This window comes from Nocardioides daedukensis (assembly GCF_013408415.1).
Taxonomy (GTDB): domain Bacteria; phylum Actinomycetota; class Actinomycetes; order Propionibacteriales; family Nocardioidaceae; genus Nocardioides; species Nocardioides daedukensis.
Genome location: NZ_JACCAA010000001.1, coordinates 785,724 through 1,016,409 on the forward strand (window position 1 = coordinate 785,724; position 230,686 = coordinate 1,016,409).

General features: G+C 67.9%; 208 protein-coding genes, 1 tRNA gene, 2 pseudogenes and 1 riboswitch (2 of these 212 only partly in view). Of the genes and pseudogenes, 82 read left to right on the top strand and 129 right to left on the bottom strand.

Translation table 11 applies throughout. From position 1 onward, the window contains the following. Together BJ980_RS03930 and BJ980_RS03935 are read right to left on the bottom strand one after the other, a co-directional pair. Nucleotides 1-130: the 5' end (the start) of an inositol monophosphatase family protein gene (locus BJ980_RS03930; protein ID WP_179501084.1), read on the bottom strand. 671 nt of this gene lie to the left of the window's left edge; the window shows 130 of its 801 coding nt (coding positions 1-130); it begins with the start codon at nt 128-130; its stop codon lies off the left edge, out of view. Beyond that, nucleotides 130-1,215 (bottom strand): ferrochelatase, encoded by a 1,086-nt coding sequence (locus BJ980_RS03935; protein ID WP_179501085.1) that lies wholly within the window; start codon nt 1,213-1,215, stop codon nt 130-132. The genes BJ980_RS03930 and BJ980_RS03935 overlap by 1 nt, the downstream gene beginning before the upstream one ends. Nucleotides 1,216-1,272: 57 nt before the next feature. Between BJ980_RS03935 and BJ980_RS03940 the strand changes: the two genes are divergently transcribed. Further along, nucleotides 1,273-2,475, top strand: a complete 1,203-nt coding sequence (locus tag BJ980_RS03940) for an MFS transporter (RefSeq protein WP_179501086.1) — start codon at nt 1,273-1,275, stop codon at nt 2,473-2,475. Nucleotides 2,476-2,485: 10 nt separating this feature from the next. Next, the gene (locus BJ980_RS03945) at nt 2,486-3,790 is read left to right on the top strand and encodes a D-arabinono-1,4-lactone oxidase (RefSeq protein ID WP_179501087.1); all 1,305 of its coding nucleotides are present in this window, start codon (nt 2,486-2,488) and stop codon (nt 3,788-3,790) included. Between the two features lie 109 nt (nt 3,791-3,899). Here BJ980_RS03945 and BJ980_RS03950 read toward each other — a convergent pair whose 3' ends face one another. Beyond that, nucleotides 3,900-4,523, bottom strand: a complete 624-nt coding sequence (locus BJ980_RS03950) for a trimeric intracellular cation channel family protein (protein ID WP_179501088.1) — start codon at nt 4,521-4,523, stop codon at nt 3,900-3,902. 121 nt (nt 4,524-4,644) lie between these two features. Here BJ980_RS03950 and sepH point away from each other — a divergent pair, with 121 nt between their 5' ends. Continuing rightward, entirely contained in the window at nt 4,645-5,664 is a 1,020-nt protein-coding gene (gene sepH, locus BJ980_RS03955) for a septation protein SepH (protein WP_179501089.1), read from the top strand. 52 nt (nt 5,665-5,716) lie between these two features. Next, a complete protein-coding gene (locus tag BJ980_RS03960; protein WP_179501090.1) occupies nt 5,717-7,714 on the top strand; it encodes an SDR family oxidoreductase in 1,998 nt (665 codons plus the stop codon). Nucleotides 7,715-7,727: 13 nt separating this feature from the next. Here BJ980_RS03960 and BJ980_RS03965 read toward each other — a convergent pair whose 3' ends face one another. After that, on the bottom strand, nt 7,728-8,531 hold the full coding sequence (locus BJ980_RS03965) for a sulfurtransferase (RefSeq protein WP_179501091.1): 804 nt from the start codon (nt 8,529-8,531) through the stop codon (nt 7,728-7,730). Nucleotides 8,532-8,586: 55 nt separating this feature from the next. Here BJ980_RS03965 and BJ980_RS03970 point away from each other — a divergent pair, with 55 nt between their 5' ends. Then, nucleotides 8,587-9,249 (top strand): thymidine kinase, encoded by a 663-nt coding sequence (locus BJ980_RS03970; RefSeq protein WP_179501092.1) that lies wholly within the window; start codon nt 8,587-8,589, stop codon nt 9,247-9,249. A 60-nt stretch (nt 9,250-9,309) separates the two neighbouring features. On the opposite strand, the gene BJ980_RS03975 is transcribed toward BJ980_RS03970, so the two are convergent. The 3 genes from BJ980_RS03975 to BJ980_RS03985 all read right to left on the bottom strand — a co-directional run bounded on the left by BJ980_RS03975 (nt 9,310) and on the right by BJ980_RS03985 (nt 13,849). Next, nucleotides 9,310-10,434 (bottom strand): alkaline phosphatase family protein, encoded by a 1,125-nt coding sequence (locus BJ980_RS03975; RefSeq protein ID WP_343047678.1) that lies wholly within the window; start codon nt 10,432-10,434, stop codon nt 9,310-9,312. A gap of 11 nt (nt 10,435-10,445) precedes the next feature. Then, entirely contained in the window at nt 10,446-11,045 is a 600-nt protein-coding gene (locus BJ980_RS03980; RefSeq protein ID WP_179501094.1) for a DUF5998 family protein, read from the bottom strand. Between the two features lie 71 nt (nt 11,046-11,116). Continuing rightward, the gene (locus BJ980_RS03985; protein WP_179501095.1) at nt 11,117-13,849 is read right to left on the bottom strand and encodes a bifunctional acetate--CoA ligase family protein/GNAT family N-acetyltransferase; all 2,733 of its coding nucleotides are present in this window, start codon (nt 13,847-13,849) and stop codon (nt 11,117-11,119) included. 65 nt (nt 13,850-13,914) lie between these two features. On the opposite strand from BJ980_RS03985, the gene BJ980_RS03990 reads away from it, so the two are divergent. The 5 genes from BJ980_RS03990 (at nt 13,915) to BJ980_RS04010 (ending at nt 21,171) form a co-directional block, all read left to right on the top strand. Continuing rightward, nucleotides 13,915-16,392: a DNA gyrase/topoisomerase IV subunit A gene (locus tag BJ980_RS03990; RefSeq protein ID WP_179501096.1), complete on the top strand. Its 2,478-nt coding sequence runs from the start codon at nt 13,915-13,917 to the stop codon at nt 16,390-16,392. Between the two features lie 5 nt (nt 16,393-16,397). Continuing rightward, nucleotides 16,398-17,111 (top strand): LppX_LprAFG lipoprotein, encoded by a 714-nt coding sequence (locus BJ980_RS03995; protein ID WP_179501097.1) that lies wholly within the window; start codon nt 16,398-16,400, stop codon nt 17,109-17,111. Next, entirely contained in the window at nt 17,108-18,859 is a 1,752-nt protein-coding gene (locus BJ980_RS04000) for an MFS transporter (protein WP_179501098.1), read from the top strand. The genes BJ980_RS03995 and BJ980_RS04000 overlap by 4 nt, the downstream gene beginning before the upstream one ends. A gap of 60 nt (nt 18,860-18,919) precedes the next feature. Continuing rightward, nucleotides 18,920-19,414, top strand: coding sequence for a carbonic anhydrase (locus BJ980_RS04005; protein ID WP_179501099.1), 495 nt, complete (start codon nt 18,920-18,922; stop codon nt 19,412-19,414). A gap of 98 nt (nt 19,415-19,512) precedes the next feature. Continuing rightward, nucleotides 19,513-21,171 carry a GMC oxidoreductase gene (locus BJ980_RS04010; RefSeq protein ID WP_179501100.1) on the top strand — a complete coding sequence of 553 codons (1,659 nt, stop codon included), beginning with the start codon at nt 19,513-19,515 and terminating at the stop codon, nt 21,169-21,171. Nucleotides 21,172-21,240: 69 nt separating this feature from the next. Here BJ980_RS04010 and BJ980_RS04015 read toward each other — a convergent pair whose 3' ends face one another. Then, nucleotides 21,241-23,340, bottom strand: coding sequence for a DNA gyrase/topoisomerase IV subunit B (locus BJ980_RS04015; protein WP_179503749.1), 2,100 nt, complete (start codon nt 23,338-23,340; stop codon nt 21,241-21,243). An 85-nt stretch (nt 23,341-23,425) separates the two neighbouring features. Further along, nucleotides 23,426-24,517, bottom strand: a complete 1,092-nt coding sequence (gene wecB, locus BJ980_RS04020) for a non-hydrolyzing UDP-N-acetylglucosamine 2-epimerase (RefSeq protein ID WP_179501101.1) — start codon at nt 24,515-24,517, stop codon at nt 23,426-23,428. Nucleotides 24,518-24,908: 391 nt separating this feature from the next. On the opposite strand from wecB, the gene BJ980_RS04025 reads away from it, so the two are divergent. Together BJ980_RS04025 and BJ980_RS04030 are read left to right on the top strand one after the other, a co-directional pair. Beyond that, on the top strand, nt 24,909-25,133 hold the full coding sequence (locus BJ980_RS04025; protein ID WP_179503750.1) for a DUF7455 domain-containing protein: 225 nt from the start codon (nt 24,909-24,911) through the stop codon (nt 25,131-25,133). Between the two features lie 89 nt (nt 25,134-25,222). After that, a complete protein-coding gene (locus BJ980_RS04030) occupies nt 25,223-25,699 on the top strand; it encodes a DUF456 domain-containing protein (protein WP_343047679.1) in 477 nt (158 codons plus the stop codon). A 40-nt stretch (nt 25,700-25,739) separates the two neighbouring features. Here the strand turns inward: BJ980_RS04030 and BJ980_RS04035 are convergent, their stop codons facing one another. From BJ980_RS04035 to BJ980_RS04045, 3 genes are all read right to left on the bottom strand, one after another. Further along, nucleotides 25,740-26,291 carry a hypothetical protein gene (locus BJ980_RS04035; protein ID WP_179501103.1) on the bottom strand — a complete coding sequence of 184 codons (552 nt, stop codon included), beginning with the start codon at nt 26,289-26,291 and terminating at the stop codon, nt 25,740-25,742. 132 nt (nt 26,292-26,423) lie between these two features. Then, nucleotides 26,424-27,929 carry an RNA polymerase sigma factor gene (locus BJ980_RS04040; RefSeq protein ID WP_343047680.1) on the bottom strand — a complete coding sequence of 502 codons (1,506 nt, stop codon included), beginning with the start codon at nt 27,927-27,929 and terminating at the stop codon, nt 26,424-26,426. 120 nt (nt 27,930-28,049) lie between these two features. After that, the gene (locus BJ980_RS04045; protein WP_179501104.1) at nt 28,050-28,637 is read right to left on the bottom strand and encodes an HhH-GPD-type base excision DNA repair protein; all 588 of its coding nucleotides are present in this window, start codon (nt 28,635-28,637) and stop codon (nt 28,050-28,052) included. Between the two features lie 23 nt (nt 28,638-28,660). On the opposite strand from BJ980_RS04045, the gene BJ980_RS04050 reads away from it, so the two are divergent. After that, the gene (locus BJ980_RS04050; protein ID WP_179501105.1) at nt 28,661-29,134 is read left to right on the top strand and encodes a hypothetical protein; all 474 of its coding nucleotides are present in this window, start codon (nt 28,661-28,663) and stop codon (nt 29,132-29,134) included. Between the two features lie 26 nt (nt 29,135-29,160). On the opposite strand, the gene BJ980_RS04055 is transcribed toward BJ980_RS04050, so the two are convergent. Both BJ980_RS04055 and BJ980_RS04060 read right to left on the bottom strand, forming a co-directional pair. After that, nucleotides 29,161-30,630 (bottom strand): glutamate-cysteine ligase family protein, encoded by a 1,470-nt coding sequence (locus tag BJ980_RS04055; protein WP_179501106.1) that lies wholly within the window; start codon nt 30,628-30,630, stop codon nt 29,161-29,163. A gap of 46 nt (nt 30,631-30,676) precedes the next feature. Next, complete coding sequence (locus tag BJ980_RS04060; RefSeq protein WP_179501107.1) at nt 30,677-31,642, bottom strand: DUF4192 domain-containing protein; 966 nt, start codon at nt 31,640-31,642, stop codon at nt 30,677-30,679. Nucleotides 31,643-31,762: 120 nt separating this feature from the next. Here BJ980_RS04060 and BJ980_RS04065 point away from each other — a divergent pair, with 120 nt between their 5' ends. After that, nucleotides 31,763-33,073 (top strand): DNA polymerase IV, encoded by a 1,311-nt coding sequence (locus BJ980_RS04065; protein WP_179501108.1) that lies wholly within the window; start codon nt 31,763-31,765, stop codon nt 33,071-33,073. On the opposite strand, the gene BJ980_RS04070 is transcribed toward BJ980_RS04065, so the two are convergent. The 3 genes from BJ980_RS04070 to BJ980_RS04080 are packed head-to-tail and all read right to left on the bottom strand — an operon-like array spanning nt 33,051 to nt 35,198. Beyond that, a complete protein-coding gene (locus BJ980_RS04070; protein ID WP_218855403.1) occupies nt 33,051-33,902 on the bottom strand; it encodes a 5-oxoprolinase subunit C family protein in 852 nt (283 codons plus the stop codon). The two genes, BJ980_RS04065 and BJ980_RS04070, sit on opposite strands and share 23 nt — an antisense overlap. Further along, entirely contained in the window at nt 33,899-34,489 is a 591-nt protein-coding gene (locus tag BJ980_RS04075; protein ID WP_179501110.1) for a carboxyltransferase domain-containing protein, read from the bottom strand. Before BJ980_RS04075 ends, BJ980_RS04070 begins: the two co-directional genes overlap by 4 nt. A 10-nt stretch (nt 34,490-34,499) precedes the next feature. Then, nucleotides 34,500-35,198, bottom strand: coding sequence for a LamB/YcsF family protein (locus BJ980_RS04080; RefSeq protein WP_179501111.1), 699 nt, complete (start codon nt 35,196-35,198; stop codon nt 34,500-34,502). A 71-nt stretch (nt 35,199-35,269) separates the two neighbouring features. Here BJ980_RS04080 and BJ980_RS04085 point away from each other — a divergent pair, with 71 nt between their 5' ends. Both BJ980_RS04085 and BJ980_RS04090 read left to right on the top strand, forming a co-directional pair. After that, nucleotides 35,270-37,423 (top strand): S9 family peptidase, encoded by a 2,154-nt coding sequence (locus tag BJ980_RS04085; RefSeq protein ID WP_179501112.1) that lies wholly within the window; start codon nt 35,270-35,272, stop codon nt 37,421-37,423. Nucleotides 37,424-37,638: 215 nt separating this feature from the next. Beyond that, nucleotides 37,639-38,586 (top strand): sigma-70 family RNA polymerase sigma factor, encoded by a 948-nt coding sequence (locus BJ980_RS04090; RefSeq protein ID WP_179501113.1) that lies wholly within the window; start codon nt 37,639-37,641, stop codon nt 38,584-38,586. Here BJ980_RS04090 and coaE read toward each other — a convergent pair. Together coaE and BJ980_RS04100 are read right to left on the bottom strand one after the other, a co-directional pair. Next, a complete protein-coding gene (gene coaE / locus BJ980_RS04095; RefSeq protein ID WP_179501114.1) occupies nt 38,583-39,170 on the bottom strand; it encodes a dephospho-CoA kinase in 588 nt (195 codons plus the stop codon). The genes BJ980_RS04090 and coaE overlap by 4 nt on opposite strands. 87 nt (nt 39,171-39,257) lie before the next feature. Next, nucleotides 39,258-41,207 carry a cation:proton antiporter domain-containing protein gene (locus BJ980_RS04100; RefSeq protein ID WP_218855404.1) on the bottom strand — a complete coding sequence of 650 codons (1,950 nt, stop codon included), beginning with the start codon at nt 41,205-41,207 and terminating at the stop codon, nt 39,258-39,260. A 73-nt stretch (nt 41,208-41,280) separates the two neighbouring features. Here BJ980_RS04100 and BJ980_RS04105 point away from each other — a divergent pair, with 73 nt between their 5' ends. Beyond that, entirely contained in the window at nt 41,281-42,576 is a 1,296-nt protein-coding gene (locus BJ980_RS04105) for a class I adenylate-forming enzyme family protein (protein WP_179501115.1), read from the top strand. A 38-nt stretch (nt 42,577-42,614) separates the two neighbouring features. On the opposite strand, the gene BJ980_RS04110 is transcribed toward BJ980_RS04105, so the two are convergent. Continuing rightward, nucleotides 42,615-43,574 carry a GlxA family transcriptional regulator gene (locus BJ980_RS04110; protein WP_179501116.1) on the bottom strand — a complete coding sequence of 320 codons (960 nt, stop codon included), beginning with the start codon at nt 43,572-43,574 and terminating at the stop codon, nt 42,615-42,617. 93 nt (nt 43,575-43,667) lie between these two features. Here BJ980_RS04110 and BJ980_RS04115 point away from each other — a divergent pair, with 93 nt between their 5' ends. Continuing rightward, nucleotides 43,668-43,820, top strand: a complete 153-nt coding sequence (locus BJ980_RS04115; RefSeq protein WP_179501117.1) for a hypothetical protein — start codon at nt 43,668-43,670, stop codon at nt 43,818-43,820. Nucleotides 43,821-43,928: 108 nt separating this feature from the next. Here the strand turns inward: BJ980_RS04115 and rpsA are convergent, their stop codons facing one another. Beyond that, a complete protein-coding gene (gene rpsA, locus BJ980_RS04120; RefSeq protein WP_179501118.1) occupies nt 43,929-45,419 on the bottom strand; it encodes a 30S ribosomal protein S1 in 1,491 nt (496 codons plus the stop codon). A 401-nt stretch (nt 45,420-45,820) separates the two neighbouring features. On the opposite strand from rpsA, the gene BJ980_RS04125 reads away from it, so the two are divergent. The 5 genes and pseudogenes from BJ980_RS04125 to BJ980_RS04145 form a co-directional block, all read left to right on the top strand. Beyond that, nucleotides 45,821-50,248: an Ig-like domain-containing protein gene (locus BJ980_RS04125; protein WP_179501119.1), complete on the top strand. Its 4,428-nt coding sequence runs from the start codon at nt 45,821-45,823 to the stop codon at nt 50,246-50,248. An 80-nt stretch (nt 50,249-50,328) separates the two neighbouring features. Continuing rightward, entirely contained in the window at nt 50,329-51,129 is an 801-nt protein-coding gene (locus BJ980_RS04130) for a class I SAM-dependent methyltransferase (RefSeq protein WP_343047681.1), read from the top strand. A gap of 49 nt (nt 51,130-51,178) precedes the next feature. After that, complete coding sequence (locus BJ980_RS04135; RefSeq protein ID WP_179501120.1) at nt 51,179-51,889, top strand: class I SAM-dependent methyltransferase; 711 nt, start codon at nt 51,179-51,181, stop codon at nt 51,887-51,889. Between the two features lie 126 nt (nt 51,890-52,015). Beyond that, a pseudogene (locus tag BJ980_RS04140) lies at nt 52,016-52,249 on the top strand (ISL3 family transposase); the annotation flags it as partial. Between the two features lie 255 nt (nt 52,250-52,504). After that, nucleotides 52,505-53,626 (top strand): annotated as a pseudogene (locus tag BJ980_RS04145) (ISL3 family transposase); the annotation flags it as partial. A 164-nt stretch (nt 53,627-53,790) separates the two neighbouring features. Here BJ980_RS04145 and pgfA read toward each other — a convergent pair. The 4 genes from pgfA to BJ980_RS04165 form a co-directional block, all read right to left on the bottom strand. Further along, the gene (gene pgfA, locus BJ980_RS04150; protein WP_179501121.1) at nt 53,791-54,693 is read right to left on the bottom strand and encodes a cell envelope lipid trafficking protein PgfA; all 903 of its coding nucleotides are present in this window, start codon (nt 54,691-54,693) and stop codon (nt 53,791-53,793) included. 152 nt (nt 54,694-54,845) lie between these two features. After that, the gene (locus BJ980_RS04155; RefSeq protein ID WP_179501122.1) at nt 54,846-55,883 is read right to left on the bottom strand and encodes an NAD-dependent epimerase/dehydratase family protein; all 1,038 of its coding nucleotides are present in this window, start codon (nt 55,881-55,883) and stop codon (nt 54,846-54,848) included. Continuing rightward, nucleotides 55,880-56,680 (bottom strand): glycosyltransferase family 2 protein, encoded by an 801-nt coding sequence (locus BJ980_RS04160; RefSeq protein WP_179501123.1) that lies wholly within the window; start codon nt 56,678-56,680, stop codon nt 55,880-55,882. Before BJ980_RS04160 ends, BJ980_RS04155 begins: the two co-directional genes overlap by 4 nt. After that, nucleotides 56,677-57,873 (bottom strand): nucleotide sugar dehydrogenase, encoded by a 1,197-nt coding sequence (locus BJ980_RS04165; protein WP_179501124.1) that lies wholly within the window; start codon nt 57,871-57,873, stop codon nt 56,677-56,679. The genes BJ980_RS04160 and BJ980_RS04165 overlap by 4 nt, the downstream gene beginning before the upstream one ends. Nucleotides 57,874-57,946: 73 nt before the next feature. On the opposite strand from BJ980_RS04165, the gene BJ980_RS04170 reads away from it, so the two are divergent. Together BJ980_RS04170 and BJ980_RS04175 are read left to right on the top strand one after the other, a co-directional pair. Beyond that, nucleotides 57,947-59,788: a hypothetical protein gene (locus tag BJ980_RS04170; protein ID WP_179501125.1), complete on the top strand. Its 1,842-nt coding sequence runs from the start codon at nt 57,947-57,949 to the stop codon at nt 59,786-59,788. Further along, the gene (locus BJ980_RS04175) at nt 59,785-61,008 is read left to right on the top strand and encodes an acyltransferase family protein (protein ID WP_281363714.1); all 1,224 of its coding nucleotides are present in this window, start codon (nt 59,785-59,787) and stop codon (nt 61,006-61,008) included. The genes BJ980_RS04170 and BJ980_RS04175 overlap by 4 nt, the downstream gene beginning before the upstream one ends. Here BJ980_RS04175 and BJ980_RS04180 read toward each other — a convergent pair. Then, the gene (locus tag BJ980_RS04180; protein WP_179501127.1) at nt 60,900-65,030 is read right to left on the bottom strand and encodes a DUF3367 domain-containing protein; all 4,131 of its coding nucleotides are present in this window, start codon (nt 65,028-65,030) and stop codon (nt 60,900-60,902) included. The two genes, BJ980_RS04175 and BJ980_RS04180, sit on opposite strands and share 109 nt — an antisense overlap. Beyond that, nucleotides 64,997-65,761, bottom strand: a complete 765-nt coding sequence (locus tag BJ980_RS04185; RefSeq protein WP_343047682.1) for a class I SAM-dependent methyltransferase — start codon at nt 65,759-65,761, stop codon at nt 64,997-64,999. Before BJ980_RS04185 ends, BJ980_RS04180 begins: the two co-directional genes overlap by 34 nt. 33 nt (nt 65,762-65,794) lie before the next feature. Between BJ980_RS04185 and BJ980_RS04190 the strand changes: the two genes are divergently transcribed. After that, nucleotides 65,795-66,964, top strand: coding sequence for a glycosyltransferase (locus tag BJ980_RS04190; RefSeq protein WP_179501128.1), 1,170 nt, complete (start codon nt 65,795-65,797; stop codon nt 66,962-66,964). Nucleotides 66,965-67,008: 44 nt separating this feature from the next. Here the strand turns inward: BJ980_RS04190 and BJ980_RS04195 are convergent, their stop codons facing one another. Both BJ980_RS04195 and BJ980_RS04200 read right to left on the bottom strand, forming a co-directional pair. Continuing rightward, nucleotides 67,009-67,164 carry a hypothetical protein gene (locus BJ980_RS04195; RefSeq protein ID WP_179501129.1) on the bottom strand — a complete coding sequence of 52 codons (156 nt, stop codon included), beginning with the start codon at nt 67,162-67,164 and terminating at the stop codon, nt 67,009-67,011. 77 nt (nt 67,165-67,241) lie between these two features. Next, entirely contained in the window at nt 67,242-68,927 is a 1,686-nt protein-coding gene (locus BJ980_RS04200; protein ID WP_179501130.1) for an MmpA family trehalose lipid delivery protein, read from the bottom strand. A 69-nt stretch (nt 68,928-68,996) separates the two neighbouring features. On the opposite strand from BJ980_RS04200, the gene BJ980_RS04205 reads away from it, so the two are divergent. Next, nucleotides 68,997-70,259, top strand: a complete 1,263-nt coding sequence (locus tag BJ980_RS04205) for a polysaccharide biosynthesis protein (protein WP_343047683.1) — start codon at nt 68,997-68,999, stop codon at nt 70,257-70,259. Here BJ980_RS04205 and polA read toward each other — a convergent pair. Further along, nucleotides 70,253-72,970, bottom strand: a complete 2,718-nt coding sequence (gene polA / locus BJ980_RS04210) for a DNA polymerase I (protein ID WP_179501132.1) — start codon at nt 72,968-72,970, stop codon at nt 70,253-70,255. The genes BJ980_RS04205 and polA overlap by 7 nt on opposite strands. 70 nt (nt 72,971-73,040) lie before the next feature. Here polA and BJ980_RS04215 point away from each other — a divergent pair, with 70 nt between their 5' ends. After that, nucleotides 73,041-73,472 carry a hotdog fold thioesterase gene (locus tag BJ980_RS04215; RefSeq protein WP_179501133.1) on the top strand — a complete coding sequence of 144 codons (432 nt, stop codon included), beginning with the start codon at nt 73,041-73,043 and terminating at the stop codon, nt 73,470-73,472. A 56-nt stretch (nt 73,473-73,528) separates the two neighbouring features. Here BJ980_RS04215 and BJ980_RS04220 read toward each other — a convergent pair whose 3' ends face one another. Then, nucleotides 73,529-74,095 (bottom strand): GNAT family N-acetyltransferase, encoded by a 567-nt coding sequence (locus BJ980_RS04220; RefSeq protein WP_179501134.1) that lies wholly within the window; start codon nt 74,093-74,095, stop codon nt 73,529-73,531. A 77-nt stretch (nt 74,096-74,172) separates the two neighbouring features. On the opposite strand from BJ980_RS04220, the gene BJ980_RS04225 reads away from it, so the two are divergent. From BJ980_RS04225 to BJ980_RS04245, 5 genes are all read left to right on the top strand, one after another. Continuing rightward, nucleotides 74,173-74,916, top strand: coding sequence for a DUF554 domain-containing protein (locus BJ980_RS04225; protein ID WP_246279921.1), 744 nt, complete (start codon nt 74,173-74,175; stop codon nt 74,914-74,916). A 138-nt stretch (nt 74,917-75,054) separates the two neighbouring features. After that, nucleotides 75,055-76,608: an ABC transporter permease subunit gene (locus BJ980_RS04230; RefSeq protein WP_179501136.1), complete on the top strand. Its 1,554-nt coding sequence runs from the start codon at nt 75,055-75,057 to the stop codon at nt 76,606-76,608. Nucleotides 76,609-76,618: 10 nt separating this feature from the next. Further along, on the top strand, nt 76,619-77,617 hold the full coding sequence (locus BJ980_RS04235; RefSeq protein ID WP_179501137.1) for a branched-chain amino acid ABC transporter permease: 999 nt from the start codon (nt 76,619-76,621) through the stop codon (nt 77,615-77,617). Beyond that, on the top strand, nt 77,607-78,596 hold the full coding sequence (locus tag BJ980_RS04240) for an ABC transporter ATP-binding protein (protein WP_179501138.1): 990 nt from the start codon (nt 77,607-77,609) through the stop codon (nt 78,594-78,596). The genes BJ980_RS04235 and BJ980_RS04240 overlap by 11 nt, the downstream gene beginning before the upstream one ends. Continuing rightward, complete coding sequence (locus BJ980_RS04245; RefSeq protein WP_179501139.1) at nt 78,593-79,402, top strand: ABC transporter ATP-binding protein; 810 nt, start codon at nt 78,593-78,595, stop codon at nt 79,400-79,402. Before BJ980_RS04240 ends, BJ980_RS04245 begins: the two co-directional genes overlap by 4 nt. A 198-nt stretch (nt 79,403-79,600) precedes the next feature. Here the strand turns inward: BJ980_RS04245 and BJ980_RS04250 are convergent, their stop codons facing one another. Beyond that, a complete protein-coding gene (locus tag BJ980_RS04250) occupies nt 79,601-80,938 on the bottom strand; it encodes an ABC transporter substrate-binding protein (protein ID WP_179501140.1) in 1,338 nt (445 codons plus the stop codon). 130 nt (nt 80,939-81,068) lie between these two features. Then, on the bottom strand, nt 81,069-81,638 hold the full coding sequence (locus BJ980_RS04255) for an ANTAR domain-containing response regulator (RefSeq protein ID WP_179503755.1): 570 nt from the start codon (nt 81,636-81,638) through the stop codon (nt 81,069-81,071). A gap of 163 nt (nt 81,639-81,801) precedes the next feature. Here BJ980_RS04255 and BJ980_RS04260 point away from each other — a divergent pair. Continuing rightward, nucleotides 81,802-81,874: transfer RNA gene (locus tag BJ980_RS04260), tRNA-Leu, on the top strand. 18 nt (nt 81,875-81,892) lie between these two features. Here the strand turns inward: BJ980_RS04260 and pyk are convergent. From pyk to BJ980_RS04340, 16 genes are all read right to left on the bottom strand, one after another. Continuing rightward, nucleotides 81,893-83,359, bottom strand: a complete 1,467-nt coding sequence (gene pyk, locus BJ980_RS04265; protein ID WP_179501141.1) for a pyruvate kinase — start codon at nt 83,357-83,359, stop codon at nt 81,893-81,895. 156 nt (nt 83,360-83,515) lie between these two features. Then, entirely contained in the window at nt 83,516-84,994 is a 1,479-nt protein-coding gene (locus BJ980_RS04270) for a glutamate synthase subunit beta (protein ID WP_179501142.1), read from the bottom strand. Beyond that, nucleotides 84,987-89,519: a glutamate synthase large subunit gene (gene gltB, locus BJ980_RS04275; protein ID WP_179501143.1), complete on the bottom strand. Its 4,533-nt coding sequence runs from the start codon at nt 89,517-89,519 to the stop codon at nt 84,987-84,989. Before gltB ends, BJ980_RS04270 begins: the two co-directional genes overlap by 8 nt. A 225-nt stretch (nt 89,520-89,744) precedes the next feature. Beyond that, on the bottom strand, nt 89,745-90,467 hold the full coding sequence (locus BJ980_RS04280; protein WP_179501144.1) for a VIT1/CCC1 transporter family protein: 723 nt from the start codon (nt 90,465-90,467) through the stop codon (nt 89,745-89,747). Between the two features lie 48 nt (nt 90,468-90,515). Next, nucleotides 90,516-91,463, bottom strand: coding sequence for a prolipoprotein diacylglyceryl transferase (gene lgt / locus BJ980_RS04285; RefSeq protein ID WP_179501145.1), 948 nt, complete (start codon nt 91,461-91,463; stop codon nt 90,516-90,518). After that, on the bottom strand, nt 91,460-92,080 hold the full coding sequence (locus BJ980_RS04290) for an SCO family protein (protein ID WP_179501146.1): 621 nt from the start codon (nt 92,078-92,080) through the stop codon (nt 91,460-91,462). Before BJ980_RS04290 ends, lgt begins: the two co-directional genes overlap by 4 nt. Continuing rightward, the gene (trpA, locus tag BJ980_RS04295) at nt 92,073-92,909 is read right to left on the bottom strand and encodes a tryptophan synthase subunit alpha (RefSeq protein WP_218855405.1); all 837 of its coding nucleotides are present in this window, start codon (nt 92,907-92,909) and stop codon (nt 92,073-92,075) included. Before trpA ends, BJ980_RS04290 begins: the two co-directional genes overlap by 8 nt. Next, nucleotides 92,867-94,090: a tryptophan synthase subunit beta gene (trpB, locus tag BJ980_RS04300; protein ID WP_179501148.1), complete on the bottom strand. Its 1,224-nt coding sequence runs from the start codon at nt 94,088-94,090 to the stop codon at nt 92,867-92,869. Before trpB ends, trpA begins: the two co-directional genes overlap by 43 nt. Next, nucleotides 94,090-94,920, bottom strand: coding sequence for an indole-3-glycerol phosphate synthase TrpC (gene trpC, locus BJ980_RS04305; protein ID WP_179501149.1), 831 nt, complete (start codon nt 94,918-94,920; stop codon nt 94,090-94,092). Before trpC ends, trpB begins: the two co-directional genes overlap by 1 nt. A 75-nt stretch (nt 94,921-94,995) precedes the next feature. Continuing rightward, nucleotides 94,996-95,430: a DUF2752 domain-containing protein gene (locus tag BJ980_RS04310; protein ID WP_179501150.1), complete on the bottom strand. Its 435-nt coding sequence runs from the start codon at nt 95,428-95,430 to the stop codon at nt 94,996-94,998. Then, nucleotides 95,414-95,611, bottom strand: coding sequence for an HGxxPAAW family protein (locus BJ980_RS04315; protein WP_179501151.1), 198 nt, complete (start codon nt 95,609-95,611; stop codon nt 95,414-95,416). The genes BJ980_RS04310 and BJ980_RS04315 overlap by 17 nt, the downstream gene beginning before the upstream one ends. Before the next feature lie 64 nt (nt 95,612-95,675). Then, nucleotides 95,676-96,260 (bottom strand): Trp biosynthesis-associated membrane protein, encoded by a 585-nt coding sequence (locus BJ980_RS04320; protein ID WP_179501152.1) that lies wholly within the window; start codon nt 96,258-96,260, stop codon nt 95,676-95,678. Next, the gene (gene hisI / locus BJ980_RS04325) at nt 96,253-96,630 is read right to left on the bottom strand and encodes a phosphoribosyl-AMP cyclohydrolase (protein WP_179501153.1); all 378 of its coding nucleotides are present in this window, start codon (nt 96,628-96,630) and stop codon (nt 96,253-96,255) included. The genes BJ980_RS04320 and hisI overlap by 8 nt, the downstream gene beginning before the upstream one ends. 11 nt (nt 96,631-96,641) lie before the next feature. After that, entirely contained in the window at nt 96,642-98,420 is a 1,779-nt protein-coding gene (locus BJ980_RS04330) for an ABC transporter ATP-binding protein (RefSeq protein WP_179501154.1), read from the bottom strand. Further along, nucleotides 98,417-100,216: an ABC transporter ATP-binding protein gene (locus tag BJ980_RS04335; protein ID WP_343047684.1), complete on the bottom strand. Its 1,800-nt coding sequence runs from the start codon at nt 100,214-100,216 to the stop codon at nt 98,417-98,419. The genes BJ980_RS04330 and BJ980_RS04335 overlap by 4 nt, the downstream gene beginning before the upstream one ends. Before the next feature lie 92 nt (nt 100,217-100,308). Next, complete coding sequence (locus BJ980_RS04340; protein ID WP_179501156.1) at nt 100,309-101,946, bottom strand: hypothetical protein; 1,638 nt, start codon at nt 101,944-101,946, stop codon at nt 100,309-100,311. 201 nt (nt 101,947-102,147) lie between these two features. On the opposite strand from BJ980_RS04340, the gene BJ980_RS04345 reads away from it, so the two are divergent. Beyond that, complete coding sequence (locus BJ980_RS04345) at nt 102,148-102,570, top strand: hypothetical protein (RefSeq protein WP_179501157.1); 423 nt, start codon at nt 102,148-102,150, stop codon at nt 102,568-102,570. A gap of 29 nt (nt 102,571-102,599) precedes the next feature. On the opposite strand, the gene hisF is transcribed toward BJ980_RS04345, so the two are convergent. From hisF to BJ980_RS04380, 7 genes are all read right to left on the bottom strand, one after another. Continuing rightward, nucleotides 102,600-103,361, bottom strand: coding sequence for an imidazole glycerol phosphate synthase subunit HisF (hisF, locus tag BJ980_RS04350; RefSeq protein ID WP_179501158.1), 762 nt, complete (start codon nt 103,359-103,361; stop codon nt 102,600-102,602). Between the two features lie 5 nt (nt 103,362-103,366). After that, a complete protein-coding gene (gene priA / locus BJ980_RS04355; RefSeq protein ID WP_179501159.1) occupies nt 103,367-104,104 on the bottom strand; it encodes a bifunctional 1-(5-phosphoribosyl)-5-((5-phosphoribosylamino)methylideneamino)imidazole-4-carboxamide isomerase/phosphoribosylanthranilate isomerase PriA in 738 nt (245 codons plus the stop codon). A 92-nt stretch (nt 104,105-104,196) separates the two neighbouring features. Next, the gene (gene hisH / locus BJ980_RS04360; protein WP_179501160.1) at nt 104,197-104,832 is read right to left on the bottom strand and encodes an imidazole glycerol phosphate synthase subunit HisH; all 636 of its coding nucleotides are present in this window, start codon (nt 104,830-104,832) and stop codon (nt 104,197-104,199) included. Beyond that, nucleotides 104,829-105,440 (bottom strand): imidazoleglycerol-phosphate dehydratase HisB, encoded by a 612-nt coding sequence (hisB, locus tag BJ980_RS04365; protein ID WP_179501161.1) that lies wholly within the window; start codon nt 105,438-105,440, stop codon nt 104,829-104,831. The genes hisH and hisB overlap by 4 nt, the downstream gene beginning before the upstream one ends. Continuing rightward, complete coding sequence (locus BJ980_RS04370) at nt 105,437-106,537, bottom strand: histidinol-phosphate transaminase (protein WP_179501162.1); 1,101 nt, start codon at nt 106,535-106,537, stop codon at nt 105,437-105,439. The genes hisB and BJ980_RS04370 overlap by 4 nt, the downstream gene beginning before the upstream one ends. A 5-nt stretch (nt 106,538-106,542) precedes the next feature. Beyond that, nucleotides 106,543-107,850 (bottom strand): histidinol dehydrogenase, encoded by a 1,308-nt coding sequence (hisD, locus tag BJ980_RS04375; protein ID WP_179501163.1) that lies wholly within the window; start codon nt 107,848-107,850, stop codon nt 106,543-106,545. Nucleotides 107,851-107,933: 83 nt separating this feature from the next. Then, on the bottom strand, nt 107,934-109,805 hold the full coding sequence (locus BJ980_RS04380) for an endonuclease/exonuclease/phosphatase family protein (RefSeq protein ID WP_179501164.1): 1,872 nt from the start codon (nt 109,803-109,805) through the stop codon (nt 107,934-107,936). 73 nt (nt 109,806-109,878) lie between these two features. On the opposite strand from BJ980_RS04380, the gene BJ980_RS04385 reads away from it, so the two are divergent. Together BJ980_RS04385 and ybaK are read left to right on the top strand one after the other, a co-directional pair. Then, on the top strand, nt 109,879-110,547 hold the full coding sequence (locus BJ980_RS04385; RefSeq protein ID WP_179501165.1) for an LON peptidase substrate-binding domain-containing protein: 669 nt from the start codon (nt 109,879-109,881) through the stop codon (nt 110,545-110,547). Continuing rightward, the gene (gene ybaK / locus BJ980_RS04390) at nt 110,547-111,047 is read left to right on the top strand and encodes a Cys-tRNA(Pro) deacylase (RefSeq protein ID WP_179501166.1); all 501 of its coding nucleotides are present in this window, start codon (nt 110,547-110,549) and stop codon (nt 111,045-111,047) included. The genes BJ980_RS04385 and ybaK overlap by 1 nt, the downstream gene beginning before the upstream one ends. Here the strand turns inward: ybaK and BJ980_RS04395 are convergent. The 25 genes from BJ980_RS04395 to mraZ all read right to left on the bottom strand — a co-directional run bounded on the left by BJ980_RS04395 (nt 111,025) and on the right by mraZ (nt 137,765). Next, the gene (locus tag BJ980_RS04395) at nt 111,025-111,567 is read right to left on the bottom strand and encodes a hypothetical protein (RefSeq protein ID WP_179501167.1); all 543 of its coding nucleotides are present in this window, start codon (nt 111,565-111,567) and stop codon (nt 111,025-111,027) included. The two genes, ybaK and BJ980_RS04395, sit on opposite strands and share 23 nt — an antisense overlap. A 4-nt stretch (nt 111,568-111,571) precedes the next feature. Beyond that, nucleotides 111,572-115,144: a DNA polymerase III subunit alpha gene (gene dnaE / locus BJ980_RS04400; RefSeq protein ID WP_179501168.1), complete on the bottom strand. Its 3,573-nt coding sequence runs from the start codon at nt 115,142-115,144 to the stop codon at nt 111,572-111,574. A gap of 59 nt (nt 115,145-115,203) precedes the next feature. After that, nucleotides 115,204-115,965, bottom strand: coding sequence for a GNAT family N-acetyltransferase (locus tag BJ980_RS04405; RefSeq protein ID WP_179501169.1), 762 nt, complete (start codon nt 115,963-115,965; stop codon nt 115,204-115,206). Nucleotides 115,966-116,049: 84 nt separating this feature from the next. After that, on the bottom strand, nt 116,050-116,979 hold the full coding sequence (locus BJ980_RS04410) for an RluA family pseudouridine synthase (protein WP_179501170.1): 930 nt from the start codon (nt 116,977-116,979) through the stop codon (nt 116,050-116,052). Then, nucleotides 116,972-117,628 (bottom strand): signal peptidase II, encoded by a 657-nt coding sequence (lspA, locus tag BJ980_RS04415; RefSeq protein WP_179501171.1) that lies wholly within the window; start codon nt 117,626-117,628, stop codon nt 116,972-116,974. The genes BJ980_RS04410 and lspA overlap by 8 nt, the downstream gene beginning before the upstream one ends. A gap of 101 nt (nt 117,629-117,729) precedes the next feature. After that, nucleotides 117,730-118,629: a TraR/DksA family transcriptional regulator gene (locus BJ980_RS18835; protein ID WP_179501172.1), complete on the bottom strand. Its 900-nt coding sequence runs from the start codon at nt 118,627-118,629 to the stop codon at nt 117,730-117,732. Between the two features lie 162 nt (nt 118,630-118,791). Next, entirely contained in the window at nt 118,792-119,547 is a 756-nt protein-coding gene (locus BJ980_RS04425; RefSeq protein WP_179501173.1) for a DivIVA domain-containing protein, read from the bottom strand. A gap of 112 nt (nt 119,548-119,659) precedes the next feature. Beyond that, nucleotides 119,660-119,956, bottom strand: a complete 297-nt coding sequence (locus tag BJ980_RS04430; protein WP_179501174.1) for a YggT family protein — start codon at nt 119,954-119,956, stop codon at nt 119,660-119,662. Nucleotides 119,957-119,966: 10 nt separating this feature from the next. Continuing rightward, entirely contained in the window at nt 119,967-120,452 is a 486-nt protein-coding gene (locus tag BJ980_RS04435) for a cell division protein SepF (RefSeq protein ID WP_179501175.1), read from the bottom strand. 57 nt (nt 120,453-120,509) lie between these two features. Continuing rightward, nucleotides 120,510-121,223: a YggS family pyridoxal phosphate-dependent enzyme gene (locus BJ980_RS04440; RefSeq protein WP_179501176.1), complete on the bottom strand. Its 714-nt coding sequence runs from the start codon at nt 121,221-121,223 to the stop codon at nt 120,510-120,512. Continuing rightward, a complete protein-coding gene (pgeF, locus tag BJ980_RS04445; RefSeq protein ID WP_179501177.1) occupies nt 121,220-121,915 on the bottom strand; it encodes a peptidoglycan editing factor PgeF in 696 nt (231 codons plus the stop codon). Before pgeF ends, BJ980_RS04440 begins: the two co-directional genes overlap by 4 nt. Before the next feature lie 21 nt (nt 121,916-121,936). Then, on the bottom strand, nt 121,937-123,241 hold the full coding sequence (gene ftsZ, locus BJ980_RS04450) for a cell division protein FtsZ (protein WP_179501178.1): 1,305 nt from the start codon (nt 123,239-123,241) through the stop codon (nt 121,937-121,939). 342 nt (nt 123,242-123,583) lie between these two features. Then, entirely contained in the window at nt 123,584-124,330 is a 747-nt protein-coding gene (locus BJ980_RS04455) for a cell division protein FtsQ/DivIB (RefSeq protein ID WP_179501179.1), read from the bottom strand. Next, nucleotides 124,323-125,741, bottom strand: coding sequence for a UDP-N-acetylmuramate--L-alanine ligase (gene murC, locus BJ980_RS04460; RefSeq protein WP_179501180.1), 1,419 nt, complete (start codon nt 125,739-125,741; stop codon nt 124,323-124,325). The genes BJ980_RS04455 and murC overlap by 8 nt, the downstream gene beginning before the upstream one ends. Continuing rightward, nucleotides 125,738-126,808 (bottom strand): undecaprenyldiphospho-muramoylpentapeptide beta-N-acetylglucosaminyltransferase, encoded by a 1,071-nt coding sequence (gene murG / locus BJ980_RS04465; RefSeq protein WP_179501181.1) that lies wholly within the window; start codon nt 126,806-126,808, stop codon nt 125,738-125,740. The genes murC and murG overlap by 4 nt, the downstream gene beginning before the upstream one ends. Further along, nucleotides 126,808-128,058: a putative lipid II flippase FtsW gene (gene ftsW, locus BJ980_RS04470; protein ID WP_343047685.1), complete on the bottom strand. Its 1,251-nt coding sequence runs from the start codon at nt 128,056-128,058 to the stop codon at nt 126,808-126,810. The genes murG and ftsW overlap by 1 nt, the downstream gene beginning before the upstream one ends. A 33-nt stretch (nt 128,059-128,091) precedes the next feature. Beyond that, entirely contained in the window at nt 128,092-129,558 is a 1,467-nt protein-coding gene (gene murD, locus BJ980_RS04475) for a UDP-N-acetylmuramoyl-L-alanine--D-glutamate ligase (RefSeq protein WP_179501182.1), read from the bottom strand. After that, nucleotides 129,558-130,631 carry a phospho-N-acetylmuramoyl-pentapeptide-transferase gene (mraY, locus tag BJ980_RS04480; protein ID WP_179501183.1) on the bottom strand — a complete coding sequence of 358 codons (1,074 nt, stop codon included), beginning with the start codon at nt 130,629-130,631 and terminating at the stop codon, nt 129,558-129,560. Before mraY ends, murD begins: the two co-directional genes overlap by 1 nt. Continuing rightward, the gene (locus tag BJ980_RS04485) at nt 130,628-132,061 is read right to left on the bottom strand and encodes a UDP-N-acetylmuramoyl-tripeptide--D-alanyl-D-alanine ligase (RefSeq protein ID WP_179501184.1); all 1,434 of its coding nucleotides are present in this window, start codon (nt 132,059-132,061) and stop codon (nt 130,628-130,630) included. Before BJ980_RS04485 ends, mraY begins: the two co-directional genes overlap by 4 nt. After that, nucleotides 132,058-133,572, bottom strand: a complete 1,515-nt coding sequence (locus tag BJ980_RS04490) for a UDP-N-acetylmuramoyl-L-alanyl-D-glutamate--2,6-diaminopimelate ligase (protein WP_179501185.1) — start codon at nt 133,570-133,572, stop codon at nt 132,058-132,060. Before BJ980_RS04490 ends, BJ980_RS04485 begins: the two co-directional genes overlap by 4 nt. A 40-nt stretch (nt 133,573-133,612) precedes the next feature. Beyond that, a complete protein-coding gene (locus BJ980_RS04495; protein ID WP_246279922.1) occupies nt 133,613-135,400 on the bottom strand; it encodes a peptidoglycan D,D-transpeptidase FtsI family protein in 1,788 nt (595 codons plus the stop codon). Beyond that, nucleotides 135,397-135,984, bottom strand: a complete 588-nt coding sequence (gene ftsL / locus BJ980_RS04500; RefSeq protein ID WP_179501186.1) for a cell division protein FtsL — start codon at nt 135,982-135,984, stop codon at nt 135,397-135,399. The genes BJ980_RS04495 and ftsL overlap by 4 nt, the downstream gene beginning before the upstream one ends. Beyond that, on the bottom strand, nt 135,981-136,943 hold the full coding sequence (gene rsmH, locus BJ980_RS04505; protein WP_179501187.1) for a 16S rRNA (cytosine(1402)-N(4))-methyltransferase RsmH: 963 nt from the start codon (nt 136,941-136,943) through the stop codon (nt 135,981-135,983). Before rsmH ends, ftsL begins: the two co-directional genes overlap by 4 nt. A gap of 4 nt (nt 136,944-136,947) precedes the next feature. Next, on the bottom strand, nt 136,948-137,100 hold the full coding sequence (locus tag BJ980_RS04510; RefSeq protein WP_179501188.1) for a hypothetical protein: 153 nt from the start codon (nt 137,098-137,100) through the stop codon (nt 136,948-136,950). A gap of 236 nt (nt 137,101-137,336) precedes the next feature. Further along, on the bottom strand, nt 137,337-137,765 hold the full coding sequence (gene mraZ, locus BJ980_RS04515; RefSeq protein ID WP_179501189.1) for a division/cell wall cluster transcriptional repressor MraZ: 429 nt from the start codon (nt 137,763-137,765) through the stop codon (nt 137,337-137,339). A gap of 376 nt (nt 137,766-138,141) precedes the next feature. Between mraZ and BJ980_RS04520 the strand changes: the two genes are divergently transcribed. From BJ980_RS04520 to BJ980_RS04530, 3 genes are read left to right on the top strand one after another with little or no spacing between them, the layout of a single operon-like run. Continuing rightward, entirely contained in the window at nt 138,142-139,101 is a 960-nt protein-coding gene (locus BJ980_RS04520; RefSeq protein ID WP_179501190.1) for an AAA family ATPase, read from the top strand. Between the two features lie 14 nt (nt 139,102-139,115). Next, nucleotides 139,116-140,375 carry a DUF58 domain-containing protein gene (locus BJ980_RS04525; protein ID WP_179501191.1) on the top strand — a complete coding sequence of 420 codons (1,260 nt, stop codon included), beginning with the start codon at nt 139,116-139,118 and terminating at the stop codon, nt 140,373-140,375. Then, nucleotides 140,372-142,726, top strand: coding sequence for a transglutaminase TgpA family protein (locus tag BJ980_RS04530; protein WP_179501192.1), 2,355 nt, complete (start codon nt 140,372-140,374; stop codon nt 142,724-142,726). The genes BJ980_RS04525 and BJ980_RS04530 overlap by 4 nt, the downstream gene beginning before the upstream one ends. 36 nt (nt 142,727-142,762) lie before the next feature. Here the strand turns inward: BJ980_RS04530 and BJ980_RS04535 are convergent, their stop codons facing one another. The 6 genes from BJ980_RS04535 to BJ980_RS04560 all read right to left on the bottom strand — a co-directional run bounded on the left by BJ980_RS04535 (nt 142,763) and on the right by BJ980_RS04560 (nt 150,049). Continuing rightward, nucleotides 142,763-143,191, bottom strand: a complete 429-nt coding sequence (locus tag BJ980_RS04535; RefSeq protein WP_179501193.1) for a DUF3040 domain-containing protein — start codon at nt 143,189-143,191, stop codon at nt 142,763-142,765. Nucleotides 143,192-143,303: 112 nt separating this feature from the next. Then, nucleotides 143,304-144,488: a DNA polymerase IV gene (dinB, locus tag BJ980_RS04540; protein WP_179501194.1), complete on the bottom strand. Its 1,185-nt coding sequence runs from the start codon at nt 144,486-144,488 to the stop codon at nt 143,304-143,306. Between the two features lie 18 nt (nt 144,489-144,506). Next, on the bottom strand, nt 144,507-145,217 hold the full coding sequence (locus tag BJ980_RS04545) for a methyltransferase (RefSeq protein ID WP_179501195.1): 711 nt from the start codon (nt 145,215-145,217) through the stop codon (nt 144,507-144,509). A 43-nt stretch (nt 145,218-145,260) separates the two neighbouring features. Next, nucleotides 145,261-149,208: a DNA polymerase III subunit alpha gene (locus BJ980_RS04550; RefSeq protein ID WP_179501196.1), complete on the bottom strand. Its 3,948-nt coding sequence runs from the start codon at nt 149,206-149,208 to the stop codon at nt 145,261-145,263. After that, nucleotides 149,201-149,668, bottom strand: a complete 468-nt coding sequence (locus tag BJ980_RS04555; RefSeq protein ID WP_179501197.1) for an SAV_6107 family HEPN domain-containing protein — start codon at nt 149,666-149,668, stop codon at nt 149,201-149,203. Before BJ980_RS04555 ends, BJ980_RS04550 begins: the two co-directional genes overlap by 8 nt. A gap of 15 nt (nt 149,669-149,683) precedes the next feature. Continuing rightward, the gene (locus BJ980_RS04560; RefSeq protein WP_179501198.1) at nt 149,684-150,049 is read right to left on the bottom strand and encodes a DUF6504 family protein; all 366 of its coding nucleotides are present in this window, start codon (nt 150,047-150,049) and stop codon (nt 149,684-149,686) included. A 225-nt stretch (nt 150,050-150,274) separates the two neighbouring features. Here BJ980_RS04560 and BJ980_RS04565 point away from each other — a divergent pair, with 225 nt between their 5' ends. The 4 genes from BJ980_RS04565 to BJ980_RS04580 are packed head-to-tail and all read left to right on the top strand — an operon-like array spanning nt 150,275 to nt 153,061. Further along, the gene (locus BJ980_RS04565) at nt 150,275-150,739 is read left to right on the top strand and encodes a YbaK/EbsC family protein (RefSeq protein WP_179501199.1); all 465 of its coding nucleotides are present in this window, start codon (nt 150,275-150,277) and stop codon (nt 150,737-150,739) included. Nucleotides 150,740-150,744: 5 nt separating this feature from the next. Continuing rightward, complete coding sequence (locus BJ980_RS04570; RefSeq protein ID WP_179501200.1) at nt 150,745-151,107, top strand: ArsC/Spx/MgsR family protein; 363 nt, start codon at nt 150,745-150,747, stop codon at nt 151,105-151,107. Next, nucleotides 151,107-151,700, top strand: coding sequence for a DUF4126 domain-containing protein (locus BJ980_RS04575; RefSeq protein WP_179501201.1), 594 nt, complete (start codon nt 151,107-151,109; stop codon nt 151,698-151,700). The genes BJ980_RS04570 and BJ980_RS04575 overlap by 1 nt, the downstream gene beginning before the upstream one ends. A gap of 47 nt (nt 151,701-151,747) precedes the next feature. Further along, the gene (locus tag BJ980_RS04580; RefSeq protein ID WP_179501202.1) at nt 151,748-153,061 is read left to right on the top strand and encodes a phytoene desaturase family protein; all 1,314 of its coding nucleotides are present in this window, start codon (nt 151,748-151,750) and stop codon (nt 153,059-153,061) included. 7 nt (nt 153,062-153,068) lie between these two features. Here the strand turns inward: BJ980_RS04580 and metF are convergent, their stop codons facing one another. Then, entirely contained in the window at nt 153,069-153,959 is an 891-nt protein-coding gene (gene metF / locus BJ980_RS04585; protein ID WP_179501203.1) for a methylenetetrahydrofolate reductase [NAD(P)H], read from the bottom strand. A 77-nt stretch (nt 153,960-154,036) separates the two neighbouring features. Between metF and BJ980_RS04590 the strand changes: the two genes are divergently transcribed. Next, nucleotides 154,037-155,098 (top strand): polyprenyl synthetase family protein, encoded by a 1,062-nt coding sequence (locus tag BJ980_RS04590; protein ID WP_343047686.1) that lies wholly within the window; start codon nt 154,037-154,039, stop codon nt 155,096-155,098. A gap of 22 nt (nt 155,099-155,120) precedes the next feature. Here BJ980_RS04590 and BJ980_RS04595 read toward each other — a convergent pair whose 3' ends face one another. The 4 genes from BJ980_RS04595 to BJ980_RS04610 are packed head-to-tail and all read right to left on the bottom strand — an operon-like array spanning nt 155,121 to nt 157,159. Beyond that, nucleotides 155,121-155,897, bottom strand: a complete 777-nt coding sequence (locus tag BJ980_RS04595; protein ID WP_179501205.1) for an acyl-CoA thioesterase domain-containing protein — start codon at nt 155,895-155,897, stop codon at nt 155,121-155,123. Nucleotides 155,898-155,922: 25 nt separating this feature from the next. Beyond that, a complete protein-coding gene (locus BJ980_RS04600) occupies nt 155,923-156,345 on the bottom strand; it encodes a barstar family protein (protein WP_179501206.1) in 423 nt (140 codons plus the stop codon). Beyond that, entirely contained in the window at nt 156,342-156,719 is a 378-nt protein-coding gene (locus BJ980_RS04605) for a guanyl-specific ribonuclease (protein ID WP_425490353.1), read from the bottom strand. Before BJ980_RS04605 ends, BJ980_RS04600 begins: the two co-directional genes overlap by 4 nt. Before the next feature lie 53 nt (nt 156,720-156,772). Continuing rightward, a complete protein-coding gene (locus BJ980_RS04610) occupies nt 156,773-157,159 on the bottom strand; it encodes an Rv2175c family DNA-binding protein (RefSeq protein ID WP_179501208.1) in 387 nt (128 codons plus the stop codon). A gap of 168 nt (nt 157,160-157,327) precedes the next feature. On the opposite strand from BJ980_RS04610, the gene BJ980_RS04615 reads away from it, so the two are divergent. The 6 genes from BJ980_RS04615 (at nt 157,328) to BJ980_RS04640 (ending at nt 164,627) form a co-directional block, all read left to right on the top strand. Continuing rightward, nucleotides 157,328-158,164, top strand: a complete 837-nt coding sequence (locus BJ980_RS04615) for a transglycosylase SLT domain-containing protein (RefSeq protein WP_179501209.1) — start codon at nt 157,328-157,330, stop codon at nt 158,162-158,164. 156 nt (nt 158,165-158,320) lie between these two features. After that, nucleotides 158,321-160,363 carry a Stk1 family PASTA domain-containing Ser/Thr kinase gene (gene pknB, locus BJ980_RS04620; protein WP_343047687.1) on the top strand — a complete coding sequence of 681 codons (2,043 nt, stop codon included), beginning with the start codon at nt 158,321-158,323 and terminating at the stop codon, nt 160,361-160,363. 17 nt (nt 160,364-160,380) lie between these two features. Then, complete coding sequence (locus BJ980_RS04625) at nt 160,381-161,274, top strand: deoxyribonuclease IV (RefSeq protein WP_179501210.1); 894 nt, start codon at nt 160,381-160,383, stop codon at nt 161,272-161,274. Beyond that, nucleotides 161,264-162,211 carry a DMT family transporter gene (locus tag BJ980_RS04630; RefSeq protein WP_343047688.1) on the top strand — a complete coding sequence of 316 codons (948 nt, stop codon included), beginning with the start codon at nt 161,264-161,266 and terminating at the stop codon, nt 162,209-162,211. Before BJ980_RS04625 ends, BJ980_RS04630 begins: the two co-directional genes overlap by 11 nt. A gap of 82 nt (nt 162,212-162,293) precedes the next feature. Next, the gene (gene aroF, locus BJ980_RS04635) at nt 162,294-163,343 is read left to right on the top strand and encodes a 3-deoxy-7-phosphoheptulonate synthase (RefSeq protein ID WP_179501211.1); all 1,050 of its coding nucleotides are present in this window, start codon (nt 162,294-162,296) and stop codon (nt 163,341-163,343) included. A 69-nt stretch (nt 163,344-163,412) separates the two neighbouring features. Next, nucleotides 163,413-164,627: an NADase-type glycan-binding domain-containing protein gene (locus tag BJ980_RS04640; protein WP_179501212.1), complete on the top strand. Its 1,215-nt coding sequence runs from the start codon at nt 163,413-163,415 to the stop codon at nt 164,625-164,627. A 256-nt stretch (nt 164,628-164,883) separates the two neighbouring features. On the opposite strand, the gene BJ980_RS18680 is transcribed toward BJ980_RS04640, so the two are convergent. Beyond that, entirely contained in the window at nt 164,884-165,270 is a 387-nt protein-coding gene (locus tag BJ980_RS18680) for a hypothetical protein (RefSeq protein WP_218855408.1), read from the bottom strand. Between the two features lie 57 nt (nt 165,271-165,327). On the opposite strand from BJ980_RS18680, the gene BJ980_RS04645 reads away from it, so the two are divergent. Then, nucleotides 165,328-166,860: a hypothetical protein gene (locus tag BJ980_RS04645; RefSeq protein WP_218855409.1), complete on the top strand. Its 1,533-nt coding sequence runs from the start codon at nt 165,328-165,330 to the stop codon at nt 166,858-166,860. A gap of 66 nt (nt 166,861-166,926) precedes the next feature. On the opposite strand, the gene BJ980_RS04650 is transcribed toward BJ980_RS04645, so the two are convergent. The 3 genes from BJ980_RS04650 to BJ980_RS04660 all read right to left on the bottom strand — a co-directional run bounded on the left by BJ980_RS04650 (nt 166,927) and on the right by BJ980_RS04660 (nt 170,893). After that, nucleotides 166,927-167,925: a threonine aldolase family protein gene (locus BJ980_RS04650; RefSeq protein ID WP_343047689.1), complete on the bottom strand. Its 999-nt coding sequence runs from the start codon at nt 167,923-167,925 to the stop codon at nt 166,927-166,929. An 89-nt stretch (nt 167,926-168,014) separates the two neighbouring features. Continuing rightward, nucleotides 168,015-169,346, bottom strand: a complete 1,332-nt coding sequence (locus tag BJ980_RS04655; protein WP_179501214.1) for a class II 3-deoxy-7-phosphoheptulonate synthase — start codon at nt 169,344-169,346, stop codon at nt 168,015-168,017. Nucleotides 169,347-169,411: 65 nt separating this feature from the next. Continuing rightward, the gene (locus tag BJ980_RS04660) at nt 169,412-170,893 is read right to left on the bottom strand and encodes an amino acid permease (protein WP_179501215.1); all 1,482 of its coding nucleotides are present in this window, start codon (nt 170,891-170,893) and stop codon (nt 169,412-169,414) included. A 198-nt stretch (nt 170,894-171,091) separates the two neighbouring features. Between BJ980_RS04660 and BJ980_RS04665 the strand changes: the two genes are divergently transcribed. Continuing rightward, nucleotides 171,092-171,922: a DUF1028 domain-containing protein gene (locus tag BJ980_RS04665; protein WP_179501216.1), complete on the top strand. Its 831-nt coding sequence runs from the start codon at nt 171,092-171,094 to the stop codon at nt 171,920-171,922. Continuing rightward, complete coding sequence (gene glpK / locus BJ980_RS04670; protein ID WP_179501217.1) at nt 171,919-173,382, top strand: glycerol kinase GlpK; 1,464 nt, start codon at nt 171,919-171,921, stop codon at nt 173,380-173,382. The genes BJ980_RS04665 and glpK overlap by 4 nt, the downstream gene beginning before the upstream one ends. Before the next feature lie 6 nt (nt 173,383-173,388). Here glpK and BJ980_RS04675 read toward each other — a convergent pair whose 3' ends face one another. From BJ980_RS04675 to BJ980_RS04695, 5 genes are all read right to left on the bottom strand, one after another. After that, complete coding sequence (locus BJ980_RS04675; RefSeq protein ID WP_179501218.1) at nt 173,389-174,282, bottom strand: hypothetical protein; 894 nt, start codon at nt 174,280-174,282, stop codon at nt 173,389-173,391. 66 nt (nt 174,283-174,348) lie between these two features. Next, nucleotides 174,349-174,999 (bottom strand): response regulator, encoded by a 651-nt coding sequence (locus tag BJ980_RS04680; RefSeq protein ID WP_179501219.1) that lies wholly within the window; start codon nt 174,997-174,999, stop codon nt 174,349-174,351. 29 nt (nt 175,000-175,028) lie between these two features. Then, the gene (locus BJ980_RS04685; protein WP_179501220.1) at nt 175,029-175,553 is read right to left on the bottom strand and encodes a flavin reductase; all 525 of its coding nucleotides are present in this window, start codon (nt 175,551-175,553) and stop codon (nt 175,029-175,031) included. Nucleotides 175,554-175,562: 9 nt separating this feature from the next. Further along, nucleotides 175,563-176,681, bottom strand: a complete 1,119-nt coding sequence (gene macS, locus BJ980_RS04690) for a MacS family sensor histidine kinase (protein WP_343047690.1) — start codon at nt 176,679-176,681, stop codon at nt 175,563-175,565. A gap of 17 nt (nt 176,682-176,698) precedes the next feature. Then, the gene (locus BJ980_RS04695; RefSeq protein ID WP_179501221.1) at nt 176,699-177,427 is read right to left on the bottom strand and encodes a 1-acyl-sn-glycerol-3-phosphate acyltransferase; all 729 of its coding nucleotides are present in this window, start codon (nt 177,425-177,427) and stop codon (nt 176,699-176,701) included. 128 nt (nt 177,428-177,555) lie between these two features. On the opposite strand from BJ980_RS04695, the gene BJ980_RS04700 reads away from it, so the two are divergent. Both BJ980_RS04700 and BJ980_RS04705 read left to right on the top strand, forming a co-directional pair. Further along, nucleotides 177,556-178,350: an alpha/beta fold hydrolase gene (locus BJ980_RS04700; protein ID WP_179501222.1), complete on the top strand. Its 795-nt coding sequence runs from the start codon at nt 177,556-177,558 to the stop codon at nt 178,348-178,350. 44 nt (nt 178,351-178,394) lie between these two features. Continuing rightward, nucleotides 178,395-178,838, top strand: coding sequence for a hypothetical protein (locus BJ980_RS04705; protein ID WP_179501223.1), 444 nt, complete (start codon nt 178,395-178,397; stop codon nt 178,836-178,838). Between the two features lie 12 nt (nt 178,839-178,850). Here the strand turns inward: BJ980_RS04705 and BJ980_RS04710 are convergent, their stop codons facing one another. From BJ980_RS04710 to BJ980_RS04730, 5 genes are read right to left on the bottom strand one after another with little or no spacing between them, the layout of a single operon-like run. Then, nucleotides 178,851-179,816 (bottom strand): ROK family protein, encoded by a 966-nt coding sequence (locus BJ980_RS04710; RefSeq protein ID WP_179501224.1) that lies wholly within the window; start codon nt 179,814-179,816, stop codon nt 178,851-178,853. A 35-nt stretch (nt 179,817-179,851) separates the two neighbouring features. Continuing rightward, a complete protein-coding gene (locus tag BJ980_RS04715) occupies nt 179,852-180,793 on the bottom strand; it encodes an ROK family glucokinase (RefSeq protein WP_179501225.1) in 942 nt (313 codons plus the stop codon). A gap of 2 nt (nt 180,794-180,795) precedes the next feature. Then, nucleotides 180,796-181,233: a hypothetical protein gene (locus tag BJ980_RS19405; RefSeq protein ID WP_179501226.1), complete on the bottom strand. Its 438-nt coding sequence runs from the start codon at nt 181,231-181,233 to the stop codon at nt 180,796-180,798. Next, nucleotides 181,230-182,399 carry a TRC40/GET3/ArsA family transport-energizing ATPase gene (locus BJ980_RS04725; protein WP_179501227.1) on the bottom strand — a complete coding sequence of 390 codons (1,170 nt, stop codon included), beginning with the start codon at nt 182,397-182,399 and terminating at the stop codon, nt 181,230-181,232. Before BJ980_RS04725 ends, BJ980_RS19405 begins: the two co-directional genes overlap by 4 nt. 13 nt (nt 182,400-182,412) lie before the next feature. Further along, nucleotides 182,413-182,850 (bottom strand): SRPBCC family protein, encoded by a 438-nt coding sequence (locus tag BJ980_RS04730; RefSeq protein ID WP_179501228.1) that lies wholly within the window; start codon nt 182,848-182,850, stop codon nt 182,413-182,415. A 190-nt stretch (nt 182,851-183,040) separates the two neighbouring features. Here BJ980_RS04730 and BJ980_RS04735 point away from each other — a divergent pair, with 190 nt between their 5' ends. From BJ980_RS04735 to BJ980_RS04780, 10 genes are all read left to right on the top strand, one after another. After that, complete coding sequence (locus tag BJ980_RS04735; protein WP_179501229.1) at nt 183,041-184,828, top strand: AMP-dependent synthetase/ligase; 1,788 nt, start codon at nt 183,041-183,043, stop codon at nt 184,826-184,828. A 304-nt stretch (nt 184,829-185,132) separates the two neighbouring features. Continuing rightward, nucleotides 185,133-185,864 carry a Flp pilus assembly protein CpaB gene (cpaB, locus tag BJ980_RS04740; RefSeq protein ID WP_179501230.1) on the top strand — a complete coding sequence of 244 codons (732 nt, stop codon included), beginning with the start codon at nt 185,133-185,135 and terminating at the stop codon, nt 185,862-185,864. Nucleotides 185,865-185,871: 7 nt separating this feature from the next. Then, nucleotides 185,872-187,089, top strand: a complete 1,218-nt coding sequence (locus tag BJ980_RS04745; protein ID WP_179501231.1) for a CpaE/TadZ family protein — start codon at nt 185,872-185,874, stop codon at nt 187,087-187,089. 4 nt (nt 187,090-187,093) lie between these two features. Beyond that, complete coding sequence (locus tag BJ980_RS04750) at nt 187,094-188,632, top strand: TadA family conjugal transfer-associated ATPase (protein ID WP_179501232.1); 1,539 nt, start codon at nt 187,094-187,096, stop codon at nt 188,630-188,632. Next, nucleotides 188,632-190,554: a type II secretion system F family protein gene (locus BJ980_RS04755; RefSeq protein ID WP_179501233.1), complete on the top strand. Its 1,923-nt coding sequence runs from the start codon at nt 188,632-188,634 to the stop codon at nt 190,552-190,554. Before BJ980_RS04750 ends, BJ980_RS04755 begins: the two co-directional genes overlap by 1 nt. Before the next feature lies 1 nt (nt 190,555). Continuing rightward, on the top strand, nt 190,556-191,482 hold the full coding sequence (locus BJ980_RS04760) for a type II secretion system F family protein (protein ID WP_179501234.1): 927 nt from the start codon (nt 190,556-190,558) through the stop codon (nt 191,480-191,482). Next, nucleotides 191,479-193,065 carry a sensor histidine kinase gene (locus BJ980_RS04765; protein ID WP_179501235.1) on the top strand — a complete coding sequence of 529 codons (1,587 nt, stop codon included), beginning with the start codon at nt 191,479-191,481 and terminating at the stop codon, nt 193,063-193,065. The genes BJ980_RS04760 and BJ980_RS04765 overlap by 4 nt, the downstream gene beginning before the upstream one ends. A 4-nt stretch (nt 193,066-193,069) precedes the next feature. Further along, nucleotides 193,070-193,726, top strand: coding sequence for a response regulator transcription factor (locus BJ980_RS04770; RefSeq protein WP_179501236.1), 657 nt, complete (start codon nt 193,070-193,072; stop codon nt 193,724-193,726). A gap of 158 nt (nt 193,727-193,884) precedes the next feature. Beyond that, nucleotides 193,885-194,094, top strand: coding sequence for a Flp family type IVb pilin (locus BJ980_RS04775; RefSeq protein ID WP_218855412.1), 210 nt, complete (start codon nt 193,885-193,887; stop codon nt 194,092-194,094). A gap of 27 nt (nt 194,095-194,121) precedes the next feature. Beyond that, entirely contained in the window at nt 194,122-194,304 is a 183-nt protein-coding gene (locus BJ980_RS04780; protein ID WP_179501237.1) for a Flp family type IVb pilin, read from the top strand. 2 nt (nt 194,305-194,306) lie between these two features. Here the strand turns inward: BJ980_RS04780 and BJ980_RS04785 are convergent, their stop codons facing one another. The 6 genes from BJ980_RS04785 to BJ980_RS04810 form a co-directional block, all read right to left on the bottom strand. After that, nucleotides 194,307-195,233 (bottom strand): M48 family metallopeptidase, encoded by a 927-nt coding sequence (locus BJ980_RS04785; RefSeq protein WP_343047691.1) that lies wholly within the window; start codon nt 195,231-195,233, stop codon nt 194,307-194,309. 294 nt (nt 195,234-195,527) lie between these two features. Beyond that, nucleotides 195,528-196,688, bottom strand: a complete 1,161-nt coding sequence (locus BJ980_RS04790) for a hypothetical protein (RefSeq protein ID WP_179501238.1) — start codon at nt 196,686-196,688, stop codon at nt 195,528-195,530. A 74-nt stretch (nt 196,689-196,762) separates the two neighbouring features. After that, a complete protein-coding gene (locus BJ980_RS04795; RefSeq protein ID WP_179501239.1) occupies nt 196,763-197,785 on the bottom strand; it encodes a C40 family peptidase in 1,023 nt (340 codons plus the stop codon). A gap of 13 nt (nt 197,786-197,798) precedes the next feature. Then, nucleotides 197,799-197,964: riboswitch (cyclic di-AMP (ydaO/yuaA leader) on the bottom strand. 137 nt (nt 197,965-198,101) lie between these two features. Next, on the bottom strand, nt 198,102-198,308 hold the full coding sequence (locus BJ980_RS04800) for a hypothetical protein (protein ID WP_179501240.1): 207 nt from the start codon (nt 198,306-198,308) through the stop codon (nt 198,102-198,104). Between the two features lie 40 nt (nt 198,309-198,348). Continuing rightward, complete coding sequence (locus BJ980_RS04805) at nt 198,349-199,647, bottom strand: NYN domain-containing protein (protein WP_179501241.1); 1,299 nt, start codon at nt 199,645-199,647, stop codon at nt 198,349-198,351. A gap of 5 nt (nt 199,648-199,652) precedes the next feature. After that, entirely contained in the window at nt 199,653-199,913 is a 261-nt protein-coding gene (locus BJ980_RS04810; RefSeq protein ID WP_179501242.1) for a hypothetical protein, read from the bottom strand. A 92-nt stretch (nt 199,914-200,005) separates the two neighbouring features. Between BJ980_RS04810 and BJ980_RS04815 the strand changes: the two genes are divergently transcribed. From BJ980_RS04815 to BJ980_RS04825, 3 genes are all read left to right on the top strand, one after another. Beyond that, nucleotides 200,006-201,802, top strand: a complete 1,797-nt coding sequence (locus BJ980_RS04815; RefSeq protein WP_179501243.1) for a DEDD exonuclease domain-containing protein — start codon at nt 200,006-200,008, stop codon at nt 201,800-201,802. A gap of 30 nt (nt 201,803-201,832) precedes the next feature. Beyond that, complete coding sequence (locus BJ980_RS04820; protein ID WP_179501244.1) at nt 201,833-202,111, top strand: Lrp/AsnC ligand binding domain-containing protein; 279 nt, start codon at nt 201,833-201,835, stop codon at nt 202,109-202,111. Between the two features lie 142 nt (nt 202,112-202,253). Further along, nucleotides 202,254-203,630 carry a hypothetical protein gene (locus BJ980_RS04825; RefSeq protein WP_179501245.1) on the top strand — a complete coding sequence of 459 codons (1,377 nt, stop codon included), beginning with the start codon at nt 202,254-202,256 and terminating at the stop codon, nt 203,628-203,630. Between the two features lie 2 nt (nt 203,631-203,632). Here the strand turns inward: BJ980_RS04825 and trpD are convergent, their stop codons facing one another. From trpD to BJ980_RS04840, 3 genes are read right to left on the bottom strand one after another with little or no spacing between them, the layout of a single operon-like run. Next, nucleotides 203,633-204,667 carry an anthranilate phosphoribosyltransferase gene (trpD, locus tag BJ980_RS04830; RefSeq protein WP_179501246.1) on the bottom strand — a complete coding sequence of 345 codons (1,035 nt, stop codon included), beginning with the start codon at nt 204,665-204,667 and terminating at the stop codon, nt 203,633-203,635. Then, a complete protein-coding gene (locus tag BJ980_RS04835; RefSeq protein ID WP_179501247.1) occupies nt 204,664-205,068 on the bottom strand; it encodes an Rv3143 family two-component system response regulator in 405 nt (134 codons plus the stop codon). Before BJ980_RS04835 ends, trpD begins: the two co-directional genes overlap by 4 nt. 10 nt (nt 205,069-205,078) lie before the next feature. Next, on the bottom strand, nt 205,079-206,005 hold the full coding sequence (locus BJ980_RS04840; RefSeq protein WP_343047692.1) for a cytochrome c oxidase assembly protein: 927 nt from the start codon (nt 206,003-206,005) through the stop codon (nt 205,079-205,081). Between the two features lie 95 nt (nt 206,006-206,100). Here BJ980_RS04840 and ctaE point away from each other — a divergent pair, with 95 nt between their 5' ends. From ctaE to BJ980_RS04865, 5 genes are all read left to right on the top strand, one after another. After that, complete coding sequence (gene ctaE / locus BJ980_RS04845) at nt 206,101-206,748, top strand: aa3-type cytochrome oxidase subunit III (protein ID WP_179501249.1); 648 nt, start codon at nt 206,101-206,103, stop codon at nt 206,746-206,748. Nucleotides 206,749-206,773: 25 nt separating this feature from the next. Next, the gene (gene qcrC / locus BJ980_RS04850; protein ID WP_343047693.1) at nt 206,774-207,640 is read left to right on the top strand and encodes a cytochrome bc1 complex diheme cytochrome c subunit; all 867 of its coding nucleotides are present in this window, start codon (nt 206,774-206,776) and stop codon (nt 207,638-207,640) included. Further along, on the top strand, nt 207,637-208,719 hold the full coding sequence (qcrA, locus tag BJ980_RS04855; RefSeq protein WP_179501250.1) for a cytochrome bc1 complex Rieske iron-sulfur subunit: 1,083 nt from the start codon (nt 207,637-207,639) through the stop codon (nt 208,717-208,719). Before qcrC ends, qcrA begins: the two co-directional genes overlap by 4 nt. Next, nucleotides 208,716-210,464 (top strand): cytochrome bc1 complex cytochrome b subunit, encoded by a 1,749-nt coding sequence (qcrB, locus tag BJ980_RS04860; protein ID WP_179501251.1) that lies wholly within the window; start codon nt 208,716-208,718, stop codon nt 210,462-210,464. The genes qcrA and qcrB overlap by 4 nt, the downstream gene beginning before the upstream one ends. Nucleotides 210,465-210,592: 128 nt before the next feature. After that, a complete protein-coding gene (locus tag BJ980_RS04865) occupies nt 210,593-211,630 on the top strand; it encodes an LLM class flavin-dependent oxidoreductase (RefSeq protein ID WP_179501252.1) in 1,038 nt (345 codons plus the stop codon). A 106-nt stretch (nt 211,631-211,736) separates the two neighbouring features. Here BJ980_RS04865 and BJ980_RS04870 read toward each other — a convergent pair whose 3' ends face one another. The 5 genes from BJ980_RS04870 to ctaC form a co-directional block, all read right to left on the bottom strand. Beyond that, nucleotides 211,737-212,684 (bottom strand): type IV toxin-antitoxin system AbiEi family antitoxin domain-containing protein, encoded by a 948-nt coding sequence (locus BJ980_RS04870; RefSeq protein WP_343047694.1) that lies wholly within the window; start codon nt 212,682-212,684, stop codon nt 211,737-211,739. 173 nt (nt 212,685-212,857) lie between these two features. Then, entirely contained in the window at nt 212,858-214,069 is a 1,212-nt protein-coding gene (locus BJ980_RS04875) for a L,D-transpeptidase (protein ID WP_246279924.1), read from the bottom strand. 120 nt (nt 214,070-214,189) lie between these two features. Next, a complete protein-coding gene (locus tag BJ980_RS04880) occupies nt 214,190-214,609 on the bottom strand; it encodes a cytochrome c oxidase subunit 4 (RefSeq protein ID WP_179501254.1) in 420 nt (139 codons plus the stop codon). Then, nucleotides 214,609-216,363: an aa3-type cytochrome oxidase subunit I gene (gene ctaD, locus BJ980_RS04885; RefSeq protein WP_425490285.1), complete on the bottom strand. Its 1,755-nt coding sequence runs from the start codon at nt 216,361-216,363 to the stop codon at nt 214,609-214,611. Before ctaD ends, BJ980_RS04880 begins: the two co-directional genes overlap by 1 nt. Further along, complete coding sequence (ctaC, locus tag BJ980_RS04890) at nt 216,360-217,244, bottom strand: aa3-type cytochrome oxidase subunit II (RefSeq protein ID WP_179501255.1); 885 nt, start codon at nt 217,242-217,244, stop codon at nt 216,360-216,362. The genes ctaD and ctaC overlap by 4 nt, the downstream gene beginning before the upstream one ends. A 133-nt stretch (nt 217,245-217,377) precedes the next feature. Between ctaC and BJ980_RS04895 the strand changes: the two genes are divergently transcribed. Together BJ980_RS04895 and BJ980_RS04900 are read left to right on the top strand one after the other, a co-directional pair. Next, nucleotides 217,378-218,490 carry a cysteine desulfurase family protein gene (locus BJ980_RS04895; protein WP_343047695.1) on the top strand — a complete coding sequence of 371 codons (1,113 nt, stop codon included), beginning with the start codon at nt 217,378-217,380 and terminating at the stop codon, nt 218,488-218,490. Then, entirely contained in the window at nt 218,487-218,729 is a 243-nt protein-coding gene (locus BJ980_RS04900; RefSeq protein ID WP_343047696.1) for a sulfurtransferase TusA family protein, read from the top strand. The genes BJ980_RS04895 and BJ980_RS04900 overlap by 4 nt, the downstream gene beginning before the upstream one ends. 166 nt (nt 218,730-218,895) lie before the next feature. On the opposite strand, the gene BJ980_RS04905 is transcribed toward BJ980_RS04900, so the two are convergent. Continuing rightward, on the bottom strand, nt 218,896-219,882 hold the full coding sequence (locus BJ980_RS04905) for a carbohydrate kinase family protein (RefSeq protein WP_179501257.1): 987 nt from the start codon (nt 219,880-219,882) through the stop codon (nt 218,896-218,898). 64 nt (nt 219,883-219,946) lie between these two features. On the opposite strand from BJ980_RS04905, the gene BJ980_RS04910 reads away from it, so the two are divergent. Then, nucleotides 219,947-220,162, top strand: coding sequence for a hypothetical protein (locus BJ980_RS04910; protein WP_179501258.1), 216 nt, complete (start codon nt 219,947-219,949; stop codon nt 220,160-220,162). A 190-nt stretch (nt 220,163-220,352) separates the two neighbouring features. Here BJ980_RS04910 and erpA read toward each other — a convergent pair whose 3' ends face one another. Beyond that, a complete protein-coding gene (gene erpA, locus BJ980_RS04915; protein WP_179501259.1) occupies nt 220,353-220,715 on the bottom strand; it encodes an iron-sulfur cluster insertion protein ErpA in 363 nt (120 codons plus the stop codon). A 111-nt stretch (nt 220,716-220,826) separates the two neighbouring features. Next, on the bottom strand, nt 220,827-221,912 hold the full coding sequence (locus tag BJ980_RS04920) for a glycerate kinase family protein (RefSeq protein WP_179501260.1): 1,086 nt from the start codon (nt 221,910-221,912) through the stop codon (nt 220,827-220,829). A gap of 53 nt (nt 221,913-221,965) precedes the next feature. Here BJ980_RS04920 and BJ980_RS04925 point away from each other — a divergent pair, with 53 nt between their 5' ends. From BJ980_RS04925 to BJ980_RS04935, 3 genes are read left to right on the top strand one after another with little or no spacing between them, the layout of a single operon-like run. Further along, the gene (locus tag BJ980_RS04925; protein WP_179501261.1) at nt 221,966-222,853 is read left to right on the top strand and encodes a GNAT family N-acetyltransferase; all 888 of its coding nucleotides are present in this window, start codon (nt 221,966-221,968) and stop codon (nt 222,851-222,853) included. A 29-nt stretch (nt 222,854-222,882) separates the two neighbouring features. Next, nucleotides 222,883-224,067, top strand: a complete 1,185-nt coding sequence (nadA, locus tag BJ980_RS04930) for a quinolinate synthase NadA (RefSeq protein ID WP_179501262.1) — start codon at nt 222,883-222,885, stop codon at nt 224,065-224,067. Further along, nucleotides 224,060-224,422 (top strand): zinc ribbon domain-containing protein YjdM, encoded by a 363-nt coding sequence (locus BJ980_RS04935; RefSeq protein WP_343047697.1) that lies wholly within the window; start codon nt 224,060-224,062, stop codon nt 224,420-224,422. Before nadA ends, BJ980_RS04935 begins: the two co-directional genes overlap by 8 nt. An 85-nt stretch (nt 224,423-224,507) precedes the next feature. Here the strand turns inward: BJ980_RS04935 and BJ980_RS04940 are convergent, their stop codons facing one another. From BJ980_RS04940 to BJ980_RS04965, 6 genes are read right to left on the bottom strand one after another with little or no spacing between them, the layout of a single operon-like run. After that, a complete protein-coding gene (locus BJ980_RS04940; protein WP_179501263.1) occupies nt 224,508-226,064 on the bottom strand; it encodes a flotillin family protein in 1,557 nt (518 codons plus the stop codon). 37 nt (nt 226,065-226,101) lie between these two features. Further along, nucleotides 226,102-226,590: a hypothetical protein gene (locus BJ980_RS04945; protein ID WP_179501264.1), complete on the bottom strand. Its 489-nt coding sequence runs from the start codon at nt 226,588-226,590 to the stop codon at nt 226,102-226,104. Between the two features lie 52 nt (nt 226,591-226,642). Beyond that, nucleotides 226,643-227,227 (bottom strand): PspA-associated protein PspAB, encoded by a 585-nt coding sequence (gene pspAB, locus BJ980_RS04950; protein WP_179501265.1) that lies wholly within the window; start codon nt 227,225-227,227, stop codon nt 226,643-226,645. Then, nucleotides 227,224-228,165, bottom strand: coding sequence for a zinc metalloprotease HtpX (gene htpX, locus BJ980_RS04955; protein WP_179501266.1), 942 nt, complete (start codon nt 228,163-228,165; stop codon nt 227,224-227,226). The genes pspAB and htpX overlap by 4 nt, the downstream gene beginning before the upstream one ends. Before the next feature lie 23 nt (nt 228,166-228,188). Beyond that, a complete protein-coding gene (gene pspAA, locus BJ980_RS04960) occupies nt 228,189-228,467 on the bottom strand; it encodes a PspA-associated protein PspAA (RefSeq protein ID WP_179501267.1) in 279 nt (92 codons plus the stop codon). Next, entirely contained in the window at nt 228,464-229,255 is a 792-nt protein-coding gene (locus BJ980_RS04965; RefSeq protein ID WP_179501268.1) for a PspA/IM30 family protein, read from the bottom strand. Before BJ980_RS04965 ends, pspAA begins: the two co-directional genes overlap by 4 nt. Nucleotides 229,256-229,415: 160 nt before the next feature. Between BJ980_RS04965 and BJ980_RS04970 the strand changes: the two genes are divergently transcribed. Next, the gene (locus tag BJ980_RS04970; protein ID WP_179501269.1) at nt 229,416-230,009 is read left to right on the top strand and encodes a DUF3043 domain-containing protein; all 594 of its coding nucleotides are present in this window, start codon (nt 229,416-229,418) and stop codon (nt 230,007-230,009) included. 1 nt (nt 230,010) lies between these two features. After that, nucleotides 230,011-230,686: the 5' portion of a hypothetical protein gene (locus BJ980_RS04975; RefSeq protein ID WP_179501270.1), read on the top strand. 158 nt of this gene lie beyond the right edge of the window; the window shows 676 of its 834 coding nt (coding positions 1-676); its start codon is at nt 230,011-230,013; the stop codon falls past the right edge of the window.

Here is a 230,686-nt window from a genome sequence, read left to right on the forward strand (position 1 = left end):
GATCGACCTCGGTGACCACGTCGACCGGGCTGGTCTTCGTCGCTGCCACGTCGACGCCCTGGCTGTTGGCGGCCACGAAGTCCGCGGCCTCGCTTGCCACCCGGCGTGCCAGGTCGAGCAGCGCGCTCATCAGTCGCGTCCGCCCAGGGCGGGCATGGGGCCCTTCGCGTTGGCGCAGCACCCGGCAGCGCAGACGTCCCAGCAGGCGGGCAGGTTCCCCACGGCCGCACGGGAGACCTCTTCGCCGCGCTCGACGGCGGCCCGCTCGACGAGCAGGTCCCGGACCATCGCGACGAAGCGCGGGTCGATGCCCGCAGTGGCCGCGCGCGCGAAGGTGAGCCCGAGCCTCTCGGCGGTCGCTGCGGCCTCGGTGTCCAGGTCGTAGACGACCTCCATGTGGTCGGAGATGAAGCCGATCGGGACGAGCACCACAGCCGGTCGTGCGCCGGCGGCGAGCTCCTCGAGGTGGTCGTTGACGTCCGGCTCGAGCCACGGCGTGCGGGGTGAACCGGACCGCGAGCAGTAGACGAGGTCGTGACGGTGCCGGTGACCGGTCTCGAGCCGGACCCGCTCGACGACCTCCTCCGCGACGCTGCGGTGCTGGTCGACGTAGGCCGAGCCCTCCGGACCGCTCGCCTCGTTCATCGCGGTCGGGATGGAGTGGGTGACGAAGATCAGGTGCGCGTCGTCGCGAGCCTCGTGGGGCAGCTCGGCGATCGCGGACAGCGACGCGTCGACCATCGCGGTGATGAACCCGGGGTGGTTGAAGTAGTGGCGCAGTCGGTCCAGGACCGGCGCACCCTCGACCGCTGCGCTCGCCTCGGCAAGGTTCTCGCGATATTGCCGGCAGCCCGAGTAGGACGAGTAGGCCGAGGTCACGAAGCAGGCGGCCCGCTTGATGCCGTCACGCTTCATCTCGGCCAGGGTGTCGGCCAGGTAGGGGTCCCAGTTCCGGTTGCCCCAATAGACGGGCAGGTCGATGCCATTGCTGGAGAAGTCCTCACGGATCGCCGCGAGCAGGGCGCGGTTCTGGTCGTTGATCGGCGACTTCCCGCCGAAGCCGAAGTAGTGCTCCCCCACCTCGACCAGTCGCTCGCGCGGGATGCCGCGGCCACGTGTGACGTTCTCCAGGAACGGCACCACGTCCTCGGGCTTCTCGGGTCCCCCGAAGGAGACCAGGAGCAGGGCGTCGTACGGCGTCACGTCGGGCTGCATGGGTCCATCCTAGGAACCCCGTTGGCACCGGCACGGGCGGCCCGGCAGACTCTCTGCGTGCTGACTCCCTATCGTCGCGTGCTCGCCACTCCCGGCGCTGTTCGCTTCAGCCTCAGCGCGTTCGTGGGGCGGCTGCCGATCTCGATGATCAGCCTTGGGATCGTGTTGCTGGTCGAGGGCGCCACCGGCTCGTACGCGACGGCGGGGACGGTCGCGTCGGCCTACCTGTTGGCCAACGCGTTCTTCGCCATCGTGCACGGCCGGTTGGTCGACCGGTTCGGGCAGGCAACCGTGCTGCCGCTGGCCCAGGGCCTCTTCACCGGGGCGCTGGCCCTGATGGCCTGGGCCGCCCAGGACGACTGGGGCAGCCTTGCCGTGCACGGCTTCGCGGCACTGGCCGGAGCGACGCTGCCCCAGCTGGGCGCCTGCGTGCGTGCCCGCTGGTCCTGGGTGCTCGAGGAGCCTCGGCAGGTGCAGACCGCCTATGCCTTCGAGTCGGTGGTCGATGAGGTCGTCTTCGTCACCGGTCCGACCCTGGTCACCTTCCTGGCCACCGCGTGGCACCCGGTCGCCGGGCTGGCCGTCGCGGGCGCCACCGGTCTCGTCGGCGCGATCACGCTCGCCGCGCAGCGCGGCACGCAGCCACCGGCACGCTGGGACGGGTCCCGCACCGACGTCGGCGAACGCCCCCCGATGCCCTGGCTGGTGGTGGTCCCGCTGGCCGTCGTCTGTGTCGCCCTCGGCGCGGTGTTCGGCTCCGTGGAGGTGATCACCGTGGCGTTCTCCGAGGAACAGGGCGCCAAGGCCTGGGCCGGGCCGCTGCTGGCGCTGTGGGCGATCGGGAGCCTGTCCGCCGGGGTCGTCTCGGGCGCGATCAACTGGCGGACACCACCCGAGAGTCGCGTCGGCTGGGGCGTGCTCGCCCTGGGTCTCGCCACCGCTCCGCTGCTGCTGGTCGACTCGATGTGGCTGATGGGTGTGCTGCTGCTGCTCGGCGGGATGGCCATCGCACCCACCCTGATCGCGACGATGTCGGTGGTGGAGCGCGAGGTGCCCACCGGGCGCCTGACCGAGGGGATGGCGATCGTGCACACGGGGCTCGGCATCGGCATCGCTCCCGGGGCTGCCCTGGCCGGGATGCTGATCGACGAGCACGGCGCCAATCCGGCGTACGTCGTGCCCCTGGCAGCCGGTGTGCTGGGTTTCGCGGCGGCCTGGTGCGGGCGCCGAATCGTCACGGGAAGCCGTGCGATGCCCTAATCTCGGCGCCATGCACACCTGGCAGAACTGGTCCGGGCTGGAGACCGCCCACCCCACCGAGGTCATCACTCCCGCCACCCCCGACGAGGTCGCCGTGGCCGTACGTCGAGCGGCCGCTGCCGGGGACAGGGTCAAGATGGTCGGCACCGGTCACAGCTTCACCTCCATCTCCGCGCCCGAGTCCGTGATGCTGCGTCCGGACGGGCTGAGCGGGATCACCGCGGTCGATCGTGCGGCGATGACCGTGACTGCGCTGGCCGGGACTCCCCTGTACGTGCTCAACTCGGAGCTGGCCCGGATGGGCCTCTCGCTGCACAACATGGGTGACATCGCCGAGCAGACCCTGGCCGGCGCCACCAGCACGGGCACGCACGGGACCGGGGGCGTGAAGGCCTCACTCTCCGCGCAGCTGGCGGGCCTGCGCCTGGTCACCGGGGATGGCAGCACGGTGGTGGCCTCGCGCGACGAGAACCCCGACGTCTTCGCCGCGGCACGGATCGGGCTCGGTGCCCTGGGTGTGATCACCCACGTCACCTTCGAGGTAGAGCCACTGGGTGTGCTGGAGGCGCACGAGCAGCCGATGGGCTGGGACGAGGCGCTGGCACGCTATGACGAGTTCGTCTCGCAGAACCACCACTGCGACATGTACTGGTTCCCGCACACCGACCGGATGCAGGTCAAGACCAACAACCGACTCGACGTACCCATCGACGAGATCGATCCGGTCGGCCGGTTCCGCGGCTGGCTCGACGACGACTTCCTGTCCAACTCGGTCTTCGGCCTGGTCAATCGCCTCGGCAACCGGGCCCCCGGCCTGATCCCGCGGATCAACGACCTGTCGGGTCGCCTGCTGTCGGAGCGTCGCTACAGCGACATCCCGCACCGGGTCTTCACGTCCCCGCGCCGCGTCGTCTTCAAGGAGATGGAGTACGCCGTGGCGCGCGAGGTGGGCCTCGACGTGCTGCGCGAGGCGCGCCAGCTGATCGAGCGCAAGGGCTGGCGGATCGGCTTCCCGGTCGAGATCCGGATGACGCCCGCCGACGACATCACGCTGGGCACCTCCACCGGCCGCGACTCGATCTACCTGGCCTTCCACGTGCACGAGCATGCCGAGCACCTCGACTACTTCGGCGGGGTCGAGGAGATTCTGAAGGCTGCCGGCGGTCGCCCCCACTGGGGCAAGGTGCACACCCGCCAGGCTGCCGACCTGGCCGAGGTCTACCCACGGTTCGAGGAGTTCCTGGCGTTGCGCGACCGCCTCGACCCCGGCCGGGTCTTCGCCAACGACTACCTGCGCCGCGTCCTCGGCGACTGACTCCCCCTCCCCTCGCCGACCCGGCAGTTGTTGACACCCCACCTCGCCGAGTCGGCAGTTGTTGACGCCTCCCCTGCGTCAACAACTGCCGGGTCGACGCTAAGAACGGTCAGACGCTGGACTGGCCACCGGGCTTGGGCGCCTGCCAGTTGCGGCGGAGTGCGACGAGGCGCCAGACCAGGCAGAGCAGTCCACCGATCGCGGCCAGGTAGAGGGGCTGCCCGAACTCGTGGAGCACGGCCACGACAGCGGCTCCGGCGAGAGCAGGGGTGGCATAGAGCTCACCGCGGAAGACCACCGGGACCCGCCCGGCCAGGACGTCGCGGATCATGCCGCCGCCGATCCCGGTGACCATCCCCATCAACGCCGCCGGAACCGGCCCGAGGCCATACTCCATCGCCTTGATCGCACCGGTGACACAGAACAGCGAGAGCCCGAAGGCGTCCAGGACGTTGATGTGTCGCTCGATCCGCGCCAACGCCGGATGGGCGAAGAAACAGAGCAGTCCAGCCGTGACCGGGACCAGGAGATAGCGCCAGTCGGCGAGCGCCGCAGGTGGCGTGGCATCGATCAGGACGTCCCGGATGAACCCGCCGCCCAGGCCGGTCGCCCCGGCCAGGACCAGCACTCCGAACAGGTCGAGATCCTTGCGGATGGCGACCAGCGCACCGGACATCGCGAACACGAAGATGCCGAGGAGGTCGAGGCTGACCAGGATCGACATCGGGCTCATGGAGCTGAGGCTATCGTCGCCGACGGTGGCGCGCCGCCCTCGCTCCCCCGACGCCGAGCGTGGCTGGCGTAGGCTCATCGCACACCGGAGAAGGATCCACACGACAAGGACGAGAGAGACGATGCTGCACCTCACGCTCGCAGGGCTGAGTGAGGACAAGAAGCGTCTACTCCTCGTCAGTGACAAGGGCGAGGAGTTCAGCCTCACCGTGGACGACAAGCTCCGGGCCGCCCTGCGCGGCGAGCACGCCCGCCTCGGCCAGTTGGAGATTCAGATGGAAAGCACGCTCCGTCCCCGTGACATCCAGGCCCGCATCCGCGCTGGTGAGTCACCCGAGTCAGTCGCCCAGGCGGCACACACGACGGTCGACAAGATCCTGCCGTTCGCGAACCCCGTCCTCGCCGAGCGCGAGCACATTGCCCAGCGCGCCCAGAGATCTTCGGTACGCCGTCGCAGCGGCGACTCCGGTGCCCGCACGCTGGGCGAGGCCGTCTCCGCCCAGTACAGCCAGCTGAACCTGCACAGCAACACCGTGCAGTGGGACGCCTGGCGTCGCGAGGACGGCCGGTGGACCCTCACCGCCGCCTATGTCGCGGGCAAGAAGAAGGGCACCGCGCGGTTCACCTTCGACCCTCCCGGCAACTACGTGACGATGGAGAATGACGAGGCTCGCTGGCTGGTGGGTGAGGCACCCACGAGCACCCCGGCCGCCCCGGATCGCGACGACCTCCAGAAGGCCCGGCAACGCCGCCTCAGCGCCATCCCCGAGGACGAGCTGCCCTTGGGCGACGACGCCATCTCGCTGGTCACCGATGCGCCGGCCCCCACCCCGGAGGAAGACCCCGACGAGTCGACGGTGGACCTGACCGAGGCCGCCCGCGCGGTGCGTGAGGTCGAGCAGGCCCCGGAGACAACCCCCGAGACTGCGCCGGACCCCGCCTTCGAGGCGACGCCCGAGCCGTTGTCGGAGGTGCCCCGCGCACCCGCCGAGGAGCGAGCAGACAGCGCCGAGACGGGCCGTGACTCGGATCCTGAGCCTGAGCCCGAACGGCAGCCGACCCGCAAGCCGGCCCGCAAGAAGGGTCGCGCCTCGGTGCCGAGCTGGGACGAGATCATGTTCGGCGGCGGCAAGCAGGACTGATTTCTTTGCGTCGGGGCCCTCACGGGCGGGAGTTCTCCCCTAGGCTCCTGACATGTCCTACTTTGTGACCGGCGCCACAGGATTCATCGGGCGATTCCTCGTGCCCGAGCTCCTGGGCAATCGCCAGGGCGAGATCTTCGTCCTGTGCCGTGAGTCCTCACTGCCCAGGATGCAGCAGCTGATCAGTCGCTGGGGCTCCGAGCGGGTGGTGCCGGTGATCGGCGACCTCGGTGCACCCGACCTCGGTGTCGATCCCGAATGGATCGCGGAGCATGGCGGGGAAGTCGAGCACTTCTTCCACCTCGCCGCGATCTATGACATGACAGCGGACGACGCCACCAACGACGCGATGAACGTCGAGGGCACCCACAACGCGCTCTCGTTGGCCCGCTCGCTGGAGGTCTCCGCCTTCCACCAGGTCTCCTCGGTGGCGGCCGCCGGGACCCATCACGGCGTGTTCGACGAGACCATGTTCGACGAGGGTCAGCACCTGCCCTCGCCGTATCACCGCACCAAGTTCGAGTCCGAGAAGATCGTCCGCGAGTCCGGGCTGCCGTGGCGGGTCTATCGTCCGGCGATCGTGGTGGGTCACTCCGAGACCGGAGAGATGGACAAGGTCGATGGGCCCTACTACTTCTTCCCCGTGCTGAAGCGCCTGCGGGACTCGCTGCCGGCCTGGCTGCCCCTGCTCGGCCTGGACCTGGGCAACACCAATGTGGTCCCGGTCGACTACGTGGCCAGGGCGATGGACCACCTGGCTCACCTGCCCGGTCACGACGGCAAGGCGTTCCACCTGGTCAACCCCGATCCCCAGCCGGTCGTCGACATGATCAACGCGTTCTGCGGTGCCGCCGGGGCGCCCCGGTTCGCCACTCCCCTGCGTCGCGTGCCCACCGAGTCCGCGCTCGGCGCGTTGCCGAAGAGGCTGCGTCCGCTCAACGTGATCAACTCCGCGCTGCGCAGCGCCCCGGCCCAGGCGATGCTCGGCCAGACCGCCGGTCGTGCCGGCATCCCGCCCGAGATCCTGTCCCACTCCAGCTTCGAGTCGACCTTCGACTCACGCCGTACCCAGCAGGCGCTGGCCGGGTCAGGAATCGACGTGCCCGACCTGGAGAGCTATGCCGGCGTGCTGTGGTCCTTCTGGGAGGAGAACCTCGACCAGACGACCGCCCGGGATCAAGATGTACGTCGTGCCCTCGAGGGTCGCCACGTGGTGATCACCGGCGCCTCGTCCGGCATCGGCCAGGTCACCGCGCTGAAGGTGGCCCAGGCCGGCGGCATCCCTGTCCTGGTCGCCCGTGGCCGCGAGAAGCTCGGGGACCTCAAGGCCACCATCGAGATGCGCGGCGGGCAGGCCCATGTCTTCCCCTGCGACCTCTCCGACCTCGAGGCGATCGACACGTTGTGCGAGCGCCTGTCGAACGAGCTCCCGTCGGTGGACTACCTGGTCAACAACGCCGGCCGCTCGATCCGGCGTTCGATCAGGTTGAGCCACGACCGGTTCCACGACTTCGAGCGCACCATGCAGCTGAACTACTTCGGAGCGATTCGGCTGATCATGGGGCTCTTCCCCGTGATGCGCGAGCAGAAGCGCAGCCACATCGTGAACATCTCCTCGATCGGGGTGCAGACCAACCCACCACGCTTCGCGGCGTACGTCGCCTCCAAGGCCGCGCTCGACTCCTGGAGCAACGTGGTGGCGTCCGAGGTGGTCGGCGACGGGATCACCTTCACCAACGTGCACATGCCGCTGGTGAAGACGCCGATGATCGCGCCCACGAAGATCTATGACAAGTTCCCCACCATCTCCCCGGCGCAGGCGGCCGACGTAGTGATCAAGGCACTGGTGGAGAAGCCGCACGAGCTGAACACCGTGCTGGGCAACGCCGGCGCGGTCGCGCACACGGTCGCCCCGAAGGCCGCCTTCCGGGTGCTGAACATGGCCTATCACGTGTTCCCGGACTCCGCGGCCGCTCGCGGCTCCGACGACGCGAAGCGAGAGAGCGAGCAGGTCATGCTCGCCCGCCTCTTCAAGGGCATCCACTGGTGATGCCCGGCGCGGGCTACTCCACCGGTCGGTCGGGGTCGGTGATCCAGTCGCTCCACGAGCCCGGATAGAGCGCTGCGCTGACGCCGACGAGCTCGAGAGCGAGTACGTCGTGAGCAGCCGTCACGCCCGACCCGCAGTAGACCGCCACCTCGGTGTCCGGCACGGCGCCGACACCGGCATAGGTCTGCGCCAGCTCGTGACCGCTGCGGAAGTGGCCCGTGTCGTCGACGTTGGCCGACGTGGGCACGTTGACGGCACCCGGGATGTGCCCGGCGACCGGGTCGACCGGCTCGACCTCGCCGCGGTAGCGCTCCGGGGCACGGGCATCGATGAGCACCGGGACCTCGGGGACACCGGACGCCTCGACCACCGGCATCCCTCCCGGTTCGCCGTCGAAGTCACCCGGCTCGATCGGCCCAGCGCCGGTCTCGATCTCCCCACCCTCGGCCTGCCACGCCGCCCAGGCACCGTCGAGCACCCGGACGTCCTGGTGGCCGTAGTGGCGCAACAGCCACCAGCAGCGTGCGGCCGCATGCCCGAGCCAGTCGTCGTACACCACCACCGGGCGGTCGTTGCTGACACCGCAACGACGCATCGCCTCCACGAAGGTCTGCGGGTCCGGCAACGGGTGCCGACCGCCTTCGCCCGGGGGCGCGGCGAGGTCGTGGTCGAGATCGACGTACGCCGCTCCCGGCACGTGGCCGCTCTCGAACTCCTCAAGGCCCGCGGGCCCGCCCATCCGGTAGCGCACGTCGAGGATGGTCGCGCCGGAGCGCTGGTGGCGCAGTTCTGCTGCCGAGATCAGTGGACTGGTCATGGACCCAGTCTGCCCGCCCGTTGGTGCCCGCGGGCGCGTGGCATCATTGCGCCCCGTGGCTGAACTTCACTTCTTCACCGGCACGATGGACTCCGGCAAGAGCACGCTCGCGCTGCAGACCAACCACAACCACGCCGCGCGAGGACGGATCGGCCGCATCTTCACCACCCACGACCGGGCCGGCGAGGCAACGCTCTCCTCACGCCTGGGGCTGACCCACGCGGCGCTCGAGGTGTCCACCGACTTCGACTTCTGGCGCTATGTGGTCGACACGCTGACCCAGGGTGGACGCATCGACTACCTGATCTGCGACGAGGGACAGTTCTACACCTCCGAGCAGGTCGACCAGCTCGCCAAGATCGTCGACGAGCTCCAGATCGACGTCTTCGCCTTCGGCATCCTGACCGACTTCCGCTCCCAGCTCTTCCCGGGCAGCGCGCGCTTCGTCGAGCTGGCGGACCGGATGAACGTGCTCCAGGTCGAGGCCCTGTGCTGGTGCGGCAAGCGAGCCACGCACAATGCCCGCACCGAGAACGGCGCCATGGTCACCGAGGGTGACCAGGTCGTGGTCGGCGACGTCGAGGACCGTGAGTCGGACCCGGCGGACCCCGCTGACATCGCCTACGAGGTGCTCTGCCGCCAGCACCACCGGCGCAAGCTCACGGCTGCGCGCGCGAAGGCCGTGTCGCTGGCGCCCGATCCGTTGCCGTTCGGCTGATCCGTCCCGCGACCGGGTCCTGCCTCGGTCATCAGCGCGGCCACAAAAAGCCCGCGAGGATCAGTCGATGATGATCGGGATCATCATCTCGTCGGCCGTCAACGAGCCGTGCATGCCGACCAGCGTGTTCTCATAGCCGAAGTCGCGCGTCGAGACGATCGCGTTGTCCCCGCGGCAGGCGATCATCACGTCGCCCAGGCGGGAGCGGACGGGATGTGCCACCGGACCGAACCATCCCTTGCCGATCACCTCGTCCCGGGTCAACACCTCGGCGCGGTCGCCCAGCTCGGAGCGCCAGGTGGCCACGACGTCCTCGACCGCACCGGGACGGCAGTAGAGGTGCCGGAACCGGGCCTCTCCCCCCATCAGCGCGACGCCGTCGCGCAGGTGCGTCTGCTCGTCGACGTCGACGCGGGACGTCATCGGCACGTCGACCATCCCGTGGTCGGCGACGACCACCAGCCGCACGCTCGAGGGCAACGACTCACGCAGCTGCTCCGCCTCGGCGTCGATCATCGCGAGCTGCTGCAGCCACGCGGTCGAGGCCACCCCGAACTTGTGGCCGGTCCAGTCCAGGTCACTGTCATAGAGATAGGTCAGCGAGGGCCCACGCCCGGCGGCAGCGATCGCGCCGGCCAGCCGTTCCCCGATCTTGTCGGCGCCGACATAGTCCGCGCCACGGTGCGCCGCCCGGGTCAGACCGGAGTCCTCAAAGGCACGCTTGTTCACCGAGGTCACCTGCACCCCGGCCCGCTGGAGCTGGGCGAAGGCGGTGTCGTTCGGCTGCCACTCGACCGGGTCGACGCTCCTGTCCCAGTCGAGGTGGTTGAGCAGCCTGTCGGTGCCCGGGATCCGGGCGGTGAAGCCGACCAGTCCGTGCTGGCCGGGCGCCAGACCGGTGCCGAGCGAGGTGAGGGAGGTGGCCGTCGTCGACGGGACCCCGGCAGTCCCGGGACGCGAGGTCAGCTCCGAGAGGTAGGGCGCGGCGTGCGCATAACGCTGCAACAGCTGCTGGCCCAGCCCGTCGATCAGGAACACCACGTAGCCCTCGGCCGACGGAAGCTCCAGGTCGCTGGGCACGCTGCCCAGCGGTGAGCCGAGCGCGGACGCGACGGCAGGGACGACATCGGCCAGCGAGCGCACGGAGTACGCCGGCTCGACGAGCGCGGCGCCATTCTCGTGCACGGGAGCCGCCATCAGTGCTGGGCGTTGCCGTGCGTGGCAGCCGAGAGCGAGCCGGCGAAGGCCAGCAGTGAGTTCACCGCGTCGTGGCCCTCTGCTGCGGCCGAGACGCGCAGGGAGAAGTCATCGGCGGCCAGCACCCCGGTGTAACCGTGGTCTGCCTCGCACTGCGGGTCGGCGCACGCGGCCGGTTCCAGGTCGATGCGTCCCACGCCGCCCCAGCCGACGGTGAGCACTGCCTCGGCAGCGGGCTGCGGTCCGGACGTCGGGTTCGCCACCATCCGGGTGACCACCACGGACCGGACCGAGGAGAGTGCGATCGCCTCGGTCGACGTCGAGGTGTAGGGCTGCGGCAGCAGGTCGTCGCCGGCGTGCTCGTCGGTGTGCGCCAGGATCAGCCGCGTCGGGGTGAGCACGACGACGGTGATGTGACGACGTACCTCGTCACGCTCGATGGTGGGCTCGTGGTGGACGTAGTAGGAGACGACTTCCTCCCCCGCCACGGCACCCCCGACACCGTCGGCGACGACCTCGGGGTAGTAGCCGGTCCGGTCGATGGCGGCCCTCAACGCCGCAGGAGTGCCAGAGGAGTCGCTCAGTCCACGGTTGCGCATGTGTCCGAGTCTGTCACGCGGGGCGCACGGCCGGAAAAGCGCAGCCTTCCCGGCCCTCGCCCCCGATCCCCTCAGCCCGGGATGGTGTCGCCTGGGTCAGCGTTGAGGCGACGGACGAACCAGTCGGAGCGCAGGTCCGCCACCGGTTCGACACGACCCTCGGCAGTGAGCACGGTGGCGGCATCCTTGCCGGCCAGGACCAGCGAGAGCACGATCGAGCGCAGTGCCGGGAAGTCGTTCTTCAACCGTGCCAGCAGCATGATCAGGGTCTCGATCCGGTCGACGTCGACCACCTCGCTGCCGCGATAGCCGAAGAGCATCGGCGAGCTCTTGATCTCCCGGGTCATCGCCCGAGCCTCGTGCTGGTTCAACGGCGGGATCCGGTAGGCCCTGTCGCCGAGCAGCTCGGTCAGCGGCCCCGAGATCCCGAAGGACACCACCGGCCCGAACAGCGGGTCCTCCACTGCGCCGATGCCGACCGGGACTCCCGGCGGGGCGCTCTTCTGTACGACGAACCCTGCCGAGGCCGGATCGGTGATCACCTCGAGCAGTGACTCGAAGCCGTCGCGCATCTCGTCCTCGTCGTCGATCGCGCGCCAGACGTGGGCCAGGTCGGGACGATTGCGCAGGTGCTCGGCAGTTGCCTTGAGGATCACGTTCCAGCCGAGCTTGTGCCCCGCCTCGATCGCCTCCTCGAGCGTGGTCACCGGGATCGGTTCCCACAGCTCGACGTTGTAGGCGGCCAGCAGGTCGCGCAGCTCGTGGAACTCGAGGTCGCGCCCCTCCGGGGTGTTCATCAGGATCGTGTTGATCAGCAGCTTCGCCGCCTGGGTGTCGACCGTCTCGACCTCGACAGGCTCGCCCTCCTCGGGGGTGCGCAACCAGACGGCGTACTCCACGACGTGGGCCAGCGCCCGCACCGCTGCTTCGACCGCGGGATAGGAGGGAACCGAGCCGCGACCTGCCGTCGACCCCGCCACGTCCGGGACCCGGAGCAGCTCGGGGACACCCTCGGCGCCGAGGAAGGTGGAGACCAGCGGCTTGTCCGACTGCTCCCCCACGGCGGCCAGGACGTTGGCGACCTCCTCGCCGGTGACGTTGAGCGGCGGGATGTAGACCGCGACCACGGCGTCCACGTCGGGATCGTCGATGGCCGCGTCCAGTGCGTCCTCGAAGTCCTCGGCCGTGGCATCCGCACCCAGGGCCACCGACTTGCTGACCACCAGACCGACGGATGCGGCGGCGTCGTTGGCCAGCAGCCCGAGGGCGTCGGAGTTGCCGACCACGGCGACCCGTCGTCCCGTCGGCAGCGGCTGGTGGGCCAGCAGCTGGGCGACGTCGAACATCTCCTCCAGCGTGTCGACCTGGATGATCCCGGCCTGTCGGAACATCGCATCGACTGCTTGCTGGGGCGCGGCGATGGTGCGCACGGCGTGCCCCATCGGCACACCCTGCGTGGTGCGCCCCGAGCGGACCGCCACCACCGGCTTGCGGCGCGAGACCCGGCGAGCGATCCGGGAGAACTTCCGCGGGTTACCGATCGACTCCAGGTAGAGCAGCACGACCTCGGTTGTGTCGTCCTCCTCCCAGTACTGGAGAAGATCGTTGCCCGAGACGTCGGCACGGTTGCCGGCGCTGACGAACGTGGACAGGCCGAGGCCCCGGTTGTAGACCTTCTCCAGGATCGCCGAGCCCAGGGCACCGGACTGGCAGAAGAAGCCGGCACGGCCCCGCGGTGGCATCAGCCCGGACAGGGAGGCGTTCAGCGAGCGCTCGGGATCGGTGTTGATGATGCCCAGGCAGTTCGGGCCGATCAGTCGCAAGCCGTACGAGCGAGCGAGCCCGACCAGGCGACGCTGCCTGCGGCGCCCCTCGTCACCGGTCTCGGCGAACCCCGACGAGATGACGATCAGCCCGTGCACGCCCTTGGCTGCACAGTCCAGGACGACGTCCTGCACGGCAGAGGCGGGGACGGCGACGATCGCGAGGTCGACCTCACCGGGGATCTCGGTGACCGAGGAATAGGCGGGCAGGCCGGAGACCGCGTCGGCGGAGGGGTTGACCGCATAGACGACGCCGGTGAAGTCAGCGGTGATCAGGTTGCGCACCAGTGCCTGGCCGATCGTGTCCTGGCGGCGGCTGGCGCCGACGACCGCGACCGAGCGGGCATTGAAGAAGCGTGAGATCGAGGCCGACTCCGCCCGGTGCTCACGGTTCTCCATCACCCCGATCGCGGTCGTGGTCGGATCGATGTCGAACTGGAGACTCATCACGCCGTCCTCGAAGCCACCGGCGACGTGGTAGCCGGCGTCCTTGAACGTGGTGATCATCCGGCGGTTGTCGGGCAGCACCTCGGCGGTGAACTTCTCGACGCCGAGCTCGCGGCCGGCCTGGGCGAGGTTCTCGAGCAGGATCTGGGCCAGCCCGCGTCCGTGGTGCTGGTCCTCGACGAGGAAGGCAACCTCGGCCTCACCGGGCTTGATCACGTCATAGCGACCGACCGCGATCATCCGGTCGGCCAGGATCACCACGAAGGCGACCCGGTCGTGGTGATCGACATTGGTGAACCGCTTCACGTCACGCTCGGAGAGCGTCGGCATCGGCGAGAAGAAGCGGTAGTACTTCGATTCCTCCGAGACGCGCGAATAGAAGTCGACGAGCAGCTGGTCGTCCTCCGGACGGATCGGGCGCACGTGCGCGGTGCTGCCATCGAGGAGGAGGACATCGGCAGACCAGTGTCGCGGTGGCGTCGGAGTGCTGCTCTCGGTCGAGATCACATCACGAAATCTAGCGGGTGCGGCCATGCTGGTGCGCCTTGGGCGGCGTGCCCACCGCGATTCCCCGGACCGCAGAGGGGAGAATGCGCCACATGGCTCGCCGTACGACGAAGAATCCCCCGCCCGAAGACTTCGAGGAGCACATCCTCGACATCGATGTCGGGGACGAGATGCGCTCGTCGTTCCTCGAGTACGCCTACTCGGTGATCTACTCCCGCGCCCTGCCCGACGCGCGTGACGGCCTCAAGCCGGTGCAGCGACGGATCCTCTACACGATGAACGACATGGGCCTGCGTCCCGACCGCGGACACGTCAAGAGCGCCCGCGTCGTCGGCGAGGTGATGGGCCGGTTGCACCCGCACGGCGACTCGGCGATCTATGACGCCCTGGTCCGGATGGCCCAGCCCTGGTCGATGCGGGTGCCGTTCATCGACGGACACGGAAACTTCGGCTCGCCCGACGACTCCCCCGCCGCGATGCGATACACCGAGTGCCGGATGGCGCCGGCCGCAGTCGCGATGACCACCTCGATCGACGAGGACACCGTCGACTTCAAGCCCAACTACGACTCGCGCGAGCTGGAGCCCTCGGTGCTCCCGGCCGCGATCCCGAACCTGATCGTCAACGGCACCACGGGCATCGCGGTGGGCATGGCGACCAACATCGCGCCGCACAACCTGGTCGAGGTGGTGCAGGCACTGCGCCACCTGATCACGCACCCGAAGGCCAACCTCGACGACCTGATGCGCTTCATCCCGGGCCCGGACCTGCCGACCGGCGGCAAGATCGTCGGCCTGGACGGCATCCGCGACGCCTACGAGTCGGGTCGAGGGACGTTCAAGATGCGCGCCACCGTCCGCATCGAGAACATCACGCCCCGCAAGAAGGGGATCATCGTCACCGAGCTCCCCTACGGCGTGGGCACCGAGAAGATCATCGAGCGGATCAAGACCCTGGTCCAGACCAAGAAGCTCCAGGGCATCTCCGACATCAAGGACCTCACCGACCGGGAGAAGGGTCTGCACCTGGTCATCGAGGTCAAGAACGGGATCAACCCCGACGCACTGCTCTCCCAGCTCTATCGGCAGACGCCGATGGAGGACTCGTTCGGGATCAACACCGTCGCGTTGGTCGAGGGCCAGCCCCGCACCCTCGGCCTCAAGGAGCTGCTCGAGGTCTTCCTGGGGCACCGCTTCGACGTGGTCCGCCGTCGCACCGTCTTCCGGCGTGGCAAGGCCGCCGACAGGCTCCACCTCGTCGACGGCCTGCTGATCGCGATCCTGGACATCGACGAGGTGATCCAGGTGATCCGGTCCTCCGACAACGCCGCGGCCGCCAAGGAACGCCTGATCGACATCTTCGACCTCTCGGAGATCCAGGCCGACTACATCCTCGACATGCCGCTGCGCCGGCTGACCAAGTTCAGCAAGATCGAGCTGGAGAAGGAGGCCGAGGAGCTGCGTCGCACCATCGAGGAGCTCGACGCGATCCTCGCGGACGAGAAGGTGCTCCGCAAGGTCGTCTCCGACGAGCTCGCCGAGGTCGCCAAGACCTACGGCACCCCGCGGCGTACGGTCCTGCTCGAGGCTTCCGGTGTCGCCACCAAGATTGCCGACGTACCCCTCGAGGTGGCCGACGACCCGTGCCGCGTCTTCCTCTCCTCGACCGGGCTGCTGGCCCGCACCAGCGGTGACGACGAGCCAGGCGACGGTGGCGGACGCGCGAAACACGACGTGATCGTGTCCAGCATCCGCAGTACGGCGCGCGGCGAGATCGGCGTGCTGACCAACCGCGGCCGGGTGATCCGCGTCGGTGTCGTGGACCTGCCGACGTTGCCGCCGACCGCGAACCACCCGCACCTCAGCGGCGGGTTGCCGCTCAGCGAGTTCGTCTCGCTGGGAACCGGCGAGCGCGTCCTGACGCTCACCTCCCTGCCCACCGAGGGTCCGGGCCTGGCCCTGGGCACCCGCGACGGAGTCGTGAAGCGGGTCAACCCCGAGATCCTGGGTCGCGACGAGTGGGACGTGATCGGGCTCAAGGACGACGACGAGGTCGTCGGCGCCGTGGAGCTCAGCACGGGCGAGGAGGAGCTCTGCTTCATCACCAGTGACGGCCAGCTCCTGCACTTCGGCGCGGGGCAGGTCCGTCCCCAGGGCCGCACCGGCGGCGGAGTCGCCGGGATGCGGCTCACGCCGGGCCACCGGGTGGTGTCCTTCGGCGCCTTCGATCCCCGCGACGCCGTGGTCGTCACCGCGTCCGGGTCCTCCACCGCGCTGCCGGGCACGGAGGCCGGATCGGTCAAGGTGACCCCGTTCGACGAATATCCGACCAAGGGTCGCGCCACCGGCGGCGTGCGGTGTCACCGATTCCTCAAGGGCGAGGACGCCCTGGTCTTCGCCTGGGCCGGGCCCGGTCCCGCCCGTGCCGCCGCCGCCAGTGGTGCGCCGATCGACCTGCCCGCCGCGGACGGGCGTCGTGACGGTTCCGGGGTTCCGGCGGCACAGCCGATCGCGGCCTGTGCCTCACCTGTCGGATCCCCCGCCACCCCAGACACCGGTGTGGAAGGCTAGGCGCCATGTTCAAGACTCGATCCCTCTTCCTGCTCGTCGGGATGGTCCTTGCCCTCTTCCTCACCGCCTGCACCAGCGAGGGCGGTGGTGAGCCGATCAGCAAGGACAACACGCCTGAGGAAGCGATCCAGAAGGCCAAGCAGAAGCTCGACGAGACGTCCGGCCTCTCGGTCCGCCTGGAGTCCTCGGGCCTGCCCAGCGGGACGATGGGTGTGAACAGCGCCGACGGCATCGGGGTCCACCCGGCCGCCTTCAAGGGCACCGTCAACGCCGCCATCTCCGGCTTCACTGCCGATGTCGGCGTGATCGCCGTGGACGACAAGGTCTACCTGGCGATCGGCGGGTCCGACTACAGCGAAGAGGACCCCTCGCGCTACAACGCTCCGGATCCGGCCGTCCTGATGGCCACCGAGGGCGGCGCCTCCGACCTGCTGACCGAGGCCGAGGACCTCAAGGCCGGCAAGGAGGTCCGCGGCGGCGACAACAACGATGAGGTGCTGACCGAGTACACCGGCACCCTGCCCGGCTCCTCGGTCAAGCGGATCATCCCGACGGCCAGCGGCGACACCTTCAAGGTCACCTACCTGATCACCAGTGATGCCGAGCTGCGCGAGGTGAAGATGGTCGGTCAGTTCTACCCGGACACCGAGGACATCACCTACACGATCACCTTCAAGGACTACGGCAAGTACACCGAGAAGGACGTCACCGCTCCATGACGCCGGGCCCGGGGACGGGTCGCAGCGCGACGCTGCTGCTGGTCTTCGCCTCGATCGCGGTGGCCTTCGCGGCCGCTGACACCTATGTCGTGGTGCTCGCCCTGCCGGACATGATGGCGACCTCGAAGATCCCGATCAACGAGCTCCAACGCGCTGCCCCGATCATCTCCGGCTTCCTGCTCGGCTATGTGGCGATGCTGCCGTTGATGGGACGGATCGCCGACCTGCGCGGCCGCGTCCCGGTGCTGGTGATGGCGCTGGTGGTCTTCTCGATCGGCTCGTTGGTCACTGCGGTCGCCTATGACCTGCCCAGCATGGTCACCGGCCGGTTCCTGCAGGGTGTGGGCGGCGGTGGCTTGGTTCCGGCGACCTTGGCCCTGGTCGCCGACATCTATCCCGCCCAGAGGCGGGGCATCCCGCTGGGCATCGTCTCCGGCGTCCAGGAGCTCGGCAGCGTCCTGGGCCCGCTCTTCGGCGCGGTCGTCCTGGCCTTCGCCACCTGGCAGTTCATCTTCGTGATCAACCTGGTCGTGGGTCTGCTGCTCGCCCTGGCAATTCGCGCTGCCGCGGGCCGCGGCGCCATGGACTCACCCGAGGGGCCGGTCGCGCGGGGCTTTCCCGATCTTCTCGGCATCCTCGCCCTCCTGGTGGCACTCACCGCGGCGGCACTCGTGGTGGTCCGACCGGGTGCGCTGCTGCGCGACGTCACCTGGGGTCGGCTCTTCATCCCCTACCTGGGTGATGGCCGCTGGCTGACCCCGATCGGTGTGATCGCAATCGGGGCTGCCCTGGTGCTCCTTGCGCGCTGCCTGTTCGCGCGTAGGCCCCTGGTCGACCTGCGTGCCTGGTTCGGCCACCTGCGTGAGGCAGACCTGGTCGGCGCGGTCCTGTTGGCGATCGTGCTGGGCGGCATCATCCTGGCCTTTGCCACAGCAGACCCGGAGGTCCAGGTCTTCTCCGAGCAGGGCCCCTGGTTCCTGCTCGGCTCCGCCGTGGCCGCCGCCGCGTTCGTCGTCCACGTACGCCGTGCCGCGCACCCGCTGATCCCTCGCGGTGCCCTCACCCAGGTCCCTGCCTGGGGGTCGATGGTGGTCAGCTTCTTCATCGGCGCCGCCCTGATCGCTGCCCTGATCGACATCCCGATCTTTGCCCGCACCACGATCTACCGCGACTCCCAGCTGGCCGCCGCGCTGGTGCTCGTCCGGTTCCTGATCGCGCTTCCGGTCGGCGCCGTACTGGGTGGCTACCTGATCCGGCGCTTCTCGGCCGGGGTGGTCACCGCAGTCGGCATGTTCGCGGCCGCCGGCGGGTTCGTGCTGATGGCGCAGTGGGACGAGGACACCCTGCGGCACTGGCCGGTGAACCTGACCCTGCTGCTCACCGGGTTCGGATTCGGCCTGGCCCTGGCGCCGGTCAACGCCGCGTTGCTGGCGAGCACCGAGGACTCCGTGCACGGCGTCGCCTCCGCCCTGGTCGTCGTGGCCCGGATGGTCGGCATGCTCGTGGGCATCTCCGCGCTGACCACGATCGGGCTGCGCCGGTTCTTCGACGCCAACGTCACCTGCCTCGAGGACCACACGAACCGCTACGGCTACTGCGGAACCCAGGCTGCGTTGGCCCAGGAGCATACCGTCTTCCTCGGTGCCGCCGTGTGTGCGGTGATGGCCGCGCTGCTCGCGTTGCTGCTCTTCCGTGGTGCGCGGACCAAGGGGATCCCGGCCGGCGAGCTGCTCCGCTCCGGAGGCTGAGCGGCGTCTCACTTCGTGGCCGGTGTGCTCGGGTCTCCCGGCATCCGCTATTTTCGCAATGTGGGTGAATTCGACGATCTGATCTCTGCCAACAAGACGTTTGCCGATGACTTCGGCCTGGGTGGATTCGATGGTGTCGCGCATGCCGGCGTAGCCATCGTCACCTGCATGGACTCGCGGATCGATCCGCTGAGCATGCTCGGGCTCAAGGCTGGCGACGCCAAGATCTTCCGCAACCCCGGTGGTCGCATCACCAATGCGGCCCTCGAGGCACTGGTGCTGGGCGTGCACCTGCTCAACGTGAACAGGATCCTGGTGATCCCGCACACGAGGTGCGCGATGGCCTCCAGCAGCCAGAGCGAGCTGCGCGAGAAGGTCGGCGCCTCGGCCGGCCAGGATGCCTCCTGGCAGCACTTCCACGTGGTCTCCGACCAGGTGGCGGCGCTCGCCGAGGACATCCGCGCCGTGACGTCCCACCCGTTGATCCCCGACAGCGTCAAGGTCGGCGGATTCATCTATGACGTCGACACCGGGCTCCTGGACCAGAAGTTCTGACCAGTCGGCAGATGCGCCGACAACGTTGACAGCAACGCTGTTACATTCCTCCTGACACAATCGCTGGACCGCAGTAGCGGCGACCACAGGAGGACCCCATGTCCGGCCACGACTACGACGTACTCGTCATCGGATCTGGATTCGGCGGCAGTGCCAGCGCCTTGCGCCTGAGCGAGAAGGGCTACAAGGTCGGCGTTCTCGAGGCCGGCCGACGGTGGACCGACAAGGAGTTCGCAGGCTCCAACTGGAACCTGCGCAACTCGATCTGGGCCCCGGCCTTCGGACTCACCGGCACGCAGCGGATCAACGTGATCGGCAAGGTCACCGTCTTCAGTGCGGCCGGCGTGGGTGGCGGCTCGCTGATCTACGGCAACACGCTCTATGAGCCGCTGCCGGAGTTCTACGAGGACCCGGCCTGGGCACACATCACCGACTGGCGCTCCGAGCTGGCCCCGTTCTACGACCAGGCCAAGCGCATGCTCGGCGTGAACCAGAACCCGCGCCTGGGTCGCGCCGACGACGTACTCCGCGAGGTGGCCGTGGACCTCGGCGTTCCGGAGACCTACCACCCGACCGACGTCGGTGTCTTCTTCAACGAGGGCCACGAGGGTCACGAGGTGGCCGATCCCTACTTCGGTGGTGCCGGCCCCGCCCGAGCGGGTTGCCAGCACTGCGCCCGGTGCATGACCGGGTGCCCGTTCAACGCCAAGAACACGACCGTGAAGAACTACCTGCACCTGGCCGAGGGCCTGGGCGCCAAGGTGCACGCGATGACCACGGTCACCGCCGTGCGGCCCGTCGCGGACGGGTACGCCGTCGACACGGTGCGCTCGGGCGCAGTCGTGCGCAAGCGCGAGCGGACCTTCACCGCCAAGCAGGTCGTCTTCGCGGCGGCTGCCCGTGGCACCCAGGACCTGCTGCACAAGATGAAGGACGAGGGCGTCCTGACCGAGCTCTCGCCCCGCCTGGGCGAGCTGACCCGCTCCAACTCGGAAGCGATCCTGACCGTCTCGAGCCGCGAGCACACCGACATGGCACAGGGCGTCGCGATCAGCTCCTCGATCCACCCCGAGCCGACCACGCACGTCGAAGTGGTGAAGTACGGCTCCGGCCAGGATGCCCTCTTCCCGCTCTCCGTCCCGATGATCGACGGTGGACCGCTACGGGCGCTCCGCTTCCTGCTCACCGTGCTGCGCCACCCGGTGGCGTTCCTGCGTTCGATGTGGCCCGTCGGAGGCGCCGACCGGAGCGTGATCCTGCTGGTGATGCAGTCCCTGGACAACTCGCTGACCTCCTTCCGCAAGGGCGGTCGGTTGACCACGAAGCAGGGCACCGGTGAGCCGAACCCGACCTGGATCCCGATCGGGCACAAGGTGGCCCGCCTCTACGCCAGCAAGGTCAAGGGCGACGCCGGCGCCGTGGGGACCGACGTACTGAACATCCCGTCGACCGCTCACTACATCGGCGGCGCAGTGATCGGGGACTCCCCCGCCACCGGCGTCATCGACCCGTGGCAGCGGGTCTACGGTCACGACGGACTGCACGTGATCGACGGCTCGGCGGTGACCGCCAACCTCGGCGTGAACCCGTCGCTGACCATCACCGCTCAGGCTGAGCGAGCCCTGGCCTTCTGGCCGAACAAGGGCGAGCAGGACCCGCGCCCGCCGCTCGGCTCGACGTACGCCCGGGTCTCCCCCGTGGCGCCGCACAAGCCGGCCGTGCCGGCGACCGCTTCGGGAGCCCTGCGCGTCAGCTGATGGACGCGTCCGCGCCGCCACACACCTGCGATCCGCGGTGTGTGGCGGCGGCAGACCCAGCGCGCCGGTTCAGGCGTCGAGCGCCTCGACATCAACGTCGTAGGCACCCTGAACGATGAACTCCTTGCGGGGTGCGACCTCTGAGCCCATCAGCAGCTCGAAGACCTTCACCGCCTCGTCGGCGTCGTCCACGGTGATCCGGCGCAGGGTGCGGTGCCGGGGGTCCATGGTGGTCTCGGCCAGCTGGTCCGCGTCCATCTCGCCCAGACCCTTGTAGCGCTGGACCGGGTCCTTCCAGGACACGTTCTTGCGCTTGAGCTCGGCCAGCTTCCGCTGCAGCTCGGCGTCGGAGTAGGTGTAGACGTATTTGTCCATGCCCTTCTTCGGCCGGGTCAGCTCGATGCGGTGCAACGGCGGCACTGCCGAATAGACGCGACCCTCCTTGATCAGGTCAGGCATGTACTTGAAGAAGAGCGTGGCCAGCAGGCAACGGATGTGCGCCCCGTCGGAGTCGGCGTCGGCCATGAAGATGATCCGGCCGTAGCGCGCCGCCTCGAGGTCGAACGTGCGTCCGGACCCGGCCCCGACCACCTGGATGATCGAGGCGCACTCGGTGTTCTTCAGCATGTCGGCCACGGAGGCCTTCTGCACGTTGAGGATCTTGCCCCGGATCGGCAGTAGGGCCTGGAACTCCGAGTCACGGGCCAGCTTGGCCGTGCCGAGCGCCGAGTCACCCTCGACGATGAACAGCTCGGTGCGCTCGTTGTCCGCGGAGCGGCAGTCGGCGAGCTTGGCCGGCAGCGCGGAGGACTCCAGTGCGTTCTTGCGACGCTGGGTCTCCTTGAGCTGGCGGGCCGAGATCCGGGTCTTGGCCGCCCCGGCGACCTTCTCCATGACCAGCTTGGCCTGCGCCTTCTCGACCCGCTTGGTGGAGGCGAGGAAGTTCTTCAGCTCACTCGCCACGACCTTGCGTACGACGGTGCGGGCGGCCGAGGTGCCGAGGATCTCCTTGGTCTGGCCCTCGAACTGGGGCTCGGCCAGGCGGACGGTGACCACGGCGGTCATGCCCTCGAGCACGTCGTCCTTGATCACGTCGGTGTCGTTGACCTTGAGCACCTTCGACGAACGCATCACGTCGTTGAACGTCTTGGTTATCGCCGCTTCGAAACCACTCACGTGGGTGCCGCCCTTGGGCGTGGCGATCACGTTCACATAGGAGCGCAGGACGGTGTCATAGCTGTTGCTCCACCGCAGGGCGACGTCGACAGCGAGCTCGCGCTCGACCTCCTGCGGCGTCATGTGCCCCTTGGCGTCCAGCATCGGCACGGTCTCGGTGAACGTGTCCTTGCCCTGGAGGCGCAACACGTCGGTGACCGGGTCACCCTCGGAGAGGAACTCGGCATATTCGGCGATGCCGCCGTCGTGGCGGAACTTCTCCTCGACCGGCTCGGGCCCCCGCTGGTCACGGATGACGAGCTCGAGACCCGGAACGATGAAGGACGTCTGGCGAGCGCGGGTGATCAGGTCGTCATAGACGTACGCCGCGTCGCGGGTGAAGATCTGCCGGTCCGGCCAGAACCGGATGCGCGTCCCCGACTTGCCCTTGGCGACCCGCTTGCCCTTGCGGGTCAGCCCCGACTGCGGGGTGAAGGAGGCGTCCGGCTCGTCGCCGTCGAAGACACCGGGGATGCCACGCTGGAAGGACAGGCCCTGGGCGGAGGGGGAACGATCGACGTCGATGTCCATCCGCGAGGAGAGCGCGTTGACCACGGACAGGCCGACGCCGTGCAGTCCGCCGGTGGCGACGTAGGAGCCGCCTCCGAACTTTCCACCGGCGTGCAGCTTCGTGGCCACCACCTCGACACCGGGGAGACCGGTCTTGGGCTCCTTGTCGGTGGGGATGCCCCGACCGTCATCGTGGACCTCCACAGAGCCGTCGGGGTGCAGCGTCACCTCGATGCGCTGTGCCACCCCGGCCAGGGCCTCGTCCACGCCGTTGTCGATGATCTCCCAGACACAGTGCATCAGCCCACGCGTGTCGGTGGAGCCGATGTACATGCCGGGACGCTTGCGCACTGCCTCCAGGCCCTCGAGGACCAGGAGGTGGGCTGCGTTGTACGTGTTGTCGATGGGTCTGTCCTTGCTCGTGGTGCGACCATGCGAATCTATCTCGCGACGCCGCGAAATCAGCGCTGCCACGCCTGCCCGGGCGTTCCCGGGCAGGCGTGGCAGCGTCGAGTCGGAGGCCGGAGCCTCAGCCCTGGGCGGCCAGGAAGTTGTCGATGACCTCCGCGATCCGCGGGCCGGCCTGGCCGTCCCACAGCGGGGGCACCTTCCACGTCGTGGGACGCCCTGCGGCGAGGGTCTCCTTGACGATCCCGGCCAGCGCCGGAGCGGTGACCAGCTGGTTCGTGCCGTGGGTGATGGTGACCGGCCGCTCGGTGTTCGGGCGGAGCGTGAGGCACGGGACGCCCAGCACGGTGGTCTCCTCCTGGATACCGCCGGAGTCGGTGACGACCAGTGCGCTGCGCCGGACCAGGCCGAGGAACTCCAGGTAGCCCAGCGGCTCCACTGCGTGCATGTTGTCGTGGTCGAAGAGCCCGATCTCGGTCATCCGGGCCTTGCCGCGGGGGTGCACGGGCATGACGACCGGGAGCTGGTCGGCGGTGGCGTGCAGGGCGTCCTTGAGCACGTTGAGGTCGCCCGGGTCGTCGACGTTGGCCGGACGGTGCAGGGTTGCCACCGCGAACGGGCCGTCCGGGATCTCGAAGCCCTCCACGTGCGGCGCCTCTCCCGAGTCCTTCACGAAGGACAGCAGGGTGTCGATCATCGGGTTGCCGACCAGGTGGATGCGATCGGCCGCGACGCCCTCGTGGGCGAGGTGCGCGATCGCGTCCGGGCTGGTGGCCAGCAGCAGGTTGGAGAGCCGGTCGGTGACGATCCGGTTGACCTCCTCGGGCATGGTCATGTCGAAGCTGCGCAGGCCGGCCTCCACGTGGGCCACCGGGATGTGCAGCTTGGAGGCGACCAGTGCGGCGGCGACGGTGGAGTTCACGTCGCCGTAGACGACGACCAGCTTCGGCTGTTCCTTGAGGAAGAGCTCCTCGAGGCCGGTCATGATGGTCGCGGTCTGCTGCGCGTGCGACCCGGAGCCGACACCCAGGTTGATGTCGGGGCGGGGCAGCTTCAGCTGCTCGAAGAAGACCGTGGACATGTTGTCGTCATAGTGCTGTCCGGTGTGGACCAGACCCTGCGAGATTCCGCGCTCGTTGAGCGCGGCCACCACGGGGGCGGCCTTGGGGAAATTGGGGCGGGCACCGGTCACGTGCCAGACGGCGTTGCTCAACTCTTCGCTCCTTCATTGCGCGCGCGATGCGGCGGTCGTTGGCGTCCAAGTTATCCGCAACCGGTCACGAACGCCGACACGCCCCACCGCCAAGGCCCCCTCCTGCCCCTGAAAGCTGGCGACTCGTCCTATGTTGAGTCCGTGGGCAGGGTCACGAAGAGGACACGATCTCGGGTCAGGTGTGCCAATTCGGCAACCGATCTCACCACCACCACGTCACACTTGCAGGACTTGTTCGTTTCACAGGTGACACGACGTCCAAGGTGTGGGAACTCCCCTGCGGGGGAAGGCTCACGTCGTGATTGGATGAATGTGTCAGGTGCCACGAATTGCCGGGAATCAAAATGGCTCCCGGCTCGTTGAACCCGACAACGAGGAAAGAGAGGCCGAAGTGACTACTGCTGTTGCCCCCAGTTCCGCCGCCCTGACTGCGGTGGACCGTTGCGACCGTTGCGGCGCCCAGGCCTACCTTCGCGTGGAGTTGGCCTCCGGGCTCGAACTCCTGTTCTGCGCTCACCACGCTCGCGAGCACGGTGAGAAGCTGCGCGAAGTGGCCGTCACCGTCACCGACGAAACGCACAAGCTTGCCGGGACCCCGGCCAGCGAGAGCGACTGAACCGCAACTGACTTCGCAACGACCCCGACCGGTCCTCCGGTCGGGGTCGTTGCCATCTTCCGGCGCCTCGGATGTGCGAGGCTGACGCCGTGACTACTGTCGACGTGATCGTCGCCCTCGCCATTGCTGTCGGCCTGGTCGGAATCGTGCTCCCGATGCTTCCCGGAAGCCTGCTCATCCTTGCTGCAGTGCTGGGCTGGGCCCTCCACCTGGGCGAGACCACGGGATGGGTGGTCTTCGCGGTCGCAACCACGTTCCTGGCCGTGGGCACGCTGGTGAAGTATCTCGTCCCCGGCCGCTCGATGAAGAAGAGCGGCGTGCCCAACCGGACGTTGCTGGCCGGTGGGGTGCTCGGCATCGTCGGGTTCTTCGTGATCCCGGTCGTCGGGGTGGTCGTCGGGTTCGTGCTCGGCGTCTATCTCGCCGAGCTGCAACGAGTCGGCCAGGCCCAGGCACGGCGTACGACGCGGGCAGCGCTGACAGCCGTCGGGGTCTCGATCCTGATCGAGTTCGCGTTCGCGCTGCTGGCAACGCTCACCTGGATCATCGGCGTCGTCCTGGTCTGAGCGGCGCGTCGGCACCGCGGATCAGCAGCCGCGGGCCCGATCAGTTGCTGACGACCCAGCTGGTGTAGCGCTTCCAGCCGATCAGCCAGTCGCTGACCGGGTGCGAGCCGTCGTGGTTGTCCGCCATCCGTACGCCGACCCGCACGTGGGCCGGTGAGCCGAAGCAGGAGCGGGCCGCACTCACCCGGAGACGCTCGTCGTCGAAATTGAGGCTGACCTGGTGGCTGCAGGTCTTCGGGTCGCCATACATCTTCCAGTCGCGGACTCGGACCAGGTAGTAGTCGGTGCCGGGGCCCAGGCCCGTCGTCAGGGCATATTCCGGGCCGCTACGGGACGCCTTGACGTCGAAGTAGATCGTGGCACCGGCGTTGACGCGGTTGGAGTCCTTCAGATCGGCGAACCGGACGTTCACGCCGACGCTGGTCCTGCCGTGGGCCAGGGACACCTGTCTGATGTCGTAGTTCGAGCCGGAAGCATCTGCGGCGTCCCAGGCCATGGTCGTCTGTGCCTGCGCCGGCGACGCCAGCATGACTGCGCCCAACGCCGCGCCTGTGGCAGCCGTGGCGATCCGTGTGAGGACCCGTGTGCTCATCGGTTGCTCCCATCGCACTGTGCGCCCCTGCGAGTCGGGGGCTGCACAGTGAAGACGCAGAGGGAACGCGAAAGGTTGCCTCACCCGCGGAACGGATGAGACAACCTTTTGGCGATGCTCTTGGGCGAACCCTCAGTCGAGGTAGTCGCGCAGGACCTGCGAGCGGCTCGGGTGGCGCAACTTGCTCATCGTCTTCGACTCGATCTGACGGATCCGCTCGCGGGTCACGCCATAGACCTTGCCGATCTCGTCGAGGGTCTTGGGCTGGCCGTCGGTGAGGCCGAAGCGCATCGAGACCACGCCCGCCTCACGCTCGGAGAGGGTGTCGAGGACCGCGTGGAGCTGCTCCTGGAGCAGCGTGAAGCTGACCGCGTCGGCCGGCACGATGGCTTCGGAGTCCTCGATGAGGTCACCGAACTCGGAGTCGCCGTCCTCACCCAGGGGGGTGTGCAACGAGATCGGCTCGCGGCCATACTTCTGGACCTCGATGACCTTCTCCGGGGTCATGTCGAGTTCCTTGGCCAGCTCCTCCGGGGTGGGCTCGCGGCCCAGGTCCTGGAGCATCTGGCGCTGGACGCGTGCCAGCTTGTTGATGACCTCGACCATGTGCACCGGGATGCGGATGGTGCGCGCCTGGTCGGCCATGGCGCGGGTGATGGCCTGTCGGATCCACCAGGTCGCGTAGGTCGAGAACTTGTAGCCCTTGGTGTAGTCGAACTTCTCGACTGCACGGATCAGACCGAGGTTTCCTTCCTGGATCAGGTCCAGGAAGAGCATGCCGCGGCCGGTGTAGCGCTTGGCGAGCGAGACGACCAGACGAAGGTTAGCCTCGAGCAGGTGGTTCTTGGCGCGACGTCCGTCCTCGGAGATCCACTCGAGCTCCTCGAGGAGCTTGGGGGTGATCCGGCCACCGCCGCTCATCTTCTCCTCCGAGAAGAGACCAGCCTCGATCCGCTTGGCGAGCTCGACCTCCATCTCGGCGTTGAGCAGCGGCACCTTCCCGATCTGCTTCAGGTAGTCCTTGACCGGGTCGGCAGTCGCGCCGGCGACCATGACCTGCTGCTCGGGCTCGTCGGTGTCGTCGGCCGCGGAGACGGTGAAGGCCTGCTTCTCGTCTTCCTTGATGGTCGGGTCGGCCTTGACGTCCTTCTCGAACTCCTCATCGGGGATGTCCGGCAGGACCTTCTTGCCGTCGGGACCGACGACCAGGGGAGCCTCGGCGGGAGCGGCGGCCTTCTTGGCGGCAGTCTTCCGCGCGGTCTTCTTCGCGGGTGCGGCCTTGGCAGCGGGCTCGTCAGTGTCCTGGGCGGGCTCGGCTGCGGGCGCCTTCTTGGCGGCGGCCTTCTTGGCCGGTGCCTTCTTCGCGGCGGCGGTCGCGGTGCTCTTGCGTGCAGCCGGAGCGGCCACGGCGCGGGCGTGGGCGTCGCTGTCGAGGACGACGGTGATGCCCTTCTCGCCGAGGTGGACCATCAGCGCGCGCAGGTGGCGCGGCTCGATGGCAGCGGCCTCACTGGCACGGCGTACGGCCTCAGGGGTGACTGTCCCGGTGGGCTCCGCCTGCGCGATCAGCCCGACGATGTCGGGGTGGGTCAGCACGTCAGCGGGGAGCAACTTGCGCGAGCTCGAAGACACGAACACCTCTCGGAAAAGCAATTGGGGCGCGGCAAAGCCCGGTTACGTCAAGAGCCGCTGACACATTCTGCCACGGCCACGGACGGATCCAAGTTTCGGCCCTCCTGCGAGTCTGACTCTGCCTCGTCACGAGGCGGGACCGGCCGCCTTGGCTGCTGCCTTGGCGGAGGCCTTCATCTGCTTCTTGTGGTCACGAACCTCTTGGAGCGAGACCCCGTCGACGACGTCGGCCACCGAACGACGTCCGGGCAGGGCATAGTCACCGGCAGCCGTCTCCCAGCCCTCGGGACGTACGTCGAGCTGCTTGGCGAGCAGCGCCACGAAGATCTGGGCCTTCTGCTTCCCGAAGCCCGGGCACTCCTGGACGCGCTTGAGGAGCTCCTTGCCGGTGCTGGCCTCGTTCCACAGCCGCGCGGTGTCGCCGTCGTACTTCTCGGCGATCAACGCAGCCAACGCCTGCAGTCGGGTGGCCATCGACCCGGGGAACCGGTGCACGGCCGGGGTGGTCGCGCACATCTCGGCGAACGCCTCCGGATCCGCCCCGGCGATCTTCGCCGGGTCGAGGGAGCCGAACCTGTCGAGCACCTTGGCCGGCCCACGGAACGCGTGCTCCATCGGGTATTGCTGGTCGAGCAGCATCCCGGCCAGCAGCGCGAAGGCGTCGTCGGTGAGGACCTTGTCTGCGGCAGGGTCGCCGGTGATGTGGATCGCCATGGCTCCATCCTGCCACCGGCCCTGTGGATGGCACACCACGACGTACGCCGTCCTGGGGCAGGGTGGAGGCCATGCTCGCCGCCGACGTCCGCACCGACCTGCGTCTGGCCGTGCATGCATTCCGCACCAGTGAGCCGCGGCGCGTGCACGGCCCGGTGCTGCGGGTCGGCGACCTGGTCGGCGCTCAGCTCGACTGGGAGATCGACGAGGAGACCAACGCGCGCGATCACGGGATGCGTACCGAGATCGCCGTGGCCCTGATCCACCGCTCCCTCACCGTGACCGACCGTCCGGCGGCCTGGCTGACCCGTGCCGGGTTCCCCCAGCCGCACGACCTCGACATGGCCTGGATCCCGGTCCTGCATCGGGCCTTCGGGATGCTCGAGATCGTTCCTCGTGCCGTGGCCGTGGTCACCAAGACCGGTTGGTACGACCTGCTCAACGAGGACGCTGCCACCTGGCAGCGACTGCGGGTGCGCCGCAAGCGGCCGGTCTGATCGGCCACACACCACGGGCCCAGTGCTCAGGGCTCCCAGGTGTGCACCGGCTCGTTGGTGTGCATCAGGTCGCGGTAGGCGACCAGGGTCCGGCGCAGCGCCTCGTCCCGCTCCAGGGATCCCTCGTGCGAGTGATAGCGCTTGACGAACCACTCCGCGCCGTTGGTGCCCCTCATGCACCGCTGTTCGATGATGCCGAGCAACCGCTCCGCCTCTGCGGTCTCGACGCCCCACTCCGCCAGCCCTTGGTGGGCCAACGGCAGGAGTCGACGCAGCACGAGTTCGGAGGCGGCGACCTGACCAACCGACGGCCAATAGACCTGGGCCTCGATCCCGTGCCTCGCGGCGACGTGGAAGTTCTCCTCGGCGGCGCTGAACGACATCTGCGACCACAGAGGACGCTCCGCGTGGGCCAGTGCCCGGACCAGGCCGAAGTAGAACGCGGCGTTGGCCATCGTGTCGACGACCGTCGGTCCTGCCGCGAGGACCCGGTTCTCCACCCGCAGGTGCGGAACCCCGTCCGCGATGTCATAGACCGGCCGGTTCCAGCGATAGACGGTGCCGTTGTGCAGGCGCAGCTCCGAGAGCTGCGGGACGCCTCCCGCCTCGAGCACCTCCAGGGGCTCCTCCTCGTCGGTGACCGGCAGCAGTGCCGGGAAGTAGCGGACGTTCTCCTCGAACAGGTCGAAGACCGAGGTGATCCAGCGTTCCCCGAACCAGACCCGCGGGCGGACGCCCTGGGCCTTCAGCTCTTCGCTGCGGGTGTCGGTCGCCTGCTCGAAGAGCGGGATGCGGGTCTCGCGCCACAGCTCACGGCCCAGCAAGAACGGCGAGTTCGCGCCGACGGCCAGCTGCATCGCGGCGATCGCCTGCGAGGCGTTCCAGTAGTTGGCGAACTCCTCGGGTGAGGTCTGCACGTGCAGCTGCGTGCTCGTGCATGCTGCCTCGGGAACGATCGAGTCGGACGTCGTCTCCAGCCGTTCGACACCCTGGATGTCGATCACGATGTCCTCACCCCTGGCGGCGAGGATCTGGTCGCTGAGCAGCTGGTAGCGCGGATTGCCGCTCAACGATGCCGGGCTCATGTGGCCCTCGGCCAGGGTGGGAAGGATCCCGATCATCACCATGTGCGCGCCGACCTCGGCCGACCTGGACTCGGCGTCGTTGAGGCTGCGACGAAGGTTCTCCTCATACGCGCCCAACCCGCCGTCGCGCAGGTGTCGTGGCGGCACGTTGATCTCGACGTTGAACTGGCCGAGCTCGGTCTGGAAGTCCTCGTCGGCGATCAGGGAGAGCGCCTCGGCGTTCTTCAGTGCCGGGTCCCCCACCTCGTCGACGAGATTGAGCTCGATCTCCAGCCCCGTCATCGGGTCGTCGGTGTCGAAGGCGGCCTCGCGCAGCATCCGAGCAAAGACGTCGAGGCAGCGACGTACCTTCTCGCGGTGCCTGGTCCGGTCTGCCCGGGAGAACTCCTGCTCGGTGACTTCCTCGCCCATTTCGCCAGCCTAGAGGGCCGAGTGCAAGCCGGACAGAGCCGAAGACTCAGGAGCTGGCCAGCAGGTCGAGGCCCGGGGGCGGGGTCCAGGTGTCCGGGCGCACCGCCTGCAGCAGCGCTTCACCCACCAGGCCAGCCAGGGAGTAGTCCGGCTCGCAGAGGATGGCGCGATCCACCGCGCACCAGGCCAGGGCACCCTGCCCGTTGAGCCATGCGCTGAAGGCCAACAGGCTGGCTGCAGGCGCGATGAACCCGGCGGGCGTGCGCCGGACCACCTCGCTCCAGAACTCCACGTGCTCGGTCGCGGTGGCCCGGGTCATCTGTGCCCACGCCACGTCACGCAGGCAGATCTCCTGGATCGCGATGAGCAGCCGGCCCAGCTCCTGCACCGACGGCACCGTGTGGGCACTGGCATGGGCCACGACCAGGTCACGCACCCAGCGCGCCTCGGCCGCCAGCTGGACACCGCCCCAGCTGGCGGCAGCGTCGAAGGCTGCGGCCTCGACCAGCTCCGTGGTCTGGGCGTCAGTGCCGACCAGCGAGTCGGCGAGGGCTTCGCGACTCGCATGGGTGACCCGACCCTCGAAGACCGACTCGGCGATGAACTCATGGTCGTCGAGATCGAACGCGATGCCCTCGGGTGCCAGCTCGGCGAGCTCGGGACGACCCCAGAACCAGCGCCCGTCGTGGACCCGAAGAACTTCCACGACCCGGACACCGGCCGCCTCCAGCTCCTGGGTCAAAGCGACCAGGGTCTCGGTGACCAGCTCGGTGTCCGGGGCATATCCGACGAGGACGGCGGTGCGGACACCGTGGTGCTCGGCCGGCTCGACGAGGCAGTCGATCACGTCGTCGATCTCGTCGGTGCACTCGGGCAGGTCGATGCGGGCCTGGAAGGTGGAGGATGCATCGCCGAAGGTCAGCATCACGATGGACTGCTCGGGATGGAAGCCGAGCACGCAGGGCACCATCGCGAGGAGGTCCTCGGGGGTGCGGGCAGTGAGTGTCTTCATGCGGAAAGGCTCGCCGGATTCGCGACCCCGCACAGGACCCCTCGCGCCACCTGTGGAGAACCCGATCGCGGGCTCAGGCTGTGCGCGAATTCTGGCCCAGTGGCGGTAGGTTCTCGGTCCATGAGGACGGAGGCATCGGTGCTGCACATCGACCTCGATGCCTTCTTCGCCGCGGTGGAGCAACGCGACAAGCCCTCGCTGCGCGGGAAGCCGGTCATCATCGGCGGAGTCGGCGGGCGCGGGGTCGTCGCCACCGCGTCCTATGAGGCCAGGGCATTCGGCGTCCGCTCGGCCATGTCGACCAGGGAGGCCCGGTCCCGGTGCCCCAACGCGGCCTTCCTGAACGGCCGTTTCCATGCCTATCGCGAGGCCAGCTCCCGGGTGATGGCCGTCCTGCGCGAGGCCTCTCCCCTGGTCGAGCCACTCTCGATCGACGAGGCATTCGTCGACCTGCGCGCGAGCGACCTCGAGACGTACGACGTCGCCACGGTGACCGCGTTCGGCGAACAGCTCCGCGCCGCTGTGCGCGAGGCCAGTGGTGGACTGACCGCGAGCGTCGGTATCGGGTCCTCCAAGTTCATCGCCAAGGTGGCCAGCGACCTCGACAAGCCGGACGGCCTGGTGGTCGTGCCCCCGGGCACCGAACAGCAGCTGCTGCGGCCGATGGCCGTCACCGTGATCCCCGGCGTGGGTCCGGCCACCGCCGAGCGCCTGCGCCGCGCCGGCATCCACACCGTCGCCGACCTCGAAGCCGTCAGCGAGGACGAGCTGGTCCGTCTGGTCGGCAAGGCGCACGGCCACAACCTCTTCCACCTGGCGCGGGCCCAGGACGACCGCACCGTGGAGTCAGCGCGCGAGGCGAAGTCGGTCAGCGTGGAGGGCACCTACGAGACGGACCTGGCCGATCGCAAGGTGATGGAGCACCTGCTCACCAGGCAGGCCGGACAGGTGGGAGAGCGTCTTCGCAAGCACGGCCTGTCAGGTCGCACCGTGAGTATCAAGGTCCGTCTCCACGACTTCACCACGATGAGCCGCTCCAGCACGCTGGCCTCCCCCACCGACAACGACGCGGTGATCGCGCGCCAGGCCCGGGCGCTGCTCGGCGCGCTCGACGTGAGTGGCGGCGTACGCCTCCTGGGAGTCGGCGTCTCCGGCCTCGCCGACTGGGTGCAGGACGACCTGTTCGGGTCGAGCTCCGAGGTCGAGGAGGAGCTCGAGGAGCTGCCCGAGGTGCCCACCGCGCGCACCCTCACCTGGGCGCCCGGCATGGACGTGGAGCACAGCCAGATGGGCCGCGGCTGGGTGTGGGGGTCGGGCAAGGGAGTCGTCACCGTGCGCTTCGAGACCGCACTTACCCCTCCCGGGCCCGTGCGCAGCTATCGGATGGACGACCCGGAGCTGCAGCCGTTCATGCCTCCCGAGCCGGACTGAACCGGACCTGCTCCCCGGGCCGGACCTGCGCACACCGGTGCAGGTCGCGCGGATCGAGGACGGCCAGCACCGGATAGCCGCCGGTCGCCGGATGGTCGGCCAGGAACACGACCAGCTCCCCCGACGGAGGCACCTGTACGGCGCCAGCCACCATCCCTTCGCTGGCCAGCTCGCCGGTCACGGTGCGCACCGGTGCTGGCCCGGAGAGCCGCAGGCCGATCCGGTTCGAGTCCGCGCCGACCACCCACTCCGCCGCGCACAATTCCTCGAAGGCACCGGTCGCGAACCAGTCGGCGCGCGGGCCGGGCCAGAGCCGGAGCGGACCGGACGGGGAGGGCAACGGGGTCTCGACTCCCCGCGGCGCACCGGAGGGCGTGCCGCAGGGCACCTCGTCGCCGGCGCTCAGCCGGGGTGGGCCAGTCCAGGAGAGGGTGTCGGTGGAGCGTGAGCCGAGCACCGGCTCCACGTCGAACCCGCCGGCCACTGCAAGGCAGGACCGGACGCCCTCAAGCGCCCTGCCCATCACGACCTGTGCGCCCGCCCCCGCGAAGAACGGCTCTCCGTGGGCCTCGCGACGTCCGTCCACGATCACCTCGCAACGCGCGCCGGTCACGGCGAACCAGTGCGGCGTCAGGCTCGTGAACCGCATCCCGACCATCGTCGTCTCGATGACCGCGGCAGTGGGGGGGTTGCCCACGATCCGGTTGGCCAGTGCCGCCGCCGGTGCGTCCAGCGCCCCAGCCCGCGGCACGCCCAGGTGCGCCAGGCCGGGTCTGCCCAGGTCCTGCACGGTGGTCAGGCCGTCTGCTTCGGTGAGGAGGATGCTCATGCGCGGGTGAACCTCACTCGGGTGCCGGGCGGGAGCAGCGCCGGTTGCCGCGCGGCCGGGTCGAAGAGCCGCACCGTGGTCCGGCCGATCAGCTGCCAACCGCCTGGTGAGGCCGTGGGATAGATCCCGGTCCACTCCCCTGCCAACCCCACCGAACCCGGCTCCACTCGGGCGCGAGGCGAGGACCGGCGCGGCACCGGCGGGAGCCCGAGCGTGTTGGTCAGGTAAGGGAAGCCGGGAGAGAAACCACAGAACGCCACGACGTGCTCGGTGGAGCTGTGGCGTTCGACGAGGTCGTCCACCTCGATCCCCCAGGTTCGAGCCACGTCGGCCAGATCGGGTCCGTCATAGGTGGTCGGCACCTCCACCAGGTCGCCCTCGACATCGCTCCCACCCGGTCGCCACTCCTCCAACGTCGCCAGCACTGCGTCGATGTCGGCCACGCCGTCGAAGAGCACGGTGCCGGCTGCGGGGACGATGTCGAGCGCCGTGATCCGCTCACGCGACCAGAGCGCGATGTCGAGTGCGGTGGCCGTGTCGGCGACCTCGACCAGAACGGCGTCGGGACCGAAGCGAAGTGCCCTCACAGTGCAGCTCTCATCCGGGGACCACGAACGGACGCAGCTGCCAACCGGCAGCCTCCAGGGCACGGCGTACCTCTCCCGCGTGCTGCACCGCTCCGGGCGAGTCCCCGTGCAGGCACAGCGAGTCGACACCCGGGGCCAGGCTCAGTGCCTGCTCCACGACGTGATCGCCGGCCAGCAGCGCACCCGGCTGGTCGCGGGGCACCAGCCGGCCGTCGGTGGTGTAGCCACGGTCCGGGAACCCCTCACGCCACGCCGCACGCCCGGCCTGCTCGGCCAGGGCGAGGAAGACGCCGCCGGGCAGACCGAGGACGGGCAGGTCTCCGGTGCCGGCCAGGACCGCGGCGGCCTGCTCGGCATCGTCGACGATCCGGTTGTAGAGCGCCCCGTGCGGCTTCACGTAGGAGACCACCGTGCCCTCGGCGCGCGCGATGGACGAGAGCAGCTCGCACTGCCCGGCGACCTGCTCGCGCAACAGTGAGGGCTCGATCTCGAGCGGTCGTCGACCGAAGTTCGCTCGGTCCACATAGCTGACCTGGGCGCCGATCGCGACGCCCCGCTCGGCCGCCCCGGCACAGACGGCGCGCATGATCTCGGGCGTGCCGGCATGGCCCCCGCAGGCCACGTTCGCACTGGTGACCACCTCGAGCAGGGCCTCGTCGTCGGTGACCTCCTCGCCCAGGTCCGCATTCAGGTCCAAGGTCGGCTTCATGGGTCCATCCTCCCCAGGTCGAGGGCCCCAGTCATAGGCCCTGTGATGGCTCGCGTCATAGGCTCCCCACCATGCACCCTCCAGTTGCCGCACGCATCCCCACCGAGAAGACCGTCCACGGGCACACCCTCGTCGACGACTACGAGTGGCTGCGTGACAAGGAGGATCCACGGGTGATCGCCCACCTCGAGGCCGAGAACGCCTGGACCGAGGAACGCACCGCGCACCTGGCCGACCTGCGGCAGTCGATCTTCGACGAGATCAAGGCCCGCACCCTGGAGACCGATCTCTCCGTGCCGTCGCGGATGCGTGGCCACTGGTACTACTCCCGGTCCTTCGAGGGCAAGGAGTACGGCGCCTCCTGCCGCGTCCCGGTCACCGACCCGGACGACTGGACTCCCCCGGTGCCCGACGAGGAGGCCGCAGCCGACCAGCCGGCGCTGCCCGGCGAGCAGGTCCTGCTCGACCTGAACCAGCTCGCCGAGGGCCACGAGTTCTTCTCGCTCGGTGGCTCCACGGTCACCCCCGACGAGAACCTGATCGCCTTCTCCGTCGACACCGTGGGTGACGAGCGGTTCACGATCAAGGTCCTCGACCTCACCACCGGCAACCTGCTCGAGGACGAGATCACCGGCGTGCTCGGCGGAGCGACCTGGCACCCGGACGGTGGGTCCTTCTTCTACACCACCGTCGACGACTCCTGGCGTCCCGACAAGGTCTGGAGGCACACGCTCGGCAACAAGCAGGTCGACGACGAGCTCGTCTTCCACGAAGAGGACCCCGCCTTCTGGGTCGGCATCGGGCGCAGCCGCTCGGACCGGTTCCTGATGATCATGTCCGGGGCGAAGACGACCAGTGAGTTCCGCATCCTCGACACCGAGGCCGACGGCGCCGAGTTCGAGATCTACACCCAGCGTGAGACCGGCGTGGAATATGGCCTCGAGCACGCGGTGATCGCCGGCGAGGACTGCTTCCTGGTCCTGCAGAACGCCAGCGGCCCCAACTTCGCGATCTCCCGGGCGCCGCTGGCGCCGACTCCGCGCTCGCAGTGGGAGACCTTCATCGCCCACGACGACGCGGTCCGTCTCGACGACGTCGATGGCTTCGCCGGGCACCTCGTCATCCACCAGCGCAGCGAGGGGCTCACCCAGCTCCGCATCCTCGAGCTCGGCCCCGATGGTGTGGGCGAGGACTACCAGGTCCGCTTCGACGACGAGGTCTACACGATCGGCTCCGGCGGGAACCCCGAGTTCGACCAGCCGGTCGTACGCCTGGGCTACACCACCCTGGCCACTCCGGGCTCGGTGCACAGCTATGACGTGCGGACCCGCGAGTTGACCCTGCTCAAGCGGACCCCCGTGCTGGGTGGCCACGACCCGGCGGACTATGCGGAGCACCGGGTCTGGGCGACCGCGCCCGACGGTGTCCGGATCCCGATCTCACTGGTGCTTCCGGCTGACGCCCCGCGCGACGGATCGGTGCCGGTCCTGCTCTACGGCTACGGCTCCTACGAGGCGTCGATGGATCCCTACTTCTCCATCGCGCGGCTCTCGATGCTCGACCGCGGCGCCGGCTTCGCGATCGCGCACGTGCGCGGTGGCGGTGAGATGGGCCGGCACTGGTATGACGACGGCAAGCTCGAGCACAAGCAGAACACCTTCACCGACTTCATCGCCTGCGCACGCCACCTCATCGACGAGAAGTGGACCTCCGCAGACCGCTTGGTGGCCGAGGGCGGTAGCGCCGGTGGCCTGCTGATCGGCGCGGTGGCCAACCAGGCTCCCGAGCTCTTCGCCGGGTTCGTCGCCCAGGTCCCGTTCGTCGACGTACTCACCACGATGCTCGACGCGAGCCTGCCGCTGACGGTGATGGAATACGAGGAGTGGGGCAACCCCGAGGGCGACCCGAAGGCCTTCGACCGGATCCGCGCCTACGCGCCCTACGAGAACGTGGCCGCGCTCGACTATCCCCCGATCCTCGCCGAGACCTCTCTCAACGACACCCGGGTCCTCTACGTCGAGGCCGCCAAGTGGGTGGCGAAGCTGCGAGCCACTGCCACGGGCCCGGCGGCCGAGCAGGGTGACTTCCTGCTGCGCACCGAGATGTCCGCCGGGCACGGGGGCGTCTCGGGCCGCTACAAGGCCTGGACCGACCGCGCTTTCTCCCTGGCCTGGATCCTCGAACGCATGGGCCTGGCCGACGTCCGGATCCCCGCCCGTTCCTGAGGACGGCGCGGGAGTTTCCGAACGTCGGCTGAGAACTCCCTGAGAAGTGCGTTGCCCGGCAACTATCGGGTACTGCCAAGCGTCTACTCCAATACAGGCACCTGTCGTCCGACCGAACTCCCACGGACGGGAATCTCCCCGGCAGGCGATGTGTTGGAACAGATGTGTGACGGCCCTCCACCCCCGGGCCGGAACCGACCAAGGAGGGCGTTGGCATGGCAGTTCGGACAGCAACCCGCGAGATCGAAGGACGCGACAGCGTCGGGCTCTACCTCGACGAGATCGCTCGCAACCCCCTGCTCGACGCGGCCACCGAGGTCGAGCTCTCCAAGACGATCGAGGCCGGCCTGATGGCCGAGCACCTGCTCGCCGAGGGCCGCATCGGGCGCCGCAAGGGCGGTGCGCCCAAGAGTGCGAACCAGGAAGAGCTCGAGTGGCTGGCCGAAGAGGGCCGCAAGGCCGTGCAGACCTTCATCAACGCCAACCTGCGGCTGGTCGTCTCGATCGCCCGCAAGTATGGCCGGGCCCAGATGCCCATGCTCGACCTGATCCAGGAGGGCAACACCGGCCTGATCCGCGCGGTCGAGAAGTTCGACTACGCCAAGGGCTACAAGTTCTCCACCTATGCCACCTGGTGGGTGCGCCAGGCGATCACCCGCGGGATCGCACAGCAGGCGCGAGTGGTTCGACTCCCCGTCCACGTCGTCGAGGAGCTCAACCAGGTGAGCAGTGCTCGTCGGACGCTCGAGCGCCAGCTCGGCCGCGACCCTGAGCCCGAGGAGATCGCCCTCGAGCTCGGCATGGAGTTCGAGCGGGTCCTCGACCTGATTCGCTGGGGCCGCGACCACGTCAGCCTGGACACCCCGGTCGACGAGGACGGCGACACGTCCCTGGGTGACCTGATGGCCCAGGAGACGACGCCCAGCCCCGATCTCGAGGTGCTCGACACCGAGAGCCGCGACCGGCTCAACGCCTTGGTCTCCCAGCTCGATGAGCGTGCCGCGGACATCATCCGGTCGCGCTACGGGCTCACCGACGGACGCCAGCACAAGCTGGCCGACATCGGCGCCAAGCACGGCATCTCCGCCGAGCGGGTGCGCCAGCTCGAACGCGAGGCACTCCAGAAGCTCCGGACCTTCGCCGACCCGGACCTGGCTGCCTAGCGCCCCGTCAGCTCCGCGAGGACCTCTGCCACTCGATGGCGGAGGTCCTCGTGCGTTCCGGTGTTGTCGATCAGGTGGGTCGCGGCGGCACGGCGCTGCTCGCGGGTGGCCTGCGCCGCGATCCGGGCAAGAGCGTCCGCCTCGGCCATCTGGCGGTTGGTGATCATCCGCTCGACCTGGACCTCCTCCGGCACGTCGACCACGATGACCGCGTCGAAGTTCGCCTCCTGGCCGGTCTCGACCAGGAGCGGGATGTCGTGGACCACGACATCGTCAGCACCTGCTGCCGCGGCGATCTCCAGCGCCCGAGCACCGACTCGCGGGTGGATCACCGCTTCGAGCTGACGGCGCTTGGCCTCGTCCGCGAAGACGATCGCTCCCATGGCCGGCCGGTCGAGCGCACCGTCGTCACCGAGCACACCGCGGCCGAAGATCTCCACGATCTCCGCGAGCCCCTCGGAGCCGGGCGCGACGACCTCGCGTGCCAGCAGGTCCGAGTCGATGACGATGGCCCCGAGCTCGGCCAGGATCGCAGACACGGTGCTCTTGCCCGAGGCGACGCCTCCGGTGAGGCCGACATGCATGAGGGCTCCTCTCGTACGAACGTTGTGGTGACGGCATCGTCTCGCACCCACGAGCACTGCGCCCAGCGGGGTTGCGCTGGGCCTCGATCAGGTCTGGGGTGCTCCCTGCGCGTCCCCGGACCGTTCGGTGCCTTGGACGTCCCGGATCAGGGCAACGACGCTGACCCCGCTCTGCGGCGGCCTGGTGTCGTCGTGCATGACCTCCACCTGCCCGTCCTTGAGCGAGAACAGCAGCACGGTCTCCTCGCCATATCGATCGAGGAAGTCGTCGAGGGTGAACTCCTTGGTCAGCCGGGTCCGCTTGACCGTCATCCCGGACGCCACCATCCGGTCGAGCTCCTCGTGCGACGGGGTCGGGCTGAAGGCAGTGCGGGCATTGAGGTGCGAGGCGGCCCGGCGGCGCTTGTCCTTCGTCGCGTCCTCGGTCTCCTCGCGCCGCAGCTGGTAGACGTTGGCCCGGCCCAAGACATGCGCGAACTCGCGCGCGGCGGTCGCATTGACCTCGTCGGAGTCCGTGCAGGCGATCAGGCTTCCGATGCCGGCCAGGTCCATGTCCTTGACGGCATAGTCGCTGAGGATGTTCGCGGTCTCCGTGGTGAGCCCGGCCATCCTGGCCCGGGAGAGCTTGGCATAGTCACGCGCCACGACCAGTGTGGTGATCCCCGACTCGTCGAGGATCTTGGCTGCGTCGACGATCCACTGCTGTCCGCCGACGAACAGCACGCCCTGGGGAGACGTGCTGGCCAGGCCGAGCCGTTCCGCGAGCCGGCCGACGCCCAAGCCATAGATGGCCACCGTGCAGACGATGACGATGAAGACCAGCGGCACCATCTGGCTGGCCTGGTCGGCCAGGTGGGCCAGGTCCTGCGAACGGGCGAGCAGTTGCTGGGCCTCGGTCCCCGAGGCCTTCTCCGCCTGTTCTGCGGCCTCGTCGGCGGAGTGCGCGAACTCCAGCGCGAAGATGCTGGTCACCGCGGCCGCCACGATGCCCCGCGGGGCCATGAAGGACAGCAGCCGCTTCTCGTCCCGGGTCACCTTGGTGCCCAGCAGACCGAGCGCGATGCTGGCCGGACGTACGACGATCACCAGCAGGAGCAGGAAGACCAGTGCTTGAGGCGCGACGTCTGCGATCTGTTGCGGGCTGACCCGACCGGCCAGCACGATGAACAGGCCGCCCACGAAGAGCACCTGCAGGTGCTCCTTGAACTCGGCGACGTGCTCGAGGTGCAGGCCCTTGCGGTTGCCGAGGAAGACGCCGAGCACCGTCACGGTGAGCAGGCCACTCTCGGCCTGCAGGGCGTTGGAGCCCACCATCGCGCCGACGGCAGCCGCGAGGAAGGTGACGCCGTGCAGGAAGTCGGGGATGGCGTGTCGGCGCATCAGCTGCTCCAGCGCCCAGCCCAACGGCAGCGCGATCCCGAAGGCCACCACCAGGGTCTTGAGCAGGACCAGTACCAGGGCTGGCACTGCCTCACCTCCGCCCCCGGCCAGGACACCCTGGAAGACCAGGACTGCCAGCACCGCGCCGATCGGGTCGACGACGATGCCCTCCCAGCGCAGCAACGAGGAGACCCGCCGGGTCGGTCGCAGCTGGCGCAGGATCGGCGCGATCACGGTCGGGCCGGTCACCACCAGGATGGCGCCGACGAGTAGGGCAACCTCGGGCTCGAAGCCGACCAGCGCCGCGGACGCGGAGATCAGCCCCCACGCGATCATCACCACCACCGAGCAGAGCCGCCACACCGGCTTGCCGAGGTCTCGCACCTGTCGCCACTTCAGGGACAGCGCACCCTCGAACAGGATCACGCCGACCGCGATGTTGACCCCGCCGAAGAGCACCGCGCGCCCCAGGACCTCTTCCGGGCTCACCAGCTGTCCCAGGCCGAACCCGATCACGAGCAGCAACAGGATCGAGGGCAGCTTGATCCGCCACGCCACGATCTGCGCCACCACGCCCAGCACGACGACCAGCGCGAGATAGGACGCCGGAGTCATGCCTGCCATGGCGCCTGCAATCCAGTCCCATGTCTCAGCCACGGCGCCACCGTTCCCTATCGGGACCATGTCGGGCAAGACGACCACGCCGGGTGGGCAGTGAGAAGATGCGCACATGCGCCCCCACGTTCCTGCCGAGGGCGAGCGGGTCGTCCTCCTGCTCCCCGGTTCGGCCGACTACGTCGACCTGGTGATGGCGTTGCTGGCCAGGGGCGTCTTCCCGGTCCCCCTCGATCCGCGGCTCACGACGCACGAGCGCACCCGCGTGCTGGACGGCGTACGTCCGGACCTGGTCATCGACTCCCCGGACGCGGCCGCCGACCTGCTCGCCGCACTGGACCCGTCCCCGGGCCCGACAGCGCATCGCAGCCTCCCCCGGGCCCGTCCGATGCATGTCACCAGCGGCACCACGGGCACGCCCAAGGGTGTGTACAGCGGCCTGCTCGACGACGACGCGGCAGCGGCTCTGGTCGCCGAGGAGCGTGACCTGTGGGACTTCTCGGCCGATGACGTCAACCTCGTGCTCAGTCCGCTGCACCACTCGGCGCCGTTGAGGTTCGCGATGGGCACCCTGCTCGCCGGTGGCCGGATCGTGGTTCCCGGTCCGTTCGACCCGGCCGTGATCACCGCAGCGATCGAACGGGAGCGCCCGACGACGATGTTCTGCGTCCCCGCGCACCTCCAGCGCCTGTTCGCCCACTGGGAGCAGGTGGGCGTCCCGGACCTGTCGTCCTTCCGCCTGGTCGCCCATGCCGGCGCGGCCTGTCCCCCAGCGGTCAAGCACCGCCTTCTCGAGCTCTTCCCGTCCGGCTCCACGTGGGAGTTCTATGGATCGACCGAGGGTCAGTTCACCGCGTGCCGTGGCGAGGAGTGGCTGGATCGTCCCGGCAGCGTGGGGCGTGCCCGCCCCGGTCGGCGCCTGAGCATCGACGATGACGGCACCATCTGGTGCACCGTGCCCGACTACGCCCGGTTCACCTACTTCGGCGACCCGGAGAAGACCGCCGCGGCGTGGCGGGAGACCCCGGACGGTCCGGCGTTCAGCGTCGGCGACCTGGGGCGGCTCGACGACGAGGGCTACCTGCACCTCGACGGCCGGCGCGTCGACCTGATCATCACCGGCGGCGTCAACGTCTATCCGGTGGAGGTGGAGAACGTGCTGGGCGAGGCGCCGGGGGTCACCGACGTGGCCGTGTACGGCGTACCCGACGCGCACTGGGGACAGCGTGTGGTCGCCACGGTCGTGGGCACGGCCACCCCCGAGGAGCTCGATGCGTGGGCGCGCGAGAGGCTGTCGCCGGCCAAGCGACCCAAGGAGTACCGCACGATCGAGGTGCTGCCGCGCACGCTGACCGGGAAGGTGCTGCGGCGCGAGCTCCAGGACCAGCACGTGTCCCCCGCCCCTCGCTGAAGATCCTGCGACAGCCTCGGCGCTGGGCCGGTGACGGCTCAGGCAGTCGCCTCGCCGGAGTTGAAGATCCGTCGGTAGCGCTGTGGGCTGACCCCGCGCGAGCGGGCGAAGTGGTGGCGCAGCATGCCGGCGTTGCCGAAACCGACCTCGCTGGCGATCCACTCCACCGGGTGGTCGGTCTGCTCGAGCAGCTCCTCGGCCGCCATCACGCGTTGCGCGGTGACCCAGGCGTGCGGGGTGGTGCCGGTCTCGTCGCGGAACCTGCGTGCGAACGTGCGTGCTGACATGTGACTGCGGCGGGCCAACGAGTCGACGTCGAGGTCCTCGGACAGGTTGTCCAGGATCCAGGTCAGCAGCGGGCCAAGGGTCTCGGCGGTGCAGTCCGGGACCGCACGCACGATGAACTGCGCCTGACCGCCGTCGCGGTGCGGCGGCACCACCATCCGGCGGGCGGTGCTGGCCGCCACCCGGGCACCGAACTGCTGGCGCATCAGGTGCAGGGCGGCATCGAGACCCGCAGCGCTGCCGGCACCGGTGACGATGTTGCCCTCCTGGACGTAGAGCACGTCCGCGTCGACGTGCGCCTGCGGATATGCCTCGATCAGGTCGGGCACGTGGCGCCAGTGGGTGGTGCAGTGACGCCCGTCCAGGAGCCCTGCCTCGCCGAGCAGGAAGGCGGCTGTGCAGTGGGCGAAGATGTGCGCGCCGCGGGCGTCGGCGCGTTGCAGCAGGGCAACCACCTCCGGGGACGGCTCCCGGAAGTCCCGCTTGGGAGAGATGCAGACAAGGTCGGCATCCTCGGCGACCTCGAGGCCTTCCTCGACGAAGAGGTCGAAGCCCGAGGGCCCGCGCACCCGACCCGGGCGCGGCGCGACGATGTGGAAGTCGAAGACCGGGTTGTCGTCCTCCGCGTGGTAGGGCTCTGCCCACACCTCGCACATCGCACCGAGCCCGAACGGCTCCACCCCGTCCTGTACGACGACCGCCACCTTGCGCATGTCACCAGCATGCACCCGAGATGGCAGTAAATCAATGAGCAATGTCATTCCTGCCACTCGTGGCAGAATCTCCAATGACGAAGAATTACTGCCATGACAACCGTATGGATCATCACCCTCCTCGCCCTGGCCGGCACCGCATTGGTGCTCGGCCTGATCGCCCACCACGACCGCGGCTGGCACGGTCCGCCGCGGTCCCACCCCCGTGACCCCGACCTGCGCCCTCCGATGGCCCGCATCGGGTGAATCCCGGCCCACTCGCCTCGACCACATCCGAAATGAAGGAACCCGGCCCACCACGAAGGTGGGCCGGGTTCTTTCGGTGATCGGTGTCAGAACACCGGATCAGTCAGTTCACTGACCGCCGGTGAGCTTCTCGCGGAGCGCCTGCAGGGCCTCGTCGGAAGCCAGCGAACCGCCGGTCTCCGCAGGAGCCTCGGAGGAGGTGTCCGTGCTGCTGGTGCCACCCGAGGAGTACGAGGTGGCCTCGCCGGCCTCTGCCTCGGCAACCTTGGCCTCGGCCTGCTGCTTGACGTGTGCCTCCCAGCGGGCGTGCGCCTTGGCGTACTGCTCTTCCCACGTGGCGCGCTGCTCGTCGTAACCCTCGAGCCACTCGCCGGTCTCCGGGTCGAAGCCCTCGGGGTAGATGTAGTTGCCCTGCTCGTCGTACGACGCGGTCATGCCGTAGAGGGTCGGGTCGAACTCCTCGGCGTCCGCAGCGGTGGCCGTCTCGTTGGCCTGCTTGAGGGACAGCGAGATCCGGCGACGCTCGAGGTCGATGTCGATGATCTTGACCATGACGTCGTCGTTGACCTGGACAACCTGCTCGGGGATCTCCACGTGGCGCTCGGCCAGCTCGGAGATGTGCACCAGGCCCTCGATGCCTTCCTCGACACGGACGAAGGAACCGAACGGAACCAGCTTGGTGACCTTGCCGGGCACGATCTGGCCGATCTGGTGGGTCCGGGCGAAGTGCTGCCACGGGTCTTCCTGGGTCGCCTTGAGCGACAGCGAGACGCGCTCGCGGTCCATGTCGACGTCGAGCACCTCGACGGTGACCTCGTCGCCCACGGTGACGACCTCGGACGGGTGGTCGATGTGCTTCCAGGAGAGCTCGGAGACGTGGACGAGACCGTCGACACCGCCGAGGTCCACGAACGCACCGAAGTTGACGATCGAGGAGACGACACCCTTGCGGATCTGACCCTTCTGGAGCTGGGTCAGGAAGCCCTGGCGAACCTCGGACTGGGTCTGCTCGAGCCACGCACGACGCGACAGGACCACGTTGTTGCGGTTCTTGTCGAGCTCGATGATCTTGGCCTCGAGGACCTGGCCCACGTAGGGCTGCAGGTCGCGGACACGACGCATCTCGACGAGCGATGCGGGCAGGAAGCCGCGCAGGCCGATGTCGATGATGAGTCCACCCTTGACGACCTCGATGACGGCACCCTCGACGACGCCGTCCTCTTCCTTGACCTTCTCGATCGTTCCCCAGGCGCGCTCGTACTGTGCGCGCTTCTTGGAGAGGATCAGGCGGCCTTCCTTGTCCTCCTTCTGGAGGACGAGGGCCTCGACCTTGTCACCGACGTTGACGACCTCGGACGGGTCGACATCGTGCTTGATGGAGAGTTCGCGGGAGGGGATCACACCCTCGGTCTTGTAGCCGATGTCGAGAAGAACTTCGTCGCGGTCGACCTTGACGATCGTTCCTTCGACGATGTCGCCATCGTTGAAGTACTTGATGGTGGCGTCGATGGCGGCAAGGAAGTCCTCTTCCGAGCCGATGTCGTTGATCGCAACCTGGGGCGCGTCATAGTCAGGAAGAGTGGAGATGGTGCTCGTCATAAGGGAAGTGATTCCTTGGATGGATGATGGTCGTGCGGGCACGCGGCAAGCCTGTTTCACTGTCATGGAGCACGAACGCGGGTCGCATGGAGCGACCGCGTGGGTGACAGCGAGCGAGGGTCCACTCCGTCCGGGACGCAGGCAGACCTGAAGCGCAACCTAAAGATTACGCGCGTGGGGGCCAACACGTCCAACCGGGGCCTCGGGAGCGGCCCGAGCCGGACCGGCACCCGCGCGCAGAACGCGGCAATTGGACCAATTCCGGCATTTGGCAGACGCCGGTCGTCCGCGCTCCTAGGATCAGCGCAGGGATCGATGTGCACGGACGGGTCCGGGCGAATCGATCGGGTGAGGGGCTTCAACAAACATCCGGTTTTGCTCGGTAACCAGGAGACAAATTCATGCGCATCCGCAAGGCTTTCGCGGTCGGCCTATCGGTCACGACTGCTGCTCTCTACTCGGTGGCGGTGCTGCAACCAGCCGCCCATGCAGACCCACTTCCGGCCGACTACACCGCAGCCGCGGACGGCCAGATCGTCAACGTCGAGGCCACGCTGGCGGGCGCGGGGATTCTCGGCGCAGAGGTCGGCGCCTCCGAGGCGCAGGTCAACAGCGCAGCCCCGGCCGACAACTCCACCGCCGCCAGCCGAAACATCGGCCTGGCCGTGCTCGGGGTTCCGATCCCCGTGGGCGAGGCGGTGGCCACCGCTCCCCCGACCTCCCCGGACAAGACCTTCACCACGGTTCCGGTGCCACTCGCGCCCCTGTTGAACCTCGACGTGATCAACGGCACCGCCGGGGCAACCTATGAGTCGGCAACGTCGTGCATCCCGGCCGTCGGGGGCGAGCGCGTGCTCTCCTCGGCCACCACCAACCTTGCCGGCGCCCAACTGGTCCAGCTCGCGCCCACTCTCTACCTGGCTGACGTCAGCGCATCGAGCACCACCTCGACCACGAAGCTCGTCGACACCCCCAGCGGCGGCTCCAACGTCGTCGCCGAGACGACCACCGAGGTCGGCGACATCAGCCTGCTCGGTGGCCAGGTGACGATCCAGGTGACCGACGACGTCACGCTGACCGCAACCTCTGACGGCACCACCGGCACCACTGCCTACAACAACCCGACCGTGATGGTGAAGGTCGGCGGCGCTCCCGCCGTTGACCTGAGCACGGTCGAGGGCGGCACGATCGAGACCGGCGTGTTGAACGTGCTCGGCCTGGTCCAGGCCAAGCTCACGATCAGCCTGCTCGACTTCGTGGAGGACACCGACGGTGACGCCGTCGCCACCGCCTCCCTCGACGCGTTGCTGTCCATCACGGCCGACGTGGACGCCTTGGGCGGTCTGGTGCCGGTTGCCGACGCCGTCATCGAGGTCGCCCCGATGCAGGCCGAGGCCACGGCACCCAACGGCGGAGTCGAGTGCGACGCCATCGATGCCCCGGCGATCACCGCCCCGGCCGACGGCTCCACCGTCACCAACGGCACGCCGACCATCACCGGCACCGGCCTTGCCGGCGCCACCGTCACCGTCACCGAGGGCAGCACCGTTCTCGGCACGGCCACCGTTGCGCCAGACGGCACCTGGTCACTGACACCGGCCACCCCGCTGGTCGAGGGCTCGCACACGATCACCGCGAGCCAGGAGCTCGACGGTACGACGTCCGGCGCCTCCGACCCGGTCACGTTCATCGTTCCCGACACCACGGCACCCGACGCGCCGACCATCACCACTCCGGCCGACGGCTCGACGATCAACGACTCGACCCCGACCGTCTCGGGAACGGGCGAGCCCGGCGCGACCGTCGCGGTCAGCATCGACGGCACGCCGATCGGCACCACGGTCGTCAGCGGTGGTGGCCTCTGGACCATGGAGGCGCCCACCGCACTGACCGACGGCACCCACACGGCCAGCGCGACCCAGACCGATGCGGGCAACAACGAGTCCGACCCGGTCTCGAGCACGTTCACCCTGGACGCCACCGCCCCCGGCGGCTTGGCCATCACCGCTCCACTGCCCGGCTCCTCGACCAGTGACACGACACCGACCGTGACCGGCACCGGTGAGGCCGGCGCCACCGTCACCGTCGAGGTCGACGGCACTGAGATCGGCGACGTCGTGGTTGCCCCGGACGGCACCTGGGAGCTGCCGATCACGACCCCGTTGGCCGATGGCGAGCACACGGTGACCGCCACCCAGGCCGACGAGTCGGGCAATGTCTCGGCACCCGTCTCGGTCGACTTCGAGGTGGACACCGCTGCTCCGGACGCACCGGCGATCACCCGCCCGGTCGACGGCTCCTCCACGAACGACAACACGCCGCTGGTCACCGGCACCGGCGAGGCCGGCGCCGAGGTCGAGGTCTCGATCGACGGGGCCGTGGTGGGCACTGCAACGGTGGCCACCGACGGCACCTGGGAGCTCCAGCTGGCCGACGCGTTGGCTGACGGCGACCACACGGTGACCGCGGTCCAGACCGACGCCGCCGGCAACGAGTCCCAGCCGGCACAGTCCGACTTCCAGGTGGACACCGCCGCGCCTGCTGCCCCGGCCATCACGGCTCCGGCAGACGGCTCGTCGATCTCCGACCCGACTCCGGTCATCACCGGCACCGGTGAACCCGGTGCCGACGTCGAGGTCACCCTCGACGGATCGGTCCTGGGCACCGTCCAGGTCGGCCCCGACGGATCATGGTCGATCCCGGTCGGCACCGCGCTGACCGAGGGCGCACACACGGTGATCGCGGTCCAGACCGACGAGGCCGGCAACGAGTCCGCACCCGCGGAAGCCGACTTCACCCTCGACACCACCGCGCCTGCGGCTCCGGTCATCACGGCTCCGGCCGACGGATCGGTGATCAGCGACACGACTCCGACCGTGACCGGCACCGGCGAGCCCGGTGCCGAGGTGGAGGTCAAGGTGGACGGCATCTCTGTCGGCACCGCTCCTGTCGGTGTGGACGGCTCCTGGTCGCTGCCACTCACCGAGCCGCTCAGCGACGGTTCGCACAACATCACCGCTGAGCAGACCGACGAGGCCGGGAACACCTCGGACCCGGCAATGGTGACGGTCACCGTGGACGCGACAGCTCCCGCGGCACCCGTGATCGTGGCTCCTGCCGAGGGTTCGGTCACCAACGACTCGACCCCGACCGTCTCGGGCACCGGTGAGGCCGGTGCCGAGGTGGAGGTGTCGATCGACGGCACCGTGGTGGGCACCGTCACGGTGACCCCCGGGGGCACTTGGTCCCTCGACCTCACGGCGCCGTTGACGCACGGCGACCACGTCGCCTCGGCAACTCAGGCGGACGACCAGGGCAACACCTCCGAGGCCGACGAGAAATCGTTCCGGGTCGACCTGCAGGCGCCTGATGCTCCTGCGATCACGGCCCCGGCCGAAGGTTCCACCATCGGCGACCCCACCCCTGTGGTGACGGGAACCGGCGAGGTGGGCGCCATCGTCGAGGTCTCGATCGACGGCACCGTGGTCGGCGAGGCAACGGTCGTGGCGAACGGCACCTGGGCCCTCCAGCTCACGACGCCGCTCGCCGAGGGGCCGCACATGGCGTCCGCCACGCAGGAGGACGAGGCCGGCAACGTGTCACCCGCCGACGACGTCAACTTCACCGTGGACACCAACCTCGACTCCGACGGGGACGGTCTCCCCGACGGTGCCGAGGACAGCGGCTCGGAGAACGACGACTACGACAACGAGCCGACTGACCCGTTCGACCCCGACTCCGACGACGACGGTGTCGACGACGGTGACGAGGTCCTCGAGGACGGCACCGACCCGAACTCGGACGACACCGACGGTGACGGCCTCAAGGACGGCGACGAGAAGACCCACGGAACCGACCCGCTCGACCCCGACACCGATGACGACGGCCTGTCGGACGGCGAAGAGGTCACCGGGTCCGAGAACGACGGCTACGACAACGAGACGACCGACCCGCTCGACCCCGACTCCGACGACGACGGGCTCACCGACGGCGACGAGATCGAGGCCGGCACGGACCCCAACCTCGGCGACACCGACGGTGACGGTCTCAGCGACGGCGACGAGGTCAACACCCACGGCACCGACCCGCTCAACCCCGACAGCGACACCGACACCCTCACCGATGGTGCCGAGGTCACGGGAACGAGCAACGAGTACGACGGTGTCCCCACCAACCCGTTGAACAACGACACGGACGGTGACGGCCTGGACGACAACGTCGAGAACACCCACTCGACCGATCCGAACGACACCGACACCGACAACGACCGGCTCACCGACGGCGCAGAGGTCCTGAAGCACAAGACCGACCCGCTCGCCAAGGACACCGACCGTGACCGGCTCTCCGACGGTGGCGAGGTGCTCACCTGGAAGACCAACCCGTTGTCCAAGGACACGGACCGCGACCGGATGAGCGACGGCGCGGAGGTGCTGGGCTTCACCATCAAGAAGAAGGTCCAGACCAGTCGGAACGTCTCCTCGACCATCGGCAAGGTCCGCACCAGCCCGGTGCGCAAGGACACCGATGGGGACGGCATCAGTGACGGTGCGGAATACCACGGCTACAAGATCGACCAGTTCGTGATCACCAGCGTGCGGGGCCCGAAGACCGGCTACACCATCAACATGATGAAGTCGAACCCCCGGATGAAGGACACCGACAGGGACGGCCTGACTGACAACCAGGAGCGGACCGGCTCGAAGAACACCAAGTTCTGGAAGCGGAAGTCCGACCCGACCCACTGGGACACCGACCGCGGTGGTGTGGCGGACGGCACCGAGATCCGCAGGGGCGGCGACCCGAGCAACATCAGGTCAGCTGGTCGCTGAGAGCGGGACAACTGGGTTGAGAACTACAGAGTGAAGGGGCGTCGGTGACCACCGGCGCCCCTTCGCCATAGAATCGTGCCGTGAACAGCCTGCGCGTCCTGCGTGTGCCCGTCGACGAGAACGAGTCACGTCGGGCCAACCGACGGGACTGGGACCGCTACGCGGACGAATACCAGTCAACCCACGGCGAGTTCCTCGGTGACGTCGGTTTCGTCTGGGGGCCAGAGGGCCTGACCGAAGAGTCCACCCGAGTCCTCGGCGACGTCCGGGACAGGGACGTCCTGGAAGTGGGCTCCGGGGCCGGCCAGTGCTCGAGGTGGGTGGTTGCCCAGGGTGGTCGAGGTGTCGGTCTCGACGTCTCCGAACGACAACTGCAGCACGCCCGAAGGATCGATGCCGAATCCGGCATCCCGGTCCCCTCGGTGTGCGCGACCGCGACCGCGCTCCCCTTCCCCGACGCTTCGTTCGACGTCGTCTTCTCGTCCTTCGGTGCGCTGCAGTTCGTGGCCGACGGCCGCACAGCGGTCTCCGAAGTGGCACGAGTTCTACGCCCCGGTGGCCGCTTCGCTTTCTCGGTCACCCATCCGACCCGTTGGGTCTTCCCCGACGATCCGGGCGAGGACGGCCTGGTCGCCTCACAGCCCTACTGGGACCGGACGCCGTACGTCGAGGTCAACGACGACACCGACGAGGTTGCCTACGTCGAACACCACCGCACGATCGGCGACTGGGTCGAACTCCTCAGCGCTGCTGGCATGGCCCTGATCCGGTTCGACGAGCCGGAGTGGCCCGCAGATCATGACCGGGTCTGGGGCGGGTGGTCACGCACTCGCGGGTTGATCACCCCGGGTACGGCGATCTTCGTCGCTGTCCTGAGGTAGTCACCTGGCGCGATACCGGTTCGAGGGGCTGCCACCGTAGTCTTCCGGTATGACAGGTCAGGAAGCGCCAGACAACGACGATGTCGAGGCCATCTATCGCAACCGGTTCAGTGAGCGTGATCTCGCCAACAAACGCATCTTGTGGGCTGAGTTGGTCGCCGGCTTCTTCCAGCGTTTCATTCCGCTCGATGCAACGGTCGTCGATCTCGGGGCTGGCAACTGTGAATTCATAAACTCGGTGAGCGCCAAGCGACGGCTTGCCGTCGACTTGAATCCGGACTGCACGAAGCACGCTGACTCAGGTGTTGAAGTCCTGACCACGCGTTCAGACAAGATGACAGAACTCGCGGACGGCAGCGTCGACACCATTTTCACGTCAAACTTCTTCGAGCATCTCCAAACCAAGGGGGATCTCATGTCAACACTGCACGAATGTAGGCGCGTAACCTCGCCCGGCGGTCTCATCATTGTCATGATGCCCAACATTCGATGGCTCCCGGGCCGTTACTGGGATTACCTTGATCACCACCTGCCCCTCACAGATGTGAGCATGGCTGAGGCCCTTGAACTCTCGGGTTACGAGGTTGTTGAGCAGATCGGGCGCTTCCTGCCGTACACCGTCAAGGACGCGAGATTTGAAGTACGCCCGTTCATGATTCGCGCTTACCTCTCCGTACCCTTCGTCTGGCGGTTCCTCGGCAAACAAATGTTGGTGGTCGGACGAAGACGCCAATCGGATTCCACCGCCATGGGTGTGTGAAGCCATCAGGATTAGCGGCTCTTCGCAGATGACGGTGTAGCGGCCGGTTCGGGGCCGGTGGCTGGGTAGACGTCGAGGTCTCCCGAAAATGGCGGTTCCTACGCCAGCCACTCGGAAGACCTCGACATGCCTGACGCTACCTTCGCGTGCCCTGACCTGACCAAGTTCTGCCGCCTCGACGAGCTCGGCCTCGTGGTCACCGGGCAGCGCCTCGAGCCTGACCGTGCCGTGCTGGCATGCCGGGTGGTCGAACCTGACCAGTGGTGCCGACGCTGCGACTGCGAAGGCAGCCCACGCGACACCGTCACCCGGACCCTTGCCCACGAACCACTCGGCTGGCGACCGACCACCTTGGTCGTAAGTGAATATTCGCCTCACTGGAGTCCACCGTCGGTGTGTTCGGGGGGCCGGTGAGTTGATCGTTCGGTAGCGGGCTTGGGGGCCGGTGGTGGCGTGGTTGCGGGCCACCGTTCCTAGGCTCCTTCCGCACAACGCCATCTGGGTCGACACCGGCCCACAACATGCGCGAACACGCCTCAATGAACCACTGAGAACAGCCGTTGGGGGCAAGTGGGCCCCACGCCGGCGGCCGCTGGCCCCCAACGGCAATATCGCTGGCTCCCAACCACACGATCAGGTGGCCCCTACGCCTTCAACTATTCAGTCCGTCGCTACCGGTGCGCCGACTGCGGCCACGTGTGGCGCCAAGACAGCACCCGGGCCGCCGAACCGCGAGCGAAGCTCTCGCGCCGCGGGCTCCGATGGGCACTCGAGGCGATCGTGGTGCAGCACCTGAGCGTGGCCCGCGTCGCCGAAGGGCTCGGGGTCGCCTGGCACACCGCCAACGACGCCGTCCTGGCCGAAGGCAGACGGGTCCTGATCGACGACGAATACCGCTTCGACGGCGTCCGTGTCCTCGGCGTCGACGAGCACGTGTGGCGCCACACCAGACACGGCGACAAATACGTTACCGTGATCATCGACCTCACCCCGGTCCGCGGGACCGGCGCCGCTCGGCTGCTCGACATGGTCGAGGGCCGCTCGAAGCAGGCGTTCAAGGCCTGGCTCGCCGCCCGCCCCCAGGCCTGGCGCGATGGTGTGGAGGTGGTCGCGATGGACGGGTTCACCGGTTTCAAGACCGCCACCACCGAGGAACTGCCCGACGCGGTGACGGTGATGGATCCCTTCCACGTCGTCCGCCTGGCCGGTGACGCCCTGGACCGCTGCCGGCGCCGGGTCCAACAGCACCTCCACGGACACCGCGGCCGCAAGAACGACCCGCTGTACAAGTCACGCCGCACCCTGCACACCGGCACCGCCCTGCTGACCGACAAGCAGCGCCACCGGTTGAGCGACCTGTTCGCCGCCGACAAGCACGTCGAGGTCGAGGCGACCTGGGGCATCTACCAGCGCATGATCGGCGCGTACCGCGAGCCCGACCGAGCCCTGGGGCGCGTGCTGATGGAGAAACTGATCGCCTCGCTCAGCACCGGTGTCCCGAAGACGCTCGTCGAGGTCACCACCCTGGGCAAGACGTTGGCCAAGCGGGCCCTCGACGTGCTGGCCTACTTCGACCGACCCGGCACCAGCAACGGGCCGACGGAGGCGATCAACGGACGGCTCGAACACCTCCGCGGATCAGCCCTCGGGTTCCGCAACCTCACCAACTACATCGCCAGATCGCTACTTGAGACCGGAGGCTTCAGACCCCAACTCCAACACCCTCAGATGCGATGAGCCGGATTAGCTCCTTGGGCTTCGTCGCACGAACAGCACGATCTGTCGGTGTCATGATCATTGATGGACGATTGGAGCAACCGTTCGCCTTCGGGTCGCTCTCGCCATACGGCAACGGCACCCCGCCCGAGGGAGGAATGCCGTTGTCGTGTGATGATTTTCGATCACCCCGCAGAGCGACGCCCGGTACCTCGACTGAGGAGGAGAAGCGCACCGCCCATGAGAAGCAGGATCGGACCCAGGATGAAACCGATCAGCGGAACGGTGCCCGTGATCAGGTTCAGACTCGAGACGTTGTCCTTCGCGTCCGAAGCATTGCTCTTCACCTGGGCATCGGTGAACGCGAGGTTCATGTCCAGCAGGGGGTCGCCGTTCGCGAACGTGCGCACCTCGTGCTGCTCCTGCTTGATGATGGCCCCCGTCTTCGGCTCGATCCACATGGTCTTGTCCATGCTGTATTTGCCATCGATGCCGGACACGACTTCCGCATCCATGTCGGACAGGGTGTAGTTGAACTTGTAGGTCTCGAGCCCATGGATCTTTTCAGTGCCTTCGTACTTTGCCGGGACAGTGCGGCCGATCATGCCGTCCCAGTACTTGTAGTCCTTCTTCTCGGTGTCGAAGGGGAACTTGTTGACCAAGCCCTCCTTCTGCTCAGCATCCGAGGGAACGAACTTGCCGTTCTTGACCGCCTTGCCGTCGTAGCGGTCGGTGGCAAAGACATCCGGCTCAGGGATGTTCACCAGGTTGGGGTCGTCCTTGTCCTCGACGCAGTCGTCCACGCCCGGTGCATCGACCATGAGGCAGGTGACGTTGGTGAAGACCACGACGTCATCCGTGGACGCGTTCGAGTCCGTCTTCGTGAAGCTGGTCGCCTTGACCTTCAGGTCCTCGACCTCGCCGGTGCCGGGGTTCAGCTTTGCCGCCGTACCCGACAGATGCGTTGTGCTGTTGGTGTCTGTGGGGGTCTTCTTGACTGCCCCAGATGCCCACGTTGACGCGAGGATCGCCGCGACAAGCAAGAATGCTCCCAGTCCGATGAGGACCCAGTTGATGTATTTCCGCACGTTATTTCCCTCCCAGGAACCTCAACGATTCGGTGAAGAGTAGCAGTCAGTCCGGTCACGTGCTGCGCCTTGCGACGATCGTGACCCTGCGTTCTGGCGACCGAGTCATGCACTTGCGCGCGACCAGCCTCGAGGGGTGCACTCATGTACGTTCAGATGACGCCATCAGCAAGGGCTTGGCGCACCCACGGGATCACGACGTCGAGCATCTGATCAAGAGTGGTTTTTGCTTCAAAGCCCAGGACATCACGGGCTTTTGAAACGTCGGGAACGCGACGCTCAACGTCATGAAGGAAGGGTGGGTCACTGACAACGGAGAACGGGCGAACCGGCCCGTTAATCTTGCGCCAAATGGTCTCGGCCAGTTCAAGCACCGTGGTTGACGCTGCCGTCGACAAATTGAAATCATCACCGATGGCAGCGTCGGACTCCATTGCGCCCACTATTCCACGAGCCAGATCACTTCCGTAGGTGTAGTGGCGGACCTGTTGGCCGTCACCCAATACATGGAGCGGATCCTGTCCCATCAGAACCTTCTGAATGAGGTCAGGAACGACGTGACTCATGGCCAACTTCACATTCCCGCTCGTGATCTTAACGTCCCCAACCGCGCGCCCTTCCCCCACGCCTACGCAGTTAAAGGGCCGAACAATTGTAAAGGGTAAACCATATTGGTCGTACGCTGCCCGGGCAAAATATTCGACGGCGAGCTTCTGGAATCCATACGACGACATGGGCGGTGGAACGCGTAGCTCGTCACCCTCGACTGACGGCCACCTACGTGTCGACTCGAACACCATCGAAGAACTCAAATACGTGACCTTCTTGAGCTTGCCCCCACTCATGGAACGAATGGCCGCATCACATGTGGCCGCGATAATGCGTTCATTTGTCGCGAGGAGGTCGTATGCGTATGTATGAAAATATGAGATCCCACCAATCAATGCAGCCCCGGCGATGAGATGATCACAATCCTTGAGCAGGCCCACAAGTAACTCGACATCGCGCACATCTCCTTCCACAAAGCGATAGGCAGGATGGTAGTCATACGACTTCGTGACGGGCCCGTATTTGGAGTAGTTGTCTATTCCCGTGACGGCGTAGCCCCGCGACAGCAACTCCTCCACCACATAGCCGCCAATGAATCCAGCTGACCCTGTGACCAGGACCCGCTGCGCGCGCTCACTCACTTCTCACTCCTGTGGTCTTCTCCCGATTCGGACTGAACTCGGCCACTATTCACGCTCGCGATGTGGGCGCCTCTTCGTCGGACTTGATCTATGGACAGCTCCGGCCCGAAGGCGAAACGATACCAACGCAGGTACTTAGGCAACCACGCCCGCACGTCGAAATTGGACTCACCCAGCGTCCGATCCAACCAGATAGTTGGAAGCTCGGCCACGGGCCGGCGGAGACGACGGGCCTTGGCAGTCAGCTCGAGACCGATCTCGAAACCAGAGCGACTATCGATACCAACCTGACGAACGAAATCTGTGTCAAACGCCTTGAAACTGTTGGTCGCATCGTGGGTGCCAACCCTAGCGAATACACCTAGTGAACGTCCTGCCACACGGGACATGACCCCCTTTAGCAGCGGGCCGCCAACCTGTTGACCACCGCGTGAATATCGGGATGCAGCCGCGACCACGACCCCACGCTCAACCAGCCGAGACAGCGGATCAATGAGTCTCGGATCGTCACTACCGTCCGCCATGGTCACAACTACAACTGGATACTTGGCGCGCTCGATGCCGTAGCGAATGGCATTCGCTGGACCGCGCCCATAAGTTTGGACAACTGTTTTGATGCGAGGGTCATCACCCCACTCGTGGGTGACCGATCGCGCTGTAGAGTCCTCCAAAAAGTCGACGACCACCAAGACCTCGAACTGAAGGCTGATCCCGTCGACGAGTCGCCGTAGAACAGGCAGGATCGAATCACCCTCTTCAAAGGCTGGTATCACGACCGTCACCGAGAGCTGATTCATATGAGTGTTCCACCCCCGCGAAGGTCCCAGATATCCACAATAGGGCAGTCGACCTGGACAGCGCGATACATGTTATGTGGGGCACCAATAACAACGATGTCTGACTGTTCCAGCACCATTTCCAACGACACAAGATCAGGATCATCATTGACATAAGGATCAGTTGCAATAACCCGACCAGCTCGAAAACCAAGAACGCGTTTGAGGCGATAAGAGAGGCTGGAACGACGGTCGTCGCTTTCCGCCTTAAAAGCCATCCCGAGAATTCCCACAGTCATATTATTCAAGTCATATGTCGATTCCATACGTCTTACGATATAGTCCGGAAGACCCTCGTTCACCAGCATGGCCGAATGACCCAGCGCAAAAGTCCCACCAGTGACAGACGCGAGCTGCATGGTGTCTTTAAACAGACAGGGCCCGGCTGCGAATCCCGCCGCAGGAAAGTCAGCAGCACGCGGATAGTCGAGCATCATGGCGTCACGAATGCGCGTGAAATCAACACCTAAGTCATTTGCGGTCATGAAGAATTGGTTGGCAGCAGCGAACTTGATGTAACGCCACGAGTTGGTGAAGAGCTTTGCGAGCTCAGCTTCTTCTGGCTCCAACTCGATAATGATCGGGGCGAGTTCTGAGAATAGTCTACTTGCCCGCTCTCGCGCTCTCTCCGACCGTGACGCCACGAGTTGGGGCAGCGTGAACAGCTCCGTCATGGCGTGTCCCTCAGCAATTCGTTCCGGACAGAACGCCAAGTCCACCCCAACGCTGGGGTCCAACAATCGTTCCACGCGCCGAGTGACTCCTGGGAAGACAGTAGAACGAAGAATAAGCAATTGTCCCGGGCGCAAATGACCGAGCATGGACCCCACCGCTCGCGGTACCGCCTCCGGATCTGGACTCATGTACTGGTCAACCGGAGTCCCCACCACGACTATTACATTCTCGGAATTGCCGATCACTTCTGGGTCCACGTGCGTCGTCAGAACACCCACTGCCAGAGCATCTCGGAGCGGCCCTTCGACTCCTGGCTCCAAAAACGGTGCACGACCACTACTGATCCTCTCGATGGCAGCACCGTCGATGTCGTAGATCGCCACCTTAAGGCCGCGCGAGGCCAACGCGACAGCGAGAGGAAAGCCCACGTGCCCGGCTCCGCCCACCACGCACACGTTGTACTCGAACTTCTCAGCCATCCCCAAGACCACCTTCTCTTTTCCCTCGTCTCAACCTACCTCAGCCGGCGCCCACCTGTGGCATAGTGCCGCCGTGGGGATGAGACTGCCAGCGGCTATAGCAGACGCGCGCGAGCCAATGCTTGCCCTGGCTGCTGAGCGCCGCACACAGATCGGTTCAGCAGTCGCGATGGTGATTGGCTTCATCGGATACCGCGCATGGGCATTGTCGTCCTCATGGTTCTACCTGGACGACTACAAGCTCCTCTACGACGCGTCAGCGAGTGACTTCGGTCTCAGGTATGTACTGTCCCCGCACAACAGCAACCTCATGCCCGGGGGCCGCGTTTTAGCCTGGATCGTCGTTCAGTCCGGTACTCTCAACTGGACGGTTGCGGCCTTGCTCATTTTGGCTCTGCAGTTGCTCGCTGCCACGGCAGCCGCATGGGCTTGCTTCACACTGTTCGGGGTGCGATGGGCCGCCTTGCTTCCACTTGCGCTGTACCTGACCAGTGCGATGACAGTACCTGTGATGATGTGGTGGACGGCCGGGGTTAACCAGGTGCCACTACAGGCCGCGTTCTTTCTTTCGATCGGCGCCTGGACAAGATACCTGCGTAGCCGTAGCACTCGATGGCTACTCATGACAATGTGCGTCATGGCGTTCGGACTCTTCTTCTACGTGAAGGCCCTTCTGCTACTTCCCGTCTTGCTGTTCCTTTTAGTCGGGTACTTCGTGAGCGGCACCGTGAAGTCTCGGATACGTCAGCTTGTCCCCTTCTGGCCCGGGATTGTCGGCTGCACGATCATGCCATCCATCTACACCGTCTACTACCTATCGCATGTATCAAGTCCCTTCGTTTCTACGTCTCCAGGGCTCGTTCTACGTATCGCTGAGACCATGATCGGAACGGCCTTCACCACCGCGCTGGTCGGAGGCCCATGGCGTTGGGCCCCACTGGCCCCACCAAACGCATTCGCGAGCCCCCCCGAGGTAACTGTTCACTTAGCTTGGGTGCTAGTCGCACTCGTTGTGCTATACGGGTTCGCAACACGCCGACGTACGGTGCGAGCCTGGGTGTTGCTGGTCGGTTACCTATTCGCCTGTTTAGCACTTCTCGTCAACAGTCGCGGTCCTGCCTACGGCGAGATCATTGGGCTCGAGTACCGGTACCTGACGGATGCGGCGTGCGTAGCGGCCATTTGCGTGGGATTGGTTTTCATTGACATTCACGGCGCACGTGATTCGTCCTGCGCTCGCACACCTTCGATGCTCCGGGCGCGGATCCCGTCCGTCATCGGTCTCGTTGTGATCGGCGCAATCGCGATCGGCGGTGTGCTGAGTACGGCAAGCTATGTCAGGATCTGGCACGAGCAGAATTACAGTGATGCATATGTCCACACCCTGCAAGATGAGCTGACTCGCTTGGGGAGCGTTGACCTAGACGACGGCGTTGTCCCAGATGCTGTCATTCCGGGAATCTTCGCGCCAGATAATCGAGTGCACAAGATCACGGAGTTGATCGGAGACCAAGCCCAGTATCCTCGATGGAGTCCCCGATTGGGCGTCGTGGCGGAAGACGGGAGCATCCGGGCCGCCCTTATCGGACCCGGTGTCGTTTCAAAGAAGGGTCCGCGTGAGGGGTGTGGTTGGTTGATAAAGGACCGAAGAGTCTCCATACCATTAACAGCCAGAGCATTCAACTGGTCGTGGTGGATCCGTATCGGGTACCTCTACTCAGATGAATCAACGGTCACCGTCTCTGCCGACGGGAAGCAGGTGGAGGCAGAACTTCAACCCGGAGTGAACAGCTTGTACGTCCAGTTCGAAGGTTCGTTCGACCATGTAAGCATCGACGGACTCCGCCCAGGCACGACGCTATGCGTCGAATCGATTGAAGTCGGCCCATTGGTTCCTGGGGGGCCATTGGAATGAGTGACCGAAACCACGTCCATCACGAACGGGTCGCCGTGCACCTCAGGCTGCCGGTCTTAGACAGTCTGCGCGCCGTGGGCGCCCTGATGGTCTTGACGACCCACACAGCGTTCCAGGCAGGGGATTACCTACGCCACGGCTACCTTGGAACTCTCTTGGCCCGCCTCGATGTCGGCGTCGCCATATTCTTTGTCCTCTCGGGCTTCCTGCTCTCTCGACCGTGGATTGCACGTGCAGCGATTGGCGCTCCGAGGCCGCAGGCTTCGCGCTACTACGAAAGACGTCTCCTTCGCATATACCCCGTGTACATGATGAGCGTCGCCGCCGCTCTACTTCTGATCCCCGGGAACGATCATTCAGGGTTTCGCCAGTGGCTGAGCTCCATGTTTATGGCTGACTCCTACCTCAACAATCACCTACCGCACGGCTTGACCCAGATGTGGAGTCTCGCTGTTGAACTCGCCTTCTATTTGATTTTGCCAATCATCATGCGACTAGTAGTGAAGAACGACTGGCTGAAGCCCCGCCGGTTGGCGGCTCTCCTAGTTGCCATGTCCCTCATCAGCGTCGCCTGGCATCTCAAACTTTCTGACTTGATCGCCCCGCATACCGCGGGTCTCACGGGGATCTGGTTTCCTGCCTATCTCACATGGTTCGCCGTGGGTATCTCGTTGGCGTGGGCACATGTCCATCTGCAACAAGGCAGCCCCCGACGTGGGACCGAACTTCTTCGCCAGATTGGCCAACTGCCCGGAGTGTGTTTGTCGACGGCCCTTGGACTTATGTTGATCGTCTCCACCCCGATTGGTGGCCCGGCACTCTTCCAAGTGGGCACAGCCGGAGAGTCACTTTCCAAGCATTTGCTTTATGCTTTGGTTGGCGCCTTAGTCGTCATTACCGGCGTCTGGGCCGACCCACAGAGCCGCTACGCCCGCATCATGTCTTCGCGGCCCGCCCGCCATCTCGGTCACATATCCTATAGTCTCTTCTGTATCCACGTCGGCGTAATAACTTTCGTCATGTGGATCACGGGTTACGGACTCTTTGAAGGGCGCGGCCTGCAGATCTGGGGACTAACGCTCCTGATTTCCTTGATCCTCGCTGAAATCTCCTACCGATGCGTCGAATTGCCGTTCCTGCGTCTGAAGACGCGCGTATCCTCAACCCCCGTGAACGCCAACGCCGCCACCACGACGATCACCGCTGACAAGGCTAATTGACCAACCCAGGTTGAACTACCGGCCCATCCACCTTCGCTGCCCCACGGGCTGAGCGTGTACGCGAGTCCACTGGGTACAACCACCCCCGGCAACAGCCAAATGTATTCAGGCTTCTTACTCGCAATGTAGGCAACAACCCCAACCGTGACTAGCCCGACACACGAGCCTGCCCACCCGCCAAGGAGACCACCGACGAGTATTGCTGAAACGAGTACGACCCGCCCAGTGAGATGTGCGGTCCCCACGGCCGGAAGACCGGAGTCGGTGCGCCTGCGCCGCATCGCGTACAGCGCTCCACAGAGGACTACCAAACCTAAGAACCCGCCGAAGATGCCCCACCGGTAGAGTTTGTCAGGCGTGAATTCAGCTGTCGCCGCACCGTCCTTCGCCCCGGTCCAGCCCTGGCGCCACCCGTCGTACGAACGTGGCGAGAGCACGGTCCCGTCCTGGGTTGCTTTCCATCCCGGGTTGACATTCTCTCGGGTGGCGAACTGACCGACGCCTCTGAGGGCAAAGTTGCGACGATCGGGACTTGAGGCCTCTGATGAAATTGGATGCTCAGTCGCGCCGAAAACCGGCGCCCGCTGGAGAGTCAGGCTGGCAGCCGAGAATGCCTCGGCCCCACTGACAGACACCGAGTTCTCGCCTGCGCCGAGTACTACCCGTCCATGCGGGACGCCACAGAGAACGGCGGTGACCTCTCGTCCTTTATATAGTTCCGACGGCGTCATACGCACGCGGGTTCGTTGTTCCACCCCGTTGATTGTCAGCGTCGGGCCTGTTCCGCAGCTGGTGACGACTGGCAATGTAGAGAGCTGAAGGGGGAGAGCCTCCACGCCATCGACTTCTACCTCTGAAACGCCGATCGGCACCGGTGCAATCGTGTTGTCGAAACGGAGATCTGTGACTGCGTTCGCCTCGAGCACCGTTACGTCCAGGAACGACGTGCGGATGCCGTCAATCGAAGCTTGGCCATGGTTATCGAGGTCAACGACGCGCTCGCCTCCAGGCCAGGTCACACGGATTCGGCTCGGCGCCCTCGCAGCAGCCCCTTTGGCAACCTTGAAAGAGAGCCCGGTCACGTCCCGCTTCCCTAACCAACGCAGTCGCAGCTCGGGCTCCTTGTCGCTCAGTGCCGCTGTCCAGGTTGTGCCTGTGTCACCGTCAATTGCGGCGAGCGCTGAGGACCGAACGTCGGGATTGCCGTCGGAGGATGACTCAGCCCCCGCAGGCAGGTCCTGAGTTAGGAGATCTACCAATGGCTTGCCCGGACGTGGACGAACAAGCAACGATCCTTGATAGTCGGCCCCCTCGGGCAAGGTGAATCGTCGGTGAAATCCGTCGGGTTCCTCTGAAGCAATTTCCCTGCCCTGTACGCAGCGCACTGCGTCGTCCAATTCTGCACATCCCGTTCGTTGGTCCGCAACCGCACGCAGCACGACGGCGGCGGGCGCATTCCATGCCGACGGTATCCTGGGCAATTGGAGGAACCGTTCGGCTTTTAATCCTTCCACCTCGACTTCGGCCAGCCACATTCTTCCAAAGCCCCGGTCAGACACATCTTCAATGCGCATCGAGTCCGAGGGTTTCTCGAGCAGCACAGTCCTGGCTATGCCCGGCGTCAGCGTCACTTCGCGACTAGTTTCCGCATCAGTGCGGACGCGGACACGCTGCCGTTCGGCCCCGCCTCCAGTTAGACGGACTTGCCCCGGAGCTCTAGAGGCCGGAAACTGCACCTCAACCCAATGGCCGTCGACTCCCGGATAGGGCCCCGAGACCCACTCGGAATCATAATTTTTATCGAAAGCCGCCCATGGAAGTTCACCAGGCGCAACAGGCCCATAGGCCGTGGCGTCTGCTTGTGAACTCGAAGCGGTGATCTTCTCGATTCCCTCGTAGCCCGCCCAAGTCGCCCACCGCTGATGATCAGGGAGTTCGTAGTCAGCAACCCTGCCAGGAAGACGAAGCTCTTGGCCCCGCGCTCTCGTTGCCGAGCGTCCATCATGCACGCGTCCAAAATTGCGTTCTGTAGCACGAAGACCGTCCGTGAGGATCCACGAGGACGGCAATGGCTCACTTTCGTCTTTGTCGGCGGCCAACACCGTCGGTTCCTGCCTAAGCAAGCCCAAGTCAGTGAGATCTAGGAGGTCTTCGGGTCCGCCCACAACCACCGGCGGCGAATCCGCGGCGATGGCAAACGATGGACTTCCCACCTGGTAGATCTCGATCGCCGGCCAGGTGTCTTGCCAGCCTCCGTTGACGATGACTCGACGTCCTGCATTATCCCGGAGCTCCGAGCCGCCACCTACGTCTGGACCGAATGATGCGACGCGAATAAAGCCCGGCGATGCCAGAGCGAGATGCACCAGGACTGGATCGGGGATGTCGGGTTCCCGAGCCAAGTCATTACGTACAACCACATGGCTCACTCCTGCCCGTTCGAGAAAGGCGGCCAACCCGGCGCTCGGTTTTCCCTGGCTCAAGCGGTCCTCGATCGCGTCAAGCATTCGGATGTTTGGGGCTGGGGCAAGTGGGACAGCGTTGCGAACTGCCCATGGTTTACCGGCGAGGGCTTGCATCGGTTCATCCTCGGGGGTTCCCCAGGCGTAGGTGGCAAAGGAGGATCCTGGTACAAGGAGAGCGACGCCTTGCCCTTGATGGTTCGTTAACCACGAAGACGCTTGGTACCAGTAATCTGGCACTGATTCGAAACCACCCTCTGGGGTGATCCGGCCGGTCAACGCCGGAACTGTTGTCGCGATCACCGCGAACGTTACGGCTGCGGTGAAAACCCGGTTGGTGAAACGATCCGCATGCAGACCGGGCGCGACGGCGGCGTGTCGCTCGCGCGTCAGTGCCTCAAGAGTCCAGGCCAGGCCAATGACCAAAGGCAGTCGAATTACAGGGTCGAACTTATGCACATTTCGCAGCGGAGCAAGGGGCCCGTCCAGCATCGTCTGCAGGTCCGGAGCGAACCATCCCTGCACGGCACCTAAATGCCCCATCGTCACCAAGAAAAGACCGCCAACGAGGCCACACGTGAGGAATAGCCGATGCGGATTGGAGCGCAGCACTAGACCGATCAGGCCAGCAACGATCAAGACTGTACTGTTGAGTGGTAGATAGAAGTTTTCGATAAGGTCATTTCCCGCGCGAAGGTTCGAGTCGACGTACGGGACCCAGTTCGAGGTGCCGCGAAGCGCATCGAACATGGTAGTCGAGAATGTGGTGTTACCCGACGACTCAATGTAGTCGAGAAACGGGGGGCTATAGGCGCCCATGACTAACAACGGCACGATCCACCAAAGTGTGCCGAGTAAAGTGAAGAATGGCCACCAAACCATCAACGATCGCCGTCGCGGCCCAGTCGCCCTGGTGAGCAGCCAGATAGCGCCCAGAGGAAGTACAGCAGCAGTAGCCGCCGCATTGACCCCCCCAACCATGGCGACAGCGAACCCGGCGAGAGCAGCCGCTCGCCTCGGAGAACCGGACGTGCTCCCGATAACCAGAGGAAGCAAGACCCACGGCGCAAGGGCGCTGGGCCAAGCCTCGATAGAGATGGGGCCCAAAGTCGTTAGCATTCGCGGCGACAGCGCGTAGGAAAACGCCGCTAGGATGCATGCCAAGTCGGAGCGGACGCCCATTGCTCGTGTCAGTTTGGCGACGCCCACGAACGCAACGCACATAATCAGGGCGACCCACAGCCTCTGCACGACCCAGGGATCTATATCCATCAGGGATCCCAAGGCGAATATTGGGCCCATCGGCCAGAGATAACCGTAGGCCTGATTTTGCAATTGTCCGAAGGCCGCCTGCGAATCCCACAGGTGCGCCGCCCGACCGAGGAATTCAGCAGGCGCGATGGCCAGGTCGAGTTTGGTGTCCGGAACAATAAGTCCCGGCGACTGTACGAGTGCCAGCCCAACCAGAACAGCGCATCCGGCAACCAGACGCAAGGTGAATCGGAGAACTACACTCGCGTCGGCGCTCACTTCTTGCGCAGCACGATCATGAGATTCCATGTCGCCACCTCTCGCACGCCCGGCACCTTCAACATCCAGTGGCTCCACGCTGGGTTGTAGCGGGGAATCAAGTCGAGGACCTGTCCCGCGGTCTGTCGCTCGGCCCACTCGAGACCGGCCTTCACCGTCACGGCGTACATCGATGTGCCGAACACATTCTTCGGTGACTTGCCGTGTTTGCGGCAGTAGCGTCGCGCAGCACGTGCACCCCCGAGGTAGTGCCACGGCGAGGTCTCGTGTCCCCCCCAGGGTCCGTACCAGACCGTGTAGCTGATGAAGACGAGTCCGCCGGGCTTCGTGACCCGAACCATCTCGTCGGCCATCGTCCACGGCTCGGGGACGTGCTCGAGCACGTTGGAGGAATAGGTGATGTCCAGGGAGCTGTCCCGGAAGGGCAACTCCATGCCACTGCCGAGGACAGTGCGCTCGGGGATGTCGCCGCCCATGCCGGCCAGTTCGCCGGCGTCTGCGTCCAGGGAGAAGTACGTTGCCCCGGCTTCTTCGAACGCGTCGCGGAAATATCCCGGCCCGCCACCGACGTCGAGCAGCATCGAGCCGGCCAGAGGGGTGTACGACGAGAGTTGCCCGACAGAGTCGTGCGCGATGGCGGAGTAGAAGCGCGCCGGGTCCGGCTGTTCGTAGCGGAACTCGTTGACCAGCCGCAGGGAGCGCCTCAATGTCGCTCGCCATGGTCGGCCGGCAACCGTCGAGGACTCGTCATTCAGTGGCACGCGCAGACCTTACCCGAGGGTAAGGTTGATTCGGTGGCCAACTCTTCATCCGCTCATCGACTCGACGGGCAGCACGTCGTATTCTTCAGCTGGCGCGACACCACCAACCCTGAGGGTGGCGGCGCCGAGTTGTATCTCGACCAGATCGCCCATGGCCTCGTCGAGCGTGGAGCGCGCGTTACGATCTTCAGTGCTGAGCACGATGCGGCACCGCGCGACGAGGTGCGCGACAACATCCGTTATGTCCGCCGAGGATCCAAGCTCAGCGTCTACCTGCGCGGCATGCTCAGTCTGGCAACCCGCCGTTTCGGCCACGTCGACGTCGTGGTCGACGTACAGAACGGCCTTCCGTTCCTGACCCGGTTGTTCACCCGTCGGACGGTGGTCGTCCTGGTCCATCACGTCCACCGCGAGCAGTGGCCGGTGGTCTTCCCCGGCAGGGCGGGCAAGGTCGGCTGGTGGATCGAGAAGACCCTGGCGCCCAGGGTCTATCGCAATTGCCAGTACGTCGCCGTCTCGCAGGCCACCCGCGAGGAGCTGATCGAGCTGGGCGTGGATGCCGAGCGCATCGCGGTCGTCCACAACGGCACCACTCCGCCACCACCGGTCGCGGTGGAACGCGCTGCTGTCCCGACGATCTGCTCGGTCGGGCGGCTGGTCCCGCACAAGCAGGTCGAGCACGCCATCGACGCCTGGGCGCACCTACGCACCGAGCTGCCCGGACTGCGCCTGGTGATCGTCGGAGACGGCTGGTGGAGCGAGGAGCTGCAGGAGTACGCCGCACAGTTCGACCGTGTCGGTGGGATCACGTTCAAGGGCCACGTGAGCGAGACCCGCAAGCAGGAGATCTATGCGAGCTCCTGGGTGCTTGCCCTCCCCTCGCTCAAGGAGGGGTGGGGCCTGGTGATCGGGGAGGCTGGCAACCACCGGACCCCGTGCGTCGCCTACTCCTCGGCGGGCGGCACGCGCGAGTCCATCGCGGACGGTGTGTCCGGGGTGTTGGTCGAGAACAAGGCCGAGTTCGTCGAGGCGCTACGCCGCCTGCTCATCGACCGTGCAGAACTCGAGCGCCTGGCTGACGGAGCGCTCGAGATGAGCCGTCGCTTCACCTGGGACCATGCCCACGGATCGTTCGCCCAGGTCCTCACTCGCGCCATGGCCGGCGAGCGTCTGGACAAGCAAGACCCCGACGAGGTCAGGTGACCAGGTCGGGGTCTTGACTGTTCGTGCGGTTGCGAAGGTCTGCGTCAGTTGTTCGCGCCGTAGGGGATCACCGGCTGGTTGACGTTCGCCGGGGACTCACCGCTGGTGCCGGTCTGCGAGGAGACCACTCCGAAAACCGTCGCAGAAGCGAGGCCGCCTCCCACGATCAAAGCGGCGATGCCGCCGATGATGCTGTTCATTATGTAACCCTCCCTAGGCTATCGACGAGAACGATAGCAGTGGGACTGGCAACGGACACATCGAATCGCGATGCAGGTCACACGTGTCGTGCACGACGAGTGCGCAGGGCACCCACGAGCCCGGCTGCCAGTGGCGTCAGGAACGCGGCCCAGGCCAGGCCCATCCACCACGGCCACGACCCGGGCGTGGCCCGCTCAGCCACCTCGTCGAGCACGATGACGGTGACCGGATCACTCGCGCTCAGCACCGTCCCGGAGACCTCCGGCGGTGCTTCGGGTCCGGACGCGTCACTGACCACATATCTGATCCCCAGGGCAGCAAGGGCGCGCGCACGCGCGGAAGGGCTCGGCTCGTCCAGTGCGTCCAACACCTTCGGGACCCGGGGGTCCTCGCCGGCGATCATCCGGTCCTCGACAAGCAGCTGATCGTTGACCACGTAGTTGCGGGGCAGGTGGCGCGGCAGTGGGTCGAGGACCTTGTGACGCTGGTTCCAGGACGGGGCCCGGTAGGCCGAGAACGGCAGGACCACGACGTCCCCATCGCGTGTGTCGTCGGCGATCGCGGCGGCGGCGTCGGCATAGCCGCGTGGGTATTCAGTCGCATGCAGGCTTCCCGAGACCCCCCAGGCCGCATCCGGCATCAGCGCGATCGGCGTCAGCACCAGTCCGACCACGGCGACCGTCCGGACGCCATGGTCACGGATCCGGGCACCCAGGGACGTCACCCCGTGCGCGAGGAGGATGACGAGCAACGGCACGCACAGGGCGAGGAACCGCGAGCCATCGCGCAGAAGTCCCCCACCGGGCACGTGCCCCGCCAACCAGCCGATGACCCCGGGCGCTGCCCAGGTCAGGACGGCCAGGCCCCAGCCGATCGTCCACAACACCAGCAGGGCCACGCGGTCGCGTGAGGTCTCGGCACGCCACCAGCGTCGGGCGCCGAGGGCGCACAGTGCCACCAGCACCAGCGTCGACACCAACCCGAGGACACCTTCCCGGGAGGTCGGGACGACCTCGGCATTCCAGACGCCGCCGAGTCCCAGCGCAGTCACCACTGCCGGCAGGTGGCCCTCTCCCCGCAGGGCGAAGAGTGCAGCGGCCCCCGGGTCCGACGTCGCGTCGCTCGAGTGGATCAGGCCGGAGACCAGCCAGGGCGCGTTCGCAGCAAGCACCAGTGCGAGCAGCAGCAGGTTGTCGCGGGCGCGAGCGCTCCAGCCGATCACGAGAACCACGAGGGATGTCACCAGCCCGGCCCCCGCGCTGAGGCAACCCAACGGGACCAGGAGCAGCAGGGCAGGCCCCGGGCCAGTCGACCTGGCCCGACGAGCTGCGATCACCAGCCAGGGCAGGACTGCATAACCGACCAGCACCGGCCAGTGGCCCAGGACCAGCCGCTCCACCACGAAGGGGTTCCAGACCATCACGCTCACGGCCACGAGCCGTACGCCGATCGCACCACCCACGAGTCGCGCGGCACCCGCGCCGGCAGCCACCAGGCCCATGAGCAGGACCAGCTTCTGGAGCAGCATGCCCGGCACCAGCTCGTCCAGGACCGAGACGACCGCATCGGAGGGCACTGCCCGCGGTAGCGCACTGTCGACTCCGAGGAAGTCGGTGCGCAGTGCGAGGTCCGGCACCCAGACCATGTCATAGCTGAGGACGTAGCCGCGGCCGAGCGCCGGCCCGAGAAGCAGCGACCCGAGGACCAGTGCCCAGATCCACGGCAACGCCCGGTCCACGCGCATCTTGGTGGAGTCGGTCATCGGCACCCGGCAAACATAGGCGATCCACGACCGACCTGCTTCGCCCCGTGTGACAGACTCCGTCGAGTGGTGACGACGAAGCCCAGCCGACTCCCGAAATGGCTGCTCGGTGGCGGATCGATAGCAGTCGCCATGGGCATCATGAACGTCGGAACCTATGGCTTCACGATGCTGGCAGCACGCTTGCTCGGCCCCCAGCCCTACGGCGCCCTGGCCAGCCTGATGGCCACCCTGCTGGTGATCAGCGTTCTCCAGCTGGGCCTGCAGGCAACCGCCGCGCGCCGGATCTCGGCCGATCCCGGGCACGTCGGCCAGATCGAGGACACCACGATGAGGGTGACCCATCGCGCCGCCCTCGTCGTCGGCGTGCTCCTCCTGGTCCTCGCTCCGGTGATCAACCACGTGCTGCGTCTGGATAACCTCCTCGTCGCCGCACTGATCGCCGTGGCTGCCGTGCCGATGACAGTCATGGGCGGGCAGATCGGCGTACTCCAGGGTGAGCGCCGTTGGCTCACGCTGTCGCTGGTCTACATCGCCAACGGAGTGCCGCGCCTGGTCATCGGTGTGGCGCTCCTCGCCTGGCAGCCGACCGAGCTCAACGCGATGATCGCCGTCGTGATCGGCCAGTTCGTGCCGGTCGTCGTCGGGTGGCTCGCCCTGCGCCACGCACGTACCCCGGGTGAGCACAGCGATCGGCACTCGATCCGGCCGATGATTCGCGAGACGGTCCTGAACTCCCAGGCGCTGCTCGCCTTCTTCGCGCTCTCCAACGCTGATGTGATCGTGGCTCGCAACGTCCTCGACGAGCACGACGCCGGCCTCTATGCCGGCGGCCTGATCCTCACCAAGGCGGTGCTCTTCCTCCCCCAGTTCATCGTGGTGCTGGCCTTCCCGGCGATGGCCTCGGCCGGCGAGCGACGCCGGGCGCTGACCCGGTCCCTGTCCCTGGTCGGGCTGCTCGGCCTGGTCGCGGTCGTCGGCTCGGTCCTGCTCTCGGAAGTGGCGATGGTCTTCGTGGGCGGCAAGGACTACTCCGAGATCGAGTCGCGGCTCTGGCTCTTCGCGATCCTGGGCACCGCGCTGTCCATGCTCCAGCTGCTCGTCTACTCGGTGCTCGCACGACAGGGCCAGCGCTCGATCTATCTCGTCTGGGCAGCGCTGGTCGCACTCGTGGCCGGCGGGATGACGATCGTCAGCACGCTCGGCGAGCTGCTCCTGCTCGTGGTGGCCGTCGACGGCGGCCTGCTCGCGGTGCTGTTCGTGCTGAGCCTGGTGATCATCCGCCGACCCGTCCCGCAGCCCGACGCACTGGCAGGCATCGCCCCTCAGTGAGCGGCTTCGTGCCAGCTCTGTCCGGTGCCCACCGAGACATCGAGTGGCACGGTCAGGCTCGCGGCCCCACCCATCTCACGACGGACCAGCTCCTCGAGCTGCTCCCGCTCCCCCGCTGCCACCTCGAGCACGAGCTCGTCGTGCACCTGCAGAAGCATTCGTGAGCTCAGTTGGGCCTCGGTGATCGCCTTGTCCACGTTGAGCATGGCCACCTTGATGATGTCGGCGGCCGATCCCTGGATCGGCGCATTGAGGGCCATCCGCTCGGCCATCTCGCGACGCTGCCGGTTGTCACTGGTCAGGTCGGGAAGATAACGCCGACGACCCATGATCGTCTCGGTGAAGCCGCTGCGCCGGGCCTCGGCGACGACCCCGTTGAGGTAGTCGCGGATGCCACCGAAGGTCTCGAAGTAGTCATCCATCAGCACCCGGGCCTCGGAGGCTTCGATGCGCAGCTGCTGGGACAGGCCGAAGGCCGACAGCCCATAGGCCAGGCCGTAGTTCATCGCCTTGATCTTCGCGCGCTGCTCCACGCCGACCTCGTCGGCGGGCATGTCGAACACCTTGGCCGCCGTGATCGAGTGGAAGTCGCTCCCGGATCGGAACGCCTCGATGAGCTGCTCGTCCTCGGACAGGTGCGCCATGATCCGCATCTCGATCTGGCTGTAGTCGGCGGTCAGCAGGCACTCGAACTGCGCGCCCTGGCCGCTGCCGACGACGAATGCCTCCCGGATCCGCCTGCCTGCCTCGGTGCGGATCGGGATGTTCTGCAGGTTCGGGTCGGTGCTCGAGAGACGCCCGGTCGCCGCGATGATCTGGTTGTACGTCGTGTGGATGCGGCCGTCGCCGGCAACTGTCTTGAGCAGGCCCTCCACGGTCTGGCGCAGGCGGATCACGTCACGGTGGCGCAGCAGGTGCTGCAGGAAGGGATGCTCGGTCTTCTCGTAGAGCGACTGCAGCGCATCGGCATCGGTCGTGTAGCCGGTCTTGGTGCGCTTGGTCTTCGGCATGTTGAGCTCGTCGAAGAGAACCACCTGCAGCTGCTTGGGCGAGCCGAGGTTGATCTCCTTGCCGATCACGTCATAGGCGTCCTGGGCCGCGGCCCGGACCTGTTCACCGAACTCGGACTCGAGACCCTCGAGATAGTCGGTGTCCACGGCGATGCCGGTCTGCTCCATCCGGGCCAACGTGTCGACCAGGGGCAGCTCGACGTCCGCGAGCAGCGCAGTCCCGCCGTGTTCCTCCACCGCCTCGTCCAGGGCGTCGGCGAGATCGAGCACGGCGCGAGCGGTCAGCATCGAGACGTCGCTGGCGCCTCCGTCCTCGATGGTGTCGAAGCTCAGCTGGTCGGCGTCGCCGGTGTCCTGCCTCAGCTCCCGCTTGAGGTAGCGCAGGGTCAGGTCTGCCAAGTCGTAGGAACGCTGGTCGGGCTGGACCAGATAGGCAGCCAGGGCGGTGTCCACTGCGAGGCCACGCAGCTCCCAGCCACGTGCCGCGAGGGCCAGGGCCGGTCCCTTCGAGTCGTGCAGGACCTTGGCTCGCGACGGGTCGGCGAGCCACGCGGCGATCGCGGCGTCGTCCTGCGGGGTGAGCTCGGTGACGTCGATCCAGGCAGCCGTTCCACGGGTGGTGGCCAACGCGATCGACAGCACGTCCCCGGTGCCACTGCGCCAGGCCCCCTGCACGGCGACGCCGACGCGGTCCTCGCCCGAGGCGTGCTCCTCGAGCCATGCCGCGACCGAGCCGGACGCAAGTCGCGTGCCGTCGAGCTCGAATCCGCTCTCGGCCGTGGTCTCGGGCTCGGAGTCGGGGTCGATGGTGTCGAGCAGCCGGGTCCGCAGCTCGCCCCTGAACTCGAGCTCGTCGAGCAGCTCGAGCCCGCTGGTCCGGTCCCACTCGCGCCGGGACAGCTCACCGGGACGCAGCGGAAGCGCCAGGTCGCGGACCAGGGCGTTGAGGTGACGGTTGCGGATCACGTCGCTGAGGTGGGCCCGTAGTGCCTCACCCTTCTTGCCGGTGATCTCGTCGGCACGGGCGATCACGTTGTCGAGGCCGTCGTACTGGTTGATCCAGCGGGCGGCGAAACCCGGTCCCACGCCCGGCACGCCGGGCAGGTTGTCGGAGGTCTCCCCCACGATGGCCGCGAGCTCGGGATAGCGGTGCGGTGGGACGCCGTACTTCTCCTCGACGGCGGCGGGGGTGAGGCGGGCCAGGTCGCTGACGCCGCGCATCGGGTAGAGGACGGTGGAGTTCTCGGTGACCAGCTGGATCGAGTCGCGGTCGCCGGTGAGGATCAACACCTCCATCCCGTCGGCGAGTGCCTCGGTGGTGAGCGTGGCGATGATGTCGTCGGCCTCGTAGCCGTCGAGCTCCATGTGCATGATCCGCATGTGGTCGAGCATCTGCTGGATCAGCGGCAGCTGGCTGCGGAACTCGTCGGGCGTCTTGTTGCGCTTGGCCTTGTACTCGCTGTATTCGGCCAACCGGAACGTCTGCCGGGACTTGTCGAACGCGACTGCGACGTGCGTCGGGCGCTCGTCTCGCAGCACGTTGACCAGCATCGAGGTGAACCCGTAGACCGCGTTGGTGTGCTGCCCGGTGGCCGTGGAGAAGTTCTCCACCGGCAGCGCGAAGAAGGCGCGGTAGGCGAGCGAGTGCCCGTCGAGCAGCAACAGGCGAGGACGGGCCGGGGCGACAGGGTTCTCAGGCACGTTGCGACTCTAGCGACCGACAGGGACATCCGCCGACCCCGGCACCGGCGGCATTGGGCACAATGCGCACATGAGCAGACCATCCATGGATCCAGCACAGATCGACGAGCTCTTGGCCTCGATGCCCGAGGGTCAGGGGGCGCTCAACGAGAAGATGGGCGTCGAGGTCATCGAGGTCACCCCGGAGCGCATCATGGCGACCATGCCGGTCGCCGGCAACACGCAGCCCTACGGCCTCCTCCACGGGGGCGCTTCGGTGGTGCTCGCCGAGACGCTGGGATCGATCGGGTCCGCGATCCACGCTTGGCCGGACAAGATCGCAGTGGGCGTTGACATCAACGCCACCCACCACCGCTCGGCCACCGGCGGCGTGGTCACCGGGGTGGCGACACCCGCGCACCTGGGCCGCAGCAGCTGCACCTGGGAGATCGTGATCACCAACGAGGAGGGCAAGCGCCTGTGCACCTCACGGATCACCTGCGCCCTCATCGCTGCGCCCTGAGGGGTCCCGCGCGTTCCTGAGAGGCACCAGAGCCACCCGGGCCCCCGCACCGAGGGTCAGGCGCTGTCGCGCTGACGGCGCAGGGAGCGACGTTGGGCCAGGACCTGCCCCAACGGCTGGCGGTGCGGCGCTGAGGTCGGGCGCCGCCCGCTGAGCTTCATCCGTACGACGTGGGTCGGCGCGATCCGCAGGACGGCCTGGGGCGCGAGCGCCATCCGGGCCAGGAACCGGTGCGCGTCACGCGAGTTGCTCAGCGAGGCTGCCGCGACGTGTCCCACGCCCTGCTCCTCGGCGTGCTGGACCGCGGCCTCCATCAGCTGGTGACCGATCCCTCGGCGCCGGAACGCCGGCGCGACGTGGGGAGAGATCGCCTGCACCGCGACCTCGGAGTTGAACGGGGTGAGCGGGCTCGTGCGCAGGATCACGGCACCGGCAACGGCGCCGTCACAGTCAGCGATGACGATCTGTTCTGCCGGGTTCTCTGCGATCCTGCCGATCACCTCCTTCATCTCCTCGAGGAGGTCCGAAGGGGTACCCCGTCGCAACAGGTCGCTCCACAGTCCCACCAACGCTGCGGCATCGTCGGTGGTGGCTCCGCGCAGCGTCGCTGCTGTCCTGCTCATGAATCAGCCCTTCCCGGCTTGGTGCTCCGGGACGGAGACTACGCTCGGCCCCGCCCGCCATGCCAGAGGAGTCCCCCTTGCCCGGAATCGGCACCCTCGTCAACGTCGCCACCGTCCTGCTCGGTGCGCTGCTCGGACTTCTCCTGGGCAACCGACTTCCCCAGCGCACCCGGGAGCTGGTCACCGACGCGCTCGGCCTGGTCACCCTGCTCATCGCAGCCGTCAGCGCCTTCGAGGTGCTCAGCCCGGCACTGTCCGCGGCGGTGGGTGACAGTGCGCCGATGCTGATCCTCCTGGCGTCCATGCTGATCGGCGGGATCGTCGGGTCACTGCTCCGACTCGAATCACGGGTCGCGAGCCTGGGCGGATGGCTCCAGTCCCGGCTCCAGGGCGGCGCCGAGTCGGCCGAGCGGCACCGGTTCATCGAGGGCTTCGTCACCGCCTCCCTGGTCTTCTGCACCGGCCCACTCACCATCCTGGGTTCCCTCAACGACGGACTGGGCAACGGCGCCGACCAGCTCTACCTGAAGTCCGCCCTCGACGGCTTCGCGGCCATCGCGTTCGCTGCGGCATTCGGGTGGGGCGTCGCAGCCAGCATCCTGACCGTAATCACGGTGCAGGGCGCCCTCACCCTGGTCGGCGTGGCACTGGGCGACGTACTGCCCGAAGCGCACCTTGCTGCGATCACGGCCGTGGGTGGCCTGATCCTGGTCGGCGTCGCTCTGCGCCTGCTGCGGATCCGCGAGCTCGCCGTCGCAGACCTGCTGCCGGCGCTCCTCGTCGCCCCGGTCGCGGTGGAAGTCGTCGTCCTCCTGCGCTGAACACAGTTTGGACACAGGACGGTGACAAAGCCGCCATTCGTCTATGACCTGGGTCACCCTGTGGATATAGTCCCGCTCAGTCCGAAGCCGGGATGGCGGCTGGACGTGTCCGGAATCCGTATGCGACAGGAGCCCTTCGTGCAACGGCGACTCACCCGATTCCTGAGCCTGGTGCTGGGGGTGTTCGCGCTCGCACTCATCGCCGGCGCCGCACCTTCCGCCGTGGCCGCCGGGAACACCCTGACCGGAACCGTGATCGACATCAACGGAGCTGCGGTGCCTGAGGTGACCGTCACGGTGGCCTCGGCCGATGGCAAGTTCACCGAGGACGTCGTCTCGGACGCCCAGGGTGGCTTCACCGTCGAGACCCCCGGCCCCGGTGACTATGTCGTCAAGGTCGACCCCGAGAAGGTCCCGCCCGGCGTGCGCGTCCCGGAGAAGGCCGAGGAGGGAGTCTCCATCACCCTCCCCTCGGACAAGATCGTCGAGCTCAAGCTCCGGCTGACCGAATCGGTCCACGGCACGATCCTCAACCAGGACGGTGACGCCAAGACCCCCGTCGAAGGGGTCCAGATCGTCGTCGAGTCCTCGGACGGTGAGTTCACCGAGACCGCCACCTCGGACGCCGAGGGCAAGTGGAGCGTGTTCCTCCCCGAGCCCGGGACCTACAAGGTCTTCGTCGACAAGGACGAGCTCCCCGACGGCGTCTCGGTCCGCGACGGCTACAAGTCAGAGGTCACGGCCAACGTCGGCGCGGGGATCCAGCGCACACTGATCTTCCCGATGGGCAAGGACAACCGCCAGGTGCTGAGCACCTCCGACAAGGCCCTCCAGCTGGTCGTCGAGGGTGTCCGCTTCGGTCTGCTGCTCGCGCTGGCTGCGCTGGGGCTCTCCCTCATCTTCGGGACCACCGGCCTGGTGAACTTCGCCCACGGCGAGATGATCGCGCTCGGCGCGATCATCGCCTGGGCGATGAACACGAACGGCGTCCCCTTCTTCGTGGCTGCCCTGCTGGCGGTGCTGATCTGCACCTTGGCCGGTGGCGCCCAAGAAGTCGGCCTGTGGAGACCCTTGCGGAAACGGAAGACGGGTCTGATCGCGATGATGATCGTGACCATCGGTCTCTCGATCTTCGCCCGCTTCGTCTTCCAGTACTTCATGGGTGGCGACAACAAGTCGTACGCCGACTACGTGATCCAGGACGGCATCAACTTCGGCCCGATCTCGCTCGCACCGCGTGACCTCTGGAGCATGGCGATCGCCCTGGTGATCCTGGTTCTGGTCGGTCTCTTCGTGATCCACAGCCGGACCGGCAAGGCAATGCGGGCAGTCTCGGACAACCCGGCCCTCGCCGCAGCCTCCGGAATCGACGTGAACCGGGTGATCCTGTTCGTGTGGGTGATGGGCGGTGGACTCGCGGCCCTGTCGGGGATCCTGCTCGGCCTCTCCCAGCAGGTGAAGTTCGACATGGGCTTCGACCTGCTGCTGCTGGTCTTCGCCGGCGTCACCCTGGGCGGCCTCGGAACCGCCTTCGGCGCCCTGGCGGGCAGCCTGGTCGTGGGCATGTTCGTCACGGTCTCAACCCTTTGGATCCCGCCGGAGCTGAAGAACATCCCAGCGTTCGCCGTGCTGATCCTGATCCTGCTGTTGCGGCCCCAGGGCATCCTGGGCCGATCCGAACGAGTCGGTTGAGGAGACTGTCATGGAATGGGGATCAATCTTCTCTCAAACGGCCTCGGCCCTGATCGGTTGGGAAGTCGTCGCCTACTGCCTCGCGGCAATGGGACTGAACATCCACTTCGGCTACACCGGCCTGCTCAACTTCGGCCAGGCCGGCTTCATGGCCATGGGCGCCTACGGCGTGGCCATGGGCATCTCGACGTTCGGCATGAGTCTTCCTGTCGCGCTGCTGTTCGCCATCGCCTGGACCGTCGTCCTGGCAATGCTGCTCGGCATCCCGACCCTGAGGTTGCGAGCCGACTACCTGGCCATCGTCACCATCGCCGCCGGTGAGATCATCCGGCTCTTCTTCCGCTCGGCCACCCTGAGCGAGTGGACCGGTGGCTCCGACGGTCTCCAGGGCTCCCCGGTGTTCAGCACGGAGTTCCGGAACCTGAACATCTACAGCGGCGGACTCGACATCGGACCGCTCAACCTCTCGCAGTACACCCTGTGGGTGGTCACGGTCGGATGGGTGCTGGTCATCCTCGGGATCCTGATCACCTGGCTCCTGATGAGCAGCCCGTGGGGCCGCGTCATCAAGGGCATCCGTGAGGACGAGGACGCGGTACGCAGCCTCGGCAAGAACGTGTTCGCCTACAAGATGCAGAGCCTGATCATCGGTGGTCTGTTCGGAGCCGCCGCGGGCATGGTGATCGCCCTGGCGAACTCGTCGGCCAACCCGGACAACTTCGCGCCGCAGTACACCTTCTTCGCCTATACCGTGCTGCTGCTCGGTGGCGCCGCACGAGTGTTCGGCCCGGTCGTCGGTGCCGTGATCTTCTGGGGTTCGCTGGTCTTCCTCGACGCGTTCCTCAAGGCGGCCAAGGGTGCCGGCTACATCTCGGACTCGATCATGACCTACACCCAGATCGGACAGGTCCGCTTCATCCTGGTCGGACTGGTGCTGATGCTGCTGATGATCTACCGCCCCCAGGGAATCTTCGGCGACAAGAAGGAGCTGCAGCTCGATGCCCGCTGACAACGAACCATCCACCGCCGACACCAGCGAAGCCGGAACCGTCGAGACCAGGCGTGAGCCCGGCGAGCGTGCCAAGGCGGCCGTCGCCGCCCTGCGCACCGCGGAACAGCGCCCGGGCGGGTCGAAGCCGGACCCGATCCTGGTCGCCGACAACGTGGTCCGCACCTTCGGTGGCCTGACCGCCGTCGACGTCGAGCACGTCGAGATCCAGCGTGGTGCGATCACGGCCCTCATCGGTCCGAACGGGGCTGGCAAGACGACGTTCTTCAACCTTCTGACCGGCTTCGACAAGCCGGACAGCGGCCTGTGGAAGTTCAACGGCGACGACATCTCCAAGCTGGCGCCGCACAAGGTCGCCCGCAAGGGCATGGTGCGCACCTTCCAGCTGACCAAGTCGCTGGCCCGGATGACGGTCCTGGAGAACCTCCGCCTCGGCGCGAGCGACCAGAAGGGCGAGAGGCTGTGGGCCTCGATCCTGCCCTTCCTCTGGATGGAACAGGAGGCGAAGGTCACCGAACGGGCCGACGAGCTCCTGGAGCTCTTCAACCTCGTCCGTGTGCGCAACGACTATGCCGGCAGCCTGTCCGGCGGGCAGCGCAAGCTCCTCGAGATGGCGCGTGCACTGATGGTCGGTCCGGACATGGTCATGCTCGACGAACCGATGGCAGGCGTGAACCCTCGACTGCGCCAAAGCCTCAACGAGCACATCAGAGGCCTGCGCGAGCAGGGCATGACGGTCGTCTTCGTCGAGCACGACATGGACGTCGTACGCGACGTGTCCGACTGGGTCATCGTGATGGCCCAGGGACAGGTGGTCGCCGAGGGCCCACCCGACGAGGTGATGGCGCAGCAGGCCGTGATCGACGCCTATCTCGGCGCCCACCACGACGCGCCGCTCACCCTCGAGGAGGAGGAGCAGCAGATGCAGGAGGCTGCGGACGTGATCGCGAAGGAAGAAGAGGAAGAGGGCACCGCATGAGCAAGAAGTCCGGGGCCAACGCCTACGAGAACGCAAGTGGTGAGTCTGCCGCGATCGACCGCGCGGAGCACCTCGCGGCCGCCGAGGGCGCACTCCTGCGCGCCGATGACCTGACCGCGGGCTACATCCCCGAGGTCAACATCCTCAACCACTGCGACTTCCACGTGAACGAGGGTGAGCTGGTCGGCATCATCGGTCCGAACGGGGCCGGCAAGTCGACCCTGCTGAAGGCGATCTTCGGGCTGGTCACGGTTCGCGAGGGAGACATCACCCTCCGGGGCCAGTCCCTGCGTGGCAAGAAGGCCAACCAGCTGGTCGACATGGGTGTCGGGTTCGTGCCCCAGACGGAGAACGTCTTCCCGACACTCACCGTCGAGGAGAACATGCAGATGGGCCTCTTCCTGCGGCCCAAGAAGTTCTCCGAGCGCTGGGACTACGTCGTCGACCTGTTCCCGCGCCTGTCCGACCGACGCAAGCAGCGAGCCGGGTCCCTCTCCGGCGGTGAGCGGCAGATGGTCGCCATGGCCCGGGCCCTGATGATGGAGCCCTCCGTGCTGCTCCTCGACGAGCCGTCCGCGGGTCTCTCCCCCGTCCTGCAGGACGAGGTCTTCATCTTGACCAAGCGGATCAACCGCACCGGCGTCAGCGTGATCATGGTCGAGCAGAACGCCCGCCGCTGCCTGCAGATCTGCGACCGCGGCTACGTGCTGGACCAGGGCCGCAACGCCTATACCGGTGCTGGTTCGGACCTGATGAACGATCCGCACGTCATCTCGCTCTACCTGGGGACCCTGGCCAAGGCCTGACTCCTCGCCCGAGCCGTCGTACGTCGTCACTCACCGAGTGGCGACCTGCGGCGGCTCGGTCTCATTTCGGCGTAGGAGCCCGGGGCCGAGGGGCAGCCCTTCCGCGTTCCAGTGCCACGTCCGAGAACGCCGAACGGGGCCGGCACGGTTTCCCGTGCCGGCCCCGCCGGTCTTGCCTGTGCTCGTCAGGAGCGGTGATCAGCCGATGTCGTCAGCCGAGATCTCGCCCTGGCTGGCCTTGACGAACTCGTAGGTGCCGTCGGCCTTGTACTGGTAGATGCCGATGAACGCGGTGCCCGGGTCACCGTTGTCCAGGAAGTCGATCGGACCGCTGTAGCCGTCGTAGTCGATGTCCTCTCCGGCCTCGAGCAGGTCCTTGCACTCCTTGAAGGTCTTGCACTTGGTGCCCTCGCGGGAGACGCCCGGAAGCTCCTTGGCGATGGCCGGACCTGCGTCCGACTTGGCGGCAATGGCAGCCAGGCCCATCAGCACCGTGCCGTCGTAGGACTCAGCGGCATAGCTCCAGTCCTGCAGCTTCGGGTCGACCGTCGCAAGACGCTTCTTCAGGTCGTCCGTGGCGGCAACGCCCGGGAGCGAGCCCTTGACGTTCGGACCCATCGTGCCGGGGTCGAAGTCCTTGGAGAAGTCGCTCAGGTTGCCGTCGACCAGGTAGATCTTCTTGGTCGCCGGTCCCACGCCCTGCTTGACGAGCTCAGGAATGATCTTCTTGGTCTCGTCGAAGCCGATCAGGACGATCGCCTCGGGGTCAGCAGCCTTGATCGAGGAGACCTCGGTCGAGTAGTTCGCTGCCTTGGGGTCATAGATGATCTTCTCCACGACCTCGGCGTTGGCCGCCTTCACGTTCTTCTCGACGTGCCCGGCGAGCCCGGTGCCGTAGGCGTCCTGGAGGGCCAGGATGCCGACGGTCGCGTTGCCGTCCTCGATGATCGTGTCAGCCAGCACCCGACCCTGCAGGGTGTCCGGCGGAGCGGTGCGGAAGTAGAGCCCGTTGTCGCAGTAGGTGCTGAACTGGTCCGAGGTGTTGGCCGGGGACATCTCGACCATGCCCTGGCTGGTGATCTTCTCGATCACCAGCAGCGACACGCTCGAGGACGCTGCGCCCACGACGACGTCGGCCTTCTTGGCGATGAGGCTGTCCACCGACTGCGAGGCGATCGGGTTCTGGGCATCACCGGAGTCGGAGTGCACCACCTTCACGTCCTTGCCGAGCACACCTCCGGCCTCGTTCATGTCCTTGACGGCCAGGTCGACGGCCGCGAACTCCGGCGGGCCGAGGAATGCCAGCGAACCGGTCTGCGGAAGCAGCGTGCCAACCGTGAAGGTCCCGTCGCCCTTGACGTTCGGGAACTCCTTGACCTTGCAGTCATCGGAACTCTTCGACGACTTCTCGCTCGCGTTGTCGGACGCGTTGTTGTCGGAATCGTCCTTGTCCGTTCCACACGAGGCGCCAAGCGCCAGAACGGCTCCGATTGCAATTGCCGTCCCGAGACGCAATTTCTTGGTGGGGCGAATCATTGACCCTCCGGTTCTCCACTGGCTCAGCCGTGATGTGACACACGACACTTGTGGGAGAAACCTAGTACCAACCGCGCGCGCTGAGCGGGAGACGAAGGGGCCGTTGCCAATTCGTGACCTTACGTATACCTCAGCCCTCGTGGCCGGTCACGGTGCTCTCTGGCGCTGACGGACCGTGGACGCCGTGCTCGACCACCCCGTCGGCCACCTGGCGCATCGACAGACGGAGGTCCATCGCGGTCTTCTGGATCCAACGGAAGGCGTCCGGCTCGGAGATGTCGAGGTCGCGCTGAAGGATGCTCTTCGCGCGCTCGACCGCCTTACGCGCCTCGAGGCGCTCGGTCAGGTCGGCGATCTCGTCCTCGAGGCTGGTCAGCTCCGCGAAGCGGCTGACCGCCATCTCGATCGCGGGCACCAGGTCGTTGCGCGAGAACGGCTTGACCAGGTAGGCCATCGCGCCGGCATCGCGTGCTCGCTCGACCAGGTCACGCTGCGAGAAGGCAGTGAGGATGACGACCGGCGCGATCCGCTGGTGCGCGATCCGCTCGGCGGCGGAGATCCCGTCCAGGCGCGGCATCTTCACGTCGAGGATGACCAGGTCTGGCCGGAGCTCTTCGACGAGTGCTATCGCCTGCTCGCCGTCACCTGCCTGGCCCACGACGTCGTACCCCTCCTCGCCGAGCATCTCGGCGAGGTCCATCCGGATCAACGCCTCGTCCTCTGCAATGACGACACGACGGGAGGCGCTGGCGGGGTCGGGTGCCTGGTTCACTCCCCCAGACTATGACCGAGCGGGGTACGCCGTCGATTTCCACGGGCTGCGTGCCCCCGGCGCCACGCGGTCAGGTAGCCTTTCCCGGCCAGCCCCGGTAGTCCAACGGCAGAGACGATGCACTCAAACTGCATACAGTGTGGGTTCGAATCCCACCCGGGGTACTCGCTCGATCCGGAGCCTCATCGACCAGCTGGTCGAATGCCCTCGCGTCGATAGGCAGGCGCGATCTCGTTGATGGCGTCGCCCATCCGGTGGATCCGGAGTGCGTTCGTCGAGCCCGGGATCCCCGGGGGCGCACCCGCGATGATCACCACGTAGTCGCCCTCCTTGACCCGTCCCGACTTCAGCAGTGCCTCGTCGACCTGACGCACCATCTCGTCGGTGTGCTCGACCGGGGCGGTCTTGAAGGTCTCCACGCCCCACGACATCGACAGCTGCGAACGGGTGGAGGCGAGCGGGGTGAAGGCCAGCACCGGGATCGAGCTGCGGTAGCGCGAGAGCCGACGAGCCGAGTCGCCGCTCTGGGTGAAGGCGACGAGGAACTTCGCATTGACCCGGTGGCCGACCTCGGCAGCGGCCTTGGCGATGACTCCCCCACGCGTGCGCGGGTTCCAGGTGATCGCCGCCATGTTGTCCAGCTCGTGCGCCTCCGTGGAGGCGACGATGCGGGCCATCGTCTCCACGGTGATGATCGGATAGGCACCGATGCCCGTCTCCCCCGACAGCATCACCGCATCGGCGCCGTCGAGCACCGCGTTGGCCACGTCGGAGGCCTCGGCACGCGTCGGCGCCGGCGCGGAGATCATCGACTCCAGCATCTGTGTCGCCACGATCACCGGCTTCGCGTTGCGGCGGGCCTTCTCGATCAGGCGCTTCTGCAGGAACGGCACGTCCTCGAGCGGGCACTCGACGCCGAGGTCACCCCTCGCGACCATCAGCCCGTCGAATGCCTTCACGATGCCGTCGATGTTCTCGATCGCCTGCGGCTTCTCGATCTTCGCGATCACGGGGACGTGCACGCCCTCCTCGTCCATGATCCGGCGTACGTCGTCAGCGTCGGCCGCACTGCGCACGAAGCTGAGGGCGATGAAGTCCACCGAGAGGCCGAGCGCGAACCGCAGGTCGGCGATGTCCTTCTCCGAGAGCGCGGGGACGTTCACCGCGACGCCGGGAAGGTTGATGCCCTTGTGGTTGCTGACCCGGCCACCGACGACGACCTCGGTGACGACATCGGTCCCCTCGACGGCGACCACCTTCAGTCGCACTTTGCCGTCGTCGATCAAGATCGGATCGCCGGGCCCGACGTCTCCCGGCAGGCCGGCGTACGTCGTGGAGCCGATGCGGGCGTTGCCGGGGACGTCGCGGGTGGTGATGGTCCACTGCTCCCCCGCCATCAACAGCGCAGGACCGTCGGGGAAGAGCCCCAGGCGGATCTTGGGGCCTTGCAGGTCGGCGAAGATGCCCACACCCCGGCCGGTGTCGTCCGAGGCCTTGCGCACCCGGTGGTAGACCTCGCGGTGGTCCTCGTGCGTGCCGTGGCTCATGTTCAGACGAGCGACGTTCATCCCGGCGTCGACCAGGTTCCGGATCGCTTCGGGTGTCGAGGTTGCTGGGCCCAGGGTGCAGACGATCTTTGCTCTACGCACACCTTGACCCTATCGCTCGTGTGGGCCGAGGCCCTGTTGCCCGCCCAGATGACACCGGACCGCCATGTGCTAGCCACTTTCGCTTCGAGCACATGACGGTCCGGTGATGACCCAATGAGAAGGCCCAGTGAGACGGCCCAGTGAGACGGCTGCGGCTCAGACCACCAGCGGCCGAGCCGTGGGCGGGATCGGCGCCGGCAGGTTGGTCGAACCGTTGAGGAACTCGTCCACCGCAGCCGCGGCGGAGCGTCCCTCGGCGATCGCCCACACGATGAGCGACTGGCCGCGACCGACATCGCCGGCCACGAACACTCCCTCGACCGATGATGAGTAGGAGTTGTCGCGTGCGACGTTCTTCCGCTCGTCCAGCTCCACTCCGAGCTGGTCAATCAGCCCGTCGGTCTCGGGGCCGGTGAAGCCCATCGCGAACAGCACGAGCTCGGCCGGGATCTCCCGCTCGGTGCCCTCGACCTCGCTCAGCCTGCCGTCCTGCATGACCACGTCGACCAGGAGCAGCGCCCGGACGTTGCCGTCCTCGTCACCGATGAACTTCTTGGTGGACACGGCATAGACCCGTTCGCCACCCTCCTCGTGGGCCGAGGAGACCTTGAAGGTCATCGGATAGGTCGGCCACGGCTGGTTCGACGGACGCTCCGCGGGCGGCTGCGGCATGATCTCGAGCTGGGTGATCGATGCTGCACCGTGACGGATCGAGGTCCCGAGGCAGTCCGCTCCGGTGTCACCGCCACCGATGATCACGACGTTCTTGCCGTCGGCCCGGATCTGCTCCGAGCCGTCGGAGGTCGCCGGCTCGCCGAGCGAGGCCCGGTTCGACTGCGGCAGGAACTCCATGGCCTGGTGGATGCCGGCGAGCTCCCTGCCCTCGATCGGCAGGTCGCGCGGCGTGGTCGAGCCCATGGCGAGCACGACCGCGTCATAGCGGTCACGCAGCTCGTTGCCGGTGATCTCCTCGCCGACGTTCACGCCCGCCCGGAAGACGGTTCCCTCGCGGCGCATCTGGTCGAGGCGACGGTCCAGGTGCTGCTTCTCCATCTTGAACTCGGGGATGCCGTAGCGCAGCAGGCCACCGATCTTGTCGGCGCGCTCGTAGACCGCGACGGTGTGACCCGCGCGGGTGAGCTGCTGTGCGGCAGCCAGGCCCGCGGGACCGGAGCCGATCACGGCGACGGTCTTCCCGGTCAGCCACTCCGGCGGCTGGGGCCGGACGAAGCCCGACTCCCATGCCTTGTCGATGATCGAGACCTCGACGTTCTTGATGGTCACCGGGTCCTGGTTGATGCCCAGGACACAGGCCGTCTCGCACGGTGCCGGGCAGAGCCGACCGGTGAACTCCGGGAAGTTGTTCGTCGCGTGAAGTCGGTCGATCGCGCCTTCCCAGTCGTCGCGCCAGACCAGGTCGTTCCACTCGGGAATGATGTTCCCGAGCGGGCAGCCCTGGTGGCAGAACGGGATCCCGCAGTCCATGCAGCGACCGGCCTGCTTGGTGATGATCGGCAGCAGGGCCCGCCCGGCTCCACCGGGGTAGACCTCGTTCCAGTCCTTGACCCGCTCGTCGACGGGACGGCGGTTTGCAACCTCGCGGCCTTCCTTCAGAAAGCCCTTGGGGTCAGCCATGAAGCACCTCCATGATCCGGGCCGCTGCCTGCTCCTCGTCGAGGCCCTCGGCGAGCGCTTCCGCACGCGTCTCGAGGACTCTCTTGAAGTCGCTGGGCATGACCTCGGTGAAACGGGCAACGTTCGTGGCCCAGTCGGTCAGCAGCTCCTCGGCGACCGTGGATCCGGTCTCCTCGAAGTGCTTGGTGACAAGCGTGTGCAGCTCCTCGGCGGCCTCGCCCCCGACCGGCCCGAGCTCGACGAGCTCCGGGTTGACCCGGCCCTCGTCGATGTCGAGCACGAAGGCGTAGCCACCCGACATACCGGCCGCGAAGTTGCGTCCGGTCGGGCCGAGGATCACCACACGACCACCGGTCATGTATTCACAGCCATGGTCGCCCACGCCTTCGACCACCAGGGAGGCACCCGAGTTGCGCACCGCGAAGCGTTCGCCGGCCTGTCCCCGCAGGAACACCTCGCCCGACGTGGCTCCGTAGCCGATCGTGTTCCCGGCGATCACCTGCTGCGAGGCATCGAACGTCGCGGCACGATCGGGGCGTACGACGACCCGTCCGCCCGAGAGTCCCTTGCCGACGTAGTCGTTGGCGTCGCCCTCGAGGCGCAGCGTGACGCCCTTCGGCACGAAGGCACCGAAGGACTGCCCGGCAGAGCCCGTGAACGTGATGTCGATGGTGTTCTCGGGCAGGCCCTCACCGCGATACTTCTTGGTGACCTCGTGGCCGAGCATCGTGCCGACGGTCCGGTTCACGTTGCGGACCTCGACCTGGGCACGGACCGGCTCACCGTTCTCCAGCGCGGGAGCGGCTATCCGGATCAGCTCGTTGTCGAGCGCCTTGTCCAGACCGTGGTCCTGGCCGGTGGTATTGCGACGAGCGGCGCCCTCGGGAAGTGCCGGGACGTGCAGGATCGGCGTCAGGTCGAGACCCGAGGCCTTCCAGTGACCGACAGCCTTCTCCACGTCGAGCGACTCGACCTGGCCCACGGCCTCGTCGATGGAGCGGAAGCCGAGCTCGGCCAGCAGCTCGCGCACCTCTTCAGCGATGTAGGTGAAGAAGTTGACGACGTACTCCGCCTTGCCGCTGTAGCGCTCACGCAGGACGGGGTTCTGCGTCGCGACGCCCACCGGGCAGGTGTCGAGGTGGCACACCCGCATCATGATGCAGCCGGAGACCACCAGTGGCGCGGTGGCGAAGCCGAACTCCTCGGCCCCCAGCAACGCAGCGATGACCACGTCGCGCCCGGTCTTCAGCTGGCCGTCGGTCTGTACGACGATGCGGTCGCGCAGGTTGTTCAGCAACAGCGTCTGCTGGGTCTCGGCCAGGCCGAGCTCCCAGGGACCACCGGCGTGCTTGAGCGACGTGAGCGGCGATGCGCCGGTCCCGCCGTCGTGGCCGGAGACGAGCACCACGTCCGCGTGCGCCTTCGAGACGCCTGCCGCGACGGTGCCCACGCCGACCTCTGCCACCAGCTTCACGTGGACCCGAGCCACCGGATTGGCGTTCTTCAGGTCGTGGATCAGCTGTGCGAGGTCCTCGATGGAGTAGATGTCGTGGTGCGGCGGCGGCGAGATCAGGCCCACGCCGGGCGTGCTGTGCCGGGTCTTGGCCACCCACGGGTAGACCTTGTGACCGGGCAGCTGACCACCCTCGCCGGGCTTGGCACCCTGCGCCATCTTGATCTGGATGTCGTCGGAGTTGGTCAGGTATTCCGAGGTGACCCCGAATCGACCGGACGCGACCTGCTTGATCGACGAGCGACGGGTCGGGTCATAGAGGCGCTCGGGGTCCTCACCACCCTCGCCGGTGTTCGACTTGCCGCCGAGCTGGTTCATCGCGATCGCCAGCGTCTCGTGCGCCTCCATGCTGATCGAGCCATAGGACATGGCACCGGTGGAGAAGCGCTTGACGATCTCGGAGACCGGCTCGACCTCGTCGATCGGGATCGGCTGGCGGCCTGCCGACTCCGCGTCCTTGAACTTGAAGAGCCCGCGCAGGGTCATCAGCCGTTCGGACTGCTCGTTGACGCGAGCGGTGTACTCCTTGAACACGTCGTAGCGGCCGGCACGCGTCGAGTGCTGGAGCCTGAAGACAGTCTCCGGGTCGAACAGGTGCGGCTCGCCGTCACGACGCCACTGGTACTCGCCGCCGATCTTCAGCTCGCGCTGCGCGGCCTGGATGCCGCTGACCGGGTAGGCGATGTCGTGACGCATCTTGACCTCGCGGGCGATCTCCTCGATGCCGATGCCGCCCAGCTTCGAGGTGGTGCCGGTGAAGTACTTGTCGATGACCTCTTGGGAGAGGCCGACCGCCTCGAAGATCTGGGCACCGGTGTAGGAGGCCACCGTGGAGACGCCCATCTTGGACATCACCTTGAGCACGCCCTTGCCCAGTGACTTCACCAGGTTGCGGACCGCCTGCTCGGGCTCGGCCTTGACGTAGTAACCCTCGCGGGCGAGGTCCTCGACGGACTCCATCGCCAGGTAGGGGTTGACGGCCGCGGCGCCGAAGCCGACCAGCAGGGCCACGTGGTGGACCTCGCGGACGTCACCGGCCTCGACGATCAGGCCGACCTGGGTGCGGGTCTTCTCGCGGACCAGGTGGTGGTGCACGGCAGCGGTCAGCAGCAGCGACGGGATCGGTGCCTTGAACTGGTCCGCGTGCCGGTCCGAGAGGACGATGATGCGGGCCCCGTCGGCGATCGCGTCGGAGACCTCCTGGCAGATCTCGTCGATCCGCGCCGCCATCGCCGGTGCACCCTCCTCGACCTCGTAGAGGCCGCGCGAGACGTGGGTGATGAACCCGGGCATGTCACCGTCACGGTTGATGTGACGGATCTTGGCGAGGTCGTCGTTGTCGATCACCGGGAACGGGAGCACGACCTGGCGGCACGAGGCCGGGGTCGGCTCGAGCAGGTTGGACTCCGGCCCGATGGTGCCGTTGAGCGAGGTGACCAGCTCTTCGCGGATCGCATCGAGCGGTGGGTTGGTGACCTGCGCGAAGAGCTGCGCGAAGTAGTCGAAGAGCAACCGGGGCTTCTCCGACAGCGCAGCGATCGGCGAGTCCGTCCCCATCGAGCCAATCGGCTCGGCGGCGGTGTTCGCCATCGGGGTCAGCAGGACCCGCAGCTCCTCCTCGGTGTAGCCGAAGATCTGCTGGCGCCGGGTGACCGAGGCGTGCGTGTGCACGATGTGCTCGCGGTTCGGCACGTCGTTGAGGTGGATCAGGCCGGCGTGCAGCCACTCCTCGTAGGGGTTCTCGGTGGCGAGGGAGGTCTTGATCTCCTCGTCCTCGATGATCCGGTGCTCGTCGGTGTCGACCAGGAACATCTTGCCGGGCTGCAGGCGACCCTTGCGGACCACGGTGGCCGGGTCGATGTCGAGCACCCCGACCTCGGAGGCCAGCACGACGAGACCGTCGTCGGTGACCCAGTAGCGGGAGGGTCGCAGGCCGTTGCGGTCCAGCACGGCGCCGACCTGGGCACCGTCGGTGAAGACGACACAAGCCGGTCCGTCCCAGGGCTCCATCATCGCGGAGTGGAACTCGTAGAAGGCGCGACGCTTCGCGTCCATCTCGGTGTGGTTCTCCCACGCCTCGGGGATCATCATCAGCACCGAGTGCGGCAGCGAGCGGCCACCCATGTGCAGGAGCTCGAGCACCTCGTCGAAGGATGCGGAGTCGGATGCACCCGGGGTGCAGATCGGGTACAGGCGCTCGAGGTCGCCGGGGATCAGGTCCGAGGACAGCAGCGCCTCGCGGGCCCGCATCCAGTTCCGGTTGCCCATCACGGTGTTGATCTCACCGTTGTGGGCGATGAAGCGGAACGGGTGCGACAGCGGCCAGCTCGGGAAGGTGTTGGTCGAGAACCGCGAGTGGACCACGGCCACGGCCGAGGCGACCCGCTCGTCGACGAGGTCGGGGAAGACCTGGTCGAGCTGCTCGGTGGTGAGCATGCCCTTGTAGGCGATGGTGCGCGAGGAGAGCGAGGGGAAGTAGACATCCGTCTCGCGCTCGGAGCGCTTGCGCAGCACGAAGGCCAGGCGCTCCAGCGCCATCCCGGTGACCCGCTGCCCGTCACCTGCGACGAAGATCTGCTGGAAGGCAGGCATGCAGTCCAGTGCGGTCTGCCCGAGGGGCTCGGAGTTGGTGGGCACCTCGCGCCATCCGAGCAGCTTCAGGCCCTCCTCGGCGGCGATCTGGCTGATCTGCTCGCGGGTCTTGGCGACCTGCTCGGCGTCACCGGGCAGGAAGGCCGTGCCGACGGCGTACGAGCCGGCCACGGGTAGTTCGAAGTCCACGACGTCACGGAAGAACGCGTCGGGCACCTGCATCAGGATGCCTGCGCCGTCACCCGAGTTGGGTTCGGCACCTGCGGCACCACGGTGCTCGAGGTTGCGAAGTGCGGTCAGCGCCTTCGACACGATGTCATGGCTGGCCACGCCGGTCAGGGTGGCTACGAAGGCAACGCCGCACGCATCGTGCTCGTTGGTTCCGTCGTAGAGACCCTGAGGCGGAGGGAATGCATGCATGGCATTCTCCCGTCGTCATCTGCGCCGGTCCGGTGTGCGGATCCGGCGAACTGGCAGTGAAAGAGGTGAATCTTTGCTGCAGGGGACGACACTGGCCCTCGCGGAGGGAAACAATAACACCCCGATGGGGTCCGAAAACACGCTCGCGCTCGCCCCGAGGGGGCGAGTGACCCTCATCTCACGCGTGGCGGCGGGTCAGGCGGATCCATCCGGAACCCGCCTGGATCACCCGACTGCTCCGCCGACTCCCATGCCCACCAGATAGGTCACCGCGAAGGCGACGCCGCCCAGCGCGACCTGTCGTCCGCCGCCGAACCACCACTGGCGACTGGTCACCCGGGTCACCACCGCGCCGCAGATGAACAGGGCCACGAGTGTGGCGACCATCGCCGGCCAGAGGCTGGTGACGCCGAACAGGAACGGCAGGACCGGGACCAGCGCTCCGACCGCGAAGGCGACGAAGGACGATCCGGCCGCGACGTACGGCGAGGAGAGCTCGCTCGGGTTGATCCCGAACTCCTCCATCGAGTGCACGGCGACCGCCGTGTCGACGTCGCGATGGACCTGGGCCGCGACCTCCTTGGCCAACGACTCCTCCAGCCCCCTGTCGGCCAGCATCGCGGCGAGCTCGGCCTGCTCGGCGCCCGGGTTCTCGATGATCTCCCGGCGCTCCTTGGCCACCTCGAACTCGGCCGCCTCCGCCTGGCTGGCCACCGAGGCGTATTCGCCGGCCGCCATCGAGAACGCCCCGGCGGCGAGCCCGGCCAGGCCCGCGAGCACGACGGCGGAGGCGCCGTCGGCGCTGCGGGTCCCGCCCGCGACCCCGGCGATCAACGCCGCGTTGGAGACCAGTCCGTCCATCGCGCCGAAGACAGCCGGCCGGAGCCAGCCCCCGGTGACGTCGGCGTGCTCATGCCCGACCACGTGTGCTGCTGGAAGATCGCCCATGGTGGTGAAACTAGCCCGCGACGGCGATCTCGTCACCGAAGGCGAGGCTCACCTGTCGGACTGCTCAGGGTCAACTCCACCGTCGGCGCCCCGGTCCGCGTCACGCGTTGGAGCAGGGGCTGCGTCCGCTGACTCGCCAGCAGCGTCATCCACGGACTCGGCGGCCGGGTCGAGGAAGACGCTCTCCTCGCGTCCCGGGCGGCGCTTCGTGGACCAGATGAAGTAGGCGACCGAGAGGACGAACAGGATGATCGAGGTCCACACGTTGAGTCGCAGGCCGAAGACGTCGTCCATCTGTACGTCGTCGATGCGGATGTACTCGATCCAGCCACGCCCCAGCGTATAGCCGGCGACGTAGAGCGCCATCACCCGGCCGAAGCCGAGCTTGAACTTGGCGTCGGCCCAGATCAGGATCCCGAAGATACCGAGGTTCCACACGCACTCATAGAGGAACGTGGGGTGGAAGGTGTCGTGGTCGAGATAACCCGTCGGCCGGTTGGCGACGTCGATCTCGAGGCCCCAGGGCTTGTCGGTCGGCTTGCCGAAGAGCTCCTGGTTGAAGTAGTTCCCCCAGCGGCCGAATGCCTGGGCAAGCAGCACGCCCGGGGCCAGCGAGTCGAGGATCGGGGTGAACCTCAGGCCCATCGTGCGGGCACCGATGAAGGCACCGAGCGCGCCGAGCGCGATCGCGCCCCAGATGCTCAGGCCACCGCGCCACACGTACAGCGCGGTGATCGGGTCCTTCCCCTCACCGAAGTAGAGGTGGTAGTCCGAGATCACGTGGTAGAGCCGGGCGCCGACCAGTCCGAAGGGAATCGCCCAGATCGCGATGTCCTGGATCTGCCCCGGCTTGCCGCCGCGGGCGACCCAGCGCTTCTCGCCGACCCAGATCGCGGCGACCACGCCGAGGATGATGCACAGGGCGTAGGCCCGGATCGGGAGGGGCCCGAGCTCCCAGACCGAGTCGGAGGGGCTCGGGATGGACTGCAGGATCATGAATCCGCCTTCAGCAGGGTGGAGATGTCACGCGCGAAGACCGCGGACGAGGTGTCCTGGCCCCAGAACATCGGGATCTCGTCGTTCTCGTCCACCAGGAAGACCTGGGTGCCGTGGGTGACGTCGTACCCACCGCTGGGCAGCTTCTCGCCCTTCTCGATGGCCACCTTGAACGCCTTGCCCAGCTCGAGGATCCGGTCCATCTTCGCCGTCGCACCGATGAACGTCGGGTCGAAGCGCTCGAGGTAGTCCCCCAGCACCTTCTCGGTGTCGCGGGCAGGGTCCGTGGTCACGAAGACGACCTCGACCTGCTTGCGCTCATCGTCATCGAGACGGGTCATCGCCGAGGCGATGTTGGCCATCACCATCTGGCAGATGTCCGGGCAGTTCGTGTAGCCGAAGAAGACCAGGGTGACCGGCTTGGTGGTGCCGTCCGTCAACCGGTAGTCGGCACCGGAGGTGTCCTTCAGGTCAGTGTCCGGAACCACCCAGGGAGTGCCCACGTCGCTGGACGACAGCGGCTTGCTGCCCTCGTCGCCGCCCGAGCAGCCGGTCAGCAGGAGCGCCAGGGCCATCCCCGAGGCAGCGAGGATGCCGGTGCTGTTGCGATCAGCCACGGCGTACGCCCCCGGCGAGGTCCTCGGTGAGCGCGCCCAGCGCGGCGAGACCCGCCGCACGGTCCGTACCGGCGTCGAGGAGGGTGCGCACGAACGCCGACCCGACGATCACGCCGTCGGCGAAGGCTGCGATCTCGGCGGCCTGGTCCCCGTTGGAGACACCCAGCCCCACGCCCACCGGCAGGTCGGAGGTGGCCTTGGTCCGCGCCACCAGGGGGCCGGCCAGGTCGCTGGTGCTGGTGCGCGCGCCGGTCACCCCCATCACTGCGGTGGCATAGACGAAGCCACGGCTCGCGGCGGTGGTCATCGCGATCCGCTCGTCGGTCGACGACGGCGAGACCAGGAACACCTTGTCGAGGTCGTGGGCGTCGGCCGCGGCGATCCAGTCCTGGCCGTAGTCGGGAGTGATGTCGGGGGTGATCAGTCCGGCACCACCCGCGGAGGCGAGGTCGGCTGCGAATCGGTCCACGCCATAGCGCTCGACCGGGTTCCAGTAGGTCATCACCAGGGTCGGCACACCCGCGGCGGCGACGGCCTCGACCGTGCGCAGGACGTCAGTGATCCGGATGCCACCCTCGAGCGCCTGCTGGGCGGCGGCCTGGATGGTCGGGCCGTCCATCACCGGATCGCTGTAGGGCAGGCCGATCTCGATCACGTCGCATCCGGCCGCGACCATCGTCCTCATCGCCTCGATGGATCCGTCGATGTCGGGGAACCCGGCGGGCAGGTAGCCGACCAGGGCGCTGCGGTTCTCCGTGCGGGCCTTCTCGAAGGCGATCGCGGCGCTCACTTGTCCGTCCCCTCGTCCTCGGCACCGAGGCCGAACCATTCGACTGCGGTCTCCATGTCCTTGTCGCCGCGGCCGGAGAGGTTGACCAGGATGGTCGCGTCCGGCCCCTTCTCGGCCTTGAGCTCCTCGGCCACCCGGAGCGCACCCGCCAGGGCGTGCGCGGACTCGACGGCCGGGATGATCCCCTCGGTGCGGGCGAGCAGCGCCAGTGCGTCCATCGCCTCCGCGTCGGTGACCGAGAGGTAGGCCGCGCGGCCGACCTGGCTGAGGTGCGAGTGCTGCGGACCGACGCCCGGGTAGTCCAGGCCGGCCGAGATCGAGTGCGACTCGATGGTCTGGCCGTCCTCGTCCTGGAGCACGTAGGTGCGGGCACCGTGCAGCACGCCGCTCTCCCCCGCGCCGATGGTCGCGGCGTGGCGTCCGGTCTCCACGCCGTCGCCGCCGGCCTCGAAGCCATAGATCTTGACGTCCTCGTCGTCGAGGAAGGCGGTGAACAGGCCGATCGCGTTCGAGCCGCCACCGACGCAGGCGGCGATGGCGTCGGGCAGTACGCCGTACTGGTCGAGGCTCTGCTGGCGGGCCTCGTCACCGATGCCGCGGCAGAAGTCACGGACCATGCTGGGGAACGGGTGCGGGCCCGCGGCGGTGCCGAAGAGGTACGCCGTGTGGTCGACGCTGGCCACCCAGTCACGCAGGGCCTCGTTGATGGCGTCCTTGAGCGTGGCCGACCCGGACTCCACCGGGATCACCTTGGCGCCGAGGAGCTGCATCCGGGCCACGTTGAGTGCCTGGCGCCGGGTGTCGACCGCGCCCATGTAGACGGTGCAGTCGAGACCGAAGTAGGCGGCGGCGGTCGCGCTGGCGACACCGTGCTGACCGGCACCGGTCTCGGCGATGACCCGGGTCTTGCCCATCCGCTTGGTCAGCATCGCCTGGCCGAGCACGTTGCGGATCTTGTGCGCACCCGTGTGGTTGAGGTCCTCGCGCTTGAGCAGGATCCTCACGCCGACCTTCTCCGAGAGCCGCTCGGCGTGGTAGAGCGGGCTCGGGGTGTTCGCGTAGTCGCGCAGGATCGCCTCGAAGGCGCCGGTGAACTCGGGGTCCGCCATCGCCTCCTCCCAGGCGACGGTGAGCTCATCGAGGGCGGCCACGAGGGCTTCCGGCATGAACCGGCCCCCGAAGTTCCCGAAGAATCCGCGGTCGTCGGCCTCGTATGACATCAGGCTCCTGCTTCCGGTTCGTTGCTGCTCGAGTGCGTGCGCGCGCTGGGCGTGGCCACGGCGCTCATCGCGCGCACGGTGGCCTCGGGGTCGCCGTCCTTGACCAGGGCCTCCCCGACGAGGACCACGCGGGCTCCCTCGGCGGCGAAGCGCTCGACGTCACCAAGGCCGCTGATCCCGGACTCGGCGACCCGGATCCGGTCGTCGGGGATGATCGGCGCAAGGCGAGAGAAGGTGTCGTTGTCGACGGCCAGGGTCTTGAGGTTGCGGGCGTTGACCCCGATCAGCTCGGCACCGAGGTCGACCGCCCGTCGGGTCTCCTCCTCGTCGTGGACCTCGACCAGGACCGTCAGGCCGAGACCCCGGGCCTCGGCGTGCAGCCTCTCGAGCTCGAACTGGGTCAGTGCCGCGACGATCAGCAGCGCCAGGTCCGCCCCGGCCGCGCGGGCCTCGTGCAGCTGATAGCTGGTCACGATGAAGTCCTTGCGCAGGATCGGGGTGTCGACGGCGGCGCGGACCGCGCGCAGGTCGTCGAGGCTTCCGTTGAACCGACGCTTCTCGGTGAGGACGCTGATCGCAGCGGCTCCGCCACGCTCGTATGCGCCGGCAAGGACTGCCGGGTCGGAGATGTCGGCGAGCTCGCCCTTGCTGGGGCTCTTCCGCTTGACCTCGGAGATCACGCTGATCCCGGGCGCGCGGAAGTGCGCCATCGGGTCACGGACGGGCGGGGCCTGCTCGGCCAGGGACCTGATCTGGGAGAACGGAATGCGTTCCTCGCGCTCGGCAAGATCGATCCGGACACCCGCGACGATGTCGTCGAGCACGGACATGCACAACCTCCAGGATCAGGGACGGGCCAAGTTTGTCACCTCGACGGTGACGGTCACACAGTGGCCGAGGGCCGGTCAGGCAGCGAGCCAGGCACCCCACGGTGTGTTGCGCGCGACGGCGAACACTGCGAACACGATCAGCACCACGGCCGTGGCCGGGGTGGAGAACTGCATCGGCGCGGTGTCCGCGCGCCAGGCCCGGCGGGTCCAGACGAACCACAGGGCGACCAGCACCGGGATGGAGACCACGAACAGCAGGTTGCTCGACGCGGCTCCGGCCAGGTCCAGGTTGGTCAGGTGGTTGACCGCACGCAGGCCGCCACAGCCGGGGCAGTCCCAACCCGTGACGTAGTTGAGCGGGCACTGGCCCCAGGAGCCCTCGACGTGCGGATCCCGCAGGTGCAGGGCGACGGTGGCCAACCCGGCCGCTGCTGCGAGTCCGAGTGGCGCGACCAGCCTCGCCCGGCGGCTTCGCTGGGCGATGTGGGTGACCTCAGCGCTGTTCGCCAAGGCCCATCTTCGTCATGATCACGAACACGATCAGCGCCACGGGCAGCAGGACCATGCCGACCCAGAAGATCGTGAGGTTGATCGGGCTCAGCATCAGGCCGACACCAGCGACCACGAACGCGACCAGGCCGATGACGACAGCGGTCCAGGCTGCGGGGGTGTTGCCGTGGTTGTCGGACATGCGTGAACTCCTCTTGCGCGGGGTCTGTCGCAGGACAGTCTAGAGACATGCCCTGGGCACCTGCTCAGGCGGTCGGGTCGTGGCCCTCGTCGATGGCCTTCCACAGCTCCGTGGTGTTCGCCTCGTCGACCCGGACCGGCCCTGCCGCAGCGGCTCCGGGGGCGTCGTAGCGGCTGCCCATTGCCGGCCAGTGCGGGGCGTGGCGGGCGGCGAGGATGCCGGCCAGCACGGCCAGGACGGCCCCGACCAACGCGGCCCACCACCAGCCGGTGATGTGGACGGTGGTCTCCACGCCGATGTCGGCGAATGCCTGCTCGACCCCGTTGCGGGTCGAGGAGTGGCCCGCCACCACAGTGGCCAGCAGGCCCAGTGAGGCGAGCGTCGCCAGGACGGCGACCACGCGGCGTACGACACCGCGGGTGACCAGCAGGACTCCCCACAACGCCAGTACGACGAGGCTGAGCGCCGCAGCCAGCGGCATCTCCGCGGCGGTGCCGGTCTCCAGCAGCTGGGAGGCGGCTGGGTTCTGGGCGAGCTCCTCGGTGTCGTCGAGCGCGGCCCAGTCCTTGCTGCCCGCGACGGCACAGAGCGTGCCCGCCGAGAGACCGAGCAGGACGATCGGTCCGAAGGTCTTGCGCGGCTCAGGCATCGGAGCCCAACCGGTCGGCATCGAAGCAGGTCCGATCGCCCGTGTGGCAGGCGGCGCCTTCCTGGTCGACCTTGACCAGGAGGGTGTCTCCGTCGCAGTCCAGGCGAACGTCCTTGACCCACTGCCGGTGTCCGGAGGTCTCGCCCTTGATCCAGTACTCGTTGCGCGAGCGGGACCAGTAGGTCGCCCGCCCGGTGTCGAGGGTCAGCGCGAGGGCCTTGTCGTCCATCCAGCCGAGCATCAGCACCTCGCCCGTGTCGTGCTGCTGCACGATCGCGGGCACCAGGCCGTCGGCGGTGCGCTTCAGGCGGGCCGCGATGGCTGGGTCGAGGGCAGGTACTTCGACAGGTGCTTCGGCGGGGTCGGTCACAGTCGTCAAGCCTATCGGCCCTGCTGCGCGACCCAAGAGTCGTGCAGGCCGCGGTAGATGCCGCCCTCTGCCAGGAGTGCGGTGTGGTGGCCGCGCTGGACGATGCGGCCACGGTCGACGACGACCACCTCGTCGGCGTTCTCGGCGGTGCTCATCCGGTGCGCGATCGTGACCGACGTACGTCCCGACATCAGTCGCTCCAGGGCACGCCCGATCCGCATCTCCAGCTGGGGGTCGACGGCGCTGGTCGCCTCGTCGAGGACCAGCAGGTCCGGATCGGCGAGGTGGGCGCGGAGCAACGCGACCAGCTGCCGCTCGCCTGCCGAGAGTGACTCGCCCCGCTGCCCGACCCGGGTGTCGAGGCCCTGGGGCAGCCCGTCGAGCCAGTCCCCCAGCCCCAGCTCGTCGGCGGATGCCCGGATCTCCTGGTCGGTGGCGTCCAGCTTGCCGTAGCGCGCGTTCGCCCGAAGGGTGTCGTCGAAGAGGAAGCCCTCCTGCGGGACGAGCACCACCGAGCTGCGCAGTGAGGCCTGACGGATCTGGCGCAGGTCGATCCCGTCGAGGAGCACCTCGCCCCGGCTGGGGTCCATCAGCCGGGTCAGCAGCTTGGCGAAGGTGGACTTGCCGGACCCGGTCTCGCCGACGATGGCGATCCGGGTGCCGGCCTCGATGTGCATGTCCACCGAGTGCAGGACGTCGGGTCCACCGGGATAGGCGAAGGTGACGCCGCGGAGCTCGGCATCGATGGGTCCACGCGGGAGGACCTCACCGCTCTCCCCCGGGTCGACCAGGTCGGCGGGCGTATCCAGGATGCCGATCACGCGGCGCCAGCCGGCGATCGCGTTCTGGGCGTCGGTGAGGATCTGGGTGCCCATCTGGATCGGTGAGACGAACAAGGTGACCAGGAAGGCGAAGGCGACCACCTCTCCTGCGGTGATGTCACCGGCGAAGCCGAGCCAGATGCCGACGATGATCACGCCGGCGTTGGCCAGGCCGCCGGAGAGGCCACCGAGGGAGAAGGAGAACGCCGTGAAGCCCTGTGCCTTGGTCGCCGCGTCCTGGTTGGCCTTGATCGCGATGTCGATGCGCTCCTGGGTGCGGGCCTCGATCGCATACGACTTCACCACCGCTGCGCCGACCACGGGCTCGCTGACGGCCGAGAGCATCGCGCCGACCTGGCGGCGTACGACGCCATAGGCGTCCGAGAGCCGCTGCTGGAAGAAGCGTAGGGAGAGCAGCAGCGGAGCGAAGCAGACCCACACCACGATCGTCAGCTGCCACGAGTAGTACGCCATCAACGCGGTGGCCACGAAGATCTGGCCGATCGACACGATCATCATCACCCCGCCGAAGACCAGGAACTGGCTGACGGTGTCGACGTCGCCGGTGACCCGCGAGACCAGGGAGCCGCGACGCTCGGTGTTCTGGGTCAGCAGCGGCAGGTCGTGCACGTGCCGGAAGGCCTTGGTGCGCAGCGTGGCCAGGCCGCTCTCCGCGGAGCGGAAGAGCCTGGTGGTCATCAGGTACGACGCGCCGCTGGTGAGCACGATCGCGCATCCGGCGAGCAGGCCCATCCACAGCATGAACCCGGTGTCCGGTCCTTGCGGCCCGTCGAGTCCCCGGTCCAGGGTCTGTTGCACGACGATCGGGACCACGAGCTGCCCGACGGTGGAGAGGACCGCCAGGAACAGGGTCAGCCCCAGTCCCTGCCGGAGCTCCGGGGAGATCTCCATGCCGCGCCGGATGGTGGCCATCGCCTTGATGGACTCACCGGAATCGACGGTGCTCATCGCTCACCCCCGACGGTCTCGGTCTCGTTCTCGTTCTCGTAGGCGTTCACCAGCCGGGCATAGGCGGGGCTGCGCTCGAGCAGCTCGGCGTGCGTGCCCCGGTCCACGACGCGTCCACCGTCGAGGTGGATCACCTCGTCGGCCAGGCCGATGGTGGCCTTGCGATAGGCGACCACCACCAGCGTCGTGTCCTGGTCCCCGTCCCGCAGGCCGGCAAGGATCCGCGCCTCGACCTCGGGGTCGACCGCCGAGGTGGCGTCGTCGAGGATCATCAGGCGCGGCCTGCGAACAAGCGCTCGGGCCAGGGAGAGACGCTGTCGCTGCCCGCCCGACAGGGAGGTGCCGCGCTCCCCCAGCTTCGTGTCCAGGCCGTCGGCGAGGGCGGAGACGAAGCCGTCGGCCTGTGCCGTGCGCAGGGCGGCCCAGACCTCGGCATCGGTGGCGTCGGCGCCCAGGGTCACGTTGCCGCGGACGGTGTCGTCGAAGAGGAACGCGGTCTGGGGTACGACGGACACGGTGCCGGCCAGCTCGCCGGAGGCCAGCTCGCGCAGGTCGACGCCGTCGATCCTGACCGACCCTTCCTGGGGGTCCACGAGGCGGGTGAGGATGTTGGTCAGCGTGCTCTTGCCGGATGCGGTCGGGCCGACCAGGGCCACGGTGCGACCGGGAGCCACGTCGAAGGTGACGTCGTCGAGCAGGTCCTGATTGGGTTCGTGGGCGTAGGCCACCTTGTCCACGGCGAGCGCGGCGCCGGCGCTGCTGCGCGGGATCCTCGTGTCGCCGTACTCCATCTCCCCGGTGGCCTCGAGCACCGAGGTGACCCGGGCATGGCCGACCACGCTGCGCGGGAACTCGCCCAGCAGCCAGCCGATCGAGCGGATCGGGAAGGAGACGATGGTGAGCAGGTAGGCCACGGTGACCACGGACCCGGCGTCGGTGGCGCCACTGACCACGCGCGAGACACCCACGCCCAGCACCACCAGCACCCCGATGTTCGGGAGGGCCTGGAGCGCCGGGTCGAACATGGCGCGGATCCGACCGGCCCGGATCAGCACTTCGCGCAGCTCGGCGACTCGGGCAGCGAACCGCTGGGTCTCCTCGCCCTCGCGACCGAGGGTCTTGACCACCATCGCGCCGTCGAAGGACTCGTGGGCGATCTCGCTGACCTCGGCGCGCAACTGCTGGGCACGCGTCATCAGTGGCGAGGAGGCCCGCTGGTAGGCGACATTGGCGACGATCACGACCGGGAAGACCAGCAGACCGACCAGGGCGAGGACCAAGTCGGCGAGGAGCATCTGCACGATCGCGATCACCATCATCGCGACCGTGCCGACTGCCATCGGAAGCGGCGCGATCGGGAACCAGGCGGCCTCGACGTCGGAGTTGGCGTTGGAGAGCAACTGGCCGGTCGGGTGGCGCTGGTGCCACTCCATCGGGAGCTTGAGGTATTGCCGGGTCACGGCTCGACGCGAGTGTGCCTGCATCCGGTATTGCATGATCCCCGCACCGAGCCGGCGCGCGACGATCCCGACTGCACGCAGGATGGCGACCCCGACGAAGAGGCCCAGCACGGCCCACAGGATCGAGGAGTCGATCTCACCGGTCTCGAAGGCGGGGATGATCGCGTGCTCGGTCGACCACCCGAGCACCCAGGCGTCGGCCACGGTGAGTGCGCCGAAGAGGATGCTGCCGAGGGTGGAGACGGTGAACACCCACGGTTCCTTGCGGATCGCGATCCCGAGGACCCGGAAACCGTCCCGCATCGTCGACGCGCGCGCCGTGCTCGATGAACTCACCGATTTCCCTTCGCTCGCGACCCGATCGACCAGCATGCCAACGTTGCGGGTGACTGAACAATTCCTGTGGTACTTCGTCGATGTGGATCTCCTCAGGCCGCGACTCGGTGGTCGAACAGCACGAGGGCCAGACGCTGCTCCAGCAACGATGGACGGCTGAGGTCGCGCGCGCACTGCTCGTCGATGGCGTGAGTGCCGTTGTGGTCGACGAGGAAGTGCTTGCCGTTCGGGGTACGCCAGAGATAGGTCCCTGGCCTGGGCTGTCGCACGGTGTATTGGGCGTGCGTCTTCACCCGGTGCGCATAGCGCCCCAGCGGGCCCGCGTTGTGCTCCCCCGTCTGCCCAGACGGAGGGGGCTGTCCGTCACGTCCGAATGTGTAGGGCGTGCAATGGTCGATGTCGCCCATGCGGCTGACCCGAGTCGAGAACGGGAACGGCTCTGCCGGCGCGATCAGGTGGATGCGTTCACGAAGCCACTCTGGATGCTCGTAGGCGTTGATGCTGACCCGGTCGTTGAGGTCGATGACCGGCTTGAGGGTGATGTCGGCGGTGCCCAGGAGTCCGGCGAGTTGCTGGACGAGCCGCGGGCCGCCACCGTCCTCGACGCGAGCGACACCGGTGCCCGTGTCGAGCGCCGCTTGGTGCAGGTGGACGTAGACCACCGCGCGCGGGCGGAGCTTGGTGGGATTGATCTGCTTCAAGGTGTCCAGGAGTCGTTGTGGGAACCCGCGGACCCATTCGGAGCCCGGCTCGGCATCTGTTTCATCCGGCTCAGCGTCATCCACCGTTGGGACGGCTTGGTGCCCGGCCCACTTATCGTCCGCGGTGCTCGCGCTCGTGTCGCCCGTGTCGTCAGGACCCTCGGGGGCGCAGTTCTCACCCTCGGGATCAGCGTGGAGGTCGTCAGGTTGAAGGTCGTCGGGGTGAGGCGCGGGCGGGGTGTCGTCCTGCTCCGCGTGCTCAAGGAGGAGCGCGAGGAGCTCAGCTGGGCGGGCGAGCCAGCCGAAGGCCAGCGAGCGCAGCATGTCGCGACCCCTGGCTTCGACACCAGCGTCGATGTCGCGGGCCGCCAGAATGTCGGCGATGCGGTTGATCAGCGCGTCCACCCAGACGGCATCGCCGTGTTCGACGCGGGCGATGACATGACGCAGGCCGGTCTCGTCGACCCGACCCAGTGACACGTAGCGGCGGGCCTGCTCGGCCTCGATCCGCGCGGCCCAGGCTTCCGGATTGGCCTCGATGATCTTCGCTTCGAGGATTGTGAAGAACCGGCCGGGCTGTTCACCGGCCAAGGCAGGGGCCACCGCGACGTCAACCTTGGCGGCCTCCGTCACGCTCAGGTGGCGGGTGGTCCTGGCGAGCTTGCGAGCAACCCAGACTTCACACTGCCACGCCGTGACCACGGCCCAGCACCGTGGCAGTCGGTGGATCAGGTCAAGCGCATCGGCCACCAGCCACCTGGTGGCAAGTGCGTGGGTCTGGCGGGAGATGGCGAGCTCGGCCAGGCACAGGTCCTGGACCCTCGGGGTGCCTTCGCCACCGATCTGCACGAGTTTCGGTCCACCCCGACCCCGCCCTCCGGTGGGCTCCGTGGTGGGGTCCGCACCGTGCAGCACGGCCCAGCGCGCCCCGGCAGCGAGGTCGTCGACTTCCAGCTTGCGGCGCTTGAGCAGGGTCGATTCGGCGAACGCCAGCAAGGCTCTCGCGTCGAAGTCGGCCAAATTGCTCATGTGAGAAAGTCAATCAGGGACCACTGACACTGACGCCTTGGATCGACCCAGGAATCCCGGAATGTGGACACCTGGCGAGAAAGTCCGTTGGTGAAGGTTCGAAGCCTGCCGCCAACACCCGTCGCGAACCTTGTCGAGCCCTCCGCCAACGGCCGCGCGCGGATAATGTGACTCCATGTCCAGCGAGGAAACCGAATTCCCGTGGAGGTCTACTCCAGGTGCCGGTTGCAGCGTATTTACTCCCACGCGGCGAAGCTAGGGCAGATCGAGCAGGCGCTTCGCGCGCACGGCGCGCGTCTGGACGATTTGTCATTCGGGCCGGCGCTCATCGAGAAAGGCTCAACCACGTCGATGGTCTTCGACCTCTACTGGGTCGGTGACGGACGGTCCAGAATCTTCGAGGGCGCGAACAGTGCACCAGAGGGTGGTCGCCTCCTTATGAGGTGGAACGCGGTTCCGTCGGCGAATCGTGCGGATCTCGAATCGCAGATCATCGAACGATGGCTGCCGGAGGCTTCAGCGTGGGCCGCCAAGGCACGAACTCGTGGCAACGCATGGGCCGCCAGTGACCACCGCTGGATGTTGGTGAACACACACGGTCGGCTGACCGTCACGATCGACTAGCCAGCGCGGTTGCTTCGAGTCGCCATCCCTCAGCGAACGGGGTGTCCCGCGCCGGCCAGAGCGTCCTTCACGTCGGCGATGCGCAGGGTGCCGAAGTGGAACACGGTTGCCGCCAGTACAGCGTCCGCGCCGGCATCGACCGCAGGTGGGAAGTGCCCGGTCGATCCTGCACCACCGGAGGCGATCACCGGGATGGTGACCTCACGGCGTACGGCCCGGATCAGTTCCAGGTCGAAGCCGTCCTGGGTGCCGTCGGCATCCATCGCGTTGAGGAGGATCTCCCCCGCGCCGAGCTCACTCGCCCGGGCAGCCCATTCGACGGCGTCGATGCCAGCCGACTGGCGACCACCGTGGGTGGTGACCTCGAAGCCGGAGTCGGTGCCGGAAGCCCGACGGGCGTCGACCGACAGCACGAGCACCTGGTTGCCGAACCGGTCGGCGACCTCGGCGATCAGCTCGGGGCGACGGATGGCGGCGGTGTTCATCGCCACCTTGTCCGCACCGGCACGGAGCAGACGGTCCACGTCCTCGACCGAGGAGACTCCCCCGCCGACCGTCAACGGGATGAAGACCTCCTCGGCGGTGCGGGAGACGATCTCCATCGTGGTGGCGCGGCCCTCGTGGGAGGCCGAGATGTCCAAGAAGGTCAGCTCGTCCGCGCCCTCGGCGTCATAGGTGCGGGCCAGCTCGACCGGGTCCCCAGCGTCGCGCAGCTCCTTGAAGTTGATGCCCTTGACCACGCGGCCGGCATCGACGTCGAGACACGGGATGACCCGTACGGCGAGCGACACGGTGCTCAGGCCTGGGTGGGGAGCGTCAGCGCGAGGGCGTCCTCGAGCGTGAAGCGACCCTCATAGAGCGCGGTGCCGATGATGGCGCCCTCGACGCCCTCGTCGACCAGGCCCTGCAGCGCCTGGAGATCGGCGAGCTCGGTGATCCCGCCGGAGGCCACGACCGGCGCCATCGTGGCAGCGCATACGTCGTGGAGCAGGTCGAGGTTGGGGCCCTGCAGCATGCCGTCCTTGTTGACGTCGGTGACGACGTAGCGGGCACAGCCCTCGGAGTCGAGGCGGATCAGCACCTCGTAGAGGTCCCCGCCCTCGCGGGTCCAGCCGCGGGCGGCCAGCGTCCGGCCCCGGACGTCGAGGCCGATCGCGACCCGGTCGCCATACTCGGCGATCGCCTTGGCGCACCACTCGGGCTGCTCCAGGGCGGCAGTGCCGATGTTGACCCGGCGACAGCCTGCGTCCATCGCGGCCTTCAGCGACTCGTCGTCGCGGATGCCGCCGCTCATCTCGACCTTGATGTCTAGGGTGCCGACGATCTTGGCCTGCAGCTCACGGTTGTTGCCGCGCCCGAAGGCGGCGTCCAGGTCCACCAGGTGCAGCCACTCGGCACCGGCCTCCTGCCACCGCAGGGCCGCCTCGATCGGGTCGCCGAACTTCTTCTCCGAGCCGGCCACACCCTGAACCAGCTGGACGGCCTGGCCGCCAGCGATGTCGACGGCGGGCAGCAGCTCCAAGTAGTCACTCATGCGGCTGATCCTAGGCGGCATCGGCAGACCGCCCGTACGAGGTCCTGCACCGTGGTCGCCCCGCGGCGGGGTTTCCGGGGTGTCCGGACAGGTCAGAGCGACTGGACCCAGTTGCGCAGGAGCTGGGCTCCGGCGTCACCGGACTTCTCCGGGTGGAACTGGGTGGCAGAGAGTGGACCGTTCTCGACGGCCGCGACGAACCGGTCACCACCGTGCTCGGCCCACGTCACCAGTGGCGCCCGGGTGCGGTTGTTCGTCTCCAGCTCCCACTCGCGCACGCCGTAGGAGTGCACGAAGTAGAACCGCTCGTCGGTGATCCCGGCGAAGAGCGAGCTCCCCTCGGGAACCTCGACGGTGTTCCACCCCATGTGGGGTACGACGGGAGCCTGCAGCCGCTCCACGGTGCCCGGCCATTCGTCGCAGCCGGCGGTCTCGACCCCGTGCTCGACACCGCGGGAGAACAGGATCTGCATGCCGACGCAGATGCCCAGGACGGGTCGTCCCCCGGAGAGCCGGCGACCGATCACCTCGTGGCCACGGACCTCGCGCAGGCCTGCCATGCAGGAGGCATAGGCACCGACCCCGGGCACGAGCAGGCCGTCGGCCTCCTGTGCGACCGCACGGTCGGTCGTGAGGGTGACCTCTGCGCCGGCCCGCTCCATGGCGCGCACGGCTGAGCGCAGGTTGCCCGACCCGTAGTCGAGCACGGCGACGTGGGGCTTGGTCACAGAGCGCCCTTGGTGGACGGCACTCCGGTCTCGCGCGGGTCGAAGGCGATCGCGTCGCGGAAGGCACGAGCGAACGCCTTGAACTGGGTCTCCACGACGTGGTGCGGCTCGCGGCCGGCCAGCACCCGCACGTGCAGGGCGATGTGGGCGTGGAAGGAGATCGACTCGAACACGTGGCGCGTCAGCGAGCCGAGGAAGAAGTTGCCGGCCGGGTTGCCGATCAGCACGTGCTCCTGGCCCTCGGGCTCACCGGTGTGCACGCAGTAGGGCCGACCCGAGACGTCGACGACGGCCTGGACGAGTGCCTCGTCGAGCGGCACGGTCGCGTCGCCGAACCGGCGGATGCCCTTCTTGTCCCCCAGCGCTTCGCGGATCGCCTGGCCGAGCACGATCGCGGTGTCCTCGACCGTGTGGTGCGAGTCGATGTGCGTGTCACCGCTGGCGTGCACGACGAGGTCGACCAGGGCGTGGCGCGAGAACGCGGTGAGCATGTGGTCGTAGAAGCCGACCCCGGTGGAGATCTGGTTCTTGCCGGTGCCGTCGAGGTCGAGCTCGACGTGGATCTTCGACTCGCTGGTCTCCCGGTCGATCCGCGCGGTCCTGCTCATCGGTTGATCTCCTTCATGACCTCGGTCAGTGCGTTCTTGAAAGCCGTCATCTCGTCTGCGGTGCCGATCGACACCCGGAGCCAGCCGTCGGGGCCGGTCTCCCGGATCAGCACGCCCCGCTCGACCAGTCCCTGCCACACCGCGTGCCGGTCCTCGAAGGTGCCGAACAACGCGAAGTTCGCGTCGCTCTCGGCCACCTGGAGGCCCTGCTCGCGCAGCCAGACTACGCATGCGTCGCGCTCGAGGCGCAGTTCGTCGACCTTACCGAGCAGCTCCGGCGCGTGCCGCAGGGCGGCCAGCGCGGTCGCCTGGGTGACCGCCGAGAGGTGGTAGGGCAGGCGCACGACCCTGATCGCGTCGCAGATCTCCCGCGCCGCGGCCAGGTAGCCGAGTCGGGCCCCGGCCAGGGCGAACGCCTTGGACATCGTGCGCGACACGATCAGGTTGCGGTGGGTGGGCAGGAGCTCGAGCGCACTCGGGGTGCCGGAGCGACGGAACTCGCCGTAGGCCTCGTCGACGACGAGCAGCCCTTCGCCCAGCTCTTCGCACAGGACGCCGACCACCTCCGGCGACAGCGCAGTGCCGGTCGGGTTGTTCGGCGACGGCAGGAGCACGACGTGGGGCCGGTGCTGGCGGATCAGGTCCCGGGCGTGATCGAGGTCGAGGGAGAAGTCGTCCTCGCGGTGCCCGACGACCCAGGTGGTGTTGGAGTCGCGGGCATATTCGGGATACATCGAATAGGTCGGCGCGAAGCTGAGTGCGGTACGGTCGGGGCCGCCGAAGGCCTGCAACAGCTGCAGCATGACCTCGTTGGAGCCGTTCGCGGCCCAGACCATCTCGGGTGTGATCGCGTTGCCGCCATCGGTGTTCAGATAGGCGGCCAGCCCGGCCCGGAGCTCGGTGAACTCCCGGTCCGGATAACGGTTGAGCGTGCTCGCCGCGGCGGCGACGGCGGAGGCGATGTCGGCGACGACCTCCGGCGAGGGACCGTAGGGGTTCTCGTTGACGTTCAGCTGGACGGGCAGGTCGAGCTGCGGGGCGCCGTACGGCTCGATGCCCTGCAGCTCAGCGCGCAGCGGTGGCCAAGGTGTGCTCATCCGGCTCAGTCCTGGTTCTCGAAGCGGACCCGTACGGCGGCGCCGTGGCCGGGCAGGTCCTCGGCCTCGGCCAAGTTGACGACGTGGTCGGCCACCTCGGCCAGCGCCTCGCGGGTGTAGTCCACGATGTGCACCGCCTTGAGGAACGAGCGCACCGACAGGCCCGAGGAGTGGCAGGCACAGCCGGCCGTGGGCAGCACGTGGTTGGAGCCGGCGCAGTAGTCACCCAGCGAGACCGGGGCGAACGAGCCGACGAAGATCGCGCCGGCGTTGGTCACCCGGGCCGCCCACTCGGATGCGTCGCGGGTCTGGATCTCGAGGTGCTCGGCGGCATAGGCATCGACCACGGCCAGGCCCTGCTCGAGGTCGTCGACCAGGACGATGCCCGACTGCTGGCCGGCAAGCGAGGTGCGGATCCGGTCGACGTGGCGGGTCGCGGAGACCTGCTTGTCCAGCTCTGCCTCGACATCGGCGGCCAGCTGCTCGTCGGGGGTGACCAGGACCGCGGAGGCGAGCGGGTCGTGCTCGGCCTGGCTGATCAGGTCGGCCGCGACGTACGCAGCGTTGGCGGTGTCATCGGCGAGCACGGCGATCTCGGTGGGACCGGCCTCCGAGTCGATGCCGACCAGGCCCTTGAGCAGGCGCTTGGCCGAGACGACGTAGATGTTTCCGGGTCCCGTGACCAGGTCGACCTTGGCGCATGGGCCCGCACCGTGGGCGAACATGGCGATCGCCTGGGCGCCGCCAACGGCGTAGACCTCCTCGACGCCGAGCAGCTCGCAGGCAGCCAGGATCGTCGGGTGCGGGAGTCCGTCGTGTTCCTTCTGCGGCGAGGAGGTGAGCGCGATCGACCGCACGCCGGCAACCTGGGCCGGCACGACGTTCATGATCACGCTGGAGACGAGCGGGGCGAGTCCGCCCGGGACGTAGAGCCCGACCCGGTTGACCGCGACCAGCTTGTGGGTGACGGTGGCGCCGGTGCCGAGCTCGGTGACGACGTCCTTCTCCAGTTCGGCCTCACAGGTCAACCGGAGTCGACGGATCGACTCCTCCAGACCGGCGCGCACGTCGGGGTCGAGATCGGCCAGGGCCTGGGTGAGTCGTTCGCGCGGCACGGCGATGTCGGTCTGCTCGACACCGTCGAACTTCGCGGAATATTCGGCGATCGCCTCGACGCCCCGGTCGCGTACGTCGTCACAGATCGGCCGGACCACATGGATCGCCGCCTCCACGTCGAACTCGGAGCGCGGAACCACGCTCCGGTACTCGACGGGAGCAGCAGTGCGTCCACGGAGATCGATGCGGCGAATCATGGTGTCGATTCTAGGTGCACGCCCTTCAGCTCATCGGCACAGCCTGCGGGCATGGTCACTGCCGGTCACTGACTGCTCACCTGTCAGGCATCAGCGTCGGTGGTGAGCGTGACCGCGACCCCTCGGTGGTCGGACAACTCGCCACCGAAGGCGACCGGGTCGCTGGCCTTCAGCTCCGGGCTGGCGAAGACGTGGTCGATCTGTTGTTCGGGTCGGTCGGCCGGGGAGGTAGGCAACGGGCGCGCCTCGGCCAGGGCGTCCCTGAGACCGGTGCCGGTCATCACGTCCCAGGACGGATCGCCGGGCTCGAGGTTGAAGTCGCCTCCGACCACGGTCGGGTTACCGCTGTCGTGCAGGCGCAGCGCAAGACCCGAGATGACCAGTGCCTGGGCCAGTGCCCCGTCCTCACCGTCCTTGCTCGGGTGCGGCTGGACGTGCGTGGAGACCACGTCATAGTCCTGGCCGTCCTTGGTGATCGTCGCGCTGAGCACCTGCGCACCGGTGACGGCTCCGAACGAGTCCATCGGGCGGGACCTGACCTCCCCGACCGGCAGGTCGGTGAGGATCGCATCGCCCCAGACCGCGTCTGCGGCTGGCCCGAAATGGGCCTCCATGTCGAGCAGCCGCGCCAGGATGGCGAGCTGGTCCTGGCCGCCGTTGAGCAGCCACGCGCGATCGACCTCGCTGAGGAGTACGACGTCGGGGTCCTGGTCGGCGATCTGGGCTGCAACCGCCCGGGGGTCGAACTCCCCATCCATCCCATAACCCATCCGCAGGTTCCAGGACACCACCCGTAGGCCTTGACCGGCGCCGGAGATGTCGTCCTCAACCACCGCCGCGACGGTGACGTAGGGCCCGAAGAGTGCGGCCATGAGCGCGATCGCGATCGTTCCCGCCCCTGCACGCAGTGCCGGCCGCGGCGACGCGTCGACCTCGATCGCGGACAGGTCCCGAGAGGTGACAGCCATCCCCACGAGGGCGAGTGCGAGCGCCACGATCAGCAGGTCGGCGCGATAGCCGAGGTCATATCCGGCGTAGTAGGCGAAGAAGAGCACCACCCACAGCACGGCGCCGCACGCGGCAGCCACAGCCGGGGACCGATGCCCTGGATCGGTCCTGCCGACCTGGCCGATGCCGAGCAGCAGCAGGGCCAGGCAGGGCATCGCCAACGCGTAGGCCACCACGCTCCACGCCGGGGTCTCGAGCGGGACCAGCACCAGCGCGGAGGTCACGGCGAGCAGCCCCCCGGCCACGGGAAGCGCCCGGCGGACCAGGTCCGGACGGAGCGGGGCGAACCGGGCCAGCACCACTGCCACCATCGTGGCCAGCACCACCACCATCGGCCCTCCTGCCTCGGAGACGACCGAGCCCCGGGCCGGGTTGGCTGCCCAGACCCCGGCAATCAGGAAGGCCGGCAGAAGCGCCAGGGCGAGTCGGGCCGGGGCAGGACCGCTGGGTTCCTCGCGCACGGTGACCAGGACCAGCACCACCTGAACCGCCAGCAGCGCCCAACCCCAGGGATCATCGCGCCAGACCGCGGCCCAGGTGCCCAGTGCGGCGTGGGTGACTGCGGCGAGGACGAGGGCGGCCAGGAAGCCCTGGACCAGCTCGTCGCCGTACTGCTCGGCGGCCAGCACCGTCCAGGCCACGGCGGCGGCGACACCGACCGAGGCGAGCCACAGCTGGGCCTCTCCCCCGTCGGTGAGCATGAGTGCGATCCGGCAGGCCAGGGCAACCAGGAGCGCGGCGCGCAGGGTCGGTGTCGCCGGCAACCCGAACCGGACACCCACCCGGGGCAGCACACCGGCCAGCACGCAGCCGAGCGCGAAGGCTCCCATCAGCTCGGCAGGCGTCGAGGCGGCCTGCCCGAAGATGGTGATCAACGAGGGTGTCCAGACCCGCAACAGGTCGACCAGCAACCAGAACCCGGCTGCCACGGCGACGACACGTCTCATCAAGATGCTCCTGCGTTCGTATGGTTGACAGCGACATCCTGCCCTACCCATGGGCACCCGATACGCTGGCCAGATGACCGAGAAGCTGCCCCTCTTCCCCCTGAACACGGTGCTGTTCCCGGGGATCTCCGTGCCGCTTCGGGTGTTCGAGGACCGCTACCGGGCCCTGGTCCACGAACTGCTGCGCAACCCCGATCCGGCCGAGCGCGTCTTCGGCTCCTGCGCGATCCGGGAGGGCTATGAGGTGGGTGAACGAGGCGGCCAGTCGCTGCACCGGATCGGCTGCATCCTCCAGCTGACCGAGGTCGAGGAGCAGCGCGACGGAAGCTTCGACATCGTCGCTGTCGGTCGATCCCGCCTCCGGCTCGATGCCTTGGAGACGACCGGTGAGTTCCTGGCCGGGGACGTCGAGGTGTTGATCGATGACCAGGAGCAGGTCGATCCGCTGATCGCGGCCCGTGCCCGGCAGCGATTCGACGACTATCGGCAGGTCCTGTCCGGCATCCGGGGCGAGGACGTACTGATGGGCGACCTGCCGCAGGACCCGACGTACCTCTCCTGGACGCTGTCGGCGACTTGTCTGCTGACGATGGGCCAGCGGCAGTCGTTGCTGGAGGCCGAGGACGCCAGCCTGCGCCTGGTGATGCTCTCCGACATGCTGCACGAGGAGGTGCGTGCGATGACTGCGCTGCCCTGCCTTCCCGCCACAGAGGTGTCGCGCACGAGCTGGTGCCCCAACTGATGGCCAAGCGGTCCGGACCGCGTGCGGGCAGTGCCGGTACGCCGGCCACGGTCGCGCTCGGTGCCGCCGGGGTGGAGTTCACGGCGCATCCCTACGAGCACGACCCACGTGCGGCCAGCTATGGCCTCGAGGCCGCTGAGCTGCTCGGGCTGGAGCCGGCGCAGGTCTTCAAGACGCTGCTGGCCGACACCGGCGCACAGCTGGTGGTCGGCATCGTTCCGGTGACCGGCCAGCTCGATCTCAAGGCCTTGGCCCGTGCCGTGGGCGCCTCGCGCTGCACGATGGCCGACCCGGCGGCGGCACAGCGAGCCACCGGCTACGTGGTCGGGGGCATCTCCCCGGTCGGTCAGAAGAAGACCCACCCGACCGTGCTCGACGCGAGTGCGCTCGAGCACTCCGTCGTCTACGTCTCCGGTGGGCGGCGCGGCCTCGACCTCGGCCTCGCCCCTGCGGATCTGGTGCGGGTGACCGGCGCGATCACGGCTCGTATCGGTCGGTGATCGGGTGCTCGGCGTGCTGTGATCGCGCTGCCGGGCCGGAGGTGAAGGCGACCAGGACCACGACGGCACCCACCAGGGCGCCGCCGGGGAACGCGATCCACGGCACCAGGTTCCCCGCCTCGAGGTTCGCCTTGATCACGGTGAAGTCCTCGGCACCCTTCGCCGCGTCATACATCGACTCGGGGCCGAGTGCGGAGCCGACGGCGACCATCAGCCAGCCAGCGGCGACGGATCCGAGGGCGACCGCAGCCAGGGTGAGCACCTCGTCGGCCTCGAAGAACCAGGTCGCCACGGCACCGAGGACCAGGCCCGCGGCGAGACCGATCACCATGTGCAGCCCGGTGCCTCTGAACACCACGTCGTCGTCGAAGACCGGCTCGTTCTGGTAGGCGAAGCCAGTGGGCGCGGGCGCCCAGATCTGGTGCCACAACCACCCGCAGGCGGCGCCTGCCACGAGGAAGGCCGCCACGACGATCACGGCCTGCAGCACGGCCTTGCTGGTCTGGCGCGTCGGCTGCATCAGTTCACTGGCCAAGGCAGCCCGGTCCCAGGAGTTGTTTGAGGTCGGCGAACAGGGCCGGGCTCTGGGTCACTCGGAGCCGGTCGTCGAGCCGCATCACGGTGGTCGAACCCCGGCTGAGCAGTCGGAGCTGGACCTCGGACATGCCGGGGTGGGTGCCGAGCACCTCCCGCAACTGCTCCACGACGGGTGCGGTGCACCTGGTCGAGGGCAGCGAGATCACCACCGGACCGTTGGGTCCCTCGCTGATGTCCGGGAGGCTGACCTCCTGGGCGCGGATCTCGGGCTGGTCCTTGTCCTTGCTCAGGCTGCCCTTCACCCGGATGATCGAGTCCTCGGCCAGGTAGGGGCTGGCCAGCTGGTAGCTGCTCGGGAAGAACAGCACCTCGATGGCGCCGTCGAGATCCTCCAGCGTCACGGTGGCCCATGCGTCGCCGCGCTTGGTGATCTTGCGCTGGACCGAGGTCACCAGGCCGCTGACCGTCAGTTGCGACCCGTTGGGCCGCTCCTCGTCGAGCATCAGCTCACCGATCGAGCAGTCGGTGCCCTGGGAGAGGACGTGCTCGAGTCCCATCAGCGGATGGTCGGAGACATAGAGCCCGAGCATGTCCCGCTCGTGGCTGAGCAGGGTCATCTTGTCCCAGTCGTCCATGTCGGGGACGGTGACCGAGATGCCGAAGCCGGAGGAGGCGACGCCGCCGTCCATGCTGTCGAACTGGGCGAACAGCGAGTCCTGGCCGATCGCCTCGTTCTTCTTGATGTCGACATATTGGTCGACGGCGGTCTCGTGGATGGCGACCAGTGCACGGCGCTTGTGCTTCATCTCGTCGAAGGCGCCGGCCTTGATCAGTGACTCCAGGACCCGCTTGTTGCAGACCCCCACCGGGACCTTGTCCATGAAGTCGTTGAAGTCGGCATAGCGGCCCTTGCTCTCCCGGCCCTCGACGATGCCGTCGACGACGTTGCTGCCGACGTTGCGCACTGCGGTGAGGCCGAAGCGGATGTCGGTGCCGACCGGGGTGAAGTTGTGCGCGGACTCGTTGACGTCAGGAGGCAGCACCCTGATCTTCATCCGGCGGCACTCGTTGAGATAGATCGCCATCTTGTCCTTGTCGTCCTTGACGGACGTCAGGAGCGCGGCCATGTATTCGGCCGGGTAGTTCGCCTTGAGGAAGGCGGTGTAGTAGGAGACGACGCCGTAGGCCGCGGAGTGCGCCTTGTTGAAGGCGTAGTCGGAGAACGGCAGCAGGATGTCCCACAGGGTCTTGATCGCGGCCATCGAGTAGCCGCGCTCCTGCATGCCCCCCGAGAAGGTCTCGAACTGCTTGTCCAGCTCGGCCTTCTTCTTCTTGCCCATGGCTCGACGAAGCAGGTCGGCCTGACCCAGCGTGTAGCCGGCCAGCTTCTGCGCGATCGCCATCACCTGCTCCTGATAGACGATCAGGCCGTAGGTCTCGCCCAGGACGTCCTCGAGGGCCTCGGCGAGCTCGGGGTGGATCGGCTCCACCGGCTCACGACCGGTCTTGCGGCGCGCATATTTGTTGTGCGAGTCCGCGCCCATCGGTCCGGGACGATAGAGCGCACCAACGGCGGAGATGTCCTCGAACGTGTCGGGGCGCATCGAGCGCAGCAGTGCCCGCATCGGGCCACCGTCGAGCTGGAAGACGCCGAGGGTGTCGCCACGCTGGAGCAGCTCGTAGGTCGTGGGGTCGGTGAGCTCGAGCTCCTCCAGGACCACGTCCTCGTCGCGGTTCATCTTGATGTTCTTGACCGCGTCGTCGAGCACGGTCAGGTTGCGCAGCCCGAGGAAGTCCATCTTGATCAGGCCCAGCGACTCACACGTCGGATAGTCGAACTGGGTGATCATCGCGCCGTCGGCGGGACGCTTGAGCATCGGGATGATGTCGAGCAGCGGCTCGCTCGACATGATCACACCGGCAGCGTGCACGCCCCACTGGCGCTTGAGGCCCTCGATGCCGATCGCGGTGTCGACGACACGGCGTACGTCGGGGTTCCCGTCGTAGAGGGTGCGGAACTCGCCGCCCTCGCCGTAGCGCTTGTGCTCGGGATCGAAGATCTCCTTGAGCGGGACGTCCTTGCCCATCACCGCGGCGGGCATCGCCTTGGTGATCTGGTCCCCCATCGAGAAGGGGTAGGCCAGGATCCGGCTGGAGTCCTTGACGGCCTGCTTCGCCTTGATCGTGCCGTAGGTGACGATGTAGCTGACCCGGTCGTCGCCGTACTTGTCGGTGACGTAACGGATCACCTCACCACGACGGCGTTCATCGAAGTCGATGTCGAAGTCGGGCATGGAGACGCGGTCGGGGTTGAGGAACCGCTCGAAGATCAGGCCGTGCTTGAGCGGGTCGAGGTCGGTGATCCGCATGGCGTAGGCGACCATCGAGCCGGCACCCGAGCCACGGCCCGGGCCGACCCTGATCCCGTTGTCCTTGGCCCAGTTGATGAAGTCGGCGACGACGAGGAAGTAGCCGGGGAAGCCCATCTGGGTGATCACGCCGAGCTCGAACTCGGCCTGCTTGCGCACGTCGTCCGGGATGCCGTTGGGGTAGCGGAACTTCAGCCCGGTCTCGACTTCCTTGATCAGCCACGAGGTCTCGTCCTCCCCCGGAGGGCAGGGGAACCGCGGCATGAAGGTGCCGTTGCCCTCGGTGAACTCGACGTTGCAGCGCTCGGCGATCAGGAGGGTGTTGTCGCAGGCCTCGCGGAGCTGGTACTTCCCCTCCCATAGCTCGCGCATCTCGGCCGGGGACTTCACGTAGTAGCCGTCGCCGGAGAACGCGAACCGCTGGCCCGGTCCGTCTCCGGCCGGGATGTCCATCGTGGACCCGGAGTTGATGCACAGCAGGTGCTCCTGCGACTTCGCGTCCTCCTTGCGGACGTAGTGCGAGTCGTTGGTCGCGATCGGCGGGATGCCGAGGTCCTTGCCGAGCTTGAGCAGGCCGTCGCGAACGCGGTTCTCGATGGACAGGCCGTGGTCCATCAGCTCGAGGAAGTAGTTCTCCTTGCCGAGGATGTCCTGGAACTCGCCGGCCACCTGGCGCGCGGCGTCGTACTGGCCGTAACGCAGGTGGACCTGGATCTCGCCGGACGGACAGCCGGTCGTCCCGATGATGCCCTTGCCGTGCTTGGCGAGGAGCTCGCGGTCCATCCGGGGCTGCTTGAAGAAGCCGTCGCGCCAGGCACCGGTGGTGAGGCGGAACAGGTTGTGCATGCCCTCGGTGTTCTCCGAGAGCAGGGTCATGTGGGTGTAGGCACCACGCGCGGAGACGTCGTCCGGACCGCCGTCGTAGAAGTTGACGCCCTTGCGCTCGAAGCGGGAGATGTTGGGGGTGAAGTAGGCCTCGATGCCGATGATCGGCTTGATGCCCGCGTCCTTGGCCTTCTTGTAGAAGTCGTAGGCCCCGAACACGTTGCCGTGGTCGGTCATCGCGATCGCCGGCATGCCCAGCTCGGCGACGTGCTGGGCCATGTCTCCCAGGCGGGCGGCCCCGTCGAGCATGGAGTATTCGGTGTGCACGTGAAGGTGCACGAACCCGTCGCCGGAGGCTGCTGACATGGAGCTGGGGACGCCTTTCGAGGTCATTCGCGGACGGCTGGCGGGGAAGAGAACCAAGCCTAGGTGATGTCGGGATCGAGACTACGTCGACCCACCGACAGCTCCCTCAGCCTCCCGGCTGTGAGGCGTCCAGACTCTCGGTGATCACCACATCCACGATCCGGGCCACTCGCTCCAGTCCCAATGCCGGCGCCCTGGCCGTCATTCGCTCGGCGAATCTCCCGCTCACGCTGCGGGTCGCGACCGGCGTGCCCACCCACGGGCTTGCGGACCTGTACAGCGGCCGTCAACGCCTGCCGGCGCGCCAGCAGTCCGGCGAGCTGGTCGTCGACCTCATCGATCTGGTTGCGCAGGAAGACCAGTGGCTGCTCCCCCAGCCAGGCCATCCGGATGTCCGGGGAGCGCTCCTCGTTGTCCGCGCCGTCGGTCCGCTCGAGCTCGACGAGTCCGTGCTTGTGATAGAAGCTGCGCGCCGGGTGGTTCGACTCGAAGACCCAGAGTCCGAACCCGTCCGGGCGCAGGCTGGTGGCGACCTCGAGCAGCGCCGTCCCGATGCCGCCCCGTTGCGCTGCGGGGTCGACGTACAGGGCATCGAGCCAGGTGGGGGTGAGCGCCAGATAACCGACGATCTGATCCGCCTCGGCGACCCATACATCGGTTGCCGACAGGTCCCATCCCCGCACCCAGGCCACGACCGCATCACGTGGGTGCACCAGGGGCGGCATCGACGGTACGGCGGCAGCGCGTGCCCGGATGTGGAGCTCGGCGATCGCAGGCAGGTCATCGGTGACGGCCGGTCTCAGGATGAGCGCGGAAGACATGGGTGCATCATCCCAGTTGTTGCCCCGCGGCACGGACCGCTGCCACCGGACGGGACGCTCGTCCCCAGCATGCCCGGGTGGTGCTCAGTGTGCTTCGCGGATGATCTCCAGCGCGCGGGCCAGGTCGTCGGGATAGTCCGCCTCATAGGTCACGTACTCACCCGACTCGGGGTGCTCGAAGCCGAGCTTAACCGCGTGCAGCCATTGCCGCTCCAGGCCGACCCGCTTGGCCAGGGTCGGGTCCGCGCCATAGGTCAGGTCACCCACGCAGGGGTGCTTGAGCGCCGACATGTGCACTCGGATCTGGTGGGTGCGGCCGGTCTCCAGGTGGACCTCCATCAGACTGGCGAAACGGTGCGCCTCGAGGAGCTCGTAATGGGTGATGCTGTGCTTGCCGTCAGCCATCACCGCGAACTTCCAGTCCGACTTCGGGTGCCGCCCGATCGGCGCATCGATGGTGCCGGTCAACGGGTCCGGGTGCCCCTGCACGAGTGCGTGGTAGGTCTTGTCGACGGTGCGGTGCCGGAAGGCGTTCTTGAGCACCGAGTAGGCGTGCTCGGACTTGCAGATCACCATCACGCCGGAGGTGCCGACGTCGAGGCGCTGCACGATGCCCTGGCGCTCGGACGCACCACTGGTCGCGATCCGATAACCGGCGCCGGCCAGGTGCCCCACCACGGTCGGCCCGGTCCAGCCGGGGCTCGGGTGCACGGCGACCCCGACGGGCTTGTCGATCACGACGATGGCGTCGTCGTCGTGGATGATCTTGATGCCCTCGACGATCTCGGCCTTGATCTCCAGCGGGTCGGCCCGCTGCGGGAACTCGACCTCGAGCATCGCACCGGAGTGGACCCGGTCGGACTTGCCGACCCCCGCGGAGTCGACCCGGACGTAGCCCTCGGCGATCAGCTCGGCCGCGCGGGTGCGGGAGACGCCGAACATCCGGGCGATCGCCGTGTCCACCCGCTCGCCGGCCAGGCCCTCGGGGACCAGGACGGTGCGCTGCTCAGTCATGCAACGTCCCGTTCAGTCGGATGCCGCGAATCGTCTGGACGATGATCAGCACGGCGGCAACGTTGATGCAGATGTCTGCGAGGTTGAAGATCGGCCAGTTGGGCAGGGCGATGAAGTCGACGACGTGCCCTTCGAACGGGCCGGGAGCGCGGAAGAGTCGGTCGGTCAGGTTGCCCCCGACACCGGCGAGCAGGAAGCCGAGGCCGACGGCCCACCCGCGGCTGCCTAGGCGGAACGACAGGTAGACCACCAAGATCGTGGCGGCGAGGGCGAGGACGCTGAGCACCTCGGTGTAGGAGGTCCCCATGCTGAACGAGGCGCCGGAGTTGAACGTCAGGTGCCAGTTGAGCCAGTCGCCCAACACCGGCACCGAGCCGCGGCCCTCGAGGGTCGAGGTCGCCCACTGCTTGGTGGCCTGGTCGAGGCCGAGGCCGACCAGGCCGATCAGCCAGAAGGTGATCAGGAACGGCGTACGCCGTATCGGCGGCGTACGCGCCAGGTCGACGTTCTGCTCCCCCGAGTCACCAGTCGAGTCCACGGTCGAGCCCTCACGCGAGCCGTCGGGCGAATCATCAGGCGCCCGCTCGACGGAGGTGGGCTCGGGATTCTCGTCGTCGCCGTTCAGCGGCGCTCTACTCGCTGCTTGCATGTCACCGCAGAGTCTCCCACACCACCGGTGGAGTCGCGGTTTCTCCGTGCCGCAGGTCTGGCCGAACCGGTGCGCCGGCCGATGAGGGCCGGCGCCACGGCTCAGAAGCCGCGCTTCTCCTCGCGCTGCTTGCAGGTCATGCACAAGGTGGCCCGCGGGAAGGCCATCAGGCGCTGCTTGCCGATCGGGTTTCCGCACGACTCACACACGCCATAGGTGCCGTCCTCGATCCGGGCCAACGCCCGCTCAATCTGGGCGATCATCTCCCGGGAGTTGGCGACCAGGGTGAGCTCGTGGTCTCGCTCGAAGCTGGTGGCGCCCATGTCGGCCTGGTCGTGCCCGGCACCGTCCCCGGCATCGCGCATGAGCGCGTCCAGCGCACTCTCCTGGTCTGCCACTTCGGCGTGCAGTCGGACTGCCTGCTCGTCGAGCTCCTTGACCACCTCGGCCAGCTCGGCCTTGGTCCAGGCACTCTCGTCCTCGCGGACGGCCAGCTTCTTCTTGGCGGGCGCCTTCTTCGCAGGAGCCTTCTTGGCCGGAGCCTCCGAGGTCGATGCGGCGGTCTTCGCCGGCGCAGCCTTCTTGGCCGGGGCGGGAGCCTTCGCGGGCGCGGCCTTCTTCGCGGGGGCCTTCTTGGCCGGAGCCTTCTTGGCCGGTGCGGCGGCCTTCGCGGGCGCGGCCTTCTTCGTGGGGGCCTTCTTGGCCGGCGCGGCAGCCTTCGCGGGCGCGGCCTTCTTCGCCGGGGCCTTCTTGGCCGGCGCGGCAGCCTTCGCGGGCGCGGCCTCCTTCGCCGGGGCCTTCTTGGCCGGCGCAGCCTTCTTTGCGGGCGCGGCCTTCTTCGCCGCAGCCTTCTTCGCGGGAGCCTTCTTCACCGGGGCCTTGGCGCCCGTGGCCGCTGACTCTGTCTCTTCACCGCTCGCCTTCTTGCCCCGGCGCCCGATGACCTTCTTCGCCGCCGCAGCGGCGGTGCCTGCCAATGACCTTTTCGCAGTGCGTGCCATGGAAAGGGGCCTCCTTGGGCCGGTCACGAGTGTGGCAGGAACCACAGTCAAGTGGCACGGAGAGTAGTCCACCACAGGGGTGACCTCAAACCGGCGCGCACAAAGGCCCTGGCCGGATCCCGAAGGATCCGGCCAGGGCCAGTCAAGCGTGGAGTGAAGCGGTCAGCCTTCGTCCTCGCCGAGGATCGACCGGAGACGCTTCGGGGGCTGCGCGTTCGAGTCACTCACCGTGGACGGCCCTTCGGGCGTGGCCTCGAGCGACTCGAGCTGCTGGGTGAAGTAGCTCTTCAGGCGCGAGCGGTATTCACGCTCGAACTGGCGGAGCTGCTCGACGTCGGTGCTCAGCTTGTCGCGCTCCTTCTCCAGGTCGCCGAACATCTGCTGACGCTTCTCGGCGGTCTCGGAGTCGAGCATCTGCGAACGGGTCCGTGCGTCGGACTCGAGGCGGTCGGCCTTGACCTTGGACTCGGACTCGAGCCGCTCGGCCTTGGTGCGCGCCTCGCCGACGATCTTGTCGGCCTGGTTCTTTGCGTCGTCGACGAGCTCGTCCGCGTTGCGGGTGGCGATCTCGAGGAGGCGGGCGGCTGCGTTGGACGCCTGGGCCACGGTCTCCACGCGGATCGTCTCCGGCGCAGCGGCGGCAGCAGGAGCGGCGACCGGGGTCGGGGCCGCGACGGGCTCCGGCTTCGGCTCGGGCTTCTTCTCCTCGACCACCGGGGCGGGAGCCGCCACAGGAGCCGGAGCACCCGACTGGGCCGCTGACAGCTTGGCCCTCAGATCGTCGTTCTCCTTGGTGAGCCGTGCGAGCTCGGCCTCCACCTCATCGAGGAACTGATCAACTTCACCCATGTCATAGCCCTCACGGAGCCGGACCGGAGTAAAGCGCTTGTTGCTCACGTCCTCAGGCGTCAGCGGCATGACCTCACCCATTCGTTTGTCGTCATTGGAACGTTCTGTCTTTCGGAACAATAGCGTCTGCTCAATGCGCTGCGCGAAGCAACCACCAGCTGCCAGACGTCAGGGTGAAGCATCAGCCATTCAGGAAGACTGCCTGGTTCACCCGCATCAGAAGGTACGTCGCCACAAGGACGATCAGGAAACTGAGGTCGAGGGCGATGCTGCCCAGGCGCAGCGGCGGGATCACCCGACGCAGGGCCTTAATCGGCGGGTCCGTGATCGAGTAGACGATCTCCAGCAACACCAGGAGCGGACCCTTCGGGGACCACGAGCGCGCGAAGACCATCACCCAGTCGAAGACGAACCTCGTCCACAGCAGGGCCATGAAGATGAAGAGGACGACATAGATGATCGTCCCAATGAGAACCACGGGTTTCGACTCAGCTCTGGTTGAAGAAGCCGCCCTCGGCGATGCGTTCCTTGTCCTCAGCCGCAACGGTCACGTTGGGCGGGGACAGGAGGAACACCTTGTTCGTGACCCGCTCGATGGTGCCTCGCGTTGCGAAGACCAGGCCGGCCGCGAAGTCGACGAGTCGCTTGGCGTCGTTGTCGTCCATCTCGGACAGGTTCATGATGACCGGCACGCCGTCGCGGAAGTTCTCACCGACGGTGCGGGCCTCGTTGTAGGTGCGCGGGTGGAGCGTGGTGATCTTGGACAACTCGGCTACCACTCCTGGGGTCGGGCTCGGGACAGGCTGGGGGCGACGACGCTCGGAGATGCTTGCCACCGTTGCGGGGCGCGCCTCATCCTTCACCTGCCCGGCCGGCTCATCGGCGTACTCGTCAAAGCCCTCGTCGTCGGGGTACCGGCCGGTGTCTTCGAGCAGGCCGAGGTACTCACCGATCTTGCGCATTGCGCCGCTCATGTGACTTTCCTCCGGTGGTTCCCGCACTCGTTCTCGAGCGCTCTACGTGAATGGACACTACTTGATCAACGGGCGCTCACCGAGCACCGCGCGGCCGACACGGACGTGTGTCGCACCGCATGAAATTGCCTGTTCCAGGTCGCCGCTCATCCCGGCAGAGAGCACTCTCGCCCCGGGATGGTCAGCACGGAACCTCTCCGCAAGCCCGGCCAGCCTTTCGAACGCCTCCTGCGGGTCGGCGTCCAAGGGGGCGACAGCCATCAGACCACGCAGCTCGAGCATCTCCTCGCCGGCCACCCGGTCCGCCAGGGCCGCCAGGTTGTCGGGGTCACAGCCCGCCCGATGGTCGCTGCCCGGAGGGTCCAGGCTGACCTGGAGCAGGCACTCCAGGGGCCTGCCGCGCTCCCCCGCCCCGCGGGCCAGGCCGCTGACCAGCTTCGCCCGGTCGACGGACTCCACGACATCTGCATAGCCGGCGACTGCGGCGGCCTTGTTGGACTGCAGCTGACCGATGTAGTGCCAGCGCACCTCGAGGTCAGAGCACTCCGCGGCCTTGTCGACAGCCTCCTGGTGGCGGTTCTCACCGACATCGCGCACGCCCAGCTCGGCGAGCAGGCGTACGTCGGAGGCTGGGAAGAACTTGGTGACCACGACGATCTCGACGTCCCCGTCAGCGCGTCCCGAAGCGGCACACGCTGCAGCGACGCGGCGGCGTACGGCGTCAAGGTTGCCGGCGAGCTGTTCGCGCCGGGCGTCAGTCGCGTCGCTCATGCCAACCACACCAAGCCGGCCATCCGCCCGGATGCGGCGCCGTCGCGGCGGAAGGAGTGGAACTGATCCTGTTCCAAGGTGCAGCCGCCAACGAGGTGCACCCGGACACCGGCGCGCTCGAGCTGGGCCGAGACACCCGCTCCGATGTCGAGAGCCGGCGTGCCCCAGCTCGTCGTGGAGAACGACTCCGGCACGCTGCGGGACACCTGGGCGCGCATCTCCTCGGGGACCTCGTAGCACCGGCCGCACACGTGCGGACCGATCCACGCCTCGATGTCGGTGGCGCCCCGTGCGGCCATCTCCTCGATGGTCTTGGAGGCGATGTCGAGGCTCATCCCGCCACGCCCCGCGTGCACGGCGGAGACCACGCCTGCGGAGGCGTCGGCGAGCAGGATCGGGACGCAGTCAGCGACCCGGACCATCAGCCCGACGCCAGCAGTGGTGGTGACCAGCGCGTCGGCGGCGGGCAGGCTGGCACCCGGGTCAGGTTGCGCCGCGTCGACGACGCGAACCACGTCGCCATGGACCTGGTTCATCCGGGCGAAGCCGACCCCGCACGCCTCGACCACCGCGCCGAGCGCTTCGCCGAAACCGGGCCGCATCCCCTGCAGATCGAGGGTGGAGTCGGTGAAGGCGACCTCGACCGTCGACCGGTCGAGGCCGCCTTCACGGCGCTCACGGAACGCGAACACAGGGCTCCTGGGAGAAGCAGGTCACTTCAGGAAGTCGGGCACGTCGAGGTCGTCGTCGTCGAACTGAACCTGGCGCGGCTGCTGGCGGGGCGCCTGCTGCTGTGCGGGGTTGCTCGGCGACTGGGCCGGCGGACGACCGCCCTGGGACTGGCCCTGACCCTGGGACTGCTGGGGCTGGGACTGGGGCGCAGAGGACTGGCGCGGCGACTGGGCCGGCTCGCGGCTCGGGTTGAACTGGACACCACCCTGGTTGCCCTGGTTGCCCTCGTTCGAGGACTGACGCTGGTTCGCGACCTGCTGCGCTGCGGCGCGGGTCTCCTCCTGCGTCTGCTGCGGGGCCTGACGACGAAGGACGGTGCCCTCGTTGCGGCGCTGGGGCATGCCGCCGTCGAAGCCTGCGGCGATGACGGTCACCCGGACCTCGTCACCGAGGGCGTCGTCGATGGTGGCACCGAAGATGATGTTCGCCTCGTCGTGGGCCGACTCGGCGACCAGAGCGGCAGCCTCGTTGATCTCGAAGAGGCCGAGATCGGAACCGCCGGCGATCGAGAGCAGCACGCCGTGCGCGCCCTCGATGCTGGCCTCGAGGAGCGGGGACGAGACCGCCATCTCGGCTGCCGCGACCGCGCGGTCCTCGCCACGCGCCGAGCCGATGCCCATCAGGGCGGAGCCGGCGTTGGCCATCACGGACTTCACGTCGGCGAAGTCGAGGTTGATAAGGCCCGGGGTGGTGATCAGGTCGGTGATGCCCGAGACACCCTGCAGCAGCACCTGGTCGGCCTGCTTGAAGGCGTCGAGGACCGAGACGTTGCGGTCGCTGATCGAGAGCAGCCGGTCGTTCGGGATCACGATGAGGGTGTCGACCTCCTCGCGAAGCTGCGAGATGCCTTCCTCGGCGGAGTTCGCGCGACGACGACCCTCGAAGGCGAACGGGCGAGTGACGACGCCGATGGTCAGTGCGCCGAGCGAACGAGCGATCCGGGCGACCACGGGGGCGCCTCCGGTGCCGGTGCCGCCACCCTCGCCTGCGGTCACGAAGACCATGTCGGCGCCCTTGATGACCTCTTCGATCTCGTCAGCGTGGTCCTCGGCAGCCTTGGCCCCGACCTCGGGGTTGGCGCCGGCGCCCAGCCCTCGGGTGAGCTCACGACCGATGTCGAGCTTCACGTCCGCGTCACTCATCAGGAGTGCCTGTGCGTCGGTGTTGATGGCGATGAACTCGACACCCTTGAGGCCGACCTCGATCATCCGGTTGACGGCATTCACGCCACCGCCACCGATGCCCACGACCTTGATGATGGCCAGGTAGTTCTGTGCTGCTGCCACGGCGGCTTCGCCTCTCGCTGATCGTCTGTGCCCTCCCGCAGTTTGTGGTGCGGATCGGGTCCTGTCTGTTTCTTGGGCCTGGTGCTGCTGCGGCCTTGATGTTCGTGGTGGGAAGGTGATCAGCTGGCCTGAACCCTAACCCTGAAGTGGAGGGTTATAGTTATGTCAACCTCTCGTTGTCAAAGACAGTAGGCACAACCGCGCAGCGAATCACGACGACACGCGGACGCGCGCAGAAATGTCGAGCGGATCGCCGCCGAGCGTCTCCCCGGGCCGCAGTTCACCGGCCAACCGGGCCACCTTACCGGTCAGCCAGGACCTCAGCCCGTGGCAGGTGGTTGCTCAGCGGGTGGTCGGCTGGCCGGGCACGGTGACGTCATATTCGCGAGCCTCTCGCTGCAGCAGGACTTCGAGCACCTTTGCCTTGTCGCGGGACTTGTCCGCACTCCCCCACGCCACCGTGCGACCGTCGCGCAGCTGCAGGTCGATCTGGTCGACACTGTGCAGCTCGAGGTGTTCCACCTTGCGCGCGATGGACTCGGGAAGTGCGGCGATCACCGCCGCCCCCTCGGCCTTCGCCTCGTCGGGGGTGCCCTTGTCGATCTTGATCAGCGGGAGCGACTTGGGCCGTGAGGAATAGCCACGGAAGCCGACCCCCTCCTTATCGATGCCACGGAACTTGCCGTTGACCTCGACGACCGCCACCACGATCCGCTCCTGGACCCGGACCAGGACCCGATCGGGCCACTTGCGGGAGACGTCGGCAGCAAGAACCGGTGTCAACGACTCCACGCGTTCGCGGATCGCGTCCAGGTCCGCGCGGGCCAGCGGCTCCCCGTGGGGCACCGCGGCCACTCGCTCGACCTGCTCGGTGCTGAGCATCCGGGTGCCCTCGACCTTCACCCCGTCCACGGCGAACAGGGAGGAGAAGAACACCGCCCACAAGGCGGCCAACATCGCGATCAGCACACCGGCCGCGACCACGACGACCCGCAGCCTCAGCCAGCGGGTCGCCCACTGGCGGCGCGCGAATTTGCGCCGGCTGAGCTCTGTCTCGCCTGCCCGTGTGCGCCCGGGAAGATCACGCATCGGTGCCGGTCAGTAGATCGAGTACCAGCGGGCCGACCGTGGTGATCGTCCCGGCTCCCAGGGTGAGCACCATGTCGCCCGGGGCGGCCATCTCCACCAGGACGGCGGGGGCGTCCTGGAGGGCAGGGACATAGCGGACCTGGCCCGGCGCGAGCGGCACCGCGTCGGCGACCAGTGCCCCGGTCACCTCGGGATCCGCGTCCTCCCGGGCGAGGTAGACATCGAGCACGACGACACTGTCGGCCGCGCCGAGCTCCACGCCCATCCGCTCGCCGAAGATGCGTGTGCGCGAGACCAGGTGGGGCTGGAACGCGACGATCAGCCGTCCCTCACCGACCACGGACCTGGCCGCTTGGAGGTCGCCGTGGATCTCACTGGGGTGGTGGGCATAGCTGTCATAGACACGGACTCCGGCCGCCTCACCCTTGAACTCCATCCGGCGCCGCGTCCCCGAGAAGCCGCCGAGCCCGGCAGCCAGTGCGTCGAACGAGTGGCCCAGGTCCAGCCCGACGGCCAGGGCCGCGAGCGCGTTGAGGACGTAGTGGCGACCGGGCACCTGCAGGGTGACTTCCCCGAGCACCTCGGCCCCACGACGTACGGAGAAAGTCGTGTGCGTGCCGTCCGGACGCAGGTCGCTCGCGACGAGGTCGGCGTCGTCGGCCTCGCCGTAGGTGAGCACCCGCAGACCCTTGTCGCGTGCGATCGCGGCCAGCCGGCGGGTCGCCTCGTCGTCGGCCCAGGTGACCAGCAGACCACCGGGCAGGATCCGGTCGAGGAAGTCGGTGAAGGCGGCCTGGTAGGCCTCCTCGGTCCCCCACTGGTCGAGATGGTCGGCGTCGATGTTGGTGACGATCGCCATCCGCGGCGCATAGGCCAGGAAGGCTCCGTCGCTCTCGTCGGCCTCCGCGACGAACAGGTTGCTGCTCCCCTCGGCCGCGTTCACGCCGGAGCTGGAGAGGTCACCGCCGATCGTGTACGTCGGGTCGGCCCCTGCGGCTTGCAGGGCAACGGTCAGCAGGGACGTGGTGGTGGTCTTGCCGTGGGTCCCGGCGACCGCGATCGCATCGCGGTCGGCCATGATCGAGGCCATCGCAGCCGAGCGCGGCAGGATTCGCAGGCCCTGCTCGAGTGCTGCGACATATTCGGGATTGTCCCCGCGGATGGCCGTGGAGACGATCAGGGTGTCGACGTCGTGCACGTGCTCGGCCGCGTGGCCGAGGTGGACCCGCGCACCCAGCTCACGCAGGGCGTCGAGCACGGGCGAGTCCGTGCCGTCGCTGCCGCTGACCGTGATGCCTCGGGCCAGCAGGATCCGGGCGATGCCGGACAGGCCAGCACCCCCGATGCCGATCAGGTGGACCCGTCCGAGCTCGTCTGCGGGGTTGATCTCGTCTGGCACACGCAGCTTCATCGGGCAGCCTCCAGCACCATCCGTGCGAGCTTCTCGTCGGCGTCGAGGGGAATGACGCTCGAGGCGGCGCGCCCCATCGCCGAGAGCCGTTCGGGATCGGTCATCAGCTCGACCAGGGACGTGCCGACCCACTCCGGGGTGAGCGCGGCATCGCTGACCAGTAGCCCACCCCCGGCGTCGACGACCGGGCGGGCGTTGAGTGCCTGTTCGCCGTTGCCGATCGGCAACGGGACGTAGACGGCCGGCAGTCCGACCCCGGACACCTCCGTGACGGTGTTGCTCCCGGATCGGCACAGCACCGCGTCCGCCGCGGCATAGGCCAGGTCCATCCGGTCGACGTAGTTCAGGACGACGTAGGGAATGCCCGTGGTCTCAGGCGCCGCCTCGCCCTTCGGTCCGACGATGTGCAGGACCTGGACACCGGCAGCGCCGAGCTCGGCGGCTGCCGCGGCGACGGACTGGTTGAGCTTGCGGGCTCCCTGTGAGCCCCCGGTGACCATCAGCACCGGGCGGTCGGCTTCCAGGCCGTACGTCTCGCGGGCCTCGACGCGCAGGGCGTCCCGGTCCAGCTGGCTGATCATCCGGCGGATCGGCAGCCCGGTGTACGTCGCGTGCGCGAGGTCGGTGTCCGGGAACGAGGTCGCCACGTGCCGGGTCATCCGGGCACCGAGCTTGTTCGCGATCCCGGGCAGCGCGTTGCCCTCGTGCACCACGATCGGCACGCCGCGCTTGCGCGCTGCGAGGTAGGCCGGCACCGAGACATAGCCACCGAACCCGACGACGACATCGGGTCGCACACGATCGACGACCTCGAGGGCAGCGTTGCGGGCCGCGCGCAGCCTCCCCCAGACCCGCAGCAGGTCCTTGCTCGGGCGTCGGGGCAGCGGCACCTTGGGCACGAACTCGAGTCGACGTCCCGCCTCGGGGATGAGTCTGGCCTCGAGTCCCTCGCGGGTGCCGAGGCAGGTGATCTCGACCGACGGCTCCAGGCGTTCCAGGGCCGCAGCGGTTGCGAGCAGGGGCGATGTGTGGCCGGCGGATCCTCCACCGGCAAGCAGGACGCGCATCATTTTCCTCGTCGTGACGAGCCGGCGGACAGGCCGGCCGAGCGGCTTCGCTTGCGGGCTGCCAGTGCCCTTGCCGCCTCGGGCTCCGAACGGGCGAAGCCGATCAGCAGACCCAGGGCGAGCAGGGACGGCAGCAGTGCGGACCCACCATAGGAGACCAGCGGGAGCGGGATGCCGATGACCGGCAGCAGGGCGAGCACCATGCCGACGTTGATGATCATCTGGCCGAGCAGCCAGACGGTGATCCCGAAGGAGGTGAAGCGCACGAACGGGTCGGTGGTCGCGCTGGCGACCCGGATCGCTGCATAGGCGATGGTCAGGAAGAGCAGCAGGACCAGCAGGGTGCCGACCAGGCCGAGCTCCTCGCCGAGGACGGCGAAGATGAAGTCCGTGTGGGCCTCGGGAAGGTCGCCCCACTTCTGCTGGCTGGCGCCGATGCCCTGGCCGAACCATCCCCCGGTGGAGAGGGCATAGAGACCGTGGGCAGGTTGCCACCCCGCATCGTGGTACTCCTTGAACGGATCGATGAAGTTGAGCAGCCGACCGCGCCGTTCGTCGTTGGTGGTGGCCATGTAGAACGCGCCGACCGCGATCACCGAGAAGGCCAGTGCGAAGAGCTTGCCGGGAGCACCGACGACCCAGAGCATCGCCAGCATGATCGCGAAGATGACCAGCGCCGTGCCCAGGTCACGCTGCATGATGACCAGGCCAGCCACCAGGCCCATCCCGGGAACCACGGGGATCAGCACGTGCGAGAGCTCGCCGAGCCGGCGGTGCTTGTTGGCATAGACGTGCGCGGCCCACAGGATCACCGCGAGCTTGGCGACCTCGGACGGCTGGATCACGATCGGCCCGACGCCGAGCCAGTTCTGCTGGCCGTTGCGCACCAGGCCGAGAGGACCGAGGGTCAGGGCGAGCAACAGTACGGCGAGCCCGAGCCCGGGCCAGACCAGCTTGCGGAGCAGGCGTTGCGGCATCCGCGAGGCGACCACTGCCAGCGGCAGCCCGATGGCGACCCACATCAGCTGGCGCTTGACCACCGAGTAGGAGTCGCCGTTCTCCCGGTAGGAGTAGACGCTCGATGCGGAGAGCACCATGATCAGGCCGACGGTCAGCAGCAGCGCGGAGGCGCCGAGGAGCAGGTAGTAGGACGTCAGCGGACGGTCCAGTGCACTGCGCAGGGTGGCGAGCGCGCCGGAGACCCGGCTCCGGGGGGAGGCGACGTCACGCTCGGTCGTGCTAGTCGCCACCTCGTGATCCCTCCCCGGTCGGATCCGCTTCGGTCAGCCCTGTTGCGCGATCCATGTCTGGACGGCCTCGGCGAACCGGTCGCCGCGCTCGCCATAGTTGGTGAACATGTCCATCGAGGCACACCCCGGGGCGAGCAGCACGGTGTCTCCCGGCCTGGCCAACCCGGCCGACGCCGCGACCACGCGCTCCATCGGTGATTCCTCGGGCCCAGTCTCCCCGTCACCGATGTCGATCACGGGCACATCCGGTGCGTGTCGTCGGAGCGCGTCCGCGATCACATGCCGGTCGGCGCCCAGGAGCACCACGCCACGCAGCCGGTCACGGACCTTCTCCACGAGAGCCTCGAACCGGGCCCCCTTGGCCAGTCCCCCGGCCACCCAGACCACGGAGTCGTAGGTCTGGAGGGACGACTGGGCAGCGTGCGGGTTGGTGGCCTTCGAGTCATCGACCCAGGTCACCGAGTCGTGTTCGGCCACGTGCGCGATGCGGTGGCCGTCGGGCCGGAAGTTGCGCAGGCCGTCGCGGACGGCGGCCTGGTTGACGCCGTGGGCTCGGGCCAGGGCGGCAGCCGCCAGGGCGTTGGCCACGAAGTGGGGTGCAGGTGAGGCGAGGTCACTGATCTGGCAGAGCTCTGCGGCACTCGAGTCACGCTGCTCGATGAAGGCACGGTCGACCAACAGGTCCTCGACGATGCCGAGCTGGCCGACGGCCGGCATACCGAGGGTGAACCCGATCGCACGCGCCCCCTCGATCACGTCGGCCTCGCGCACCAGCTCCTCGGTGGCCGGGTCGGCGACGTTGTAGACGCAGGCGAGCTGCGTGCGTTCATAGATCTTCGCCTTGTCGGCGGCGTAGTCCTTCATCGCGTCGTCGCCGGAATACCAGTCCAGGTGGTCCTCGGCGATGTTGAGGACAACTGAGGCCTGGGCGCTCATCGACTCGGTGTAGTGGAGCTGGAAGCTGGACAGCTCGACCGCGAATACGTCGTACGGCTCGGGCTCCATCACCGCCTCGACGATCGGCAGGCCGACGTTTCCGACCGCGACGCTGCGCAGGCCGGCTGCCTTCAGGATCGAGTCGAGCATCTGCACGGTCGTGGTCTTGCCGTTGGTGCCGGTGATCGCCAGCCACGGTGCCTGGTGCTCGGGATCGCGCAACCGCCAGGCGAGCTCGACCTCGCCCCAGATCGGCACTCCGCGCTCGCGGGCCTGGGCCAGCAGCGGAGCGTCGGGTCGCCAGCCGGGCGAGGTGATCAGCACGTCGATGTCGTCGGGAAGCGTGGCCGTGGTGCCCGGCCCCAGCCGGATGTCACCACCGAGGCTGCGCAGCAGCTCGGCCTTCTCCTCCTTGCCGTCGCCACGCTCATCCATCGCGACGACGTGAGCACCCAGGAAGAGCAGGTTGTCCGCCGCAGCGAACCCGGAGACACCGAACCCGGCGACCGCCGCACGGATCGGGGCCCATGAGTCGTTACGGCCCAGGTTGTTGAGGACGCTCATCAGGTCCCCGCCACCCACTCGGCGTAGAAGACGCCCATACCGGCTGCGACACAGAGGCCGGTGATGATCCAGAAACGGACCACGACCGTGACCTGCTCCCAACCGAGCATCTCGAAGTGGTGATGGATCGGTGCCATCCGGAAGATGCGCTTGCCCTTGCTGAGCTTGAAGAACCCGACCTGCATCATCACCGAGACGGTCTCCATCACGAAGAGTCCGCCGAGGATGATCAGGAGCAGCTCGGTGCGGGTCAGGATGGCCAGGCCGGCAAGCGCGCCGCCGAGGGCGAGCGATCCGGTGTCACCCATGAAGATCTGTGCCGGGGACGCGTTCCACCACAGGAAGCCGAAGCAGGCCCCGGTGATGGCGGCCGCGATCACGGCCAGGTCGAGCGGATCGCGCACCTCGTAGCAGCGCCCGTAGGAGATGTCGGCCTGGCCGCACCACTGGTTGCTCTGCCAGATGTTGACCAAGGTGTAGGCGCCGAAGACCATCGCGGCCGAGCCGGCGGCCAGGCCGTCGAGGCCGTCGGTCAGGTTCACGGCGTTGCTGGTCCCGGTGATGATCACCCAGAAGAGCAGGACCACCAGGACTGCGGGCAGCACCCATGAGGTGTCCCGGATGAAGGACAGGTGCTGCGAGGCCGGGGTCTGGCCGCGATCGTCCTCCAGCCACGGCGACAGCGCCAGGATCCCGAAGATCAGGGCGACGGCGGTCTGCCCGATCATCTTGGCCTTGCTGCGCAGGCCGAGGTTGCGCTGCTTGTAGATCTTGATGAAGTCGTCGAGGAAGCCGACCAGGCCGAGGCCGACGAACAGGAAGATCAGCAGGAGCGCCGAGGCCGAGGGCATGCTCTGGGTGACCAGCTTGGCGATGAAGTAGCCGATCACCGCGGCGAAGATGATGACGATGCCGCCCATCGTGGGCGTGCCTCGCTTGGTGTGGTGGCTGGTGGGGCCGTCTTCACGGATCTCCTGGCCATATCCCTTGGCCGACAGCACCCGGATCGCATATCTCGTGCCGATCAGGGACAACAGCAGGGACAACCCACCACCGAGCAGGATTGCTCTCATTGCTGCGTCTCCTCCGCGTTGGACTGCGCTGCGTTCACGTCTTCGTCTCCTGACGGGCCCATGTCGATGAGGCCGTCGGCCACCAACTCGAGTGCCGCACCGCGAGAGGCCTTCACGAGGACGACGTCTCCGGCACGAATGTTCTCGCGCAACCATGCCAGAGCAGCGTCCCTGTCAGCGACGCACACCGCCGTACCGCGTCGATCTGTGATCTGTTCCGCACCGGTGGCCATCGCAGCCGCGGCCTCGCCCACTGCGAGGAGTACGTCGATTCCTGCTTCGGCCGCCTCGGCGCCGATGGTTCGGTGCTCGTCGACCGCGTCCGCTCCGAGCTCCTTCATCTCGCCCAGTACGGCGATCGTGCGAGTGCGGCGGCGTTCCCCGATCGCGGCCAACGCCGAGATCGCGGCACGCATCGAGGCCGGGTTGGCGTTGTAGGCGTCGTTGATCACCACCGGTCCCCCGGCGACCTCGGTGATCTCCATCCGCCAGCGCGACAGGCTCCGGGCGTTGCTCAGCGCCTTGACGATGCTCGCCGCCGGCACTCCGGCCGCCTGCGCCATCGCGGCAGCCGCGGCCGCGTTGACCAGCTGGTGGGCGCCAACCTGCTGGAGGTTGACCCGGCCGACGTCTTTGCCGATCCGGAGCATGCCGGAGGGACGGTCCATGTCGTCGAAGGTGACGTCCTCCCAGAACACGTCGCCGCCGTCGCCGAACCGTACGACGGTGGCCCGGGTGCGGGGACCCATCCTCGAGACCAGCTCGTCGGAGGCGTTGATCACCGCGGTCCCGGTGGGGGCCAGACCCTCGATGATCTCGCCCTTGGCCTGGGCGATCGCCTCGCGTGAGCCGAATTCGCTCATGTGCGCCGTGCCGACGTTGATCACGGCGGCGATGTCGGGTCGGGCGATGCCGCACAGGTAGTCGATGTGGCCGATGCCGCGTGCGCCCATCTCGACCACGAGGAACCTGGTCGCCTCGTCCGCGCGCAGGACGGTGAGTGGGACGCCCAGCTCGTTGTTCAGGTTGCCGGCAGTGGCCACCGTCTCCCCGGCACTCGCGAGCACCTGGGCGAGGTAGTCCTTGGTCCCGGTCTTTCCCTGGCTGCCCGTCAGGGCGAACACCGTCAGGGTGTCCAGGCGGTCGCGGACGTGGCGGGCGAGCAGGCCGAGCGCGTGGACCGGGTCGTCGACCACGACGGTGGGCGCGTCTGTGGGACGCGACCCGAGCACGCCGGCCGCCCCAGCGGCCAGCGCACCGGCGGCGAAGTCGTGGCCGTCGACGCGTTCGCCGAGGATGGCGACATAGAGGCCACCGGGCTCGACCGCGCGACTGTCCTGGGATGCCGGGGCGGTGACCAGGACAGACCCGTCACCGTGCACCTCTCCCCCGCTCACGCGTGCGATCTCCGCCAAGGACATCGGGATCATCGAGCCGCCTCCTCGACCACGACGCGGCGATCGTCGAACGGATGGGTCACGCCGTCGATCTCCTGTCCGGTCTCGTGTCCCTTGCCCGCGACCAGGACGATGTCGCCGTCGCTGGCACGCTCGAGGGCTGTTCGGATCGCCTCCCGCCGCCCGGCCACCTCGATGACCTCTCCGGGGCCGAGGGCCCCCGCGAGCACCTGGGCACGGATGTCGGCCGGGTCCTCGGTGCGGGGGTTGTCGTCGGTGACGATGGTCAGGTCGGCGAGACGGGCGGAGATCTCCCCCATCAGCGGGCGCTTGCCGGTGTCGCGGTCGCCACCGGCGCCGATCACCACGATCAGCCGGCCGTCGGTCAGCGGTCGCAGGGTCGCCAGGGCTGCTTCGACCGCATCGGGCTTGTGCGCGTAGTCGACGATCACGGTGACGTCCCGGTCGACCTCGACCTGCTCGAGTCGGCCGGGCACCCCGGTGCCCTGGGCCATCGCTGCGGCGATCACCTCGGCGTCATGGCCGGCCTCGACGGCAGCCGCGATCGCGGCCAGGGCGTTGGCGACGTTGAAGTCCCCCGGGATCGGCACGGAGGTGCGGACCTCGACACCGTCGGGACCGAGCACCGTGAACGACGATCCGTCCGCGGCAAGGTCGAGGTCGACGGCGCGCCAGTCGGCACTCGCGTCCTCGAGGGCGAAGGTCTTGAGGGGGATGCTGGCCTCGTCGAGGAGGCGGCGACCGTGCTCGTCGTCGATGTTGACCAGGCCGAGCCGGGCTCGCTCCGGTGTGAACAGGGAGGCCTTGGCCCGGAAGTAGTCCTCGACGTCGGCGTGGAAGTCGAGGTGGTCGCGACCAAGGTTCGTGAAGACCGCGACGTCGAAGACGATCCCGTCGACGCGTCCCATCACCAGTGCGTGGCTGGAGACCTCCATCGCGCAGGTCTGCACCCCGCGTTCACGCATCAGCGCGAAGATGGCGTGCAGGTCCGGCGCCTCGGGCGTGGTCAGCGAGGTCTCGATGTCCACGCCGTTGATGCGGGTCCCGACCGTGCCCACGACGGCGGCCGGGATGCCGGCGCCCTGCAGGGCGATCTCGGCCAGGCGAGTCGTGGTGGTCTTGCCCTGTGTGCCGGTGACCGCGATCATCGCCATCGACTCCGAAGGAGTGCCGTGGATCCTGGCGGCCAGGGCGCCGAGGACCGCCCGCGGCGCCTGGACAACCAGGACCGGCACGTCCACCTCACCGAGCGACTCGCGTCCGGCGGCATCGGTGAGGATCGCCACGGCTCCCGCCGCCACCGCCTGCGGGGCGTATGTCGCACCGTGCACGCGGGCGCCGGGAAGGGCGGCGTACAGGTCCCCGGGAAGCACGCGTTGAGAGCTCAGCGAGAGACCGGTGACCTGGCAGTCCTGGGCCCCGGCGGAGTCGAGCGTCACGTCCAACCAACCGGCGACGACCGTCAGTGGGGTCGCCGACCCACGGGTCGGTCGGGATGCCTTGAGTGCCTCGTTGCTCACCACGGCGCGAGGCTATCGCGACGGGGTGCCGTTCCGGGTCTTCTCACCACTCGACGGGGAGGCTTGCCGCCTTCTCGCCGGTCGGCGGGACGGCGTACTTGCGGAGCAGGTAGGTCATGATCTTCTTGAAGACCGGGCCGGCCCCGGTGCCACCGCCCTGGCCGCCCTTCGGGTCCTGGATCATCACGTAGACGGTGAAGCGCGGGTCGTCGGCGGGCGCGAAGCCGCCGAAGGAGATGGTGAAGGTGCCGTCATAGCAGCCGCACTCCTTGCCGACCCGCTGCGCGGTGCCGGTCTTGCCGGCCACCCGGTAGCCCGGGATCGCCGTACCCTTCGCGATCCCGTCCTCGGGGTCGGTCACCAGCTCCATCATCTCGGCCGTCTGACGGGCAGCCTCTTCGCTGATCACCCGGTCGGACGTGGTGTGGTCGGTTCCCACCTCCTGGCCCGAGTCGGTGGTGGCCGAGCCGCGGATGACGTTGGGTGAGATCCGGATGCCGTCGTTGGCGACGGTGTTGAGTGCGGACGTCATCTGGAAGGCGTTGACCGACAGGCCCTGTCCGAAGGCGATCGTGGCGCGGCTCAGGTCCGACCACGACTCGGCCGGGGGAAGCACACCGGCGGCCTCGCCCCGGATGCCCATGGCGGTCTTCTCGCCGATTCCGAACTTCTCCAGATAACCGTGCAGCTCGTCGTTGCTGAACTCGTCGGCAACCAGGATGGTGCCCAGGTTGGACGACTTGGCCAGGGCACCAGCCGCGGTGAGCCGGATGTCCCCGTGGTTCCAGTGGTCACCGATGGTGGCGCCGTTGCGCGTCAGCTTCTCGGGCACCTCCAGGCGCGTGCGCGGGGTGATCTTGCCGGCGTCGATGAGGGCTCCGAAGGTGAGCACCTTCTCCACCGAGCCCGGCTCGTAGACGTCACTGGCCGCGCGGGAACCGAGGTCCTCCTTCGCCGAGTCAGCAGGCTCGTTCGCGTTGTACGTCGGATAGTCGGCTGCCGCGATGATCTCGCCCGTACGGGTGTCCATCACGATGGCAACCCCGGACTCGCCGCGGACCTTGCGGACACCTTCGGCGAGGACGCGCTGGGCATAGAACTGGACGTCACGCTCGAGCGTGAGCCTGAGGTCCTTGCCATCCACCGGCTTGACGGTGCTGTTCTCGCCGAGCGGGATCCGGTTGCCTCCGCCGACCTCGTAGGTCGCCGATCCGTCGGTGCCGGAGAGCTGCTTGTCGAAGGTGCGCTCGAAGCCTGCGAGCGGGCCCTTGTCCTCGTCCTGGCCGATGAATCCGACCAGGTTGGACGCGATGTCGTCCGCAGGATAGTCACGCATCGGGTCGCGACGCGTGCTCAGGCCCTTGAAGCCGTCCTCCTTGAGCTCCTCGACGACAGCCGTCGCGACCGTCGAGGGCACTCGGCGGGCGAGGTACTGGAAGCGCGTGTCCTGGCGGCGCAGCCGGTCGAGGAGCTGGAAGTAGTCGATCCCGAGCCTGTCGGCGAGCCGGGTCGCGATCTCCGGGGCGTCCTTGCGGGTCATCTGTGGGTCGCCGACGATCATCAGGCCGTCGACCGAGGTGGCCAGCTCGACGCCGTTGCGGTCGACGATCGCGCCGCGCTCCGCGGGCAGCTCGGCGGTGACCAGGCCCTCGGCAGCAGCCATCGCCGCGTAGGCGTGCGGGTCAAGGCCCTGCAGCTGCACCAGGCGCACCCCGAACACCGAGAGCAGCATCGCGATGATCACGAAGCCGAAGCGCAACCGGAACAGGGCGGCCCCACGCGACGGGGCGCCGTCGGGTGGGGCAGTGGGCTTCTTCGGTCGAAGGCTCAACGCTCGCTCCGGTCCCCTGCGCTCTGGCTTGACGATCCAGTTCTATCCCTGCCATCGCGCCGATCCTGCGAGGCCGACGTCGTGTCGCGCTCCGGCTTGTCGGCCTTGACCTTGATCACCAGGGCCGGTGGAGCGAGCTCCTCGGGCTTCTGGGCCGCCGGGGGGCGGACGTCGGTGCGATCGGCGGTGGTGGCCGGAGCCGCCTGACCGATGACCTGACCGTTGGAGAGCTGGATGAATGCGGGGCTGCTGGCCGGCACCATGCCCATCGTCTGTGCCTTCTCGGCGACGGACTGGGGGTTGCGCAGCTCCTCGAGCTGCATCTGCAGGGTCTGCTCGCGCGAGGTCAGGTCCCGGGCCTGCTTCTCGAGATCGGTGGCCCTGAACGAGTTCTGCTGCATGGTCGTGTTGAACAGCAGCAGGCCGACGACGCCGGCCACGAGGAGCACGCTGACCAGGGTCACGAACGGGACGCGCGGGGCGTCCGATGCGAGCCTGGGCACGACGCGGAGTCGTGCCTGCTCGACGGCTGCCTCGGCGATCCGCTGGAGCGGGACCCGGCTCTGGGGAAGAGGGCTGCTCATGCGGGAGCTCCTGAGTGTCGAAGGCGTTCAATGGCGCGCAGGCGGACGGACGCGGCCCGGGGGTTCTCGGTGAGCTCGGGCTCCACGGCCTTCTCGGCACCGCGGGTGATGGTCTTGAAGGTGGGCTCGTGGCCGGCGGGAACGAAGGGCATGTCGGGCGGTACGTCGCTGCGCGTGGCCTCGGTGAACGCCTGCTTGACCAGGCGGTCCTCGAGTGAGTGGTAGGACTCCACGACGACGCGTCCGCCGACCCCGACCGCCTCGATGGCGGCCGGAATGGCGCGACGAAGCACGTTGAGCTCGTCGTTGACCTCGATGCGCAGGCCCTGGAAGGTGCGCTTGGCCGGGTGTCCCCCGGTGCGGCGTGCCGGCGCCGGGATGGCCGCATAGAGCAGCTCGACGAGCCGGCCCGAGGTGGTGAACGGCTCTGTCTCGCGCTCGCGGACGATGTGCTGGGCGATCCGTCGGGCGAACTTCTCCTCGCCGTAGTCACGCAGGATGCGAGTCAGGGCCTCGACGGGATAGGTGTTGAGGACGTCGGCTGCGGTGATGCCCACCGAGTCGTTCATCCGCATGTCGAGCGGAGCATCCTGGGCATAGGCGAATCCGCGCTCGCGGACGTCGAGCTGCATGGAGGAGACACCCAGGTCGAAGAAGATCGCGTCGGCGTGCTCACGTCCGAGGTCTTCGAGGACGTCGAGGATCTCGTCGTACACCGCGTGCACCAGGGTCACTCGATCACCGAAGGGTGCAAGCCGTTCGCCGGCCATCTGCAGGGCGTTGGGGTCGCGGTCGATGCCGACCAGGTGTGCCTCGGGGAAGGCCCGCAGCATCGCCTCGCTGTGGCCGCCGAGGCCCAGGGTCGCGTCGATGACCACTGCGTCGGGCCGCTCCAGCGCGGGCGCCACAAGTGCGACGACCCGGTCCAGCAGGACCGGGACGTGTCGGGGGCTGTCCATCTTCCTAGCCCTGCTGTCCGAATGTCATCAGGACGACCAGGCACATGGTCAGGACCAACGAGACGCCGACGGAGAACAGCATCACGGCGACCGCGTCGCGCGCTTGTTCGCGCACTCTCGGCGTCGTGCGCGGTGATCCGCTGACACTCATGCTCATGGTTTCGACCCCTGGCTGATGGTGGATGGCTGTGCTGGGTGGATCGCAGGACCAGGTCCCTGCCCGCCCCCAGAGGGGGAAGTTGTCTTCTGGAACCGGGGAAGGTGCCCCAGACGACTGGTAGGGGGCGGGCTCGAGACCTCGTGCTGCGATCCGTGTTGAGTTGTCGTGCTGTGTGGTGCGGGCGGGCCAGGTGCCGAGTCAAATGCCTGTTCAGATGCGGTTCATTTGCTTGTTCAGATGCCGGGGAACACTTCGTCACTCAGGTCCGAGAACTTCTGCTCCTGCTCCTCGGAGTACTCCTGCCACGACGTCGGGTCCCAGATCTCGATCCGGTTCATCGCGCCGATGACCATCACGTCCTTGCTCAGGGACGCGTATTCCCTGAGCACTGCCGGGATGCCGATCCGGCCCTGCTTGTCGGGAACCTCCTGCGACGCCGCCGCGAACAACATGCGGACGTAGTCACGGGTGCCCTTGTTGGTGACCGGCGCCTCGCGGAGTCGGTCGGTCAAGCGTCCGAAGTCCTCCATCGACCACACCGTCAGGCAGCGCTCCTGCCCACGGGTGACCACGAGGCCTTCGGCCAGGTCCTCTCTGAACTTTGCCGGGAGGAAGAGCCGGCCCTTGTCGTCGAGCTTGGGCGTGTAGGTGCCGAAGAACATCTGGCACCACCCCTTCAAGCCACTAATCCTCCACTGCGCACCACTTTACTCCACTCTCATCCACCGTCAACCATTCCACGCGTGTTTCGTCGCTGTATTCCTACGAATGGCGTGGCCTCAGTCGACGCGGCCCGCGATCACCTACGCCCCGGGCTACGCCCTGTTTGTGCAGGTCAGAGCCACTGTTGCCAGCTCCGTGCAGCGCAGGTGGAGCGGCAGTGGGGAGAAAACAGCCTGATTGGTGGAGCAAAGTGGAGCAGAACGTGGGGAATCGGCGTCCCCCGTGCTCGACAACCACGCATACGCTTGACTGGTCAGATGGAGACGGCGCCCGGGTCACCGTGCTCGCCGACGATTGGACCCTTGGAGGGCATACGTGGCCGTTGACGCCAATGACGTCGCAGGTGTGGCCAAGGTGGCCGCGCGCGTCCGGGAGAACATCAACTCGGTCATCGAGGGCAAGGACGACGTGGTCACCACCGCGGTCACCGTGCTTCTGGCCGAGGGCCACCTGCTCATCGAGGACATCCCCGGCGTCGGCAAGACCATGCTCAGCAAGGCCCTGGCCCGCTCGATCGACTCGACCGTGCGCCGCATCCAGTTCACCCCGGACCTGCTGCCCTCCGACGTGACCGGGGTCAGCATCTTCAACCAGGACACCCGACAGTTCGAGTTCCGCCCCGGCGGCATCTTCGCCAACATCGTGGTCGGCGACGAGATCAACCGTGCCTCCCCCAAGACCCAGTCAGCACTGCTGGAGTGCATGGAGGAGCGTCAGGTCACCGTCGACACCCAGACCTGGCCACTCGAAGCCCCGTTCATGGTGATCGCAACGCAGAACCCCATCGAGATGGAGGGCACCTATGCCCTCCCCGAGGCACAGCGCGACAGGTTCATGGCACGGGTCTCGATGGGCTATCCCGTGATGGCCGCCGAGATCGCCATGCTGGCCTCGCACTCACGACGCAGCCCGCTCGAGGATCTGCGCCCGGTGACCGATGCCGAGGAGATCCGTCAGGCCATCGGCGTGATCAACCAGGTCCACACCGCGGACTCGATCCTTCGCTATGCCGTCCAGCTCACCACCGCGACCCGGCACAGCCCGGACCTGAACCTGGGCGCCTCGCCGCGCGCATCGCTGCAGCTGGTCCGTGCCGCGAAGTCCTATGCCTGCATGGCAGGACGCAACTACGTGCTGCCCGACGACATCCTCACCATGGCCCGCCCGGTGCTCACCCACCGGCTGATCCCCAGCGTCGAGGCCGCCATGAGCAGCCGCGACACCGCGATGATCCTGGACGGCATCGTCGCCTCGGTGCCGGTGCCCACCTCCTGATCGCGACCTGACCGATGGCTTCGGGACTCTCCGCCCTCACCGTCCGTGGACGGGCCTTCCTCGCTGCCGGGATCACGGCCGTCGTGTGCGCCATGGTGCTGGGGCAGAACTCCTTGAGCCGGATCGGCGTACTGCTCGTCGCCCTGGCCCTGCTGGCCGCCCTGATGGTGGGTCGCAGCCGCTACCAGCTGGCGCTGGACCGGACCGTGTCACCACAGCTGGTGCAAGCCGGATCGCCCAGCCAGGTGCACCTGGAGCTGGTCAACGAGGGCCGCGGTCGAACCGGGGTGATGCTCCTCGAGGAGACGCTCCCCTTCGTCCTCGGCTCACGACCCCGCTTCGTGCTCGGCGGGCTGCGGGCCGGCACCCACCGCTCGGTCACCTACCAGGTCCGCTCCGACGTGCGCGGGCGCTATCTGATCGGTCCCCTGACGGTGCGCCTGCGCGACCCGTTCGGCCTCGTCGAGGTGGGCCGCGCCTTCACCTCCACCGTGCCGGTGACGGTCACCCCACGGACCATCGCACTGCCCGCGGTCCCCCTCAACGGTGACTGGACAGGGTCCGGCGACAACCGCCCGCGCGCCTTCGCGACCGGATCCGCCGAGGACGTCACGGTGCGCGAATACCACCACGGCGACGACCTGCGTCGCGTGCACTGGCGTACGTCGGCACGCACCGGCGACCTGATGGTGCGTCGCGAGGAGCAGCCCTGGCAGTCGCGGGCCACCGTGTTCCTCGACAACCGACTCGGCGCGCACCGCGGGAGTGGAGCGGCCTCCTCGCTGGAGACTGCCGTGTCGATGGCCGCATCCATCGCAGTGCACCTGACCCAGAGGGGTTTCATGGTCCGCCTGGTCACCGCCGACGGCGAGGACCCCAACACCGCCTGGCACGATCGCACCTCGGCCGTGAACACGGCTCCGCTTCTCGAGGCGCTCGCCATGGTCTCGCTCAGCAAGCGTCCCGACCTGGACACCGACTGGCTGATCGACTCCTCGCACACCAGCATGCTGGTCGGGGTCCTGGGCGCCCTGAACAAGCACGACCACGAGGTGATCCGTCGGATGCGCCTCCATGGTTCGCGGCCGATGGCCATCGCACTCGATGTCGAGGCTTGGGTCAGCGGCGGGGTCCAGTCCCCCGGCTCCACGGCCGGTGAGCTGTCCAGCCTGGGCTGGCGTGCAGTGGATGCGCGCCCCGTCGATCGCCTCCCCCGCCTGTGGGAGGAGCTGAGTCGCCGCAGCGCCGGCCTCAAGCACGGAGTCCGCGGATGAGGCGCGCCGCGGCGGCCCAGACCCCGCTCGCCCTCGTGACGATCACGGCACTGACCAGCTGGGCGTCTCTGATCGCCTGGTCCGGGTTCGTCTCGCGCAGCGGTGACTACCTGATGCCAGCCCTGCTCGGCATCACGGTGACGGCGGCGATCGGCGTGTTGGCCCGCCGGTTCCGGATGCACGCGATCTTCGTGCTCAGCAGCCAAGCACTCGGAGTGCTGCTCGTCCTCAATGCCGGATGGGGTTCGTCGATCGTTCCGACGCTCGACTCGATCCGGACCACAGCTCAGGCCTTCGTCGATTCCGTCGACATCCTGCAGAGCTATGCCGCCCCGGTGCCGCCGGGCATTGAGAACACCATGCCCGTGCTGGTGATCGGCGCACTGCTGTGCCACCTGTTGGTCGACTTCCTGGCCCTGACCCTGGGCCGGGTTCCGCTTGCCGGACTACCCCTGCTGGTGGTCTACACCCTCCCGGTCAGCATCCTCGACAAGCCGGTCAACTGGATCGTCTTCGTCATCATCGTGACCGGGTTCCTGGTGATGCTGGCCCTGGCCGAGGGCACCAGGACGAACCGCTGGGGACGCGACTTCGGCAACCCGGAGAACGGCACCGAGCGCGGACCGTTCGGTCCCCAGGACCCGCGCCGACACCCGGTCGGCATGGGTCTGGGTGCAGTCGCCCTGGCCCTGCTGGTTCCCCTTGCCCTGCCCTCACTCGGGTGGCAGCTCTTCGGGCAGGGCGACGGCCCGGGCGAGGGCGACGACGAAGTCCGGATCACCAACCCGATGACCGACCTGCGACGCGATCTCGATCGCAAGCAGGACATCCCGCTGGTCCGGGTCAAGACCGCCGGGATCCGGCCGCAATACCTGCGCACCTCGGTGCTGACCAGCTACACCGGCGAGACCTGGACACCGGGTGACCGGGACCTGCCGAGCCAGAACTCAGCCACCGGCACGATGCCACCGCCGATCGGCCTGAGCCCGGCGACGCCGTACTCCTCGGTGGAGTGGCAGGTGAAGGTCCTCGACAGCCTCAAGTCGCTGTGGCTGCCCACCCCGATGCATGTCGAGGAGATCCGGGCCGGGTCCGAGTGGCGCTTCGACTCGACTGTGCTCGATTTCCACTCGGCCGACAACGACGTGGACACGGCGGGCCTCTCCTACGGCCTGACCGAGCTGGTGCCCGAGATGTCCGGGGACGACCTGGCGAGCGCACCCGCACCGAACCCGGCGATCGCGCGACGCTTCTCGAGCCTGCCCTCCGACCTGCCGGACTCGGTGCTGACGATGGCCGAGGAGATCACCGGGGGCCTGGTGACCGACTTCGAACGGGCGCAGGCGCTGCAGAGCTTCTTCCGCGACGAGGAGCGGTTCACCTATTCCCTCGAGCCCAGTGCGGGCAACGGCAACAGTGCGCTGGAGGAGTTCCTCGAGGAACGGGTCGGCTACTGCGAGCAGTTCGCCTCGGCGATGGCCGTGATGGCACGCGCCGTGGGCATCCCGGCGCGGGTGGCCGTCGGCTTCTACCAGGCCGACCAGCTCGAGGACAGCAGCTGGGAGTTCAGCTCGCACGACCTGCACGCCTGGCCCGAGCTCTACTTCGAGGACTACGGCTGGGTGCGCTTCGAGCCGACTCCGTCATCGCACATCGGCTCGGTGCCCGACTACACCAGTGACGACATCGTGATCGACGAGCCTTCGTCGGGACCGAGCTCGTCGAGCAGCTCGGCTCCGTCGTCGCAGGCACCCACCACCCAGGCGCCGAGCGCGGAGCCCGAGGTCGAGCAGGCCGAGCAGACCGACGACGACTCGGGGATCCCGTGGGCGATCGTGCTCGCAGTGCTGCTCGGCATGCTGCTGCTGGTTCTCCTCCTCGTCGGTCCCCGCCTGCTGCGTCGCCGGCGCCGAGCGCGGAGGTGGCACGGGGACCTCCCGACCGCCGAGGCAGTGTGGGCCGAGCTCCGCGACATCTGCCTCGACCTGCGTCGCCCCTGGCCCGGCGGCAGGTCACCTCGAGCCACCGGTGCCGTCGTGGCAACCTGGTTCGGACCCGCCGCACCTGAGCGGTCCACCCGACTGCCGAAGACCGGCCCGGAGATGAACCCGGACGCGATGCGTGCGCTGGAGGAACTGGTGGGTGCTGTCGAGGAGCTGCGCTATGCGCCGTCGCCGAGCACGGACGGGGCCGACCTGTGGAGCCATCTCGACACCTGCCGGGTCGCGCTCGAGAACGGTGTCCCGAGCAAGTCGCGCGTGCGCGCGCAGTGGGCACCGGTCTCGATGCTGCGTCGCAGCGAGGCGCCGGTGGTCATCGACGACGAGATGGTCGGGGACCACGTCCACTGAGCTGGTCGGCGGTGTGACGAGTCGGTGAAACGCGGCTCAGAAGCCGCCGTTCTCGTCACGGCGACGACGCCAGCGCTCTTCCATCCGCTCCATGAACGGGGCGGAGGAGCGGACCTTGCGTGGCTTGTGGGAGCGGCCACCGTCGATCACGCTGAACCCGTGGTGACCGGTGGCCTTCTCGGTCGCAGCGGGTGCGTTGCCGCCCCGCAGGTTCACCAGGAGATAGGTGGCGGAGGCCAGCATCACCACGAAGCCGGCGATCCCGAGCGGGATGAAGGCGAAGATCGCGCCGGACATCAAGATGGCCACACCGACGACGAAGACGACGCCGGAGATGATCGCGCGACGACGCGCCGCGCGGCGGAAGGACGTCCCGCGCAGGGTGGAGGCGAACTTCGGGTCCTCCTCGACCAGGGCGCGCTCCATCTGCTCGAGCAGACGTAGTTCTTCTTCCGAGAGCGGCACGTTTCCTCCCCTGTTCGCAGTCCTTCTGACTGTCCGTCTCCAAGTCTAGGCAGCGTGGGCCAAAGGCGGTACCTCTGGCCCGGATTTGTTGACGAATTGATCGCCTCGGTCCTCAGGAGAGCAGGCTGGCCGGTCGTACGGCTCCGGATCCGAACCTGCGGACGGCACGATCCATTGCCCGGTCCGCATCGGACCAGCCGTGCTCGCGCTCCCCCAGCACCAGCTGTCGTTGCACCGTGGAGCGGGGCACCAGACCCTCGACACGTACGCCGACCAGCCGCACCCTGGCGCGCTGGAGGCCCAGTGCGTCATAGAGACGGGTCGCGGTCGCATGGATCTCGCGGGTCACATCGGTGGCCTCGGCAAGGGTGCGTGACCTGGTGATCGTGGTGAAGTCGGCGAACCGGACCCGCAGGGTGATCGTGCGACCGGCCACTCCCGCCACCCGCATCCGGGTGGCGACCTTCGCCGAGAGCCTCAGCACCTCTCGCAGGATCACCTCGCGGTCGTCGGTGTCGCGGGCGAAGGTCTCATCCGCTCCCATGCTCTTGTCCGGCTCGTCGGTGTGCCGGCGCGGTGTGATCGCCCTCCGGTCGCTCCCCCAGGCAAGGTCGTGCAACTGGGTCCCGAGCGCATGCCCCACCGCACGCTGGAGCGTCCGCACCGGTGTGTGCGCGATGTCCGCCACGGTGTTGAGGCCGAGCCGGTGCAGCATCTCGGCGGTCTTCTCCCCCACCCCGAACAGCTCACCGACATCGAGCGGGTGCAGGAACGAGGTCACCTCGCCGGGCGGCACCACGACCACGCCGTCGGGCTTGGCCCGACGGCTGGCCAGCTTGGCCACCGAGACCGAGGAGGCGATCCCGACCGAGCAGGTGATCCGCTGCTCGTCATGGACCCTGGCGCGAACCATCTCTGCGATCGCCAAGGGTGAGCCGAGCCGGCGTACCGAGCCGCTGACATCGAGGAACGCCTCGTCGAGGGACATCGCCTCCACCAGTGGAGTGACCTGACGGAAGATCTCCATCACCGAGGACGAGACCGTGCTGAAGGCGTCGTAGTCGGGATTGACCACCACTGCCTGCGGGCAGGCCCGGCGGGCACGGGTCATCGGCATCGCCGAGCGCACGCCGTGCTCACGGGCCAGGTAGTTGGCCGAGAGCACCACGCCCCGGTGCCCACCGCCGACGATGACGGGTACGTCGACCAGGTCGGGACGGTCGCGGATCATCACCGACGCATAGAAGGCGTCCATGTCGATGTGGAGCAGGTGGCAGCCGGTCGAGAGGTCGCTCATGGCGACCCCACCGAGAGGTCAGTGCGTGGCGAGCACGTGCACCTGGGTGGCCAGGGAGAGATATTCCGGCCGGGTCGCCACGGCGCGCTCGAGCTCGAGCAGGGCCTGGGTCGAACCCGGCTCGAGGTCGAGCAGTGAGCCGGGGACGAGGTCGGAGAAGACCCGGATGCCGTGCACCGAGCCGATCGTGAACCCGGCCTGCTCGAGGTGCCCGGTGAGCTCTTCGCTGGTGAACCGGTGTCCGGCACGACCGACGGACTCACCGTCGAGGATCGCCCGGGCCTGGCCGAAGTGGCCGGCGATGGCACGGGCCACCACGGCCGCGTGGCGCTGGTTGACCAGGAGGCTGAGGGTGCCGCCGGGGCGGAGCACCTCGGCGATGGTGGCCAGTGCAGCCGCCGGGTCGTCGACGATCTCGAGCACTCCGTGGCACAGCACCACGTCGGCGCTGTCCGGACCGGCGACGTCGAGGAGGGTCGAGAGGTCGCCCTGCTGGCCAGCCACCCGGTCGGCGACGTTGAATTCCTGGGCACGTCGACCGAGCGCGGCCAGTGCGTCGGGGCTGGGGTCGATGACCCGGACCTGGTGGCCGAGCTCGGCCACCCGGACAGCGAAGCCGCCGGTGCCACCCCCGATGTCGAGAACGTCGCTGGAGGCGCCGAACACCTCGCGCAGCGACTCCCACACGACTGAGGTCCTGGCCGCTCCCCTGCGTTCACTGGCAGACATGTGGCCCACATTAGTGGGTGCTCTCCTGCCAGTGCCGGATGCCTCATCCCGCACTCCCCGGACTGCGGTGCCAGAGCCTGCGCGGCACTTCGATCTCCTTGCCGTTGTCGGTCGGCCCACCGGCCGGACGGATGTCGGCATAGGGCGACATCCGGAAACCACTGCTGTGCACCAGCACCCGCTTCGGCTGGTTCGACTCCTGGCCGGAGCCAGCCCTGTCTGTGTTGGTCCTGTCTGCGTCGGCACCATCGCTGGTCCGGTCCATCAGGTCTTGCACTGCGTCGAGTCCCCCGGCGTACCACGCTGCGTGCAGTGCCGGCAGCTCCCAGCAGCCCGTCGCCCGGACCGAGACCCCACGTCGGCCGGTCCGGCGCAGCTCACCGCGCACGACCAGCAGCCAGGACCCGAACACCGTGGAGGCGTAGGAGCTCTGCGCGTCCTCGAAGAACGTGGCGTCGACCGGCCCCGTGGAGTCGTCCAGGGTCAAAAAGATGACCCGGCGCCCCGAACGGATCGGTGGTGTCTGGGTGGCCACCTTCACCCCGGCGACCAGGATCCCCGAGCGCTTCCGCTGGGCCAACAGGTCCTTGCTGCGCACGACGCCGAGTGCATCGAGGAACTCGCGATAGTTCTCCACGACGTGCTGACTGACGTCGAGTCCCAGGATCTCCAGCTCTGCCTTCATCCGGTCATGCGAGTCCATCTCCGGCAACCCGCTGGCCTCTCCCTCCTGCCCCTCGCCGAGGTCGAGAGCCAACTGCACACTGGTCACCGGGACCGGTGGCGCGGCAGCCCGCGACTGCGCGGAGGCCTGGGCCCAGACCCCGGCGCGCCCCAGCGCATGGCGCTCGGTGCCCGGGGCGTCCTCGCGCAGCAGTGGGTCCGTGCTGCTGCGCGCCGCTGCCTGCTCGGCACGGGCCGAGGCCTGCTGCTGGGGGGTCCGGGTGCGGGTGAGCGCCTTCGAGGTGAGCCCGCGCCCACGCGTCGACGACCGGGCACCGGCCCGGGCCAGTCGATCGAGCTCGGCGACCTGCAGGAGCAGGTCACGACGCGTCACGCTGCCGCGACGGCGTACGTCGTTGGTGGCACCGATGCCGTAGACGTCGTCGAAGCCGCCGGCCAGCACCAGTCGCTCGACCACCGGTCGTGAGGTGTTCGTGCGATGCCAGAAGTCACTCAGCGACTGGAAGGGACTCTCCTCGTCCTCGCCCCGGGCTGCGACGATCCGCTGGACCTCGCCGGCGTTGATCCCCTTCACCTCGGCCAGGGCGAGCCGGATCCCATGGTCGACACCGGTCCGGGTGGGTCCGGGTGATCCAGCAGCGACGTAGGCGGAGCCGCTCGAGACCGGTTCGACGGTGTATTCCTTGCCGCTCCGGTTCACGTCGAGACCGAGCACGGTGATCCCGAGCTGCCGGGCGTCGTCGAGGATCAGTCTCTTGGGGTACATGCCCGGGTCGTGGGTGAGCACGCCGGCCAGGAAGTGCGCCGGCCAGTGGGCCTTGAGCCAGGCCGACTGATAGGTCGGCAGCGCGAACGCGGCCGCATGCGCCTTGCAGAAACCGAAGGAGGCAAAGGCCTCCAGGATCTTCCAGACCTGCTCGGCGACCCGGGTCGAATAGCCACGGGCCAGGCAGCGCGGGAAGAACCAGAGCTTCGTCTGCGCCATGCCGTCGGGCTTGCCCAGGGCTCGCCGCTTCTCGTCGGCCTCGGCATAGCTGACTCCGCCGAACTGGCCGATGATCTCGATGACCTGCTCGTGGAAGACCACCACACCGTGGGTCTGGGACAGGATCGGCTTCAGGTCATCGTGCAGGTAGGACGGCATCTTCCAGCCCTGCTTGGCCTCCAGGTAGGGCGTGATCATGTCGCTCTTGACCGGACCCGGCCGGAAGAGCGAGATGTCGGTGATGATGTCGTCGAAGCTGTCGATGCCGGACTTGCCGACCAGCTCGCGCTGGCCGGGCGACTCGATCTGGAACACACCGAGGGTCTTCGCCGCGCTGATCATCTCGAAGGTCGTGTCGTCGTCGAAGGGCACCTCCGCCTCGTTGTCGAGATCGATCTCGACGTCATCGACCCGCTTGATCTCGGCCAGGGCGTGCGCCATCGCGGACTGCATCCGGATGCCCAGCACGTCGAGCTTGAGCAGGCCGAGGTCCTCGACGTCGTCCTTGTCGAACTGGCTCATCGGATAACCCGCATGGCTGGCCTCGACCGGGGTACGGTCGAGCAGGGTGGCGTCCGAGAGCAGCACCCCGCACGGGTGCATGGCGACGTGCCTGGGCAGCCCGTCGAGCCGCTCGACCAGACCGAAGAACATCTCAGAGCCTGCCCCTCCCTGCGCCTGGAGGAACCCGGAGGCACGCAGCTCCGGCAGCTCGCGCAGGGCCATCCGGGCGTCCCGGGCGCGGATGTGCGGGAACGCCTTGGCGATCGCGTCGATCTCACCCGGTGGCATGCCGAGCGCCGCCCCCACGTCACGCACCGCATGGCGCACTCGGTAGGTCTCCATCATCGAGACCGCCACACAGCGCTCGGCGCCGTACCTGTCGAGGATCGCGTCATAGACCTCCAACCGGCGCGCCGACTCCACGTCGATGTCGATGTCCGGCAGGTCCTTGCGCAACGGCGAGAGGAACCGCTCCATCAGCAGTCCGTGCCGGATCGGGTCCACCCCGGAGATCCCGAGGAGATAGTTGACCAGGCTGCCCGCCCCGGAGCCACGGGCCGCAGCGCGCACGCCCATCTCCCGGATCATCGCCACCACGTCGCCCACGGTGAGGAAGTACGGCGCATAGCCGAGGTCTCGGATCATCTCGAGCTCGTCGTCGAGCCGCTTCCAGATCCGTTGCCGCGCCACGTTTCCGTAGCGCCAGTCGATCGCTGCCTCGCACCGCGCCCGCAGCGTCGAGTCGGCACCGCCCAGGGTCTGGCCACCCCCGGACCCGCGCCGGCTGGTCAGCTCGAACTCCGGGAAGTGGGTCTCCCCCAGGCCCAGGTCTGCTCGCGGGTCGAGTGCACATCTCTCAGCAGTGGCGCGGGTGCGGGCGAGCAGCTCGCGCGCCTCCCGTGCGGGGTCGCCGGACAGGCCGGCCAGGTGGCAGATCTCCTCGGCGATCTCGTGCATCTGCTTGCCGGACTTGAGGAAGCCCTCGGCGTTGCGCCGGAAACCGCCCGGTCCGCCGCCGGAGAGCCCCGCCGAGCCGAGGGGCACCAGGGTGCGGGCGGCGTCGAGCACGTCGATGGTGGGCGCGTCGAGCCGGTCGGCATAGCGGACCGCGTTGGTCAGCACCATCGTCAGTCCGGCGTCGCGGGCAGCCCCCGCCATCCGAGCGGCGTGCTGCGACGAACCGGGGCCCCAGCCCTGGTTGCTCCCGGGGAGGCGGTGGGAGACGAGCTCGACGACGAGGTTCTCCCGTGGGACCAGGCCCTTCCAGCGGGCCAGGACCTCGCGGGCACGATCGGGACGACGTGCTGTCGCCGCGGCCCCGAGGGTGGATCCCGGTCCGAGCAGGACGATGACGTCGTCGCCGCAGTGCTCCGCGATCAGCTCCGCAGTGGCCACCGGTCGTCCCCGTTCCCCGGTCAGGTGGGTGGCTGAGACCAGCCGGCAGATCGATGCCCAGCCGGCCTTCCCGCTGGCCAGGAACAGCGCCCGGGGCAGGTTCTGCTCACGGAACGCGCCTCCACGCACCGGGCTGCGTCGTTGACTGCCGGGTCGGTGGTTCCCTTCGGGCCCGGGCAGCAGCGCCGCCTGGTCGGTGGCCGCAGCCGAGTAGGCGAGATCCACCCCGAGCACCGGGCGGATCCCGGCCCGGGCGCACTCCTTCACGAACCGGACCGCGCCATAGGTGCCGTCGCGGTCGGTCAGGGCAAGGGCATCCATCTCCTGTTCCAGGGCACGCTCGACCAGCACGTGCGGGTGGCTTGCGCCGTACTGGAGTGAGTAGCCGGAGGCGACATGGAGATGGACGAACGGGTCAGGCACTGAGCCCGGGTCGCCAGGGCAGTTGTTCCTCGAACGGCATGTGTGGTGCCAGTCCGAGGGCCTGCTCGACGATGGCCAGGAACCGGTCCGACTCACGGACCAGGTCGTCTGCCTCGCGCTCGTTGACCGCGCGGGTGGAGCCTGCCTCTGCTGCGGCGCGCTTGCTGGCACCGGCGGAGAAGAAGGCGGCCCACTCGGACAGCTCGGGAGCGATCTCCGCCAGCAGCACCCAGGCGTTCTTCTGGGCCCGACGGCGGCTGCTCGTGGGAACCGGGACGGAGCGGGCGGCGATCAGGGCCGCGGCTGCTCGCAGTGCGGCGACGTGTGCGCACGCATAGCGGGTCGGGACCTCGGTCGTCGTGATCGCCTCACGCAGTGACTCGGCCGCCCGCTCGAGGTAGGAGTGGGTGGTTGCCGGGAGGCAGTAGGGGTTGGGGGTGGTGGGGTTCTTCGCAGTCATTGTCCGTGTCCCGTCTCAGTCCGTGCAGCCCAGGAGCTGCCAGTTGCCGTCTGCCCACGAGAAGGCCAGGTCGAAGACCCCGCTGCTGCAGTTGACCGTCATCCCATTGCCGGCTTCGACCCGCCACATCTCGCGTTCTGCAAGAAGGTCACCACTGAGCACCGACAGTCGCTGTCGATCCTCGACCGCGACGTCTGTTCCGACGACGGCGCGAGCACCGGCTGACTGCCACCAGGGACCGGTCTCCACCCAGTGCGCGACGACCTCGCGCACCTTCCACAACGTGCCGCGCCAGAGGAACTGCTCGGGAGCCTCGACCTGCCGGTCGCCCTGGCCCACCATTCCCCTGCGCACCTCTACGGGATCGTCATAGCGACGCATGTCATGCTCCTTCCCCAGAGCTTCGTGACGGTTTTCGACCCCCTGTCACTCGACCCCTCGACCCCGGTGCTGCCCCTGCGGACCAGGCAGGTGATGTGCCCCCGGTGGGGACGGGGGTCGAGGTCATCCCCACCGGGTGATCGAACATCTGTTCGAACAACTCCAAGGTACATCACTCCCCCGACATCGCGTCAACACCTGTCCATGACGGATAGGGTCGGGCACATGGCCGACCACCCCTCCATCGAGAAGTTCGCCGCAGCCCTGACCGAGAAGGGCGGCCGGGGCGAGATCGTCGTACTCCCCGATTCGGTGCACACCGCGGCACTCGCCGCAGAGGCGCTGGGCTGCGAGGTGGGCGCGATCGCCAACAGCCTGCTCTTCGATTCCGACGGCTCCCCGGTGCTGATCCTGACCAGCGGCGCGCACCGGGTGGACACCGCGAAGATCGAACCGGTCACCGGTCCGCTGAAGCGCGCGAAGCCCGACTTCGTGAAGACCGCAACCGGTCAGGTGATCGGCGGGGTCTCTCCCCTCGGGCACCCCACTCGGCTGCCCACCTACATCGACCCGTGGCTGCGGCGGCACGAGACCGTCTGGGCGGCCGCCGGCCATCCCGCAGCAGTGTTCAGCACGACCTATGACGAACTGGTCGCGATGACCGGTGCGACCGAGCTCGAAGTGGAGTGAGAACCATGGAGATCTGGATCAACCCCGCCTGCTCGAAGTGTCGCACCGCCGTGGGTGCACTGGACGACGCCGGCGCGTCCTACACGCAACGGCGCTATCTCGACACCCCGCCGACCGTCGCCGAGATCGAGGACGTGCTGGGCCGTCTCGACCTCGAGCCGTGGCACATCGCGCGGATGAACGAACCGATCGCCGCGGAGATCGGGCTCAAGACCGTCCCCAAGGACTCCGCGCACCGCGCGGACTGGGTCCGGGCCCTGGCCGAGCACCCCAAGCTGATCCAGCGACCGATCATCACCCTCGACGACGGCACGGCGGTGGTCGCCCGCGACGACGAGACCCTGGCCCGGGTCCTCGGGGCGAGCTGATGGAGTCCCTCGCGCTGGTCTTCTCCAGCGGCTGGGCCAGCGGGATCAACGCCTACCTGGTGGTGCTGGTCCTCGGCGTGGCCGACAAGGCCGGAGGCTTCGAGCAGATCCCTGACGTCCTGGCCCGCTGGGACGTCCTGGCCGTCGCCGCCTTCCTCTACTGCATGGAGTTCGTCGCCGACAAGATCCCCTACATCGACTCGACGTGGGATGCGATCTCCACCGCGATCCGACCCACCGCCGGCGCCGTGATCGGCGTGCTCCTGGCCGGGGACGCCGACTCCCTCAACGCCGCCGTCGGTGGCGTCGTGGGCGGCACCTCGGCCCTCACCTCGCACGCGGTCAAGGCTGGTGGACGATTGGCGATCAACTCCTCCCCCGAGCCGATCACCAACATCACCGCCAGCGTGCTCGAGGACGTCGCGGTCCTGGGCGTGGTCTGGTTCGCCATCGAGCACCCGATCGCGGCTGCCGGCATCGCCGCAGTCCTCCTGGTCGTGGGAGTGATCGTGCTCGTCTCGGTTGCCCGCCTGGTCAGGAAGTCCTGGCGACGCTGGAAGGGACGAGACCCCGGCACCGTCCGTCCCGCCTGACCCTCTGCCGAACGGACCGCTGCCGGGCAGCCACTAGGGTTCAGCGCATGGCGCGCACAGTGGTGATCGGCGGAGGCTTCGGGGGCATGGCCACCGCGGCACGCCTGGCAAAGCTCGGGCAAGAGGTCACCCTCGTCGAGCACCGCGACCGTCTCGGTGGCGCGATGGGCACCATCGAGGAAGAGGGCTTCACCTGGGACGCCGGTCCGTCGATGACGCTGCTGCCCGGCGTCGTGCGCGACCTGTTCCGCAAGTCCGGCCGGCCACTCGAGCGCGAGATCGACCTGATCCCGCAGGAGATCCTGCGCGAGCACCACTTCGAGGACGGCTCGGTGCTCAAGCTCCCCGGCGGTTCACGGGCCGCCCAGATCGATGCATTCGACGGGCTCGGGGCCGGCCTCGGCCAGAAGTGGATCGATCACGTCGACTCCTTCACCGAGGACTGGGAGGTGATCCGGCGCGAATATCTCGAGCGTCCCTGGCTGCCGGATCTTGCCGGCAAGGACGTGACCTCCCGGATCTTCACCCGTGAACACCTGGCCAAACGACTGAAGAAGGCCTTCAAGGACGAGCGACTGCGCCTGGTTGCCGGGCACCCGTTCGTCTTCGCCGGCCACGACACCCGCGATGTCCCGGCCTGGCTCGGCATGCGCGCCTATGTCGAGCAACGCTTCGGGGGCTGGAAGATCGAAGGTGGCTTCGGCCAACTCGCCGATGTCCTCGCCCAGCGCCTCACCACCCGCGGCGTGACGGTGCTGACCGGCGTCGACGTGACCGACATCGTCCTCCGCGACGGCAGGGCAGTCGCCGTCGCGACCAGCACCGGCGAGCTGGACGCCGACGTCGTGGTCTGTGCCATCGATCCCCGCCGGATCCCCGCCCTGGCACAACACGTGCGCCGCACCATGCCGGCGCTCCCCCCGGTCGTGTGCCACGTGGGGCTGACCGGGGACGACATCCCTGACATGCCCGAGGAGACGGTCTTCCACGGTGACCCGCTCGTGGTCGTACGCCGTTCCGGCACCGCGCCCGAGGGCGGCCAGGCCTGGACCATCTTCGGTCGCGGGCTGCTGGCCGAGGACATCGTGCTGGCCCTGGCCCGCAAGGGCACCAACATCCGCCCGAACGTCGAGGTCAGGGTCGACCGCTCCGCCCGGACGCAGGTCGAGGAGTTCGGCGCCTCACCGATGGGCGTGCTCTGGCAGGGCCGGACCACGTTGAACCACCGGATCTCCACCACGACACCGATCCCGGGGGTCTATGCGGCAGGCGCCCACGCCGCACCGGGAGGCGGCATACCGTTCGTGGGCCTGTCCGCCGCCCTGGTCGCGCAGCAGGTCGCGCTCGACCACCCCGTCTGAGGGAAACTCAGGCCGTGATGCTCAGGGCCTCGAAGATCTCCCGGGTCGCCTTGGACCGGTTCAACGTGTAGAAGTGCAGGCCCGGCGCACCGCCGGCAAGCATCTCCTCGCACATCTGGGTCGCGATCCGGATGCCCTCGGCGCGCAGGCCGGCCGGGTCCTCCTCGAACGGACGGAGCCGGTCGACGACCTCGGCAGGCATCTCGCGGCGGGAGAGCTCGACCATCCGGCGCATCGAGTTGATGTTCAGGATCGGCATCACGCCGGGGATGATCGGGAAGTCCACACCGGCAGCCTTCGCACGCTCCACGAGGGCGAAGTAGTCCGAGGACCGCAGCACCATCTCGGTCACCGCGAACTCGGCACCGGCGTCCTGCTTGGCCTTCAGCACCGCGACGTCGTCGTCGAGGGTCGCTGCGTCCACGTGTCCCTCGGGGAAGGCGGCCACGCCGACGGAGACGTCCGCAACCTCCTTGATCACCCTGACCAGGTCGGAGGCGTAGTCCACCCCGCCGTGGGTGCTGACCCACTCCGTCCCGGGGCCACCGGGCGGGTCACCCCGGAGGGCGAGGACGTTGTGCACTCCACTGTCCGCCAGCGAGGTGAGCACCTGCTGGATCTCCTCGACCGTGTGCCCCACGCAGGTCAGGTGTGCCATCGGGACCATCGAGGTCTCGCGGGCGATGCGACCGGTGATCGACACCGTCGTGTCGCGCGTGGTCCCGCCGGCGCCGTAGGTCACCGACACGAACGTCGGCCGGTAGGGCTCCAGGTCACGAATCGCCTGCCACAGCTGCTCCTCGCCGGCCTCGTCCTTGGGCGGGAAGAACTCGAAGGAGAAGGAGCGCTTCCCCTCCCGGATCAACGCTCCGATGCTGCGCCGCGATTCGATGTTCATGCCGGAAGCATAGGGAGCAGCCACCGACCGGCCCACCGCTGTCCATCCAACAGACCACTGTGGCTATGGTCGGGCCCGTGACTGATGCAGACGCGTTCCGGGCCGGGCTCCAGGTTGCGATCGACGAGTTCCTCGACGAGCAGGCCACAAGGCTCGCCCCGCTCGGTCCCGACGCAGCGCGACTGTTGACTGCCGCACGCGAGGCGGTCACCGGCGGCAAGCGGTTCCGCGCCGCCTTCTGCCACTGGGGCTTCAAGGCCGTCTCGGATCTCCCGGCTGACCAGGAGAAGGCCTTGCTGAGGGCATGCGCGAGCCTGGAGTTCCTGCACGCCAGCGCCCTGGTCCACGACGACTTCATGGATGCCTCCGACACCCGTCGAGGCCGGCCGGCGACCCACCGCGCCTTCGAGGGCGAGCACCGCGACGCCGGTTGGTCCGGTGATCCGGAGCAGTACGGCGCCGCCGCGGCGATCCTGCTCGGCGACCTGCTGCTCACCTGGGCGGACGAGCTGCTGCGTCGTTGCGGGTTCCCCCTCGAGCGGGTCGAGGCAGCGCTCGCCATGTTCGACATCTGCCGCTCGGAGGTCGTGGCCGGGCAGTTCCTGGACGTCTCGGTCCAGGCCCGAGGCAAGGCCGACGTCGACACCGCGATGACGGTGCTGCGCTACAAGTCGGCCAAGTATTCGATCGAGCGCCCGCTGCACATCGGCGCGGCGCTCGGCGGCGCGTCCCCTGCCGAGATCGAGGCCCTGACCGCCTTCGGCCTGCCGCTCGGCGAGGCATTCCAGCTGCGCGACGACCAGCTGGGCGTCTTCGGCGACCCGGCTGTGACCGGCAAGCCTGCGGGCGACGACCTGGTCGAGGGCAAGCGGACCGTCCTGGTCGCCCACGCCCTGGAGGCACTCGCGCCGCACGAAGGCGCCGTCCTGGACCGCTCCCTGGGCTCGGACCTCCCCCAGGACGAGGTCGCCGAGCTCCGTGCCCTGATCCGTGGCAGTGGCGCCGAGCAGCAGGTCGAGAGTCTCATCGACCAGCTCGCGGACCGCTCACGAGCCGCACTCGAGGAGGCATCGTTCCGGGACGAGGCCGTCCGCGCCCTGCGCGAGCTCTCCGCGGCCGTCACCCAGCGCGCGCACTGATCCCCTCGTCAGGGCGGGATCGTCAGGGCCGGATCGTGAGCGCCTGGGCCGAGGTGCCCACCGGACCGTCGAGATCGTGAATCACGCTGCTGGTCAGGCCGTGGCCGGCCGGCCCGAATGACACCGTGGTGTCGAACCCGACCCAGTCGCCGCGTGGCTGCCGGAACAGGTGAGCGGTCAGGTCGACGTTGGGGAAGGCGACCTCGCGGGGTGGGACCCGCACCGTCATCCCGTTGGAGATGTCGAGCAACCCGACGAACCGGGCCAGGTCGCTGACCGTCTCGTCCCCCGCCTCGTCCAGCAGGGGCATGTCGGTGCGCACCCAGAACTGGGCACGACCCGGGGCCGTGTGGGCGCGACGTACCTGTGCCGACTCGATGAAGCCACCCGGCCAGACGGTGGTCGGGTCCCACGACTCCATCGTGTCCGGTGGCGGGAGCCGCGGCAGATCGCTGCCGGCCAGGGTGCCGGTGTCGAGCGACTGCACCAGCCAGGCCCGCAGCGTCACGACGGCCCGGCCGCCGGCGCTGAGGACGGCCTCGACGAGCTCGATCGTGCGCCCGGGACGCAGCACGCTCACCGACACCTCGAACTCCCCGACCGCGATCGTGCCGAGGATGTCGTAGGAGAGCCGGGCGAGCGGCAGGGCATCGTCACGGCGCTGGTCACGATCCAGCTCGACCGCGTGCACGAGGAGACCCAGGGCCGGAGCGATGTGCTGCTCGGCCTCGTTCCAGGCACCGCTCGTGTGGCGGGTGGCCAGGAAGCGGGCGCCGTCGAGGCGTTCGAAATAGCTCACTGGGGTCCTTCCCTGCCTGGCCGGGTCACTCGAGCGTGGGCAGCTGCGCCAGTTCGGGCCCCGCGCCACGCAAGACTACGTCGAAGCGCGGCCCCACTCGGTCCTGGGTGCGCTCCTGGAGCACGTCGAGGAGGATGGCGAAGCTCCGCTCGTCGTCGGCTGCCAAGGTGCCCCACCCGTCCCACAGCAGCACGGTGTCCTCAGCCAGGTCGCGCAGGCAGTCGGCCAGGGCGTCGAAGTTGCGCCCGAAGTGGTCCGGGAAGCCGAGCGCGGCCCCGATCGCGTCCAGCACCTCGGCCTTGGTCGTGGCGAGCCAGCCGTCGACGTGCCCGAACGCTCGGCCGGTACGACGTACGGTCTCGGCGACGTCCTCGGCCTCGAGCCCCGAACGCCACCGGTGCACGCCCGGAGCGACATCGCCGGCCAGGACTGCAGTGAGGCTGCTCATCGTTGGATGCTCTCGAACGACTCGTAGTGGTTCTCGGTCCAGAAGAACTCGCCGGCCCGGCCGGTCACGATCCGTCGCGCGCCACGGTGCTCGACGCCGGGCGTCTCGACGGTGTACTCGTGATAGGTGCCGCGGGGTCGGTCCGGGAGGATCCCCTCGCGATTGCCGAAGACGATGCCGTCGCGCTCATAGGGGTAAGGGCCTCCGTCATCGATCAGCTCCAAGGTCTCGCGGGCCTCCTCCGGCAGGTCGTCCTCGTCGATCTGAGGAAGTCCGGAGTCGGGGTCGGTGGAGGCGCTGCTCGATGCACCCGCGTCCTGTCCCTCGGCGAACCAGTCGGAGCCCTGGCCGGACAGGAACCAGAGCCCAGCCAGGAGGAGGGCGACGACCAGGGCCGCAGCCGCGCGTGGACCGGTCGCGGAGCGCCTCACAGCGCTTCGGCCTGGGCCCGTCGCTTCACCTCGGAGCCACGGTTCTCACGCAGCGCGTCGATCGGGCGACCGGGCAGGCCCATGTCGGTGTAGATCCATTCGATGCACTCGCGGTCACTCCAGCCACCGTCGTGGAACATCGTGAGCAGCCCGGGGAGACCCTTGGCGATCAGGCCGTCGTGGACGAAGAGGGCCGGCACCTTCTGACCGGCACCGGGTGAGGGCACGGCCGCGGCGAGCTCGTGCTCGCGGATCATCGTCCGGACCTTGTTCACGCTCACGCCCAGAGCTGACGCCGTCTCGGACCAGTCCAGCCATTCGCCCACCAGGGCACCCAGGTCGGACTCGGGCGTGGGGGCACTGGAGGAAGCAACATCGTTCATGGCGCCAACTCTTCCACATCTTGGCGCTGAACCGGCCCGTCGCACCTCCTGCCACACCCGCCCCTTGAGCATCACCGGTCACTGCGGTTACCGTCGACGGGTTGCCCGTCTGCGCCATCGGGGTCCTCGGAACCCCGGGCACCGGGTGAGAGATGAAGGGAACCCGCAATGTCTTCCCCCATTCACCGTCCCGCACGACACGCTCGACCACCCCTCCTCGGTCGCCTGGCGCGACTGGTCGCCGCCACCTCGGCCGGTGCGCTGATGTTCACCCTGTCGCCCACCCTGACCAGCCAGGCATCGGCTGAGGAGAAGCTGCCTCCGGGTCGCGACCTCGTTCCCTACACGGTCAAGGCCGGCGACACCGCCACCGGGCTCGCGGTGAGGTATCACGCCTGGACCCGGGAGCTGATCTCCTACAACGACCTCGACGGCAACGGCCGCCTGCGGGTGGGCCAGAGGATCCAGATCCCCGTGGTCACCGCAGCTGCGCGCAAGTCGCGGACCTCCGGATCCTCCGCCACGAGCAACACGCGACAGGCGAAGCCGGCCGCACCGCGCACCCGCTCGACGTCGACCGCGTGGCAGACCCGACCCAGCAAGGCAGCGGTGCGCAACGTCATCATCCGCACCGCCCGCGGACACGGGGTCGACCCGCAGCTGGCCCTCGCCGTCTCCTGGCAGGAAGCAGGCTGGCAGATGCATCACGTCTCCTCGGCCAATGCGATCGGGGCGATGCAGGTCCTTCCCGGGACCGGAGACTGGATGGAGGGTTACGCGGGCCGCACGCTGGACCTGCGCAACGTCTATGACAACGTCGCCGCCGGGGTTCTCCTGCTCAAGGTGCTCGGCCAGCAGACATCGAGCACGACCCACCAGGTCGCGGCCTACTACCAGGGCCTCGGTGCGGTCCGCCGCCACGGGATCTACCGCGATTCGGTGCGCTACGTGCGCAACGTGAAGGCCCTCCAGGACCGCTTGGAATCCGGCTGGGATCCCTCCTGAGTCCTGCCTGAGTCCTCTGCTCGGCCCCCTGTTGGGCACCGGCAGCGCCACCACGCCACGCCGACAGGCGCGCAGGACGGGTCCGCTCGTGGGTAGTCCGTAGGATTGCCCACGGCGGATCCTTCCCCATCCAGCCGCGCGCACGGAGGTCGAACAGTGGAGCCACGCACACAACGGGATCCCAGCGACCCGTTGATCGGGCGACTGCTGGATCGGCGCTATCGCATCGAGTCGCGCATCGCCAGCGGCGGAATGGCCTCGGTCTACGAGGCCCACGACGAGCGTCTCGACCGCGTCATCGCGCTCAAGATCATGCACCCGGGGATGGGCGACGACGGCGACTTCGCGGCGCGGTTCGTGCGCGAGGCCCGCCACGCGGCACGGCTGTCCCACCCCAACGTGGTCGGCGTCTTCGACCAGGGCGAGGAGCACGGCACCGTCTACCTCGCGATGGAGTACGTCCCCGGGCACACCCTGCGCGACGTGATCCGCAAGGAAGCGCCGATGGACCCCCGCAAGGCCCTCGCGCTGCTCGAACCGGTCCTGGCCGCCCTGCGTGCGGCCCACCAGGCACACCTGATCCACCGCGACATCAAGCCCGAGAACGTCCTGATCGCCCCCGACGGACGCGTCAAGGTCGCCGACTTCGGGCTGGCCAAGGCGATCAGCGCCGACACCCAGCACACCGCCACCGGTGGTGTACTGATCGGCACGGTCTCCTACCTGGCGCCCGAGCTGGTCATCGACGGTCGCGCAGATGCTCGCGCCGACGTGTACGCCGCCGGGGTCGTGCTCTACGAGCTCCTCACCGGCCGCAAGCCCCACGAGGGCGAGTCCCCCATCCAGGTCGCCTACAAGCACGTGCACGAGGACATCCCGGCTCCCTCGCTCACCGTCCCCGGCATCCCCGCCTATGTCGACGCGCTCGTCGCCCGCGCGACCGCGCGCGATCGCGGCCTGCGACCGGCCGACGCGGGCGTCCTGCTGCACCAGGCCCACCGGGTCCGCCAGGCACTCGACGAGGGCATCCTCGACGATCCCGACCTGGTGGCCGACCTCTCCCCCACCTCAGGCGTCGTACGGGAGATCGAGGACGCACCCACCCACGAGCACGCCGACGGCTCCGGGCAGGTCGCAGCCGCGGCAGTGGCCGGGGCGGGTCCGCGAGAGAACACCGCCAAGGACCCACTCGAGCAGGCGGGCACCGGAGCCTCCGAGCACACCAGCATGATCGAGGCCGGCGCGTTGCGCCCGCCCGGTGACAACGCCGGCCCACGCCAGTCGGGCCACCAGCCGGCCCCGGAGAAGTCACCGCAACGACGCCGACGTGGCGCGCTCTATCTCGTCATCGCCGCGCTCCTCGCCCTGGCACTCGGCCTGGGCGCCTGGTGGTTCGGGTTCGCCCGCTACACCTCCGCACCGGGGGTGCTCTCGCTGACGGCGGCCCAGGCCGAGAAGAAGATCGAGGGCGCGGGCCTCGACTATGCCGAGGGCGATCCCGCCTATTCGGAGACGGTCGAGAAGGGCATGGTCCTCTCCTCCGACCCGGCCGCGGGCGATCGCGTGCTCGACGGCGGGACGGTCACCGTCACCCTCTCACTGGGGCCGGAACGGTACGCCGTACCCAAGGTCGCAGGCAGCACCGAGGACGAGGCCCAGAAGGCGATCCAGGACGCCAACCTCGACTTCGGCAGGTCGATCGAGAAGTTCTCCGAGAAGGTCCCCGCCGGTGAGGTCATCCGCAGCGACCCCAAGGCCGGCACCAGCCTCAAGCCCGGCACCACGGTCGACATCGAGCTGAGCAAGGGACCCAAGCCGATCAAGGTCGTCGACTGGACCGGCAAGTCCGCCGACGACGCCGAGAAGGCCTTGTCGGACCTCGACCTCAAGGTCGAGCGCACCGAGTCGTTCAGCGACTCCGTGGACGAGGGCAAGGTGATCAGCCAGGACCCGTCCAGCGGCGAGCTGTTCAAGGGCGACACCGTCAACCTCGAGGTCTCCAAGGGCCCCGAGCTGGTCGACGTACCCCGCGTCCGGGGCATGGGCGAGAAGGCGGCGATCAAGCGGCTCAAGGCGGCCGGCTTCGAGGTCGAGGTCAAGCAGCACCAGAACTACGTCGGACTGCACTTCGTGCTGACCCAGTCACCGGGCAGCGGCAAGGCCGCCAAGGGCAGCACCGTCACGATCACCATCGTCTGACGACTACGCTGCGGCACATGTCTGCAGCCTCGCTCCGCAATCCCATCGGCACCCACGTCACCGTCGGCAAGGGTCTGGCCGCGGGCGCGCTGGTCGACATGCACGAGCTGGGCTGCGAGACGCTGCAGGTCTTCGTCGGCAACCCTCGCGGTTGGGCGGCCTCGGCCGGCAACCCGGTCCAGGACCGCAGGTTCCGCGAGGAGTGCGAGGCCGGCGGCATCCGCTCCTTCATCCACGCGCCTTACCTGGTGAACCTGGGCTCCCCCACCCCGGCGACCTATGAGAAGTCGGTTGCCACGGTGGCGCACAACCTCAAGCGGGCCGCGGAGATCGGTGCGGAGGGCGTGGTCGTGCACACCGGTTCGTTCGTCGACCCCAGTGGCTCGAAGGAGAAGTACGCCGCCGCCATGCGCCAGGTGCGCGAGGGCCTGTTGCCGCTCCTCGACGCGATCGAGGACGAGGCCGCACCGTGGCTGCTGCTCGAGCCCACTGCCGGTCAGGGACGCTCGCTGTGCGCAGGGGTGGAGGACCTCGCGCCCTACCTCGAGGCCCTCGACATGCACCCCAAGGCGGGCATCTGCCTGGACACCTGCCACGTCTTCGCGGCCGGAGCGCCCCTGGACGAGGAGGGCGGCACCGCCGCCACCGTCGACCAGATCGTCGAGATCGGCGGTGAGGGCCGGTTGCGCCTGATCCATGCCAACGACTCGATGGACGTGCGCGGCGCGTTCAAGGACCGTCACCAGAACATCGGGGCCGGGCACATCGGCGAGGCGTCGTTCCGCGACCTGTTCGCCCACCCGGCCACCGACGGGGTGCCGTTCATCCTCGAGACACCCGGGTCACGCGAGGCCGGCAACCCCGACGTGGACCTGCTGAAGAAGTTGCGCGAGCAGGCTCGTGGGGACTGACCCCAGCGCCACCAGCCCGGCCTCGGCTGATCGGGCAGCCGATGACGGCCGGACCACCCAGCTGCTGGCCTCGCTGGCACTCCTGGCCATGGCCGCAGCCTGGGGATCGACCTTCTTCCTGATCAAGGACCTCTCGGACCGGATCAGCGCCCTGGACTTCCTGGCGATCAGGTTCCCGATCGCGACGGTTGCCCTGCTGCTCCTCTTCCCGCGCGCACTCGCCCGGCTCTCGGCTGCCTCACGGCGACAGGCCGTGGTCCTGGGTTGTCTCTATGCAGGAGCCCAGGTGTTGCAGACCGTCGGGCTGGCGCACACCGCAGCCTCGGTCTCCGGCTTCGTCACCGGCCTGTATGTGATCTTCACGCCGCTGTTGGCCGCGCTCCTGCTGCGCACCCGGATCACGGCCGTCACCTGGGGTGCGGTGGGGTTGGCGATGGCGGGCATCACGGTGCTGACGCTGCACCCGGGTGGGCTGGCCTTCGGCTATGGCGAGAGCCTGACCCTGCTCAGCGCGGTGGTCTATGCCCTGCACATCGTCGGTCTCGGCGCCTGGTCCGACCCGGACCAGGCGATGGGGATGGCGATCCTGCAGCTCGCGGTGATCTCGGTGGTCTGCTTCGTCGGCGCGGTCCCCAACGGGATCGAGGTGCCCGACAACGGCGCGGACTGGCTCAGCATCCTCTACATGGCGATCGTCGCCGGGGCCCTGGCCATGGCCGGACAGACCTGGGCGCAGGCGCACCTGCCGCCGACGCGGAGCGCGATCATCATGAGTATGGAGCCGGTCTTCGCTGCCTTCTTCGCAGTCCTTGCCGGCGGGGAGGACCTCACCGTCCGGCTTGCCTGTGGTGGTCTGATGGTCTTCACCGCGATGGTCGTGGCCGAGCTGGTTCCCCGCCGGCGGATCGAGGCCGAGGTCACCCACATCGCCGTCTGAGCCGCCAGTTGCACCACTGAGGCGGGTGTTCGCATCCTGAATAACCTCTCGGACCACGGGCCCTCGCCACTAGTCTCGATCCATGGTCGTCGTCATGTCCCCCGAAGCCACCGAGGAGGACATCGCGCGCGTCGTCTCCCGGGTCGAGGGCGTCGGCGGGGAGGCCTTCGTCTCGCGTGGGATGAGCCGCACGATCATCGGCCTGGTCGGGGACATCGAGTCCTTCCACCACCTCAACCTGCGCACCCTGGGCGGGGTCGCCGACGTGCACCGCATCTCGGACCCGTTCAAGCTGGTCAGCCGACAGCACCATGCCCAACGCTCGACCGTGTGGGTCGGGCAGCCCGGTCGCCAGGTTCCCGTCGGCCCCGACTCGTTCACCCTGATCGCGGGTCCCTGCGCAGTCGAGTCCCCTGAGCAGACCGTCGAGGCAGCGCGGATGGCGCAGTCCGCCGGTGCCACGATCCTGCGCGGCGGTGCGTTCAAGCCGCGCACGTCCCCCTATGCCTTCCAGGGTCTGGGCGAGCGCGGCCTGGAGATCCTGGCCAGCGTGCGCGAGGCGACCGGGATGCCGTTCGTCACCGAGGTGGTCGACTCCCGTGACGTCGAGCTGGTTGCCAGTCATGCGGACATGCTCCAGATCGGCACCCGGCACATGGCCAACTTCGGGTTGCTCCAGGCGGTCGGCGAGGCCGGCAAGCCGGTGTTGTTGAAGCGCGGGATGAGCGCGACGATCGAGGAATGGCTGATGGCCGCCGAATACATCGCCCAACGGGGACTGCTCGACATCGTCCTGTGCGAGAGCGGCATCCGCACCTTCGAGCCCTCGACGCGCAACACCCTCGATCTCTCCTCGGTGCCGGTCGTGCAGGCGACCACCCACCTGCCGATCATCGTGGACCCGTCCCACTCCGCCGGGCGCAAGGACCTCGTCGTACCGCTGGCCAGTGGCGCCATCGGCGTCGGTGCCGACGGCATCGTCGTCGACGTGCACCCCAAGCCCGAGCTGGCGCTGTGTGACGGCCCGCAGGCTCTCGACGGCACCGAGCTGCGTGACCTGGCCAAGGCGGTACGCCGCCTCCCCCCGGTGCTCGGGCGGGTCAGCGCAGCCACCGTGACCCGGCAAGGCTGAAGAACCTCGCATTTCGCCCTTCTCTGACGCGTCGCCTAGGCTTTCGGCGCGATGAATGAGGGAGGATCGATGAGTTTCTGCAAGAGCTGCGGCGCCGTTCTCGGCGTCGGCCGTTTCTGCACCAACTGTGGAGCCCCCGTCGTGCAGGCTTCCGAGACCGGCACGTTCCACGCCGAGAGCGAGGCGGAGAAGACCAACATCCGCCTCCCCGCGGTCCAGCCCGACGCGGCGACCGGCACCCGTTTCCCCCTCTTCGCCGACGAGTCACCACGCACCGGCTCCGCAGGGCCGACGGCCCAGCATCCGGTCGCGCACGACAGTGTTGCCGCGGGCGCCGTCTTCGAGACCACGCTGCCGGCACAGTCGCCGTACGCCCCCACCGCCTCCTTCGACGCTGCGAGCCACCACGACGGCCCGCCCACCGTTGCGGGAGCCGGTGCCGCGCCGACCGAGCACCCGTTCGTCCCGCCGGTCGCCGGGTCACAGGCAGCCTTCGGTGCCGCCAGCTGGCAGCCGGCACCGCACCCGGCCCACACCGCCGGGGCGCCCCAGGGTGGCTCGCACCGCGAGGACCTGGGCAGCACGAGCAAGAAGGGTGGCCGCAAGGCCCTCTGGGCGATCCCGCTGGTGCTCGCCATGGTCGCAATGCTGGCCCTCGGCATCTGGCTCGGCAACCGGGGTGGCGACGACCCCGATGTGCGCGGCACCGCCGAGTCGGGCTCGCCCTCTGCGTCCCCGTCACCCTCGACGTCACAGTCACCGTCACCGACCGCTCCGACGGAGAGCGGCGGGCCGCCGGCCGACCTGACCGAGCAGGTCACCGCGACCGGGCCGCAGCCGATCAAGCCCGGCGTGGACCTCGCCGGCAAGCCCGTGACCTATCCCGTGGAGAACGTCCTCGACGGAAACCCCGAGACGGCCTACCGGATGCCGGGCGCTGCCCAGGGCAAGTCGATCACCCTCGCCCTGCCCAGCGACGCCTCCGTGCTCGAGGTCGGCGTGATCAACGGCTATGCCAAGACGGACCGGGCCGGTGGCCGCACCGTCGACTGGTATTCCAAGAACCGCCGCATCCTCGAGGTCGAGTGGATCTTCGACGACGGGACCACGATCTCCCAGAAGCTCAGCGAGACCAAGGAGATGCAGGTCCTGGCGATCAGCGACGTCACCTCCAGCACGGTGATCATGAAGATCGTCAAGGTCAGCGGGAAGCCCACCGGGGAGCTCGCCAAGGACGTCACCGCGATCAGCGAGGTCCAGGTCCGGGGACGGACTGCCGGTTGACGGTTTGATCCCACGGCGAATCGGGTAGAGACCGGGGCCGGGCGTTCTCCTCGCGCGCACGCACGTGCGTGACGACTAAGGTGACGCCCACAGACAGTCTCACTCGAACGACGATCGGAGTCACACCATGAGCCAGTGCCCCCAATGCGGTGCGCACGTTGGCGTGGACCGGCCCTTCTGCGGCAATTGCGGAGCTTCTCTTGCAGCGCCGCAAGCACCGGCCTCGGGCAATGAGGACGTCACGCAGATCCGTCCGTCAGGCAGCAGCACCGGCCCGCAGTCGGGCGGTCAGCCCAGTGGTCAGCCCGGTGGTCAGCCCGGTGGTCAGCCCGGTGGTCAACACAGCGGTCAACACAGTGCCGAGCAGCCCGCCCAGCAGTGGTCTGCGCAGCCCCCGGCTCCCCAGCAGCCGCAGTACGGCGCACCCCAGGGCGGTCAGCCCGGATATGGCGCGCCGCAGGGCCAGCCGCAGCAGCCGGCGTACGGCGCACCCCAGGGCGGTCAGCCCGGGTACGGCGCCCCGCAGGGCCAGCCGCAGTACGGCGCACCCCAGGGTCAGCAGTTCGCCGGCCAGCAGGGCCAGCCGCAGCACGGCGCCCCGCAGGGACAGCAGTTCGGTGGTCAGCAGTTCGCCGGACAGCACTCCCAGCCGCAGTACGGCCAGCAGGGCAAGCCGTCGTTCGACTTCTCCAAGCTCCTGGTGGGCAACTGGGCGGGCGCCGCGATGGTCGCCGGCGCCGCACTCGGTGTCGCGCTGATCGGTGGCGCACTGTTCGCCTTCACCACGATGGAGAACTTCGACTTCGTGCAGGCACTGGGAATGACCCTGATGCTGGCGGTGTCGACCTTCGGTTCGAACATCATCGGCGACATGGGTGAAGGTGACATCGAGGCGACCCAGCACATCGGGCAGTACCCGCTCCTGGTCACCGTGCTCGCGCTCGGCGTGGCCGTGTGGCTGTTCCGACGCACCACGGCGAACTACCGCCACTATCTCGACGCGATCCTCGACGCGGTGCGCGCGGCCCTGATCCTGATGCTCGGCGTGCTCGTGCTGGCCATCGTGGTGCGCATCTGGAGCCCGGATGCCACCGGTTATGCCAGCGGCGACGGTGACACGAACGGCGCGGACGGCCTGGGCCTCGTGGATGCCGAGAAGGCGTTCAACTCGATTGCCGGAGCCATCTTCATCACCTTCTTCCTCACCCTGACCGTGCTGGCCATTGCCGTCTTCGTGCGCCGCGACTGGCTGCCCGCCAAGGCACAGCAGGTCAACGACTGGTTGAGGATGCCGATGCTCGGCATCGCTGCCGTGGCAGCCACCTCCGCAGTGGCTGGGTTGATCTATCTGCTCGCGATCATCATCGGCGAGGAAGATGCACGATCCTTCGACCAGATCATGCGCCTTCTCGCCGTCCTGCCGGCGCTGGGCCTGCGGCTGGTGTCGCTCGGCGTGTTCTCCAACTTCGGCATCGTCTACAAGTCCGACGGTGACAAGGAAGAGGATCTGGACCGGCTCCCCGACTTCGCCGACGACAACGGTGTCCTGTTCTGGATCGCACCCCTCATCGCCCTGGCCGTCATGGTGGCCGGCGTCTACGCGATCGTGTGGAAGTCGCTCGACAAGTCCAAGATCCTGCGTCACACGCTGGTCTACCTGGGCCTGCTCATCATCGCGATCCCGTTCATGGTGCGCTTCTCCAACGCGCACATCGGTGGGAAGCAGGAGTTCGACGGCGACACCAACAAATATTCTGCCTGGTTCGGGATGGATGCCTTCCAGACGACTGCGTTCTTCTTCCTGTTCTCCATCGTGGTCGCTGCGGCGGTGCTCTTCTTCACCGGCAACCTGGACATCAACTCGCTCAAGGGCAAGGCCCAGGCCATGTCCAACCAGTTCCAGAGCCAGCCCGGTCAGCAGCAGTGGGGCAACCAGCCCCAGGGCGGCCAGTGGGGCAACCAGCCCCCGCAGTACGGCGGTCAGCCCGGTGGTCAGCCCGGTCAGCAGCAGTGGGGCAACCAGCCCCCGCAGCAGGGCGGCCAGCAGCAGTGGGGCAACCAGCCTCCCCAGCAGGGCGGCCAGCAGCAGTGGGGCAACCAGCCTCCCCAGCAGGGCGGCCAGCAGCCCGGTCAGCAGGGATGGCAGCAGCAGCCCCCGAGCGGTGGGCAGCCGCCGTACGGCCAGCAGCCTCCGCAGGGCGGCCAGCCCGGCGGTTGGAACCCCGGCCAGTAGCTCGACACACGCAACGACAGCCGTCGCCCCACGAGGGGGCGGCGGCTGTCGCCGTCCGTGCGTGGCTCAGTCCAGCAGTCGCGCCAGTACGTCGGCTGCCCGACGAACCGCGGCGGCATCCACGTCGAGGTGGGTCACTGCCCGGACCGTGGTGGGCCCGACTGCGGAGACCCAGACACCCTCCTCGCGCGCGGCGGCCACGATCGCGACTGCGTCAGGGACGTCGGCGACGACGATGTTGGTCGCGGATGTTGCGCCGATCGCATCCGCGAGGAGGGCTGCGTTGGCATGGTCCTGCGACAGACGTTCGATGTGGTGATCGAGCGCGTGCAGGCCGGCGGCGGCCAGGATTCCCACCTGCCGCATGCCACCACCCATCCGCTTGCGCCAGATCCGGCTCTCGTCGATCGCGTCCTGCGAGCCGACCACCAGCGAACCGATCGGTGCGCCGAGCCCCTTCGAGAGGCAGACCGCCATCACGTCGCTGGTCCGGCCGTAGTCGGCCAAGGAGGTGCCGGTCGCGACGTGCGCGTTCCAGATCCTGGCTCCGTCAATGTGCACCGCGGCCCCTGCCGAGACGGTGAAGTCCTTCAGCGCCCGCAGGTCCTCGATCGGAATCACCGATCCACCGGCGAAGTTGTGGGTGTTCTCCACGGCAATGGCGGCCGTGGGGACGAAGAACGGCCCCATGTCCGGCGCGAAGAGAGCCTTGATCGCCGGCAGGTCGATCGAGCCGTCGGGCGTGGTCCAGGTGCGCATGGTGAGGCCGGTGTAGGCGGCATGCGCACCGAGCTCGGCGCGGGCGATGTGGGCCCGCGACTCGCACAGCACCTCCTGCCCGACGCCGACGACGGTGCGCACGGCGAGCACGTTGGCCATCGAGCCGGTGGGAGTGAACAGCGCCGCCTGGTGGCCGAACAGATCAGCGACCCGTTCCTCCAGGAGCCGGACCGTCGGGTCCTCGCCATAGACGTCGTCACCGACGTCGGCGGCCTCCATCGCGCTGCGCATCGCAGCGGTGGGCTTGGTCAGGGTGTCACTGCGCAGGTCGACGATCTCGCTCACCCGGCCATCCTGCCGCACCGGACGGATGCCCCCGCCGCTCCCCCTCGAGCCTCCCCCACGTGCCGCGCTGGCCAGAGGGACGGAAGCCCTCAGGCCTTGCGCAACATCTTCGCGACGAGGAAGGCGAGCTCCAGCGACTGCACCCGGTTCAGGCGCGGGTCGCAGACCGACTCGTAGCGGTTGCCCAGGTCGATCTCGGCAAGCTCCTCGCCACCGCCCACACATTCGGTGACGTCATCACCGGTGAGCTCGACGTGCACGCCGCCGGGCCAGGTGCCGACCGCTCGGTGCACGTCGAAGAAGCCCTGGACCTCCTCGATCACGTCGTCGAAGGCGCGGGTCTTGTAGCCCGACGATGCCGTGAACGTGTTGCCGTGCATCGGGTCGCAGACCCAGGCCACGTTGACTCCTGCAGCCGTCACCTTTTCGACCAGGTCCGGCAGGCCCTCGCGGATCTTGCCGGCACCGAAGCGGGTGATGAAGGTGAGCCGACCCTCCTCATTCGTGGGGTTCAACTTGGCCGCCAGGGCCAGCGCGTCGTCCGCGGTCGTGGTCGGGCCGAGCTTCACACCGATCGGGTTCTGGATGCGACTGAGCAGGTCGACGTGCGCGCCGTCGATCTGGCGGGTGCGCTCACCGATCCAGACGAAGTGCGCAGAGACGTCGTACGGCTTCTCGGTCCGCGAGTCGATGCGTGTCATCGCGTGCTCGTATTCCAGCACCAGCGCCTCGTGGCTGGAGTGGAAGTCGACGCGGTGGAACTCGTCCGGGTCGGCGCCGATCGCCTTCATGAAGGTGAGCGCACGCTCGATCTCGTTCGCCATCTGCTCGTAGCGCTGGGCGTGCGGCGACTCGCGCACGAAGTCGTTGTTCCAGGTGTGCACCTGGCGCAGGTCGGCGTAGCCGCCGTTGACGAAGGCGCGGATCAGGTTCAGCGTGGCGGCCGAGGCGTTGTAGACATCGACCAGTCGCTGCGGGTCGGGCGTGCGCGCCTCGAGGGTGAAGTCGAAGCCGTTGACCGCGTCGCCACGATAGGCCGGCAGGGTCACTCCGTCGCGGGTCTCGGTGTCGCTCGAGCGGGGCTTGGCATATTGACCCGCGAGCCGGCCGAGCTTCACCACCGGCACCGAGCCGGAGTAGGTGAGCACGACGGCCATCTGCAGCAGCACGCGCAGCTTGTTGCGGACGTTGTCCGCCGTCACCCCGGCCAGTGTCTCGGCGCAGTCGCCGCCCTGGAGCAGGAAGGCCTCACCGCGGGAGACCGCGGCAAGCTTCAGCTTCAGATCGTCGCACTCGCCGGCGAAGACGAGTGGCGGGGACGTGCGCAGTCGCGCGACCGCACGGTCCACCGCCGCGGGGTCGGGGTACGTCGGCTGCTGTGCAGCGCCCTGCGCGTGGAGTGCTGCGAGATCGGGAATCACGCCTCCAGACTACGACCTACCGCAGCCACCGCCCCAACAGCGCTCTCCCGGCGGACCGGGCCAGCTCACACGTCGCGCGAGACCTCGTCGGTCGGGGCCTTGTCCAGCTTGTTGGCGACGAGGGTGACCACCCACAACACCAGGCCGACGAGCAGCAGACCGCCGGCGACCTGGTACTGGACGGCGTCGCGCTCCGCACCCGGGACGACGACCAGGAAGACGCACAGCAGCCCGGCCAACAGGGGCGTGACCCCTGGCGAGCGGAAGGCATGGCGTCCCGGTGCCGGCGGGTCGTTGCGCAGGATCATGCACGCCACGTTGACGACGGCGAAGACGCACAGCAGCAACAGCGCAGTGGTGCCGGAGAGGTTCTTGACGACGTTGCTGTCGGGATCGCTGCTGACATACCAGAGCAGGACCAGGGCCAGGAAGGTCGAGAAGAGGATGCCGACCCACGGCGTACGTGCCCCGGGCAGGACCTTGCCGAGGGGACTCGGCAGCACCCGCTGGCGGGCCATCCCGTAGAGCAGTCGGCTGGCCATCAGCATGTTGATCAGCGCGGTGTTCGCCACCGCGAAGCAGGCCAGGAACGGGAAGACCCGGTCAATCGGGAAGTCCGGCGCCCCGCGGCTGACTACGTCGAGCAGCGCCCGGCCCTCGGCATCGCCGATGGCCTTCAGCTCACCCGGCGGAATGACCATCACCACCGAGACGGCGACCAGCATGTAGATCACCACCGCGATCCCGAGTCCGGTCAGCATCGTGCGCGGGAAGATTTTCTCCGGGTTCTGGGTCTCCTCCACCATGTTCACGGAGTCCTCGAAGCCCACCATGGCGAAGAAGGCGACGGAGGTCGCCACCGTCACCGCCATGAACATGCCCTTGTCCTGGTAGTCGTGGAAGGCGACCAGCTCGCCCACCCCGGTGCTGCCCTTGGACATCGCATAGAAGCCGACGCCGATCACGATGGCCAGCGCGGCCATCTCGATGACGGTGAGCACGACGTTGAACTTCACGCTCTCGCCCACGCCGCGCAGGTTGATCGCGGCCAGCAGCACCATGAAGCCGAGCGCGACCAGGGTGATCACCCCGTCGGGAACGGTGGTGACCGCGGCGCCGTCGACCTTCTCGTCCCAGATGCCGTTGACCGCCATCCCGCCGAAGAAGTTCTGCGACAGGGTCACGGCCGAGGTCGAGGCACTGGTAATGCCCGAGCAGATCACGGCGAACGCGACGATGAAGGTCACGAGGTGGATGCCGAAGGCCTTGTGCGTGTAGAGCGCGGCCCCCGCTGCCTGCGGATATTTGGTGACCAACTCGAGGTAGGACAACGCGGTCAGCGAGGCCACCGCGAAGGCCAGCAGGAAGGGCAACCAGACGATGCCGCCCACACCCGCGGCCATCGTGCCGGTGACGGCGTAGATGCCGGCACCGAGGATGTCACCGACGATGAAGAGCAGGAGCAGCTTTGGCCCCAGAACCCGGTTGAGCTGGGCGCCGTCGGGGCCGGAGGCATCGTCGATGACTTCTGTGTCGCTGGTGCTCACTGTTCCTCCCAAGACGTCGGTCGATTCATCATGCACCGATCGGGGGTCGTCCGCACCCCCCGGCACACCGACGGAGTGTCGGTGCCGGAGTCCGACCTGGCCACCGCGTGGCCCTGGACATGGCCGGGAACATGGTCCGGCAGATGGCCCGAGACGTGACTCAGGGACAGGGCGCGTGGTCACGGCTAACCTGCGGGCATGACCTTCTCCATCGTGGCCCGATCCGACGACGGCGAGTCCTGGGGCGTGGCCGTGGCCTCCAAGTTCCTCGCAGTCGGCAATGCCGTGCCCGCCGCCGTGGCCGGCATCGGTGCGATCGCGACCCAGGCCAATGCGAACGTCGCCTACAAGGGGCTTGCCCTGGCGCACCTCGACGAGGGGGCCACCGCGCCCGTCACGTTGCAGCACCTGCTCGAGGAGGACCCGGACCGCGACCATCGCCAGGTGGGCATCGTGGACATGGACGGGGTCGCTGCCTCGCACACCGGCAGTGCCTGCTTCGACTGGGCCGGTGGCGCGACCGGCGAGGGCTATGCCATCCAGGGCAACATCCTCACCGGTCCCGAGGTCGTCGAGGAGATGGAGCGGGCCTGGTGCGGCTCGACCAGCCTGCCCTTCGCCGAACGCCTGCTCGCCGCACTCACGGCGGGTGATGAGGCGGGAGGCGACAAGCGCGGACGCCAGTCCGCCGCACTGTTGGTCGTGCGCGACGGAGCGGGGTACGGCGGACACGACGACGTCGCCGTCGACCTGAGGGTGGACGACCACACCGGACCCATCGTCGAGCTGGCCAGGCTCCTCGAGCTGAACGACCTCTTCCTGACCGCGACCACCGAGGAGGACAAGGTGGTGATCACCCCCGAGCTCGACACCGAGATCACCGCGCTGGTCCGGGCACTGGGTCATGACGACCTGCTCGAGTGGGCGGGCACCGAGAACTTCGAGATGCGGGTCGCGCCCACCGGATCGTGGATCGACCAGCGGGTGCTGGCGATCCTGCGGGGCACCGGGTCGGAGCCGCAGGCATGAGCATCCTCGCCATCGACGCAGGCACCACGGGAGTCACCGCGATCGTGGTCAGCGCAGAGGGCGCCATCGTCGCGAGGGGTTATCAGGAGTTCGCCCAGCACTTTCCCCGTCCGGGCTGGGTCGAGCACGCGCCCGAGGAGATCTGGCAGGCGACGATCGAGGCGACCCGCGAGGCGCTGGCGTCGTACGACGGAGAGCTCACGGCGATCGGGATCACCAACCAGCGCGAGACGATCATGCTCTGGGACCGCGAGACGCTGGGCTCCCCGCGACGCGCGATCGTGTGGCAGGACCGCCGCTCCGCAGACATCTGCAACCGACTGCGCGAGGACGGCCACGAGGCACGGGTCACCGAGCTCACCGGGCTGCGCCTGGACCCCTACTTCTCCGCGACGAAGTTGATGTGGCTGGCCGAGCACGAGCCGAACACCTGGGCGCTGGTCGAGTCTGGTCGCTATGCGATCGGCACCGTGGAGTCCTACCTGGTCTCGCGGATGACCCGCGGCACGTGGCACGTCACAGACGTCTCCAACGCGTCCCGCACGCTGCTCTTCGACCTCACCACCGGCGACTGGTCGGACGAGATGTGCGCCCTGTTCGGGGTGCCGCGCGACGCGCTGCCCGAGATCGTGTCGAACTGGGGCGAGGTCGGGGTCAGTGACCCGAGGGTCTTCTGCGGACTCTCGCTGCCGATCGCGGGCCTCGCCGGCGACCAGCAGTCCGCACTGTTCGGGCAGACCTGTTTTGAGCCGGGCGAGGTGAAGTGCACCTACGGCACCGGGTCATTCATCCTCACCAACACCGGCAGCACTCTCGAACGCAGCGACGCAGGCCTGCTCTCCACTGCTGCGTGGCGCTCCCCCGACGGCCGGCTCACCTATGCACTCGAGGGATCGATCTTCGTCACCGGCGCCGCGGTCCAGTGGCTGCGCGACGGACTGCAGATCATCGGCTCGGCCCCCGAGACCGAGGCGATCGCCGCCACCGTCGACTCGACCGAGGGCGTGGTGTTCGTGCCTGCGCTGACCGGTCTGGGGGCGCCGCACTGGGATCCCGAGGCCCGCGGCCTGCTCCTCGGCCTCACCCGTGGGACCACGCGCGCACACATCGTGCGGGCGACGCTAGAGGCGATCGCCTTCGAGGTCCGCGACGTCCTGGAGACGATGCCGTCGCTCTCCGCGCTCAAGGTCGACGGCGGCGCGTCGGCGAACAACCTGCTCTGCCAGATGCAGGCCGACCAGCTGGGCATCGGCGTCGAACGGCCGAGGATCGTGGACACCACGGCCCTGGGCGCGGCCTTCCTCGCCGGCCTGGGCAGTGGCGTCTGGGACTCCACCGACGACCTGCGCGACACCTGGCAGCTGGACCGTCGATTCGAGCCGAGGGCATCGCGCGAACAGGCAGACGCCGGCCACGCGAGGTGGCTCAAGGCAGTCGAGCGGTCGAAGGCCTGGGCCTGAGCCTGCTCAGGAGCCGAGCAGGCGCTGCAGGGCCGCATCGGCACGTTCCCGATCGGCGCGGGCCGCGCTGAGCTCGGCCTGCGCATCCTCGACGACCACCCGGGCGTCGGCCAGCGCGTCGTCGACCTCGTCCTGCTCGGTCTCGAGCTCACCGAGACGGCGGCGCAGCTCATCGATCTCCGCCTGCAGCTGCAGGGTGCGGGCCTCAAGGTCGGAGACCTCCCCCTTCGCCGAGTCGACTGCCTCGCCGGCCGCCTCGAGCTCTTCGTCGGCCGCGGCCAGGTCCTCCCTCGCGGCTGCGACCTTCTTCTCGACCTCGTCCGGGTCCGGTACGACGTGCAGCTCCGGCGGTCGCGACGGGGCCGGCTCGCGTCGAGTCGGGGTGAAGCCGAATGCGTCGGGCACGGCTACGTGGTCGCCGACCTCGATGTCATCGACCCCCGTCGAGGCCAGTGCGGAGATCAGCAACCCGCTGCGCACGGCTTCACCCACCGACTCGTCGACCATCGCTGCGGTGAGCGTGGCCTCGACCTGCTCGGCAACGGCGCTGGTGACGCGCAGCCCCTCCTCGCTGGCCAGGGCACGCGCCTGCTGGGTGAGGGCGGCAGTGAGCTGGCGACGTTGGCGGGTGAGCGCACGCAGCTCGTCACCGTCGAGCGAAGCCTGCGCCTCGCGCAGGGCTGCTCCGACCTCGAGCACCTGGCTGACCTGCTCGTGCTCGCGACGGGCGAGCACGTTCACCACCCAGGCTGCCGTGGACGGCTTGCGCAGCGTCTTGATCCGGTCGGCGAGCGGTCGGTCCTGGGTGCGCAGCTGCTTGGCCATCGCGTCGCGTGCGGGTGTGAACTCGGCCAGCGTCAGCGCATAGAGCTCATCGGCAGCCTCGAGCAGCGTGGTCACGCCTAGAGCATAGGAGCATCGCCGGGACGGGCCCGGCCGGGCCACCGACGCCTGGCGAAGACGGACTCAGTCCCCGTCGTCGAGACCCTGCTCGATCGCATAGCGGGTGAGCTCGACCCGGTTGTGCAGCTGCAGCTTGCGCAGGGTGTTCTGCACATGGTTCTGCACGGTGCGGTGGGAGAGGACCAGTCGCTCGGCGATCTGCTTGTAGGACAGTCCCTTGGCGACCAGGCGGAGCACCTCGGTCTCGCGGTCGGTGAGCTGTGGCTTGTCACCTGAGGCGGGCTCGTCGAGGAGCCGGCGATATTCGCCCAGCACGAGCCCGGCCAGCCCGGCGGTGAAGACGGTGTCGCCCAGGGAGACCCGCCGTACGGCGTCGAGGAGCTCTTCGCGCGAGGCGGACTTCACCAGGTAGCCGGTGGCACCGGCCTTCACGGCGTCGAGCACGTCGCCCTGCTCCCCCGAGGCGGACAGGATCAGCACTCGAGCAGCCGGGTCCTCCCGGACGATCTGGGCGGTCACCTCAACGCCGTTCGGCTCGGGGATCTGCAGGTCGAGCACGACCACCTGCGGCCGCGCCGCCGAGAAGCGGACCAGCGCCTCGGTGCCGTTCGCGGCCACGGCGACCACCTCGAGGCCGGCCGCCTTGAGGTCACGCTCGACGGCGTCGCGCCACATCGGGTGGTCGTCGACGACCATCACGCGGATCGGGTCCATGGGAGTCCTTCCGGGATCCTGTTCGCGGATCACTGGCTGGGGCGGGGTGGGTGAACGTAGCGACCGCGCCGGTGGATCAGCGGGTCGCTCTCCTCACCGATGACGGCATGCTCGAGCACGACGGTGACAAGGTTCGACCAGCCGCGTTCCTCGACCGACTCCAGGCGTACGCCGGCCCACGAGGTGACGCTGTCCAGCACCGGTCCCCACTCGCTCGTCGTCCACGAGGCCTGGGCGAACTGGCCACCGGGCGCGGGCACCTGTCCTGCGAACACGTCGGCAAGCTGATGATGCTCGTGGTGGAGCAGCTGGACCACGCCCCTGCCGGTCTCCTGGAGCTGGTCCATCAGGTCGGAGTCCGGGTCGATCAGGCCGATGATCCTGCCCTCGGGCCCCGCGGCCACCATGATCGAGGAGACGGTCAGCCCGGCGCGAGCCTTCTCGTCCCCGCTGGTCCACAGCGTCACCGGAGCCTCCAGCCTGCCGCGCAGGCGGCGTACGGGATCGCGGTTGGCCTCGGGCTCGAGGAAGGGGTGCTCGCTGTGGATGGTCACGGCACGACTCTAGTCAGGCCTGGGGATGGTGAACTCCCACTCGGTGCCCTGTCCGGCCCCGGTGAAGAGCTCTGCCCTGCCACCGAGGTCTGTGATGCGCCCGCGGATGGACGAGGCGACACCGAGGCGACCGGCCCGCCTGGCCTCCTCGAGGCGTCCGTCCGCGATGCCGGGGCCCTCGTCGCGCACGGTGACGGCGACGGCGTCGCCGAGATCCTCGAGCAACACCCAGGCACGTGCGTCCTCGCCGACGTGCACCACCACGTTGTCCAGGCATGCCTGGACAACGGCGACGATCTCGGCGACGGTGTCCGCGGGCAGCTCGATCGTCGTACCCGGTGTGACGACGCTGGTGGTGGGCGGACGAGCGAGTCCGATCCGCTCCAGCTCGCCGGTGAGATCGGTCGGCGCGTCGGTCGTGTCCAGGGTGGCCTGCTGCCGGATCAAGGAGCGCAGGGCGTTCTCCTGCTCACCGGCGAGTCGGCCCAGCGTGGCCCCCTCGCCGCCGAGCTCGGCGCCCTTGCGCTGGACCAGGGCAAGCACCTGGAGCACCCCGTCGTGGACCGCGCGGGCGAGTCGCTCCCGCTCCCCGGCGATCGCGGCAGCCCGTTCCGCGGCGTCGCGCTCGCGGGCCATCCGTTGCAGGCTGCCGCACAGGAAGCCGACGATCGGTCCGGCGATCATCAACAGGAAGATGTGGCCGTAGTTGGTCTGGCTGATCTCCTGGCGCAGCAGCAGGTCGGTGGCGCACAGCAGCGTCGCCGCCACCAGGCCCCCGAGCATGCGCCAGTGCACGGCCCACGCCAACAGGGCGCCGGCGATCCAGAAGCCGGGGATCGACGCGTTGAACCATTCGGTCTTCACGAAAGGTGTGGAGATCAGCGCCGCGAGCGCGACAGCCAGGTCAAGGCCGAGCCAGAGCGGCGTACGTCGTGTGTGCTCGCTGAAGCGCCAGATGACCAGGACGGTCCACACCAGCATCGCTGCGAGGACACCCACACCCAGGCCGGGGTGCTGGAAGTTGTCATAACGGAAGATGTTCAGCCCGAGGGCGTTGCCGAGCAGCACCACCCGGAGCACGGCCAGGGCACGGAAGAGCCGGTCCTCGACGGCGATGTCGGAGGACACCGGAACGGCTGGCCCGCTCAGGACGCCTTCTTCGTCTCGCCCTCGGCGGCCTTGGCGTCCTTCTCGAGACGCTTCGACTCCTCCTTGGCGCGCGCGGCATAGAGGTCGACGTATTCCTGCCCGGAGAGTCGCATGATCTCGTACATGATCTCGTCGGTGACCGATCGGAGGATGTAGCGGTCGTTCTCCATGCCCTCATAGCGGGAGAAGTCCAGCGGCTTGCCGTAACGCACGGCAGGCCTGATGATCCGGCCGAACTTCTTGCCGGGAGGCGCGACGACGTCGGTGCCGATCACCGCCACCGGGATGACCGGGACGCCGGTCTCCAGGGCGAGGCGGGCGACGCCAGTCTTGCCGCGATAGAGGCGACCGTCGTGTGAGCGGGTGCCCTCGGGATAGATACCGAAGAGCTCACCGCGCGCCAGCACCTGCTTCGCCGAGAGCAGTGCGCCCTCCGCGGCGTTGGCGCCGGACCTGTCGATCGGGATCTGGCCCGAGCCACGGAAGAAGTGCTTCTGGAACCAGCCCTTGAGTCCGGGCGAGTTGAAGTATTCGGCCTTCGCGACGAAGGAGACGCGACGCGACAGGGTGAGCGGCATGAAGAGCCAGTCGGCATAGGACAGGTGGTTGCTGGCCAGGATCGCCGGGCCGGTTTCGGGGACGTTGTCGAGATCTTGCGCGGTGGGCCGGAAGATGACTCGCAAAATGGGCCCGAGGGCGATGAACTTCAAGAACCAGTAGAACACCCGGTCGAACCTCCTTGGCGCGAGTTGCGACACCGCGCCATGCGGCGGTGGCCAGTGAAAACAGTAGCCCCATTACCGATCTTGTGGGGAGCCACCTCCGCGTGACGAAATGGTGCACAATCACACCCGTGTCCATTGACGACTTGGTCGCACCGCTCTCCGTGCCGGCCCGCCCAGAGTTGACCAACACTCCCTCGCAACGGGTCGGCGTCCTGCTGAGTCACGGGTTCACCGGCTCCCCGGCATCGATGAAGCCGTGGGGCCGGTTCCTGGCCGAGCGGGGGTATGCCGTCGAGGTGCCGCTGCTGCCGGGCCACGGCACCACCTGGCAGGACATGAACACCACCACTTGGGACGACTGGTACGGCGAGATCGAGCGCGTCTTCGCCAAGCTGGTCGACGAGAATGACAAGGTCGTGGTCGGCGGTCTGTCCATGGGCGGAGCCCTGGCGTTGCGACTCGCGGCCAACCACCAGGAGTCGGTGCGCGGCCTGATGCTCGTCAACCCCGCCGTCGCGTCGAGCAACAAGCAGTTGCTCGCGGTTCCCCTGGTGCGCAGGCTGGTGGGGTCGATGCCCGGCATCGGCAATGACATCAAGTTGCCCGGCCAGGACGAGGTGGGCTATGCACGCACTCCGCTGCATGCGCTGCACTCGATGGTCAGGGCGTGGAAGCCGCTGCGTCGCGACCTGCACGACGTGATCGCGCCGATCCGGCTGTGGCGCTCGAGTGTCGACCACGTCGTGGACCCCTCGTCGGCACGGATCATCGCGGACTCGGTCGGCTCGCGTGAGGTGACCGAGCGCAGCCTGGCCAACAGCTATCACGTGGCCACGCTGGACAACGACGCGGAGACGATCTTCACCGAGTCGCTCGAGTTCATCCGCGGCGTGACCCACCCCCTGCGCCCCGAGTCCGCCTGAGTCAGGAAGTCGAGCCACCTCCACCGCCCACGTATCCTGAATTGGTGGAACCGCGCAACGAGGACGAGCTCTGGAAGGAGATCGTCGAGCACTACTCAGACCCGCCGACGATCGAGGCCGACGAGCCCGTCGCGGCTCCGCCGGATCGCGACGACGAGCCCGCGACGGCGTACGACGCTCTCCCGCAGCAGGAAGCTCCCGACCCGTTCCAGGACCCGGATCCACTCGGTGCCTTATGGCGCGAGGAGGAGCGCTTCGTCCCGCCCACCCCGCCGCCGCTTCCGATGCCCGAGCCAGCTCGGATGCTGGCGTGGATCGCACTTTTCGGTGCTCCCGTGCTGATGCTCGTCGCACTCGTCGCCGGGCGTCCTTTCACCGGGATCTGGGGCGTCCTGCTCGCAGCAGCGTTCGTCGGAGGCTTCGTCTACCTGGTCAAGACGATGTCGAGCGAGCCGCGCGACCCGGGGGACAACGGCGCTCGTCTCTGAGTCCGCGAGAGCTCACAGGGCAGCGCGCGAAACTCGTTGACGGACCAGGTCCGCGGCCCCCACCAGACCGGCCGCCGGCCCGAACTTCGCCGCCACGACGGCAGGGACCAGGCGATGTCCAGCGCCGACCAGTGAGCGCATCAGCGCGTTCCGGGCGGGCTCGAGCAGGCGGTCGCCCGCGGCCGAGACGCCTCCGCCGACGACGAGGACCTCGGGGTCGAAGGCAGCCGTCAGGTTGGCCAGGCCCACCCCCAGCCAGTCGCCGACGCTGCCGAACGCCTCGCGGGCGAGCAGGTCGCCCTCCTCGGCGGCATCGCTCACCATCGGTCCGGTCAGCGCGTCCCGGTTGCCGCCGCACATCTCCTCGAGCACCGATGGCCGAGTGCCCAGCTGTTCGCGGGCGAAGCGCACCAGGGCGCGTCCGGAGCAGTACTGCTCCCAGCACCCTCGTCCCCCGCACTCGCAGGGGGCCCCGTCGGGCACGACCTGCATGTGTCCGAACTCCCCCGCCATCCCGTTGGCGCCGCGGCGGACCCGCCGGTCCAGGATCAGCCCGCCCCCGATGCCGGTGCCCATGGTCACCACCAAGGCGTCCTCGGCTCCCGAGGCGGCGCCATACATCGCCTCAGCGTGTGCCGCAGCGGTCGCGTCGTTCTCCAGGGCCACGGGCACCTGCCAGCGTTCCTCGAGCCGGGCCCTGACCGGGGCATCGACCCACGGCAGGTGCGGCGCGAACATCACCTTCTCCCCTGCCGCGTCGACGAAGCCTGCGGCGGCAAGCCCGACGCCCCGGACCTGGGTGTCCTCGGTGACTGCCCGGACGGCGTCGGTCAGGGCGTCCTCGAGCCTCGCCACCTCGACCCGTCGCCCGGGGGTGGCCCGCTGGGCGGTGCGCAGGATGCGTCCGCGATTGTCGACGATGCCGGCCAGCACCTTCGTCCCGCCGACGTCGATGCCGACATACACGCCTTCGCCCATGTCGGCGATTCTTTCAGGGCGACGGACGGCAGCGCTCAGTGGCGCGCCAGGTCGGCGGCGCCGATCAGGCCGGCGGTGTTGCCCAGGGTGGCCAGTCGGAAGTCCGCCACCGGGCGGTGCTGGCTGCCCGTGAGGTTGTCGATGTACGCCGACCGCATCGGCTCGATCAGCAGGTCACCGGCCTCGCACACCCCGCCGCCGATGACGATCACGCCCGGGTCGATGACGGCCGCGATCTGCGCGACGCCCTCACCGAGCCAGGTCCCCAGCTCGGCGAGGCGGGCGATTGCGAACTCGTCACCGGCCTTGGCGGCCTCGGTGATCATCGGTCCCTCGATCGCCTCGGGGTCACCGCCGACCTGGTCCAGCAGGTGTGCGGCCGAGGTGGGGTCCGAGGTCACAGCCTCGCGTGCGAAGCGCTCCAGGGCCGTGCCGGAGGCATATTGCTCGAGGCATCCGAATCGACCACAGCCGCACTTGCGGCCGTTGCGCTCGACGCGGACGTGCCCGATCTCGCCGGCGATGCCGAATCCACCGCGGTGCAGGGCTCCGTCGAGGACCAGGCCGCCACCGACTCCGGTGCCGACGGCCACCATCAGCAGGTCGTCGGCGTCGGCCGCGGCACCGTGCGTGAACTCACCCCACGCGGCCGCGTTGCCGTCGTTCTCCACCACCACGGGCAGGTTGACCGACTCGCTCAGGACCGCCCGGAGCTCGACATCGCGCCAGGCCAGGTTCGGTGCGAACAGGACCGTCGAGCGCGCGGCATCGATGAACGCCGCTGCGGACACACCGACCGCCTCGATCCGGTGCCGCTCGGAGAGCCGCAGCACCATCTCGGTGATTGCCGCGACGATCGCCTGCGAGTCCTCGGCGGGTGACTCCGCCCGCACGGTCTCGAGGACGCGGCCGTCGGTGTCGACGACTCCGCCCGCGATCTTGGTGCCGCCGACGTCCACACCGATGGTGAGCGACACGGCTACTCCTCCGGCCAGTCTTCGTCGAGGTTGATCTTCTCGATGTCCTCGCCCGCGGGCTTCTTCGTCCGGGCCTGGTCGGGCACCACGGTCGCCATCAGCGCCGATGCGGCCTGCATCAGGTTGGCACTCGCCACCGCGAGGTGGGTCTTGACCTCGGGGCTGAGTCCGCGGACCGCGTGGATCGTGCGGCACACAGGACAGAACGAGCACTCGGCGGAGTCGGTCGCAATGTGCTCGTTCACGTCGCGCAACGTGTGCGCGGCGTCCGAGGCCATGGAAGAGACGCCGTGGCCCAGGTCCTCGCCGTGGTCCTTGGCCCATCCGGAGAGCGCACCGAAGAGCTTCGCGGCCTCCTCGGCAACGGTGCCGATGGCATCCGGCCCGGCTGCGTCGGCCCCGGCCTGTCCAGGCTTCGGGCCCAAGTCGTCGTCGGTCACGCTGTCGTCTCCTCGAATCGGACCTGCAGGGCGCCCTCGTCGACCTTCGCGCCGCTGACCTTGAACCTGGACAGACCTGCAGGCAACGAGAGAAGACGACGATACGACCCCACGGTGACCACGAGCTCGTCGCCGTGCCGCTTGAGATCGACTTCGCCCCTGGTCACGAAGGGCAGGTCGAGCGTGAGCAGTGCTCCGGCCTCGGTCCTGATGACCTTCAGCGGCCCCGGCCCGGAGGGGACCGCCAACGGTTCGCTGCCGGCGTACACCTCCTCGGCGAGGGCGCGCAGGGCCTGGACACCGACCGGCTCGGACGGGCGGTACGTCGAGCGCCACTGCTCCAGGCCGGCGAAGGACTCCTCCATCTCGGCCAGGACCCGCGACTGCGCGGCGACCCAACCGGCGCGCCACTCGTCGCCCTCCTGCGCGGGGAAGATCCGGTTCGCCACCACGCCGTCGACGCGGTAGCCGAACAGGGACAAGGTGGTGAAGGACCGGCGGGCCTCGGCCAGCACGACCGTCTCGGGGGTGAGCACCAGGCGCACACTCGCGTCCGGGCCGGAGAGCAGGTCGCGGACCTCGTCGAGCTCGCCGTGCAGCCGCTCGATCGCGTCGAAGACGGTGTCCTCGGGCATCGGCACCCCGGCAGCGCGGGTGAGCACCGGCTTGAGGGTGCGCACCATCCGCCGCCCGAACGGGAAGACGCGCTGCATGTACCAGCCGAGCGCTTCGGGCAGAGCCAGCAGTCGCAGCGTCTCGGCGGTGGGCGCGCAGTCGACGATGATCACGTCCCAGCCCCCCGATCGGGCGTGGAGGCGGAGCTCGAGCAGCGCGAAGATCTCCTCGGCACCGGGGATGACGGTCAGTTCCTCGGCAGCCACCGGGTCAACGCCGGCGACGTCGAGCACCGAGAGCAGATAGCCCTGTATGTCGGCCCACGACTGCTCGAAGCGGCGCTGTGCGTCGACCTGCTGGACGAAGAGGTTCGCGGCGACCTCGGTCGGTTCTGCACCCACCTCGGCCGCGAAGGCATCGGCCAGTGAGTGCGCGGCGTCAGTGGACAGCACGAGAGTGCGCAGGCCGCGCCCGGCAGCCATCGCGGCGGTGCCGGAGGCGATGGTCGACTTGCCGACTCCGCCCTTGCCGGTGAAGAGGAGGATCCGCACGTTCAGCCGACGCTCACAGCGTCTCGACGCGCTTCTTCAGCCCCTTGAGCGCGGTGTCGATCAGGATCTTCTCGCCCTTGCGCTTCAGCATGCCGATCAACGGGATCGAGACGTCGAGCGCCAGGCGGTAGGTGACCTCGGTCGAGCCGTTGCCGAGGTCGCGCAACGTGTAGGCGCCGTCGAGGGCACGCAGCATCTTGCCCTCGGCCAGGGTCCAGGTGACCTCGCGGTCGCCGTCCCACTCGTAGGCGAGGGTGTAGTCGTCCTTGATCGGTGCGACGTCGAGCTCGAAGTAGACCTCGGTGGCACGCCCGTCCGGGAAGGTTCCCTTCACCTCGACGGCCTTCATTCCCTTGGCCCACAGGGGGTATGCCGGGAAGTCGGCGATCACGTCCATCACGGCGGACGGCGGCGCGTCCACGACGATCGACGACGAAGTCTGCTCGGCCATCCGGTCTCTCCTGATTCCTCGGCCACGGTTGTTCGGCCCAGTCCAAGTATCGGCCCAGGTGTAGGTCCAAGTGGCGCGCCCATGGTGTCGCACCCGGACAGTTCGTGAGCGTACCGGATACCGGCGGTACGCGACCGGCCGGTAACGTGCGGACGACATCACCACCGACTTGATTCCCTAGGAGGCCGGCATGCGCGAATTCGCCTCGCCGTTGACCGTGACGATTCCCTCGACGGGAAATCTGACTGATGACGTGGTCACCAACGGACGCGACTTCGCCGACACCGTCGTCTTCAACCGCAACACCGGCAGTGGCTGGACCGACGTCACCGCCGCCCAGTTCCTGGCCGAGGTCAGCGCTGTCGCCAAGGGCCTGATCGCCGCCGGTGTCGAGCCCGGCGACCGGGTCGCACTGATCTCCAAGACTCGCTATGAGTGGACCCTGGTCGACTATGCGATCTGGTTCGCGGGTGCGGTCACCGTGCCGATCTATGAGACCTCCTCGGCCGAGCAGATCGGCTGGATCCTCCAGGACTCGCGGGCTCGGGCCGTGGTCGCCGAGGGCGCCGACCACCTCTCCCGCCTCTCCGGCCTGCGTGGAGACCTGCCCGAGCTCAACCACGTGTGGAGCTTCGACGACAACGCGGTCGAGGTGCTGAGGAGCCTCGGTGCCGACATCAGTGACGACGTGCTGGAGGAACGGCGTACCACCGCCACTCCCCTGGACCTGGCCACGTTGATCTACACCTCAGGCACCACCGGGCGCCCCAAGGGGTGCATGCTCACGCACGGCAACTTCATGTTCGAGCTCGGCGTGGCGGTCGAGGACCTGGACCGGCTCTTCGGCGACGAGGAGAGCTCGACGCTCCTCTTCCTGCCCCTCGCCCACGTGTTCGCGCGGATCATCCAGATCGGCGCGATCAAGGCCCGCGCCCGGCTCGGTCACTCCGCCGACATCAAGAACCTGGTCGACGACCTGGGCGAGTTCCAGCCCACGTTCATCCTTGCTGTGCCGCGCGTCTTCGAGAAGGTTTTCAACACCGCCTCGCAGAAGGCCGCCGCCGACGGCAAGGGCAAGATCTTCGGCAAGGCCGCCGACACCGCTATCGCCTGGAGCCACGCCATGGACAACGGCCGCATCCCGCTGCGGCTCAAGGCCAAGCACGCGCTCTTCGACAAGCTGGTCTATGGCAAGCTGCGCGCCGCGCTCGGCGGGAATTGCGCGTACGCCGTCTCCGGCGGCGCCCCGCTCGGCGAGCGACTGGGTCACTTCTATCGCGGCATCGGGGTGACAGTGCTCGAGGGCTACGGCCTGACCGAGACCACTGCTGCCCTGACCGTCAACCTGCCCGACGCCCAGAAGATCGGTTCCGTGGGCCGGCCGCTGGGTGGCACCACGGCGCGCATTGCCGACGACGGCGAGCTGCTGTTCAAGGGTGGCCAGGTGTTCGCGGGCTACTGGGAGAATGAGAAGGCGACCGCGGAGGCGCTGACCGACGGCTGGTTCCACACCGGAGACGTGGGCGAGCTCGACGACGAGGGCTTCGTCCGCATCACCGGCCGCAAGAAGGAGATCCTGGTGACCGCGGGCGGCAAGAACGTCGCCCCTGCCGTCCTGGAGGACCGACTCCGTGCGCACCCGCTGATCAGCCAGTGTGTCGTGGTCGGCGACGGGCAGCCGTTCATCGGTGCGCTGGTCACGATCGACCCGGAATACTTCCCGCACTGGCTCCAGGAGCACGGCAAGTCGGGCTCGATCGCGGACCTGGTCGACGACCCGCAGCTGCAGGCCGACGTACAAGCCGCGGTCGACGACGCCAACAAGGCGGTCTCCAAGGCGGAGTCGATCCGCAAGTTCACCGTGCTGCCGATCGACTGGACCGAGGAGGACGGGCAGCTGACGCCCTCCTTGAAGCTGAAGCGCAACGTCGTGATGCGCGAGCACCGCGCCGAGGTGAGTGCGCTCTACGACAACTGAGTGATCGTGCTGCAAGGGCCCCGGCGAAGCTTTCGCCGGGGCCCTTGGTATTGCGCCCGTATCGCGTCTGGCGTCATGCCCGGCTGACCCCATTCCCCAATGGCCCGGCGACCGGGTGTACTGATGAGCATCACTGTCCAAATGGACTAGAAGGACTAGTCCATCTGGGCCATATGAGTGAGTCCTATGGGCACGTGTGCGACGGATGGTGCACCTTTGTCTCGCACCGCTCTCCGTGAAGGTGCGCACATCGCGCGCACGCGTCGGATGGGTGTTTTCCCGATCTCAGCTCGAAGAAGGTGTCATGGACCGTCGGAAGATCCTCCTCGTCCTCGCTGCAGTCATCGCGGCACTGGGCACCCTGCTCGTCTTCCTCTACGTGCAGGGCGCCGACGACCGGGCCAAGGAAGACATCGAGGCAGTCGAGGTGCTCAAGGTGATCAAGCCTATCGAGGCCGGCGAGACCTTCGACGACGCCCAGGCGGCCGGGAAGTTCCAGTTCCAGGGTGTGCCGAAGGATCAGGTCCTCGACGGCGCCCAGACCGACCTCACCGCCCTCAGCGGCCTGGTCGCCACCACCCGGATCTTCCAAGGTGAGCAGGTGACCGCCAACCGCTTCGGGGGCACCGTGGAGAACACCTCGCTGGCGATCCCGGACGGGATGATGGCGATCTCGGTCAACCTCACCGATCCGGCTCGCGTGGCTGGCTTCGTGAACCCCGGCTCCGAGGTCGCCATCTTCGTGACCTCCGACAAGCTCCCCTCACCGGCCCTCAGCCGCCTGCTCCTGGCCCGCGTCCAGGTGCTCGGCGTCGGGGCCAGCTCCACGATCACCTCGACCAAGGTGAACGAGGACGGCGAGCAGACGACGGAACAACTGCCCAAGACCTTGCTCACAGTGGCCCTGAACCAGAAGGATGCGGAGAAGGTCCAATTCGCCGTTGCCAACGGTGAGCTCTCATTCGCGCTGTTGACCGACAAGTCCAAGGTCAGCACCAACTCGGGTGGCGCCAACGGCAGCAACCTCTTCAAGTGAGGAACTGATGCCAGTCATCGTCGACAAGGACGCCGAGGCCGTCGATCGGCTCTCCGCCTTGCTCCCCTCAGGCTCGCACTCCGTGGACGGCACCGACACGTTGCACACGTGGCTGGCCCACCACCCGTCGGAGTACGCCGTACTCATCGGCCCCACGGTCGATCTCACCGACGCCACCAACCTCTCCGAGAGCCTGCGCTACACCCGGCCCTCGACCAGCGTCGTGCTCGTGCGCGACGAGGTGGACACCGATGTGCTCTACAAGGCCATGCAGGCCGGCTGTCGCGACGTCGTGCGCTCGAGCGATGCAGTGGGCATCTCCGGTGCCGTCTCGCGGGCCCAACAGCTCTGGTCCGCACTGCACAGCGGTTCGCAGCCCTCGTCCGGCGGCCACCGGGGCCACATCATCACCGTCTTCTCCCCCAAGGGCGGCGTCGGCAAGACCACGACGTCGGTCAACCTGGCCCTGGCCCTCGCGGACAAGGGAGCCCGCAAGGTCTGCCTGATCGACCTCGACCTGGCCTTCGGCGACGTCGCGATCACCATGCAGCTCTTCCCGGCGCACACCATCGAGGAAGCGATCGGCGGAGAGGACGTCATCGACTTCACCATGGTCGAGTCGCTGCTGACCCGCCACGAACAGTCCCTGATGGTGCTGGCGGCGCCGAGCCTCCCCGACGCACGCGATCGGGTGACTGCGACCCTGGTGTCGCGGATGATGCGCACGCTGCGCGAGCAGTTCGACTATGTCGTGGTCGACACCTGCCCGAACTTCGACGAGCAGACGCTGCAGGCGCTCGACGAGACGGACGACTGTGTCGTGGTCGCCACCCTCGATGTGCCGACGTTGAAGAACGTCAAGGTGGCACTGGAGACCCTCGACCTGCTCAACATTGCCCAGGGCAGCCGGCACCTGGTCCTCAACCGGGCCGATGACGCCGTCGGGCTGGACGCCGACAAAGTCGAGCAGATCCTGGGGATGCCGATCACCACGATGATCCCGTCCTCGACCGACATCGCGGCCGCCACGAACGCCGGCAAACCGATCGTGATCAGCAATCCCGGCCACCCGGCCAGCAAGGCCTTCAACGCACTGGCCGAGAAGCTCGCCGCGGGCATTGGTGACAACCTCAACGCCTCCGTCGCGCCGCAGGCCGCCGCTCCCGCCGCAAAGCAGCACACAGAAGCCGAGCGACGCGGTCGCTGGCGCCGGAACAAGAGGTGACCTGATGAGCAGTCTGGGAGATCGCATCGCGAGAGCGAAGGCTGCCGCCGGTGACGAGGTCGCGCCACAGACGGAGGGCACCGACGCGGCAGCAGCCGTCGTGACCGCCACGGGCGCCACCCCGGTTCGCGCCACCGGACGGCACAAGCCCGGTGCGCCCTCCACGGGACCTCTCGAGGACCTGGCGGCAGGCCGGCGTGCGGCCGGCGCCAATGCCCAGGTGGACGCCGCGGTGAGTCGGCGCCTCGCCAACGCGGCCAGTGCCCAGCAGGACCGGCTCGAGGACGTCAAGGGCAATGTGCACGCCGAGCTGCTCAAGCAGCTCGGCCCTCAGCTCTATGACTCCAACCTCGACCAGGCTGACCTCGAGAGCCGGGTCCGCCAAGTGCTCAAGGACGTGCTGAGCGCCCAGGAACGACCGCTGAGCAACGCCGACCGGACCAAGGTGACCCTCGAGATCACCGACGACATCCTCGGCTATGGCCCGATCGAGCCGTTCCTGCGCGATCCGGAGATCACCGAGGTCATGGTCAACGGCCCCGACTCGATCTTCGTCGAGCGGCACGGGCGCATCGAGCACGTGAACGCGCGGTTCACCGACGAGGTGCACCTGCGCCGAACGATCGACAAGATCGTCTCCCGGATCGGTCGTCGCGTGGACGAGTCGAGCCCGTTGGTCGACGCTCGCTTGCCCGACGGCTCACGTGTCAACGCGGTGATCCCGCCACTGGCGATCGACGGCTCGGCGCTGACCATCCGCAAGTTCGCCGCGGACCCGCTCACCGCCGCGGACCTGATCTCGTTCGGCTCGCTGAGCCAGCGCACCGCCGACTTCCTCGACGCCTGTGTCCGCGGACGGTTGAACGTCATCGTCTCCGGCTCCACCGGTGCCGGGAAGACGACAACCCTGAACGTGCTCTCGTCGTTCATCCCGAGCGACGAGCGGATCGTGACGATCGAGGACGCCGCCGAGCTCCAGCTCCACCAGGATCACGTGGTCCGGCTCGAGTCCCGCCCGGCCAACATCGAGGGCAAGGGTGCGGTCGACATCCGCGAGCTGGTCAAGAACAGCCTGCGGATGCGTCCCGACCGCATCATCGTCGGCGAGGTTCGTGACGCGTCCGCACTCGACATGCTCCAGGCGATGAACACCGGCCACGACGGATCGATCTGCACCGTGCACTCCAACGGTCCCCGCGACACCCTGTCGCGCATCGAGACGATGGTGCTGATGGCCGGGATGGACCTGCCGATCAAGGCGATCCGTGAGCAGGTTGCCTCGGCTGTCGACCTGATCGTGCACCAGTCCCGGTTCAAGGACGGATCGCGCCACATCACCCACATCACCGAGGTGGAGCGGATGGAGGGCGACGTGATCACCCTGCAGGACATCTTCGTCTATGACCACTCGGCCGGCTTCGACGAGCACGGCAAGTCACGCGGACACCTGCGCTCGACCGGCCTGCGGCCGAAGTTCCTCGAGAAGATGGCCCACGCCAACGTCACCGTCGACCCGGTCCTGTTCGCCCTGGACGGCCTGTGATGCAGCTGCGCTTCCTGCATCGTGCGGGCGGGCTGGCAGCCGTCGCCCTCGCGAGCGTGCTGATCGTCTCCTCCCCCGCCACTGCGGCGGAGGAGGACCTCACGATCATGCACGTCCAGCCGGAGGGCGAGTCCGTGCAGGTGCTGGTCTCCGTACCGGAGCAGACCGAGAGCCCCGCCGACGTGAGCGTGACGATCGACGGTGAGGCCACCGAGGCGACGGTCGAGTCGGCAGGTGACAGCACCGACATCCGGCGCACCACGATCCTCGCGATCGACACCAGCATCAGCATGGCCGACGGCCGGATCGAGGCTGCGCAGCGGGCCGCGTCGACGTTCTTGAAGTCCGTGCCGACCGACGTACGGGTGGGCATCGTCACCTTCAACGGCACGATCACCACCGCACTCGCGCCGAGCACGGACCGCAAGGCAGCCCAGAGAGTGGTCGACGGGCTCGAGCTCGGCCAGGACACCCATCTGCACAGCGCCCTGATCGCCTCGGCGAAGCTTGCCGGCAGCTCGGGTGCGCGCAACATCGTGTTGCTCTCCGACGGCAAGGACAACAGCCAGACCAAGTCAGCCGCCGCGATCAAGGCCGTCAAGCGCGCCGGTGTCCGCGTCGACGTCGTGGCCTTGGAGCTCGACGAGGCCGATCTCGCCCCTCTGCGCGATCTGGCCGAGGCCGGGGGTGGCACTGTCATCACCGCCGATCCGGAGTCGCTGACCGCGGCCTTCGACGCCGAGGCAGCGTCCCTCTCGCGGCAGCTGCTGGTCACCGCACCGATCCCGGACTCCGTGCGGGCCACCGAGGCAACCATCGAGGTCACCGCGGGATCCCAGACCACGAACACGTACGTCAAGATCCGCGACAAGGCGGTCGCTGCCCCGGCGGCCCCGGTCGCTTCCGCCGACTCCGACTCGAGTTCCAACTTCGAGGTGAGCGAGACGCTGATGTACGCCGGTCTCGGCGCCATCGGGCTGGGCCTCCTGGTCGTGCTCGGCTCACTGATGTGGTCGCTCGGCAAGCCCAAGGCCGGCCCCTCGGTCCAGGAACGGATCGCCGCCTATGGCGCCGGTCCCGGGGCCGCCGCAGCCACCTCCGGTGGCGGGGATCCGGTGCTGACCCTCGACAACGCCAAGTCCGCTGCCGCCCAGATGCTGAACCGCAACAAGGGTGTCGAGGCCAGCATCAGTGCCCGGCTGGTTGCCGCCGGCTCTGCCCTGAAGCCCGCCGAGTGGATCCTGATCCACGGCGGCATCACGATCGGAGCGGGCCTGGTCGGCGCGCTGCTCGGCCAGGGCGACGTCGTGTTCATTCTCCTCTTCCTGTTCGCCGGTGCGGTGATCCCGTGGCTGTGGTTGGGTCGGATGCGCAAGAAGCGGATCAGCGCGTTCAACGGACAGCTCGCGGACACACTCACCCTGATCTCGGGTTCACTCTCGGCCGGCATGTCCTTGCAGCAGTCGATCGACACCGTGGTCCAGGAGGGTCGCGAGCCGATCGCCGGCGAGTTCAAGCAGGCGCTCGTCCAGAGCAGGCTCGGCGTCCCGCTGGTGGACGCACTCGAGGATGTCGCCGTGCGCACCGAGAGCAAGGACTTCGCCTGGGTGGTGATGGCCATCCGGATCCAGCGCCAGGTCGGAGGCAACCTGACCGAGCTGTTGTCGACGGTTGCCGCAACGTTGCGGGAGCGGGACTACCTGCGTCGCCAGGTGCAGACCCTCTCGGCCGAAGGCCGCTTGTCGGGGTGGATCCTCGGTGGGCTGCCGGTGGCGATGTTCGTCTACATGCTCCTGGTGCGGCGTGAATACGTCTCCCGGCTCTGGACCGAGGCGATGGGTCTTGTCATGCTCGGTGGCGCGGTCGTCCTGTTGGCCTTCGGCGCCTTCGTGATCAGCCGGCTCGTGAAGGTGGAGGTCTGACATGGTTCTCGTGCTCGGCACAGTCCTGATCTTTGCCGCCCTCTTCATCGTCTTCGCTGCCGTGGGCGGCCTCAGCCCCGAACGGCAGGGAGTCGCCCGCTCGCTCGAGGTGCTCGAGGCAATGACCTCCAGTCCGGAGGCGCTCACCAAGGAGAGCGACAAGTCGTTCTCCGAACGGGTCCTCGACCCTCTGCTGGCACGCACCCAAAAACTCGGGCGGCGGATCACCGGCGCTGACCAGGCCGAGCGCATCCGAGGGCAACTGGATCGGGCGGGCAACCCGAGGGGCTGGACCGTCGACCGGGTCTCCTCGGCGAAGATCCTGGGCACCTTGGGTGGGCTCGCCGCGGCGGCCTACTTCGTACTGATCCTCACCCCGGCATGGCCGATCACCGCCTTGCTGGTGCTCGCCTTCGTGGTGCTGGGCTTCTTCGCGCCGAACATCTATCTCTACAACACCGCTTCGAAGCGGAACGAGCAGATCCTCAAGGACCTGCCCGATGCACTCGATCTGCTCACCATCTCGGTCGAGGCCGGGCTCGGGTTCGACGCAGCTCTGCAGCAAGTTGCCCGCAACACCGGCGGTCCTCTGGCCGGCGAGTTGACCCGCGTGCTGCAGGAGATGCAGATCGGTCGCAGCCGCAGTGAGGCCCTGCGCGGCCTCGGCGAGCGGACCACGGTGCAGGACCTGAGGTCCTTCGTCGGTGCGATGGTCCAGGCCGACGCGGTCGGCATCCCGATCGCCCAGGTCCTTCGAGTCCAGTCCAAGGAGATGCGGACCCGGCGGCGGCAGCGGGCGGAGGAGAAGGCGGCCCAGGTGCCGGTCAAGATCATGATCCCGGTGATCCTCTTCATCCTGCCGTGCCTGATGATCGTCGTCATGGGACCGGGGATCTTGAGCATGATCGAGGCCTTCTCCGACACATGACCGAGGTCGACGAACGATCCCGCTATGCCTCCGTCACGGCGGGGGCACGAGTCTTCGCACTGATCGTCCTGGCTGCGCCCGTCGCCTTCACCGGTGACTACGGACCGATCCTCAACGTGATTCTGGTTGCGGCCGTCTGGATGATCGCGATCTTCGTCGAGGGGTTGCACCGGATCCCGGTGCTTCCGGCCCTCGTCCTCGAGGCCGGTCTGGTCACGTTCCTCGCCGCCTGGACTCTCGCCGACTCGCGCGTGCTGCTCCCGGCCATCGGTCTCCCGCTCTTCATCGGCGGACTCGTCCGGGGCAGTCGCGGAATGCTGGAGGTGGCCGTCGCCGAGCTCGTGGTTCTCACCGTGACCATCGTCCCGAACAACGCGATCGAGCGCACTGCGGACCTGGTCTGGACGGTCTTCACCTGGCTGATGGTTGGTCTGGGCTTCGGTGCGATCGGCGCCATCGTGCACAACCTGCGCGCCGAAACACCCAGCACTGCCGGCTCCTATCGCGACGCCCGTGCCCTGATCGCCCAACTCATCAACCTGTCGGGCGAGCTCGTCGACGGACTCGACCCGGTCGGGATCAGTCGAAACGTCCTGGGGCTGACCCGCGCAGAGCTGCCTCTCACCGCGGCCGTGGTCTACACCCCGTCGATCTTCGGCCCCACTCCGCTGGTCGAGGGCGACGTGGCGACGGCCGGCATCCAGCTGCGAGATGCTCTCATCGAGCAGGTCTTCGCTGCAGCGGAGCCCCTCATCGTCGAGGACCAGCTCGCGTTCCCGTTGCTGACCGAGGCCGGCGTGGTGGCCGTCGTCGCCGGCGTCATCGAGCCGCAGACTCGGGGCGAGTCGTCGGCGCTGCTCGCCAAGGCCAAAGCCTTGACCCGGAGCTTCACCCCGGAAGCCGTGCAACTCGACACCGCGCTGCTCTTCACGACCGTGCGCGACGAAGCGACCACCGAGGAACGGCACCGGCTGGCCAGGGACCTCCACGACGGAGTGGCCCAGGACCTGGCCGCGCTGGGTTATCTCATCGATGGACTCGAGGAGACCTCGACGACGACCGAACAGGCCGAGCAGGTCGAGGAGCTTCGCAGCGAGCTCTCCAAGGTGGTCGCCGAGCTGCGTCGCTCCATCTTCAGTCTGCGCAACGACGCGAACGCCGGCAACACGCTCGGGCAGTCCATCGAGGCACTCGCCGGTCACATCCAGAGCCGGTCCGGTATCCCGGTCGTGGTCGAGCTCGATGAAGGTGAGTCCCGCCTGCGTGGCGGGGTGGAGCAGGAGCTGCTCCGGATCGCCCAGGAGGCGATGAACAACGCGGTCAAGCATGCCCGCGCCTCCAAGATCGTGGTCAGCTGCACGGTCCACCCACCGCACGCGGAGATCAGGGTCCAGGACAACGGCCGAGGACTGCAGGTGGGCCGGGACGACTCCCACGGTCTGCGCATCATGAAGGAGCGAGCCCGACGGATCGGGGCCCGGCTGGACCTGCACAACTCCACGGAGCATGCCGGCGTCGAACTCGTTGTTGCGCTCGGTGCCACCCGAAATGCTGGGCAAGTGCCGGGGAACCAGACAGGATGAGCCCATGGCCGACACACCGACCCTCCCGCCCGTCCCCGTTGTCCTGGTCGACGACCATGAACTGATCCGTACCGGTCTGGCGCGGGCCTTCGAGCGCGACCCCGGGATGACCGTCGTGGGACAGGCCGGCGGTGTGGCGCAAGCTCTGTCGGTGATCCGCGAGACGAAACCGGTCGTCGTGGTGACCGATCTCCAGCTCCCCGACGGCAATGGTCTGGACATCGTTCGTTCCATCCGCAAGAACGACCCTGCGATGGGCCTGGTGGTGCTGACCATGCACTCGGGTGACGATCAGATCTTCGGGGCCATGGAGGCCGGTGCCTCTGCGTTCGTCGGCAAGGACGCGCCCAGCAAGGAGGTCCTCAGCGCCGCCCGGCACGCGGCCGTCTCACCGCGCACGTTCCTGTGTTCGAACCTGGCCGGGGCGATGATGCGCCGCTCCCGCGACGACCGCCCCCGCCTCTCCGAGCGCGAGCAGGAAGTGCTCTCGCTCCTGGCGGAGGGACTGGGCACCGGCGCGATCGCCCGCCAGCTCTACATGAGCGAGTCCACGGCCAAGACGCACATCGCGAAGATCTACCAGAAGCTCGGCGCGACCAACCGCGCCCAGGCACTGGTCACCGCGATGCGGATGAACCTGCTCTCCTCGGTCACCCCCTGATCGGGCCACCGGCCCAGTAGTCCGAATTGACTATGCCCTTGCGGCTGATATCCCGATGTGACCTGCACCGCTCCTGAGCGAGGATGCTGGTATTCGAGTCGAGGGGGGCTCGGGGACTATCACCGAACATGTGGGTTCGCTCAAACAAGGGGATTGAAATGATCGAGTTCTACTGCAAGTTCATGGCCTTCATGACTGCCGAGCGCGACGAAGAGGGTGCTACCGCCGTCGAATACGGGCTGCTGGTCGCGCTCATCGCAGCCGTGATCATCGGCGTGGTCGTCACGCTCGGTACGGAGATCAGCTCGGCGTTCACCTCCATCACGGACAAGCTGCCCGGCGGCACGACCACCACGACCGGCAGCTGAGCATCTTCGCAAGTCAGGACTGCGGCCATGGAATTCATCATCCGTGGCCGCAGTCGGCATTTAGAGCAAGGCGAACTCGTGAACGACGAATCCGGCGCCACCGCCGTTGAATACGCCCTTCTTCTGGCCCTGGTGGCAGCTGTGATCTTTGGCGCTCTGCAACTCTTCGGCGGCGCTGTGGCCGGACTGTTCACGCTTCCGGACTGGTGAAACTAGCCGGCGATCGTGACGCGCTCCAACACGGTCGGATGGCTCCCGAACCAGAACTGCGACCATGCCGGCGGCGTCGGATCACAGACGGCTCGCAGGCAGAGGTCTCGTTGCAGGTCCACCATCGCCTCCGGTGACGACACCCGGAGCGCATCCAGGTCGGCCCTGAGCTCGACGTGACGACTGATCGTGTTCTGCACGGGGCTGGCCAACAAGGTGGCCACCGTCATCAGCCCGAGCACCAGGGCGACTGACCTAGGATCATCCAGGCCCCCGACCCCGGACCTGCGCCGCACCCGAGCACTCGAGGCGATCAGCCCGAGCAGGCCGACACCGATCAACGTTGCGAATGCACCGAGCCCGGTGCCGACCAGGACGTCGTCGTGCTTGGCGTGCGCCAGCTCGTGGGCGACCACCGAGAGGACCTGGTCCTCGGGCTGCGACTCGATGAGGTTGTCATAGACCACGACCCTGCGCGTGTCCCCGAAGCCGGAGACATAGGCGTTCAGCGTCGTCGTACGCCGTGATGCGTCGGCAATCAGCACGTCGTCGACCGCCACGCCCTGATCGTCGGCCAGTGCCAGGATCTGCGAACGAGTGTCACCGTCCGGCATCGATGAGAAGTCATTGAAGAGCGGCTCGACCAGCACCGGATAGACATAGGACCCAGCGAGCACGAGGCCGGCGCAGGCTCCGCCTGCGATCGCCGGCCACCAGGTTCGCCAGCGTCGCGCACATCCGACCAGGACCAGCAGCGCGATCGAGGTGACCGCGAGCCCCAGTAGATAGTTCTTGGCCAGATCGATACTCCAGTCGGCCAGGGTCTGCTCGGTCAGCCCGTAGTCCACCCGCCGCTGACGAAGTGCCAACGAGAAGGGCAACGTCGCGACCTGACCGATCAGCAGGATGACCGCGCTGAGGCCGATCACCTGGAGCGGCCACTTCGACGTGCGCCCCCCCGAGAAGCCGGGCGCCGCGCGAGGTGAACCCGAGCCAGCAGGAGATCACCACCGAGACCAGCAGGGCCGACCAGCTCAGGATCCGGGTCCATCTCGCGTAGGCCTCTCCCCTGCTGACCTGCTCCGCGGTGAAGACATCACTCGCCCTGGCGGGCTCCGGCCATCCGCCGGAGGCTGGGTTCCACGGCACGAGGGCCAGAGCGAGCGCGCCGAACCCGACGGCTCCGCACAGCACCATGGCCAAGCAGACCTTGCGGTGCAACGTCATCTCGCCAAGTCCTCCAGCTCGGTGCGCCACAGATCGACGAGCTCGCGCTCGCTCAGTTCGAAGTGATCCTTCAGCGCGTCCGCGAGCGACGTGCCGGCCGAGACATCGTCATAGAGGGCAACGAGGGCGTCCTCCGACCCGGTCTTCGCGAGCACCCGACACACCAACCAGGCGGACTCGTACGCAGCTCCGAGGTGTGTGGTCCGCGTGTCGAACTCGTTCCTCCCGGGCAGGGCCTTGGGCGCACCATCGGCGCGCACCTTCTTGATGATCTGTCCTGCCGACGTGGCGACCGGGACGTCCACGTCCCGCAACGCCACATAATCGGCAAAGCCCTCGAGCAACCAGAGCGGGACCCCCGAGGTCACGGCTGCCCCCGTCGCCACGTGGGCAGCCTCGTGGCTCATCACCACCTGCGCTCCCTGCGGCTTGAGCCCCGCCCACATCTGGGGGTTCACGAAGACGTGCACCGGGGCGCTCGGCGACAGCGAGCCGTCAACGGTGGTGGTGACCGCGGCGATGTTGGCGTAGTCACCCGGCGACGCGTCCAGCATCGCGTCGAGTCGCGCGGCCGAGTCGGGGACCTCCACCACGAGCTTCTGCTCGGCCTCGGGGAGCATCCGCCCAGAGACGGCCACGGCTTCTCGTGCCTCGCTCGCATATCGGCCCACGGAATCGGCAGCCACCAGCACCAAGGCGTCCTCGGTTCGCTCGACCGCGAGGTCAGTGAGCAGCCAGAGCGGCGTACGCCGTTCTCCCCCGCCGAAGGCGACCACCCGGGCGGTCTCGTCGTCGGCGTCGAAGACGACGGTGATCTCGGCGTGGGCCGGAGCCGGGTCGAAGCCGTCGAAGCGCCACGTCGCATCGACGGCGGCGGCCCACCGTCCCTCGGGAAGCGACGCGGACAGCCCTCGGTCCTCGTCGACATAGCGCAACGTGAAGTCCGTGACCTCGAGATCAGCGGCGTTGTCCGCCAGGCGACTGGCAACGTCAGGACTGCTGACCCCCTCCAGCGCGTCTCGATCGTCGCTCTCGACCGCCTCGACGAGATCGGACAGCGCGGCTGCTGCCAGGTCCTGGCGCGCGCTGGGCGAATGCAGAACGGGAGCCTTGCCGGACTCGTCACCGGACAGCACCACGACCAGCGTGACCGCCACGACGGCGGCAAGCAGAAGACCGACCGCCCACCAGAGTGGACGGCCGGTCTTCTTTGCGATTGTGTTCAGCTTGATCAGCCGGGTCGGACGGCGCCGCTGATCGGCATCGAGGACACCGGAGCGTAGGCAACGCCGGTGCGCGGGTTGGCCGCGTGCACGATCTGACCGTTTCCGATGTAGATCCCGACGTGGCTGACCGGGCTGTAGTAGAAGACCAGGTCTCCGGGCTGGAGCTGGCTGATGGAGACCGGGGTGCCGGAGCCCATCTGTGCCTGCGAGGAGTGCGGGAGGCTCACGCCTGCCTGGGCCCAAGCCATCATGGTCAGGCCGGAGCAGTCGAACGAGCTGGGGCCGGTGCCGCCGTGGACATAGCCCTTGCCGACCTGTGCGATGGCGTAGTTGATCGCATCCGACGCGCGACCAGAGGCCTTCACGGTGGCGGGAACGCGCGCGCTGGTGCGCGACGTGGAGGTGTTGCTGCTGGTGCCCTCGTTCTCGCTTGCCGCGACCTCAGCCCGCTCAGCGGCGGTCAGCTTGGACAGGAGCTGCTCGGCCTTCTCGAGCTTGGAGTCGGCGGAGGCCTTCTCCTTGGCAAGAGCCTTCTTGGTCGAGGCGAGTTCCTCGGCACGCTCCTGCGTGGCCTCGCGACGGATCTCCAGCGCCCGCACCTCGCGGGTGTAGCTGTCGAGCTTCTGCGACTGCACGTCGTTGTAGGCCGACAGCGTCGTCAGGTCCTCGAGGAACGCGTCGGGATCCTGGGAGAGGACCAGCTTGCCGGTGGTGGAGATGCTCTGGCCCTCATATTGAGCGGCGATGGAGTCGGAAACGGCTCCGGTGAGACCTTCCACCTTCTTCTGCTGCGCCTTCTCGTCCGCCTTCAGGGCGTCGAGGTCGGCCTTCAGGTCATCGAGCTTCAGCTTGGCGTCGTTGTGACGCTCAGAGGCGACCTCGGCCTGATGGTAGAGCTTGTCGACGTTCTTGCGGACGGTTTCAACGTCCGGATCCGCGCTGCTGGGAGCGGCGGGCATCAGGCTGATGGCAATGATGGCCGTGGTGCTGGCCAGCGCCGCAACGGCGCGCTTCCGTCCGTGGTGCATTGAGCGGACGTACTCCCTCTTTGTCCAACGCCTACCAGGTGAGCTGTCGGGTTCGGGCCCAAAGTAGCCCTACACGCGCTCCACGGGATTTCCGCCTCGCACGCGATTCACCCCAGGGGTGTGTGGTTCCCCGGCTTCGCAACCGAAAGACTTCCCCGCCCACGGCTGCAAACTCGGCGCGGCGCCCGAGCCGGTCCGGTATGACCAACTGGTACGGGCACCAAGGGCTCAGGTTAGTCGCGGCGGCACCCACCGGCAAACCCTTGCGGCCCATGTCGTGGACAACGTCGAGAAAGTTCACGTGGCGTAGGTCACATCAGGCGGACTCGACCTCCGGGCCGGCGAGCGGAGTCACCATCCGCAGGGGTGGGACCAGGCCGGACTCGGCGAGCACGTCCAGCGCACGGCACTCGTCATCATCGAACGCGAGCTCGGGCGGCGGCCCCAGCAGGACGGTCACGACGCAGTCGTGGCAGGCCAGGCCGCGCACTTCACAGGTGTCACAGTCAATTCGCAGGGTCATGGCACGGACTGTGACAGAAGGGACTGACAATGCCCTCCGATCACCGGGCGAGCAGGCCGATCAGGGCCGCTGACCACATTGCCCGCGCGCCGGCACGACGTACGTCGCTGACGATCTCCTGGTCGGTGCTCACCACCACCACGACCCGCCCCTGGGGCTCGGCGTCGACCAGATCTCGGATCACGTCATCGGCGATCACGCCCTCGGGACTGAACAGGACCTTCACCCCCCGGGGAGCGTTGGCGATCCCGCGAGTCGTCTGCGAGGCGGCGTCGAAGACCACAGTCGTCTCTGCGCCGGTACGGGCCACGAGCGGACCGAGCCCGTTGAGCAGCCTGATCCGCTGCGCCTCCAGGGTGGAGTCGGGCCACGCGGTCTTGCTCACGTTGTAACCGTCGATGATCAGCCGAGCGCGTGGCATCGACAGCATCTGCTCCAGGAGGGCCGGACTGGCCGGCCCCATCGCGTTTGTTCCCGAGGGGTCGCGGGTGCCGGCTCGGGCGATGTCCGCCTCCACCCGATCACTGGGGGCGCCGCTGAGCGTCGGGAGCGCCAGTTCTCGGCGCAGGCCCTGGCCCGCGTCGAGCAGCGTGTCCAGCAGGAGCCGAGCTCGCAGGGTCGCCTCGTCGCGATCGCTCCGTGTCTCACGGCGTACAGCAGCCAGCGCGGACTGCGCCTCCTCGAGCTGGGTCCGCAGGCGTCGAGCCTCGGCCTCTGCCGTGGTTCGGGCCGCCTCGGCCTTTGCCCGGTGGGCTGCCGCGTCAGTCACCGTCTGCTCAGCCTCGGTCGAGGCCGACCGGACCGATGCACGCGCCTCCCCCAACTTACGGCGCAGCGCCGCGTTCTCGGCCTTCAGCTCCTCGACCGCCGCCTTGTGCGCTGCCTTCGCCTCGCGTGCCGTCCGGTCCGCCTGGGCAAGGCGGGTCTCGAGTCGCGCTACCTTCTCGTTCTCCACCGGCCCGACCACGGTCTCGAGACGCGCCACCACGGCGTCATACTCGGCAACCCACCCCTCGGGACGGTTCAGCCAGAGCAGCACGGCCAGGTCCACGGGATCGGCGGCCTGGGGCACGACGCCGGAGCCGACCGCCTCGGTCAGCGCCGGCATCTCGAGACCGACCTGCTTGGCCACATGGACGCGGAACTCGTCGTCGGTCTCGAGCGCGGAGGCGATCAGAGAGCCACCAAGCTTGGCGCGGCGTGCCGGCGCGAACGTCGCCACCTTGCGCACCGATGCCGGCAGATCGGCGATCTGTGGCAACGCCTGTGAGGCCAGGTTGAGTAGGCGCGACCGCACTGCCTCGGGCATCGGCCCGGGAGTCGGCACGCCGTCGGTCATCTCGCTCAGTCCTTGGCCGGGTCCTCGGCCACCGCTGCGTCGTTGCGGTCGATCAGCTCGATCGCGTCGTCGCGTCCACACCAGCGGCAGGTGACCGTCTCGACGCTCTCGGCCTTGACGTCGGTGGACTCGATGACCGGCTCACCGGAGAGGTCGAAGTGCCAGTACTCATCGGTCTTGCGGGTCCGCGTGACATCGAAGCGCGTCAGGTTTCCGCATCCACCGCACCGCCAACGGTTGGTGGTGTTCGGGATCTGAGCGGTCACGGGGACTCCTTCGAGGTTGATGAATGGATCATCCCCAGCCTATGGGGCGCGGCTGAACCGGTTTGTCGGTGCCCACGTCTAGCGTCTGGAACATGAGCAGCGCGGTCCAACCCAGATCGATCCAGAGTGGGCCTCCCCAGTGGGAGGCGCAACGCAGTTTCGACGAGCTCGGGCGGCCGCTGCGCGACATCACCTTTTGCGTCGTCGACCTCGAGACCACCGGCGGGTCGGCAGCGGGCGGGTCGATGATCACCGAGATCGGTGCCGTGAAAGTTCGAGGCGGCGAGGTGCTGGGCGAGTTTCAGACCTTGGTCAATCCCCACGACCAGATCCCGGCATTCATCGCCGTGCTTACCGGCATCACCAACTCGATGGTCGCCGAGGCTCCCTCGATCGACTCGGCACTGCCGGCGTTCCTGGAGTTCGCCGAGGGGTGCGTCCTGGTCGCCCACAATGCCCCCTTCGACGTCGGTTTCCTCAGACACTTCGCCGCCCAGCAAGAGCGTCCGTGGCCGCCGTTCGAGGTGCTGGACACGGCCAAGCTCGCCCGTCGTGTGATCACGCGGGACGATGCCCCCAACTGCAAGCTGTCCTCCCTGGCCGCTCTGTTCAACAGTCCGACGACGCCGAACCACCGGGCCCTGGCCGATGCCCAGGCCACCGTCCACGTCCTGCACGGACTGATGGAACGACTGGGCAATCTCGGTGTCCACACGATCGAGGAGTTGCAGACCTTCTCCTCCAAGGTCACCACCGCGCAGCGCAAGAAGCGCCACCTGGCCGAGCGGCTCCCCCACGCGCCGGGTGTCTACCTCTTCAAGGACCGACAGGATCGCGTCCTCTACATCGGAACGTCGCGAGACCTCCGCACCCGGGTCCGCTCCTACTTCACGGCATCGGAGACGCGGTCCCGGATGGGCGAGATGGTGCGTCTGGCCGAGGTGGTCACCGGCATCGAGTGCGCCACCACGCTTGAGGCCCAGGTCCGGGAATTGCGGCTGATCGCCGAACACAAACCTCGGTACAACCGCCGCTCTCGGTTTCCGGAGAAGGTGCGTTTCATCAAACTGACCCGGGAGCCCTGGCCGAGACTGTCGCTCGTGCGCAAGGTGCTCGATGACGACGCCGACTACCTGGGTCCGTTCGCGTCGAAGAACGCGGCCGAGCGGTGCCTCGCGGCGCTGCACGAGACATTTCCGATCCGCCAGTGCACCGACAGGCTGCCCCGAGAACCCTCACGTTCTGCCTGCGTGGTCGCCGAGATGGGACGATGCCTGGCCCCCTGCGACGGCAGCGTGGACTCCGACACCTATGCCGTGGTGGTGCGGCAACTGCGAGACACGCTGCTGCGCAGCCCCGACGACGTCGTCGACGTGATCACCGAACGAATGGAACGCCTGGCCAAGGACGAACGGTTCGAAGAGGCCGGCATCCACCGCGACCGCCTGGCCACGTTCCTGCGAGCTGCCGCGCGGACCCAGCGCCTCTCCGCCCTCTCCCGATGCGCAGAGCTCGTGGCCGCGCGGCGCGAGGACGACGGTCGATGGACGGTGCACGTGATCCGTCACGGGCGGCTGGCAGGCGCTGGCGTGATCCCGCCCGGCATGGACGCCCACGCGTTCGTCGATCAACTGCGTCTCTCCTCGGAGTCGGTCGCCACCGGACCGGGACCCATCCCCGCTGCCACGGCAGAGGAGAGCGAGAAGCTGCTGAACTGGCTCGAGAGCGATGGCATCCGGCTCGTCGACGTCGACGGCGAGTGGACCTGCCCGGTCGGTGGAGCCCGTCGTCACCTGGCCATTCACGACGCCGTCAACGAGTCCCGCAAGGAGCTGGCCCCCTTTGACGACCGTCGGGGCATCTCCCCCGTACATCAGCCTGCCCGCTGACCCGCCACGCGACCCGCTACCGTGGTGTCCGTGATCACAGCCATCGTCTTCGTGAACGCCGACGTCGCCCGCATCCCCGAGGTCGCCGAGGAAATCGCGGCCCTGGAGGGCGTCAGCGAGGTCTACTCGGTGACCGGCCAGATCGACCTGATCGCGATGATCCGGGTCAAGGACCACGACGCGATCGCCTCGGTCGTCGCGGACCGGCTCAACAAGGTCCCCGGAGTCGTCTCCACCGAGACCCACATCGCGTTCCGTGCCTACTCCCAGCACGACCTGGAGTCGGCGTTCTCGCTCGGCCTGGACTGACGCTCACCGACTGGCCGGCGGCCACGGACCGCCGGAAGCTTCACGTTCGACCTCTGAGGTCGATTAACAACCAGGGACACCTCGACCGTGAGATCGTTTCGGGGTGCCGGAGGACGTAGCGGGAAGCCCGAGACCTGACTTGGTGACCCGTCTCATCCGCAACGTGCTCCCGGTGTGCGCGTTGCTGGTCCTGTTCGGTGCTGCGGGCCGCTCTGCGGCACTGCGGCTGACCAACGACGACACCTTCTTCCACCTGCGCTTCGGTGCCGAGTTCCAGGCGGGTTGGAGCATCCGAGATCCGGGAAGCGTGACCGAGTTCGGGACCCGGGACTGGGTCCCCACCCAGTGGGCAGCACAGATGACTATGGCCTGGTTGGAGAGCTGGGGTGGCACTGCGGCCGTTGCGTGGCTCTCCGGTCTCGGAATGTGCACCTTCGTGTTGGTCCTCTACCTGGCCTGCCGGCGCTGGGCCACACCTCTGGTCGCCACGTGCGTCACCGCCGTCGCGTTCATCGCAGCATCGCAGGGGCTCTCCGCCAGGCCCCAGGTGTTCAGCTACATCCTGATCACTGTCACGGTCTCGGCCTGGCTGGCCACCTCCCGTGATGGCCGACTCCGCTGGTGGCTGATTCCGCTGACCTGGGCGTGGTCGAGCCTGCACGGAATGTGGACCGTGGGAGTGGTCATCGGGGTGGTCGCTGCACTCGGGATCGCCCTCGATCGCCGCGAGCCCGGACAGCTTCGAGCGCTGGTGGTCCCGATCGCTTCCGCCGGGTCCGTACTACTGACGCCGGTCGGTCCCGGGTTGTTGAGGGAGATCGCGACGATCGGTTCTCGCAGCGAATACTTCGCCGAGTGGGGACCGACGCACTTCACGGACCTGCAACCGCTCGTCCTGTCCGCACTGTTGGCCCTGGTCCTGCTGATCTGGTTCAGGCATGGCGAAACGAGTTGGCTGCACGGGTTGCTGCTGCTCCTTGCCGGCGCCTGGTGCCTCTACTCCATGCGGACAGTCCCCGTGGCCGCCGCCTTGGTGGCTCCGATCGCCGCAGCGTCGATCATGCGAATCGTTCCGGCGCAGGAGTCGGCCAGGACGGCCGACAAGCGCTGGGCCTGGGCTGGCTGGGTAGTGACATTGGTCGTGCTCGCCCTGGTCACACCACACACGCTGAAGGTCGGTCCCGACCTGCCGAGTTGGTCAGAAGATGAGCTCACCTCGCTGCCCGACGGCGCCGTCGTGCTGAACGACTGGGAATGGGGCGGCTACCTGATGTGGGAGCACCCGGACCTCGACTTCGTCCTCAGCGGGTATGGCGACATCTACACCACAGAAGAGCTCGACCGGAACATCGACCTGGTGCGGGTCAACCCGGAGTGGGACGACGCCGTGGAATCCATCGAGCCGGACCTGGCCATCCTCCGAACGGACTCACCGCTCGCCTATGCGCTTGAGCAGCGTGACGACTGGTCAGTGGTCCGCTCCGAAGACGGCGTGACCGTGTTGCGGCCTTCGGACTGACCTCAGCCAGCCGCGCAGGCCGCGACCCACTTCTCCAGGGTCGCCTTCGCAGCACCGGAGTCGATCGCCGTCCTGGCCCGCTCGATGCCGGACGCCAAGCTGGCCGGCAGGTCATCGAGGTCGCCATCGAACACGGCCAGGGCCGCGCCCGTGTTGAGCACCACCGCGTCCCGGACCGGGCCCTGCTCGCCGTCGAGGAGGCGGCGTACGACGTCCGCGTTGTGCTGGGTGTCTCCACCGCGCAGGTCCTCGGCCGTGGCGAGCGGCAGGCCGAAGTCACGCGGGTCGAGCGTGGAACGCTCGACCTGCCCACCGTGCACTGCCCAGATCGTGGAGGTGGTCGTGGTGGTGAGCTCGTCGAGCCCGTCATCGCCGCGGAAGACCAGCGCGTCGACACCCCGCTTCGCGAACACCCCGGCCAGGACCGGGGCGAGGCGCTCATCCGCGCAGCCGATGGCTTGGGCAGCCGGACGGGCAGGGTTGGCCAACGGTCCGAGCAGGTTGAAGAACGTCGCGATCCCGAGCTCCTTGCGCGGCACGGCGGCGTGGCGCAGGGCCGAGTGGAAGGTCGGCGCGAAGCAGAAAGTGATGCCAGCGGCAGCCAGCACCCGCTCCACCCCGGCAGGGTCGAGGTCCAGGCGTACGCCGAGCGCCTCGAGCACATCCGCGGAGCCGGACTTGGAGGAGGCGGAGCGACCCCCGTGCTTCACGACCTGCGCGCCGGCGCCCGCGGCAACGATCGCGGACATGGAGGAGATGTTCACCGAGAAGGACCGGTCGCCACCAGTGCCGACGATGTCGAGACTGCGACCCGGGATGGACAGGGGCGCTGCCTTCTCGAACATCGCCTCGACCAGGCCGACGACCTCGTCGACCGTCTCTCCCTTGGAACGCAGCGCGACAGCGAAGCCGGCCACCTGGGCAGGGGTCGCCTCGCCGGCGAGGATCTGACCCATCGCCCAACGGGTCTGCTCGACCGACAGGTCTGAGCGACCGACGACCGTGGTGAGGACGTCGGGCCAGGTCGGCGCCGTCATGCCGAAGGCACCTTGGAGCGCAACAGATTCACCACGGAGGTGGCGAGCTCGATCGGGTCGATCGGGTGGGAGACCGCCGCCTCGGCGCGCGACCAGGTGGCCAACCACGCGTCCTGCGGGCGTCCGGTCAGCACCAGCACCGGCGGGCACTGATAGATCTCGTCCTTGAGCTGCTTCGCGATGCCCATGCCGCCGGCCGGGACGGCCTCTCCGTCGAGGATCGCCAGCGAGATCCCGCCCGCGTCCATGTGCTGGATGACGACGGGTTCGGTGGCCACCTCGACGTACTCGAACTCGGGCAGCTCCGGGTGCGGGCGGCGGCCCAGCGCGAGGATCACCTGCTGACGGGTGTCCACGTCGTCGCTGTAGACCAGGATCTGGAGCGGAGTGGTGTTGGTCACGGGCCCGATGCTAGCCGTCCGCCGGGCGTCGCGTCGCGGCGGCTCGCGACTCCTGCCGGTCCAGGCGCCGGTCCACCTGCTTTGCCTCCTTGATCGAGGAGCGGACCCACTGCACGAACAGGGTCGCGAAGAACACCACTCCGACCAGCTCACCCGAGGCCCACAGGATCCCCCCGGCGAGATTCTGCTCCGCGGCGATCGAGGGCAACCAGTCCCCCATCGGCCCCTCGCGCAACAGCAGATAATGCTTCTCGCCGATCAGGTTGTCCTGGCTCATGATCGTCACGCCGAGGAAGGCGTGGAACGGCAGGGTCAGGAAGACCAGGAGCAGCCGGAACGGGTAGCCGACCCGGCCGGGGATCGGGTCGATCCCCATCAGCGGCCAGAAGAAGAGCGACCCGACCAGCACCAGGTGGATGTGCATCATCTCGTGCACGAAAACCGAGTCGAGTGAGGCGTCGTACCAACCGGTGAAGTAGAGCGCCCACGGCGAGAGTACATAGAGCGCGAAGGCGAGCAGCGGGAATGAGAGCACCTTCACCACTCGCGAGTGCAGCACCGCGAGCAACCAGCGACGGGGCCCGGCCTTGGTGCTGCCCGGCAGGGTCCGCAGGGCCAGCGTCACCGGCGCACCGAGGGCGAGGAAGAGCGGCACCCACATCGACAGGATCATGTGCTGCACCATGTGCACGCTCAGCAGCGTGGTGTCGTACGCCGAGATTCCCGACGAGGTCGCGAAGACGAAGCCGCCCATGCCCGCGCCGACGAAGGCCAGGGTCCGCCCGATCGGCCACCGGTCCCCTCTCCTGTGCAGGACGACGACGCCGATCAGGTACAAACCGGTCACCCACACCGTTCCGATGAACAGGAACGGGTCCAGGCCCCACTCGGTGAACACTCTTGCGAAAGTGAACCGCGGCAGGTCGGGATCGCTCACGAGGGCGGGTATTGAGGCGGAAAACAGCACAGTGTGAACTTTATGACGCTCAACTTCAGGGGGTCGGGGTGCCCTCCGGTTCGGTTACCGCCATAATGAGGTCCGTGGCGACTGCAACTGCGATTCCGGCGTCCCGTCTACACGGGCATCATGACCGTCCCAGCATGGTCAGCGTGGGCACGATCATCTGGCTCTCTAGTGAGCTGATGTTCTTTGCTGCGCTCTTTGCTGCCTACTTCACCATCCGGGCCCAGAGCCTGGATCTGTGGGAGACACAGACGGAGCTTCTCAACATCCCGTTCTCCTCGGTGAACACCTCGATCCTGGTGCTGTCCTCGGTGACCTGCCAGCTCGGTGTGTTCGCGGCCGAGCGCGGGCAGGTTGGGCGCTCCGGCTCGGTCTTTAACGTGAAGGGTTGGGGACTGCGCGAGTGGTTCATCCTCACGTACATCATGGGAGCCGTCTTCATCGGCGGACAGGCCCTTGAGTACGCCGAGCTGATCCACCACGGCCTCACCATCCCGGCCAATGCCTACGGCTCGGCGTTCTACCTGACGACCGGCTTCCACGGCATCCACGTGACCGGCGGGCTGATCGCCTTCCTGTTCGTGCTCGGCCGCACCTACCTGGCCAAGAAGTTCACCCACGAACAGGCCGTCAGCGCCATCGTCGTGTCCTACTACTGGCACTTCGTCGACGTGGTGTGGATCGGTCTGTTCGCCACCATTTACCTGATCAAGTAGCACCGAGAGATCTAGGACTGATTTCGTGCGTCTCCTGAATCGCTCCGCCGGCCGGCTTTCCCGCCTGCGTCGCGGACCCCTCGCAGGCCTGATGGTCCTGCTGCTCGGGCTGCTGTTCACCGGAAGCCTCTATGCGATGTTCTCCCCGGCCCAGGCCGAGGGAACCAGCAAGTCCGACGAGGAGCTCATCCAAGAAGGCCGTGAGCTCTTCCTGGTCGGCTGCTCCTTCTGTCACGGACAGAACGGTGAAGGCATCACCAGCGCAGACGGCCAGTACGGTCCGTCGCTGGTCGGCGTTGGCGAGGCCGCTGTCGACTTCTTCGTCGGCACCGGCCGCATGCCGCTGCAGAACCCGGGCCAGCAGGGCCCGGCCAAGCACCCGGTCTACGACGACGACGAGATCCTCGCGCTGTCGAAGTACGTCGGTTCGCTCGGCCCCGGCCCGCGGATCCCGGCCAAGAGCGACTATGAGCTCGGCCTCGAGGGTGACGAGCGCCAGGAGGCGATCGTCAAGGGTGGTCAGCTGTTCCTCGCGAACTGCTCCGCCTGCCACAACTTCGAGGGCTCCGGCGGCGCCATGCCGTGGGGCCAGGTCGCGCCCAGCCTGCAGAACACCTCCGACAAGCACATCTACGAAGCCATGCAGGTCGGTCCGGGTAACATGGACAACTTCTCCGACGGCAACATCCCGCCCGAGGACAAGGCCGCGATCATCGCCTACCTGAACTCCCTCGAGGACAACCCGGGCTACGGCGGTTTCGGCCTGGGTGGTCTCGGACCGGTCAGTGAGGGCATGTTCGCGTGGATCGGTGGCATCGGCGGACTGGTGGCGTTTGCCTACTGGATCGCCGCGCACACCACGCGCTCCGAGAAGAAGGAAAAGAAGGCGTGAGCGAGCACAACGACCCCAACCTCCCGGTGGCGGCCGCCGAGCCGATCCGTGACCCAGGGCTGCCGGCACACGTGCCCCGCCCGACCGACATCGACCCGAAGGCCGAGCGCCGCGCGGAGCGTCAGGTGGCCGGATTCTTCCTGGCCTCGATGCTGATGGCAGTGCTCTTCTGCGTTGCCTACTTCACGCTCGACCTCGGCAAGCTGGAGGACGACGGGACCCGCAAGGCGACCGACACCTTCATCGGACTCGGTGCATCCAACGTCGCTCTCGGCGTCACGCTCGGTCTGGCCCTGATGTTCATCGGCATCGGCGTCATCCACTGGGCCCGCAAGCTCATGAGTGACGTCGAGATGTCCGAGCTGCGTCACCCCGCTGCCTCCTCCGAGGAGGACCGCGAGGAGACCCTCGCCGCCCTGCAGGCCGGACTCGAGGAGTCGGGCATCGCTCGGCGCCCCCTGGTCCGCAACACCCTGCTCGGTGCGCTCGGCTTCGTCGGCCTCCCCCTGATCGTCGGCCTGCGCGACCTCGGTCCCCTGCCCGGCAAGACGCTGGAGAAGACCGTCTGGAAGGAGGGCACGCGCATCGTGCGCGATGTGATCGGCACGCCGATCCGTCCCTCCGACCTCGAGGTCGGCGACCTCGTCAACGCCCAGCCCGAGGGCCTGGTCCCGCTGCACCACGAGGAGGACCACCGCGAAGGCGTGGAATATCTCGAGGGTGCCGAGCTCCAGGTTGCCAAGTCCAAGGCCTCGGTGATCCTGCTTCGCATGGAGCCCAAGGACCTCAAGCACGGCAAGGGTCGCGAGAACTGGGCCGTCGAGGGCATCGTGGCCTACTCCAAGATCTGCACCCACGTGGGTTGCCCGATCGCGCTCAACGAGCGGCAGACGCACCACCTGCTCTGCCCGTGCCACCAGTCGACGTTCGACCTCGCCGACAGCGGCCGGGTCGTGTTCGGTCCGGCAGCACGCGCCCTTCCCCAGCTGCCGATGAAGGTGGTTGACGGATACCTCGTCGCGCAGAGCGACTTCACTGAACCTGTCGGCCCGAGCTACTGGGAGCGTGACTCGAAGTGAGCACCGAATCCGTCGCCACCACCAATGGCAAGACTGCGGCTCAGCCGAAGAAGGCCAGCAAGGGTGGCAAGGTTGTCGGCTGGGCTGACGAACGACTCGGCCTGGCCACGGCAGCCAAGAAGAACCTGCGCAAGATCTTCCCCGACCACTGGTCGTTCATGCTGGGTGAGATCGCGCTCTGGAGCTTCGTCGTACTCCTCCTCACCGGCGTCTTCCTGACCTTCTGGTTCAAGCCGTCGATGGCCGAGGTCCAGTACATGGGCTCCTACGACCAGCTGCGCGGCATGCACATGTCGGAGGCCTTCGCCTCCACCCTGGACATCTCCTTCGACGTCCGCGGCGGCCTGATGGTGCGTCAGATGCACCACTGGGCGGCCATGCTCTTCATCGCCTCGATGCTGGTGCACATGGCCCGTGTCTTCCTGACCGGCGCCTTCCGCAAGCCTCGCGAGATCAACTGGATCATCGGAGGTCTGCTGATCCTGCTCGGCATTGTCGAAGGCTTCGCGGGCTATTCACTGCCCGATGACCTGCTCTCCGGCACCGGTCTGCGGATCGCCGACGGAATGGTCAAGGCAACGCCCGTTCTCGGCTCCTACATGTCCTTCTTCATGTTCGGTGGCGAGTTCCCCGGTGACGTGATCGTGCCCCGTCTCTACATGGCGCACATCCTGCTCATCCCCGGCCTCATCCTGGCGCTCATCGCGGCCCACATGCTGCTGCTCGTCTACCACAAGCACACGCAGTGGCCTGGCCCCGGACGCACCGAGGAGAACGTCGTCGGCTTCCCGATGCTCCCGGTCTACATGGCCAAGGCTGGCGGTTTCTTCTTCATCGTCTTCGGTGCCAGCGCGCTGATGGGTGGTCTGCTGACCATCAACCCGGTGTGGAAGTACGGCCCCTATGACCCGTCGAAGGTGACTGCTGGTTCGCAGCCCGACTGGTACATGGGCATCGCAGAAGGCATGTTGCGGATCATGCCCGGCTGGGAGACCCACCTGTGGGGTCACACCATCTCCTGGAACATCTTCATCCCCGGTGAGGTCATGCCGATCGTCCTGCTAGCGATGGTTCTGGCCTGGCCCTTCCTCGAGGCCTGGGTGACCGGGGACAAGCGCGAGCACCACCTGCTCCAGCGCCCGCGCAACGCCCCCGCACGCACGGCCTTCCTGGTCGCCATGATGACGCTCTACGGCCTCCTCTGGGCAGCCGGCGGCAACGACGTGCTCGCGGTCCTGTTCCACATGAACCTGAACCACATCACGTACTTCATGCGGGCAGCCATCTTCATCATCCCGCCGCTGGTCTTCATCTTCGTCCGCCGTTGGTGCATCTCGCTCCAGCGTCACGACAACGAGATGCTGACCCACGGTTACGAGTCGGGCATCATCATGCGCTCGGCAGATGGTGGCTACAGCGAGCGTCACCTGCCCCTCAACGAGGAGCGGGCCTACACGCTCACCGCACGTGACCGTGACCAGGTCTTCACCGCAGGCGAGGGCGAGGACGCCAACGGTGTGGCCGGCGGCAAGGGCAAGCTCGACGGGATCAAGGGTCGTCTCGCAACGGCCTTCTACGCCGACAACGTCCAGAAGCCGACCACGGAAGAGATCGAAGAGGGTCGTCACCACCTCGCCCACGATCTCGACCACGAGCACGCAGCCGGCCTGGACCACTCGGCCGACGGTCACCAGTTCGACGGCCGTCACGAAGTCGAGGGTGAGAACCTGCGCGGCGATCACTGATCGACGCAGCTGAAGGCCCCGCTGGTCCCGATGAGAATCGGACCGGCGGGGCCTTCGCCGTTCCCGGGGAATGACGCACCACCCAGATTGGTTTAGCGATCAATCACTCAAGCGAAAGGGCTCCGACGATGGGCACAGTGAAATTCGGACTCGACACCTTCGGCGACGTCACGGTCGACGACCAGGGTGAACGACTCCCCCACGCTCAGGTCCTGCGCAACGTTCTCGACGAGGCCGTGCTGGCCGACCAGGTTGGCGTGGACGCGTTCGGGATCGGTGAGCACCACCGTGACGACTTCGCGGTCTCCGCACCTGACATCGTCCTGGCCGCCGCCGCCTCGCGCACGGAGCGAATCATCCTGGGCACCGCAGTGACCGTGCTCAGCTCCGATGACCCGGTCCGCGTCTACGAGCGCTTCGCCACCCTGGACGCCCTCTCGGACGGTCGCGCCGAGGTCACTCTGGGCCGTGGCTCCTTCACCGAGTCCTTCCCACTCTTCGGCTTCGATCTCGCTGACTACGAGGTGCTCTTCGAGGAGAAGCTGGAGCTCTTCGCTGCACTGCGCTCCGAAGGCGCGGTCTCCTGGCAGGGCACCACGCGTCTGCCGCTGGACCCGACCCACATCTATCCCAAGACCGAGTCCGGCTCGCTGTCAACCTGGGTCGGCGTGGGCGGTTCCCCCGACTCCGTCGTACGCGCCGCGCGGCACCGGATTCCGATGATGCTGGCCATCATCGGCGGAGAGCCCGCCCGCTTCGCGCCGTACGCCGACCTCTATCGACGTGCGCTGGGTGAGTTCGGCGCCCCGGAGCTCCCGGTCGGCGCGCACTCCCCCGGCCACGTGGCTGAAAGCGATGCCGAGGCCCGTGAGCAGCTGTTCCCCCACTTCAAGGCCAACCGGGATCGCATCGGCCGCGAGCGTGGCTGGCCGCCGGTCACCCGTGAGCAGTTCGAGGGCGAGGCCGATCACGGCGCAGTCTTCGTCGGCTCTCCGGAGACGGTCGCTGCGAAGATCGCCGACACGGTGCGGAAGCTCTCCCTGTCACGCTTCGACCTGAAGTACAGCAACGGGACCATGCCGCACACGCAGCTGATGGACTCGATCGGGCTCTACGGCACCGAGGTGATCCCCCGGGTCCGCGCCCTCCTCGCTGGCCCGTCGTGAATTCGCGTTCCACCCCTCGCTGACCCGTCGCCAATTCGCACTCTGTGCCTCGCTGACCCGTCGCCAATTGACGTACGGCGGACTGAGGGTGTGAACGAGCGCCGGGTCAGCGGCGGCGACGCTCGGCCCGCGCGATCCCGTCCTGCAAGATCCCCCAAGGATTCGCGTGCGGCCCGAACAGGTCACTGGCTCCAAGAACATCGATGATGAAGCCATGCTCGTCGCAGATCTCTCGGCGTCGTGCTCGGTCCTTCTGCTTCTGCCTCTCGTCCTCGTGCCACTGAACGCCGTCATACTCCGCGGCATACCGCAGATCGGGTTCGGCCAGGTCGAGCCAGAAGCTACCCCTGCCCCCACGGCGTACGACCTCGAGTTGCGGCACTGGCCGCGGCAACGTCGTCAGGTCCAACCATCTCAGCCGCAGGATGCTCTCCGGTTGTGACTCCGCCCTCGGGTCCGCCAGAGGCGCCAACGAGCGTGCCTGCCGAACCCCGCGCGCCCCCTTGAACCGCTCGAGCTCGATCTGCAGACGAAGGTTGCTGAAGCCACCCACGCGCATGAGTGCATCCATCGCCGCGAACGCCTGGTCGCGATGCAGCAGTCGCCCGAGATCACAGGCTGTACGCAACGGTGTGGTCACCCGGATGCCACCCACACTCATCAGATCGTGGGAGGCAAAAGTACGCTCGCCACTCTTCACCAGCTTGTTCCGCAACCGATAGCCCGGCTGTCGGTAGAGCGACACGCGCGGAACGTCGAGATGAGCACCGGGTGCGAGCACCATCGTGGCGCCGTGCAGCCATGCGGCCGTACGGTCCGTGATCACGGCGTCGGCAGGCATGACCAGCAACAGGCAACCGATCCTCAGCGCGAGGTCGTCCTCGACACGATCGGCGTGGTACACCCCACGAAACGGCTGGATCAACTCACCTCGTCGGACCAGATGAGACAGCTCGCGGGACGTGATGCCCCACTGTCTCGCTTCCGCATGGGTGAACGGTCGGTCAAGAGGGTGTGCCATCCGCAGGCGGCAGTGTGCAGCGTCAGCGTTCATGCCCACATGGTGCGCGGACCGCGCCGTTCCTGCGCGACAACCGAAGTGCCCTGTGGACGGGAGCGTGGAATCAGCGTTGCAGGGTGCACATTCACGACGGGTCAGCGAGGGTCAGTGCGTGAACTGGCGACGGGTCAGCGAGGATCAGGATGTGAACTGACGACGGGTCGGCGTCAGAGGGCGGAGGCTTCGGCGTATTCCGCGAACGACGCGTTCCAGTCCCCGTAGCCGTTGTGCAGGGTCATCGGTCGATCGGTGCCGGTGTATTCGACGACGTCACCACGCTTGGACAGGTCGTAGATCCACTTCGCGTTGGCCGTGCTCAGGCCGGTGCAGCCGTGCGAGACGTTGGCCCGGCCCTGCGAGCCGACCGACCACGGGGCGGCATGGAGGAACTCGCCACTCGAGGTCACCCGCATCGCATATTCGACGTTGTCGAGGTCATAGGCCTCTGCAGACCCGGCCGGGATACCGACCGTCTCCGAGTTCATCCGCTTGGACCGGAACTTCTGCATGATCACCTTCACTCCGCTGCGCGTCGTGAAGCCGGGCTTGCCGGTGGTGATCGGCATCGTCTTGACCAGCTTGCCGTTCACGTACGTCTTCATCTGGTGGGTCTGCGCGTTGACCTTGCTGATCACCGAGTCCCCCACGTGGAAGGAGATCTTGCGCGATTCCTGGCCATAGATCCCGTTGCCGGCAGGCAGTGCGTTGATGTCCACCTCGACCGTGACATCGGTGCCGGCCTGCCAATAATCGGCGGGGCGGTAGTGCACCTCGTTGTCGCTGACCCAGTGCCACGAACCCTTCTGGGCCGGCGCGCTGGTCACCTTCATGTGCTTCTCGAAACGAGCCCGGTCCTGGACCGGCAGGTCGAAGTTGACCACGACCGGCATCCCGACACCCACGGTCTCACCGTCAAGCGGAGCCACCGCGGCATAGGTCTGTTCATCCAGGCTGAGGTCCTGGGTGGTAAACGTCGCGGAGTGCTTCCCCGAGGCACCGTCAGAGTTCTTCGTGACCGAGCGGATCGTGTACGTCGTACCCGGCTCGAGGCGCTCACTGGCACGCCAGGTCGACCCATCGTCACGCAGCGAGCCCGCCACTGACTGACCCTCGGGTCCCCGGACGACGACCTTGGCCAAGGTGCCGCCCGCGGCCTTCACCCGGATGAGCTTGTCGACGGGGACCGCCCGTGCCCCCGAGACGTTGCTGCTGACCTCTACCGGAGCGGCTGCTTCGGTCTCCTCGACCGTGACCCTGTCGGGAGCCGACTCCGAGTCGGAGGAGTCACTGCAGGAACCGAGCCCCAGCATCAGCAGGGTCACGGCGACCACGCCGCCGAGGACTCGCGTCGCTCTGGAACTGGACGGTCGTGCGGTCATTCTCGGACTCCCCGTGGCTGTATACAACAAGTTCTGCACCAACAGGTTACCTGCACGGGAAAGACAGATCCCCGCCTGCGTGGTGACGTGGTCACCTCGCGGGCGGGGATCATCATTCGATCAGTGCGCGAACTCTCCGCGGTAGTACTCGAAGATCCAGCCTGCGGTGGTCATCAGGCCGAGGGTTCCACCGATGATCAGCAGCCACCACGCGCCCAGGGCGATCGCGAAGGTGCACATCGCGAAGGTCAGGCTGCACCACAACGGCCACCAGGAGTACGGCGGGAAGAAGCCCAACTCGCCGGCACCCTCAGCGATCTCGCCGTCCTTGCGGTCCTCGGGACGGTCCTCCATCTGCGAGGCGTGGAAACCGAGGTAGAGCGAGATCATCAGGACCAGCAGCGCGGCCATGACCAGCGCGGTGGTGCCGGTCCAGTCCGGACCCTTGTCGTTGGTCGCATCGGTGATGAACCAGTAGGCCGGCGCCACCAGGACGAAAAAGATCGAACAGATGACGAAGATTCGAGTTTCAGCCTTCATCAGGCGTTCTCCTCCGGGTTCGAGTCGGTGCGCTCGTTGAGCATGGCCTGGCGCCCGTCCACATCAGGAGCGTCGGCGATCGTCTGCTGCTCCCCCTCGTTGTCCTCGAGCTCGAGGGCAGCGATCTCCGGGTGGTGCAGGTCGAAAGCCGGCGACTCCGAGCGGATCCGCGGGATCGACACGAAGTTGTGTCGCGGCGGCGGCGAGCTGGTGGCCCACTCGAGCGAGCGACCCCAGCCCCACGGGTCGTCAACGCCGACCATCGGCTTCTTGGACGTGATGTAGACGTTGTAGAGGAAGGGCAGCGTCGAGGCGCCGAGCAAGAAGGCGCCCACCGTCGAGACCTGGTTGAGGACGGTGAAGCCGTCGTCGGGCAGGTAGTCGACATAGCGTCGCGGCATGCCTTCGACACCCAGCCAGTGCTGCACCAGGAAGGTCAGGTGGAAGCCGACGAAGAGCAGCCAGAAGTGCAGCTTGCCCAGGCGCTCGTCGAGCATCTTGCCCGTCATCTTGGGCCACCAGAAGTAGAACCCGGCGAACATCGCGAACACGACGGTTCCGAAGACCACGTAGTGGAAGTGCGCCACCACGAAGTAGGAGTCGGAGACGTGGAAGTCCAGCGGGGGCGAGGCCAGGATGACACCGGTGAGGCCACCGAACAGGAAGGTGGTGAGGAAGCCGATCGTCCACAGCATCGGGGTGTCGAACGAGAGGGACCCGCCCCACATCGTCCCGATCCAGTTGAAGAACTTCACTCCTGTGGGCACCGCGATCAAGAACGTCATGCCGGAGAAGAAGGCCAGGTTGACCTCGCCGGTGACGAACATGTGGTGGGCCCACACCGCAACCGACAGGATCGCGATGCCGAGCGTCGCACCGACCAGGCCGACGTAACCGAAGATCGGCTTGCGGCTGAACACCGGAAGGATCTCGGTGACGATGCCGAAGAACGGCAGCGCGATGATGTAGACCTCAGGGTGTCCGAAGAACCAGAACAGGTGTTGCCACAGCACGGCGCCGCCGTGTTCGGCATCGAAGATGTGTGCCCCCACCAGCCGGTCGGCCTCGAGCGAGAGCAGCGCGCCACCGAGGATCGGGAAGGCCATCAGCACCAGCAGGCTGGTGATCAGCACGTTCCAGACGAAGATCGGCATCCGGAACATGGTCATGCCCGGTGCGCGCATGCAGATGATCGTGGTGATGAAGTTGACCGCACCCAGGATGGTGCCGATACCGGCCATCCACAGACCCATGATCCACAGGTCACCGCCGATCCCGGGCGAGCGCAGCGAGTTCGACAGTGGCGCATAGGCGAACCACCCGAAGGAGGCCGCACCCGAGGGGGTGAGGAAGCCGGCCGCAGCGATCAGTCCGCCCCACAGGAACAGCCAGTAGCTGAACATGTTGAGACGCGGGAACGCCACATCGGGCGAGCCGATCTGGATCGGCATGATCACGTTGGCGAAACCGAAGAACAGTGGCGTCGCGAAGAGCAGCAGCATGATCGTGCCGTGCATCGTGAAGAGCTGGTTGTAGGTCTCGTCCGAAACCACCTGGTTGCCCGGGAACGCGAGCTCCGAGCGGATCAGCATGGCCATCAGGCCGCCGATCATGAACCAGGCGAACGACGTCACGAGATACATCTTGCCGATCAGCTTGTGATCGGTTGTGGTGAGCATCCGGACGACCAGGGTGCCGAGCGGCTTGCGGTCCGTCGACTCGATGGTGGCCGGCTGTGCTGCCGTGGCGGTCACTCTTCGCCTCCGTGGGGTGCTGCGCCCGAACGGGCCTGGGTGTATGCGTGTGCGCCACCGAGGAGCGGCTCCTCCGAGGTGAAGCCGTCAGCCTCGAGTTGCTTGATGTAGGCGGCGAACTCGTCCGCGGTGACCACCTTGACGTCGAACAGCATGCGCGAGTGGTAGGTGCCGCAGAGCTCGGCGCACTTGCCCTTGAACGTGCCGGTCTTGGTGGGCGTCACCTGGAAGGAGTTGCGCTCGTCGCCGACCTGGCCGGGGATGACATCCATCTTCATCAGGAACGCGGGAATCCAGAAGGAGTGGATGACGTCGGGCGAGGTGAGCTTGAACTCGGTGGTCTTGTCGACCTCGAGGACCAGCGTCGGGATCTTGGACGCGGTGCCGCCGGTGAAGACGTTGCTGGCTGTCGCCGCGTCCTCGTCGGGGTAGTTGAACGTCCACGACCACTGCTGACCGACGACCTCGACGGTGTGGTCGGGGTTGGGGTCGTGCTCGAGGATCTTGTTCTGCGTTTCCACGGTGTGGAAGAAGAACACGAGCACCATCATGATCGGCGCGATCGTGTAGAAGACCTCGAGGGGCAGGTTGTAACGGGTCTGCACGGGGATCTCGTCCTCGTTGCGGCGGCGGTAGCGCCACGCGACGTAGAAGATCAGCCCCCACACGATGACCCCGGTGATCAGGAGCGCGACCCAGGACCACTTCCACAGGTCCGCGATGTAGACGGCCTGCTCAGTGGCGGGCGAGGTGGCTGGCATGGCCCAACGCTCGGCCTGGGCCTTGTCCTCGGCGGAACAGGAACCCAGCAGCAGAAGGCTGGCACCCAGCGTCGTGCCCAACGCGACCCGCTGGGCGCTCTTGGGGAGTTGCAGACCCACGAACGAGCCTCTCTCTAAGACTTAACGGATAGGTCGAACACTAGCGGACCCCGATCCGACTTTGTGCGCGAGGTCGGCAGGTAAGTTCCCGGTGTGACAAAAACCTCGGATCCGAGTCCCTGTGGGTGATTCGGTGAAACCTCGCTATTTCGATGCCGCCTCCTCGGAGCCGTTGCACCCCGCTGCCCGGGAGACGCTGTTGGCCGCGCTCGAGCACGGGTACGCCGACCCCCGCCGCCTCCACGACCCGGCCCGCAACGCGCGGCTGATGCTGGAGAACGCACGAGAGGTCTTCGCCTCCTGCCTGGGCGTCCGTGCCGACGAGGTGACCTTCACCCCCAGCGGGACCCACGCCGTGCACCTCGGCGTGCTCGGCCTCCTGGCGGGTCGTGCGCGCACGTCGAACGTCCTGGCCCGCTCGGCTGTCGAGCACTCCTCGGTCGTCCATGCCGGCAACTGGCACGCGGCACGCGGCGGCGAGGTGGTCGAGCTCCCCGTCGACATCACCGGACGGGTCACGGTCGACCTCCCGGACCGCGAGCTGGCCGCGATCGCACTCCAGGCCGCCAACCACGAGGTGGGCACGCTCCAGCCGGTCGCCGAGATGGCCGCACCGGGCGACGTACCGCTGTTCATGGATGCCTGTGCCGCGGCGGGCCGCATCGACCTTCCCCAGGGATGGTCCGCTGCCGCGGTCTCGGCACACAAGTGGGGCGGCCCGGCCGGGGTCGGGGCACTGCTGCTGCGCAAGGGCGCTCGCTGGCGCAACCCCTTCCCGGGCGATGACCGGGTGGACGAGCGCGGCACCGGCTTCGAGAACGTGCCGGCGGCGCTGGCCGCCGCAGCCGCCCTCCAGGCAGTGAGTGCCGAGCGCGACGAGCTGGCCGCGCGCCAGCATGGCCTGATCGAGGAGATCCGCAACGAGGTCGCCCGGACCGTGCCCGACGTCGAGGTGGTGGGCGACGCCGAGCGGCGACTCCCCCACCTGGTCACGTTCTCGTGCCTGTACGTCGACGGTGAGGCGCTGGTCTCGGAGCTCAACCGCCGGGGCTTCGCGATCGCCTCCGGCTCGGCGTGCACCGCCTCCACCCTGGAGCCCAGCCACGTCCTGGCTGCCATGGGCGTGCTCACGCACGGCAACGTGCGCCTCTCACTCACCCACGATGCGAGTGCCGAGGACGTGCGGGCGTTCCTGGCCGAGCTGCCCGACGTCGTACGTCGTCTGCGCGAGGAGGCCGGACTGTGAGCACCGAGGAGTCCTGGTTCGAGCTCGACTGCAGGGAGATGCGCTGCCCCGCGCCGATCATCGAGCTCGCCAGGCACCTGGGCGACGTCGGGGTCGGTGAGCTGATCGGCGTCGCCGCGACCGACGTCGCCGCGCGGGTCGACGTACCTGCCTGGTGCCGCATGCGCGAGCAGGAGTACGCCGGGGAGGCGAGTGCCCCGGACGGAGTTCCGGTCTTCCTGGTGCGTCGCCTCAGCTGAGCGCATCGGCGCCAAGGATCACACCGAGCTGGTCTGCACGCTCAACCACGCCTTCGTGCAGAGCGTCGCCGACGGGCTCGGATCGACGGCTGTTGCATGCCTCGAACCGAGCCCCGGCCAGTGTTGCGTGCTGCTCCGCACGTCCAGTTGAGCGCCGCCGGAGGCGTCAGGAGCGAATCGTCTTGAGGTTCGGCTCGATGTCCTTGACCGCCTGAGCGCCGTAGGTGTCCTCGAGTCGCTTGAGGAAGTCGGCCCGGGACAGCGTGTATTCCTGGGTGCCGACCTGCTCCACGACATGGACGGCGAGCAGGCACCCCAGCTGGGCGGCGCGCTCCATGTCCAGGTCCCAGGTGAGCGCCGCCAGGAAGCCTGCACGGAAGGCGTCACCGACTCCGGTGGGCTCGACCTTCTCGATCTCGGGAACCGCCTCGACCACGATGGACTCCTCGCCCTTGCGGTCGATGCGCACGCCATCTGCTCCGAGCGTGACGACCCAGGTGCCCACTCGGTCGAGCACGTCCTCACGCGTCCACCCGGTCTTCTGGGTGATCAGCGTGGCTTCGTACTCGTTGGAGAACAGGATGTGCGCGCCGTCGATGAGCTGACGGATCAGCGGTCCCTCACCGAAGGCGAGCTGCTGGGACGGGTCGGCGACGAAGCGGTAGCCACGCTTGCGGCACTCGTCGGTGTGGCGCAGCATGCCCTCCGGGTCGTCCGGGCCCACCAGCACGTAGTCGGGCTCGCCGACGCGGTCCACGATCGGCTTGAGCTCGATCTCGCGCGACTCGCTCATCGCGCCGGCATAGAACGACGCGATCTGGGCGTGCGCGGCGTCGTTGGTGCACACGAAGCGCGCCGTGTGCCTGGTCTCGGAGACGTGCACCGAGTCGCAGTCGACGTTGTGGCGCTCCAGCCAGGAGCGGTAGTCGGCGAAGTCCTCGCCCACTGCTCCGACGAGGACCGGGGAGAGCCCCAGGTTGCCGAGCCCGAAGCAGATGTTGGCGGCGCAACCTCCGCGGCGTACCTCGAGGTCTTCGACCAGGAACGAGACGCTCAACTTGTCCAGCTGGTCGACGACCAGGGAGTCGGAGAACTTGCCCGGGAAGGTCATCAGGTGGTCTGTGGCGATGGAGCCCGCAATCAGCAGTGACATGTTGCCGAACACTACCGGTCGGTACCCGTTGGTCTACCCCGAAGTAACGAATAGCGTCGATTTCATGAGCCAGATCGCGAGCGTCCGACTCCCCTACGACGACCCTGCAACGCCTCGGGAGATGGCGATCGACTGCCACGCCGTGGGCGAGCACCTGCACATCCCGCAGACTCGACGCCCCTCCCCCGTGACCCCGCGTGCCGAGCACCCGGCAACCCGATGGGACGTGCCCACCGCGACGGCGAGCTTCGCCGGCGCGCTGCACCTGCACCTCAACTGACTCCACGCCCGACTTCGCGTCGGGCGTGGCCCCAGCTTGCCGGCGTGGCCCGCTCTGCGGGCCTCATCCCTCCCCTCGAGCTCCTCTCCCTGAGCGCGCCGGCAGAGACGACGAAGCCCCCACCTTCTCGGTGGGGGCTTCGTCTGTGTGGCTGAAGATTCAGCGGCGCTGAAGGCTCAGCGGCGGGGACTCAGTGGAAGGAGTCGCCGCACGCGCACGAGCCGGTCGCGTTCGGGTTGTCGATCGTGAAGCCCTGCTTCTCGATGGTGTCCACGAAGTCGATCACGGCGCCGTTGAGGTAGGGGACGCTCATCCGGTCGACGACGACGCTGACGCCGTCAAAGTCCGTGACGACGTCGCCGTCCAGGGTGCGCTCGTCGAAGAAGAGCTGGTAGCGCAGACCGGAGCAGCCACCGGGCTGGACCGAGATCCGCAGGGCGAGGTCGCTGCGACCCTCCTGCTCGAGGAGGCTGTTGACCTTGGCCGCAGCCACCGAGCTCAGGTTGATCTGGTCGGTGCGGTTCTCTGTGGCCGTGTCGAGCTGCTCAGTCATCTCTGCTCCCAAAAAGTATTGGCGTGGTACTTCGATCAATGGTCGCACACCTACGGTTATTCCCGAACCCCCCAGTGCACTGATGAGAGCCAGGCAGCGCACTGAAGGACCTCACGTCGACCAGTTGCGCGCCACCCGCTCGGCCAGCTCGGCCAGTCCGGCCGCCGGCTCGGCGAATGCTCGCTCCCGACCGACCTGGTCGACGATGGAGTAGGCCGCCTCCACGCCCATCGTGCGCATCTCGCGCGAGCCGACCAGCACCTGGCCGGCCAGGGCCACGCAGGGCCGCAGCGACTCTGCTGCGACCGCAGCGACGCCATAGGGCACCTTGCCGGACCGGCTGGAGAAGTCGAACGCTCCTTCCCCGGTGACCACCAGGTCGGCTCGCTCGGCTCGATCGCGCAAATCCACCGCTGTGGCGACGACGTCGATGCCCGGCACCCGCGTCGCCCCGAGCAGCAGCAGCGCGAAGCCGAGGCCCCCGGCAGCCCCGGCGCCCTTGTCCAGGGCCGTACGCCGACCCGCCACCGCGGCGAACTCCTCCAGGAGACCGTCGACGGCCGGCAGCCGTTCCTCGGCGATGCCCTTCTGCGGACCGAAGGTCTTGGTGGCTCCGAAGAGCCCGGTCAACGGGTTGTCCACATCACTGGCCACCACCAGCTCGATCCCCTCCACCGTCCGACGAGCGGGTGCCAGGTCCAGATGGGTGATTCCGGCCAGGCCGGCGGCACCGCCGGTTAGCTCGACGTCGGACGTCGCGCCGAGGGCAGCGAGCAGCCCGGCGCCACCGTCGTTGGTGCCGCTTCCTCCCAGACCGACGACCACCCGGCGTGCCCCGGCCTTGATGGCCGCGCCGATCATCGCGCCGACGCCGTACGTCGTGGCCTGTTCGGGGTCGGTGTCCCCCAAGAGGTGCAGCCCGCACGCCTGGGCACTCTCGATGTAGGCGCTCTGTCCACTGCGCGCGATGGCGGCCGGGACGCTGGTGTGACCGGGCCCCGGGACGGTCAGTGCCTGGAGCTCCCCGCCGAGCGCGGAGTGGATCACGTCGACGAAACCGGGCCCGCCGTCGGCCATCGGGCAGAGGTCGAGCTCGTCGTCGGGAGCGCGCCGCCGCCATCCCTGGGCGATCGCCTCCGCCGCCTGGACCGCGGTGAGGGTGCCGGCGAACTTGTCGGGGGCGATGAGGACGCGCATGGCCCCATCATGCCGAGTCGGCCCCCGGGCCGTGGGTTGGCATGATGTCGGCCATGGGCGAGCTGATCATCCGGCAGGCACGCGACGGCGACGTGATGGCGATGGGCGCGCTCACCGCACAGAGCTATCTCGAGGTCGACCGCATCACCAGGCACAGCGACTGGCCCGAGCCCCAGCTCCGTCCGCCGGACCGGCAGAGCCACTGGATCGCGCGTGCCCGGCACACCATCGAGAGCGACCCCGCCGGCTGCTGGGTGGCCGAGCAGGACGGCGAGGTGGTCGGCTGCGCGATCTCACGGACCCGCGAGCTGATGTGGATCCTGGCCTCTTTCGCGGTCCGACCCGACCTCCAGGGCCAAGGCATCGGTGCACAGCTGCTGCAGGCCGCCATGCACCACGGGCGCGGATGCCTGCGTGGGATGTTCGCCGCGTCTGCCGACCCCGGAGCCGTACGCCGTTATCGTCTCGCCGGGTTCTCGCTGCACCCCCAGATGTTCCTGACCGGCACCGTCGACCGGTCACAGCTCCCCGTCGTCGAGCGGGTCCGCGAGGGCAGCCGTGGCGACATCGACCTGATGGACTCCATCGACCGGCAGACCCGTGGTGCCGCGCATCTATCGGACCATGACCTGCTCCTGGCCCAGTACCGCCTGATCGTGGTCGACCAGGCCTCCGGTTCCGGTTATGCCTACGTCGATGCCCACGGTGCGCCGGCCCTCCTGGCCGCAACCACCCGGCGTACCGCCTCGGACCTGATGTGGGAGGCGCTCGCCTCCTCGCCACCCGGCGCCCAGATCTCAGTCCGCCACATCACCGCAGCGAACGAGTGGGCGATCGACGTCGGGATGTCCGCGCACCTTGCGCTGCACCAGGACGGCTACTTGTGCCTGCGCGGGATGAAGCCACCGTCTCCCTACCTGCACCACGGCTCGCTGCTCTGATCCGGAGGGCCAGGCAATAGGATGAGGCCATGAGCACCGTCGAATTGCCACTCCTTCCGCTGGGCAAGGGCAAGGACCTCTCCGCCGAACGTGGCGTCGAGTGTCCCGGGGACCTGCCTGCGTCCTCGGACCCGGACCTGGTCGCCCGTGCCCGCGCGGCCAAGGAGGCCCTGGGTGAGCGGGTCTTCGTCCTGGGCCACCACTACCAGCGCGACGAGGTGATCCAGTTCGCCGACGTCACCGGCGACTCGTTCAAGCTCGCCCGCGACGCCGCGGCTCGTCCGGAGGCCGAGTACATCGTCTTCTGCGGTGTGCACTTCATGGCGGAGTCCGCCGACATCCTCACCTCCCCCTCGCAGAAGGTGATCCTCCCGGACCTCGCCGCCGGCTGCTCGATGGCCGACATGGCCCGTCTCGGTCAGGTCGAGGACGCGTGGGACGCACTGGCCGATGCCGGCGTGCAGGACCAGGTCGTGCCGATCACCTACATGAACTCCAGCGCTGACATCAAGGCATTCTGCGGCCGCAACGGTGGCGCCGTGTGCACCTCGTCGAACGCCGACGCCGCCTTGGAGTGGGCCTTCGAGCAGAAGCAGGACATCGACGGGGGCGCCAAGATCTTCTTCTTCCCCGACCAGCACCTGGGCCGCAACACCGCCGTGCTCAAGATGGGGCTGAGCCTCGAGGACTGCGTCGTGTGGAACCCGTTGAAGCTCAACGGTGGACTCACCGTCGATCAGCTGCGGGACGCGAAGATGATCCTGTGGAAGGGGCACTGCTCGGTGCACGGCCGCTTCACCCCCGAGGTGATCGACGAGCTGCGCGCCAAGGACCCCGAGATCAACATCCTGGTCCACCCCGAATGCACCTACGAGGTCGTCACGAAGGCCGACCTGGTCGGTTCCACCGAGTTCATCATCAAGACGATCGAGGCGGCTCCGTCCGGTTCCAGCTGGGCGATCGGCACCGAGCTGAACCTGGTGAAGCGGCTCGCCGACGCGCACCCCGACAAGAACATCGCGTTCCTGGAGAAGACGGTCTGCTTCTGCTCGACGATGAACCGGATCGACCTGCCGCACCTGGTCTGGGCGCTCGAGTCGCTGGTGGCCGGCACCGAGGTCAACGTGATCGAGGTCGACGCGGACACCAAGCGTGAGGCCGACGTCGCCCTGCAGCGGATGCTCGACCTGCCGGGCAAGTCCCACCGTGACTGACGATCGGCTCGGCGACGAGCTCCCGCCCTGCCCGAAGTGCGCCTCCGAGTTCACCTACGAGATGGGCACCTTGATGGTCTGCCCCGAGTGCGCCCACGAGTGGTCGCCGGCCGAGGCGGCAGAAGCCGACGAGGCCGCCGTCATCAAGGACGCCAACGGCACCCCGCTCGCGGACGGTGACACCGTCACCGTGATCAAGGACCTCAAGGTCAAGGGCTCCTCGACCGCGATCAAGGTCGGCACCAAGGTGAAGAACATCCGTCTGGTCTCCGGCGTGGGCGACCACGACATCGATTGCAAGGTCGACGGCTTCGGCCCGATGCAGCTCAAGTCGAGCGTTGTGAAGAAGGGCTGACCCCGGGTCGTTCTGACCCCCTCCACGCACGAGCGCCCCGGCCGAGATCCTCGGCCGGGGCGCTCTGCTTCGTACTGCTGTCAGGTCAGCGTGGCAGCGACGGGTCAGCGTTGTCGTCCCGGCCGCGCTCGACGGCTGCGGCCCCGGACGGCACGGAACCACTCGAGATCCCGGCACCGCGCTCGCCGAAGCCCTTGAGCAGGTTCTCCACATCGACACCGGTCATGTTCTTGAGCAGCTCCATGGTCTGGAACATGTTGTTCGTGACCTGCTTGGGCAGCTCCCCCGCGCCGTCGGTGGAGATGATCGTGAGCTTGTCGATGTTGGACATCGGGCCGGCGACCTCGGCGGCCACCTTGGGCATGATCTCGATCAGCATCTGCAGGACAGCGGCGTCGTTGTACTGCTCGAAGGCCGCGGCCTTCTTGTTCATCGCCTCGGCCTCGGCCTCACCGATGGCCAGCGTCGAGGCAGCCTGTGCCTCACCCTCTGCCCGGACGGCGTCGGCCTCGGCGACACGACGGGCCTTCTCGGCCTCGCCTCGCTTGGCACCCTCGATCGCCTCGGCCTCGGCGAGTGCTTCACGGCGGGACTTCTCACCGACACCGGTGAGGCGGTCACGCTCTGCCTCTGCCTCGGCCTTCGCGATGGCGGCCAGCTTTGCGGCGTCGGCGTCGAAGACCTGCGAGTTGCGGCGACCCTCGGCCTCGGTCTCCACCCGGTACCGCTCCGCGTCGGCGGGCTTGCGGACCTCGGTGTCGAGCTGGCGCTCCTTGAGGGCTGCCTGGCGGACGGCGACCTTCTCCTGCTCGGCGAGGATCGCCTGGTCGCGGTCGGCCTGGGCCAGCGGGCCGGCAGCGGCGGCCTGGGCCACGGCGGCATCGGTCTCGGCCTTGATCTCGGCCTCCTTCAGCGCGAGCTGGCGCTGGGCGATCGCGATCTCCTGCTCGGCGGCGAGCCGGGCCTGCTCGGCGGCCTGGCGGGCCTCGGCCTCGGCGATGGAGGCGATCTGGTTGAGTTTGGCGGCCTCGGGACGACCGAGGTCGGCGAGGTAGGAACCGTCGTCGGTGATGTCCTGGATCTGGAAGGTGTCCAGCACCAGGCCCTGGCCGGTGAGCGAGGTTTCCGACTCGTCGGCCACGCGCTGGGCGAAGGCCGCTCGGTCGCGGATGATCTGCTCGACGGACAGCGACCCGACGATCGAGCGCAACGAGCCCGCCAGGGTCTCCTGGGTGAAGGTCTCGACCTCCTGCTGCTGGGTCAGGAAGCGCTGCGCGGCAGCGCGGATGGAGTCCTCATTGCCACCGACCTTGACGATCGCCACACCCTCGAGGTTGAGCTTGACGCCTTGGCCCGAGATGGCGCCCTTGATCTGGACGAACAGGCGCCGCGAGGAGAGGTCCAGGGTGTGGGCCTTCTGGACGAACGGCAGCACGAAGACGCCGCCTCCCATGACGACCTTCTGGCCGGAGAGGTCGGTGGAGATCTGGCCGGTCTCGGGGTTCTTCACCGCCTTGCCCTTGCGGCCGGTGACGATGAACGCCTCGTTGGGGCCTGCCACCTTGTAGCGCGTGGTGATCAACGCACCCAAGAGGACGACGAGGACGATGATGCCGACTACGGCAATCAGGGTCGGGGACATGATGCTGCTCCTGGTGGATGAAGGGTGGAGATCGAGGTCAGACCCGGCGCTCGACGAGCACCGATGTGGCGGAGAGGATCGCGGTGATGGTGATCGGAGTGCCTGCGGCGAGGGCACCTGCGGACCGCGCGTTCAGCTTGGTGATGTGACCCGAGGCAACGATGCTGACCTCGCCGAGGCCACCCTCGGGGATGGCGCTGATGACGGTCCCGGTGGCTCCGGTCAGGTCACCGGTGCGGACGTTGGACTCGTCCCCACCCTCCTTGAGCTTCCAGGAGATCCAGCCGGCCCCTGCTCCCACGACCAGGCCCGCGACGAGACCGATGCCGATCGAGAGCACCATGTTGTCGCTGGAGTCGTAGGCCAGGGCTCCGCCGAAGCCGAAGGCGCCCAAGAAGCCGGCCAGAGCCGCGCCCGAGAACAGGTCGCCGCCGAACTCCAGCAGTCCGTCGAGCAGGTCCCCGACGATGAGGGAGAACAGGAGCAGTGCAATGCCGACGGCACCGATGACGAGGAACGTGATCACGCGGACACCCTTCCCAGGTGGACAGTCCGCTAACCCTAGTGGGCCGTGGGGCTCAGAGGCCGGGTGCTCCCCAGACCGCCAGCCACCGGTAGAGCTCCTTCTCCATCGGCAGCTCGGCAGCCAGCTGGTCGCGGATCTGGATCTCGAGAAGGTTGTCGCGCCGCTGTTGTCCCGGTGCCGAGGCATCCGGGGCGAAGGGATAGAACGTGCCCTGCTTGTAGAGGTAGACCAGTCCGGCCCTGCGGCCGGCGTCGTCGGCGAAGGCGACCAGGGAGCAGAGCAGGCCGGTGCCGAAGCCCTGTGCCTCGAGGGTCGAGTTGACCGCGTGCAGGTCGGTGCAGAGACCGGCAACGTCCTGGGGGTCGCGCTGCACGATCAGCCAGGTGAAGCCGAAGCTGTCGGTCGAGACCTCGACGTGCGGAGTTTCGGGATTGTCATTGAGGAGCGAGACGATCTCGGACTGGGTCTGCGCGAAGGCAGGCCCCGCGGCCGAGCGGTAGCAGACCGAGCCGCTGCCCGTGGGGGTCAGACCGGCCGCCGTCTGCAGGGTGATCGCGGCGCTGGGCACCATGAACAGCGAGTCGAGCTGGGCAGTGGCGGCTTCGGTCCGGCCCAGGATGGACTTCCAGAAGCTCATCCCATCTGCCTTCCGAGCTCGCCCTGGATGCGGGCGAGCTGCTCGAGCCGCTTCTCCAGCGGCGGGTGGGTCGAGCTCAGGGTCTTCAGGGTCGCGCCGCTGATCGCGGGAGCGATGAAGAAGGCGTTCTGTGCGGCCGAGGCACGCAGGTCCTTCTGCGGGATCATCGACATCTCACCGGTGATCTTCTGCAGCGCCGAGGCCAGGGCGGCGGGCTTCATCGTCAGGTAGGCACCCGCACGGTCCGCGCAGAGCTCGCGATAGCGCGACAGCATCCGGGTCAGCACGAAGCTGACCGCATAGACGACCAGGCTCACCACGATCGCCACGAGATAGAGCGGCAGCGCTCCGCCGTTGTTGTTGTTCCGGCCTCGTCCACCCGAGAGCAGCGAGAGGCCGCCGTACTGGACGGACTGGGTGATCATGCCGGCCACGATTCCCGCCGACGAGGCCACCGTCATCACCAGTACGTCGCGGTGGGCGACGTGGGACAGCTCGTGGGCGAGCACGCCCTCGAGCTCCTCGGCGTTGAGCGTCCGCAGGATCCCGGTGGTCACGCACACCACGGCCCGGTCCGGGGACCGGCCCGTGGCGAACGCGTTGGGGAGGTCCATGTCGGCAATGCCCACGCGAGGCTTCGGCATGTCGGCCATCGCACAGAGCCGGTCGATCATCCCGTGCAGCTCTGGCGCCTCCTGGGGGCTGACCTCGCGTGCTCGCATCGCCCGCATGGCGACCTTGTCCGAGCTCCACCACTGCCAGAAGGCCATCGCGATGCCTGCGATGCCGACGATGATCACGAGCCCCGAGCCGCCATACGATCCAGCGACGGCCATCAGGGTAACCATGAAGACCACGAAGAGAGCCCCGAGCAGGAACATGGTCAGGGTCATCCGCGCCGTGAGACCACGGTCCTTGATGAAGCGGGAGTGCGCCACGGGAGTTCGTTCAGCCTGTCTTCTCAGCCGGGGATGAGACCGTCGTCGCTGAGGAGCTCGCGCACCTCGGCGATGGTGGCGTCCGCGGGCGGGAGCACCACGTCAGAGATCTCGAGTCCCTCGAGGTCGTGCGGAGCACCGATGGTGCGCACGACCTTGAGGAGCTCTTCGAGAGCTGCCGTGAATGCCGCTTCGTCACCGCTCTCGACCGCCTTCTCGACCTCGTCGTCGAGACGGTTGAGACGGTCCACTGCGCTGTCGGCCACGTCGAACTGGCCCTCACCGAGGATGCGGACGATCATGCCTGGCCTCCGTTGTTGGTGCCCTCGGCCTTCTGTGCCTCGGGCTCGAGGATCGCGCCCTGCTCGGCAGGGGCGTCGATCGCCTGCGGGGCCCTGCCGCCACGAAGCGCTGCGAGCTCGGCCTCGACGTCGGACTGCGAGCTCATCGCCTCGAGCTCGCGGGCGATGTCGTCCTGACCTCCGGGGTTCGAGACGTCGTCGAGTGCGCCGCTCGCAATGAGCTCGTCGATCGCACCGGCGCGGGCCTGCATGTTGGCGGTCTTGTCCTCGGCACGCTGGATCGCCATGCCGACGTCGCCCATCTCCTCGCCGACACCGGAGAGCGCCTCGTTGATCTTGGTCTGCGCCTCGGCCGCGGTGTAGTTGGCCTTGATCGTCTCCTTGCGGGTCCGGAAGGACTCGATCTTGGCGCTCAACCGCTGCTGCGCGAGGGTGAGCTTCTCCTCCTCGCCCTGCAGGTTGGCGTGCTGGGCCTTGAGGTCGGTGATCTGACCGTTCAACGCGGACTTGCGGGTCAACGCCTCACGGGCCAGGTCCTCGCGACCCATGTCGAGCGCCTTCTGCGCCTGGGTCTGGAGCTTGGCCTGCTGCTGCTCGAGCTGGTTGACCTGGAGCTCGACCCGCTTGCGGCTGGTGGCAACGTCCGCCACGCCACGGCGTACCTTCGAGAGGAGCTCGAGCTGACGCTGATAGCTGTAGTCCAGGGTCTGGCGCGGGTCCTCGGCCTTGTCGAGCGCGCTGTTCGCCTTGGACCGGAAGATCAACGTGAATCGCTTCCACATGCTCATCGGATGCGGGTCCCCTCTGGGTCGGCCAGCCGGGTCGCTCCCGGCGGCGTGAGATGGATCGTGCTGTGCGTCAACACTAGGCGCAAGCGCAAGCGCGAGCGAGGGGCGGGTTGCCGCTAGGCTGGGCGCTCCCGCTACATCGAACATGTGAAGGCCTACGTTGTTCCGTCGCAAGCCCACCGAATCCGACCCCTTCGACTCCGAGCCCCGCCCGGAGCGACCGGGCAGCAAGGGTCGTCCCACACCCAGCCGCAAGGAGTCCGAGGCCGCCGCCCGCGAGCGGGCCAAGCTGGGCAAGGACCCCAAGGCCCTCTCCCGCAAGCAGCGTGAGCTGCGCGTCGAGTCGAGCCGCAAGGTGCGCAGCGCGATGAAGACCGGGGACGAGCGCTACCTCCCCGCCCGTGACCAGGGGCCTGTGCGCCGCTTCGTGCGTGACTTCGTCGACACCCGCCTCGGGTTCACCGAGCTGCTCGCCCCGATGCTGCTGCTGATCATCATCATGGGCACCGGCGTCTTCGGCGAGGCCATTCGGGTCTTCTCCGGCACGCTGTGGATCGTCACCCTGCTCCTGGTCGTGATCGACATCGTCTGGCTCCGGTTCCGCGTCCGCCAGGCCGTCCGTAGCCGTTTCCCGGACGAGACGCTCAAGGGAATCACCTGGTATGCGATCTCCCGAGCGGTGAACATGCGCTTCCTGCGCCTGCCCAAGCCGCAGCGCAAGATCGGTGAGGCACTACCCCAGAACTACCGATGAAGTGCTGACCGGACTCGTCGCCGCGCTCGCCTCTGCCGCGCTGTTCGGCATCGCCGCGGTCTGGCAGGCCGAGGCCGTGCGTGCGCTCCCGCACCACGGCGCTGAGGGTCCGGTCGCCTTCCTGAGGGCCGGGGCGCGCAGCCGGCTGATGTGGTTGGTCGTGGCGGCCTACCTGGTCGGGTTCGTCCTGCACGCCGTCGCGATCTGGCTGCTCCCCCTCTATCTCGCCCAGGCCACCGTGGCGCTCTCCATGCCGGTGACGGCCGCATGCTCGGCATACCTGCTGGCGGAGCCGCTGCACCTGCGCGGGTGGACCGGCGTGGTCGCAGTGACCCTGGGCATCGTCATGCTGGCGATCGCCGCCGGACCGGCCGGTGCGGTGGTGACCACCTCGCGCTACGCCCTCCTCCTCTGGGCCCTCACCGCGGTCACCGTGGTGCTCGGGCTGGTCTCGCGTCGGCTCGGTCCTGCCGTGCTCATCGGCGCCGTGGCGGGACTGGGGTATGCCGTCTCAGCGCTCGCCGTGCGTGGGGTCAGCTCCGACGTCGGGCTCTCGGTGCTCGCCTCGGCCCTGGTGGTGCCCACGGTCAGCCTGTTCGCGTTCTGGCTCTATTCACTCTCCATGGCACGTACCGGTGTCGCCCCCGCGACGGGTGGACTGCTCGGGGTCCAGACGT

Bases quoted from the DNA above. Each gene is read 5' to 3' on its own strand.
- BJ980_RS04735 (WP_179501229.1), top strand. From the start codon at position 183,041: ATGCGCGAATTCGCCTCGCCGTTGACCGTGACGATTCCCTCGACGGGA.
- BJ980_RS04775 (WP_218855412.1), top strand. From the start codon at position 193,885: ATGATCGAGTTCTACTGCAAGTTCATGGCCTTCATGACTGCCGAGCGC.
- BJ980_RS04805 (WP_179501241.1), bottom strand. From the start codon at position 199,647: ATGACCGACGGCGTGCCGACTCCCGGGCCGATGCCCGAGGCAGTGCGG.
- dinB (WP_179501194.1), bottom strand. From the start codon at position 144,488: ATGAGCGACCTCTCGACCGGCTGCCACCTGCTCCACATCGACATGGAC.
- BJ980_RS04920 (WP_179501260.1), bottom strand. From the start codon at position 221,912: ATGCGCGTCCTCATCGCCCCCGACAAGTTCGCCGGCACCCTCACCGCG.
- dnaE (WP_179501168.1), bottom strand. From the start codon at position 115,144: ATGTCAGCAGCCTCCGGCGACGGGTTCGTGCACCTTCACGTGCACACC.
- aroF (WP_179501211.1), top strand. From the start codon at position 162,294: ATGGTCGTCGTCATGTCCCCCGAAGCCACCGAGGAGGACATCGCGCGC.
- murC (WP_179501180.1), bottom strand. From the start codon at position 125,741: ATGAAGCTGCGTGTGCCAGACGAGATCAACCCCGCAGACGAGCTCGGA.
- BJ980_RS04440 (WP_179501176.1), bottom strand. From the start codon at position 121,223: ATGAGCGACGCGACTGACGCCCGGCGCGAACAGCTCGCCGGCAACCTT.
- BJ980_RS18835 (WP_179501172.1), bottom strand. From the start codon at position 118,629: ATGGCACGCACTGCGAAAAGGTCATTGGCAGGCACCGCCGCTGCGGCG.
- BJ980_RS04105 (WP_179501115.1), top strand. From the start codon at position 41,281: ATGCGCCCCCACGTTCCTGCCGAGGGCGAGCGGGTCGTCCTCCTGCTC.
- pspAA (WP_179501267.1), bottom strand. From the start codon at position 228,467: ATGATCGTCCGCATCCTCGGTGAGGGCCAGTTCGACGTGGCCGACAGC.
- BJ980_RS04730 (WP_179501228.1), bottom strand. From the start codon at position 182,850: ATGGCCGAGCAGACTTCGTCGTCGATCGTCGTGGACGCGCCGCCGTCC.
- BJ980_RS04425 (WP_179501173.1), bottom strand. From the start codon at position 119,547: ATGCCGCTGACGCCTGAGGACGTGAGCAACAAGCGCTTTACTCCGGTC.
- glpK (WP_179501217.1), top strand. From the start codon at position 171,919: ATGAGCATCCTCGCCATCGACGCAGGCACCACGGGAGTCACCGCGATC.
- mraY (WP_179501183.1), bottom strand. From the start codon at position 130,631: ATGAGAGCAATCCTGCTCGGTGGTGGGTTGTCCCTGCTGTTGTCCCTG.
- mraZ (WP_179501189.1), bottom strand. From the start codon at position 137,765: ATGTTCTTCGGCACCTACACGCCCAAGCTCGACGACAAGGGCCGGCTC.
- BJ980_RS04800 (WP_179501240.1), bottom strand. From the start codon at position 198,308: ATGACCCTGCGAATTGACTGTGACACCTGTGAAGTGCGCGGCCTGGCC.
- BJ980_RS04510 (WP_179501188.1), bottom strand. From the start codon at position 137,100: ATGAGCATGAGTGTCAGCGGATCACCGCGCACGACGCCGAGAGTGCGC.
- BJ980_RS04795 (WP_179501239.1), bottom strand. From the start codon at position 197,785: ATGCACCACGGACGGAAGCGCGCCGTTGCGGCGCTGGCCAGCACCACG.
- BJ980_RS04090 (WP_179501113.1), top strand. From the start codon at position 37,639: ATGGCAGTTCGGACAGCAACCCGCGAGATCGAAGGACGCGACAGCGTC.
- hisD (WP_179501163.1), bottom strand. From the start codon at position 107,850: ATGATTCGCCGCATCGATCTCCGTGGACGCACTGCTGCTCCCGTCGAG.
- BJ980_RS04070 (WP_218855403.1), bottom strand. From the start codon at position 33,902: ATGAGCATCCTCCTCACCGAAGCAGACGGCCTGACCACCGTGCAGGAC.
- BJ980_RS04320 (WP_179501152.1), bottom strand. From the start codon at position 96,260: ATGCCTGAGCCGCGCAAGACCTTCGGACCGATCGTCCTGCTCGGTCTC.
- BJ980_RS04110 (WP_179501116.1), bottom strand. From the start codon at position 43,574: ATGCGCAAGGTGGCGGTCGTCGTACAGGACGGGGTGGAGCCGTTCGGG.
- trpB (WP_179501148.1), bottom strand. From the start codon at position 94,090: ATGTCATACGAGGCCGACGACCGCGGATTCTTCGGGAACTTCGGGGGC.
- BJ980_RS04200 (WP_179501130.1), bottom strand. From the start codon at position 68,927: ATGACCGACTCCACCAAGATGCGCGTGGACCGGGCGTTGCCGTGGATC.
- BJ980_RS04385 (WP_179501165.1), top strand. From the start codon at position 109,879: ATGACCGAGAAGCTGCCCCTCTTCCCCCTGAACACGGTGCTGTTCCCG.
- BJ980_RS04815 (WP_179501243.1), top strand. From the start codon at position 200,006: ATGAGCAGCGCGGTCCAACCCAGATCGATCCAGAGTGGGCCTCCCCAG.
- hisB (WP_179501161.1), bottom strand. From the start codon at position 105,440: ATGAGCAGGACCGCGCGGATCGACCGGGAGACCAGCGAGTCGAAGATC.
- BJ980_RS04745 (WP_179501231.1), top strand. From the start codon at position 185,872: ATGCCAGTCATCGTCGACAAGGACGCCGAGGCCGTCGATCGGCTCTCC.
- rpsA (WP_179501118.1), bottom strand. From the start codon at position 45,419: ATGACGAGCACCATCTCCACTCTTCCTGACTATGACGCGCCCCAGGTT.
- nadA (WP_179501262.1), top strand. From the start codon at position 222,883: ATGAGCACCGTCGAATTGCCACTCCTTCCGCTGGGCAAGGGCAAGGAC.
- BJ980_RS04065 (WP_179501108.1), top strand. From the start codon at position 31,763: ATGAGGACGGAGGCATCGGTGCTGCACATCGACCTCGATGCCTTCTTC.
- BJ980_RS04865 (WP_179501252.1), top strand. From the start codon at position 210,593: ATGGGCACAGTGAAATTCGGACTCGACACCTTCGGCGACGTCACGGTC.
- BJ980_RS04760 (WP_179501234.1), top strand. From the start codon at position 190,556: ATGGTTCTCGTGCTCGGCACAGTCCTGATCTTTGCCGCCCTCTTCATC.
- BJ980_RS04235 (WP_179501137.1), top strand. From the start codon at position 76,619: ATGGAATGGGGATCAATCTTCTCTCAAACGGCCTCGGCCCTGATCGGT.
- BJ980_RS03980 (WP_179501094.1), bottom strand. From the start codon at position 11,045: ATGCGCAACCGTGGACTGAGCGACTCCTCTGGCACTCCTGCGGCGTTG.
- BJ980_RS04575 (WP_179501201.1), top strand. From the start codon at position 151,107: ATGGAGTCCCTCGCGCTGGTCTTCTCCAGCGGCTGGGCCAGCGGGATC.
- BJ980_RS04035 (WP_179501103.1), bottom strand. From the start codon at position 26,291: ATGAGCACACGGGTCCTCACACGGATCGCCACGGCTGCCACAGGCGCG.
- BJ980_RS04610 (WP_179501208.1), bottom strand. From the start codon at position 157,159: ATGAACGATGTTGCTTCCTCCAGTGCCCCCACGCCCGAGTCCGACCTG.
- BJ980_RS04370 (WP_179501162.1), bottom strand. From the start codon at position 106,537: ATGAGCACACCTTGGCCACCGCTGCGCGCTGAGCTGCAGGGCATCGAG.
- sepH (WP_179501089.1), top strand. From the start codon at position 4,645: ATGCTGCACCTCACGCTCGCAGGGCTGAGTGAGGACAAGAAGCGTCTA.
- BJ980_RS04380 (WP_179501164.1), bottom strand. From the start codon at position 109,805: ATGAGACGTGTCGTCGCCGTGGCAGCCGGGTTCTGGTTGCTGGTCGAC.
- BJ980_RS04240 (WP_179501138.1), top strand. From the start codon at position 77,607: ATGCCCGCTGACAACGAACCATCCACCGCCGACACCAGCGAAGCCGGA.
- BJ980_RS04580 (WP_179501202.1), top strand. From the start codon at position 151,748: ATGGCGCGCACAGTGGTGATCGGCGGAGGCTTCGGGGGCATGGCCACC.
- trpA (WP_218855405.1), bottom strand. From the start codon at position 92,909: ATGGTTCGGCCTCGGTGCCGAGGACGAGGGGACGGACAAGTGAGCGCC.
- BJ980_RS04165 (WP_179501124.1), bottom strand. From the start codon at position 57,873: ATGGCTGAGAAGTTCGAGTACAACGTGTGCGTGGTGGGCGGAGCCGGG.
- BJ980_RS04780 (WP_179501237.1), top strand. From the start codon at position 194,122: ATGGAATTCATCATCCGTGGCCGCAGTCGGCATTTAGAGCAAGGCGAA.
- BJ980_RS04530 (WP_179501192.1), top strand. From the start codon at position 140,372: ATGAGGCGCGCCGCGGCGGCCCAGACCCCGCTCGCCCTCGTGACGATC.
- BJ980_RS04455 (WP_179501179.1), bottom strand. From the start codon at position 124,330: ATGCGTGATCTTCCCGGGCGCACACGGGCAGGCGAGACAGAGCTCAGC.
- trpC (WP_179501149.1), bottom strand. From the start codon at position 94,920: ATGTCCGTGCTCGACGACATCGTCGCGGGTGTCCGGATCGATCTTGCC.
- BJ980_RS03965 (WP_179501091.1), bottom strand. From the start codon at position 8,531: ATGACCAGTCCACTGATCTCGGCAGCAGAACTGCGCCACCAGCGCTCC.
- BJ980_RS04115 (WP_179501117.1), top strand. From the start codon at position 43,668: ATGACAACCGTATGGATCATCACCCTCCTCGCCCTGGCCGGCACCGCA.
- BJ980_RS04280 (WP_179501144.1), bottom strand. From the start codon at position 90,467: ATGGGCGATCTTCCAGCAGCACACGTGGTCGGGCATGAGCACGCCGAC.
- gltB (WP_179501143.1), bottom strand. From the start codon at position 89,519: ATGCATGCATTCCCTCCGCCTCAGGGTCTCTACGACGGAACCAACGAG.
- BJ980_RS04395 (WP_179501167.1), bottom strand. From the start codon at position 111,567: ATGCAGCCGACGCGCCAGACCAGCAAGGCCGTGCTGCAGGCCGTGATC.
- BJ980_RS04525 (WP_179501191.1), top strand. From the start codon at position 139,116: ATGGCTTCGGGACTCTCCGCCCTCACCGTCCGTGGACGGGCCTTCCTC.
- priA (WP_179501159.1), bottom strand. From the start codon at position 104,104: ATGAGTGACTACTTGGAGCTGCTGCCCGCCGTCGACATCGCTGGCGGC.
- BJ980_RS04565 (WP_179501199.1), top strand. From the start codon at position 150,275: ATGGCCGACCACCCCTCCATCGAGAAGTTCGCCGCAGCCCTGACCGAG.
- BJ980_RS04195 (WP_179501129.1), bottom strand. From the start codon at position 67,164: ATGAACAGCATCATCGGCGGCATCGCCGCTTTGATCGTGGGAGGCGGC.
- BJ980_RS04905 (WP_179501257.1), bottom strand. From the start codon at position 219,882: ATGTCACTGCTGATTGCGGGCTCCATCGCCACAGACCACCTGATGACC.
- BJ980_RS04055 (WP_179501106.1), bottom strand. From the start codon at position 30,630: ATGGGCGAGGAAGTCACCGAGCAGGAGTTCTCCCGGGCAGACCGGACC.
- cpaB (WP_179501230.1), top strand. From the start codon at position 185,133: ATGGACCGTCGGAAGATCCTCCTCGTCCTCGCTGCAGTCATCGCGGCA.
- BJ980_RS04710 (WP_179501224.1), bottom strand. From the start codon at position 179,816: ATGGGCGAAGGCGTGTATGTCGGCATCGACGTCGGCGGGACGAAGGTG.
- BJ980_RS04435 (WP_179501175.1), bottom strand. From the start codon at position 120,452: ATGAGCGGCGCAATGCGCAAGATCGGTGAGTACCTCGGCCTGCTCGAA.
- murD (WP_179501182.1), bottom strand. From the start codon at position 129,558: ATGAGCGTCCTCAACAACCTGGGCCGTAACGACTCATGGGCCCCGATC.
- BJ980_RS04875 (WP_246279924.1), bottom strand. From the start codon at position 214,069: ATGACCGCACGACCGTCCAGTTCCAGAGCGACGCGAGTCCTCGGCGGC.
- BJ980_RS03985 (WP_179501095.1), bottom strand. From the start codon at position 13,849: ATGGCCGCACCCGCTAGATTTCGTGATGTGATCTCGACCGAGAGCAGC.
- lgt (WP_179501145.1), bottom strand. From the start codon at position 91,463: ATGATCCTGCAGTCCATCCCGAGCCCCTCCGACTCGGTCTGGGAGCTC.
- BJ980_RS04045 (WP_179501104.1), bottom strand. From the start codon at position 28,637: ATGGCGATCCACATCACCGGCGACCCTGCCGCAGACAAGGTCCTCACC.
- murG (WP_179501181.1), bottom strand. From the start codon at position 126,808: ATGCGCGTCCTGCTTGCCGGTGGAGGATCCGCCGGCCACACATCGCCC.
- BJ980_RS04615 (WP_179501209.1), top strand. From the start codon at position 157,328: ATGTCTTCCCCCATTCACCGTCCCGCACGACACGCTCGACCACCCCTC.
- BJ980_RS03950 (WP_179501088.1), bottom strand. From the start codon at position 4,523: ATGAGCCCGATGTCGATCCTGGTCAGCCTCGACCTCCTCGGCATCTTC.
- BJ980_RS04555 (WP_179501197.1), bottom strand. From the start codon at position 149,668: ATGACTGCGAAGAACCCCACCACCCCCAACCCCTACTGCCTCCCGGCA.
- BJ980_RS04245 (WP_179501139.1), top strand. From the start codon at position 78,593: ATGAGCAAGAAGTCCGGGGCCAACGCCTACGAGAACGCAAGTGGTGAG.
- BJ980_RS04755 (WP_179501233.1), top strand. From the start codon at position 188,632: ATGCAGCTGCGCTTCCTGCATCGTGCGGGCGGGCTGGCAGCCGTCGCC.
- erpA (WP_179501259.1), bottom strand. From the start codon at position 220,715: ATGACTGAGCAGCTCGACACGGCCACAGAGAACCGCACCGACCAGATC.
- BJ980_RS04270 (WP_179501142.1), bottom strand. From the start codon at position 84,994: ATGGCTGACCCCAAGGGCTTTCTGAAGGAAGGCCGCGAGGTTGCAAAC.
- lspA (WP_179501171.1), bottom strand. From the start codon at position 117,628: ATGCAAGCAGCGAGTAGAGCGCCGCTGAACGGCGACGACGAGAATCCC.
- BJ980_RS04000 (WP_179501098.1), top strand. From the start codon at position 17,108: ATGACGCCGGGCCCGGGGACGGGTCGCAGCGCGACGCTGCTGCTGGTC.
- BJ980_RS04600 (WP_179501206.1), bottom strand. From the start codon at position 156,345: ATGAGCAGCCTCACTGCAGTCCTGGCCGGCGATGTCGCTCCGGGCGTG.
- BJ980_RS04330 (WP_179501154.1), bottom strand. From the start codon at position 98,420: ATGAGCACCGTCGATTCCGGTGAGTCCATCAAGGCGATGGCCACCATC.
- BJ980_RS04925 (WP_179501261.1), top strand. From the start codon at position 221,966: ATGGGCGAGCTGATCATCCGGCAGGCACGCGACGGCGACGTGATGGCG.
- BJ980_RS04250 (WP_179501140.1), bottom strand. From the start codon at position 80,938: ATGATTCGCCCCACCAAGAAATTGCGTCTCGGGACGGCAATTGCAATC.
- BJ980_RS04750 (WP_179501232.1), top strand. From the start codon at position 187,094: ATGAGCAGTCTGGGAGATCGCATCGCGAGAGCGAAGGCTGCCGCCGGT.
- BJ980_RS04220 (WP_179501134.1), bottom strand. From the start codon at position 74,095: ATGAGCAGGACAGCAGCGACGCTGCGCGGAGCCACCACCGACGATGCC.
- BJ980_RS04870 (WP_343047694.1), bottom strand. From the start codon at position 212,684: ATGAACGCTGACGCTGCACACTGCCGCCTGCGGATGGCACACCCTCTT.
- BJ980_RS03960 (WP_179501090.1), top strand. From the start codon at position 5,717: ATGTCCTACTTTGTGACCGGCGCCACAGGATTCATCGGGCGATTCCTC.
- BJ980_RS04255 (WP_179503755.1), bottom strand. From the start codon at position 81,638: ATGGACCTCGCCGAGATGCTCGGCGAGGAGGGGTACGACGTCGTGGGC.
- ftsL (WP_179501186.1), bottom strand. From the start codon at position 135,984: ATGAGCAGCCCTCTTCCCCAGAGCCGGGTCCCGCTCCAGCGGATCGCC.
- BJ980_RS03935 (WP_179501085.1), bottom strand. From the start codon at position 1,215: ATGCAGCCCGACGTGACGCCGTACGACGCCCTGCTCCTGGTCTCCTTC.
- BJ980_RS04940 (WP_179501263.1), bottom strand. From the start codon at position 226,064: ATGTCCCCGACCCTGATTGCCGTAGTCGGCATCATCGTCCTCGTCGTC.
- BJ980_RS04175 (WP_281363714.1), top strand. From the start codon at position 59,785: ATGAGTGACCGAAACCACGTCCATCACGAACGGGTCGCCGTGCACCTC.
- BJ980_RS04085 (WP_179501112.1), top strand. From the start codon at position 35,270: ATGCACCCTCCAGTTGCCGCACGCATCCCCACCGAGAAGACCGTCCAC.
- ctaE (WP_179501249.1), top strand. From the start codon at position 206,101: ATGAGGTCCGTGGCGACTGCAACTGCGATTCCGGCGTCCCGTCTACAC.
- BJ980_RS04180 (WP_179501127.1), bottom strand. From the start codon at position 65,030: ATGGAATCTCATGATCGTGCTGCGCAAGAAGTGAGCGCCGACGCGAGT.
- BJ980_RS04570 (WP_179501200.1), top strand. From the start codon at position 150,745: ATGGAGATCTGGATCAACCCCGCCTGCTCGAAGTGTCGCACCGCCGTG.
- BJ980_RS04080 (WP_179501111.1), bottom strand. From the start codon at position 35,198: ATGAAGCCGACCTTGGACCTGAATGCGGACCTGGGCGAGGAGGTCACC.
- BJ980_RS04010 (WP_179501100.1), top strand. From the start codon at position 19,513: ATGTCCGGCCACGACTACGACGTACTCGTCATCGGATCTGGATTCGGC.
- pspAB (WP_179501265.1), bottom strand. From the start codon at position 227,227: ATGAGCTTCTGGAAGTCCATCCTGGGCCGGACCGAAGCCGCCACTGCC.
- metF (WP_179501203.1), bottom strand. From the start codon at position 153,959: ATGAACATCGAATCGCGGCGCAGCATCGGAGCGTTGATCCGGGAGGGG.
- BJ980_RS04315 (WP_179501151.1), bottom strand. From the start codon at position 95,611: ATGTCCGACAACCACGGCAACACCCCCGCAGCCTGGACCGCTGTCGTC.
- BJ980_RS04640 (WP_179501212.1), top strand. From the start codon at position 163,413: ATGAGTTTCTGCAAGAGCTGCGGCGCCGTTCTCGGCGTCGGCCGTTTC.
- coaE (WP_179501114.1), bottom strand. From the start codon at position 39,170: ATGCATGTCGGCCTCACCGGAGGCGTCGCCTCGGGCAAGAGCACCGTG.
- BJ980_RS04910 (WP_179501258.1), top strand. From the start codon at position 219,947: ATGAGCCAGATCGCGAGCGTCCGACTCCCCTACGACGACCCTGCAACG.
- BJ980_RS04770 (WP_179501236.1), top strand. From the start codon at position 193,070: ATGGCCGACACACCGACCCTCCCGCCCGTCCCCGTTGTCCTGGTCGAC.
- BJ980_RS04545 (WP_179501195.1), bottom strand. From the start codon at position 145,217: ATGTCTGCCAGTGAACGCAGGGGAGCGGCCAGGACCTCAGTCGTGTGG.
- BJ980_RS04485 (WP_179501184.1), bottom strand. From the start codon at position 132,061: ATGATCCCGATGTCCTTGGCGGAGATCGCACGCGTGAGCGGGGGAGAG.
- BJ980_RS04060 (WP_179501107.1), bottom strand. From the start codon at position 31,642: ATGAAGACACTCACTGCCCGCACCCCCGAGGACCTCCTCGCGATGGTG.
- BJ980_RS03990 (WP_179501096.1), top strand. From the start codon at position 13,915: ATGGCTCGCCGTACGACGAAGAATCCCCCGCCCGAAGACTTCGAGGAG.
- rsmH (WP_179501187.1), bottom strand. From the start codon at position 136,943: ATGGACAGCCCCCGACACGTCCCGGTCCTGCTGGACCGGGTCGTCGCA.
- BJ980_RS03945 (WP_179501087.1), top strand. From the start codon at position 2,486: ATGCACACCTGGCAGAACTGGTCCGGGCTGGAGACCGCCCACCCCACC.
- BJ980_RS03995 (WP_179501097.1), top strand. From the start codon at position 16,398: ATGTTCAAGACTCGATCCCTCTTCCTGCTCGTCGGGATGGTCCTTGCC.
- BJ980_RS04405 (WP_179501169.1), bottom strand. From the start codon at position 115,965: ATGTCTTCCGCGCTCATCCTGAGACCGGCCGTCACCGATGACCTGCCT.
- trpD (WP_179501246.1), bottom strand. From the start codon at position 204,667: ATGACGGCGCCGACCTGGCCCGACGTCCTCACCACGGTCGTCGGTCGC.
- BJ980_RS04410 (WP_179501170.1), bottom strand. From the start codon at position 116,979: ATGACTGAGCAGCGCACCGTCCTGGTCCCCGAGGGCCTGGCCGGCGAG.
- BJ980_RS04965 (WP_179501268.1), bottom strand. From the start codon at position 229,255: ATGAGCATGTGGAAGCGATTCACGTTGATCTTCCGGTCCAAGGCGAAC.
- ybaK (WP_179501166.1), top strand. From the start codon at position 110,547: ATGGCCAAGCGGTCCGGACCGCGTGCGGGCAGTGCCGGTACGCCGGCC.
- BJ980_RS04125 (WP_179501119.1), top strand. From the start codon at position 45,821: ATGCGCATCCGCAAGGCTTTCGCGGTCGGCCTATCGGTCACGACTGCT.
- BJ980_RS04765 (WP_179501235.1), top strand. From the start codon at position 191,479: ATGACCGAGGTCGACGAACGATCCCGCTATGCCTCCGTCACGGCGGGG.
- BJ980_RS04680 (WP_179501219.1), bottom strand. From the start codon at position 174,999: ATGGACCCGATCCGCGTGATGGTCGTCGACGACCACCCGATGTGGCGC.
- BJ980_RS04665 (WP_179501216.1), top strand. From the start codon at position 171,092: ATGACCTTCTCCATCGTGGCCCGATCCGACGACGGCGAGTCCTGGGGC.
- BJ980_RS04340 (WP_179501156.1), bottom strand. From the start codon at position 101,946: ATGAGCAATTTGGCCGACTTCGACGCGAGAGCCTTGCTGGCGTTCGCC.
- BJ980_RS04560 (WP_179501198.1), bottom strand. From the start codon at position 150,049: ATGCGTCGCTATGACGATCCCGTAGAGGTGCGCAGGGGAATGGTGGGC.
- BJ980_RS04215 (WP_179501133.1), top strand. From the start codon at position 73,041: ATGAGCAGACCATCCATGGATCCAGCACAGATCGACGAGCTCTTGGCC.
- BJ980_RS04135 (WP_179501120.1), top strand. From the start codon at position 51,179: ATGACAGGTCAGGAAGCGCCAGACAACGACGATGTCGAGGCCATCTAT.
- BJ980_RS04625 (WP_179501210.1), top strand. From the start codon at position 160,381: ATGTCTGCAGCCTCGCTCCGCAATCCCATCGGCACCCACGTCACCGTC.
- BJ980_RS04880 (WP_179501254.1), bottom strand. From the start codon at position 214,609: ATGAAGGCTGAAACTCGAATCTTCGTCATCTGTTCGATCTTTTTCGTC.
- BJ980_RS04160 (WP_179501123.1), bottom strand. From the start codon at position 56,680: ATGAATCAGCTCTCGGTGACGGTCGTGATACCAGCCTTTGAAGAGGGT.